Below are 229,233 nucleotides of genomic sequence, written 5' to 3'. Positions count from 1 at the left end.
CCCGTGGGCGCTGAAGATCGACCCGGACCCGGCCATCGGCCGCATCGGCGGCACCTACCACCCGACGTTCCTCTACGAGTCCCTGTGGTGCCTGGGCGTCGCGGCGCTGGTGATCTGGGCGGACAAGCGCTTCCGCCTCGGCCACGGCCGGGTCTTCGCGCTCTACGTCGCCGCCTACTGCACGGGCCGCGCCTGGATCGAGTACATGCGGGTCGACGAGGCGCACCACATCCTGGGCATGCGGCTGAACGTCTGGACCGCGCTGATCGTCTTCGTCCTGGCGGTCGTCTACATGATCGTCTCGTCGAAGAAGGCCCCGGGCCGCGAGGAGATCGTCGAGCCGGAGTGGCAGCTCGGCGAGGGCGCTCAGAACGGCGCCGAGGGCACCGGAGCCGGCAAGGGCGTCAAGCTGGACAAGGCTGATACGGCCGAGAAGGTCGAGAAGTCAGAGACGTCAGACAAGGCCGAGAAGATCGATAAGGCTGACGAGGGCGCCGACGGGGACGCCGAGGGCTCCGCGGCCGTGGGGAAGAAGGGCGCCCCGGCCGACGGGAAGGGCGAGGACGCGACCGGCGCCGAGCGTGCCGACGGTTCCGCGTCCGGTTCCGCCAAGGCCGCCGGGAGCGCCGGCGGCGCGAAGTCCTGACGCCGGCGAAGGCCATCCAGCCGACCGGAGCGCCGGGCGGACCCGTTCACCGCGGGACCGCCCGGCGCTCCGCCGTGTCCGCCGGCGGACGCCGGCCGGCGCGCCGTCAGCGCCCGCTGGCCTCGGTCGGCGCCGTCCGCGCCGCGATGGCGCCGAACGCCTGCTCGTGGCGCAGCTGCCGGGCCCGGTCGCGGGCGAACACCTCGCGGGTGACGGCGGCCAGCGCGGTGGCCGGGGCGTGCAGGTCGAGCCGGCTGGCCCGGGCGACCTCGGTGCTCCACTCGGCGGGCACCGCCGCCGCGCCGCGGAGGGCGCCGGCGAGCGCACCGGCCATGGTGGCGATGGCGGCGCAGTCGCGCCCGTAGTTGACCGCGCCGAGCGCGGTGGCCCGGTAGTCGCCGTCGGCGACCAGCAGCATGCCCAGGGCGATGGGGAGTTCCTCGACGGCGTGCAGCCGGGAGGGCCGGCGGGCGCCCAGCGACGGTTCGCGGTAGTCGGGGCCGACGGTGTCGAACGGGGCGACCGCGGCCCGCAGCGGGACCAGCGCGGACTCGTAGTCGGTGTGCGGCGCGGCGACGTCGCAGACCGCCTCGATCGCCGCCCGGGTGCCGTCCTTCGCCAGCCGCAGCGCGTGCCCGACGACCGAGGCCGCGGTGGCGTCCGGCAGGAACGCGGCGGCCACCGAGGCGGCGAACACCCCCGCCGCCTCCCGGCCGTAGGAGGACTGGTGGGCGGCGGAGATGTCCAGTGCCTCGGCGTAAGCCCGGTCCGGATTGCCGGCGTTGACGACGCCGACCGGCGTCATGTACATCGCCGCACCGGAGTTGACGATGTTTCCGACGCCGGCCTCGCGCGGATCGGCGTGCCCGTAGTGCAGCCGCGCCACGATCCACTTCTCGGCGAGGAAGATCCGCTGCAACGGCAGCGCCTCGGCCTCCAGTTCGGGGATCCAGCGGGGCGTGCCGATCAGGTCGGGGACGAGATGGTCGGCGACGTCGTAGGCGTCGAGGTGGTCGCGGACCGTCTCGTAGACGCGGACCAGCGCATGGGTCATCAGGGTGTCGTCGGTGATGTGGCCGTCGCCCTTGTGGTACGGCGCGAGCGGCCGGGCGGTGCGCCAGTCCGCGTGGAACGGCCCGACGATGCCCTCGATCCGGCCGCCGTGCCGGGCCACGATCTGTTCCGGCGTCAGGCCCTCGACCGGCCCGCCGAGGGCGTCGCCGACCGCGGCCCCGACGAGCGCGCCGGCCGCCCGGTCCTCCAGCTGGGGGACCTCGGGCGGCGGGGCGGTCGGCCCGGCCGCCGGGGCGTCGTCGTACGGCGCCGGGAGCCGGGCCGGGTCCGGTGGTTCCGGGTCCGGTTGCGTCGCGGTGGCGGTGGTGGTGTCCGTCATCGGGGAGTCCTTTCACGGGATCGAGGGGGCGAGGGGGCTGCGGGGATCGGGGGTGGGAGGGCGTGCGGGCGGTCCGGCCGGAGGGGCCGGCTGCGGCCGTCGCGCGGCCCGGCATCCCGGTATCCGTCCCCCGCGGCGGTGCGGCTCTCCTGTCCGGGGCGGCAGGGTCACCCGGTCGACCGTGCCGAGCGGTGCCCGAGGGCCACCGGAAGCCCTCGTGAGCCAGATCACAAGCTCCTCGCTCCGACAAAACCCCAGGTCAGCGGGGTAAGTTCGGCCTTCCTTGCTAGCGGAGGAGGGCAATTCGCGCATAACTTCGAGGCGTTGGAGGGGGAAGAGCCGCCATCGGCCCACACCTCGCAGAGCAGGGAGCAGGTCTCGATATGTCGGTCATGGAGATCATGGACACGGCCGCGCCGACCCACGTGGCGCACCGCGACAACCACACCCACCGTGATGTCAACGGTGGCTGGCTGCGTCCCGCGGTCTTCGGCGCGATGGACGGCCTGGTGTCCAACCTCGCCCTGATGACGGGAGTGGCCGGCGGCGCGGTGTCGCAGCAGACGATCGTGATCACCGGCCTGGCGGGGCTGGCGGCCGGCGCGTTCTCGATGGCCGCGGGGGAGTACACCTCGGTGGCTTCGCAGCGTGAGCTGGTGGTCGCGGAGCTGGACATCGAGCGGGCCGAACTGCGCAAGCACCCGAAGGACGAGCAGGAGGAGCTGGCGGCCCTCTACGAGTCCCGCGGGGTGGAGCCGGAGCTCGCCCGGAAGGTGGCCGAACAGCTCTCCCGCGACCCCGAGCAGGCGCTGGAGATCCATGCGCGCGAGGAATTGGGAATCGACCCGTCGGACCTTCCTTCTCCGGCTGTTGCCGCCATTTCCTCCTTTGGTTCCTTTGCTCTGGGCGCGCTTCTGCCTGTCCTTCCTTACCTGTTGGGGGCCAGTGCGCTCTGGCCGGCGGTGCTGCTGGCGCTGCTCGGGCTCTTCGGCTGTGGCGCCGTGGTGGCGCGCGTGACGGCCCGTTCGTGGTGGTTCAGCGGGCTGCGTCAACTGGCTCTGGGCGGCGCCGCGGCGGGCGTGACGTACGGTCTCGGCGCGCTGTTCGGAACGGTGATGGGTTGACGTCCCATTCGGGTGACCGCATCATGGCCGCATTACCGAGCGGTTTCGGTTTGTTGACGACCGGGCATAAGGCCCTGGCGTCGCGGGCAATGTCGCCCGCCGAACGCCGCCGCAGAGGGCGGCTCCCAGTCCGAGAAGAAGCGGCCGTCCGCATCCCCAGATATCCCGGCTCATCGCCGGTGCGGTGTCCGAATGTTGGAAGGCATCTTCCGCTTTTCGAGAAGCGAGCCATCCTGTAACCTGCACGAAATTTCGCGGAGGGCCAACGTCGTCCCTCGGCAACGCCTATGCCACGACGACGTTGGGAGAGCCGATGCGCTTCGCGTCCACGCACTCCGCGACCACCAGCAGCGCCGCCGCCGCTTGGTCGCCCATGGACGGGCGCCCCGCCCAGCAGGGGATGTACGACCCGCGCAACGAGCACGACGCCTGCGGCGTCGGCTTTGTGGCCACCCTCACCGGTGAGGCCAGCCACGCCCTGGTCGAACAGGCCCTGACGGTGCTGACCAACCTGGAGCACCGCGGCGCCACCGGCTCCGAGCCCGACTCGGGCGACGGCGCGGGCATCCTGCTCCAGATCCCGGACGCGTTCCTCCGCGAAGAGGTCACCTTCGAGCTCCCCGCGGCCGGCTCCTACGCCGCCGGCATCGCCTTCCTGCCCTCCGATGCCCACGAGGCGGCCGACGCCGTCTCACGGATCGAGACGCTTGCCGGTGAGGAGGGCCTCACGGTCCTCGGCTGGCGGGTCGTCCCGGTCGCCCCGCAGCTGCTGGGCAACGGCGCCCGTGCCACCATGCCGGCGTTCTCCCAGCTGTTCGTCGCGGACCGGCGCAGCGTCGCCGACGGCGGGGACACCGGGCTGGCGCTGGACCGCAAGGCGTTCGCGCTGCGCAAGCGCGCCGAGCGGGAGGCCGGGGTGTACTTCCCCTCGCTGTCCGCCCGCACGATCGTCTACAAGGGCATGCTGACCACCGGCCAGCTGGAGCCCTTCTTCCCGGACCTGTCCGACCGCCGGTTCGCCACCGCCGTCGCGCTGGTCCACTCGCGGTTCTCCACCAACACCTTCCCGAGCTGGCCGCTGGCCCACCCGTACCGCTTCGTCGCCCACAACGGCGAGATCAACACGGTCAAGGGCAACCGCAACTGGATGCGCGCCCGCGAGTCCCAGCTGGCCAGCGCGCTGTTCGGCGACGGGGCCCCGGAGAACCTCGACCGGCTCTTCCCGGTCTGCACCCCGGACGCCTCCGACTCCGCCTCCTTCGACGAGGTCCTGGAACTGCTCCACCTCGGCGGGCGCTCGCTGCCGCACGCGGTGCTGATGATGGTCCCCGAGGCGTGGGAGAACGCCACCGCCATGGACCCGGCCCGGCGGGCCTTCTACCAGTACCACTCCACGATGATGGAGCCCTGGGACGGCCCGGCCTGTGTCACCTTCACCGACGGCACCCAGGTCGGCGCGGTCCTGGACCGCAACGGTCTGCGCCCGGGGCGCTACTGGGTCACCGACGACGGCCTGGTCGTGCTCTCCTCCGAGGTCGGCGTCCTGGACATCGACCCGGCCAAGGTCGTCCGCAAGGGCCGCCTCCAGCCCGGCAAGATGTTCCTCGTCGACACCGCCGAGCACCGCATCATCGAGGACGACGAGATCAAGGCCCAGCTGGCCGCCGAGCACCCCTACCAGGAGTGGCTGGACGCCGGCCTGATCGACCTGGCCGACCTGCCCGAGCGCGAGCACATCGTGCACACCCACGCCTCGGTCACCCGCCGCCAGCAGACCTTCGGCTACACCGAGGAAGAGCTCCGGGTCATCCTCGCCCCGATGGCCAAGGCCGGCGCCGAGCCGATCGGCTCGATGGGCACCGACTCGCCGATCGCCGCGCTCTCCGAGCGCCCCCGGCTGCTCTTCGACTACTTCACCCAGCTCTTCGCGCAGGTCACCAACCCGCCGCTGGACGCCATCCGGGAGGAGCTGGTCACCTCCCTGGTCTCCTCCCTCGGCCCGCAGGGCAACCTGCTGGAGCCCACCGCGGCCTCCTGCCGCAGCGTGACCCTGCCGTTCCCGGTCATCGACAACGACGAGCTGGCCAAGCTCGTCCACATCAACGCCGACGGCGACATGCCCGGCATGAAGGCCGTGACCCTCGCCGGCCTCTACCGGGTCTCCGGCGGCGGCGAGTCGCTGGCCGCCCGGATCGAGGAGATCTGCGCCGAGGCCGACGCCGCCATCGCCGACGGCGCCCGGCTGATCGTGCTCTCCGACCGGCACTCGGACGCCGAGCACGCGCCGATCCCGTCGCTGCTGCTGACCGCCGCGGTCCACCACCACCTCATCGCCACCCAGACCCGCACCCAGGTCGGGCTGCTGGTCGAGGCCGGCGACGTCCGCGAGGTGCACCACGTCGCGCTGCTGATCGGCTACGGCGCCGCCGCGGTCAACCCGTACCTGGCGATGGAGTCCGTCGAGGACCTCGTCCGCGCCGGCACCTTCCTGCCCGGCGTGGAGGCCGACACCGCCATCAAGAACCTGATCAAGGCGCTCGGCAAGGGCGTCCTGAAGGTGATGTCCAAGATGGGCATCTCCACCGTCGCCTCCTACCGCGGCGCGCAGGTCTTCGAGGCCGTCGGCCTGGACGACGCGTTCGTCGCGAAGTACTTCCACGGCACCGCCTCCAAGATCGGCGGCGCCGGCCTGGACGTCGTCGCCAAGGAGGTCGCGGCCCGGCACGCCAAGGCGTACCCGGCGTCCGGCATCGCCGCCACCCACCGTGCGCTGGAGATCGGCGGCGAGTACCAGTGGCGCCGCGAGGGCGAGCCGCACCTCTTCGACCCGGAGACCGTCTTCCGGCTCCAGCACTCCACCCGGGCACGCCGCTACGACATCTTCAAGCAGTACACCGAACGGGTGAATGAGCAGGCGGAGCGGCTGATGACGCTGCGCGGTCTGTTCTCCTTCGCCGCGGACCGCCCGTCGATCCCCCTGGACGAGGTCGAGCCGGCCTCCGAGATCGTCAAGCGGTTCTCCACCGGCGCGATGTCCTACGGCTCGATCTCCCGCGAGGCCCACGAGACCCTCGCGATCGCCATGAACCAGCTCGGTGCCAAGTCCAACACCGGTGAGGGCGGCGAGGACCCGGAGCGCCTGTACGACCCGGCGCGCCGCTCCAGCATCAAGCAGGTCGCCTCCGGCCGCTTCGGCGTGACCTCCGAGTACCTGGTCAACGCCGACGACATCCAGATCAAGATGGCCCAGGGCGCCAAGCCCGGCGAGGGCGGCCAGCTGCCCGGCCACAAGGTCTACCCGTGGGTCGCCAAGACTCGGCACTCCACCCCGGGCGTCGGCCTGATCTCGCCGCCGCCGCACCACGACATCTACTCCATCGAGGACCTCGCCCAGCTCATCCACGACCTGAAGAACGCCAACCCGGCCGCCCGCATCCACGTGAAGCTGGTCTCCGAGGTCGGCGTCGGCACGGTCGCGGCGGGCGTCTCCAAGGCGCACGCCGACGTGGTCCTCATCTCCGGCCACGACGGCGGCACCGGCGCCTCCCCGCTGACCTCGCTGAAGCACGCCGGCGGCCCCTGGGAGCTCGGCCTGGCCGAGACCCAGCAGACCCTGCTGCTCAACGGCCTGCGCGACCGCATCGTGGTGCAGACCGACGGCCAGCTGAAGACCGGCCGCGATGTCGTCATCGCCGCGCTGCTGGGCGCCGAGGAGTTCGGCTTCGCCACCGCGCCGCTCGTCGTCTCCGGCTGCGTCATGATGCGCGTCTGCCACCTGGACACCTGCCCGGTCGGCATCGCCACCCAGAACCCGGTGCTGCGCGAGCGGTTCAGCGGCAAGGCCGAGTTCGTCGTCAACTTCTTCGAGTTCATCGCCGAGGAGGTCCGCGAGCTCCTCGCCGAGCTGGGCTTCCGCAGCCTGGACGAGGCCGTCGGCCACGCCGAGGTCCTCGACGTCGCCCGGGCGGTGGACCACTGGAAGGCCCAGGGCCTGGACCTCGCCCCGCTGCTGCACGTCCCCGACCTGGCCGAGGGCGCGGTCCGCCACCAGATCACCACCCAGGACCACGGTCTGGAGAAGGCGCTGGACAACGAGCTGATCAAGCTCGCCGCGGACGCGCTGTCCGCGGACACCGCCGAGGCCGCCCAGCCGGTCCGCGCCCAGGTCGCGATCCGCAACATCAACCGCACCGCCGGCACCATGCTCGGCCACGAGGTCACCAAGAAGTTCGGTGGCGCGGGCCTGCCCGACGACACCATCGACCTCACCTTCACCGGTTCGGCCGGCCAGTCGTTCGGCGCGTTCCTGCCCCGCGGCATCACCCTCCGCCTGGAGGGCGACGCCAACGACTACGTCGGCAAGGGCCTGTCCGGCGGCCGGATCGTGGTCCGCCCGGACCGTGGCGCCGACCACCTCGCCGAGTACTCCACCATCGCCGGCAACACCCTCGCCTACGGCGCCACCGGCGGCGAGCTGTACCTGCGCGGCCGGGTCGGCGAGCGGTTCTGCGTCCGCAACTCCGGTGCCACGGTGGTCTCCGAGGGCGTCGGCGACCACGGGTGCGAGTACATGACCGGCGGCCACGCCGTCGTCCTGGGCGAGACCGGCCGCAACTTCGCGGCGGGCATGTCCGGCGGTACCGCCTACGTCATCGACCTCGACCCGGACAACGTCAACAAGGAGCTGGCCGACGCGGTCCGCCCGCTCGACGCCACCGACAAGCAGTGGCTGCACGGCGTCGTGCGCCGCCACCAGGAGGAGACCGGCTCCACCGTCGCCGAGAAGCTCCTCGCAGACTGGGACGCGGCGGCCGCCCGCTTCCGCAAGGTCGTCCCGGCCACCTACCAGGCAGTGCTCGCCGCCAAGGACGCCGCCGAGCGAGCCGGGCTCTCCGAGTCCGAGACCCACGAGAAGATGATGGAGGCGGCGACCAATGGCTGACCCCAAGGGCTTCCTGAACCACGAGCGCGAGATCGCCAAGACCCGCCCCGTCGAGGAGCGCGTCAAGGACTGGAGCGAGGTCTACCAGCCCGGCTCCCTGCTGCCGATCATCACCAAGCAGGCGTCGCGCTGCATGGACTGCGGCATCCCGTTCTGCCACAACGGCTGTCCGCTCGGGAACCTCATCCCGGAGTGGAACGACTACGCCTACCGCGAGGACTGGACCGCGGCCAGCGAGCGGCTGCACGCGACCAACAACTTCCCGGAGTTCACCGGTCGGCTGTGCCCCGCGCCCTGCGAGGCGGCCTGCGTGCTGGGCATCAACCAGCAGCCGGTCACCATCAAGAACGTCGAGGTCTCCATCATCGACAAGGCGTGGGATGCCGGTGACGTCACCCCGCAGCCGCCGGAGCGACTCTCCGGCAAGACCGTCGCGGTCATCGGCTCCGGCCCGGCCGGCCTGGCCGCCGCCCAGCAGCTGACCCGCGCCGGCCACACCGTCGCCGTGTACGAGCGCGCGGACCGCATCGGCGGTCTGCTCCGCTACGGCATCCCCGAGTTCAAGATGGAGAAGCGGCACATCAACCGCCGCATCGAGCAGATGCGCGCGGAGGGCACCAAGTTCCGCACGGAGGTGGAGATCGGCCGGGACATCGACGCGGCCAAGCTCCGCAAGCGCTACGACGCGGTGGTCGTCGCGGCCGGCGCCACCACCTCCCGCGACCTCCCGGTGCCCGGCCGTGAGCTGAACGGCATCCACTTCGCCATGGAGTACCTGCCGCTGGCCAACAAGGTGCAGGAGGGCGACCTGACGGTCGCGCCGATCAGCGCCGAGGGCAAGCACGTGGTCGTCATCGGCGGCGGCGACACCGGCGCGGACTGCGTCGGCACCGCGCACCGCCAGGGCGCGGCGTCGGTGACCCAGCTGGAGATCATGCCCAGGCCCGGCGAGGAGCGGAACGCGGGCCAGCCCTGGCCGACCTTCCCCATGCTCTACAAGGTCACCTCCGCGCACGAGGAGGGCGGCGAGCGGGTCTACTCGGTCTCCACCACCCACTTCGAGGGCGACGAGGACGGCAACGTCCAGTGGCTGCACCTGACCGAGGTGGAGTTCAAGGACGGCAAGCTGGAGCAGAAGCCCGGCACCGAGCGGAGGATCCCGGCCCAGCTGGTCACCCTCGCGATGGGCTTCACCGGCACCGACCAGCAGAACGGCCTGGTCGAGCAGTTCGGGCTGGAGCTGGACGCGCGCGGCAACGTCGCCCGCGACGCGGACTTCGCCACCAACGTCCCCGGTGTCTTCGTCGCCGGTGACGCCGGTCGCGGCCAGTCGCTGATCGTGTGGGCCATCGCCGAGGGCCGCTCCGCCGCCCGCGGTGTGGACCGCTTCCTCACCGGAGCCAGCGCCCTGCCGGCTCCGATCAAGCCGACGGACCGCGCCCTGGCGGTGTGAGCGTCCGTCACCGGATGTCCCGTACAGCGTCGTACGGAGGCACGGGGACCGGGTGAGAGCCCGGCCCCCGTATGGCGGCGCCTGTTCCCTCCACCCCGACCGGAGGGCAGGCGCCGCGCTGTCTTTTCCGGGGCCGGCGGGACCTTGCGGACACGCCCTAGTGGTCCCGCTGGGTGGGGAAGCGCCGCCCCAACTGCCGGGCCATCTCCCGGGCGGGCACCGGGACGGGCTCCGGCGGGGGAGTGACCGGCGGCCGGAAGTCGTGCACCGGCGCCCGCCAGGCCGATACATCGATGCTGCCGTCGCCCAGCGGCAGCACCCAGCGCGGGTCCGCATGGACCCGCAGCACCTGCGCCTCGATCTGGCTCCAGGCGCCGTCGGTCATCGTCCGTTCGCCGACCCGGCGGGCCTCCAACTGCACCGGGCAGTGCGCCAGTCGGGGCGGCCGGACCAGCTCGGACGGCTCCGTCCACGGCGCCTCCGGCTCGGCGCCGCCGCCCTCCGCCCCCTCCTGCGCCGCGGCCCCTTCGGGCGGCAGGTTGAAGACAACGTCGGGGCGTACCGCGAGGTTCTGCGCGGTGCGCCCCCGGGCGGGCAGCCAGACGCTCACCACCGGCCCGAGGTCCCACCGGATCTGCAGCGCGACCAGCACGAACGTCCCGTCGTCGTTCTCCGTGGACAGCAGCGCCGGCACGACCGAACTGCTTTTCTCCAGCGCGGATTTCATACTCCTGAGGATAGAAGCCGGACGATTCGGCGCTCACCGAAGTGTTATATGTGATTACGCTCTGCACATGATTCGATGGGACGCCGATCACGAAAGCACTGCGGAAACTCCCGATCTGGCCGCCCTCGCGGCGCTGCTCGCGGACCGTACCCGCGCCGCCATCTGCATCGCCCTGCTCGACGGCGGCACCTGGACCGCCGGCGAGCTGGCCGAGTACGCCGGGGTGGCGCCGTCCACCGCGACCGAGCACCTCAACCTCCTGGTCGCCGGCGGCCTGTTGGCCGAGGAGCGGCAGGGGCGCCGGCGCTACGTCAGACTGGCCGGGCCGGACACCGCGGAGACCCTGGAGAACCTCGCCGGGCTCGCCCCCTACCGCCAGGTGCGGATCCGCTCGTTGGCCGAGGCCAACCACCGTCGGGCCCTGCACCACGCCCGCACCTGCTACGACCACATCGCCGGGGCGCTCGGGGTGGCCCTGGCCGAGACGATGCTCGAACGCGGCCTGCTGGTGCGGGAGTACGGGCTGGAGCTGACCACCGCCGGCGCCGCGTGGCTGGCCGACCTGGGCATCCCGCACGCCGGGCAGTCGCCGGCCCACCGGGCGCACGTGCGCACCTGCCTGGACTGGACCTCGCGCCGCCAGCACCTGTCCGGTGCGGTCGGCGCCGCCCTTTACCGGCACGCGCTGGAGCACCGCTGGATCATCAAGGCCCCGGCCAGCCGCATCCTCGCGGTCACCGAGGTCGGCAGGGCCGCCTTCCGGGAGCGGCTGGGGCTGCCAGACGAGGTGCTCACGCCCACGCCGGCGACCCCTCTGTCGCGCGACCGCACGGAGGTCAGTCCTCGCCGACCTGGGTGATCCGGTCGTCGCCCAGGCGGTGCTGGACGTCCAGGAGGAGGATCCGCAGCAGCCCGGTCAACTGCTCCTGCTGTTCGGGGGAGAGCGCCTGGAGCAACTCGGCCTCGCGGCCCAGTACTTGGTCGACGGTGGACTCGACGACGTCGTGGCCGGTCGGGGTCAGTTCGACCAGCACGCTGCGCGGGCGGCCCTCCCCGGGCCGGCGGGTGACCAGGCCCTCGCGTTCGGCGCGGGCCACCCGCTGGGAGATCGCCCCGGCGGTGACCATGGAGCGCCGGCTCAACTCCCGGGTGCTCAGGGTGTACGGGGGGCCGCTGCGGCGCAGCACGCTCAGCAGGTCGAGGGTGGCGATGTCCACCCCGGCGCGGTTGAGCACCCGGCGCCGGTCGTCGCCCAGCAGCTTCGCCAGCCGCCAGATGGGCGTGACGATCCCGATGGAGGAGACCGGCGTGCCGGGGCGCTCGCGCTGCCAGGCGGCGGCGATCTCCTCCACGGGATAGGCGGAGTCGGGGGGCGCCGGGCGGCCGTCGCCGTCCTGCGCCTGGGGTTCGCTTGCCACCGGACCTCCCGGGAGTGTTATGTTCAGGTCTAAATTTAGCTCTGAACATAGAGTTGCGGGCTATGTATTTAGACCTAAAAATTACGGACGGAGCCCAGCATATGGCACGCACCATCCTGATCACCGGCGGCGGCACCGGCATCGGACGCGCCCTCGCCGAGCACTTCGCGGCCCACGGCGACCGCGTCGTCATCACCGGCCGGCGGCCCGGCCCGCTCAAGGAGGCCGCGGACGCCCTCGCCGGGGCGACCGCCGCGGTCTGCGACCACACCGACCCCGCGGCGCTCCACCGGCTCGTCGCCGAACTGCCCGAGCGCCTCGACGTCCTGGTCAACAACGCCGGCGGCCAGACCGACTTCGACGCCGACGGCGCCACCGACCTGGCCTCCTACGCCCGGGACTTCCGCGCCAACCTCGACGCCAACCTGCTCAGCGCCGCGCTGACCACCCGGGCCGTCGACGACCGGCTGGCGGCCGGCGGCGCGGTGATCCACATCGGGTCCATCGCCGCCGACCAGGGCTCCGGCTCCTACGGCGCGGCCAAGGCCGGACTCGCCTCCTGGAACATCGACCTGGCCCGGACCCTCGGCCCGCGCGGGATCACCGCCAACGTGGTCTCGCCCGGCTACATCGCGGGCACCGAGTTCTTCCGCGACCAGCTCGCCGACGCGCGCCGGGAGCACCTGATCGCGGCCACCGCCACCGGTCGGCCCGGCACCCTGGACGACATCACCGGCGCGGTCGCCTTCCTGGCGTCGCCGGCGGCCCGGCACATCACCGGTCAGGTGCTGAACGTCAACGGGGGCGCCTACCCCACCCGTTGACACCGGGTCGGCGCGACGACCGGCCCGTCAGGCGCCGTCGCCGGCCACCAGACGGGCCGGGAAGCCGCCGGTCGCGATCGGGCCCCAGCGCCGCGGCGTCACCCGGATCAGGGACTTGCCCTGCTTGCGCATCGCGGCACGGTACTCGTCCCAGTCCGGGTGCTCGCCGGCGATGTTCCGGTAGTACTCGACCAGCGGCTCGATGGAGTCCGGGGCGTCGATCACCTCGGCCTCGCCGTCGACCTGCACCCACGGCCCGGTCCATTCGTCGGACAGCACGAGCACGCTGACCGACGGGATCCGGCGGACGTTGCGGACCTTCGCCCGCTCCGGGTACGTCGACATCACCAGCCGACCGGAGTCGTCCACCCCGCAGGTCAGCGGCGAACCCTGCGGGGTGCCGTCGGAACGGCGGGTGAGCAGGATCGCGCGGTGCCGCGGGCGGACGAACTCCAGCAGCTCGGACAGTTCGACACGGGTGGTGGTGGCGATGGAAGGGCTCATGGCGCGAGCCTAAGGGTTGTTCCCCCCGATCGGGCCGGAGCGGGAAGTGGTGTCCGGCCGCCGTGGTCAGCCCGTCAGCAGGCGCTTGCCGGTGGCCGCGTCCACCACCGTGCGGCCCGCCAACGGGCCGTCCAGCCGGATCTTCGCCCGGTCCGTGGCCAACTGCTCGGTGCACATCCCCTTGGGGTTCTTCTTCCTGCCCCACCCCGAGACCACGACCAGCTCCTTGGACTCCCGCACCCGGGCGCCGTAGCCCGCGTCGCAGGCGCTGTGGCCGACGGTCACCGTGAACTCCCTGGCGTCCGGGCTCTTGGGGCGCTCGGCGCCGGCCAGCGGCAGCAGCGCCTCCTGGCGGCCGGGGACGGGGGAGACCTTCGGCCAGTCCCGGACGATCTGCGCGGCCCGTTGGTCGAAGGCGTCCGGGGCGTGCTGCGGCGGAGAGGTGTGCACCGCCTGGGTGGCCCGGCCGCAGCCGGAGAGCGCGACGGCGCCGGCCGCGGCGAGGGAGACGGCCAGGGCGGTCGCACGGGTGCGCGGGCGGGTGCGGTGGACGGTGTGCGGCATGACGTGCCTCCTCGGGTCGGTCGCGGATGGGACGTGTCAGGGGCACGATGGGTTCCTGCCCCCCCGTCACACAGCGCGCTCGATCCGGCCACGGCGCAAAGCTCCGGGCCGCGGACCTCCGGCGATTGGCGTTGTGATCACGGACGCCCTCGACCGGATCACCCCGCACGTCTGGCAACTCCGCTTCCCCGGCGGCCATGTGTACCTCGTCGCGCTGCCCGACGGCGGCTTCGCCGCGGTGGACACCGGACTCCCCGGCTCGGCCCCCGCGATCCTCGACGCCCTCGCCGCGCTCGGCGGCCGTCCCGAGGCGCTGCGGCAGATCGTGCTCACCCACTGCCACATGGACCACATGGGATCAGCCGCCGACCTGGTCGCCGCCACCGGCGCCCGGGTGCTGGCCGGCGCGCTGGACGCCCCCTACATCAGCGGCACCCTCCCCGAACCGCCGGCCGACCTCCCCCCCCCCCCGGGCGAACGGGCCCTGCACGAGCGCACCCTGGCCGGCATCGCCGCCGGCGGGGTCCCACCGCTGCGCCACACCGAGGTCGACCGTCCCCTCCATGACGGCGACACCCTCGACGACCGGCCCGAGCCGGTCCGGGTGCTCCACGTCCCCGGCCACACCCCGGGTGCCATCGCCCTGCACCTCCCGGAGAGCCGGCTGCTGTTACCCGGCGACGCCATCGCCGCCGACCCCACCGGCGCCCGCGCCGTACTGGCCGCGGTCACCCCGGAGCGGGACTGGCGTGAGGCCGGCGGGGCGAGCACCACGCGTTCGCCGTCCAGAAGCCCCAACCACCATCCGAATCACGGCATGTGACGGCACGTCACGCAGACTCGCGGGGCACGAGGTGGAAGGTTCCCAGGCGATGGGCGGCCGGTGGGGCGGACGGGTCCCGGATGAGGGCGTCGACCAGGTGGGCGATCCGGTCCGGGGCGGCGGTCTCGGCCCGGACGGTGGTCAGCCGGGGGCGCAGCAGCCGGGCCAGCAGCAGGTCGTCCGCGCCGACCACCGCGATCCGCCCCGGGGCGGCGCCGACGGCGCGGCCGGCGTCCTGCAGGGCGCGCAGCAGCAGCATCGCGTACTCGTCGTTGTAGGCGAACACCGCGTCCAGGCCGAGCGCCGGCCACCGTGCGGCGAGCCGGGTCGCGGACTCCTCGGTGCGCGCCAGGACCAGGGGACGGACCTCGGCGCCGGGGTGCGCGGCGGCCGCGTCCCGTACGCCGGCGAGCCGCGGCTCGGCGAAGGCGGCCAGGCGGGGATCGGCCGGGAGCACCACCCCGATCCGGCGGCGGCCCGCGGCCAGGAGGTGCGCACCGGCCCGCAGACCGGCCTCGCGCTGGTCCAGCAGCAGGGCGTGGGCGCCGGGCGGTGCCTGCGGGCCGGTGGTGAGCACCGCCGCGGTCCCGGACCGCTTCAGCAGCTCGACGGCGGCGGCGTCCAACGGCGGTCCGTGCAGCGCCAGTACGGCGGCGGGCCGCAGCTCGGCCCAGTCGCGGGCGGCGGCCAGCGGGGAGGCCGCGGGCGCGCCGTGCAGCACACCGGTGTAGCCCAGGTGGTGCAGCGCGGTCTGGAACCCGGCGAGGAAGTCGGCGAACAGCGGGCCGAACGCGGGCACCGCGTCGGCCGGTGCGGCCAGCAGCACGATCCGGCCCCGGCCGGCCCGCAGGCTGCGCGCCGCCGCGTGCGGCACGTACCCCAGCTCCTCGGCGGCGGCCCGCACCCGGGCCTGGGTACGGGCCCCGACGCGCCCGGCGGCCTGGCCGTTGAGCACGTACGAGACGGTCGCGCGCGACACCCCGGCGCGGCGGGCAACGGCCGCGCTGGTCACGGGTGTTGGGGTGGCCTCGGGGCCGGCTGGGTCGGTCATGCCGGGGCATCCTCGCACAGCGGATGCCGGCCGGCGCTGCGCGCCGGTCTGCCCTCCCGCCGCCCGACCTCCACCCCCAGATGACGGCGCTGCGCGCCGCCGGGCTGCCCTCTCGACGACTTACACGTGTAACTTCGGTCGCGCGGCCGTGTCGGAGAGCCGCTGGAGCCCGACGTGCGGCGTGCCGGCGCGGGTGGGAGACGAGCGGAACGGCGGAAGAGGGGCACGGATGCAGTTGCACACCCACGAGTGGGGCACCGGTGAGCGGATCGCGGTGCTGATCCACGGGATCATGTCCGACCACCGCACCTGGCACCGGGTCGGCCCGGCCCTCGCCGAGCGGGGCTACCGCGTCATCGCCGTCGATCTGCGCGGCCACGGCCGCAGCCCGCGCGGCGACTACGGCCCCGAGCTCTTCGCCGACGACCTCGTGGACACCCTGCCGGTCGGCGTCGAGGTCGCCCTGGGGCACTCGTTGGGCGGTCTGGCGCTGTCCCTGGCGGTCGAGCGACTGCGGCCGCGGCGGGTGGTCTACAGCGATCCGGCGTGGTCGCTGACGGGCGTGCGACAGACCGTGGACCCGGCGGTGTTCGTGACGTTCAAGAACGCCGATCCCACCGTGGTGCGGTACTTCAACCCGCGCTGGGACGACGTCGACGTCGACATCGAGCTGGCCACCCTCGCGGACTGGGACACCGGGACGGCGCTGGCGCTGTCCGGCGGCCATCTGCGGGACCTGACGCCGGAGCGGCCGGTGGTGCCGTCGCTGGTGCAGATCGCGGGGAAGGGGTTCCTCTTCACCGAGGAGGCGGGCAAGGAGCTCGCCGGCCGCGGTTTCGAGGTGCGCACGGTGGACGGCGCCGGACACACCATCCACCGGGACGACCTGCCGGGGTTCCTGGCCGGGCTGGAGGGCTGGATCTGATCCCGCGGGTCGTCCGGCGGGCCCGAGATACTGACATGACGCTTCATCAGGTGTCGCAGTCCAGCAGGGTCTTGCACAGGCCGCAGCGCGCCTGGAGGTGGCCGCGGACCGGGACGCGGATCCGCTGCCAGCAGGTCGGGCAGGGGAAGGACACCCGCAGCGGCGCCCCGGGGCCGGCGGCGGGCTCGAAGGCGTAGCCGGCGCCGGGGCCGGCGGTGCGGTGCGGGTCCTGGGCCGCGCGGCGGTCCTTGGCGTAGCGGAGCCGGGCGGTCCAGCCGGCGCCGGCGAGCGGTGGCCGCCGGGCGTCCTGCCGGGCCCGCGCCCGCCCGGCGGTGTAGGCGTCGTACGCCTGCGGGCTGGTGAACCACGGAGCGGGGTCCTCGTCGAAGAAGTCGGCGCGCTTGGCCAGCACGTAGCCGAACTCCTCGGGCGTCAGATAGCCCAGCTTCTGTGAGAACGGGCCGTGCTCGCGGTAGGCGTCCAGCAGCAGCCAGCCGGCGCCGAGGTAGGCGGCGGCGGTGTCGGTGAGGATCTCGTTGTCGCGGGTGCCGGGGAAGGACAGGTCCAGCCGGTGCAGCCAGACGTGGGTCACCTCGTGGGCGAGGGCGGCGCCGATGTCCTTGCGGTGCCGCCGGAAGCGGTCGTTGAGCTCGACGAAGTACTCCGGCCCCGCGGTCAGTTCGACGGTCGCGGCGTGCTCCATCTCGCGGAAGGTGATCACGATCCGGGCGTCCGGCAGGTGCAGTTGGCGGACCATGGCGCGGGCGATCCGCTGCGCGCCCAGGTGCACGTCCTCGGTGTTGTCGAAGGCGACGTCCACCGGGAGGACGCTGGTGGGGAAGGCGCTCACGGTGTCGTGGGACAGGCGCCGGAAGAGCGCCGTGAGGGCCGCGCGGACCGTGTCGAGATGGGGGAAGCCGTGCGCGATCCCGCTGCCGCCGGTGGTCATCCGGCCACTGTACGACCGGTGTCCGGGCCGACGGTACGGGGCGTACGGGGCGTATGGGGTAGGGGAGTTGGCCGGATGTTGACCCTTGTCACTCTGATCCCCCACTCCACATAATCACAGGGCGCTTTACGGGTTCATTGCCTGGATACCCGAAGGCTTTGCGGTGTGCTGCCGTCGTCCGTGCGCATTTTGCGACGGCCATGCCCGGCGCTGGGGTTGGCATGACCCTGTCATTGCGCTACGCGACCCCCCACGAAAGGAACAGTCCGTTGCGCAGCACCCGGAAGCACCTCAAGAGAACCACCGCCGCCGGCGCGATCGCCCTGGCCGCCTTCAGCCTCCAGCCGGCCGCGGCGCAGGCCGCCCCCGCACCCACCCCCGGCGGCTCCGTGCACACCCACGTCGTCGGCGGCACCCGCGCCGACCAGGGTGAATTCCCCTTCATGGTCCGGCTGTCGATGGGCTGCGGCGGCGCCCTCTACACCAAGGACATCGTGCTCACCGCGGCGCACTGCGTCGACGGCAGCGGCAACGACACCTCCATCACCGCTACCGGCGGCGTCGTCGACCTGGAGGACTCGGCCGCCGTCAAGGTCAACTCCACCCAGGTCCTCCAGGCCCCCGGCTACAACGGCAAGGGCAAGGACTGGGCCCTCATCAAGCTCGCCAAGCCCATCGACCAGCCCACCCTGAAGATCGCCGAGAACGACACCTACAACAAGGGCGACTTCACCATCGCCGGCTGGGGCGCCGACAAGGAAGGCGGCGACCAGCAGCGCTACCTGCTCAAGGCCACCGTCCCGTTCATCGACGACGCCACCTGCCAGCAGGCATACGGCGACTCCCTCACGCCCGGCGACGAGATATGCGCCGGCAAGCTCGACACCGGCGGCGTCGACACCTGCCAGGGCGACTCCGGCGGCCCGATGTTCCGCAAGGACGACGCCGGCCAGTGGCTCCAGGTCGGCATCGTCTCCTGGGGCGAGGGCTGCGCCCGCCCCGGCAAGCCCGGCGTCTACACCGAGGTGAGCGCCTTCGCGGCCGACATCAAGAAGGCCGCTGCCGGGCTCGGCAGCTGACCCGCCCGCACCACCGACGGCCGGGGCCCGGGCACACCACCGGGCCCCGGCCCCTCCGCCATCCGCCGCCGCGGCTTGCGGGCCCCGGCCGTCCCGGGTCCGATGGAGCCATGCCGATCAGCGTGGTCATCGCCGACGACCAGGAGATGGTCCGGACGGGTTTCCGGATGATCCTGGAGAGCCAGCCCGACATCGAGGTCCTCGACGACGTCACCGATGGCGCCGCCGCCCTGGAAGCCGTCGAACGGCTCCAGCCCGACGTGCTCCTGCTCGACATCCGGATGCCCGAACCGGACGGCCTGGAGGTCACCCGCCGGCTCGCCGAGCGCGCCGCCACCCACCCCGAGCTCCACGACCGCCCCAGGATCGTCATCGTCACCACCTTCGACCTCGACGAGTACGTGCACGCCGCGCTGCACGGCGGCGCCTGCGGCTTCCTCCTCAAGGACGCCAGCCCCGCCCTGCTCGTCGAGGGCGTCCGCGCCGCGGCCGCCGGCGACGCCCTGGTCTCGCCCGCCATCACCCTGCGGCTGCTGCGCACCATGGCCCCCACCGCCGGCCGCGACGCCAAAGTCCCCGCCGAGCCGCTCACCGACCGCGAGGAACAGGTCGTCCGCGCCCTGGCCACCGGCCGCACCAACGCCGAGATCGCCGACGAACTCTTCGTCTCGCTCTCCACCGTCAAGACCCACCTCGCCAACGTGCAGGCCAAGCTGGCCGCCCGCAACCGCGTCGAGATCGCCGCCTGGGCCTGGGAATCCGGGCTGGCCACCGGCGGATGAGCCCGATGTCCGGGTGGGCCCGCACCCACCCCCACAAGGCCGCCGCCGCCAAGACCGCCCTCGCCGGGGTCCTGCTCTTCCTCGTCGGCGTGGAGGCGGTGGTCCTCACCCAACAGCCCACCCTCCCGCACGCCGTCGTCGTCGCGGCCGCCGTCGTGGTCTGCCTGTGCGCCGTCCCCTACCGCCGGATCCCGCTCACCACCCGGGCCCGGATCGCGGTCGCGGTGTCCCTGGCCGCCTCCGCCGTCCTGATCGCCGGCCAGCACGCCCTGCGGGTCTGGGGCCTGGGCGAGGGCATCGCCCTGCTCGTCCTGCTCACCGCCGTGGTCCGCGGGGCCCCCGGCCGCACCGCCGCCGTCCTCGGCCCCCTGCTCGGCCTGGCCTGCGTCCTGGCTCCCATGCGCGACATCCGGATGGGCGTCTTCACCGTCCTCTACGGCGTCCTCACCGTCGTCGTCACCGCCTACTCGCTGATCCTGCGCTGGCAGGACGCCGGCCGGCTGCGCGACCTGGCCGCCGTACGGGACGCCGAACGCCTGGAACTGGCCAGGGAACTGCACGACGTCGTCGCCCACCACGTCACCGGCATCGTCGTGCAGGCCCGCGCCGCCCGCTTCACCGCCCTCGACGGGCCGCGGGCCGGCGCCGCCTTCGCCCGGATCGAAACCTCCGGCGGCGAGGCGCTCGGCGCCATGCGCCGCCTGGTGCGGGTGCTGCGCGAGGGCGAGGTCCGCACCGCCCCGGTCGCCGGACTCGCCGAGGTCCGCACCCTCGCCGACGCGTTCGCCCGCACCGGACCGCCGGTCGTCCTGGACCTCGAACCCGGCCTGGACCGCACCCTGCCCCCCGAGGTGGCCGCCGCCGTCCACCGCATCGTCCGCGAGGCCCTCACCAACGTCCGCAAGCACGCCGCCGACGCCACCGCCGTCCGGATCACCGTGCACACCGTCCCCCGCGGCACCGAACTGCGCATCGCCAACGACGGCGGCGCCGCCGCGCGCCTGTCCGAGCAGGCCCGCGGCGGAGGCTTCGGCCTGGCCGGCCTCACCGAACGCGCCGAGGCCCTCGGCGGCACCCTCACCGCCGGCCCCGCGCCGGAAGGCGGCTGGGAGGTCGTCGCCGTCCTCCCCACGACCGGCCCGGACGACACCTGACCGCGCAACCGCCGCCGCACATCTGTCCAACACCTCCCGCGCCTTAGTCCATGGGCCTGCGCCCCGCCCGCCCCGCACGCTGTCCGCCGACAGGCCGCACCGCCACCGAGGAGGACGCGCGTGACCGCACAGCCAGGGCCCAGCCGCAGACAACTCGTCGCCGCCACCGCACTCGCCGGCGTCGCCACCACCCTCCCCCTCGGCAGCCGCACCGCGCCCGCCGCCCCGCGCACCGGCGAGACGGTCCTGCACTCCGCCGCGCTGGACGTCCGCGTCGACCCCGCCTTCCCCCGCATCGTCTCCTACACCGACCGCGCCACCGGCGCCGTCCTGCACGGCCAGGAGACCCCCGTCACCCAGATCCTCATCGACGGCACCGCGCACACCCCCCGCGTCACCCACCGGGCCCGCGCCGACCGCGCCACCTACACCCTCGCCCTCGACGGCGGCACCACCCTCACCGCCGAGATCACCGTCGACGGCTGGCAGGTCACCTGGCGCCTGACCGCCATCGACGACACCCCCGCGCTGCGCGTCGGCACCCTCCAGATACCCGGCCTCGCCCTGCTCAGCGTCCGCAGCGACCAGCCCGGCGCCCACCTCCTCGCCGCCCGCCTCCAACTCGACAAGGCCACCAGCGGCGACACCCTCGTCCGCGTCACCCCCGACACCCCCGCCGAGCCCGCCCCCACCGGCTGCGCCTATGCCGTCGTCGCCACCGACCAGCTCGCTGCCGGCATCGAGACCAACACCGTCTACGACACCCCCACCGCCGCCACGAGTTGGGAAAACGGCCGACTCTGGCGGCAGACCCTGCGCGGCGACGGCTACCTCAAGGCCCAACTCGCCCCCGGCCAATGGACCCACCGCGCCGCCGGCCAACCCACCGACGCCACCGAACCCCTCCCGTACGCCACCGTCGTCCTCACCCGCGACCGCAACGGCGACGGCCGCACCGACTGGCAGGACGCCGCGATCGCCCTGCGCGACATCATGGTCGTCCCGCTCGGCGCCGACACCCAGCACCTGCGGGTCGTCCCGCACATCCCCTTCAACTTCGCCAGCCAGGCCACCAACCCGTTCCTCGCCACCCTCGACAACGTCAAACGGATCGCCCTGGCCACCGACGGCCTGCGCCAGTTCACCCTCCTCAAGGGCTACCAGTCCGAAGGCCACGACTCCGCCCACCCCGACTACGGCGGCAACTACAACGCGCGCGCCGGCGGCCTGGCCGACCTCAACACCCTGCTCCGCGCCGGGAAGAAGTGGCACAGCGACTTCGCCGTCCACGTCAACGCCACCGAGTCCTACCCCGTCGCGCACGCCTTCTCCGAGACGCTCGTCGACAAGAACGACAAGCAGTGGGACTGGCTCGACCAGTCCTACCGGATCAACGCCCGCCACGACCTGACCGCAGGCACCGTCGCCGCCCGCTTCGCCCAGCTCCGCAAGGAGACCGACCCCGCCCTGAACACCGTCTACCTCGACGTCTTCCGCGAATCCGGCTGGAACTCCGACCGCCTCCAACGCCACCTGCGCGACCAGGGCTGGCAGATCGCCACCGAATGGGGCCACGGCCTGGAACGCTCCGCCCTGTGGTCGCACTGGGCCAACGAGACCGACTACGGCCCCGACACCTCCCGCGGCATCAACTCCCGCCTCATCCGCTTCCTCCGCAACCACCACAAGGACGTCTTCGCCGACAAGTGGCCCACCCTCCTCGGCGCCCCCCGCATGGGCAACTTCGAGGGCTGGACCGGCAAGAACGACTGGCACGCCTTCCACACCATCGTCTGGAACGACGCCCTGCCCGCCAAATACCTCCAGGCGTACCCCATCCGCACCTGGACCGACCACGAGATCACCTTCGAAGGCCCCACCCGCACCGCCGTCACCGACACCGACGGCACCCGCCGCATCACCACCGACGGCCGCCTCGTCTACGACGGCGGCAGCTACCTGCTGCCCTGGGAACCCCGCCGCGCCACCGACCCCACCAAGCTCTACCACTACAACCCCCGCGGCGGACGGAGCAGTTGGCGGCTCCCCCGCGGCTGGTCGGACACCCCCGCGGTCCACGCCTACCGGCTCACCGACCAGGGCCGCACCGACCGGACCCGGATCCCCGTCACCGACGGGCAGATCACCCTCACCGCCCGCCCCGGCACCGCCTACGTCGTCTACCGCACCGAGGCCCCCACCCCACCCGACCCCCACTGGGGCGAGGGCACCCCCCTGATCGACCCCGGCTTCCACGCCGGCGACCTCGCCGCCTGGCAGACCACCGGCCCCGCCACCGTCGAGATCAACGACCGCGGCGACTACGAACTCGTCATCGGCCCCGGCGCCGCCGCCACCGTCGCCCAACGCCTGGCCCGCCTCGCCCCCGGCGACTACGCCGCGTCCGTCCAGGTCGAGGTCGGCGCCACAGCGGGGGAGCGGCGGCGCGCCGGCCTGACGGTCCGCACCGCCGACGGCGTCACCGCCACCAACTGGACCGACACCTCCACCGCCACCAACCACGTCGCCGCCGACCGCAAGACCGGCACCCGCTTCCAGCGCATGACCACCCGCTTCACCGTGCCCGACGGCGGCGGCCCCGCCACCCTCGGCCTCACCGCCGCCCCCGGCCGGGCCCGGATCCGCTTCGACAACGTCCGCGTCGTCGCCGCACCCCGCCCCACCACCCCGCCCGCCACCCCCACCACCCCCGCCACCCTCGTCTACGAAGACTTCGCACACGTCCCCCAGGGCTGGGGCCCCTTCGTCAAGGGCGACGCCGGCGGCTCCACCGACCCCCGCACCCACCTCGCCCAGCGCCACGCCCCCTACACCCAGCGCGGCTGGAACGGGAAGGCGATCGACGACGTCATCGACGGCGGCCAGTCCCTGAAGTCCCGCGGCGAGAACACCGGCCTGGTCTACCGCACCGTCCCGCACACCGTCCGCTTCACCCCCGGCCGCCGCTACCGCGTCACCTTCCGCTACGAGAACGAGAAGGCCGGCCAGTACGCCTGGATCACCGCCGTCGACGAGCCCACCGCCCGCGAACTGCGCCGGCAGCCCCTGCCCGTCGCCACCCGACCCACCACCCTCGACTACGAGTTCACCGCGCCCGAGAGCGGCGACGCCTGGGTCGGCCTGCGCAAGACCGGCAGCGACGGCACCGTCGAGTTCGTCCTCGACGCCTTCCACGTCACCGAGGCGTGAACCCAGGCGTGAACCGAGGTGGGCCGGGCACCGGGAGCCGCACGCGCCCCCGGCACCCGGCCCGCCTCACGGCACCAGCCGCGGCGCCCCCGCGGCCCCGTCGGCGCCCTCCGGCCCCTCCAACTCCAGCACCAACACCTCGTTCGCCCCCTCCCGCAACACCGGGCCCGGCACGAACAACCCCCGCTGCGGCCCCACCGACCAGTACCGCCCCACCGGAAAGCCCCCCACCCACACGAACCCCCGCGTCCACCCCTCCAACTCCAGCACCGCATCCCCCACCCCGCCCGCCGGCACCGTCACCGTGCCCCGGTGCAACCCCCGCGCCCCCGCCGCCGGCGCACCGAACCCCAGGCCGGCCACCGCCACGGCCCCCGCCGCCCCCTCCAGCACCGCCAGCCGCAACCCCTGCGCCCGCACCCCGTGCAGATACTGCCGCTCGTGCAGCACCCCGCCCGTGATGCCCTTCGCCTCACCCAGCCGCGGCCCGTAATTGACCCGCCCCAGCGACTCCACCCACAGCTCCACCTCCGCCGGGCCCGGCACCGGCCCCAGCACCGTGCCGCCGCCGTCGGCGCCCTCGGGCGAGCCGTCCTCCACCAGCACCGGCCCCCGCACCCCGTCCACCACCGTCACGGCCCGGTCCCGCAACCCCACCACCCGCAGTGGATACGGCCGCCGCGGCCCCGGCACCGCCACCCGATACCGCACCACCCCCCGATCCACCCCCAACTCCTCGAACGTCGGCGGCACCCCCGCGCACACCTCCGGATCCCCCAACGCCGCCACCAGCGCATCCACCGACAGCCACCCCGACAGCGCCACCTCCAGCGGCCCCGCCACCACCGGCTCAGGCTCCGGCACCGCCGGCAGCGGCCCCTCCGCGAACGGGGCCAGCACCTCCCGCATCCGCCAGAACTTCTCCGTCGGACGCCCCCGCTCGTCCACCGGCGCCCCGTAGTCGTACGACGTCACCGTCGGCAACAACGCCCCGTCCTGCAGCTCACCCGCCCGGTTCGCCCCCGCCCAACCACCGAAGCTCGTCCCGCCGTGTGCCATGTACACATTCACCGACGCCCCGCACTCCAACACCTCCCGCAGCGCCGCCGCCGCGTCCCGCGCCGCCCGCGGCACCCCCGCCCGCCCCCAGTGCGCGAACCACCCGCACCAGAACTCCATGCACATCAACGGCCCCCGCGCCCGATGCCGGCGCAACGCCGCGAACGCCGCCCGCGCCCCCGACCCGAAATTGACCGTCGCCAACACCCCCGGCACGCTCCCGCCGGTCAGCATGTGGTCCTCCGCCCCGTCCGACGTACACAGCGGCACCGTCACCCCCAACTCGCGCAACCGCCCTGCCAGATGCGCCAGATACGCGGCATCCGACCCGTACGACCCGTACTCGTTCTCCACCTGGACCAGCACCACCGGCCCACCCCGGTCGCACTGCCGCGCCACCACCTGCGGCAACAGCACCTCCCACCAGCCGTCCACCGCCCGCAGGAACGCCGCGTCCCGGGTCCGCACCCGCCGCCCCAACGCCCCCGTCAACCACGCCGGCAACCCCCCGTTCTCCCACTCCGCGCAGATGTACGGACCCGGCCGCACGATCGCCCACAACCCCGCCGCTCCCGCCGCGTCCAGGAACCGCCCCAGCGCCCCGACGTCCCGCATCTCGCCCGGCCGCGACTCGTGCCAGTTCCACGGCACGTACGTCTCCACACAGTTCAGCCCCATCGCCCGCAACATCGCCAGCCGATGCCCCCACTGCGCCTCGTGCACCCGGAAGTAGTGCAACGCCCCGGACAGCAGCCGCACCGGCCGCCCGTCCACCTCGAAGTCCCGCTCCCCAACGGCAAACCGCACCGCACGCCTCCCGGATCGTCACGCCCCGCCCGCCCCCGATCGCCCACACCCTCGCCCCCTGGCGGCCCGCCGGTCTATGGACAAAGATCGATGCCCGTTGGACGGATCGACACCGCGGCAGGCCGGTCGGCCGTCCGGACACAGTGGCGGACCGCCGCCGTACGGACGGTGCGGCGGCGCACGGCGACGGGAGGCCCGCCGGCATGTACCACACCTGGATGCGCTACTTCACCCCCAGCCCGCTCCACCACCGGCTCGGCCTGGTCTGCCTGGGCGTCGGCCTGCAACACGGCACCCTGCCCCCCGTCGGACCCCGCACCCTCGACCACCACGTCGCCGTCGTCATCAGCGCCGGCCGCGGCTGGCTCACCACCCCCGACGGCCACCGCCACACCGTCACCGCCCCCGCCCTCCTCTGGCTCCTCCCCGACGTCCCCCACCACTACGGCGCCGACCCCGACACCGGCTGGGACGAAAGCTTCGTCGACTTCACCGGCCCCGCCGCCGCCACCTACACCGAACTCGGCTACATCGACCCGCACCACCCCCTCGTCCCGCTCGCCGACACCGGCCCCGCCCGCACCGCGATCGGCCGCATCGCCCGAGCCGCCCGCCGCGGCAACCCCCTCCTGGACGTCGAGACCGCCGCCGCCGTCCACGAACTCCTCGTCGCCCTGCGCCGCGCCCGCGCCGACACCGACGCCGACGGCGAACCCGTCCTGGCCGCCCTCGCCCGCGACGCCTTCCTCCCGCTCTCGGTCGCCGAACACGCCGCCCGCCACGGCATGACCCCCGCCGAACTGCGCACCGCGGTGCGCCGCGGAGCCGGCTGCAGCCCCAAGGACTACCTCCTCGGCATCCGCCTGGGCCGCGCCAAGGAACTCCTCGTCGCCACCGAACTCCCCGTCGCCGCCGTCGCCCGCCGCGTCGGCTACGACGACCCCGCCTACTTCAGCCGCCTGTTCACCCGCCGCGTCGGCCTCGCCCCGGCCCGCTTCCGCGACCGCCAGAACCGCCGCGTCCCCGGCGGCTGGTCGACCCAGATACCCGACCCCGCCCACCCCCCGAGGGTGGAATGACGCCGCCGCCCACCACCCCCGGCACACCCCGCCCGGCGTCGCCGAGCGCACCCGACCCCGCCCGCCGAAATACCCCGCACCACCCCAACCCCGACGTGGGAAGCTGCACGGCATGCCCGTACTCCAGCGTCCCGAAGCCGAAGCCCGCGCCCAACTCCTCCACGTCGACCACTACGAGATCGCCCTCGATCTCACCCACGGCGACGAGGAGTTCGCCTCCCGCACCACCGTCCGCTTCACCGCCCGCACGGCCGGCGACACCTTCGTCGAGATCAGACCCGCCGCACTCCACACCGCCACCCTCGACGGCCACCCCCTGGACCCCGCCGCCCTCGACGACAACCGCCTGCCGCTGACCGGCCTGACCCCCGGCCCCCACGAACTGCGCCTCGACGCCACCATGCGCTACTCCCGCACCGGCGAGGGCATGCACCGCTTCACCGACCCCGCCGACGGCGAGAGCTACGTCTACACCCAGCTCTTCATGGACGACGTCCAACGCGTCTTCGGCGCCTTCGACCAGCCCGACCTCAAAGCCACCTTCGCGCTGACCGTCACCGCCCCGCCCACCTGGACCGTGCTCGCCAACGGCCGCACCGAACAACTCCCCGACGGCACCTGGCGGACCGCCACCACCCCGCGCATCAGCACCTACCTCGTCGCCGTCGCCGGCGGCCCCTGGCACTCCGTCCGCACCGAACACGCCGGCCTCCCCTTCGGCATCCACTGCCGGGCCAGCCTCGCCCCCCACCTCGACGCCGACGCCGAGGAGATCCTCGACCTCACCCGCCGCTGCTACGACCGCTACCACCAGATCTTCCAGGAGCCCTACCCCTTCGACTCCTACGACCAGGCGTTCGTCCCCGAGTTCAACGCCGGTGCCATGGAGAACCCCGGCCTGGTCACCTTCCGCGACGAATTCGTCTTCCGCTCCGCCGTCACCGACACCGAGCGCCAGACCCGCGGCATGGTCATCGCCCACGAGATGGCGCACATGTGGTTCGGCGACCTCGTCACCCTCCAGTGGTGGGACGACATCTGGCTGAACGAGTCCTTCGCCGAGTACATGGGCTACCAGGTGCTCTCCGAAGCCACCCGCTTCACCGACACCTGGACCGACTTCGCCATCGCCCGCAAGGGCTGGGGCTACGACGCCGACCAGCGCCCCTCCACCCACCCCGTCGCCCCGGCCCCCCAGGACGTCCCCGACACCGCCTCCGCCCTCCTCAACTTCGACGGCATCTCCTACGCCAAGGGCGCCTCCGCACTGCGCCAACTCGTCGCCTGGATGGGGGAGAAGGACTTCCTCGCCGGCATCAACGACCACTTCGCCCGACACCGCTTCGGCAACGCCACCCTCGCCGACTTCATCGACTCCCTGGCCCGCTCCACCGACCGCGACGTCCACGCCTGGGCCGAGCGCTGGCTGCGCACCACCGGCGTCGACACCCTCACCCCGGCCGTCGCCGAGGAACCCGGCACCTGGCACCTGGACATCGCGCACACCGGCGACCGCCCGCACCGCATCGCCGTCGGCGCCTACGACCCGGACCCCGGCCACCCCGACCGGCTGGCCCTGCGCGACCGCTTCGACGTGGACATCCCGGCCGACGGCCACCCCACCCGCCACACCTTCCCCAAGGCCGCCCCCGCCCTCGTCGTCCTCAACGACGGCGACGTCACCTACGCCAAGGTCCGCTTCGACGCCGCCTCCTGGGAAACCGCCGCCCGCGCCCTGTCCGGACTGCCCGACCCGCTGACCCGCGCCGTCGTCTGGAACGCCGCCCGCGACCTGGTCCGCGACGGCGAACTGCCGCCCACCGCCTACCTGGACGCCGCCCGCACCCACCTCCCGCACGAGACCGACCTCGCCATCGTCCAGGGCGTCCTCGCCTTCGCCCGCACCCAGATCGCCGACCGCTACCTCCCCTCCCCGCCCCCGCACGCACAAGGCGGCCCCCGCACCGCCCGACACACCGCCCTGACCACCCTCACCGCCCTCAGCCGCGACCTCCTGCGCCGCACCGAAGGCCCCGGCCACGGTCCCGAAGCCGGACTGCGACTGACCGCCGTCCGCGCCTTCATCGACAGCGCCACCGGCCCCGAGAGCATCCAGGAATGGCTCCACGACGGCAGCGTCCCCGGCGGCCCCGACCTCGACCATGAACTGCGCTGGCGCATCCTCGGCCGGCTCGCCACCCTCGGCGCCGCACCCATCGACGAACTCGACGCCGCCATCGCCGCCGAACTCGCCCGCGACCAGAGCGCCACCGGCCAGGAGGGCGCCGCCCGCTGCCGCGCCGCACTCCCCGACCCGGCCGCCAAACAGGCCGCCTGGGACGCCCTGTTCACCACCGACGAGGAGTCCGCACTCTCCAACTACCTCTTCACCGCCACCGCCACCGGCTTCTGGGCCCCCGAGCAGCAGGACCTGCTCCGCCCCTACGTCGCCCGCTACTTCGCCGAGGTCCCCGCCCTCGCCGCCCGCCGCGGACCCGCCCTCGCCAAGGCCGCCGGACGGTACGCCTTCCCCGCCGTCCTCGTCGAGGACGCCACCCTCCGCCACGGCGAGCGCTGCCTGGCCGAGGGCGACCCGACACCGGCCCTGCGACGCACCCTCGACGACCAACTGGACGACCTGCGAAGGGCGTTGAAGGTGCTGGCGGCCAACGCGAGCTAGCCCGGGCGCGCGGAGCGCGGGTGCCGTCGGCCCACAGGGGCCGCCGACGGCACCCGCGCCACCTCCGCGGCACCTGCCCGGCACCCGTTCCTCGACGGTGCGCAAGACCGCAGGCAACCGAACACCTGCGGGACAGCCATCCCACGAACGGGTGATACCGGCGCAACGGGTGGATACCCGCCGTACCGGGACAGTAACTTAGGGCGGCCTAAGACCCGGTGCCCATGCACCCAACTCCCTTTGAAGAAGAGCCCCTTGATGTCAGTCGCCCCTGCCGGCACCGCCCTTGCAGGCGGCGCCGACGGCCCCCGCGCACTCCGCCCCTTCCTCGACACCGTCCTCGACGCCCTCACCACCGGCGCCCAGGACCGCTCCGGCCCCCTCCCACCCGGCGGCCCGGACGCCGTCGCCCGGGCCGTCCGCGACGCCTGCCTCCCCCTCCTCCCCGAACAGGGCGCCGGCCCGCACACCGCACTGCGCACCCTCGTCCACACCCTCGCCGCCGGCGCAGCCGACCCCGCCGACCCGCACTGCGCCGCCCACCTGCACTGCCCCCCACTGGCGCTGGCCACCGCCGCCGACCTCGCCGCCGGCGCCCTCAACCCCTCCATGGACTCCTGGGACCAGGCCCCGGCCGCCTCCGAACTCGAAGTCCTCACCGCCCGCGCCCTCGCCGGCCTCGTCTACCCCGCGGCCGACCAGCCCGACGCCCTGGTCACCACCGGCGGCACCGAGTCCAACCAACTCGCCGTCCTGCTCGCCCGCGAAGCCCCCCGCCCACCGCACACCAGCGGCCCCCTACAGATCGTCTGCGGCGCCAACGCCCACCACAGCATCCACCGCGCGGCCTGGCTCCTCGGCCTCCCCGAACCCCTCACCCTCCCCACCCCCGACGGCACCCTCGACCCCGCCACCGTCCACACCTGCCTCGCCGAACTCGCCGGCCGCACCGGTCACGTGCTCCTCACCGCCACCGCGGGCACCACCGACGCCGGCGCCCTGGACCCCCTCCCGGCCCTCGCCGACCTCGCCGACAAACACGGCGCCCGCTTCCACATCGACGCCTCCTACGGCGGCCCGCTCCTCTTCAGCGACACCCACCGCACCGCCCTGACCGGCCTCGACCGCGCCCACACCGTCACCCTCGACCTGCACAAACTCGGCTGGCAACCCGTCGCCGCCGGCCTCCTCGCCGTACCCACCCCGACCACCCTCACCCCCCTCGCCCACCAGGCCGACTACCTCAACGCCGCCGACGACACCGAAGCCGGCCTCCCCGACCTCCTGGGCCGCTCCCTGCGCACCACCCGCCGCCCCGACATCCTCAAGATCGCCGTCACCCTCAAGGCCCTCGGCCGCCAGGGCCTGGGCGACCTCGTCGACCGCACCCTCACCGCCGCCCGCACCCTCGCCGACCTCATCGATGCCCACCCCGGCTACGAACTCCACTCCCGCCCCACCCTCACCACCGTCCTCTTCCGCCCCCACGGCGCCGACGACGCCACCCTCGCCACCATCCGCCGCACCCTGCTCACCGAAGGCCACGCCGTCCTCGGCCGTGCCACCACCGCCACCGGCCTCTGGCTCAAAGCCACCCTCCTCAACCCCCACACCCAACCCGGAGACCTCACCACCCTCCTCAAACTCGTGGAAGGCCACACCCCCCGATGAACACCCCTCCGCACACCGAGCCCGGCACCGCCACCGACACCCCCGGCCCCGACCAACCCCTCGACCTCGCCGGCATCGGCATCGGCCCCTTCAACCTCTCCCTCGCCGCCCTCGCCCACCCCCTCACCCAACTCCGCACCGCCTTCTACGACCAGCACCCCGCCTTCCACTGGCACCCCGGCCTCCTCATCGACGGCGCCACCCTCCAAGTCCCCTTCCTCGCCGACCTCGTCACCCTCGCCGACCCCGCCAGCCCCTGGACCTTCCTCAACTACCTCAAAACCTGCGAACGCCTCTTCCCCTTCTACTTCGCCGAGCGCTTCCACATCCACCGCGCCGAATACGACGCCTACTGCCGCTGGGTCAGCGAAAACCTCCCCTCCCTCCACTTCGGCCACCACATCGACGCCGTCCGCTGGAACCACGAACGCAACCTCTTCGAAATCGACTTCACCCAACTCGACGCCGACGGCGAAGCCGAAGCCCTCGGCCGCACCTACGCCCGCAACCTCGTCCTCGGCATCGGCACCGCACCCCACATCCCCGTCCCCCTTCGCCCCCTCGCCGAGGCCCCCACCGTCCCCGTCATCCACTCCGCCGACTACCTCGACCACCGCGAACGCCTCCTCGCCGCCGACCACCTCACCGTCATCGGCGCCGGCCAATCAGGCGCGGAGATCTTCCTCGACCAACTCCGCGCCCGCCCCACCGGCCGCGAAAACCTCCACTGGCTCGCCCGCACCCCCGCCTTCGCGCCCATGGAATACAGCAAACTCGGCCTGGAACACTTCACTCCCGACTACACCCGCTACTTCCACGCCCTCCCCGAACGCGCCCGCGACGAGCTCCTCCCCGCCCAATGGCAGCTCTACAAGGGCATCGACCACGACACCCTCGCCGCCATCCACGACGAGCTCTACCGCCGCACCCTCGACGGCGGCTGGCCCAACGCCGTCCTCACCCCCGGCGTCCAGGTCCGCACCGCCGGCCGCGTCGGCACCACCAAAGTCGAACTCCACCTCGAACACGCCCAACAAGGCAGCCGCTCCCGCCTCACCACCGACGCCGTCGTCCTCGCCACCGGCTACCGCGAACGCCGCCTCGACACCCTCCTCGCCGCCCTCGACCCCTACCTCCGCCGCGACGCCTCCGAACGCCCCCGCATCGACGAACACCACCGCCTCGTCCTCGACCCCGCCATCACCGGCTCCCTCTACGTCCAAAACGCCGAACGCCACACCCACGGCGTCGGCACCCCCGACCTCGGCCTCGCCGCCTGGCGCAGCGCCACCATCCTCAACTCCCTGACCGCCAAGCCCACCTACCCCCTCCCGCACCGCACCGCCTTCACCACCTTCGGCCTCGCCCACCCCCCGACCCGCCGCACCGGCACCGTCCCCCGCCAGGGCTCCACGCTCGTCCCGCGCCACTGAACGCCACCGCCCCTCCCCACCCCGACCGAACCAACCCGGACGGGGGGAGAGGGGCGGGCCGCCGCACCACAACGACACAGCCCCAAGGGCCGTCCCGCGCCTCAGAGCCGGACAGGCCCTAGAACACCGGCACCCCCTCCCGCGTCAGCTTCCACTCCACCGAAGCGAACGCCGCCGGATCGATCACCCCACTCGCCTCCACCCACGCGATGATCAGATTCCGGATCTCCTCCGACGTCGACCACACCTGCTCGGCCGACGCCACATGCGGAAAACCACCACCCCCGCTCGCCCGGTAGTTGTTCACCGCCAGCACGAACCGCGCGGCATCCGCCACCGGCTTCCCCCCGAACATCAACTTCCCGATCCGCCGACCCACCGGCTGCGCAATATCGATCTCGTACGAAACCCCGCTCACCGCGTCGTAGTTGTAATCCGGCGTACCGTCCGCATTGGTGATCCGCGACGGATCCACCGGGCCCCCCGGCGCCGTCTGCACGTAATAGCGTGCCGAGAACTCCAGGTACTCCCGCAACTGCTTCCCCGTCAACACCCGTGCCTCCAACGTGTTGTCGAACGGATACAGCGCCGCCATCGACCGGATCGACGCATCCCCGACCGGGACCGTCGCCGACCGAGAAAAACACGACGCCTGCGACAACACCGGCAACGACGCGTTCGCCGACCCGGACAGCGCCTTACGCACCGCCTCCGCCTGCACGAACGCGATGAAATCCAGAATCGGCGTGTCCTTCACCGGCGCCTCGGCCGCCGACATCTCCGCCTTCGACTTCCCGATCACCCGGTTCACATACGCCACGACCTTGGCGTGCTCCGCCCGCAGCATCCCCGTGATCCGCGGATCCTCCGCCACAGCATTGGAATTCAGCACCTTCGACGCCACCGACGCCACCGCCCAACGGCCCCGACGCCACTCCACCTCCACGTCGAAGCACGTCAACCGCTGCCCCCACTTCAACGGCTCCGACAACACCACCTCCCGGCCGGTCGCCTTGTTCACCACCCGCCGCTCCGGGATCTCCACATGCGCATGCCCCACCAAAATCGCATCGATCCCCGGCACCTGCTCCGCCACCAACGCCGCCGCGTTCTCCACATACGGCAACTGATCCCCGTACGACGACGTGCCGCTGGCCCCCGAATGCGCCGCCACGATCACCACATCGGCACCCATCGACCGCAACTTCGGCACCCACTTCGCGGCCTGCTCCTCAAGCCCCGGAAACGCCAGCTTCCCCTGCACATTCGCCCTGTCCCAGATCGCGATCCCCGGATTCGTCAGACCCAGCACCGCCACCCGCACATCCCGCCCCCGCGGCGTCCGCAACCGCTTGATCACATACGGCCGGAACGCCGGCCGCAGCGTCCTGGCGTCCACCGCGTTCGCCCCCAGCAGCGGAAAACGGCAGCTCTCCTCGAACTTCCGCAGCACCGGAATCCCGTAATTGAACTCGTGATTCCCCAGCGCCGCCGCGTCATAGCCCATCGTGTTCATCGCCCGGGCCATCGGATGCACCGGACCATGCGGACCGGTGATCGGATCCACCTTCGCGTAGTAATACGCCAGCTGCGTCCCCTGAATGGTGTCACCCGCGTCGATCAGCAGGGTGTTCTCCCGCCCCTTCGCCCGGCGGACGTCATTCACCAGCGTGGAAATCTTCGCCAGCCCCACATCGTTGTGGTCCTTGTCGTCGAACTCGGCGTTCGTGGCGTAATCCCAGTTGAAGACGTTCCCGTGCAGGTCCGTCGTCCCCATCACCGTGAACGCGTACCGCCCCCGGCCCGCACCGCCCTCCTCCCGGACCGGCACCGCCGACGCGGACGCCGCCGGCACACCCGCCCCCGCGAGCACCACCCCCGCCCCCGTCACCACGGAACCACCCAGGAACTTCCTCCGGTCGAACGTCATACCAACTCCCAGAAAGAACACGGCAGATGTCCATGCGCACACCGCGCACGACCGCCCCGGACACCCGGTCCGGGCAACGCGCGTAGATTCTGGCCCAGCCGCCCCCCGCGCAACACCCCCCGCAGAGGGCGATCCGATGACCACCCCCACCCCGCCCCCTGTGCAACCCTGCAACCCCGGCCCCACCACCCCGACCCCAGCACCGAAAGGACACCCCCCCACCCATGACCGACCCCACCGCCCCCGCCCTCCCCTACGGCACCCCCGACGCCCCCCGCCTCGCCGTCCGCGGCGAAGCCCGCCTCGAAGTCGACCCCGAAATCGCCCGCATCACCGTCACCATCAGTGCCCGCGGCACCGACCGCACCACCGCCCTCACCGACCTCACCCGCCGCAACGAACACGCCCTCACCCTCATCAAGAGCTACGCCGACGCCGTCGAACAACTCGAAACCGGCAGCTTCACCCTCACCCCCGAACTCACCGACAAAGGCCGCCACGAACGCATCCGCGCCTACCACGGACGCGTCACCCTCACCGCCACCCTCAACGACTTCACCGCCCTCGGCGAACTCACCACCCGCCTCGCCGACCTCGAACTCACCCGCGTCGACGGCCCCTGGTGGGCCCTCCGCCCCGACTCGCCCGCCCACCGCAGCGCCCGCACCCAAGCCGTCCACGAAGCCGTCCAACGCGCCCGCGAGTACGCCGAGGCCCTCGGCGCCCACCTCGACGCCGTCCTTGAAATCGCCGACGTCGGCGCCGAGAGCCAGCCCCACCAACAGGGCTACGGCTTCGCGGCCCCCGCCGGCGCCCGCGGCGGCACCCTCGAATCCGCCCCCGCCCTCGACCTCGAACCCCGCCGCCAGACCGTCCACGCCAGCGTCAACGCACGCTTCACCATGACCCGTCCCGCACTGTGAGACGACACCCCGCGAAGCCGAATTTCCGCTCATCGGAGCGGCTTCGCGCCCATTCCAAAACTTGTCAACAGCCTTTCACCAAGCGGTCGTTGAGCAGTCATGTCTCCACAGTTCCCTACCGCCGGGTAAGTCATAGGGTCGAACCATGCGCCGAGCAAAGATCGTCTGCACACTGGGACCCGCCACCGACTCGTACGAGCAGATCAAAGCCCTCGTCGACGCCGGAATGGACATCGCCCGCTTCAACCTCAGCCACGGCACCTACGCCGACCACGAAGCGCGCTTCGACCGGGTCCGCAAAGCATCCGAAGAATCCCGCCGCAGCGTCGGAATCCTCGCCGACCTTCAAGGCCCGAAGATCCGCCTGGGCCGATTCCGCGAAGGCCCCGTACTCCTTGAACGCGACGACACCTTCACCATCACCGTCGAAGACGGCATCGAAGGCGACCGACAGACCTGCGGCACCACCTACCCCGGCCTCGCCGGCGACGTCACCCCCGGCGAACGCATCCTCGTCGACGACGGCAAGGTCACCCTCGAAGTCACCGCCGTCGAAGGACCCCGCGTCCACACCAAGGTCATCGAAGGAGGCATGGTCTCCGACCACAAGGGACTCAACCTCCCCGGCGTCGCCGTCTCCGTCCCCGCCCTCTCCACCAAGGACCAGGACGACCTTCGCTGGGCCCTGCGCTACGGCGCCGACGTGATCGCCCTCTCCTTCGTCCGCAGCGGTCGCGACATCGAGGACGTCCACCGCATCATGCGCGAGGAGGACCGCCACCTCCCCGTCATCGCCAAGGTCGAAAAGCCCCAGGCCGTCGAGAACATCGACGACATCGTCGCCGCCTTCGACGGCATCATGGTCGCCCGCGGCGACCTCGGCGTCGAAATGCCCCTGGAAACCGTGCCGATCGTCCAGAAGCGCGCCATCAAACTCGCCAAGCGCAACGCCAAACCAGTCATCGTCGCCACCCAGATGCTCGACTCGATGATCGACAACTCCCGCCCCACCAGGGCCGAGGCGAGCGACGTGGCCAACGCGGTCATCGACGGCACCGACGCCGTGATGCTCTCCGGCGAGACCAGCGTCGGCAAGTTCCCCACCGAGACGGTCCGCACCATGAGCCGCATCGTCGAGGCCGCCGAGGAGGACATCCTCGCCAAGGGACTCCCGCCGCTGACCGAACGCAGCAAGCCCCGCACCCAGGGCGGCGCCGTCGCCCGAGCCGCCGCCGAGATGGGCGACTTCCTCGGCGCCAAGTTCCTCGTCGCCTTCACCCAGTCCGGCGACACCGTCCGCCGCCTCTCCCGCTACCGCTCGCCCATCCCCCTCCTCGCCTTCACCCCCGACCCCGCCACCCGCTCCCAACTCAACCTCACCTGGGGCGTGGAGACCTTCCTCGGCCCCACCGTCGACTCCACCGACGAGATGGTCGCCCAGGTCGACGAGCAACTCCTGAAGATCGGCCGCTGCAAGAAGGGCGACGTCGTCATCATCACCGCCGGCTCCCCGCCCGGGGTCCCCGGCTCCACCAACCTCGTCCGCGTCCACCACATCGGCGAGGACGACATCCACCCCCCGCGGTAACCCCGCGCCACCACACACTGCGACACACCGCACCACGAAGAGCTGGGCCGAGGTACCTGACTGTCGTCCCTGTCAGTACTTCGGCCCGATGTGTTGGTCCATGAGCGCCACGGAGGCTTTGCGGGCCACGGAGATGTTCTCCGCTTTACGGCATTGCCGCGTGGGCTTCCATGCGACGCCGACCTTGTCGAGCGTCTCCGTATAGAGACGGATGATGTCGGTGGACATGTTGGTGAAGAAGTACCGCGGATACTCGTAGCGCTTGCGCTCGCCACCGACCACACGGGTTGTCCAGTTGGTCATCCGGCAGCCATCAGAGTGGATGAGCCCGCGGAGGAACTCCCACGGATGGTCGTCCACGATCTGCTGCTGCCAGGCTTCGAGGACGATCCGCCGCTCATGCTTCTTGCCGGGGCCGTGCTGGGGGAAGAGGCATGGCCAGTGCCGGCTGTAACTCGTCACCATGACGCAGCCCTCTTTTTGCGCGACGCACACGCTGTTCATCGGGCGAACTGCCCGTACCGCTTCTCGGCACGCTGCGATCAGTCCGGGCCAGGCATCCGCGCACGCGATGCGCAGGGCGTATCCGCCCCTGGGCTGACGGCTGATGCAGCCGTCACCGAGGTAGAGGCCGAGCAGGTAGGCGTACGGCTCGGTCGCGTCGGGCGGGCGTGGCTCCCGCTCGCAGCGGGTGCACGCCGCTGCGCGCGAGATTGGCTGGATCCGGTGCTGCCACGACCGGATCGCGTGGCGTGATATTCCCGTCTGCTTACTGACGGAGTTGAGGCTGCGGCTTTGGGCTACGAGGGCGAGAGCTCGCTCGCGGGTTGCACGGTCGTACACAGAGGTGACCATGACGCGAAGGCGGCCTCCGAGAGCCCACTCGGACGGTCGTTCGTCCTATCGAGCGAATCCCCGCGAATCTCGGGTGACCTTGGAATCGAAGGTAAAGTGCCCCGGGTCGGACTCGAACCGACACTGTATGGGTTTTGAATCCATTGCCTGCTGCCAATTGGGCTACCGGGGCCAGCGGAATCTAAGGCTAACGCCTACCTGCTGTGGGACCACCTTACAGGAGCTAGGTAGGCTCATGGGGCACCACCTGCCTGGAACGAGGAGTCCCCTTGAGCGCCGCCGAGCCCCAGCAGCCTGTCGCCGATGGCGATCAGTCGCATGTCCCGCCACTGACCACGCGCGTCGTGATCGCCGAGGACGAGGCACTCATCCGCCTCGACCTCAAGGAGATGCTGGAGGAGGAGGGCTACACCGTCGTCGGTGAGGCCGGGGACGGCCAGAAAGCCGTGGAGCTGGCCCGCGAGCACCGCCCCGATCTGGTGATCCTGGACGTGAAGATGCCGATTCTGGACGGCATCTCGGCGGCCGAGAAGATCGCCGAGGAGAGCATCGCGCCGGTCCTGATGCTCACCGCGTTCTCGCAGCGCGAGCTGGTGGAGCGGGCCCGGGACGCGGGCGCCATGGCGTACCTGGTGAAGCCGTTCAGCAAGAGCGACGTCGTGCCGGCGATCGAGATGGCGGTGTCGCGCTTCACCGAGCTGAGGGCGTTGGAGCAGGAGGTCGCCGACCTCACCCAGCGGCTGGAGACCCGGAAGCTGGTGGACCGGGCGAAGAGTGTTCTGCAGACCCAGTACGGGTTGACGGAGCCGGCCGCGTTCCGGTGGATCCAGAAGACGTCGATGGACCGGCGGCTGTCGATGCACCAGGTGGCCGAGGCGGTCATCCAGGACGCGGTGGAGCGTCAGCAGCAGAAGGATCAGCAGAAGGAGCAGGCGAAGGAGCAGGGGAAGGGCCAGTAGGTTCGGAAGTCCCGTTCCGGGGTTGATCGCCGGCGGTGCCTGTGGGCGCCGTCGGCGTTTTTTGTGGGTTCGTCGATGTCCTTGTGGGTGGGAGCGGGTGGGCGTCGTACGGGGGTGGGGTCAGTCCTCGCCGAGGTAGGTCTTGCGGACGGATTCGTCGTGGAGGAGGTGGGCGCCGGTGCCGGAGAGGGCGATGCGGCCGGTCTCCATGACGTGGCCCTGGTCGGCGAGGGAGAGCGCGGCGTGGGCGTTCTGTTCGACGAGGAGGATGGTGGTGCCCTGGTCGCGGAGGGCGCGGATGGTGTCCGTGATTTTCCGCATCATGATCGGTGAGAGGCCCATGGAGGGTTCGTCGAGCATGAGGAGTTTGGGGCGGGACATCAGGGCGCGGCCCATGGCGAGCATTTGTTGTTCGCCGCCGGAGAGGGTGCCGGAGGGTTGGCGGTGGCGTTCGCCGAGGACGGGGAAGAGGTCGTAGACGCGTTGGATGTCGGCGGCGATGCCGTGGGTGTCCTTGCGGAGGAAGGCGCCGAGTTGGAGGTTCTCGGCGATGGTGAGGCGGGGGAAGAGGCGGCGGCCTTCGGGGGAGTGGGCGAGGCCGCGTTCGACGATCTTGTGGGCGGGGACGTCGTCGAGGGGGTGTCCGTCGAAGGTGATTTTTCCGGTGCGGGGGGTGAGGAGGCCGGAGAGGGCGCGCAGGGTGGTGGTTTTTCCGGCGCCGTTGGTGCCGATGAGGGTGACGACCTGGCCGGCGTGGACGGTGAAGGAGATGCCTTTGACGGCTTCGATCTTGCCGTAGGCGACGTGGAGGTCCTCGACTTCGAGGAGGGGGGTGGTCATGGGGTGTCTCCGGTGGGGTCGCCCGGGGTGGTGTCGTCGGTGGTGCCCAGGTAGGCGGCGATGACGCGGTCGTCGGCCTGGACGGTGCGGGGGGTGCCTTCGGTGAGTTTGCGGCCTTGGACGAGGACGGCGATGCGGTCGCAGAGGCTGAAGATGAAGCGCATGTCGTGCTCGATGACGAGGACGGCGGTGCCGTGGTCGCGGATGGCGTGGACGAGGTCCTGGGTGGCGCGGGTTTCTTGGGGGTTCATGCCGGCGGTGGGTTCGTCGAGGAGAAGGAGTCCGGGTTCGCTGGCGAGGGCGCGGGCGATTTCGAGCTTGCGTTGTTCGCCGTAGGGGAGGTTGCGGGCGAGGTGGTCGCTTTTGGGGGCGAGGCCGGTGAAGTCGAGGAGTTCGAGGGCGCGTTGGGTGCTGTGGTGTTCGGCGCGGGTGAAGGCGGGGGTGCGGAGGAGGGCGGACCAGAGTCCTTCTTTGGTGCGGGTGTGGCGTCCTACGAGGACGTTTTCGAGGACGGTCATGTTGGCGAAGAGGCGGATGTTCTGGAAGGTGCGGGCGATGCCGGCCTGGGTGACGAGGTGGGGTTTGCGGGAGAGGCGGGTGCCGCGGTAGGCGACGGTGCCTTCGGTAGGGGTGTAGAGGCCGGTGAGGCAGTTGAAGAAGGTGGTTTTGCCGGCGCCGTTGGGGCCGATGAGGCCGACGATTTCGCCGGTGTGGACGGTGAGGTCGACGCCTTGGACTGCGGTGAGGCCGCCGAAGCGCATGGTGACGTCGGTGGCTTGGAGGAGGGGGTGGGTGGCGGGGGGCGGGGTGGGGTTGGTGGTGGGTGTGGGTGTGGTCATGGGGGTCACCCCTTTGCCTGGGCGGTGCCGAGGGGGCCGGTGGGGTCGGTGGGGTTCCCGTTGAGTCCGGTCGGGGGGTTTCCGGGGTCGGGGGTGTCGGGGCGGTCGGTGTCGTGGAATTCGAGTCGTTTGCGGCGGTCGGGGATGAGTCCTTCGGGGCGGAGGCGCATGAGGAGGACGAGTGCGATGCCGAAGAGGAGGAGTTGGTAGTCCTGGAGGAAGTCGAGTTTGGCGGGGATGAGGAAGAGGAGGGCGGCGCCGACGAGGGGTCCGCTCAGGGTGCCCATGCCGCCGAGGATGACGGCCGCGAGGAGGAAGGCGGAGTTGGGGGGTTGGGGGCCGGCGAACTGGAATTGTTCGGGGGTGGCGGTCGTTACTACGTGTGCATGGACGGTTCCGGCGAGTCCGGCGAGGGCGGCGCCGAGGGCGAAGGCGAGGAGGCGGAGGCGGAAGCTGTTGATGCCCATGGCGACGGCTGCGGTTTCGTCCTCGCGGATGGCGATCCAGGCGCGGCCGATGCGGGAGGCGGCGGCGCGGCGGAAGACGAGGACGACGAGGGCGGTGACGAGGATCATCAGCAGGTAGTAGTTGCCGTAGGGGGCGAGGGGGATGCCGAGGATGTGGTGGGGCTCGCCGAAGTTGAAGCCGAGGATTTCCAGGTTGGGGATGTTGGGGATGCCCATGGCGCCGTTGGTGATGTCGGGGCCGGTGGTGCCGTTGAGGTTGAGCATGGCGATGCGGAAGATCTCGCCGAAGCCGAGGGTGACGATGGCGAGGTAGTCGCCGCGGAGGCGGAGGGTGGGGGCGCCGATGAGGACGCCGAAGGCGAGGGAGGCGGCGGCGCCGGTGAGCAGGGCTGCCCAGAAGGGGAAGTGGAGGCCGAGGGCGGATTCGGGGGAGCCGGAGACGAGGGCCGCGGCGTAGGCGCCGACGCCGAGGAAGGCGACGTAGCCGAGGTCGAGGAGTCCGGCGAGGCCGACGACGACGTTGAGGCCCAGGGCGACGGTGGCGAAGATCAGGATGTTGGCGCCGATGAGGGTGTATTGGTCGGTGTCCTGGGTGAAGGGGAAGGCCGTGGCGGCGAGGAAGGCGGCGGCCAGGGCCGTGCCGCGGTGTCGGTGGGTGAGGGCGGTGAGGCGGGCGAGGAGTCCGGCGCGGTGGAGGGCGGGGACGGCGAGGGCGACGAGGAGGAGGTAGCCGATGAAGGGGGCGCCGTCGTCGGTGTCGATGCCGTAGGTGAAGGCGAGGAGTGCGGCGGCGAAGGCGGCGGCGATGGTGAGGTGCTCGGCCCAGGTGGGGAGTTGGCGGGTGGCGGGGCGTGGGGGGCCGGCGGTGAGGGCTGCGGTGAGGCGTTGTCGTGGGGTGGTGGGGGTGGGGTCGGTGGAGTGGTCGGGGGGTAGGCCGAGGGCGCCGATGAGGGTGAGGAGGGCGGTGGCGCCGGCGAGGTAGCCGCCGGGTTCGAGGTTGACCAGGCCGCCGAGTTGGATGGCGATGGCGGTGAGGGTGAAGGCGGTGGTGGCGAAGGTGCCGAGGGCGGCGAGGAGGGTGGGGGCGGTGCGGCCGGCGGGGGTGAGCCAGCGCAGTCCGGGGAGGCCGTGTGCGGAGGCGGCGAGGAGGAGGGTGAGGAGGGCGCCGGTGAGGGTGACGAGTTGGAGGCCGGCGGGGGAGCCGTAGTAGGTGAGGTCGCCGGGGAAGTCGCTGGTCCAGGTCCAGGCGAGGCCGGTGGCGGCGGCGGTGGCGAGGGCGCCGGTGATGGTGGTGAGGTGGGCGGTGCGGGCGGGGAGGGGGAGGAGGCCCTTGGGTTGGGCGGTGGTTGTGGTCATCGCTATCACGCCCGATCCGCGACGCGTTCGCCCAGGAGCCCCTGGGGCCGCAGGAGGAGTACGAGGATGAGGAGGACGAAGGCCCAGACGTCTTTCCAGGCGCCGCCGCCGAATTGCTGCATGCCGGGGATGTGTTCGATGTAGGCGGTGGCGAGGGCTTCGGCGATGCCGAGGACGATGCCGCCGAGCATGGCGCCGTAGATGTTGCCGATGCCGCCGAGGACGGCGGCGGTGAAGGCTTTGAGGCCCATGATGAAGCCCATGCGGAATTGGACTTCGCCGGTGCGCAGGCCGTAGGCGACGGCGGCGACGCCGGCGAAGGCGGCGCCGATGGCGAAGGCGAGGACGATGATGCGGTCGGTGTTGATGCCCATGAGGCGGGCGGTGTCGGGGTCCTGTGCGGTGGCCTGCATGGCGCGGCCGCTGCGGGTGCGGGTGACGTAGAGGCCGAGGGCGGTCATGCACAGGGGGGCGGCGATGAGGACGAAGAGGTCGCCGCGTTGGACGGTGGCGCCGAGGACGTCGAGGGCGTGGCCTTTGAACTGGGGGAAGACGCGGGCCTGTTTGCCGTCGGGGTACCACTTCCAGATGGCTTGTTGGAGGGCGATGGACAGGCCGATGGCGGTGATGAGGGGGGCGAGGCGGGGGGCGCCGCGGAGCGGGCGGTAGGCGAAGCGTTCGGCGGCGATGGCGATGAGGACGGATATCGCGATGCCGCCGAGGAGCATGGCGGGGAGGGCGAGGGCGAGGGTGGTGTTGGTGGGGAGGGCGAGGTAGACGGTGAGGGCGCCGAATCCGCCGACCATGAAGATCTCGCCGTGGGCGAAGTTGATGAGCTGGACGATGCCGTAGACCATCGTGTAGCCGATCGCGATGAGGCCGTACATCGCGCCGAGGATGAGTCCGTTGGCCAGCTGTTGCGGCAGTTCGGTCACCGCGGGGCCTCCGTGGGATGGGAAGGTGGGCGTTTCCGTGGTGCCGTGGTGCGGGGGGCCGCGCCGGGGTGGGGCGCGGCCCGGGGCGCCGGTGGGGGCGGTCAGCTCTTGTCGAATTTCTTGAATTCGGCGCTGAAGCGGGAGACCCAGGCGCCCTTGTCGACCTGGTATGCGGTGATCATGGTGTTGGTGGTGTCGCCGTATTCGTCGAAGGCGACGTGGCCGGTGACGCCGTCGAAGGTGACGGTGTTCAGGGCGGTGGGGATTTTCTTGCGGGCGTCGTCGGGGAGTTTGCCGTTGTTGTCGGCGACGACTTTCTTGACGGCTTGGATGAGGGCCCAGGTGGCGTCGTAGGTGGAGCCGCCGTATGCCTCGTAGGGTTCTTTGAAGCCGGCGGCTTTGTAGTCGGCGATGAACTTCTTGGCGGAGGCGAGTTGTTCGACGGGTTTGCCGACCGAGGAGGCGTAGTCGCCCTGGGCTTTTTTGTTGAGTTTGATGTAGTCGGCGCTGTACATGCCGTCGCCGCCCATGAGGGGGGCGGTGACGCCGCCGTCCTTGAGTTGTTGGCTGAGTGGGCCGGAGGCGGGGTATTCGCCGCCGTAGAAGACCATGTCGGGGGCGGCTGAGCGGACCTTGGAGACCACGGCTTTGAAGTCGCGGTCGTCGGGGCTGATGTGTTCGGTGCCGGCGATGGTGCCGCCGAGTTTGGTGAACTGGTCCTTGAAGGAGGAGGCGAGGCCGGTTCCGTAGGTCTTCTGGTCGTCGATGACGTAGGCCCTCTTGGCCTTCATTTTCTCCCAGGCGTATTGGCCGTCGAAGGCGCCTTGTACTTCGTCGGTGGTGGCGGTGCGGAAGTACGTGGGGAATTGCCTGGCGCGCTTGTTCTGTTTCCAGTCCTTGCCCTGGGTGAGGTCGGGGGTGGTGTTGGCGGGGGATATGAGGGTGAGCCCGTTTTGTTGGGAGACTTGTTGCATGGATTGGGCGACGCCGGAGTTGAGCGGGCCGACGATGCCGAGGACGTCTTTGTCGCCGGCGAGTTTGGTGGCGTTCTGTTGGCCGACGTTGGGCAGTGCCTTGTCGTCGAGGGGTTCGAGTTTGAAGGTGACGCCTTTGACTTCGCCGTTTTTGTTGGCGGTGTCGACGGCGAGTTGGGCGGAGTTGCGGATGCCGAGGCCGAGGGCGGAGAGTTCGCCGGTGGTCGGGGCGTCGACGCCGATGACGACGGTGGTGTGGTGGCCGTCGGCGTTCTTGTTGTCGCCGCGGGATCCGCAGGCGGTGAGGGTGAGGGCGCCGGTGGTGAGTGCGGTGGTGAGGAGGAGCAAGGAACGGTGACGCACGATCAGTCCTTTCCTTGGCCGCGGCCGCGGCTGCACGCCTGGCCGGTTCGCGCGCCGGGCCGTACGGTGCGGTACAGGTTCCGTGCTCGCAGCGCGCCCGGCGGTGCGGTGACTGGCGGTGAACTCTAGAGTGCCGACCGCCGGGTCGGAACTGACGCCGTCGAGCTTGTGACGCTCTTGTTATGACCTTCGATGAGCGTTTTGCCGTTATGGTCCTTACAGGGCGGTCGGGCGCTGAGCGGAGGGCGAACTCGCACTTCTGGCGGTGGTTTGACGGTGTGTCGGCGCGGCGCGGGACCGGTGTCCGATAGACGGAGGTGGCGGGTGTCCGGCGCAGGGCGCGGCTGTGACGCAGCGTTACGGGAATGCGGACGGCCCCGCTCCCGGGGGTCCGGGTGCGGGGCCGTGGCGGCGGGCGGCGGGGCGCCGGCCGGGTGGCTGATTTGCGACGTCAGGCGCGGTACATGGAGGGGTCGGCGTCGCGCAGCAGACAGGTCAGACGGGCGGTGCAGACCCGCTTGTCCTGCTCGTCGGTGATGACGATCTCGTAGGTGGTGGTGGACCGGCCGCGGTGTACGGGAGTGGCGACGCCGGTGACCAGTCCGGAGCGGATGCCGCGGTGGTGGGTGCAGTTGAGGTCGACGCCGACGGCCGCCTTGGTGGGGCCGCCGTGCAGCATGGCCCCGACGGAGCCGAGGGTCTCGGCCAGGACGGCGGAGGCGCCGCCGTGCAGCAGCCCGTAGGGCTGGGTGTTGCCCTCGACGGGCATGGTGCCGACGACGCGCTCCGGGGCGGCCTCGGTGACCTGGACGCTCATGCGTTCGCCGAGGTGCCCGGCGGAGAACAGGGCGGGCAGGTCGACCCCGATGCCGGCCCACTGATCGAGGATCTCCTGCGGGAACGTGGTCGTGCTCTGCTCACCCATGGACTGCTCCGTTTCGCTCGCCCTTGAACGTGGCCGTGTCTGTGCCCTTGATCGTCGTGGATCTGTGCCTGTTCCTATCAGGCCACGTCCCGGGCGCCCGTCGCGGGGTGCCCGAGCGCCGGTGCCGACCGCGCGCCGTGCGGCCGGCGGTCAGCCTTCCCGCGCGGCTTCCAGCCGGATGACCAGGGACTTCGAGGCGGGGGTGTTGCTGGTGTCGGCGGTGTGGTCCAGCGGGACCAGGACGTTGGTCTCGGGGTAGTAGGCGGCGGCGCAGCCCCGGGCGGTGGGGTAGTGCACCACCCGGAAGCCGGGGGCGCGCCGCTCGCTGCCGTCGGTCCATTCGCTGATCAGGTCGGCGTAGGAGCCGTCGGCGAAGCCCAGGTGGTGGGCGTCGTCGGGGTGGACGAGGACGACGCGGCGGCCGTTCTTGATGCCGCGGTAGCGGTCGTCGAGGCCGTAGATGGTGGTGTTGTACTGGTCGTGGGAGCGCAGTGTCTGGAGGAGCAGGCGCCCTTCGGGGGCGGTGGGGTGTTCCACGGGGGCGGCGGTGAAGTTGGCCTTCCCGGTGGCGGTGGGGAAGCTGCGGCTGTCCCGGGGGGCGTGCGGCAGGGCGAAGCCTCCGGGGCGGGCGACCTTGGCGTTGAAGTCCTCGAAGCCGGGGATGACGCGGGCGATCCGGTCGCGGATGGTGGCGTAGTCCTTCTCGAACGCCTGCCAGGGGGTGTTGCTGCGGTCGCCGAGGACGCGGTGGGCGAGGCGGGCGACGATGGCGGGTTCGGAGAGCAGTTGGGGGCCGGCGGGCTCCAGGCGGCCGCGGGAGGCGTGCACCATGCCCATGGAGTCCTCGACGGTCACGAACTGGTCGCCGCTCGCCTGGCGGTCGCGTTCGGTGCGGCCCAGGGTCGGCAGGATCAGGGCGCGGGCGCCGGTGACGACGTGGGAGCGGTTGAGCTTGGTGGAGACGTGCACGGTGAGGCGGGCGCGTCGGACGGCGGCTTCGGTGACGTCGGTGTCGGGGGTGGCGGAGACGAAGTTGCCGCCCATGGCGAAGAAGACCTTGGCCTGTCCGTCGCGCAGGGCGCGGATGGCGCGGACGACGTCGTAGCCGTGCTCGCGGGGCGGTGCGAAGCCGAACTCCTTCTCCAGGGCGTCCAGGAAGGCCGGTGCGGGCCGTTCGAAGATGCCCATGGTGCGGTCGCCCTGGACGTTGCTGTGGCCGCGTACGGGGCAGACGCCGGCTCCGGGGCGGCCGATGTTGCCGCGCAGCAGCAGGAAGTTGACGACTTCCTGGATGGTGGGGACGGAGTGCTTGTGCTGGGTCAGGCCCATCGCCCAGCACACGATGGTGCGGCGGGAGGCGAGCACCATGGCGGCGGCGCGTTCGATCTCGTCGTGGGTGAGTCCGGTGGCGCGCAGCGTGTCGTCGGCGTCGTCGCCGGCGCGGACCAGGTCCGCGAACTCCTCGAAGCCGTGGGTGTGGTCGCGGATGAAGTCCTCGTCGAGGGCGCCTTCGGTCTGCAGGATGCGGCGGTTGAGGGCGCGGAAGAGGGCCTGGTCGCCGCCGAGGCGCACCTGGAGGAAGAGGTCGGTCAGGGCGGTGCCGCCGCCGGCCAGGCCGCGCGGGGTCTGGGGGTTCTTGAAGCGTTCCAGGCCGGCCTCGGGCAGCGGGTTGATCGAGATGATCTTGGCGCCGCCGGCCTTGGCCTTCTCCAGGGCGCTGAGCATCCGCGGGTGGTTGGTGCCCGGGTTCTGGCCGGCGACGATGATCAGGTCGGCCTTGTAGAGGTCCTCCAACAGGACACTGCCCTTGCCGACGCCCAGGGTGGCGGTGAGTGCCGAGCCCGAGGACTCGTGGCACATGTTGGAGCAGTCCGGGAGGTTGTTGGTGCCGAACTCGCGGGCGAAGAGCTGGTAGAGGAAGGCGGCCTCGTTGCTCGTCCGGCCGGAGGTGTAGAAGACGGCCTCGTCGGGGGAGGCGAGGGCGGTGAGGTCCTCGGCGATGAGGTCGAAGGCGCGGTCCCAGGTGACGGGTTCGTAGTGGTCGGCGCCCTCGGGGAGGTACATGGGGTGGGTGAGGCGGCCCTGTTGGCCGAGCCAGTAGCCGCTGCGGGAGGCGAGGTCGGCGACGGAGTGGGCGGCGAAGAAGTCCGGGGTGACCCGTCGCAGGGTGGCTTCCTCGGCGACGGCCTTGGCGCCGTTCTCGCAGAACTCGGCGGCGTGCCGCTTGTCGTCCTCGGGCCAGGCGCAGCCGGGGCAGTCGAAGCCGTTCTTCTGGTTGACCCGTAGCAGGGTGAGGGCGGTGCGGCGGACGCCCATCTGCTGCTGGGAGATCTTCAGCGCGTGGGTGATGGCCGGGATGCCGACCGCGGAGTGCTGGGGCGCGCCGACCTCGGGCGCGTCCTGGACGGGGTCCGACGCGGGCGGCTTGCCTGCCATGCGCTCTCCCTGGGGTCGTGTGCCGGGCGGGCCGCCGGGGGTGGGGCGGTCGTTGCCGTGCACATCTGATTGGTGCGTCTCAGATCCTGTCACGGACCGGGGCGGGCCAGTAAGGGGAGTGCGTGGCGGCGGGTGCGGCGCGGCGGGTGTGGCGTGGTGGGGCGGGCGGTCCGGTGTCGCCCGGCGCGGCGGGGATTGTCGGTGGGGCGTGGCAGGATCGGGGGCGTGGCAGGAAAGGCAGTGAAGATGAGCGAAGCGACCGGCACCGAGGCGGCGGGTGGCCGTCCTCGCCTGCTCCTGATGGACGGGCATTCCATGGCATACCGGGCGTTCTTCGCCCTGCCCGTGGAGAATTTCACCACCGCGACCGGGCAACCGACCAACGCGATCTACGGCTTCGCGTCGATGCTCGCGAACACCCTGCGTGACGAGGCGCCCACCCACTTCGCGGTGGCGTTCGACGTCTCCCGCAAGACGTGGCGCTCCGAGGAGTTCCCCGAGTACAAGGCGAACCGCTCCAAGACGCCCGACGAGTTCAAGGGCCAGGTCGAGCTGATCGGCGAGCTGCTGGACGCGATGCACGTCAAGCGCTTCGCGGTGGACGGCTTCGAGGCCGACGACGTCATCGCCACCCTGGCCACCCAGGCCACCGCCGAGGGCTTCGAGGTGGCGATCGTCACCGGCGACCGCGACTCCTTCCAGCTGGTCTCCGAGGACGTCACGGTCCTCTATCCCACCAAGGGCGTCTCCGAGCTGACGCGCTTCACCCCGGAGAAGGTCGCCGAGAAGTACGGCCTGACCCCCGCGCAGTACCCGGACTTCGCCGCGCTGCGCGGCGACCCGTCGGACAACCTCCCCGGCATCCCCGGTGTCGGCGAGAAGACCGCCACCAAGTGGATCAACCAGTTCGGTTCGTTCGCCGAGCTGGTGGCGCGGGCCGACGAGGTCAAGGGCAAGGCGGGGCAGAATCTCCGCGACCACCTGGAGTCGGTGAAGCTCAACCGCCGCCTGACGGAGATGGTCCGCGACGTCGAGCTGTCCTGCGGCCCCGCCGAGCTCACCCGCCAGCCCTACGACCGCGAGGCCCTCAAGGTCTTCCTGAACGCCCTGGAGATCCGCAACCAGGGCCTGCGGGACCGCCTTCTGGCCGTGGACCCCGGCGCCGCAGAGAGCGCGGAGAGCGCCGAGCCGGCCGCCGGCGTCGAGGTGGACGGCGCGGTCCTGGGCACCGGCGAGCTGGCCCCGTGGCTGGCTGAGCACGGCACCGGGCCGCTGGGCGTGGCCACCGTCGACGTGTGGACGCTGGGCAGCGGCAGCGTCGCCGAGGTGGCGCTGGCCACCGGGCACGGCCCGGCCGCCTGGTTCGACCCGGCGCAGCTGGACGAGGCCGACGAGCGGGCCTTCGCCGCCTGGATCGCCGACCCGGCCCGGCCCAAGGTGATGCACAACGCCAAGGGCCTGATGCGGGTCTTCGGCGAGCACGGCTGGCGCATCGACGGCGTCGGCATGGACACCGCCCTCGCCGCCTATCTGGTCAAGCCCGGCCGCCGCTCCTTCGCCCTGGACGCCCTCTCCGTCGAGTACCTGGGCCGCGATCTCGCCCCGGCCGCGGCCGGGGACGGCCAGCTGGCGTTCGGCGCGGACGAGGAGGCCGAGGCGGAGGCCCTGATGGGGCAGGCCCGCACGGTCCTCGACCTCGGGACGGCGTTCGGCGCGAAGCTGGCCGAGGTCGGCGCGGCCGATCTGCTGCGCGACGTGGAGCTGCCCACCAGTGAGCTGCTGGCCCGGATGGAGCGGGCCGGCATCGCCGCCGACCGCGGCTGGCTGGAGCGCATGGAGCAGCAGTTCGCCGGAGCCGTGCAGCAGGCCGTCAAGGAGGCGCACGCCGCGGCCGGCCACGAGTTCAACCTCGGCTCGCCCAAGCAGCTCCAGGAGGTCCTCTTCGGCGAGCTGGGCCTGCCCAAGACCAAGAAGACCAAGACCGGCTACACCACCGACGCAGACGCCCTGGCCTGGCTGGCCTCCCAGACCGACAACGAACTCCCGGTGATCATGCTCCGCCACCGGGAGCAGGCCAAGCTGCGCACCACGGTCGAGGGCCTGATCAAGACCATCGCCGCCGACGGCCGGATCCACACCACCTTCAACCAGACCGTCGCGGCCACCGGCCGGCTGTCCTCCACCGACCCCAATCTGCAGAACATCCCGGTGCGGACGGACGAGGGCCGGGCGATCCGCCGCGGCTTCGTCGTCGGCGAGGGCTTCGAGTCGCTGCTGACCGCCGACTACAGCCAGATCGAGCTGCGGGTGATGGCGCACCTCTCCGAGGACGAGGGCCTGATCGAGGCGTTCACCTCCGGCGAGGACCTGCACACCACCGTCGCCTCCCAGGTCTTCTCGGTCGCCAAGACCGAGGTCGACCCGGAGATGCGCCGCAAGATCAAGGCGATGTCGTACGGCCTGGCCTACGGGCTGTCCGCGTTCGGTCTCTCCCAGCAGCTGGGCATCCAGCCCGACGAGGCCCGCAAGCTCATGGACAACTTCTTCGAGCGGTTCGGCGGGGTGCGCGACTACCTCCAGCGCGTCGTCGAGGAGGCCCGCGCCACCGGCTACACCGAGACGATCCTCGGCCGTCGCCGCTATCTGCCCGACCTCAACAGCGACAACCGCCAGCGCCGCGAGATGGCCGAGCGGATGGCGTTGAACGCCCCCATCCAGGGCACCGCCGCCGACATCGTCAAGATCGCGATGCTGCGGGTCGACGCGGCGCTGCGCGCGGCGGAGCTGTCCTCCCGGATGCTGCTCCAGGTCCACGACGAAATCGTGGTCGAGGTCGCCCCCGGCGAGCGCGCCCAGGTCGAGGAGCTGGTCCGGAAGGAGATGGCCGCGGCCGTCGAACTCCGCGCCCCGCTCGACGTCTCGATCGGCGCCGGCGCGGACTGGGAGTCGGCGGCGCACTGACCGCCGCCCCAGGGTGCGTACGGAGTCCGTGCCGTACGCACCCCGGCGGGTCCGCTCCCGTCAGGCGGCCTCGGCCCCCGCGCCCGCCGGCCGGCCCGGCGCCCCGCCGTCCGCCGCGGCCCCGTCCCGCCGTGCCCGCCGGCCCAGCAGCCGTATCGCCCCGGCGCTGACGAGCAGTCCCGGCGCGAGGCCGGCGCCCGCCCCGAAGAGCGCGTCCGGCAGGTAGTCGAACCACCCCACCGCCGCCCCGTGGACGGCGTACGCCCGCAGCGTGCGGTACGCGGCGCCGAGCAGCACCGCCAGGACCACCGGGGCGGTGAGCAACAGCCGCAGCTGCACGGGCAGTTCGGGTGCCGCGGATCCGGCGCCGTCGGCCCCGGCCGCGGACGCGACCCGCAGCGCCGACCACAGGAACCATCCGATCCCCACCAGGGCCAGCGCCGAGGTCGCGTACTGCAGGTACATGGCCAGCGGCCGGTCGCCCACCACGGTGTTGAGCGCGGGCAGCAAGCGGGTGCCCCAGCGTCCGGGATGGGTGAAGGCGTCCCAGACCACATGCGACACCGAACCGAGCACCGCCGAGGCGACGAACCAGCCTGCCGACGCCGCCCGTTCGCGGACCGGGCCCGGCGTCCGGGGCCGGCCCCGGACGAACGCCCCGAGCCGCTCCCGCGCGGCCCGCGGCAACAGCGCCAGGAGCGGCTCGCGCACCAGCAGCCAGCCGCCCACCAGCGCCGCGGTCAGCAGCACGTCCACCGTCAGCACGCCGGACAGGGAGTGCGTGAACGCACCGAATGCCATGCCGCCCGGAACCACCGTGCCCGCGTAGTACGTCACATCCGGTGCGAACGACCCCGCGACCAACGCCGAGGCGACCAAGGGGCCGCGGGCCGCACCGGTTCGACGGATCAGCGGCAGGACGGCGGCGGCATGACTCAGCGTGAACGGCATCTGCCCCTCCTTGATCGATTAGGATCATTATGTGGCTGATGGGAGTGGTGGCTGTGCGGCCCGAGTTGTCGTAGTGTCGCCGGAGTTGAGGCGCTGGGGAGCGCGATACGGCGTCACGCACAAGTAGCCAGACACCGGCGATCAGGTGTGCACGCGGTAGGTCGACACGGAGGGGACACCAGGTATGGCAGCCACATTCCGGCGGCGGCTCCAAAGAGGAGCGGCCTCGACGGCCGTGGCGGCAGCGGCGCTGGCCGCGCTGACCGCCTCTCAGGCGCCCGGTGCCGCCGACCATCCGGCGGCCCGCGCCGACCGCAGCCCCGCACCGCCCGCCGACACCCCCATCGACGGCGGCTCGTCGTACTTCACCGACCGGCCGCCCCTCAAGACCCCCGCCCCGCCGAAAGGTTCCGGCCACTCCGGCGACACCGGCAGCGGGACGCACGCCCCGTCCCAGGCGGGCATCCCGGCCACCGTCCTGGCCGCCTACAAGAAGGCCGAGGCGGACCTCCGGGCCTCCGACCCGAGCTGCCGGCTGCCCTGGCAGCTGCTCGCCGCGATCGGCGAGGTGGAGTCCGGTCACGCCCGCGGCGGCGCGGTCGACGCGCAGGGCACCACCCTCCGGCCGATCCTCGGCCCCCAGCTCAACGGCCGTGGCTTCGCCCTGATAACCGACACCGACGGCGGTCGCTACGACGGCGACACCACCCACGACCACGCCGTCGGCCCGATGCAGTTCATCCCCTCCACCTGGTCCCAGGGCGGGCCCCACGGCACGGGCTGGGGCGCCGACGGCAACGGGGACGGCGTCAAGGACCCCAACAACGTCTTCGACGCGACCCTCGCCGCCGGCCGTTACCTCTGCGCCGACGGCCGCGACCTGTCCGACCGGACCGACCTCGACCGGGCCGTGCTCGGCTACAACGACTCCAGCGCGTACCTGAACCTGGTGCTGTCCTGGTACACGTTCTACCGGAACGGCACGTTCGAGGTGCCGGACGGCAAGGGGCCGCTCCCCGTCCACCGCGGCGGTACCTCCGACTCCGTCGGCGGCCCCGGCAACCAGCGCCGCGACGAGGCGAAGGGCGCGCTCCCGGCCCCCGGCGGCAAGGGCGGACAGCACAAGCCCGACGAGCCGGCGACACCGGGCGGTTCGTCCGGAACCCCCGGCTCCACCGGTCCTGGCCATGACGGCGGCACGACGGTCCCCGCGCCGTCCCCGAAGCCGAAGCCCACGCCGGACCCCAAGCCCACCCCGGACCCGAAGCCGAAGCCGCCCACGAAGCCGGCCCCGCTCACCGCCCTGGAAGCCGTCGCCGACAAGGACGGCACGCGCCTGACGGCCACCGTGGGCACCGACTTCGCCACCGCGCCGCGGGTCCGCGCCAAGGACGCCGACGGCAAGCCGGTGGCCGGCGCCACCGTCCGCTTCACCCTCACCGGCAGCACCGGAACCGTCCCCCACGGTCTCACCTTCGTTCGAGCAGGGGGTACCCCCATCCCCGGCGGCGCCACCACGGTCACCGTCACCACCGACAAGGACGGCCTGGCCACCGCCCCGACGCTGCACGCCGGCGACACCGCGGGCCCGTTCACCGTCCGTGCCACCGCCGCCGTCCGCGACGTGCGCCCGGTCGACTTCGCCGGCACGGTCACGGCCAAGCCCGCGCCGAAGGCCGATGCCCTCGCCCGGACTTCCGACAAGGCGCTGACCACGGCGGCCGGCGGTGCGTACGCCGACGACGCCGTCCAGATCAAGGCGACCTACCAGGGCAAGGCCGCGGCCGGCGTCCCGATCACCGCCACCCTGGTCACCGACGACCCGAAGAAGCCCGTCGAGAACGACCGGGGCCCCTACTTCAAGGACCCCGAGGCCACCGGCGCCGACAAGGACAAGCCGGTCCGCACCCTCACCGGACTCACCACCGACGCCAACGGCCTGCTCACCCTCCCGAAGCTCTACACCGACTCCCGCCCGGGCACCTTCCGGCTCCGGCTGACCACCGCCGACGGCACCGTGCTGACGGTCACCCTCACCGTGACGGCGCCGCCCGCCGCCTCCTGACCGCCCGGTCACGCCCCCGGCCCTCGTGGCCGTACCGCCACCGCCGTCCCGCCCGTACACCCGGGCGGGGCGGCGGTGGCGGTGAAACGTGTTCTCATCTCGGCCGCCCGTTGCTACCGTGCCCCCGCCCTGACACTGCATCAGTTCAGTTCTCCGGGAGGACGGCCATGCGCGCCCTGACAGCAGCCGCGATCGGCCTGGCCGCGGCGCTCGCCCTCATCTTCACCGTCACCGCGATCGGCGCCCCCGAGGGCCGGACGTCCCCCGAGCCGCTGCTGACCACCGTCCCCGCACACCCCTGAGGGAGGGACGCCACCGCCATGCGCCGAACCCCGCCCGGCACCGGGGCACACGCGTCGAAGCCGCGAAGAGGGATGCGCCGCACCGCGAGCCTCGTCCTGCTCGGCCTCGCCGCCTTCTTCACCGCGCTGTCCCCGCTGATGCGCTGGTACGCCTTCCCCCGCCTCGCCAAGATCCCACCCAGCCAGTACCAGGCCATGGTCCTGGAGGCCAGGCCCGCCACCCTCCTCGACTACGGCACCATGAAGGCCCGACAAGTCCCCGAGGTCACCATCGTCCAGACCCTCAAGGGCAACGTCGCCGAGGCCCACCGGGTCGAGCGGGCCAGCGGCCGCGACGTCGTGGTCTGGGACGCCCTCTCCTTCGTGGCCGGCCCCGACGGCAAGATGGTCTCCGAGATCCCCGAGCGCTACGTCTTCGACGCGCACTCCCAGGAACCCGTCCACGCCGCCGGCGAGATGGTCGACGGCGACCCCGTGCGCCGCTCCGGCATCGAGTACAAGTGGCCGTTCCTCACTGAGAAACGCGACTACGCCTACTTCGACGCCCAGACCCGCACCTCGGCCCCCATCCACTACAAGGGGACCCGGACCTTCCACGGCCTGGAGGTCTACTACTTCGAGCAGACCATCCCCTGGACCAAGGTCCCGCTGCCCAAGAAGATGCCGGTCAAGGGCATCACCCCGGAAGCCGTCCAGAAGATGGGCACCACCCGCTGGTACTCCACCACGCGGATGTTCTGGGTCGACCCGGTCACCGGCGCCCCCGTCAACGGCGAGGAGCTCCACAAGGAAGAGCTGCGCGGCGGCCAACTGCTCCCCGGCGGCGGCAAGGTCACCGCCTTCGCCGGCCATGTGAAGATGCGCGCCGACTACGTCGACTCCACCCTGGCCCTGGTGAAGTCCCAGCGCACCCTCGTCCTGCTCCTTACCAGCTACCTCCCCTGGGGCTTCCTGGCCCTCGGCGCCCTCCTCCTCGCCGCCAGCCTGCACCTTGAGGCCCGCGGCCGGCACTCCCACTCGGAGGACCCGGCGCAACCGGCGGTCGAGGGCGTTGTCAGTGGCGGGCCGTAGCGTGGAGACATGACACCGACGAACCGTCCGCAGAAGCTCCGAACGCCGTCCTGCCGAAGGGAGTTGACGTGCCCGCACGCCCCAGACGTCGGGGCAGGAGCGGGCGCGCGGGCCCGTCCGGCACGCGGCGGGACCGCCCCGCCCGGCGGGCTCTCACCCCCGCCGCAGCCGCGCCGAGGTGTGCCGGGTCGGTTCGGCCGATGGGGGGTACCTCCCATGCCGTTGAGGCTATGGGGGAGGGTCCTCCGGCCAGGGATGCTTGGGGTAGCGACCGCGCAGCTCCGCCCGGACGGCCCGGTAGCCGTCCCGCCAGAAGGAGGCCAGGTCCGCCGTGACCGCCGCCGGCCGCCCCGCCGGCGAGAGCAGGTGCACCAGCACCGGCACCCGCCCGCCCGCCACCCGCGGCGACTCCCGCAGCCCGAACAACTCCTGCAGTTTGACGGCCAGTACGGGCTGCTCGCCGCCGTAGTCCACCCGCACCCGGGAACCACTCGGCACCTCGATCCGCTCCGGCGCCAGCTCCTCGAAGCGCACCGCCTCACCGGTCGCCCACGGCAGCAGCCGGGTCAGTGCCTGTCCCGCGTCCACCCGCGCCAGATCGGCCCGCCGCCGGGCCCGCCCCAGCTCGGTCCCCAGCCAGTCCTCGACGCGCTCCAGCAGCGCCGCGTCCGACACCTCCGGCCACGGCGCGCCCAACTCCCGGTGCAGGAAGGCCATGCGCTGCCGCACCGCGGTCGCCCCGGCCGTCCACCGCAGCAGCCCGAGCCCCTCCCGCCGCAGGCCCTCGACGACCGCGTCCCGCAGCAGCCCGGGATCCGGTGCGCCCAGCGCACCGGCCGACAGCTCGATCGCGCCGAGCCGGGTCACCTGCCGGGCCACCACCTCGCCGTCCGCCCAGCGCACCTCCTCCCCGGAGGAATACAGCGCCCCGGCCGCGGCGCGGGCGGTCCCCTCGTCGATCACGGCCGCCAGCCGGACCCGCGCGGACGCCGCGGCGACCGGCCGGTCCGCCACCGCGACCGCCAGCCAGGCCGCGTCCCGCAGCCGCGATCCGTCCCCGGCCCGGCCGCCGGCCCCCGCCCCGGCCAGTTCGGCCCCGGTTCCGGACGCCATCAGGTAACTGCCGGCCCCGCGCGCCCGGGCCACCCGCTCCGGGAAGGCCAGCGCCGCGAGCAGTCCGGCGACCGCGTCCTCGGACGCGGCGCCCCCGGCCGCCGGCCCCCGTCGCTCCCCCCGCTCCGGCTCCCCGGCCGCCGCCGCCAGCCGCCGCGCCTCCTGCCGCCACCGCGCGGCGTAGGCGTCGCCGCCCCGGCGCGCGGTGCGCCACGCGGCCGCCAGATCGTCCCCGTAGGACCGTGGCGGCTCCTCGCTCAGCAGCGCCACCACCTCCGCCGCGCGCCGCACACCGACCTCGGTGGCGCCGTCCAGCAGCGCGCGGGCCAGCCGGGGGTGCAGTCCCAGCCGCGCCATCCGCACGCCCCGCTCGGTCGCCCGGCCCGCCGTGTCCACCGCGCCGATCGCCGTCAGCACCTCCCGGGCCGCGGCCAGCGCCCCGGCCGGCGGTGCGTCCAGCAGCGCCAGCCCGCTCGCGGTCGGATCGCCCCAACAGGCCGTCTGAAGGGCGAACGCGGTCAGATCGGCGACCTTGATCTCCGGGTCCGGGAAGCGCGGCAACCGTCCGTCCTCCCCCTCGGCCCAGCAGCGGTAGACCACCCCGGGCTCCTGCCGGCCGGCCCGCCCGGCCCGCTGCCGCGCCGCCGCCCGAGAGGCACGGACGGTCGTCAGCGCGCTGAGCCCACGCGCGTGGTCCATCCGCGGCACCCGCGCCAGCCCGCTGTCCACCACGACCCGCACCCCGGGCACGGTCAGGCTGGACTCCGCCACGGAGGTCGCCAGCACGATCCGGCGGGCCCCTCCCCCACTCTCGGCTTCGCTCGAACGAGAGGCACCCCCACCGCCCGCCAACACCGCGTCCTGCACCTCGGCCGGCGCCCGCCCGTGCACCTGCAGCACCTCGGCGTCCACCCCCGCCAACTGCCCCGCCACCCGTGCGATCTCGCCGACCCCGGGCAGGAAGCACAGCACGTCACCGGCCTGTTCCCGCAGTGCCCGCCGCACCACGGCGGCGACGTGCGTCAGCAGCGCCGGATCCACCCGCATCCCGTGCGGCGGCGCGACCGGCCGCTCCGGTGGCGCCCACACCACCTCCACCGGGTGCGAGACCCCCGTCGCGGCCACCACCGGAGCCGGCTCCCCGCCGCCCAGCAGTCGCGCCCACCCCTCCGCGTCGGTCGTCGCGGAGGCCGCCAGCAGCCGCAGCTCCGGCCGCAGCGCCGCCCGTACGTCCAAGAGGAAGGCCGCGCAGGTGTCGGCGTCCAGATGCCGCTCGTGGCACTCGTCGAGCACCACGACGTCCACCCCGGCCAGCTCCGGATCGCGCTGCAGCCGCTGCAACAGCACCCCGGTGGTCACCACCTCCACCGCCGTACGCGGCCCGGCCCGCCGCTCCCCGCGCACGGTGAAGCCGACGCGGTCGCCCACCCGCTCGCCCAGCAGCCACGCCATCCGCCGGGCCGCCGCGCGGGCCGCGATCCGGCGCGGCTCGGCGACGACCACCCGCCGCCGCGGCCCCTCGCCGGTCAGCCCGGCGAGCTCCAGCGGCACCAGGGTCGTCTTGCCGGTGCCCGGCGGCGCGCACAGCACCGCGGCACCGGTCGTGTCGAGGGCGTCGCGCAGCGCGGGCAGCGCACTGCGGACGGGCAGCTGGGCGAGGGCGGCGCCGGGCGTCCCGGCGGCCGGGGAAGGGCTGAGGCTCACCGCTCCAGTCTGCCGCCCGGCCGCTACGCCCCGGCAGCATCACGCCCCGTCCGCCGTGCACACGAAGATCGCCGTCCCCGGGATCAGATGCCCCCGCAGCGGCGACCAGCCGCCCCACTCCTGGGTGTTCCACTCCGGCCACTCCGGTTCGACGAGGTCCACCAGCCGGAAGCCGGCCGCCACCACGTCCCGCACCCGGTCGCCCAGCGTCCGGTGGTGCTCCACGTACACCGCCCGCCCGCTCTCGTCCTGCTCGACGTACGGCGTGCGGTCGAAGTACGAAGCCGCCACCGACAGCCCCTCCGGCCCCGGCTCGTCGGGGAACGCCCAGCGGATCGGATGGGTCACCGAGAAGACGAACCGCCCGCCCGGCCGCAGCACCCGCCGCACCTCGCGCAGCACCTGCACCGGCTCGGCGACGAACGGCAGCGCCCCGTAGGCGGAACACGCCAGGTCGAAGGAGTCGTCGCGGAACGGCAGCGCGCCCGCGTCCGCCTCCACCAGGTCGACGGTGCCGTCGGCCGTCCCGCCGGCGATCCGCAGCGCGTGCTGGAGCTGTCGGTGGGAGAGGTCCAGGGCCACCGGGAACGCCCCCTGGGCCGCCAGCCAGCGGGAGCACTGCGCCGCGCCGGCGCCGATCTCCAGGACGCGCCGTCCCTTCAGTTCGGCGGCCGGCCCCAGGAGCGCGGCGTCCGCCTCGTCGAGCCCCTCCGGGCCCCAGACGAACCGGTCGTCCCCGAGGAACGCGCCGTGTTCCCTCTGGTACTCGTCCGCATTGCGGTCCCACCAGCCGCGGCTGGCCCGGCTGCTCTCGGCGTCCGAGGCGTCACGCCGAGTTGCCTCCGGCTCGTTATCCATTGCGTATTGGCTCATCGCGCCCGTCGTCGTAGTCTTCGCTGTGCTTGTCGCAGCGGGGGACTGTGAGGCCGTACGACCTCGCGGAACATCGCGTGCGCCGGTTATGGAGCGTTCTGTCCCCGGTGTGCGCCTTTCGCGCATTGACCCTGTCCGGCTGCCCCCGTATGCTACAAGTTGCGCTGCGGGCCTGCGCGCCTCGGACGGAGCAGGCCGCGCTCGCATCTGTATGAATGTCCCCTCGGTTTTGAGGCGTTTCGGGTTGCTCCGGTTTTTGCGGGGCGTCCGGAGGATGCGCCTTAGACGCTGTCCGGTCTGATGCAGAGGCGATACGGGCTCTCGGCGTAGCAGTACCTACGACTTCAATGTCCGTACCGGAGCCCTTTCCCACATGACGAGCAGCACCGAGACCACCGCCACCACCCCGCAGGTTGCGGTCAACGACATCGGTAACGAGGAAGCTTTCCTCGCCGCGATCGACGAGACGATCAAGTACTTCAACGACGGCGACATCGTCGACGGCGTCATCGTGAAGGTCGACCGGGACGAGGTCCTGCTCGACATCGGTTACAAGACCGAAGGCGTCATCCCGAGCCGTGAGCTCTCGATCAAGCACGACGTCGACCCCAACGAGGTCGTCGCCGTCGGTGACGAGATCGAAGCCCTTGTCCTTCAGAAGGAGGACAAGGAAGGCCGCCTGATCCTCTCGAAGAAGCGCGCCCAGTACGAGCGTGCCTGGGGCACCATCGAGAAGATCAAGGAAGAGGACGGGATCGTCACCGGTACCGTCATCGAGGTCGTCAAGGGTGGTCTCATCCTCGACATCGGCCTCCGCGGCTTCCTCCCGGCCTCCCTGGTCGAGATGCGCCGTGTCCGCGACCTTCAGCCCTACGTGGGCAAGGAGCTCGAGGCCAAGATCATCGAGCTGGACAAGAACCGCAACAACGTGGTCCTGTCCCGCCGTGCCTGGCTGGAGCAGACCCAGAGCGAGGTCCGTCAGACCTTCCTCACCACCCTCCAGAAGGGTCAGGTGCGCTCCGGCGTCGTCTCCTCCATCGTCAACTTCGGTGCCTTCGTGGACCTGGGTGGCGTCGACGGTCTCGTCCACGTCTCCGAGCTGTCCTGGAAGCACATCGACCACCCGTCCGAGGTTGTCGAGGTCGGCCAGGAGGTCACGGTCGAGGTCCTGGACGTCGACATGGACCGCGAGCGCGTCTCCCTGTCGCTCAAGGCGACCCAGGAAGACCCGTGGCAGCAGTTCGCCCGCACCCACCAGATCGGCCAGGTCGTGCCCGGCAAGGTCACGAAGCTGGTGCCGTTCGGTGCGTTCGTCCGCGTGGACGAGGGCATCGAGGGTCTGGTCCACATCTCCGAGCTGGCCGAGCGCCACGTGGAGATCCCGGAGCAGGTCGTCCAGGTCAACGACGAGATCTTCGTCAAGGTCATCGACATCGACCTGGAGCGCCGCCGCATCAGCCTCTCGCTGAAGCAGGCCAACGAGTCCTTCGGCGCCGACCCGTCGGCGGTCGAGTTCGACCCGACCCTGTACGGCATGGCCGCGTCCTACGACGACCAGGGCAACTACATCTACCCCGAGGGCTTCGACCCGGAGACCAACGACTGGCTGGAGGGCTACGAGGCCCAGCGCGAGGCGTGGGAGCAGCAGTACGCCGAGGCGCAGCAGCGCTTCGAGCAGCACCAGGCCCAGGTCATCAAGTCCCGCGAGGCCGACGAGCAGGCTGCGGCCGAGGGCGCTGCCGCTCCGGCGGCCGGTGGCCAGGGCGGCGGCAACGTCTCCGGTGGCTCGTACTCCTCGGAGTCGGCGGACAACTCCGGCGCCCTGGCGTCGGACGAGGCCCTTGCCGCGCTCCGCGAGAAGCTGGCCGGCGGCCAGAGCTGAACGGTTCCACCCGTCAGCGCTAGCCGGTTGAGGTAGCTGAAGACGTGAGGCCCGCTCCCTTCGGGGGGCGGGCCTTCGTCATGGCCGGTGCCGGTGCCGGTGCCGGTGGGCCGGAGCGGACGGAATGCGTCGGATCGGCCGTGGGGTGGGCGCGCGTCGCTGGTCGGGCGAGGCGCGTTAGCCGAGGGATTCCCGGGTTGGCGATGCTCCGGCCGCCGCTGATCGTGTTGTCGCCCGCGATGGTGACCGGGCAGTCGCCCGCGTCGTAGCGGGTGATGTTGAAGCCGTAGCGGCCCGCGCCGGTGGCTCCGCTCGGATCGGAGCGGTTGCCGGGGAAGACCGTGCCGCAGCCCCAGCCCGGCTGCTGGGTGTGGGTCTCGTAGCCGTTGTTGGTGGTGTGGACGCCGGTGTTGTTCTCGACGAGCGCTTTGTTGCCCTTGATGTCGACCCAGGAGTCGTCGAAGTTGGCGCCGGTCAGCCCGCTGCCGTCGAAGCTGTTGCCGATGATCTTGGCGCCCGTGGCGCCTTCCTTGATGTCGGCGTTCTCGCCGCCGACCGCCGGGCCGATGGTGTTGTTCAGGATCTGAACGTTGTCGCTCCTGTCGTCCGTGCCGCCCGCGCTGCCCGCATAGACGCCCGCGCCCATCCCCGGCCGCCCTGGTCGGTGTCACGGATGGTGGAGTTCCGGATCATCCCGTCCGTGTTGGACGTGCGGAAGTGCACGCCCTCCATGGCCGGGTCGTGGACGGTGACCGTGTCGATCACCACGCCGTTCGTGGAGTCCATCACGGTGCCCTCTTGGCCGCCGGCGCCGGTGATGCCCTGGACGGTCCAGTAGGACGCCCCGTCCAGATGGAGGCCGTAGCCGCCGCTGGCGGTGAGCACGGACTTGACCGAACCGGTCAGGGTGATGCGGGCCGCGGCGCTGCCGGCCGTGGTGGCCGAGAAGTTGCCGCGGTAGGTGCCGTCGGCGAGCCGGATGGTGTCGCCGGGTGCGGCGGCGGCCGGTGCGCTCTTGAGCTGTGCGGCGGTTGAAACCTCGACGATGCGGGCGGGGGAGGGCGTCGCGGAGGCGGTGGCGCCGGCCGGGGCGGGTGCTCCCCGGGCGGAGGCCAGGGGGCCGGTCATGAGCAGGAGCGTGGCGGCGGCGAGGGCGGCGAGGGGACGGTGCGCATTCAACTGCCTTTCCGTATATGAACGTTGGGCGGGAATGTGAATCGCGGGAGCGGTGGCGAAGCTAGAGGTACGGACCAAGGGGCGTCAAGGGTTCGGGGTGGGGCGGGATGGCGTGGACGGGAGGGGGCGGGCGGGGGGGGAGTTCCGGACAAAGGGGGCGGGAATGCCGGCTCGGGAATGCCGGGGCCGCTCCGGGACGTTCTTGCTCTTGGACACGAGGAGGAGCGGTCACTGTGTTGGATCCCCAGGGTTTGTACGAATGGGAGCCGAGCGGGCTCGCGGCGGTCGAGGCGATCACGGCCAGGGACTCCGCCGGTCTGGTGCTGCTGTACCACTTCGACGGCTACATCGACGCCGGCGAGACCGGCGACCAGATCGTGGAGAGGCTGTTGGACGGCCTGCCGCACCGGGTCGTGGCGCGCTTCGACCACGACCGGTTGGTCGACTACCGTGCGCGCCGGCCGCTGCTCACCTTCGAACGGCACCGCTGGACCTCGTACGAGGCCCCGCGCATCGAACTGCACCTGGTCCAGGACGCCACCGGGGCGCCCTTCCTGCTGCTGTCCGGGCCCGAACCGGACGTGGAGTGGGAGCGGTTCGCCGCGGCGGTGCGTCAGATAGTGGAGCGGCTCGGCGTCCGGCTGTCGGTCAACTTCCACGGCATCCCGATGGGTGTGCCGCACACCCGCCCGGTGGGGCTCACCCCGCACGGCAACCGCACGGACCTGATGCCGGGGCACAGCAGCTTCTTCGACGAGGCCCAGGTGCCCGGCAGCGCGGAGTCCCTGGTCGAGTTCCGGCTGGCCGAGGCGGGGCACGACGTCCTGGGCGTGGCGGCGCACGTGCCGCACTACATCGCCCGGTCCGCGTACCCGGACGCCGCGCTGACCGCCCTGGAGGCGGTGACCGCCGCCACCGGACTGGTGCTGCCGAACGCCGCGCACGCGCTGCGCACGGAGGCGCTGCGGACGCAGGAGGAGATCGAGCGACAGATCTCCGAGGGCGACGAGGAACTGGTCGCCCTGGTCAGTGGCCTTGAGCACCAGTACGACGCGGTGGCCGGGGCGGAGACCCGGGGCAACCTCGTCGCTGAGCCGGTGGAACTCCCGTCGGCCGACGAGATCGGCCGGGAATTCGAACGATTCCTGGCGGAGCGCGAGGCCGAAGGCGGCGGGGGCGCGATCTGAGGCGAGTGCGGGGCAGGGCCGGGCGGCTTTCGGCGGGGCGGTGCCCCAGGCGGTTCGTCCTCGGTCCGGTGCTTCGCTCTCGGTCCGGTGTCTCGCCCGCGCCCACTGTTCGCGGGTGATGCCTGCTCGCGGTTCGGGCGGCTCGCTGGGGGAGTGCGCTCCGGTCGCTGGTCGTACCGCTCCGCTGTCGGGCTTCCCTGTCGGGCTTCCTCCTTGCCTTGCTCTGCGCTGCCTTGCCTTGCTGTGCCGTGTCTTGCCTTTGCCGGTGTGGATGGTGGGGGTGGTGGGGGTGGTGCGGTGTCGGTCGGGAGTCGAGCGCCGCCCGGGAGTTCTGCCGCGGGTGCAGGCGTATAGCGTGGGGCCATGGTGAAGGTGGGGCTGACCGGCGGGATCGGTGCCGGCAAGAGTGAAGTGTCGCGGCTGCTGGCGTCGTACGGCGCGGTGATCGTGGATGCGGACAAGATCGCACGCGAGGTCGTCGAGCCCGGAACCCCTGGACTCGCGGCCGTGGTCGAGGAGTTCGGGGCGGAGGTCCTCGCGGCTGACGGCACCCTGGACCGGCCGAAGCTGGGCGCGTTGGTCTTCTCCGACCAGGAGAAGCTGAAGGCGCTCAACGCGATCGTGCACCCGCTCGTGGGCGCGCGGTCGGCCGAACTCGAGGCGTCGGCCGGGCCGGACGCCGTGGTCGTCCACGACGTGCCGCTCCTGACCGAGAACGGGCTGGCGCCGCTCTACGACCTGGTGGTGGTCGTCGACGCGACACCGCAGACCCAGCTGGAGCGGTTGGTGCGGCTGCGCGGTATGGCGGAGGACGAGGTGAGGCGGCGGATGGCGGCGCAGGCCACCCGCGAGGAACGCCTGGCCATCGCCGACTTGGTGATCGATAACGACGGCCCGCTGGAGGCGCTGGAGGCCCAGGTCCGCGAGGTGTGGGAGCGCCTGCGGGGCGCCTGAGACCGGGCGGTAGCCTCACCGCCATGACAACTACCGATCTCGATCCCGAGACCCCCGCCGCTGCGGCGTCCGGCCCGGCCGCCGGCGGTGCCGATGCCGCTCCGGCCTCCTTCGTGGTGAACGTCCCCGGCCTCGCCGACGCCGACCTGGAGCCCGAGCCCCTCGACCCCGAACAGGTCGTCTCCGGCGACCCGGTGGTGACCGGCAAGGTGCTGTGGGAGTCGCCGGACGGCAGCCAGATCCGGGGCATCTGGCAGATCACGCCAGGCGTGGTGACGGACACCGAGGCCAACGAGCTGTTCGTGGTCGTCAGTGGACGCGCCACCATCGAGGTGGAGGGCGGTCAGGTACTCGAGGTGGGACCGGGCGACGCCTGCGTCCTGCGCGCGGGCGACCGCACCCGGTGGACGGTGCACGAGACGCTGCGCAAGGCCTACCACATCAGCCTCTAGCGGCGGGTGCATCGGCGTCAGCGTGAGGGGCTGACGTCGGTGCGGGACGCGCCACCGGTGGCCGGGCACCTGACGGGAGCAGACCGTCGGAGCGGGAATGCGGCAACAAACCCGAGTGTTAACGACGTGGTTGTTGCACCGCACAGATCGCGGTACGGAGCATGGTCATCCCTGGCATGCCCGACGACACCCGGAGAGGAGACGGTCCGTGCCCGAGCGCAGTCCCGCGACGCACGTCATCGACTACCGTGCCGCCGAGCAGCTGCTGGCCGCCCGTGATCCACGAGGCGCGATCCGGCTGCTCGATTCCGTCATCACCGCACACCCCGAAAACACCGCAGCCCGACTGCTGCGCGCCCGCGCCTTCTTTCTCGCCGCCCAACTCCGCGCCGCGGAGCTGGAGTTCCAGATCGTACTGGAACGCGAGCCGGACAACGCCTTCGCGCACTTCGCCCTCGCCCGCACGCTGGAACGCGGCAGCCGGCCCGACGAGGCCCTGCGTCACTTCCGCCTGGCAGCGGCCCTCGAACCGCGCCCGGAATTCCTCGAAGCGGCCCGCTTCGCGCCGGGCCGGGGCAACGGTGACCGGGCGGTCGGCCCGGACGACGGAGCTCCGTGAGCACCGCCCATGAGCGCACCACCCACCGCCGGTGACGGTCGCGACTACGGCCTGGAGTCGCGCCGTCGGCCGGCGGCGCGGCGTATCTCGTTGCGTCCCCGGTCGGGCTCGTAGGGCGGAATATTCCTGCCGGGCTGGTAGTGCGGCCCCTGGCGGATGTGTCGGATCACCATGACCAGGTCCGCGGCGGCGACCGCCGCGAGTGCCGCGCAGGCGGCCGCCCACTGCGGCCGGCCGGCCATCACGAAGGCCACGGTGCCGGCGACGGCCCACAAAAGCCCCCACAGTGCCAGCCCGCACCGAATTCTCAGTGGGCTGCGTGCGTGAAGAGGCTCATCACCCGAGCGCATCGCTTCCCCTCTCCTCCCTCCAGCATCCTCCGGATCGATACGCTTGTCATGTGTCGTGTCCTCCCTTCCCGGCCGCCGCTCTCGCGCGTCGTCCTTCCGTCCCCGTCGGGGCGCCGCCTTCGGGGCGGGGATCGCCGGCCGGGTGGGTGTTGATCCAGGACAGCCCGCCGATGTCGAGCTGCGAGCGGGCGCGGGTCACCGCGACGTAGGCCAGGCGGGCCTCGTCGAGGTCGATCGGGCCGGGCAGCGGCGTGCCGTCCTCGTCGCGCTCATCGAGATCGTCGGGGCAGGTGAAGTCGTCGGCGATGCGTACGCTCGACCACTCGCGGCCCTTGGCGCGGTGGGCCGTGGACACTGTGACCTCGGCGGACGCCTCGGGCGAGAGCCGGTCCAGGGCACCGAGCACGGTGTCCGCGCCGTGTTCGTCGATGAGCTCGACCAGGGGCAGCAGGTCGCGTCCGGCCGGGTCGAACTCCGCGTACTCGCGCAGCTCGCACCAGCTCTCGAAGAGCATCAGCTCGGGGTGAGCGGTGCGCCGGCCCGATGCGAGATCGTGCGCGGCACGGGCCAAGGCGCTCAGAGGCTCACCACCGCCCGCGAGCGCGACCCGCCGATGGGCGTCCAACTGCCGTATCACCTCCACCATGGCGCCCACGTTCGTCCGGCACAGGATCGCGTCGGGCGCGGCGAGCCGGCACAACTCGGTCTCCTGGCGGGGCGACCCGGTGAGGCGGATGGGCGCGTCGATGATCGTCAGCCAGCGGTTGGCCTCGGACGCCAGGGCGGGCCCGAAGCGGAAGGATCGCGAGAGGCTCAGGTGGGTGCCGTCGAAGCCGGTCATCACGTCGCGGGCGCCGCGCCAGCCGTAGATGGCCTGCGCGGAGTCCCCGACCAGGACCAGCTGGGCGTGGGCGCGCTGCGCGGTGAGGACCTGCTCGACGACCGGGTTGGTGTCCTGTGCCTCGTCCAGGAGAAGGAAGTCGGCCGGGATGACGGGGCGCTCAGCGCCCACATCTTGAGGTAGTGGTCGTGCTCGAAGCGGACCACGCCGTGGTCGGGATGGTGCAGATCAGCCCAGGCCCTGCGGGCGTAGGGCAGGACGAGGCCGGCGAGCTGGGTGCGCAGCGGCTCGGACTCGGCTCCGCGCAGCGGGGGGACGTGATGGTGGGCGATCTCCTCGTCGGCGGACTGGCAGAAGCGGGTGACGGTGCGCAGGACGGTGTAGGAGAGGGCTTTGTTGTTGACCTTGCGCGGGCCGATGCGTAAGCACATGCCCTCCCCGATGCCGAGGGCGGCGCCGGTGCGCCAGCCCGCCTGGCGTGGGGCGTTCAGGCGCGCCTGGTAGTGCCTGCCCACCGCGGTGTACGCGAGGGCGTGGGCGGTTCCGCAGGTCACCTCGGCGGGGAAGGCGCGGGCGGCGTGGCGGGCGACGGCGCGGTTGAAGGCGAGGTAGCGGCCGGTGCGGCGCTGTCGGCGCGCGGTGTGCGCCAGCATCGCGAGGGTCGTCGTCTTCCCGGTGCCGGCGCCGGCCTGGATCACGAGATGGGATCCGGTCGGAAAGGCTTCGGCCGCGGCGGTCTGCTCGGGGGTGGGGGTGTGCATGGGGACTCCTCATCGGGTTCGGTCGACGGGCTGCGGTGGTTGTCGTGGGTCGGGGTGGTGTGCGGTGGGCAGCCGCGGGCAGCGGTGCTCTGCCGTGCGCGGCGGTGAGCTGGCGGGTGTCGCGGGTGGCCACTCCGCGAGCGATTTCGTCACTGAATGTAATCGACTTGGCGTGGAGGCGGGCGGGGCGCCTTCGGCCTGTGGATAACTTCGTCGTGGTGTTTCCGTGTGTCGTCCGACGGGCGCCCTCGGCGCGTCTTTGTGCTGGTCGGACGGGTGTTGTTGGAGGGGGACGGGTGTGCCGCGGCGCTGCGTGCGGGCTGGGCGGGAGGCTGGGCGCGGCGGATTGTCAGTGGCGTCTGCTTTCCTCGACATCACGCAGAGCCGCGACGGCGGAAGCGCCGCGGAAGACCGCGGGGGAGCCGCAAGAGCACTGAGAGAGACGAGGGGGAGGGCGGAAGCGAAGCCAGGCAGGGGAGGTGCAGGGCGGCGTCCGAGAAATGAGCCGCGGCTGTTGATGATCGCCGCGGCCGCCGGAGAACGACGGGGGAGGACGACATGGCGACGACCGTAGACTCGCAGGTCGGGGACGTAGCAGAAGGCAAGCGGGCACGAGGGGCCCGGTGGGCGCCGTTACCGGCGTCGAAGGATCCGACGGCAGGGGACGACATGGCGAGGTGGCAGGAGGCGTCGAGAGGGGCGCCTCGGCCGTCGATCACCCCTGCCGAGGGAGCGCCCATGGCGGCGCGTGCGGCAGACGGAGCGGCCCCGGACGTGGCGGGGTGTGCCGCGATCTTCCTGCCCGCCCGGACGCCGCGCGCCGGGGCGGTCGCCTTCTGGCGGCCGGATGGCGGGCCGCTGCCCGACACCGTGGCCGGCGCGACAGGGAAGGACGAGGACCAGGAGGCGAGGCCGCAGGGCGAGGTCGCGCAGCTGACCGTCGCCCGGCGGCACGGCAACGGGGCGCGGAGCCGTGCGGTGCCGGCCCTGGTGCTTCCCCTGCCCGAGGCCGTTCCGGTGCTGGTCCGGGCCCGGCACGCCCCCGACGCCCACCCCGCCGCGGCCTGCTGGGGCGCGGCCACCCTGCACGCCCTGCACCTCGCCGCCCGCGGCCGCCTGCTGCCGGGGCTGACCGGAGAGGACGCCGACGCCTGGCGGGCCGGCCCGCTCGACCCGGACGACGTCGCGCACCTGCGGGCCATCGCCGCCGCCATGCCGGGAGAGGCGTACGCCGCACCGCTGCCCGACAGCCGGCCACTGCAGCTCCCCGATCCGGCCGCCCTGGTACGGCAGTTCGTCGACGCCGTCGTGGACACCCTGCCGCGCACTCCGGCCGCGGCGCTGGTGGCCGCTGCCCCGTTCGCCGCGACGGCGCCGCAGTGCCTCCCCGCCGCCCGGGAGTGGGCGGCCGAGGTCGCGTCCGGTACCGACGCCGGGGTGGGGCTCTCGCTCCGCCTCGACCTTGCCCCGCACCAGCTCTTCGACGGCAGAGCGGAGGACACGCCCGCGGAGGAGGGTGTGCCGGGCGGGGCCGGGGGAGCGGCGACGTCCGGAGCCGTCGAGGAGCGCCGCGCCGCGGCGGCCGTCCTCCAGGTCCACAGCCGCACCGACCCGACCCTGGTGGCCGACGCCCGCCAGCTGTGGGAAGGCGAGGCGCCCGACCCCTTCGGCCCGCGGTCCTGTGCCGACACGCTCCTCGCGCTACGCCGTGCCACCCGCGTCTGGCCCCCGCTCGGCCGCCTGCTGGAGCGACCCGTCCCCGACGTGCTCCCGCTCAGCGAGGACGAGTTGTACGACCTGCTGGCCGAGGCGGCGGGGCGCCTCGGCGCCGCCGGGGTGGCCGTCCACTGGCCCAGGGAGCTGACCCGCGGCCTGACGGCGACGGCGGTGCTGCGACCCGCGCCGGGGTCGGCGGCGGACGGTTTCGGCTTCTTCGAAGTCGGTCAACTAGCCCAGTTCCGATGGCAGTTGGCCATGGACGGCGTGCCGCTCAGCGAGGCGGAGATGGACGCCCTCGCCGAGGCGCACCGCCCGATGGTGCGGCTGCGCGACCAGTGGGTCCTGGTCGACCCCGGGCTGGTCCGCAAGGCACGCAAACGCGAACTGGGCTATCTGGACCCGGCCGGAGCGCTCGCCGCGACGCTCGGCGGCACCGCGGAGGTGGACGGCGAGAAGGTCGAGGTGGTGCCCCTGGGCGCGCTCGCCGCCCTGCGCTCGCGGCTCACCACCCGGGAGCGTCCGCTGCCCCAGCCGCCCGGACTCCGCGCGACCCTGCGCGACTACCAACTGCGCGGCATGGCCTGGCTCGACACCATGGTCTCGACCGGGCTGGGCGGTTGCCTGGCCGACGACATGGGCCTGGGAAAGACCATCACCGTCATCGCACTCCACCTCCACCGGCGGCCCTCCGCGCCCGTCCTCGTCGTCTGCCCCGCCTCCCTGCTCGGCAACTGGCAGCGCGAGATCGAGCGCTTCGCCCCCGGCACGCCCGTGCGCCGCTTCCACGGTGCCGGCCGCAGCCTCGACGGCGTGGACGGCGGCTTCGTGCTCACGACCTACGGCACGATGCGCAGCAGCGCCACCGAACTGGGCGGCCGTAGCTGGGCATGGGTCGTCGCCGACGAGGCGCAGCACGTGAAGAACCCGCGTTCCTCGACCGCCAGGGCGCTGCGAGGCATCAAGGCCCCGGCGCGGATCGCTCTCACCGGCACGCCCGTCGAGAACAACCTCTCCGAGCTGTGGGCGCTGCTGGACTGGACGACCCCCGGGCTGCTCGGCCCGCTCAAGACGTTCCGTGCGCTGCACGCCCGGGAGGTCGAGGGCGGCGAGGACCCGCGCGCGGTGGAGCGACTGGCCCGATTGGTGCGGCCGTTCATCCTGCGCCGCAAGAAGTCCGACCCCGGGATCGTGCCCGAACTCCCGCCCAAGACCGAGACGGACCATCCCGTCCCGCTGGGGCGCGAACAGGCCGCCCTGTATCAGGCCGTGGTGCGCGAGACCCTGGCCCGGATCGAGAGCGCCGAGGGCATGGCGCGGCGCGGCCTGGTGATGAAGCTGCTCACCGCCCTCAAGCAGATCTGCAATCACCCCGCGCAGTACCTCAAGGAGACCGCTCCGGGACTCGCCGCGCGTTCCGGGAAGCTCGAACTGCTCGACGAACTCCTGGTCACCATCCTCGCGGAGGGCGGCGCCACCCTGGTCTTCACGCAGTACGTCGGGATGGCCCGGCTGCTCGAACGCCATCTCGCGGCCCGGGGCATCCCCCACCAACTCCTGCACGGGGGAACGCCGGTGGCCGAACGGGAGAGGATGGTCGAGCGCTTCCAGTCGGGCCGGACCCCGGTCTTCCTGCTGTCCCTGAAGGCGGCCGGCACGGGGCTGAATCTCACCCGCGCCGGACACGTCATCCACTATGACCGCTGGTGGAACCCCGCGGTGGAGGAGCAGGCCACCGACCGGGCCTACCGCATCGGCCAGACCCAACCCGTCCAGGTCCACCGGCTGATCACCGAGGGCACCGTGGAGGACAACATCGCCCAACTCCTCACCGCCAAGAAGGCGCTCGCCGACGCGGTGCTCTCCGGTGGCGAGGGCGCACTCACCGAGCTGACCGACGCCGAACTCGCCGATCTGGTCTCCCTGAGGAGGGCCGGATGAGTCCCGGACATCTGCGCCGGGCCGTGGCCCCGGGGCGTGCCGCGGCGGCGGACCGGCTGGTCCGCGCCGACCGTTCGCGCACCTTCCCGCCGCTGCCGGGCCCCGACGGGTCGCAGACGGAGTCATGGTGGGGCCGGGCCTGGCTGACGGCGCTGGAGCGCAGTGCGCTCGACTCCGCCCGCCTTGGCCGGGGCAGGGCCTACGCCCGCGACGGGCACGTCGACACGATCAACATCACCCCGGGCCGGGTGATCGCCACCGTACGGGGCAGCCGCCCCCGCCCGTACAGCGCCGAGGTCCGCGTCAGGACGCTGACCGAGCAGGAGTGGGACGCCCTCCTGGACGGCGTCGCCGCCCGCCCCGACCGGCTCACCGCGCTGCTGGCAAAGGAGTTGCCGCGCGCGCTGGCCGAGGGGGAGGTGCCGCTCCTCCCTGGGCCGGGGGAGTTGACGCCCCGCTGCTCGTGCCCGGACAGCGGCCGGCCCTGCAAGCACGCCGCAGCGCTCTGCTTCCAGGTGGCCCGGTTGCTGGACGCCGACCCCTTCGTCCTGCTGCTGATCCGTGGCCGGGGCGAGCGGGAACTCCTCGACGAGCTCGCGCGCCGCAACGCCGGTCACGGCGCGCGGGAGGACCGGGGGCGGGCCGCGGCCCTGGCCGCCAGGACCCCCGGGAGCGGAGGGGCGTCCTCGGAGCCCGCGTTCGGTGCGGAGCCAGGGGGCCTCTCGGCGACCGGGCGTGCGCCCGTGCCCGGGCCCGGCGTTGCCGGTGCGTCCGGATCCGGAGCGGCGGACCGCTCCGGATCGCCCGGTGCGGTGCGGTCCGGAACGGCCGTCGAGAGCGCTGGACGGACCGCGTCACCGGCGGCCGCCTCCCGCGGTGTCCTCGCCCGGGAGGCGCTCGCCGACCGGCCCCGGCCGTCGCTTCCGCCGCCCGCGGCGTTGCCGGCCGAGCCCGGTCGACCACCGGCCCTCCCGGACACCGGCGATCTCCCGTTCGACGCCGCCACCCTCGAACTCCTCGCCGCCGACGCCGTGGCACGCGCCCATGCCTTCCTGGCCGCCGCCGAGCCCACCGGGGGCGGCGGTCCGGCCGGCCCCGGTCCGTTCGCGACGCTGCCCGTCTGGGAGGACGCCGTCCGGCTGGCCGCGACGGCCCACCCCACGGCCGGTCTGACCGCCACCACGCGCGCCCTGTACCGCGAGGTCGCGGCGGCGACCGGCCGCACCCCCGCGGACATCGCGCGTTCCGTCGCCGCCTGGCGACAGGGCGGGCCCGAAGGACTCGCCCTCCTGGAGCGCACCTGGAATCCCCCGGCCGGCGACTTCGACCGGGCCCGCAGCGCCCTCCTGGCCGCCGGACTGCCGGGGCTGCGCCCGCACCACAACCACCTCACCGACGCCGTCCGCGGCCTCCAACTGCGCTTCGGCCGCGACCACCGCTGGTATCCCTACGAGTCCGAGCCCGGAGCCGAGGACTGGTGGCCCACCGGCCCCGCGGCACCGGACCCCGTGGGCGCCCTGACCACCTTGCTGGCACGATGACTAACCTCAAGGTCGTGGAAGGTCTCGACGCACTCACCCGCTCCCTCGCGCAGCGCACCCCCGAACAGCTTGCCGCACTCCTCACCCGGCACGCCGAGCCGCTCGCCCGCCGGCCCGCGCCCACCGAACTCCGCGGCCTGGCAGGCGCTTTGTGGTCCTACGAAACCCTCCACCACGTGGTGCTGCACCTGGATCACCCCCGGCTGCAGGTGCTCGCCACCGCGGCCCGCATCAGCCAGCAGCGGGCCGCCCGGGACGCCGCCGCGCCCGCCGCCCCCGCCCCGGGCGCCGACTACCAGTCCCTGATGGCCCACCGACTGTCCTTCCCGCAGTTGGCCAGTGAACCGGTCCGCCCCGAGGACATCTACGCGGCGCTCGGCGCCACCGCCCCCGGAGCCGGGCGGAGCGTCGCCGAAGCCGCCCTGGACGCCCTCTGCGCGGACGGCCTCGCCGCCGCCACCGAGGACGGCGCCGTCGTCGTGCCGCCGCGCGTCCCGCAACTCCTCGCCGCGCACGACCTCGGCCCGTTCACGCCGCACGCCCCGGCGCCCCTCCCCGAGGGCGGCGCGCCGCACGACCGGTGTCCCGGCGCCCCGACCGTGCCCGCCCCGCGGACCTCGGCGCACGACGAATCCCAGGCGTCCGCGGCACACCTGGCCACCACCGTGGAGCGGCTGCTCGCCTCCCTGGCCACCGAGCCCGCCACGCTCCGCAAATCAGGCGGGCTGACCGTCCGCGAGGTCAAGCGCCTGGCCAAGGCGGCCGGCGCCACCGAACCGCACACCCGACTCCTGCTCGATCTCGCCCTGGCCGCGGGCCTGATCGCGCTGACCCGCAGCCCGTCGGGGATCACCGCGCTGCCCACCCACGCCTACGACGACTGGCTCGCCCGCCCGCCCGGCGCCCGCCTCGCGCCCGTCCTGGCCGCCTGGCACGCCCTCTGGGACGTCCCCACCCACACCCCGTTCGGCGAGACCCCGACCGCCCTGATCCGTGGCCACGATCGGCACGCCCCCGCGCTCCGGCACGCCCTCCTCGCCGCCCTGGCCGAGGTCCCCACGGGCGCCGGCGGCCCGACGTGCCCGCCCCTGCCGTTGCCCGACTCGCCGGAGGACGAGGCCGCCCTCGTGTCCCTGCGGCACCTGCTCCGGACGGCGGACTGGCACCGTCCGCTCGCCGTCACCGAGCAGCCGACGGCCGAGGAGCGCGCACTCCACACCCTCCACGAGGCGGCCTCCCTCGGGCTCACCGCCCACGGCACCCTCACCCCGCTCGGCCGGGCCCTGCTCGCCGACCCGACGGACCTCGACGAGCCGCTGCGCGACCTGCTCCCGCCGCCCGTCGAACGGGCCCATCTCCAGGCCGACCTGACCGCCGTCGTGCCCGGCCGGCCCGCCCCCGCGCTCGCCGACCTGCTCACCTCCGCCGCCGACCGCGAGTCCGAGGGCCACGCCGTGACCTGGCGCTTCACCCCCGGCTCGGTCCGCCGCGCACTGGACTGCGGCCACACCGCCGACACCCTCCGCGACGCCCTCACCGCCGCCTCGGCCACCGGCACCCTGCCGCAGTCCCTCGGCTACCTCGTCCAGGACACCGCTCGCACCCACGGCCGGATGCGGGTGGTGCCCGCCGCCTGCTGCATCCGCTCCGACGACGAGTCCCTGATCGCCGAACTCGCCGCCCACCACGCCCTGCGCGCGTTGGAGCTGCGTGCCCTCGCCCCGACCGTCCTGGTCAGTGCCCGCCCGCCGGCCGCCACCCTGGACGCCCTGCGCGCCGCGGGCTACGCCCCCGTGCTGGAGGCCGGCACCGGCGCCGCCACCGTCGAGCGGCTTCCCGTCCACCGCACCGCGGCGCCCGGCCCCGCCCGCGATCCGCACGCCACGCTCGCCCTCGCCCGGCGCCTCCTGGGGCAGCGGGCGGCCTCCCAGGAGAGCGCCACGAGCGGAGGCAGCTGATCCGTCCCGCGCCGTCGAGGGCGGCACGGGCGGGGCGTCGCCCGGCTACTCGTACTCCGTGCCGCCCTTGCGGGTCAGATAGGCGTCGCCGACCATCTTGGCGATGGCCCGTCCGCCCAGTTCCGTGCTGTGGCGGCCGGACAGCGGACGGATCACCACCCCCTCCCGGAGATGCACCGCCCGCCCGGACACCGTCTCGCGGCCCTCGGCCAACTCCCGCACCCGCTGCGCCTCGTACGGGCCGCTGAACAGCGTCGGCACCACCGGAAGCCGCCCGTCCAGGACCCTCGTCAACTCCTGTGGATCCAGCCACCGCACCCCGTCGCCGTCGGCCACCGCGATGTCGAAGACCGCGTACCCCGGAACTCCCCGCCGGCCGTCCGCGCCGTAGCCGAGGTCCTGGACGCCGTCGCCGTACACCTCGCCGAAGATGCCGACCCGCGACGCCCTCAGCTCCCCGGCCAGTTCCGCGGCGACCTTCGGGAGGCCGTGCCCGTGCACCGCCCGCCAGTACAGGTTCCCGGGGGCCTCGGCCAGCGCCAGCCGCTGCGCGCCCAGCCCCTTGGACGTCACCTGCACCCGGTCGTCGCCGGCGTGGTAGGTCAGGCTGCAGGCGGTGCCGTGCACCTTCTCGGTGATCGCCACCGGCTCGCCCTCGGGGAACGCCGTCGGATACCGCTTCAGGTTCTCGATGTCGATCCACGGCAGCAGATCCGGCGCCGGCTCGACGTCCCCGCTCATCGAAATCGGCACCGGCGGGACCCACTTCACGATGCCGAGCTCCGCCGCGAAGTCCGTGCCGTCGCGGTGTGCCCGGGCCAGATCGACGCCGGCCAGCGCCCGCGGGCGGCACACGATGCCCTGGGACAGCTCGCCGCGCAGACGGATCGCCTTGACCCGGTTGGCGGCGGCGCCGGCCAGCCTGCCCGTCAGGCCCAGCTCGGCCAGCAGCCCCTCGGGGAGCACCGCCTGCTCCGGTATGTAGACCGCGAAGTCGCCCGTCCGATAGGCCCCCTTGGCGACGACCGCCCTGTACAGGCCCACCTGCGCGAGCTCCAGCGCGTCGGCGTTGGGATGCTCATGGACCGTCAGTTCCTCGACCGTGACGCGCAGCGTCGACATGCCGTCCCCCGTTCCCTGTTGCTGTTTCCGTGGTGAGCGCTCCGTGCCGGGCGTCGCCCGGCCGGAGTCCCGGATCCACTGTGATCGAGCCGCTGTCGACCGGCGACCGATTTTTCCCGCTGCCGACCGGTTGCGATCGGGAGCTGGGGGAGGGAGGCGAAGGCGGCGTCCGCGCGACCCACCGCCGCGCCGCGTTGTCAGTGGCGTCAAGTAGCGTTTTCCCGTACGGAGTCGACGGAGGCGAGGGGGACCGGCATGGGAGACGACGGCGCGGACGCCGAGCGCGTCCGGAACGACTTCAGTGGCACCGCGCACGGCCCGGTGATCCAGGCCGGGGTGATCGAGGGCGGCGTGCGGATCGAGATGTCGCGGCCGGAGCAACCGGTGCCGCGGCAGGTGCCGGCCGGGTCGCCGCAGTTCGTCGACCGCGAGCCGGTGCTGGCGGAGATCGACGGCTGGGTGGGCGCCGGCGGGGGCCTGGCGGTGCTCAGCGGCCTGCCCGGGGTGGGCAAGAGCGCGACCGTACGGAGATGGGCGCACGAGGAGCGCGGCCGGTTCCCCGGCGGCGAGTTCTACGTGGACTTCGCCGAGCTGCGGGCCCAGGCCGGCGGCGACGTCTCGGCCGGGGTGAGTCGATGCCTGCGGGCACTCGGCGTCGAGGACCGCTATCTGCCCGCCAGCCTGGGCGAGTTGACCGGCATGCTGCGCACCCTGACGGCGGACAAGCGGGTGCTGATGGTCCTCGACGACGTCACCGAGCCGGCGCAGGTGCGGGCGCTGCTCCCGGGCGCCCCCGGCAGCGTGGTCCTCGCGACCAGCCAGTCGATGCTCGGGGAACTGCTCGGCGACGGCGCCCGCCTGATGCCGTTGGAACCGCTGTCGCCGGAGCACGGGCTGCAACTCCTCCGCCGGCTGTGCGGGGAGGAGCGCATCGCGGCGGGCGGCGAGGCCGCGGCCCGTCGGATCGTCGCGAGCTGCGGCGGACTGCCGGTGGCCCTGCAGGTCGCTGCCGCGCGATTGGTGATGCATCCACGTTTGCCGCTGGCCGCGCTGGCCGAGGAATTGGCCGACGACCGGCGCCGGTTGGACGCCCTGCGCCGGGGAGGGGAGCGCACCGTGTCCACCGTCTTCGGAGTGGCCTATGCGGCACTGCCCGCACCCGCCGCGCGGCTCTACCGCCTGCTGGGCCTGCATCCCGGACGCCACTGGGACGCCGGATCGGCCGCCGCGGCAGCCGGGACGACCGTCGCCCACGCCGCCGAGCAGCTCGACGTCCTGGAGACCGCGAGCCTGATCACGATGACCGCCGACGGGCGCTACGAGTTCCACGACCTGGTGCGCCTGCACGCCCGCGAACGGGCCGCCCAGGACGACGACGAGGCCGAGCGCACCGCCGCCGTGGCCCGCGTCGTCGACCATCTGCTCACCCGGGCCGCCCAGGCCGATCTCGCCGTCATGGGCCGCCGGATGCGCATCGGCGCCTACACCGACCGGCTGGGCGAGGCCGACCGGGCCACCGCCTTCGCCCACCGGGACGAGGCGCTCGACTGGCTGGACGCCTGGCGCGGCGAGCTGCTCTCCGCCCAGCAGGCCGCCGCCGACCACGGATGGCACCGCCGGGTGTGGGAGCTCGCCGAGGCGCTGACCGCGCTCTTCCTCAACCGCAGATACCTCAACGACTGGGTCAGAAGCGGCGACCTGGGCGCCCGGCACGCCGCCGAGGACGGCAACCCCGCAGCCGAGGCCCGCCTGCGCGCACTGCTGTCCCGCCCCCTGATGGACCGCGACGAACTGCGCCGGGCCCGCCGGGAACTGGAGACCGCCGTCGCCCGGGCCGACGCGTCCGGTCACACCCTGCTGCGCGCCTCCGTCCGGGAGTTCCACGGCCGTTACTGGGACCGCTGCGACCCGGCCCGCGCCGTGACCACCTACGAGGAGGCGATGGTCTACTACCGCGCCGCGGGCGACGAGCGCGGCATCGCCATCGGCCGCTTCTTCATGGGCTGCGCCCAACACGCCGTCGGCCGCACCGAGGAGGCCCGGGCCACCCTGCAGGACGCCTACGACGGGTTCATGGCCCTCGACGACCGGCGGATGGGCGCCCGTGCGCTGGCCGCCATCGGGGGCGTACGCCGCGATCTGGGGCAGATCACGGAGGCCGTGGCGGCCCTGGAGGAGGCCGTCGCCATGCTGCGCGAGCGCGGCGCCGTCCACTACGAGGCGCAGGTGTGCGAGACGCTGGCGGAGCTGGCCGAGGAACGCGGTGATCACGAGCGTTGGCGGCGCCATCTGACCCGGGCCCTGGAGATATACGAGGCGGGCGGCGGCCCGCGCGCCGCGGAGCTGCGCCGCAGACTGACGGACGCCACCGCCGACGGCACGAAGGAATGACGCGGACGGCGCGGCGGGCCGGAGCACCGGGGGAGCGCCCGTCCGCACGCGAATCCGTCAGCCGCCGGGGCGCGGCCGGCTCGCCCGCCGGGTGAGGCGCAGCACCGCGTCCTCGGTGCGGTCGCCGAGCGCGAGGGTGGCGAAGCCCTCCGGCGGCCGTCCGGCGCGCAGGCAGGCGTAGACGGCGGAGGCCAGGACGGTGGCGTCGTCCAACCGGCCGGTGGCGGACACCTCCACCGTCCGGCCGTCGCGCAGACCGGCCCGACAGCCGCGACCGACGACGGTGACGGCGGCGAGCAGACAGCCGGGGTAGCGGGCGAGCGTGTCGTCGATCCACCGGTCGGCGGCCACGACGGTGTCGGCCGGATCCCGGCGGACCAGGACGGATGCGCTCTCCGGCCACTGCCGGTCGCGCTCGTCGTCCGCACAGGACAGATGGCGGAACGGCCCCTCGAGGGCATCGCCGCGCGCCCCGCAGGAGCGGGCGGCCACCGCGGCCGGGGTGCGTTCGACGGATATCCGCGGGCCGTCCGGTCCGTCGGGGTCCTCGGTGAGGGAGGTGTGGACGTGGCAGGCGGTGGTCGGTTCCGGGCGGTCCTGCGGGACCGGTGGCTCTGGTGCGCGGCGCGGTGGCGGGCCGGCCGGCTCGGAGAGGTCCAGCAGGTCGTAGACGGCGGATCGCAGGAGCGCCAGGGCCCGACCCGGGGCGGCGAAGGCGCTCTCGCCGACCTTGCGCAGCCGCTCTGCGGTGTCGTCGCCGGCCGCCCGGCCGCTGCCGAGTGCCCGCTCGATCTGCGGTCGCAGCGGCGCGTCGGGATGCAGGCGCGGGGCGATCCGGCCCAACTCCGCCATGGGGGTTCCGGCGACGGCCTCGTCGTCGCCGAACGCGCCGAGCAGCAGGGGGGTGCCGAGCGCCGCTCCGTAGAAGGTCACCGACCCGTGGTCGCCGATCAGCAGGTCGGCGGCGAGCAGGGTGGCCTGCCAGCCGGCGGTCGGTGGAATGGTCAACAGTCCGGCGTCGTGCGCGGAGTCGAGGTGCGACCGGAGGGCCTGACGGCCGTGGGCGGAGGTGATGTTGGGGTGGGTGACCAGCGCCACGGCGTAGTCGTCCAACGGGAGTTCGGCGAGCAGACGGGCCGGGAGAGCGGCGTCCCGGCCCAGGACCGAGTGGTCGCGCCAGGTCGAGCTGAGCATGATCAGGCGGCGCCCGTCCGCGACCCCGAGCGCCCGGCGGTACTGTCCGCGCAGGGCCCGTCCGTCGAGCAGTGCGTCATAGCAGGGGTCGCCGACGAGCAGGGTGCGACCGGCAGTCGCGGGGTGGGCGGCGGCGAGCTGGGCCGCCTGGTCCGGGTGGGAGATCGCGAGCCGGGCGCGGCCACTGCGCAGCAGCTCGTCCGGGACGACGCCGGCCAGCCGGTCCCGGTCGCTGCGGGAGTCGGGGACGACCTTGTGGAAGCCGACGCCGTGCGGCAGCACCAGTACCGGGCAGGTGTGGGGCGCGGTGGTGAGGTCGGCGTTCTCGGTCGCCGTGATGATCAGGTGGGGATCGATCCCGGGAAGCTGGTGCCACGGCAGCACCCGGGCACCGACCGAGCGGAGCAGGGCGTGGACGCCGTCGTTGAAGGCGGAGGTGGGATCGAAGGCGAAGACCAGATGGACCCGCGGGTCGTCGCGCAGCACCGGGCGGAGGACGTCGAGGACCCGGACGGTGGAGGTGACGGTGCGGGCGACGGCGACGACCAGCCGCTCGCCGGGGAAAGTCCGCCACCGTTCGGGATCGTCGCCCACCGGCACCCGCAGCGGCGGCAACAACCCGTGGGTGGTGTCAGCCGCAGCCGCGGACGCCCCTCCACCGACGCCGCCGCTCCCGCCCGGCCCCGGCCCCGGCCCCGGCCCCGGCCCCGGCCCCGGTTCGCGGTTCGCGGTTCGCGGTTCGCGGTTCGCGGCCAGACTGCGATTAGCGCGTATCACCGTATTCCGCAACCCCTTGATGGTGACGCTCACCGACGGCCGGGCCACCGGTGAGCGGACGTGTCCGGGGCCCACGGTAGTTCAGCCCCGGCGCCGCGCCGGGGCCAGGGCCGGGCCTCAGGCGCCGTCGGGCTTCCGCCTGCCGCCGTTGAGCCGACGCAGCCGCAGCGACGCCGGGCCGAAGCCGAGGGGGCGGGGCAGCCGGCGGGGAGCCCGCTCGGCGTCGGGGCCGGGGCCGGGGCCGGCCGGCGCGGCCGGGGACGGTGGCACGGTGAGTGCCGCGGCGGGGGCGGTGAACAGGGACGGCAGGTCGGACGGCGCGTCCGTGCTGTCCGGGGTGTCGAGGTCCGGCGACCGCACCGCGGACGCCGCTTGCGGGGTGAACGGGCGCGGCAGACGTGCGATCGGGACGGCGGGGGTGACCACGTCGACGTAGGCGCGGCAGACCGGTGGCAGGCCGGCGGCCGGGGTGCGCAGTCCGCTCATGGCGCCGCGTACGACGCGGCTGGCCAGCGACGTCCGGGGCGCGCCGGGGCGCGGGGACGGCACCGGCTCGGCGCCGGTGGCCAGCACCCACGGAGCCTCGACGAGCCCGCCGACGGTGCGCTGCACCCTGCGGGCCAGCGCGGGGTCGTCCAGGCCGTACCGCCGCAGCGCCGCGCGCAGCGCCGCGGCGCCATGGGCGGCGAGCGACAGCCCCTGGCCGTAGTCCGGGTTGACCGAGGCCACGGCGCCGCCGAGGGCGAGGAACCCGCTGGGCCAGTGCGCCAGTTGCTCGTAGCGGTGGCGGCGGCTGGAGGTGTCGCGGGTCAGCCGCACCTCGCTCAGTGGCTCGGCGTCGGTGACGAGGTCGGCGATGGCCGTGTGGACCCCGCGGGCGAACGGCACGAAGCGGTCGGCGCGTTCGGAGGGGCGCTCGTCGCCGGTGCCGGCGCCGGTGAGGGTGACCAGCCAGCGTCCGTCCTCGATGGGGACCAGCGTCGCCGTCCGGGCGGCCGGGAGCAGGGATTCGGGTGCGGGGGCGCTGCCGGCCGCGCCGCCGGCCCGACCGTGGCCCGAACGGGCGGTGAGCACCGAGCAGTTCTCGTATCCGGCCGGGACGCGGAAGACGCGGGTGGCGCAGACGATGCCGGGGTCCCGGACGTCCTCGGGGACGGTGGGCAGCCCCAGCGCCGACAGCCGGTCCGGGGTGGTGGAGGAGCGGCCGGTGGCGTCGACCACGAGATCGGCGTCCAGGCGGTACGTTTCGCCACTGGTGGTGTCCCGGACCCACACGCCGGTGACGTGTTCGGCGGTGCCGGTCAGCCGCTCGGCGTCCGTGCCGTCGAGGACCCGCACCCCGGGGAGGGCGGGCACCTGCTCGCGCAGGACCCGGTCGAGCAGATCACGGGAGCAGGCGAACACCTCCCGGGTACGGGCCCGTCGGACGGGCCGGCCGGGCGACAGCGGAGCGGTGGGCTCCGACGGCATCGGGAGCAGACGGGCGCCCGCGGTCAGCCAGCCGTCGATCGTGCCGGGCAGCAGGCTCTCCACGACGCGGGCGCCGTCCGCCGCCAGTAAGTGGGTGTGCCGCGGCTGCGGAAGATCGGTGGGCAGCACGGGGGTCCGCGGCAGCTGCTCCCGCTCGACCACGACCACATCGGCGTACTCGGACAGCGCGGCGGCGGCGAGCATGCCGGTGAATCCGCCGCCGAGCACCACGGCGAGGTACGGGTGCGTGAATTGGAGCCCGGCGCTGGTCGTACTGCTCGACGCGTTCATGGGCGGTCCCTTTCTCGGCGGTGGCGCGCGAGCCCCTGGCGGGGCCGGGCCGCGTCCAGAAAGGGCGGCGCGGCGTACGGCCGGGCGTGGCGGCGCGCGGCGGCGATGACGGCGTCGGCGGCGTCGGTGACCCGTGTGGTCAGCGACGGCAGGGAAGCAGACGCGGTCCGCAGCATGCGCAGAGGTGCCGGCGGAAGAGGCAGAGCCCGTTGTGGGTCCCGGCAGGCCGGTGCGAACGCCGGCCTGCCGCCCCCCGTTTTCCCCATCATGATTCCCCCTCAGGCCGTGCCCGCCCCGGCGAGACCCGAGCCTCGTCCTCCGCCACTCCCCACCCGGGTCACCAGGTGGGACGGGCCGGCACCGCTGCCTCGCGCGCCATGCTCCGCCCTGGGGAACGCGGCCGTCGGATCTCGTCAACGGCGGACACACGTCCGGATCGTAGGCGGCGGCGATCACTTCTGGTAGCCGGAATCGAGTGAGAGATGTGTGGGAGCCACCCGCCGTATACCGCCGGGTAGATCTACACCAAAACGGCGCAATGGACTGAAAACGCTCCCCTGTTTTCTCGCGTAGCGAGAAAACCTCCGGGAATCGGGGGCGGCCGGAAGTCCATCGGTCCCGAAAAGTCCGAAGGGTTGGCGCGAAATGATCGGGATGCGGCGGGTCGGCCGCCGCCGTGCCTACCCTGTGCGGGCACCGCACCGGAGAATCTGAGGGAGAGTCGTGCGCGCGATCGTGATGCGAGAATTCGGCGGCCCGGACGTGCTCCGCCTGGAGGAAGCCCCGGAGCCGACGCCCCGCGCCGGGCACGCGCTCGTCGACGTCACCCTCGCCGGTGTCAACTACGCCGATGTGCACGTCCGCGGGGACACCTACCTCGCCCCGGTCGAACTTCCCTACATACCCGGCAACGAGGTCGTCGGAACCGTCGACGGCGGCCGGCGGGTGGTCGGGCTCACCCGCGGCGGCGGATACGCGGAACGGGCCCTGCTGCACCGCCGCGTCACCTGGGACATCCCCGACACCGTCAGCGACGAGCAGGCGGTCGCGCTGGCCCTCCAGGGCAACAGCGCCTGGCACCTGCTCTTCACCGCGCTGCGCCTCACCGAGGGCGAGAGCGTCGTCGTCCCGGCCGCGGCCGGCGGGGTCGGCACGCTGGCCGTCCAGCTCGCGGCGCGTGCCGGCGCGAAGGTCATCGGCCTCGCCGGCACCGCGGCCAAGCGTCAACTCGCCCTGGACCTGGGCGCCCACGCGGTCGTCGACTCCACCGCCGAGGACCTCACCGAGCGCATCCTGGACGCGGCCGGCGGCCCGGTCGAGACGGCGCTGGAGATGACCGGCGGCGCCACCTTCGCCCGGACCCTGGCCGCCGTCGCACCGCGCGGCCGGCTCGCCGTCTACGGCTTCGCCGGCGGCGAGCTGGCGAACGTCTCCACCCGGGAACTGATGGAGCGCTCCCTCACCGTCTCGGGCTTCTGGCTGCCCCAGCTCTACGCCGACCGGACCGCGCTGCCGACCTCCATGCGGGCGCTGTTCGACGCCGTCGCCGACGGCTCCCTCACGACACTGACCGGCACCACCTACGCGCTCGGGGACGCGATGCGGGCGCACCACGACCTCGCCGCCCGCACACCGACCGGGAAACTCGCCCTCGACGTCACCCGCTGACGCCGGTGCCCTCAGGGGCGGGGCACCGAGCACCGCACACGCCGTGCGCCTTCGGGCGCGGATCACTGCCAAGGGAGAGAGCACACGATGGGCCATCGCACCGCAGCGTCGCAGTCCACGGCTCCGGAGGCCGCGCAGCGCACCGGCCAGGCATCCAAGAGCGCGGCCGCCGCCGGCTCCCGGACGTCGGGATCCGGCCATGCCGAACGGGTCTTCCTCGTCCAGACCGCCTTCGCCGAGCTGGGCGGATCCGCCCACGGGCCCGGTGAGATCGCGGAGTTCACCGGCCTGGACGACTCCGTCGTCTACCGCATCCTGCAGTCCGGCATCTACCAGCGAATCTTCGAGCGGGTGGACCGCGGCCTCTACCGGCTGCGGACCTCCGCCGCCCAGCTCGCCTTCACCGCGCTCGACCACCGGCTCGACGGCGCGCAGACGGTCCTCGCCGAACTGCGCGAGGCAAGCGACAACGGGCTGGTCTTCCTCTACATGGTGGCGCCGTTCTCCGGCGCGCAGCGGCAGTGCGTCGACATGGCCGTCGGCGACTCCGACCTCGCCGAACTGGGCATGACACCGCGCGACGTGCTGTCCGTGACCCGCTCCCTGCGCACCGGCGCCTCCGGGCGCACCATCCTCGCCTACCTCCCCGAGGTCCTCCAGCAGCGGGTGCTGGCCGAACCCGTCCCCGAACAGGCCGGCCCGGGCGTCTACCGGGACAACGACGCGCTGCTCGCCTCCCTGGCGGAGGTCCGCGACCTCGGCCACGCGCTCGGCTACGAGGAGTGCATGGCCGGCTGGAACTCCTGCGCGGCACCGATCATGTGGGACGGGGCCATCATGGGCGCGGTGCTGCTGCTCAAGCAGAAGACCGTGATGCCGGAAGCCCCCGTCAGCGTCATCGAGGCGACGAAGGAGGCGGCGGCCGTGCTCAGCCGCCACGGAGCGGCCGGGCCGGCGCACAGCTGAACCCGGATCGCGGCGCACGGCCGGGCGGCTGTTCATGAGGCCGTCTGCCTCTCTACCGTGGCACCACGCGCGGCACACGGCGCGCACGACATCCAAGGGGGTCCGATGGAAGCGGAATTGGTGGCGCTCGCCACGGCCGGGGCGACGACGCTGGTGCAGCAGATGGCGACCGAGGGCTGGGCCACGGTCCGCCGGCGGATGGCCGCCGTGCTCGCCCGCCGCCGCGGCGCGGAGGAGGAGGCGGAGGTCGAACGCGAGCTGGACCAGGCGCGCACCGACGTCATCAGCGCCCGGGAGGACGGCGACGAGGAAGTGCCCCAGGGGGTGGCCGTGGTCTGGAAGGCCCGGCTGCGGCGGCTGCTCGCGGAGGACCCGGCCGCGGCGGCCGAACTGCGCCGACTGCTCGACGAGGTGGCGCCCCAGGGCACCCAGAGCGTCGTGCGGGACGTGCACAACACGATCAGCGGCGGTGTGATGACCGGTCCCGTGGTGCAGGCCGGCGTCGTCTTCGACCACCGCGGCACCCCGCCCGGCGGACCGCACTCCCGCTGACCCCGGGGGCCCGCTGTCCGCCGGCGGGGCAGAATGGCCGGGTGCGGCTCGAAGCGATCACCTGGGAACGGCTCACCGACGCGCTCGCCGCGCGCATCGACGCGCTGACGGCGCACGACGGGAGCCCCTGGCTGCGGGTGGCGGTCGACGGGGCTCCCGCAGCCGCCCCCGGCGACCTCGCCGGGCGGCTCGCCGAGGCGCTGCGACTCCGGGGGCGGGCGGTGCACAAAGCCGGCGCCCACGGCTTCCTGCGGCCCGCCTCGCTGCGCTTGGAGTACGGCCGCGAGGACCCGGACGCCTACTACGACGAGTGGTTCGACCGGCGGGCCCTGTGGCGCGAGATCTTCCAGCCGCTGGAGCCGGGCGGCACCGGGCGGGTGCTCCCCGACCTGTGGGACCCTGAGGCGGACCGGGCGACGCGCAGCGCCTACGTGGAACTGCCGCCCGGCGGCTTGGTGTTGCTGCACGGCCCGCTGCTGCTCGGGCAGTGGTTCCCCTTCGACCTCTCGGTGCACCTGAAGCTGTCGCCGGCGGCGCTCGCCCGCCGCACCCCGGAGGACCAGCGCTGGACGCTGCCGGCGTTCGCCCGCTACGAGGCCGAGGTCCGACCCGAGGAGTCCGCGGACGTCGTCGTCCGGGCCGACGACCCCCGCCGGCCGGCCTGGGGCGGAGCGCCCGGCTGACCGGTCGGGCCGCCGGGCGAACAGTCGGCGCGCGAACCGCGCGAACCGCGCGAACCGCCCGGGACGGGCCGCGACCGCGGTGCCGCGCGGACAGTCCCCACTCGACTCCCCTGCCCCGCAGCCCTCTTGAGGTAACTCCGGATGCGTCCTGGTCCCGTACATCGCGCCCCCTCCCGGGCGATCCCGGCGACCGCCCCGCTGAAAAAACCGTACGGCCGACCACTGACAGTCGACCGCGGACGGCCGAACGCGTCCCGCTGATCAGCGCGTTCGGCACGGCCGGTAGCGTGCGGGGGATGACCACTTCGTTCAATGCAGCAGACGAGCACGCACCGTTGCCCGGCAGCCAGGGGCCCACCGCCACCGTCGAGGTCCCGCCGCGTGCCGTCGGCGCCGTGGCGATGACCTACGCCCCCGACCCGGACGGCGACCCGGACCCCGGCGAGATCGTCTGGACCTGGGTCCCGTTCGAGGAGAACGACGGGCGCGGCAAGGACCGACCGGTCCTGGTCGTGGCCCGGGAGGCGGCGGGCACGCTGCTGGCCGTGCAGCTGTCGAGCAAGCGGCACAACGAGGACCGGGACTGGGTGGCGATCGGCGCCGGCCCGTGGGACCGCGCGGGGCGCGACTCCTGGGTCGCCGTGGACCGGGTGCTGCGGGTCCACCCGGACGGCATGCGGCGGGAGGCGTGCGCGCTCGACCGGGGCCGCTTCAACCTCGTCGCCAACCGGCTGCGAGAACTCCACGGCTGGCGCTGAGGCCCGGCGGGTCGGGGCGCGGCGCCCGGGTGGTCAGGCGTCGGCCAGCGCCAGCAGCTTGGTGACGGTGTTCCAGTTGCGCGCGGTGGCCGTCACCCCGAGCCGGGCGCGGCCGACCGCCTCGGCGAGCCTGGAGCGCCCGCTGCCGCCCGGGCACCACAGGAACAGCTCGCGGCCGATCAACCGGAACTGATCCGGCGCGTAGGCGGCCTGGTCGAGCGCGTCCAGCCGGGCGGTGTCGGTCGGCGCCTCCGACAGGAACGTCACGTGCAGGGTCTTGGGCTCCGGCACGGCCGACGGGAACGGATTCCCGGCGACCGTGGCGGCCAGCTCGTCGCGGGTCCGCACGAGCACCGGCACCGTCAGGCCCAGCTCGGCCGCGATTCGCTCCTCGAACCGCCGGGCGGTCTCCTTTGGCGGCGTCCCCGGATCGGCGAAGACGATGTTTCCCGTCTGCAGCAGCACGGTGACGTCCGCCAGCCCCAGGGAACGGGCCAGCTCCAGCTGGCGGGCCTTGGGGAAGGAGTTGTGGCCTCCGACGTTAATACCGCGGAGCAGGGCGATCTGACGGGACATGCGCGGCCCTTCGTGGAACGGTGCCGGCCGGCGGGACGGATTCCGGTGGCACGGACGGGATACGGGACGGAACCGGCCGGACGGCGGCCGGGCCGGCGCTCAGAACAACGGAGCGGGCAGCACGCCCTCCAGGGCCAGCAGTAGCCGCTTGGTCTCCAGGCCGCCGCCGAAGCCGCCGATCCCGCCGTCGCTGGCGACGACCCGGTGGCAGGGAACGACCACGGGGAGCGGGTTGGAGCCCATCGCCGCACCCACCGCCCGGGCCGCGCCCGGCTCCCCGACCCGGTCGGCGAGGTCCTGATAGCCGACCACACTGCCGTACGCCACGCCGTCGGCCAGCGCGTGCAGCACCCGGGCGTTGAAGCCCCCGGACAGCGACCAGTCCAGCGGGACCGTGAAGGTGCGCAGCTCGCCGGAGAAGTAGCGGGCGAGTTCGGCGGCGGCCGTCGCCAGATGCGGTATCTCCGGGAGCGGCGGCCCGCCGAAGGCGTACTCCAGACGGGCCAGTGCCCGCCGGGCCTTCCGCTCGTCGGCATGGAAGACGACCTGGACCAGGCCCTCCCGGGTCGCCGCGAGCAGCAGCGGGCCGATCGGGGTCCGAAGGTGCGTCCAGGCCCAGTCGCGGCGGGCCGGGACGGCCGCCTCCGGGGCGGCGTCCGGCGCCGCGGCCGGCGCTGGACCGTGCTCTGTGTTCGTCACGTGCCCAGACTAGGACCGGCCACTGACAACGCGGCGGGGAACGGTCCGACGGCCACCGCCGGACCCGCTCCCGACCGCGCCGGGACGGTCAGGAGTCGGTGCCGCCGAGCGCCTTGCGCACCACGTCGGGCTTGTTGCTGATGAGCCCCTCGACGCCGAGGTCGGCGGTGCTGACCGCGGCCTTGGCGTCGTCGACGGTCCAGGTGTAGAGCTCCAGCCGCCGGTGGTGCGGGCCCCGGAGCGCGTGCACCGCCTTGACGTACTTACGGGTGACGGCCGTGTGGGGCGGATTGATCTGGTCGCAGTAGGCGGCGTACTTGGGCAGGTCGGCCACCGAGGGGCTGCCCAGGAAGCCCGTCTTGATCGCCGGGTTCAGGCGGTGGACCTTCTTGATCGCGTCGGCGTTGAAGCTCTGGACGATCAGGCGGCGCTTGAGGTGCTCCTGGTCGAGCCAGCCGTCGTGGCGCAGCTCCCGCAGCGCCTGCCGCTCGATGCCCGGGTAGAGCTCGGGGTTCTTCAGCTCCATCAGCAGATTCTGGCCGTTGTCCTCGACCTCTTCCAGGTAATCCTCCAGGGTCGGCACCCGCTCGCCCTTGAACTTCGCGCCGAACCAGCTGCCCGCGTCCAGCTTCTCGATCTCACGGAGCGTGAAGTCGCCGACGTTCCACGAGGAGCGGTCCGGGAAGACCTTCTTGACGTTGGTCGTCCTCGCCAGCGAGGTGTCGTGCAGGACGACCAGCTCGCCGTCCTTGGTGCGCTGGACGTCGTTCTCGACCCAGGCGATGCCGAGCCGGCTGGCCGTGTCGACCGAGGCGAGCGTGTTCTCGGGCGCGTACGCCGCGGCGCCGCGATGGCCGACCACCACAGGGGGGTGCCCATGGGCCGCGGCCTGGGCGCCCGTGGTGGGCAGGGCGAATGCGGACAGACCCATGAGCGCGCCGGCGACGGCGACGACGGGGCGAATACGCATACGGACTCCTCGTGACGTCGTGGAAGTGAGCTGACGTGAAGTGAGGTGAACGGGGCGGACGGTCGGAGGCTCGCAGCCGGGCCGGAGGGGGAGGGGGACGTGCGGTGGACGGACGCTGAACGAAGAATGGCTGGTATTCCGTGCGGAGCGTCGCAGTTGCAGGGTGCCCGAAATGGCCGTGCAGCAGACATACGTCCCGACGTCGTCCAACTTGCCGGAGCCGCGGCATCCGCGCATCTCGGCCGACGGCGAGTCACCCGTCGCGCATATGACCGTTTTTGCCGGCCGAGTCCAGGGCATACCCCGTGGCCGGCCGCGGCGACACCGGTCCTCGGCCGCCTCCCCGGCTGTCATGATCGTGCCGGGCGGTGCCCCCCACCGTCCGGCCGCGGGCCGGTCCGCTCGCCTCGCCGGTCCGCAAGCCCTCGGGAAACCGCAGGTCAGATCCGATGCGGCACCGATTGTCAGTGGCGGGTCGTACGGTGGATCCCATGCGGCCCGTTTCAAAGATCGAACGCACGGTGGCGCCCTTCGAGGTCGTCAGCTCCTACCAGCCCAGCGGCGACCAGCCGGCGGCCATCGCCGAGCTGGACCGGCGCATCCGCGGTGGTGAGAAGGATGTCGTCCTGCTGGGTGCGACCGGTACCGGCAAGTCGGCGACCACCGCGTGGATGATCGAGAAGCTGCAGCGCCCGACGCTGGTGATGGCGCCCAACAAGACCCTCGCGGCGCAGCTCGCCAACGAGTTCCGCGAACTGCTGCCGAACAACGCCGTCGAGTATTTCGTCTCCTACTACGACTACTACCAGCCCGAGGCGTACGTCCCGCAGTCCGATACGTACATCGAGAAGGACTCCTCCATCAACGAGGAAGTCGAACGGCTGCGCCATTCCGCGACGAACTCGCTCCTCACCCGGCGGGACGTGGTCGTCGTCGCCTCGGTGTCCTGCATCTACGGCCTGGGCACGCCCCAGGAGTACGTCGACCGGATGGTCCCCCTCAGGGTCGGCGACGAGATCGACCGCGACCAGCTGCTGCGCCGCTTCGTCGACATTCAGTACACCCGCAACGACCTGGCGTTCACCCGGGGCACCTTCCGGGTCCGCGGCGACACCATCGAGATCTTCCCGGTCTACGAGGAGCTGGCCGTCCGGATCGAGATGTTCGGCGACGAGATCGAGGCGCTGTCCACCCTGCACCCGCTCACCGGCGAGGTGATCAGCGAGGACCAGCAGCTGTACGTCTTCCCCGCCAGCCACTACATCGCCGGCCCCGAGCGCATGGAGAAGGCCATCGCCGGGATCGAGGCCGAGCTGGCCGACCGGCTCGCCACCCTGGAGAAGCAGGGCAAGCTGCTGGAGGCCCAGCGGCTGCGCATGCGCACCACGTACGACATCGAGATGATGCGGCAGATCGGCTCCTGCTCGGGCATCGAGAACTACTCGAGGCACATGGACGACCGTGAGCCGGGCTCGGCGCCCAACACCCTCCTGGACTACTTCCCGGAGGACTTCCTCCTGGTCATCGACGAGTCGCACGTCACCGTCCCGCAGATCGGCGCCATGTACGAGGGCGACGCCTCCCGCAAGCGCACCCTCGTCGACCACGGCTTCCGGCTCCCGTCCGCGCTGGACAACCGGCCGCTGAAGTGGGAGGAGTTCCTGGGCCGGGTCGGTCAGACGGTCTACCTCTCCGCGACGCCCGGCCCGTACGAGCTGTCCCGCAGCGACGGCTTCGTGGAGCAGATCATCCGGCCGACCGGCCTGGTCGACCCGGAGGTGGTGGTCAAGCCCACCGACGGGCAGATCGACGACCTGGTGCACGAGATCCGCAAGCGCACCGAGAAGGACGAGCGCGTCCTGGTCACCACCCTCACCAAGAAGATGGCGGAGGACCTCACCGACTACTTCCTGGAGCTCGGCATCCAGGTCCGCTACCTGCACAGCGACGTGGACACCCTGCGGCGGGTGGAGCTGCTGCGCGAGCTGCGGTCCGGCGAGTTCGACGTGCTGGTCGGCATCAACCTCCTCCGGGAGGGCCTGGACCTGCCGGAGGTCTCCCTGGTGGCGATCCTGGACGCCGACAAGGAGGGGTTCCTGCGCTCCGGCACCTCGCTGATCCAGACCATCGGCCGGGCGGCCCGTAACGTCTCCGGCCAGGTCCACATGTACGCCGACAAGATCACCCCGGCGATGGAGAGGGCCATCGACGAGACCAACCGCCGCCGGGAGAAGCAGCTGGCGTACAACAAGGAGAACGGCATCGACCCGCAGCCGCTCCGGAAGAAGATCGGCGACATCGTCGCCACCCTCGCTCGCGAGGAGATCGACACCCAGGAGCTGCTGGGCAGCGGCTACGGCAAGCCCGGCGACAAGGACGGCAAGGGCAAGGCGCCGGTCCCGGCGCTCGGTGGGAAGGCCGGGAAGGCGGGCAAGGCCGCCAAGGGCAAGGCCGCCAAGGGCGGCGAGGTCCTGACGGACCGGCCCGCCGCCGAACTCGCCGACACGATCGAGGAGCTGACCGAGCGGATGCGGGCCGCCGCCGCGGAGCTGCAGTTCGAGGTCGCGGCCCGGCTCCGGGACGAGGTCAGCGAGCTGAAGAAGGAGCTGCGGCAGATGAGGGAGGCCGGACTGAAGTAGCGGCGGGAGCACCGGCGGAGCGACGGCGGCCCGCCCCGGGGCACCGGGCGGGCCGCGGACCTGCCCGGATGCGTTGCAGATCCGCCACGATGGCCGGGCTCGGCGCGCTCGGGCCCGGCTCCCTGCATAGGGTCGGGGACAGCGCCGTCGGACCGGCGGGCCGCGGACGGCGAGAAGCGACCCGTACGACCCGTACGACACGCAAGGGGAGAACGATGACGGCGGAGCTGGTCCGGGGGCAGAACCACCCGCTGGACCGCACCCGTGTGGAGATCCGGATCGCGGCCGACGGGCCCGTCCTGGCCGGGGTCACGCTCGGCGACGAACAGGGCCGGTTGTCGGGCGCCGAGGCGGTGGCCCATCCGGGCGCGCCCCGCCGCGCGGGCGTCGAGGTGCCCTCCGGGCCGGCCGCCGTACAGCGCATCGCCGTCGATCTCGGTGTGCTGCCCGGCGCGGTGCACCGGGTGAGCGTGCTGCTGGCGCTGCCGGGCGGGCCCGGCGCACCGCGCGGCTTCGGCGCCGCCGCCGCGCCGTCGGTCGCCGTGACGACCCCCGACGGCATCCTCCTCGCCGGGTACACCGTCACCGGCCTGGGCCCCGAATCCGCGCTGGTCGCCGTGGAGCTGTACCGGCGACAGGGCGCCTGGCGGATCCGTGCCGTGGGCCAGGGGTACGCCGGCGGGCTGGCGGAGCTGCTGCGCGACCAGGGGCTGCCGGGGGCCGCGGAGCTGGCCGCGCGGATCGAGGAGGCGACCGGCACAGGACGCGCCCCGGCGGTGGCGGCCCCCGACCCGTCGGCCGCGCCCGATCCGGTGCCGGCGGTCCGCCCCGAGCGTCCGGCCCCCGGGCCCACCGCCTTCGCCCCGGAGACCGAGTCCCTCGCCGGTGTTCCCGACGCCCCGGCGGTCGGCCTCGGTGCCCCGCCGGCCGGCGCCCGCCTCGACTACCGCCACCCCCGACGCCCCACCGCCTCCACGGCCGCCCCCGCGCCCGCTCCCGCCCCGCCCGTGGCAGCCGGCGGCCCGGACGGCCCGGCCGCCCCGGTCGCCGGTGACGCCAACGGCTGGAGCATGGAGGAGCGGCTCTACAACCAGGTCCGGGGCATGTTCGAGGACCTGGCCCGGTCGGTCGCGGCGTACCGCAGCGCCGCCGGCTTCGCCGCCTCCCGTCTGGAGCGGGAGCTCGACGAGGCGCTCGCCGACCCCCGCGCCCGTCTGGGCGGCGCCACCGAGGCCGCCCGCGTCGCCGCCCGGGACCGGCACGCCGACCTGGTCGGCCGGGCCCGCGCCGTCCTCGACCGCGACCTGGCCCAGCTCGCTGCCGAGTCGGAGGTGGTGGAGCCCGCGCTGCCGCCCGCGCTCGCCCGTTGGGACAACCCGGTGTGGCACGCCTACGAGGTGCCGCGGCAGCCCCCGATGGCGGTCCGACTGGGCGATCTGCACCTCCCCGAGGCCCCGGAGCTGCGCATTCCGCTGCTCGTCCGGCTCCCGCTGGAGCGCGGACTGTGGATCGACAGCGGTCCCGGGCCGTATCCCCGTGCCGGGCGGGACCCCGAGCGGGAGTTCGGCCGCCGGGAGCTGGGCAGCGCGCTGACCGACGCGGCGCCCGACGAGGCCGCGCTGGGGCGGCTCGCCCTGGAGACCGCCGTTGCGGTCGCCGCCCGGCTGCTGGCCGCCCACCCGCCGGGCGGATACGCCGTCCAGGTCCTCGACCCCGCCGGCTCGGCCGGGCCGGCGCTGGCCCCGCTGCGCGAGAGCGGCGCACTGCCCGAGCCTCCGGCCGCCGGTGCCCGGGGCGTGGCCGCGGTGCTGGAGGCGCTGACCCGGCGGGTCGACCTCCTCCAGATGGCGGTGCGCCACCGTGCGACGGAGGCCCTGCCGCCGGAGCTGGATCCGGCCGAGCAGCTGCTGATCGTCCATGACTTCCCGCACGGCTTCGACGACCGCGCGCTGAACCAGCTGCGCTATCTGGCCGACGAGGGCCCCGCGGTCGGGGTCCACCTGATGATGGTCGCCGACCGGAGCCGGGCACGGGAGTACGGCCCGGTCCTGGACCCGCTCTGGCGCGCCCTGCTGCGGCTCACACCTGTCCCGGACACCCATCTCGCCGATCCGTGGGTCGGCCACGCCTGGACGTACGAGCCGCCGCTCGCGCCCCGGCGCAGCGAGGTGATCCGCCGGGTGCTGGACCGCGTCGCCGAGGCCCGCCGCGCCGCGGACCCGCAGACCGGCTGACACCGCCGTCACCAGCTCAAGGTCAAGCCACTCACCAGCGGTTTTATCCCTTCCTTTGCCATTTCATGAACCTCCTTTACCATTTCTTGTGCGGAGGGGCGTCGGAGTCCCCCGGCAGCGACGACGCTGTGTGTGCCGTATGACCTTGCCGGAGGAGCAGTGGACGTTTCCCTGAACCTGTGGGTGCTGACCATCCTTGGTCTGTGCGCCCTGATCGCCGTCGACTTCTTCATCGGCGGACGCAAACCCCATGAGGTGTCCCTCAAGGAAGCCGGTATCTGGACCGGTGTCTGGATGGGACTCGCCGTGCTGTTCGGGCTCGGCCTGCTGGTGTTCGGCGGGAGTGCGCCGGCCGGCGAGTTCTTCGCGGGCTTCATCACCGAGAAGTCGCTGAGCGTCGACAACCTCTTCGTCTTCGTCCTGATCATGAGCAAGTTCGCGGTGCCGGCCGTCTACCAGCAGCGGGTGCTGATGGTCGGGGTACTGATCGCGCTGGTGCTGCGCGCCGGGTTCATCGGCGCCGGCGCGGCGATCATCGCCAACTTCTCCTGGGTGTTCTACCTCTTCGGCGCGTTCCTCATCTGGACCGCCTGGAAGCTGATCCAGGAGGCGCGGGCCGGCCAGGAGGACGAGGAGTTCGAGGAGAACCGCTTCCTGAAGGCGGTCGAGCGCCGCTTCCCGTCCACCGACCGGTACCACGGCACCAAGCTGTTCATCGTGGAGAACGGCCGGCGGCTGATGACGCCGATGCTGATCGTCATGCTGGCGATCGGCACCACCGACGTCCTCTTCGCCCTGGACTCGATCCCGGCGATCTTCGGCCTGACCCAGGACCCGTACATCGTCTTCACCGCCAACGCCTTCGCCCTGATGGGCCTGCGGCAGCTGTACTTCCTGATCGGCGGGCTGCTGAAGAAGCTGGTGCACCTCTCCTACGGCCTGTCGGTGATCCTCGGGTTCATCGGCGTCAAGCTGGTGCTGCACGCCCTGCACGAGTCAGGGGTGGCCGTCCCGGAGATCAGCATTCCGGTCTCGCTGGGCGTGATCTGCGCGGTGCTGGCCATCACGACGGTGACCAGCCTGCGGGCCTCGCGGCGCGCGGCGGCGGCCGGGCCGGAGACCGGGGAGCCCGCGGTGTCGGCGGACGCGGACCGGTCGGACACCCGCCGATAACGGCACGGGCCCGGCGGGCGACGATCCGCCCGCCGGGCCCGGAACCGGGCGTTCGGCCGCTACCAGCCGCGCTCCTGCCACTCGGCGAGGTGCGGCCGCTCGGCGCCGAGCGTGGTGTCGGAGCCGTGGCCCGGATAGATCCAGGTCTCGTCCGGCAACGCGTCGAAGAGCTTGCGCCGCACGCCGTCGAGCAGCGTGCCGAACCGCTCGGCATCGCCCCAGGTGTTGCCGACCCCGCCGGGGAAGAGGCAGTCCCCGGTGAAGACGTGCGGATGGCCGTGCGGGTCGTCGTAGACCAGCGCGATGCTGCCCGGGGTGTGTCCGACCAGATGACGTGCGGTCAGCCGGACGCGGCCGACGGTCAACGTGTCGCCGTCCTCGACCAGCACGTCCGTGGGGACGGGGATGCCCTCGGCGTCGTACCGCCCGGCGTACGTCCGCGCGCCGGTGGCGTCGACGACCTCGCGCAGCGCGCCCCAGTGGTCGCCGTGCTGGTGCGTGGTGACCACGGACGCCAGACCGCTGTCACCGATCAGGGTGAGCAGCGTGTGCGGCTCGGCGGCCGCGTCGATCAGCAGCTGCTCGTCGGTGGCCCGGCACCGCAGTACGTACGCGTTGTTGTTCGTGGGACCGACCGCGACCTTCGAGATCATCAGGTCGGTCAGCTCGTGCACGTCGGCCGGTCCGCCGACCTTCACTGCTCCGCTGTAGGTCATGGCACCAACTCTAGAGCGGGGGGATGACCGGCAGCGGCGCGCCGTGGGTGTCCAGCAGGCCGCCGTCCGCGCGCCCGGTCAGCCAGCCGACCAGGTGCCGCGCCGAGCCGCTCACCACCACAGGACCGGCTGACGCCCCGTCGGTGGAACCGCCGCCTCCGGTGCGCCACCGGCGGCCGTCGTCGGCGTGCAGCTCCAGTGCCGTCAGCCCCGGGTGGCGGGCGAACTTGATCCCGGTGAGGAAGTCCAACTCGCTGTCCACGAAGTCGTCCGGCAGCTGCTCGACGGTGTAGCCGACGCCCAGGTCGACGTGGTGCAGTTCCACCTCGGTCAGCCGGCGCAGCGCCAGCCGATCGGCCCGCTCGACGACGCCGTTGCGCATCTCGACCTCGTACGCCCGGCGGTTCTCCGGCAGGGCCCGCGCCGCGGCATCGAAGCGGGCCGCGCTCTCCCCGAGGTCTTCCAGGTGGACCTTCAACGGACGGTCGGCGCGCCGCTCGATGTCCTCGTCGCGCGCCGCGGCGCTGGCGTACATCGGTGTGGGGACGCCGGTCCGCGCCCAGTTCAGGAGGTTGACCAGGGCGTCGGCGTTGCGGGCCAGATGGGCCAGGACGTGGCCCCGGGTCCATCCGGGGAGCAGCGACGGCTCGCCGACCGCGTCGTCGTCGAGCTTGCCCAGGGAGACCAGCAGACGGTCGGTGGAGTCGTGGACGGCGGCCACATCGCGCGCGAAATCAGGAGGGATGGTCATGGCTCGACGCTAGCGCTGCCCGGGCGGGTCCGGGAGACGGACGCAAACCTTCCGGGTGGCAATGAGGTGGTGACCGGTGGCACGAGTGGTGCGCGCGGGCGTGGAAGGGGCGGACGGGATACCGCCCTTCCCACGCCCGTACGCCGGCCGGGTCGTGCCCGCGAAGCGGACCCGGACCTATGCCGGTACCGGGGCGGGCACCCCGAACCACCGGCCCAGCGCCGCGTCCAACTCCTCGTGGTCGCCGGGCGCGTCGGCCGCCCACGCGGTGCAGCCGTCCGGGCGCACCAGGAGGCCGGCCAGGTCGGGCCGGTCCGGGCAGCCCGCGGTCACGATCCGCACCCGGTCGCGGTGGCCGGCCGCGCGTTCGCGCAGTGCCGGGTCGTCGGCGAGGTCGAGCAACAGGCCCTGGCCGCCGTGCAGATGGTCGGCGAGCCGGCGGCCGTCGGACAGCTCCAGGTCGGGGGCGCTGCGGCCGGTCAGCGGGTGCGTGCCGGGCAGGTCGTAGCGCTGCCAGACGCCGGAGATCTTCTTGACGAAGAAGGTGGTGGCGTCGGTCGTCCCGGACAGCTCGGCGATCACCTGGCGCAGCGCCCCGGCGTGCGACTCCGGCCGCATCAGCGCCACTTGGGCCCGGGTCCAGTCCAGCACCCACGCGCCGATGGGGTGCCGCTCGGCGGTGTAGGTGTCGAGCAGCCCCTCAGGAGCCCGGCCGTGCACCGTGGCGGCCAGCTTCCAGCCGAGGTTCATCGCGTCGCCGATGCCGAGGTTGAGGCCCTGGCCGCCGAACGGTGAGTGCACATGGGCCGCGTCACCGGCCAGCAGCACCCGGCCGCGGCGGTAGGTGGACGCCTGTCGGGCGTTGTCGGTGAACCGGGTCGCCGAGATCACCTTGGTGACCGTCACGTCCGGGACGCCCGAGACCCGGCGCAGCGAGGTCTGCAACTCCTCGGCGGTGATCGGGGCTTCGCGGTCCTTCGGCGGGCCGTCGAACTCCACGGTCAGGATCCGGCCGGGCATCGGCCCGTGCACATACGTCCCGGTGTCGGTCCAGTTCCAGCCGGCCCTCAGGGCGTCGGCGCCGGTCAGCTCCACGAGGGCCTGGTGGCCGGTGATCGAGGGATCGGTCCCGGGGAAGGGGAAGTCGGCGAGCCGGCGCACCGTGCTGCGACCGCCGTCGCAGCCCACCAGCCAGCCGGCGCGCAGCGACCCCTCCGAGGTGTGGACGTGGACGGTGCCGCCGTCGGTGTCGTCGGTGTCGAGGCCGGTGAGGGTCACCCCGCGGCGCACGGTGACGCCCAGTTCGGTGGCGCGTTCGCCGAGGATCCGCTCCAGGGCCTCCTGGGGTATCAGACCGACCTCGCCGGCCGGGCCGCTGTGGCCGAAGTCCGGGTCCGACTCGTCGAGCAGATCCCCGCGGAGCATGATGCCCGCGAAGTGCCCGGCGAACTTCGGCGCCGGCCCCGGTGCGGCGGCGCCGGTCGCCTGCCGTTGCCGGACGAAGGAGTCGAACCGCGCCATGGTGGCCTTCTGCACCTCCACCAGGGGCGGCAGCAGCCCGCGCCGGTAGAAGGCTTCCGCGCTGGGGGTGTTGATCGCCCCCGCCTTGATCGTGGTGTCCACCTCGGTCAGTCGCTCCAGGACGACGACCGAGACGTCCGCCAGTGCCAATTCGCAGGCGAGCATCAGCCCCACCGGGCCGCCCCCTGCCACTACTACGTCTGCGTCGCGCTTCATGAACAACAGTGTAGTGACTAAAAATTTATTCTCGCTACAATTTTCCTTTCGGAAGGAGAGACGGTGGCGGAGAAGAAGTCGACGGGGGAGCGGGAGCCGGGGCGGCCCGCGGCGCGGCCGGTGGTGCGGACGGCGGCCGGGAGTGCGGACGGCGGCGGACAGTTGGGCCTGCGTGAGCGCAAGAAGCTGCTCACCCGACAGCGGATCTCCGGCGAGGCCACGCTGCTCTTCATCGAGCGCGGCTTCGACAACGTCGCCGTCGCCGAGATCGCCCATGCCGCCGGGGTGTCCACGATGACGGTCTTCAACTACTTCCCGCGCAAGGAGGACCTCTTCCTCGACCGGGTCCCCGAGGCCGTCGAGCTGGTCGTCGGGGCGGTGCGGGGGCGCGGCGCTGACGAGACGCCGCTGGCCGCGCTGCGCCGGCTGGCGCTGGAGCTGCTGGCCCAGCGGCACCCGCTGGGCGGGCCGGGGGAGGGGTTCGAGCACTTCTACCGGACCGTGCTTCAGGCGCCCTCGCTGCGGGCGCGGGCGCGCGAGGCGGTGCAGGAGGTCGAGGCCGCGCTGGCCGGGGCGCTCGCCGAGGCGGCCGGCGGCGACCCCGCGCGGCCCGGTCGGGACGCCCGGTTGGCCGCGGCGTTGATCATCGCGGGCTGGCGGACGTTCTTCGCGGAGGCCGTCGTTCGGCAACTGGAGGGTGACCCCGTGGACGAGGTGGCCGTTGACCACGAAGCAGTGATCCGGCACACGTTCGACGTGCTGGCGCGGGCGCTGCCCGACGGGGGGCTCGGGCGGGGGTGACCGCGGGCGCACCCCGGGGGTGCCGCCCGCTGAACGGTGTAACGGCTGGTCATCGCGGTGGGAAGGTTGCGGGGCCGCCACACGTTTGGGTGAAGAGGGCTTGCGAGGCCCGTAAATCGAATGCGCGTGCTATAGGCTCGTGTGTGGCATCCCAAAGACAGTGCCGCGGCGGCCCCCATACCCTTGGTCCGGGGCCCGCTCCGCTCCGCCGCCTCTGCTCGCTCACCGCGCGGTGGACGCAGCCCGTGGCTTCCGCCCCTCTCCAAGAAAGGTGCCGACCGGCGTGGCCGACCGTCTCATCGTCCGTGGCGCTCGCGAGCACAACCTCCGCAACGTCTCGCTCGACCTCCCCCGCGACTCCCTCATCGTCTTCACGGGGCTCTCCGGGTCGGGCAAGTCCTCGCTCGCCTTCGACACGATCTTCGCCGAGGGGCAGCGGCGCTATGTCGAGTCGCTCTCCTCGTACGCCCGGCAGTTCCTCGGGCAGATGGACAAGCCCGATGTGGACTTCATCGAGGGGCTGTCCCCCGCGGTCTCCATCGACCAGAAGTCGACCTCGCGCAACCCGCGCTCGACGGTCGGCACGATCACCGAGGTCTACGACTACCTCCGGCTGCTCTTCGCCCGGATCGGCAAGCCGCACTGCCCGCAGTGCGCGCGGCCGATCGCCCGGCAGTCGCCCCAGGCCATCGTCGACAAGGTCCTGGAGCTCCCCGAGGGCAGCCGCTTCCAGGTGCTCTCGCCGCTGGTGCGCGAGCGCAAGGGCGAGTTCGTCGACCTCTTCTCCGACCTCCAGACCAAGGGCTACAGCCGCGCCCGGGTCGACGGGGAGACCATCCAGCTCACCGATCCGCCGAAGCTGAAGAAGCAGGAGAAGCACACCATCGAGGTGGTCATCGACCGCCTCACGGTCAAGGAGAGCGCCAAGCGCCGGCTGACCGACTCCGTCGAGACCGCCCTCGGGCTCTCCGGCGGCATGGTCATCCTCGACTTCGTCGACCTCGACGCCGACGACCCGCAGCGCGAGCGGATGTACTCCGAGCACCTCTACTGCGCCTACGACGACCTCTCCTTCGAGGAGCTGGAGCCCCGTTCCTTCTCCTTCAACTCGCCCTTCGGCGCCTGCCCGGACTGCACCGGCATCGGCACCCGCATGGAGGTCGACCCCGAGCTGATCATCCCGGACGAGGAGCGGTCCCTCGACGAGGGCGCCATCCACCCCTGGTCCGGCGGCCACACCAAGGACTACTTCGGCCGCCTGGTCGGCGCGCTCGCCGACGCCCTGGGCTTCCGCACGGACATCCCCTGGGCCGGCCTGCCGCAGCGCGCCAAGAAGGCCCTGCTGCACGGCCACAAGACCCAGATCGAGGTCCGCTACCGCAACCGCTACGGCCGCCAACGGGCCTACACCACCGCCTTCGAGGGTGCGGTGCCGTTCGTCAAGCGGAGGCACAGCGAGGCGGAGAGCGACAGCAGCCGGGAGCGCTTCGAGGGCTATATGCGCGAGGTGCCCTGCCCGACCTGCGAGGGCACCCGGCTCAAGCCGATCGTGCTCGCCGTGACGGTCCAGGAGAAGTCGATCGCCGAGGTCGCAGCCATGTCGATCAGCGACTGCGCCGACTTCCTGCGCTCGATGACGCTCAACTCCCGCGAGAAGACCATCGCCGAGCGGGTCCTCAAGGAGGTCAACGAGCGGCTGAAGTTCCTGGTCGACGTCGGCCTGGACTACCTCTCGCTGAACCGCGCGGCCGGCACCCTTTCCGGCGGCGAGGCCCAGCGCATCCGCCTCGCCACCCAGATCGGCTCCGGCCTGGTGGGCGTGCTCTACGTCCTGGACGAGCCGTCGATCGGCCTGCACCAGCGCGACAACCACCGGCTGATCGAGACCCTGGTGCGGCTGCGCGACATGGGCAACACCCTGATCGTGGTGGAGCACGACGAGGACACCATCAAGGTCGCGGACTGGGTGGTCGACATCGGCCCGGGCGCCGGTGAGCACGGCGGCAAGGTCGTCCACAGCGGCCCCATGAAGCAGCTGCTGGCCAACAAGGACTCGATCACCGGCCAGTACCTCTCCGGCAAGAAGGCCATCGCGACCCCGGACGTCCGCCGTCCCACCGACCCGTCCCGCCGGCTGACCGTCCATGGCGCGAAGGAGAACAACCTCCGCGACATCGACGTCTCCTTCCCGCTCGGGGTGCTCTCCGCCGTCACCGGCGTCTCCGGCTCCGGCAAGTCGACGCTGGTCAACGACATCCTCTACACCCACCTCGCGCGCGAGCTGAACGGCGCCAAGTCGGTCCCCGGCCGGCACACCCGGGTCGCCGGCGACGACCTCGTCGACAAGGTGGTGCACGTCGACCAGTCGCCGATCGGCCGGACCCCGCGCTCCAACCCGGCCACCTACACCGGCGTCTTCGACCACGTCCGCAAGCTCTTCGCGGAGACGATGGAGGCCAAGGTCCGCGGCTATCTGCCGGGCCGCTTCTCCTTCAACGTCAAGGGCGGCCGCTGCGAGAACTGCTCCGGCGACGGCACCATCAAGATCGAGATGAACTTCCTCCCGGACGTCTACGTCCCGTGCGAGGTCTGCCACGGCGCGCGCTACAACCGCGAGACGCTGGAGGTGCACTACAAGGGCAAGTCCATCGCCGAGGTGCTGGACATGCCGATCGAGGAGGCGCTGAGCTTCTTCGAGGCGGTGCCGACCATCGCCCGCCACCTCAAGACGCTCAACGAGGTCGGTCTCGGCTACGTCCGGCTCGGTCAGTCCGCGCCGACCCTCTCCGGCGGTGAGGCGCAGCGCGTCAAGCTGGCCAGCGAGCTCCAGAAGCGCTCCACCGGCAGCACCGTCTATGTCCTGGACGAGCCCACCACGGGTCTGCACTTCGAGGACATCAGCAAGCTCATCAAGGTGCTCTCCGGCCTGGTCGACAAGGGCAACACGGTGATCGTCATCGAGCACAACCTCGATGTGATCAAGACCGCGGACTGGGTCATCGACATGGGCCCCGAGGGCGGCAGCGGCGGCGGCATGGTCGTCGCCGAGGGCACCCCGGAGCAGGTCGCGTCGATCCCGGCCAGCCACACCGGCAAGTTCCTGCGGGACATCCTCGGCGACCGGGTCAGCGACGCGGCGCTGGTCGACGGCGGGCCCCGGAAGCCGGCCGCCCGGAAGACCGCGGCGAAGAAGGCCGTGGCGAAGAAGGCCGTGGCCGCCGCTTCCGCAGGGAAGACGACGGTGACCGCCTCGACCGCGGCGAAGAAGGCGACGGCCAAGAAGACGACGGCGAAGAAGGCCGCGGCCAAGAAGGACGCCGCCACCACAGCCGAGAAGGCCCCGGCGAAGAAGGCCGCGGCCAAGAAGACGGCGACGCGGGCCCGCCGGGCCTCCTGACGCCGCACCGCAACACCGCCGCACGCGGCACAGCGGGGGCGGAGCCTCTTCCCGGGGCTCCGCCCCCGCCGTGCTGCCCGCGGCCCGTCAGGCGACGGGCCCGTCGGCGCCTCGCTCGGTCAGCTCCGTCAGCTCCGCGGCGAACGGCGGCTCGGCGCCCGCCCGGGAGCAGGTGACGGCGGCCGCCCGGGCGGCGAAGCGCAGGATGTCGTCCCAGTCGCCGTCGCCGAGCGCCTCGACCGCCGCGTACGACAGCGCACCATGGACGTCCAGCCGGTGCAGCAGCGCCGCGTTGACGGTGTCGCCCGCGCCGATGGTGTCGACGACGGTGATCCGCTCGCCGGGTACCGCCACCTCGCCGCCGCCCCGGGTCAGCACCGTCAACCCGTCGCCGCCGTGGGTGAGCACGATCGCCGCGGGCCCGACGGCCAGCCACTCCCGGGCGGCCGCGAGGACCGCCGCCCGATCGGCCCCGGGCGCCCCCGCCGCGCCCGCGTCCGCACCTGCAACCGGACCGGCCCCGGCCAGCCACAGCGCGTCCTCGTCGGACAGCTTCAACAGCGCCACGTCCGACAGCCAGGAGCGGAAGCGCGCCCGATAGGCGTCCGGATCGGGGATCAGCCCCGGGCGGATGTTGGGGTCGAGCGCGGTGAACACCCCGCGCCGGGCCTCCCGGCGCAGCAGCGCCTCGTACGCCCCGGCGCCCGGCTCCAGCACCAGCGAACAGGTGCCCAGGGAGAGGGCCCGCACCGCCCCGGGCAGCGCCGGCGGCAGGGTGAAGAGCCGGTCGGCGGTGCCCTCCACGTAGAAGCCGTAGCCGGCCGAGCCGTCCGGGCTGATGTCCGCGACCGCCAGGGTGGTGGGCTCCGGGCCGCGCTGCACCAACGAGGTGTCCACCCCGCCGTCGCGCAGACCGCGCAGCAGCGACGCCCCGAAGGTGTCGGTGGAGACCCGCGAGCAGAACGCGGTGGGCGAGCCCAGCCGCCCCAGCGCCAGCGCGGTGTTGTACGGCCCGCCGCCGCGCCGCGGCAGCAGCGCCGGCAACGGCCCGTCCGGGTAAGGCTGTTGACTGGGGACGAGGTCGATCAGGGCCTCGCCGGCGACGACGATCACGGGGTGCGGGTCCTTTCCTGCTGCGGCCGGGGCCGGCCGGGGCGTGGCGGGCGGGGCCCGTCCGGGCCCTGGGGCCGTCCGGCGGGGCGGTGTGCCCGGCCCACCGGACGGCCGCTAAGCGGTCTCGGGGCAGCCGCACGAGGTGCGGTGCACGAAGGTGCAGGGCAGTCGGACGGTGCGCGGTGGCCGGTGCGGGTCGTCCAGCCGTTCCAGCAGGAGCCGGACCGCCGCCGTCCCGAGTTCCTTGCTGGGCTGGGCGATCGCGGTCAGCCGCGGGGTGAAGAGGTCCGCCCAGGAGAAGTCGTCGAAGCAGGCCAGGGCGATGTCCCGGGGCACCTCCAGGCCCAGGCCGCGCAGCGCCTGGAGGGCGCCGATGGTCATCGCGTTGTTGGCGGTGATGATCGCGGTGGGCGGCTCCGGCGCGGCAAGCAGGTGCCGGGTGGCGTCCTGGGCGCCCTCCGCCTCGGAGTTGCCGCCGGCCAACAGCTCGGGCGCGAACGGCAGTCCGCGGGCGCGCAGCCCCTCGCGGTAGCCCTGGACCCGCTCGGTGGTGGTGCTGAGCCCGGGCAGCCCCGCCACCAGGCCGATCCGGGTGTGGCCCGCGTCGGCCAGGTGCTCGACGAGTCGGCGGACCGGACCGGCGCTCTCCGCGCAGACCTGGTCGAAGCCGTTGCCGACCAGCCGGTCGAGGAAGACCGTAGGAACCTGACGCTTCGTCACATAGTCGACCATCTCGGCCGGCTCCGCGGACGGCGCGACGATCATGCCGTCCACCCGCCGCTCGTGCAGCAGCTGGACGACCTTGCGCTCGTGCCGCGGATCGTCGTGCGGATCGGCGATCAGCAGGCTGTATCCGGCCTCCAGTGCGCCGGCCTCCACGCCCTGGAGGATCTCGGTGAAGTACGGGTTGCTGATCGCCGAGACCGCCAGGCCGATGGAGCGGGTGCGGGAGGTGACCAGCGAACGGGCGAGGGTGTTGTGGGTGTAGCCGAGCTCCTCGATGGCGGCCAGCACCGCGGCCCGGGTGTCCGGACGCACCGGCCGGGTGTCGTTCACCACGTGCGAGACCGTGGCGACCGAGACGCCCGCGCGCCGTGCCACATCCACCATCGTCGTCATCCGGCTCTTTCCTCCCCGCCGCCCCGGCGCTCAGTGCGCCGGCTCCCGGCGGTCGGCCTCCGTGCCCGTCCGCCGCAGTCCATCACAGTACGTCTGCCGAAGGCCAAACGTAAACGCTTGCGTAAGCGTTTACGTGATGGCGGATCTTCTGTAGTGTCCCCGCCATCGAAATCCGCACGACGTCGTGAGGAGGCGCCGATGCGCGCTCTCGTGGTCACCGCACCGGGCCCCCGGGGCACCGCCGCTGTCACCGAACTGCCCGATCCCCGCCCGGAGCCCGACGAGGTGGTCGTCCGCGTCACCTCCTGCGGGCTGTGCGGCACCGACATGCACGTCCTCGGCGGTGAGCTGCCGGTGGTCCGCTACCCGTTGGTCCCCGGGCACGAGCTGACCGGCGAGGTCGTCGCGGTGGGCTCGGCGGTGCGGGACCGGGCGGTCGGCGAGCGGGTCGCGGTCGACCCCAACATGCCGTGCGGCGCCTGCCACTACTGCCGGGTCGGCCGCGGCAACCTCTGCGAGGACTACACCGCGATCGGCGTCACCCGGGCCGGCGGCTTCGCCGAACTGGTCGCGGTCCCGGCCCGCTGCTGCTACGTCCTGCCGGCCCACCTCTCGGAGGCCGCCGCCGGACTCGTCGAGCCGCTGTCCTGCGCCGTGCACGGCCTCAACCGGCTGCCGCGCCGCCCCGGCGAGCACTACCTGATCTACGGGGCCGGCACCATGGGCCTGATGATGGCCGCGCTGGTGCGGACCGCGGGCGCTGCCTCGGTCTCCGTCGTGGACCTCAACGAGGAACGGCTGGCGTTCGCCCGGTCCTTCGGCGTGGACGCGGCGGTGACCGGCGCCGACGCCCTCGACCGGGCCCCCGGTTTCGAGGTGGTGATCGACGCGACCGGGGTGATCGCGGCCATCGAGGACGGCCTGGGCCGGGTGCGCCGCGGTGGCACCTTCCTCCAGTTCGGCGTCGCCGACCCGGCCCGCGGCGCGTCCTTCTCGCCGTACCGCGTCTACAGCCAGGAGATCGACATCATCGGCTCGATGGCGGTGCACAACAGCTTCCAGCCGGCCGTCGACCTGCTGGCCGCCGGCCTCGATCTGGACCCGCTGGTCTCCGACGTCTACGGGCTGGACGACTTCGACGAGGCGGTGGCCCGCTTCCGGGCCGGCACCGGCCGCAAGATCCACATCGCCCCGCAGAAGGGCTGAGAGCCGTGCCCGCATCCGTCAAGGCTGTACCCGTGTCCCTCAAGAACGCGCTGATCTGGGTCTTCGGTGCCCTCGGGGGCATCCTCTGGGGCTACGACACCGGCGTCATCTCCGGCGCCATGCTCTTCCTCAAGCGCGATATCGCGCTCACCCCGCTCCTGGAGGGCCTGGTCGTCTCCGGCCTCCTCGTAGGGGCGATGCTCGGCGCCGGCCTCTCGGGGCGGCTCTCCGACTCCTGGGGGCGCCGGCGGCTGATCCTGGTCGCCTCCGGGGTCTTCATCCTCGGCACCCTCGGCGCGGCCTGCGCCACCGGGGCCGCCGCGCTGATCGCGTTCCGCTTCGTGATCGGGGTCGGCGTGGGCATCGCCTCCGTCGTCGTCCCGCTGTACCTCACCGAGCTCGCGCCCAAGCATCTGCGGGGCGGGCTCACCTCGCTGATGCAGCTGCTGGTGACGGTCGGCATCTTCGTCGCCTACGTCACCGACTACCTGCTCGCCGACTCCGGGGCCTGGCGCTGGATGATCGGCCTGGGCGTGGTCCCGGCCGCGGTGCTGGCGCTGGGCATCCTCACCCAGCCGGAGAGTCCGCGCTGGCTGGTGGGCAAAGGCCGGGGCGGACAGGCCCGCGAGGTGCTGACGCGGCTGCGCGGGGACGCCGCGTCGGCGGCCGAGGAGCTGGCCGAGATCGAGCGGACCGAGCGCGCCGAACGGGAGGCCGGCGAGCCGCTGAGCCTGCGGCGGCTGCTGTCGCCGCAGCTGCGGCGGGTGTTCACGGTCGGGATGCTGCTGGTGTTCTTCCAGAACTTCGTCGGTATCAACACGATCATCTACTACGCACCGACCCTGCTCACCGACATCGGTTTCGGGTCCGGCGGCGCCATCCTCGCCAACGTCGGCATCGGCCTGCTCAACATGCTGATGACGCTGCCGGCGATGCGGCTGATCGACCGCAGGGGCCGCAAGCCGCTGCTGCGGATCGGGGCGCTGGGCATGTGCGCGGCCATGGTGGTGCTGGCCGCCACCAACCTCTCCGGGCTCGGCTACGGCGCGCTGCTCTCCACCCTGACGCTGTTGGGCATCGCGCTCTACATCGCCTCGTTCGCGGTCTCCTGGGGACCGGTGCAGTGGGTGATGCTGCCGGAGCTGTTCCCGATGCGGATCCGGGCCGCCGCGGTCAGCCTGTGCGTGCTGTTTAACTGGCTGTTCAACATGATCGTGGCGCTGGTCTTCCCCTCGCTGCTGCACGCCTGGGGCGCCGGGGTCAACTTCCTCTTCTTCGCCGGGACGACGCTGCTGGCGTATCTCTTCGTCCAGCGGCTGCTGCCGGAGACCAAGGGCCGCAGCCTGGAGGAGATCGAGGCGGAGCTGCTCCGGGGCGGGCAGGACCGCCGTCCGGCCGAGCGGGACGCCCCGGTATCGTCGGGGGCCGACGTCGCCCACTGACCAGGAGGTTCCCCATGAGTGCGTCCCCGGACCGCCGGACCGTGCTGCGCGGGGCCGCGCTCGCCGGCATCGCGTGCTTCGGAGCCGCCGCCTGCGCCGCGGGGGAGCAGGGGTCGGGCGCCCGGCCGTCCTCGGACGCGCCGGTCGAGCTGGGCCCGGCCGCGGAGGTGCCGGTCGGCGGCGCCAAGCTCTACACCGCGCAGCGCCTGCTGGTCTCGCAGCCCGCCAAGGGCGAGTTCAAGTGCTTCAGCGCCGTGTGTACGCACATGGGCGGGACGCTGAACAAGATCGAGAAGGGGCAGGCCGTCTGCCCCCTGCACGGCAGCCTCTTCGAGGTGGCCACCGGCAAGGTCGCCCAGGGCCCGGCGTCCAGCCCCCTGGAGGAGGTCCCGGTCAAGGTCAAGGGCGGCAAGCTGGTCGCGGGCTGAGCCGCGCCGCCCCGTTCACCCCCAGTCCCAGGCGATCCCCAGGATTCCGGGCCGCACCCCCTGCTCGACCACGTGCACCGCGTGGTGCCGGCCGCTCAGCGTCAGCTCCTGCCGGCCGGCGCGCGGGGCGCCGGCCGACGCCTGGGTGAAGCGGTAGCAGCGCACCGGCAGCGCCGCGTCGTCGAACCGCACCTGGAGGACGTACTGGCCGCCGGCGAAGCTGAAACCGCGCACGTACTCGGCGCTGGGGCCGCCGCTGCCGTCCTCGAAGGCGTAGCCGAAGACGTGGGTGTCGCCGGCCCGCAGCCGGGTGTCGAAGAGCAGCTCGGCGACGATCACGCCGTTCGCCGCGTCCCCGCGCACCCGCCCCAGCCGGCAGTTCTCGGTGGCCTGCACCCGCACCCGGGACGGGTCGCAGCCCGGGTCGCCCCGGTGGATGGCGACATAGCGGTCCACCCCGTCCCGGTGGGCGCGCACCACCTGCAGCGACTCGCGTTCGCTCAGCTCGCGCCGGGCCCCGATCCGTACCCGCTCGTGGTGGCCGACGGTGTGCACCCCGCCGTCCGCGGGGGTCTCCAGCTCGGCGAACAGCTGTTGCAGGCAGTCGGCCGGGGCCACCAGGGAGCGGTACGAGCGGGCCGGTGGCCGCTCGGTCTCCGGGCGGGCGCCGCCCTCGGGCACCAGGAGCCGGTGCAGCGACCGGTCGGGCAGGCCGAGGACGTCCTCCAGGGCGCGGACCGCGCGTAGCGACTCGGGGCGCTGGGGGCGCCGGGCGCCCTGTTGCCAGTAGCTCAGGCTGGTGACGCCGATGGTGATGCCGCGCTGGGCGAGCTTGTGCTGGACGCGGGTGAGGGCCAGCCCGCGGGCGGTGAGCGCGCTGCGCAGGGCGAGATGGAAGGGGCCGGTCCGCAGCAGTTGGGCCAGTTCGGCCGAAACATGAGGGTTCTGCGCGGTATCGGGAGTGTTCTGTGCCATTGCCTCAATCCTCCGGCGCGCGCGGTGAATGTTCACAACCGGAACGCACGGCGCGCGCTCTCCCTGCTCGTTCACTGCAGGACGCCGGGCACCGGCCGTTCACATCCGGGCCCGCTCGTCCACACCCCCATGTCACCTCGCATTGAAGCGTGTTGACCTGCCTGCGACAACACCTGATGCTCCTCAACAGCATCCGGATGCGCTCCTCTCCCCCTCACCCCTCACGGGAGGAACGCCATGCTCCACTCTCTGTTCGCCCCGCGCGGGCGCCGCAGATGGCTGTCGGCCGCGGCGCTGACCGTCGTGGCGCTGGCCGGGCTGCCCGGCGCTGCCAACGCCGCCCCGCAGTCGGCCAACCGCCTGAACATCACGATGCAGGCCCAGGAGAAGACCAACTGGTGCTGGGCCGGCTCGGGCAACACCATCGCGACCTGGTACGGCCGGAACTACAGCCAGAACCAGTTCTGCAACGCCGCGTTCAACCGTCAACAGGGCTCCACCTGCCCCAACAACCAGGCCACGCTGGGCAATGTGCAGAACGCACTTGACTGGATGGGCATCAATCCCGGCTCATATGTGACCGGTTGGCTCCGGTACAGCACCGTTCAGAACGAGATCAACGCCAATCGGCCCATCGAGACCCGCATCCAGTGGTCGTCCGGTGGCGGCCACATGCACGTCATCTACGGTTTCGACACGTCCCGCAACTGGGTGTACTGGGGCGACCCCTGGGCCACCAACAACCGTTACAACTGGGGCGACTTCGACAACTACGTGAACGGAAGCTCCTTCTCCTGGACCCACTCCCTCTACCAGATAGGAGCCTGAGGCATGACGAAGCGCATCGTCGTCCGCGCCGCCGCCACGGGCACCCTCGCCGCCGCCTTCCTGGCGCTCGCCCCGCACGCCGCCCTGGCCGCCGTGCCGGCCCCGCCCGCCCCGGCCCTCGCCAGCGTGTCCGCCGCCCACGACGCGGCCGCCGACCCGGCGACCCTGGACACCCTGGCCCGCTTCTTCGCCGCAGCCCCGGCCAAGGGCGGCAAGGGCGGCGCCGGACTCGCCGCCCCGGCCCGGACCGCCCCGCACGTCGAGGGCGCCACCGTCCCGGTCTACGTCCTCTCGCCCGACTTCGTCCGCGGCAAGGCCGACGCGCCCGTCGCCCGGCTGGAGTTCATGGCCACCAAGGCCGTCGCCGGCGACGGCCGCACGGCGTCGGTGTGGACCGCGCACCGCGGCGCGTCCTGGAAGGTCGTCAACATCGCCACCGGCGACGACGAGACCCGCTACGCCGCGGCCGGCGCCGGTCAGGGCGGCGGAACGGTTTTCCACGAGCCTCAGATCGACGCCTGGTACGTCCAGCACGGCGACCGCGTGGAGCCGCTGGACGACGCCGCCCGCAAGGCCGTGGGCGCGCACGGCACCACCGTCGCCGCCTACCAGAAGCGGGTCGCCCGCGACTACGGCGACAAGCTCCCGGGCTCCGCGTACGACAAGCGCGGCGAGGCCGGCGGCTTCGGGCCCGGCGCCGCACCGGCCGGCCCCGACACCGGCCGTGCCCCGCACCCGCTCGCCGCGGACGCGGCCGGCCCGGTGGACACCGCGGACACCACGGCCGACGACACCTTCCCGGTGACCGCCGCCTCGACCGTCGCGGGGGCCGCCGCCGTGCTCGCCCTGGGCCTGTCGACCAGGGCGGCGGTGCGCCGGCGCCGCACCCGCTGACCGGACGCCCCACCGGAGCCCGTCCTTCCGCCCCTTCACCGGGTGTCGGAGGGGCGGGCTCCGCCGCCTCGGCCCTGATTGTCGGTGGCGGTCAGTAGGGTGGAGGGCATGGCAGACCCCAGTAGCTACCGACCCAAGCCGGGACAGATCCCCGACTCGCCGGGGGTCTATAAGTTCCGCGACGAGCACGGCCGGGTCATCTACGTAGGCAAGGCCAAGAGCCTGCGCCAGCGCCTGGCCAACTACTTCCAGGACCTGGCCGGTCTCCACCCGCGCACCCGCACGATGGTGACCACCGCCGCCTCGGTGGAGTGGACCGTGGTCTCCACCGAGGTCGAGGCGCTCCAGCTCGAATACAGCTGGATCAAGGAGTTCGACCCGCGGTTCAACGTCAAGTACCGCGACGACAAGAGCTATCCGTACCTCGCGGTGACCCTGGGCGAGGAGTTCCCCCGCGTCCAGGTGATGCGCGGCGCCAAGAAGAAGGGCGTGCGCTACTTCGGCCCGTACGCCCACGCCTGGGCCATCCGCGAGACCGTCGACCTGCTGCTGCGGGTCTTCCCCGTGCGGACCTGCTCCGCCGGCGTCTTCAAGCGCTCCGCCCAGATCGGCCGCCCCTGCCTGCTCGGCTACATCGGCAAGTGCTCGGCCCCCTGCGTCGGCCGGGTCTCCCCCGAGGAGCACCGCGAACTCGCCGAGGAGTTCTGTGACTTCATGGCCGGCCGCACCGGCGCCCACCTCCGCCGCCTGGAGCGCGGGATGCAGGAGGCCGCCGAGGAGATGGAGTACGAGCGCGCCGCCCGCCTGCGGGACGACATAGGCGCGCTCAGGCGCGCCATGGAGAAGAGCGCGGTGGTCCTCGCCGACGCCACCGACGCCGACCTGATCGCCCTCGCCGAGGACGAACTCGAAGCCGCCGTCCAGATCTTCCACGTCCGCGGCGGCCGGGTGCGCGGCCAGCGCGGCTGGGTCACCGACAAGGTCGAGGCGGTCACCACCGGCGATCTGGTCGAGCACGCCCTCCAGCAGCTCTACGGCGAGGAGCAGGGCGACGCGGTCCCCAAGGAGGTGCTGATCCCGGCGCTGCCCGAGCCGGTGGAGCCGGTCGCCCAGTGGCTCACCCAGCGCCGCGGCTCCCAGGTCTCGCTGCGCATCCCCCAGCGCGGCGACAAGAAGGACCTGATGGCCACGGTCGAGCGCAACGCCCAGCAGGCGCTCGCGCTGCACAAGACCAGGCGCGCCTCGGACCTGACCACCCGCTCCCGCGCCCTGGAGGAGATCGCCCAGGCCCTCGACCTGGACACCGTCCCGCTGCGCATCGAGTGCTTCGACATCTCGCACCTGCAGGGGGAGGACGTCGTCGCCTCGATGGTGGTGTTCGAGGACGGCCTCGCCCGGAAGAGCGAATACCGCCGCTTCCAGATCAAGGGATTCGCCGGGCAGGACGATGTCCGCGCCATGCACGAGGTCATCGGCCGCCGCTTCAGGCGCTACCTCCAGGAGAAGCAGAAGTCGGGGGAGTGGACCGAGGAGCCCACCGAGGGCGTCGACGGAGCGGGGGCCGCCGGGGTGGCGGACGCGACCGGGCCGACCGCCGTCGCGGACCCCGCGGTGGACTCCGACGTCGACGCCACGGACCCCACCGACCCCACCGACCGCCTCACCGACGAGGACGGCCGCCCCAAGCGCTTCGCCTACCCGCCCCAGCTGGTGGTCGTCGACGGCGGCGCCCCACAGGTGGCGGCGGCCCGCCGGGCCATGGACGAACTGGGCATCGACGACGTCGCGGTCTGCGGCCTGGCCAAGCGCCTGGAGGAGGTCTGGCTGCCCGGCGAGGACGACCCGGTGGTGCTGCCGCGCAGCAGCGAGGGGCTCTACCTCCTCCAGCGGGTCCGCGACGAGGCGCACCGCTTCGCGATCACCTACCAGCGCAGCAAGCGCGGCAAGCGGCTGAAGTCCTCCCCGCTCGACGCCGTCCCCGGGCTCGGCGAGACCCGCCGCCAGGCGCTCCTGAAGCACTTCGGCTCGCTGAAGAAGCTGCGGGCCGCCACGGTGGAGGAGATCTGCCAGGTCCCGGGCGTCGGCCGGAAGACCGCCGAGACGGTCGCCGCGGCACTGGCCACCGCGGTTCCGTCCGCCCCTGCGGTGAACACCGCCACAGGAGAGATCATTGAGGATGACGGGGCCCCACCGGCCGCGTTGTCAGCAGAACGGGGGCAGGACCGATGAGCACACCGCACGACACGCAGGAACCCGAGAGAGACGGTGCACAGGTGAGTACGGGCACGATGCGCGAAGCCGACCAGGGCGAGAGCGCCGCGATCCCCGAGCTGGTGATCATCTCCGGCATGTCCGGCGCCGGCCGCAGCACGGCGGCGAAGTGCCTGGAGGACCTCGGCTGGTTCGTCGTCGACAACATCCCGCCCGAGCTGATCCCGCCGATGGTCGAGCTGGGCGCCCGCTCGCAGGGCAACGTCGCCAAGATCGCCGTGGTCGTCGACGTCCGCGGTCGCCGCTTCTTCGCCAATCTCAAGGAGTCGCTGGCCACCCTCGACGCGCAGAACGTCAAGCGCCGCATCGTCTTCCTGGAGTCCTCCGACGAGGCCCTGGTGCGCCGCTTCGAGTCGGTCCGCCGCCCGCACCCCCTCCAGGGCGACGGCCGGATCGTCGACGGCATCGCCGCCGAGCGCGACCTGCTGCGCGAGCTGCGCGGCGACGCCGACCTGGTCATCGACACCTCCAGCCTCAACGTCCACGAACTCCGCGCCAAGCTCGACGCCCAGTTCGCCGGGGAGGAGGTCCCCGAGCTGCGCGCCACGGTCATGTCCTTCGGCTTCAAGTACGGCCTGCCGGTCGACGCCGACATGGTCATCGACTGCCGCTTCATCCCCAACCCGCACTGGGTCCCCGAGCTGCGCCCCTTCACGGGCCTGAACGACGAGGTCTCCCACTACGTCTTCAACCAGCCCGGTTCCAAGGAGTTCCTGGACGGCTACACCGAGCTGCTGCGGCTGGTCGCGGCCGGCTACCGCCGCGAGGGCAAGCGCTATGTGACGATCGCGGTCGGCTGCACCGGCGGCAAGCACCGCAGCGTCGCGATGTCCGAGAAGCTGGCCCGCCGACTGGTCTCCGAGGGCGTCGAAACGGTCGTCGTGCACCGGGACATGGGGCGCGAGTGACCTCCCGTACACCGCGGCTGCGCCGGGTCCGCCGCTTCGTCCCCAGTGGCCGCGCGACGAAGGGCGCCACCCCCAAGGTGGTGGCGCTCGGCGGCGGCATGGGCCTGTCCGCCTCGCTCGCCGCGCTGCGCCGGATCACCCGTGACCTGACCGCCGTGGTCACCGTCGCCGACGACGGCGGCTCCAGCGGCCGGCTCCGCGACGAGCTGGGCGTGCTGCCCCCCGGCGACCTGCGCAAGGCGCTGGCCGCGCTGTGCGGCGACGACGACTGGGGCCAGACCTGGGCCCGGGTGATCCAGCACCGCTTCCAGAGCGAGGGCGAGCTGCACGACCACGCGGTGGGCAATCTGCTGATCGTCGCGCTGTGGGAGCAGCTCGGCGACCACGTCCAGGCCCTCGACCTGGTCGGCAAGCTGCTCGGCGCGCACGGCCGGGTGCTGCCCATGTCGGCGGTGCCGCTGGAACTCCAGGCCCAGGTCAAGGGGCTGGACAAGGATCACCCGGACGAGATCAGCACGGTCCGTGGCCAGGCCACGGTCGCCCTCACCCCCGGCGAGGTGCAGTCCGTCCACGTCGTCCCCGAGGATCCGCCGGCCGTCCCCGAGGCGGTCGCCGCGGTCCGTGACGCCGACTGGGTGGTACTGGGTCCCGGTTCGTGGTTCTCCTCCGTCATCCCGCACCTGCTCGTGCCCGAGTTGCGCGAGGCCCTGGAGCAGACCCAGGCCCGGAAGGTGCTCTCGCTCAACCTCGCGCCCCAGCCGGGCGAAACCGAGGGGTTCTCCCCGCAGCGTCATTTGGAGGTTTTGGCCCGACACGCCCCTAAACTCGCCTTCGACGTGGTGCTGGCCGACGAGGCCGCGGTGCCCGACATCGACAGTCTGACGGTTGCCGCCAAGCAACTGGTGGGCAGCGAGGTCGAGCTGGCCGCGGTCGCCGCACGCGGAGACGACGCCCGGTCCGCCGGGGGAGCCCCCGACCGGCACGATCCGGAACTGCTGGCAGCCGCGTACGACCGTATTTTTCGGATGCATGGAAGGATCGGCCCATGGCGATGACGGCTGCGGTGAAGGATGAGATCTCCCGGCTCCCCGTCACCCGGACCTGCTGCCGGAAGTCGGAGGTCTCGTCGATCCTGCGGTTCGCGGGTGGTCTGCACCTGGTCAGCGGGCGCATTGTGATCGAGGCGGAGCTCGACACGGGCATCGCCGCCCGCCGGCTCCGCAAGGACATCCTGGAGATCTTCGGGCACTCCTCCGACCTGGTGGTGATGGCCCCCGGCGGGCTGCGGCGCGGCAGCCGCTACGTCGTCCGGGTGGTGGCCGGCGGCGACCAGCTGGCCCGGCAGACCGGCCTGGTGGACGGCCGCGGGCGCCCGATCCGCGGACTGCCCCCGCAGGTGGTCTCCGGCGCGACCTGTGACGCCGAGGCCGCCTGGCGCGGCGCCTTCCTGGCCCACGGCTCGCTGACCGAACCCGGCCGCTCGTCCTCCCTGGAGGTCACCTGCCCCGGCCCCGAGGCCGCCCTCGCCCTGGTCGGCGCGGCCCGCCGGCTCGGCATCGGCGCCAAGGCCCGCGAGGTGCGCAGCGTCGATCGCGTGGTCGTCCGTGACGGTGACGCGATCGGTGCGCTGCTGACGCGGCTCGGCGCCCACGAGTCGGTGCTCGCCTGGGAGGAGCGGCGGATGCGCCGCGAGGTCCGGGCCACCGCCAACCGCCTCGCCAACTTCGACGACGCCAACCTCCGCCGCTCGGCGCGGGCCGCGGTCGCCGCCGGTGCCCGGGTCCAGCGCGCCCTGGAGATCCTCGGCGAGGAGGTCCCCGAGCACCTCGCCGCCGCCGGTCGGCTGCGCATGGAGCACAAGCAGGCGTCCCTGGAGGAGCTCGGCGCGCTCGCCGACCCACCGCTCACCAAGGACGCGGTCGCGGGCCGGATCCGCCGACTGCTGGCGATGGCCGACAAGCGGGCCCAGGACCTGGGCATCCCCGGCACCGAGTCCAACCTCACCGAGGAACTCGCGGACGGCATGGTCGGCTGAACCACGGCGGCCCTCCGCACGCACGCGCCCCCGGCACCCACACAGGGTGTCGGGGGCGCGTGCGTGCGGAGGGCCGTGCGGCGGCGCGCCGGGGTGGGCGTCAGAGGGGCTCGAAGCCGCTCACTTGAGCATCTTTAGGCGCCGATGTCAATGTCACGTACGTCTCTTCTAGGGGGTAGGGTCGTAGGCGGTCGGGGACAGCCCATACAGCTCGCCGGTATCCAAAACCGGCGTACCAACGAGGAGATCGGTTCGTGACGATCCGCGTAGGCATCAACGGATTCGGCCGCATTGGTCGCAACTACTTCCGCGCGCTCCTGGAGCAGGGTGCGGACATCGAGATCGTCGGTGTCAACGACCTGACCGACAACGCCACCCTGGTCCACCTGCTGAAGTACGACACCATCCTGGGTCGCCTCAAGCAGGACGTCAGCCACACCGACGACACCATCACGGTCGGCGACATGACCTTCAAGACGATGGCCGAGCGCGACCCGGCCAACCTCCCCTGGGGCGAGCTCGGTGCGGACGTCGTCATCGAGTCGACCGGCATCTTCACCAAGCGCGAGGACGCCGCCAAGCACCTGGCTGCCGGCGCCAAGAAGGTGCTCATCTCCGCGCCCGCCAAGGGCGAGGACATCACGATCGTGATGGGCGTCAACCAGGACAAGTACGACGCGGCCAACCACCACGTCATCTCCAACGCCTCCTGCACCACCAACTGTGTGGCGCCGATGGCGAAGGTCCTCGACGAGCACTTCGGCATCGTCAAGGGCATGATGACCACGGTCCACGCGTACACCAACGACCAGCGCATCCTGGACTTCCCGCACTCGGACCTGCGCCGCGCCCGGGCCGCCGCGGAGAACATCATCCCGACCTCGACGGGCGCCGCCAAGGCCACCGCCCTGGTCCTCCCGCAGCTCAAGGGCAAGCTGGACGGCATCGCCATGCGCGTCCCGGTTCCCACCGGCTCGGTCACCGACCTCGTCCTGGAGCTCGACCGCGAGACCACCAAGGAAGAGATCAACGCCGCCTTCCAGAAGGCCGCCGAGGGGCAGCTCAAGGGCATCCTGGAGTACACCGAGGACCCGATCGTCTCCTCGGACATCGTCAACTGGCCGGCCTCCTGCACCTTCGACTCGCAGCTCACGATGGTCCAGGGCAAGCAGGTCAAGGTCGTCGGCTGGTACGACAACGAGTGGGGTTACTCCAACCGCCTGGTGGACCTCACCGTGTTCGTCGGCGGCCAGCTCTGAGCCTGCCCGACAACGGGCACGGCACCGGAACGTGAAGACGGGGCTCGTAGGGCGCGGGAACGCGCCGTACGGGCCCCGTCCCATGACGGATAAAGTCCCTTGACGGACTACAACGGAGTCACTTCACATGAAGACGATCGACGATCTCGCCACGGAAGGCGTTGCGGGTAAGCGGGTTTTCGTCCGCGCCGACCTCAACGTTCCCCTGGAGGGCACCACCATCACCGACGACGGCCGGATCCGCGCCGTCGCCCCGACGATCGCCAAGCTCAGCGCACTGGGCGCCAAGGTGATCGTCGCCTCCCACCTGGGCCGTCCCAAGGGCGCCCCGGACCCCGCCTTCTCGCTGGCCCCCGCGGCCGAGCGGCTCGGCGAAATCCTGGGCAAGGGCGTGGCGTTCGCCACCGACACGGTCGGTGAGTCCGCCGCGTCCGTGGTCGCGGGTCTGGCCGACGGCGAGGTGGCCGTCCTGGAGAACCTCCGCTTCAACGCCGGCGAGACCAGCAAGGACGACGCCGAGCGCGGCGCCTTCGCCGACCAGCTCGCCGAACTCGCCGACCTCTACGTCGGCGACGGCTTCGGTGCCGTGCACCGCAAGCACGCCTCGGTCTTCGACCTGCCCAAGCGGCTGCCGCACGCCGCCGGCGACCTGATCGCCACCGAGGTCGGCGTGCTGAAGAAGCTCACCGAGGAAGTCCGGCGCCCCTACGTGGTGGTGCTCGGCGGCGCCAAGGTCTCCGACAAGCTCGGCGTCATCGACAACCTGCTCAAGAAGGCCGACCGCATCCTGATCGGCGGCGGCATGGCGTACACCTTCCTGGCGGCCAAGGGCCACGAGGTCGGCATCTCGCTGCTGCAGAAGGACCAGATCCCGGTCTGCCTGGAATACCTGGCGGAGGCCGAGAAGCGCGGCGTGGAGTTCGTGCTCCCCGTCGACGTCCTGGTGTCGGCCGACTTCCCGGACCTGAAGACCAAGGCCCCGGCCAACCCCGAGCTCGTCGCCGCGGACGCCATCCCGGCCGACAAGGAGGGCCTGGACATCGGCCCGAAGACCCGCGAGCTCTACGCCGCGAAGCTCGTCGACGCGGGCACCGTGTTCTGGAACGGCCCGATGGGCGTCTTCGAGCACCCCGACTACGCGAACGGCACCAAGGCCGTCGCCCAGGGGCTGCTGGACTCGGACGCCTTCACCGTCGTCGGCGGTGGTGACTCGGCCGCCGCGGTGCGCCTGCTCGGCTTCGACGAGAATGCTTTCGGCCACATTTCGACCGGCGGCGGCGCCAGCCTCGAGTACCTCGAGGGCAAGACGCTCCCCGGCCTCGCCGCTCTGGAGGACTGAACAACCGTGAGTGACCGCACCCCGCTGATGGCGGGCAACTGGAAGATGAACCTCAACCACCTTGAGGCCATCGCACACGTCCAGAAGCTCGCCTTCGCCCTCAACGACAAGGACTTCGACCAGGTGGAGGTCGCGGTCCTGCCGCCCTTCACCGACCTGCGCTCGGTGCAGACCCTCGTCGACGGCGACAAGCTCAAGATCAAGTACGGCGCCCAGGACCTGTCGGCGCACGACTCCGGCGCCTACACCGGCGAGATCTCCGGCGCGATGCTGGCCAAGCTCAAGTGTGCCTACGTGGCCGTTGGCCACAGCGAGCGCCGCCAGTACCACGGCGAGGACGAGGAGATCTGCAACGCCAAGGTCAAGGCCGCGTTCCAGCACGGCCTGACCCCGATCCTGTGCGTCGGTGAGGGCCTGGACGTCCGCAAGGCCGGCAACCAGGTCGCGCACACCCTCGCCCAGGTCGACGGCGGCCTGAAGGACGTCCCGGCCGAGCAGGCCGAGACGATCGTGATCGCCTACGAGCCGGTGTGGGCCATCGGCACCGGCGAGGTCGCCACGCCCGAGGACGCGCAGGAGGTCTGCGGTGCCATCCGCGGCCGCCTCGCCGAGCTCTACAGCCAGGAGCTGGCCGACAAGGTCCGCATCCAGTACGGCGGCTCGGTGAAGTCCGGCAACGTCGCGGCGATCATGGCGCAGCCGGACGTCGACGGCGCCCTGGTCGGCGGCGCGGCCCTGGACGCGGACGAATTCGTGAAGATCGTCCGCTTCCGCGATCAGTAGCAGCTATGACGACGGGCCCGGCCCGTCGTACCCTGTCGGGGCCGGGTCCGGTGTCGTGCGCACCGCCCGGCCCCGCACCGTCCGGCCCCGTCGGCCGGTCGGCACGTTCCGTCCGAAAGTCCTCAGAGAGTTGGTCCAGCCGTGGTCATCGGTTTCTCGATCGCCCTCATCGTCTTCAGCGTGCTGCTGATGATGCTGGTGCTCATGCACAAGGGGAAGGGCGGCGGTCTGTCCGACATGTTCGGCGGCGGCATGCAGTCCTCGGTCGGCGGCTCCTCCGTCGCCGAGCGCAACCTCGACCGCATCACCATCGTGATCGGTCTGCTGTGGTTCGCCTGCATCGTGGTGCTCGGCATCCTGGTCAAGCTCGGCAGCTGACACGGCGTCGGGGGCGCGGCCTATCATGAAGGCAGCGTCCCGGGACGGTAACTCGTGTCACTGGACGCGCGTTGGGCCTTACGTAGACTGGGGCGCCCGCAGCGCAGTCGCTGTGAGAGGCACGCGGCACCATTACGCAGGGAGTTACGACCGTGGCAAGTGGCAACGCGATCCGAGGAAGTCGGGTCGGGGCGGGGCCGATGGGGGAGGCCGAGCGTGGCGAGTCCGCGCCGCGCATCCGCATCTCCTTCTGGTGCTCCAACGGGCACGAGACGCAGCCCAGCTTCGCCGGCGATGCCCAGGTGCCGGACACCTGGGACTGCCCCCGCTGTGGTTTTCCGGCCGGCAAGGACCGGGACAGCCCGCCGGACCCGCCGCGCACCGAGCCGTACAAGACGCACCTCGCCTACGTCCGGGAGCGCCGCAGCGACGCCGACGGCGAGGCGATCCTGGCCGAGGCGCTCGCCAAGCTCCGCGGCGAGATCTGACGGAACCGCACCGCAGGCGGGGGGCCGAGGGCGTCCCCCGCACGTATCGCACCTCGCTCGGCATCACCGGCCCGGCCGGGAGGGACACCGCGTCCTTCCCGCCGGGCCGTTCGCGTTCCCCGGCCCCGTCCCACGGCATCTGAGGTGCGGGATGGGGAGGTTGCCCCAGGCCCGCTGTCAGTGGCCGACCGTACGGTGGGCACGAGGCGGATCCCGCTCCGGGGGATGCGCGGTACGGGGGCGGGGATGGCGCGTACGGACGTGGGCGGTGCGGCGGGAGTTGGCGTGTTCGGCCTGCGCGGCGGGTTCGGGCGGCTGTGGGGCGCCGCGGTGGTCCCGCTTCGGCGACGCTCCCCCAAGCTCTCGGCTTCGCTCGAGCGGGCGGTGCCCCCATCGCGCTCTGATCAATTAGGTTGGAGGGTGGCGGGGCCGCTAACGAGATGAAGAAGGCTGATGTCCGAATGAACGCAGAAGGCCGCAGCAGGCTCGACCAGATGCCTGAGTGGACCGCGTTGAGCAAGCACCGCGAGCAGATGGGGGAGGTGCATCTGCGCGAGCTGTTCGCCAAGGACCCCGGCCGCGCCGGGCGCTTCACCCTCCAGGTCGGCGATCTGCACCTGGACTACTCCAAGCACCTGGTCACCGACGAGACCCTGCGGCTGCTCCGCGAACTCGCCGCCGCGACCGACGTGGCCGGACTGCGGGACGCGATGTTCCGCGGCGAGAAGATCAACATCACCGAGCACCGCTCGGTGCTGCACACCGCGCTGCGCGCACCGGGCTCGGCGGTCATCGCCACCGACGGGGAGAACGTCGTCCCCGCCGTGCAGCACGTCCTGACGAGGATGGGCACCTTCGCCGACCGGGTCCGCTCGGGCGCCTGGAAGGGGCACACCGGCCGGCGGATCAAGACGGTCGTCAACATCGGTATCGGCGGCTCGGACCTGGGCCCGGCGATGGCGTACGAGGCGCTGCGCGCCTACACCCACCGGGACATGCAGTTCCGCTTCGTCTCCAACGTGGACGGCGCCGACCTGCACGAGGCGGTCCGCGATCTGGACCCGGCCGAGACGCTGTTCATCGTCGCCTCGAAGACGTTCACCACCATCGAGACGATCACCAACGCCACCTCCGCCCGCGACTGGCTGCTGAGCGGCCTCGGGGCCGGCCAGGAAGCCGTCACCAAGCACTTCGTGGCGCTGTCGACCAACTCCGAGAAGGTCTCCGAGTTCGGCATCGACACGGACAACATGTTCGAGTTCTGGGACTGGGTCGGCGGCCGCTACTCGTACGACTCCGCCATCGGCCTGTCGCTGATGATCGCGATCGGTCCGGAGCGGTTCCGCGAGATGCTGGCCGGCTTCCACCTGGTCGACGAGCACTTCCGGACCGCCCCGCCGGAGGAGAACGCCCCGCTGCTGCTGGGCCTGCTGGGCATCTGGTACGGCAACTTCTGGGACGCCCAGTCGCACGCCGTGCTGCCCTACAGCCACTACCTCTCCAAGTTCACCGCCTACCTCCAGCAGCTGGACATGGAGTCCAACGGCAAGTCCGTGGACCGTGAGGGCCACCCGGTCGGCTGGCAGACCGGCCCGGTCGTCTGGGGCACCCCCGGCACCAACGGCCAGCACGCCTACTACCAGTTGCTCCACCAGGGCACCAAGATGATCCCGGCCGATCTGCTGGGCTTCGCCCGCCCGGTCGAGGACCTCCAGCCGCATCTGGTCGCCCAGCACGACCTGCTGATGGCCAATCTCTTCGCGCAGGGCCAGGCGCTGGCGTTCGGCAAGACGGCGGACGAGGTGCGCGCCGAGGGCGTGGGCGAGGAGCTGGTGCCGCACCGCACCTTCCAGGGCAACCACCCCACCACCACGATCCTGGCGTCGGAGCTCAGCCCGTCCGTGCTGGGCCAGTTGATCGCGCTCTACGAGCACAAGGTGTTCGTCCAGGGCGCGGTGTGGAACATCAACTCCTTCGACCAGTGGGGCGTCGAGCTGGGCAAGGTGCTCGCCAAGCGCGTCGAGCCGGCGCTCACCCAGGGCGCGGGTGTGCCGGGCCTGGACGCCTCCACGGCCGGGCTGGTCGCCAAGTACCGTGAGCTGCGCGGACGTTGAGACAGGACGCCGACGGCCCCACCCCCGCGCAAGGGGTGGGGCCGTCGGCGTGTGTGCGGCGCGCCGGTGGGTCCGGCGCGCCGTTCGGCTCAGGAGGACGCCGGGGGGTAGAGGTCGCGCGGCAACTGGGTTGCGGCGGCCTCGTCCAGCAGCCACAGCGTTCGGCTGCGACCGCGGGCGCCGGCCGCCGGGGCCTGCACCTCGCCGGCGCCGGAGAGCGCGATGGCCGCGGCGTTGGCCTTGTCCTCGCCGGCCGCGAGCAGCCAGACCTCCCGTGCCGCGCGGATCGCGGGCAGGGTCAGCGAGATCCGGGTGGGCGGCGGCTTGGGGGCACCGTGCACGCCGACCACCGTCCGCTCCTGCTCGTAGACGGCGGGGAGCTCGGGGAAGAGCGAGGCGACATGGGTGTCCGGGCCGACGCCCAGCAGCAGGACGTCGAAGGACGGCACCGCGCCGTGGTCCTCCGGTCCCGCGACGGCGGTGAGTTCGGCCGCGTACGCCTCGGCGGCGGCGTCCGCGTCATGGCCGAACGGGCCGTCCGAGGGCGCCATCGGGTGCACCCGGTCCGGGTCCAGCGGGACGCTGTCCAGCAGCACCTCGCGGGCCTGGGTGTAGTTGCGCTCCGGGTCGCCGTCGGGCAGGAACCTTTCGTCGCCCCACCACAGGTCCAGCCGGGACCAGTCGATCGCGTCCCGGGCGGGCGCTTCGGCCAGGGCCGCGAGCAGCCCGTTGCCGTTGCGCCCGCCGGTCAGCACGACGGAGGCGGAGCCGCGGGCCGACTGGGCATCGACGATCTTGGTGATCAGCCGGGCCGCGGCGGCCTTCGCCATCAGCTCCTTGTCGCGGTGGACGACGACCTGGGGTGTGCTCACTTGGCGGCTGCCTTCTTGGCGGGCGCCTTCTTCGCCACCGGCTTGGCCGGTGCGTCCCCGGCCTTGGCCGCGGGCTGCCCGTCGGCGGCGGGCGTCCCGGCGCCCGGCAGCTGGAGCCGGTCCACGCCGTACTTCAGCGCGGCGGCGTAGATGTCGTCCGGGTCGAGCCGGCGCAGCTCCTCGGCGAGCAGCTCGGAGGTCTCCCGGCGCTTGAGCGCCACCGCCCGGTCCGGTTGGCCGGGCATGGCGAGGGTGGCCAACGAGGCGTCCGGGCGGCCCAGGACGATCGTTCCGGCGGTGGTCTCCAGGCGCACCTCGGTGAGCCCGGGGCCGGGCGAGACGGTGCGGGTCACCGGCACGTCCAACCGGCTGGCGAGCCACATGCCGAGCAGCTCGCAGCTGGGGTTGAACTCCTCGCCGTCGACCACGGCCGAGGTCACCTTGCACGGCGACTGGTCGAGCGCCGCCGCCAGCATCGAGCGCCAGGGGGTGATCCGGGTCCAGGACAGGTCGGTGTCGCCGGGGGTGTAGGTGTCGGCGCGGCCGGTCAGCTCCGCGATGGGCTGCTCGGCGGCGTAGGCGTCGGTGACGCGGCGCTGGGCCAGCGCGCCGAGCGGGTCCTTGGCCGGGTTCAGCGGGGCGTTGACCGCCCACCAGACCACGACCGGGGCGTCCGGCAGCAGCAGCGGCAGCACCACGGACTGGGCGTGGTCGATCGCCTCGCCGTACAGCCGCAGCAGCACCGTCTCGCCGGTGCCGGCGTCCGTGCCCACCCGCACCTCGGCGTCGAGCCGGGCCTTGGCGCGGTTGCGCGGCGTCCGGCTGACCCGCTTGATGACGACGAGGGTGCGCGAGGGGTGCTCGCGGGACGCGTCGTTGGCCGCCCTGAGGGCGTCGTAGGCGTTCTCCTCGTCGGTGACGATGACGAGGGTGAGCACCATGCCGATGGCCGGGGTGCCGATGGCGCGGCGGCCCTGGACCAGTGCCTTGTTGATCGCGCTGGCCGTGGTTTCCGTCAGATCGATCTTCATGGCCGACGCCAGCTCCGTCCGTCTCGTGCGAGCATTTCGTCCGCCTCGATGGGGCCCCAGGTGCCCGCCGGGTACTGCGCGGGCTTGCCGTGCTTGTCCCAGAACTCCTCGATCGGGTCGAGGATCTTCCAGGACAGCTCGACCTCTTCCAGCCGCGGGAAGAGGTTGGCGTCGCCGAGCAGCACATCGAGGATCAGCCGCTCGTACGCCTCGGGGCTGGACTCCGTGAAGGACTCGCCGTACGCGAAGTCCATCGACACGTCGCGCACCTCCATGGAGGTGCCGGGGACCTTGGAACCGAACCGCACGGTCACGCCCTCGTCCGGCTGGACGCGGATGACCAGGGCGTTCTGCCCCAGCTCCTCGGTGGCGGTGTGGTCGAAGGGGGAGTGCGGAGCGCGCTGGAAGACCACCGCGATCTCGGTCACCCGACGGCCCAGACGCTTGCCGGTCCGCAGGTAGAACGGGACGCCCGCCCAGCGGCGGTTGTCGATCCCCAGCTTGATCGCGGCGTAGGTGTCGGTCTTCGATTTGGCGTCGATGCCGTCTTCCTGGAGGTAGCCGACGACCTTCTCGCCACCCTGCCAGCCCTCGGCGTACTGCGCCCGGACGGTCTCCTTGCCCAGGTCCTTGGGCAGCCGGACCGCGCCCAGCACCTTGGTCTTCTCCGCCACCAGCGCGTCCGCCTCGAAGGAGGCGGGCTCCTCCATGGCGGTCAGCGCGAGCAGTTGGAGGAGGTGGTTCTGGATGACGTCGCGGGCCGCGCCGATGCCGTCGTAATAGCCGGCCCGGCCGCCGATGCCGATGTCCTCGGCCATCGTGATCTGCACGTGGTCGACGTAGGAGCGATTCCACAGCGGCTCGAACATGGTGTTGGCGAACCGCAGCGCCAGGATGTTCTGGACCGTCTCCTTGCCCAGGTAGTGGTCGATCCGGAAGACCTCGTTGGGCGGGAAGACCTCGTGGACGATCTGGTTGAGCTCCTGAGCGCTCTTCAGGTCGTGGCCGAACGGCTTCTCGATGACCGCGCGGCGCCAGGAGCCTTCCTTCTGCTCGGCCAGCCCGTGCTTCTTGAGCTGCTGGACGACCTTGGGGAAGAACTTCGGCGGCACCGAGAGGTAGAAGGCGTAGTTGCCGCCGGTGCCCTGGGCCTTGTCGAGCTCGTTGATGGTGTCCTTGAGGGTCTCGAACGCCACGTCGTCGTCGAAGTTGCCCTGGACGAAGCGGCAGCCCTGGACCAGCTGCTGCCAGACCTCCTCGCGGAACGGGGTGCGCGAGTGCTGCTTGACGGCCTCGTACACCACCTGCGCGAAGTCCTCGTCCTCCCACTCGCGACGGGCGAAGCCGATCAGCGAGAAGCCCGGCGGCAGCAGACCCCGGTTCGCGAGGTCGTAGACCGCGGGCATCAGCTTTTTGCGTGACAAATCACCCGTGACGCCGAAGATGACCAGGCCCGACGGCCCCGCGATGCGCGGGAGCCGTCGGTCCGCGGCGTCACGGAGCGGGTTCGCTCCATGAACAGCGGTCAAGGGGATCAGCCCTCCGAGGGAGCGAGGCGCGCCAGCTCCGCCTCGGTCGACTTGAGCAGGTCGTTCCAGGACGACTCGAACTTCTCCACGCCCTCGTCCTCCAGGAGCTGCACGACGTCGTCGTACGAGATGCCGAGCGCGCCGAGCGCGTCGAGGTCGGCCTGGGCGGTGGCGTAGGTGCCGCGCACCGTGTCGCCCGTGATCTCACCGCGTGCGGCGGTGGCCTCCAAGGTGGCCTCCGGCATGGTGTTGACCGTGCCCGGGGCGACCAGTTCGTCCACGTACAGGGTGTCCTTGTACGCGGGGTCCTTCACGCCGGTCGAGGCCCACAGCGGACGCTGCTTGTGGGCGCCCGCCTTGTCGAGGGCGGTCCAGCGCGCGGAGGAGAAGACCTCCTCGTACGCCTGGTAGGCCAGGCGCGCGTTGGCGAGGGCGGCCTTGCCCTTGAGGGCCTTGGCCTCGTCGGTGCCGAGCTTCTCCAGGCGCTTGTCGATCTCGGAGTCCACGCGGGACACGAAGAACGACGCCACCGAACGGATCTTGGACAGGTCCAGGCCCGCGGCCTTGGCCTTCTCCAGACCGGCGAGGTAGGCGTCCATCACCTCGCGGTAGCGCTCCAGCGAGAAGATCAGCGTGACGTTGACGCTGATGCCCAGGCCGATCACCTCGGTGATCGCCGGCAGACCCGCCTTGGTGGCCGGGATCTTGATCAGCGTGTTCGGGCGGTCCACCAGCCACGCGAGCTGCTTGGCCTCGGCGATGGTCGCCACGGTGTTGTGCGCCAGCCGCGGGTCGACCTCGATGGAGACCCGGCCGTCCTGGCCACCGGTGGCGTCGAAGACCGGGCGCAGCACGTCGGCGGCGTCCCGGACATCGGCCGTGGTGATCATGCGGATCGCCTCGTCCACGGTGACCTTGCGGGCCGCCAGGTCGGCCAGCTGCTGGCTGTAGCCGTCGCCCGAGGAGATCGCCTTCTGGAAGATCGAGGGGTTGGTGGTGACGCCGACGACGTGCTGCTGGTCGATCAGCTCGGCCAGGTTGCCGGACGTGATGCGCTTGCGCGACAGGTCGTCCAGCCAGATCGCCACGCCTTCGTCGGAGAGGCGCTTGAGTGCGTCTGTCATGGGTTCTGCATCTCCTACTTGTCGTATACGGGCGTCAGTGCGCGGCGTCGGCCAGCCCTGCAACATGATCCAGCGAGGCCCGGGCGGCGGCGGCCACCGCTTCGGGGGTGAAGCCGAACTCGCGGTACAGCAGCTTGCCGTCGGCCGAGGCGCCGAAGTGCTCCAGCGAGACGATCCGGCCGGCGTCGCCGACGTAGCGGTGCCAGGTCAGCCCGATGCCCGCCTCCACGGCGACCCGGGCCTTCACGGACGGCGGCAGCACGCTGTCCTTGTACGCCTGGTCCTGCTCCTCGAACCACTCCACCGACGGCATCGACACCACGCGGGTCGGCACGCCCTCGGCCTGGAGCTGCTCGCGGGCCTCGACGGCCAGCTGCAGCTCGGAACCGGTGGCGATCAGCACGACCTGCGGCTCGCCGCCCTCAGCCTCGAAGCGGACGTAACCACCCTTGGCGGTGTTCTCGTCGGCCTCGTACGTCGGCACGCCCTGACGGGTCAGCGCCAGACCGTGCGGGGCGCCCACGCCGAACTCCTTCGTCCAGCGGCGCATGATCTCGCGCCAGGCGAGGGCGGTCTCGTTGGCGTCGGCCGGGCGCACGATGTTCAGGCCCGGGATGGCGCGCAGCGTGGCCAGGTGCTCGACCGGCTGGTGGGTCGGACCGTCCTCGCCCAGGCCGATGGAGTCGTGCGTCCACACGTACGTCACCGGCAGGTGCATCAGCGCGGACAGCCGGACGGCGTTGCGCATGTAGTCGGAGAACACCAGGAAGGTGCCGCCGTAGATGCGGGTGTTGCCGTGCAGCGCGATGCCGTTCATCTCCGCGGCCATGGAGTGCTCGCGGATGCCGAAGTGGATGGTGCGGCCGTACGGGTCGGCGCCCGGCAGCGGGTTGCCCTTCGGCAGGAACGACGAGGTCTTGTCGATCGTCGTGTTGTTCGACCCGGCGAGGTCGGCGGAGCCGCCCCACAGCTCGGGGATGACCGCGCCCAGTGCCTGCAGCACCTTGCCGGACGCGGCACGGGTGGCGACGGACTTGCCGGTCTCGAACGACGGGACGTGGTCCGCCCAGCCCTCGGGCAGCTCGCCCGCGGCGATCCGGTCGAACTCGGCGGCGCGCTCGGGGTTGGCGGTGCGCCAGGCGGCGAACGACTTCTCCCACTCGGCGCGGGCCTCGCGGCCGCGGTCCAGGGCACCACGGGTGTGCGCCAGCACCTCGTCGGCCACCTCGAACGTCTGCTCCGGGTCGAAGCCCATGACGCGCTTGGTGGCGGCGATCTCCTCCTCGCCCAGCGCCGAGCCGTGCGCGGCCTCGGTGTTCTGGGCGTTCGGGGCCGGCCAGGCGATGATCGAGCGGGCCGCGATGAACGACGGGCGCTCGGTCTCGGCCTTGGCGGCCTCCAGGGCCGCGGCCAGACCGGCCGGGTCCAGGTCGCCGTTGGGCAGCTGCGCGACGCGCTGGACGTGCCAGCCGTACGCCTCGTAGCGCGCGCAGGTGTCCTCGGAGACGGCGGTCTCGGTGTCGCCCTCGATGGAGATGTGGTTGTCGTCCCACAGCATGACGAGGTTGCCGAGCTTCTGGTGGCCGGCCATGGAGGACGCCTCGGCGGCGATGCCCTCCTGGAGGCAGCCGTCACCGGCGATGACGTACACCATGTGGTCGAACGGGGAGGTGCCCGCCGCGGCCTCGGGGTCGAACAGGCCGCGCTCGTAGCGGGCCGCCATCGCCATGCCCACGGCGTTGGCGACACCCTGGCCCAGCGGGCCGGTGGTGGTCTCCACGCCGGTGGTGTGGCCGTACTCCGGGTGACCGGGGGTCTTCGAGCCCCAGGTGCGGAAGCTCTTCAAGTCATCCAGCTCCAGGCCGAAGCCGGCGAGGTAGAGCTGGATGTAGAGGGTCAGGCTGGAGTGGCCCGCGGAGAGGACGAACCGGTCCCGGCCGGTCCAGTCCGCATCGGCGGGGTCGTGCCGCATCAGCTTCTGGAACAGAACGTAGGCGGCGGGCGCCAGGCTCATGGCCGTACCCGGATGGCCGTTACCGACCTTCTGCACGGAATCCATGGCCAGGACTCGGACGGTATCCACAGCCCGCTGGTCCAGTTCGGTCCACTCGAAATCTGTGGTGGTCGGCTTGGTGCTCACCCTGAGTCAGGGCTCCTCTCCACATGTCGAACGCGGACGGCATGTCCGCCCAGGCGGTGTCGAGCCTACCCCCGCGAATGCGCCCGCCTTTTCGACGCTCAGTCGGCGATTTCGGCGCTCAGCCGGTGCTCAGTCGGCGGTCCTGGCGCTCACTCGGTGGACGGTGTCGCTGTCGCGGGATCATCTATCGCTTAGGGCAACTAAAGCGGCGCTCGGGGCATTCCTGGCGTCGGGTCGCGCCCTACGCACCAGACTGCCGGGCCCCGAGCGCCTCCGCCTCCCGAACGCCGGGTGAACGGGCCGGGAAAGCTCAGGACCAACCGCCGCCGGGCCCGCCTGGAATGTCGCCGCCGCCGGCCCGCGGCCGGGCGCCCAACACGACCCCACCCCCGCGAGAGCCGCCGTATGGCCAACGTCTAAAGTGGCGTGGTAAGCGCAAGCCTTTACCGGGTGTTCACTGCCGGCGGAGCTTGCTGGCCTTATCTCCGCGGCTCAGGCCGCAGACGTTACTTCCAGGGGTGTGCGTGACGGCCGTCGAAACCCGTCCTGCGGGGGGGCTCTCTCAGGTCCCCGGGAGTCCCGGTAACCGGCCGTTCGGGGCCCGCGTCAAGGCGTTCATCGCGCTGACCAAGCCGCGGGTCATCGAACTGTTGTTGATGACGACGGTGCCGGTGATGTTCCTGGCGGCCGGCGGAGTGCCGGACCTGTGGCTGGTGCTGGCCACCTGCATCGGCGGCTACCTGTCCGCCGGCGGTGCCGCGGCGTACAACATGTACCTCGACCGCGACATCGACGCGATGATGGACCGCACCTCCCAGCGCCCGCTGGTGACCGGCATGGTCTCGCCGCGCGAGTGCCTGGTCTTCGCCACCGTCCTCGCGGTCGGTTCCACGGCGTGGTTCTGGTACCTCGTCAACCCGCTGTCGGCGATGCTCTCCCTCGGGGCGCTGCTCTTCTACGTCGTCGTCTACACGATGATCCTCAAGCGGCGGACGACGCAGAACATCGTCTGGGGCGGCATCGCGGGCTGCATGCCCGTCTTCATCGGCTGGTCCTCGGTGACCAACACCGTCTCCTGGGCCTCCTTCATCCTCTTCCTCGTCATCTTCTTCTGGACGCCGCCGCATTACTGGCCGCTGTCGATGAAGGTCACGGAGGACTACAAGCGGGTCGGCGTGCCGATGCTGCCGGCGGTGGCGGGCAACAAGGTCGTCGCCCGACAGATCGTCCTCTACAGCTGGGTGATGGTCGGGGTCTCGCTGCTGCTCCAGCCGCTGGGCTACACCGGCTGGTTCTACACCGGGGTCGCGGTCGCCTGCGGCGCGTTCTGGCTGTGGGAGGCGCACGCCCTCCAGGTCCGCGCCAAGGCCGGCCTCACCGGGGCCAAGCTCAAGGAGATGCGGCTGTTCCACTGGTCCATCACCTATGTGTCGCTGCTGTTCGTCGCCGTCGCGGTGGACCCCTTCCTGCGCTAGGAGCTGCCGTCGCCTCCCGTCCCCCTTCGGGTGGCGACGGGAGGTGTGGCGGATCACCCCCACAAAGGCGGTACCGGTGGGTAACATGCTGACCATGGCAGACACCCAGCAGGCTGACGAGCAGGCGGCGGGCGGCGCGGCCGCCGCGACGCCGGCGCAGAAGCGGGCCGACAAGCAGGCGGCCCGGCTCGCCCGGCAGATCCGTTCCTTCGCGAGCAGCCACGGCGGCAGCGCCGAGGGCCAGCTCGCCCACATCGGCCGCGGCCGCACCCGGATCGCCCTGGTCGGCGCCAACGGCGAGTGGGGCAATCTGGTCGCGGACAGCTACCTCGCCGCCAAGAAGGCCACCGAGCAGGCGGGCATCGCCCTCCAGGACGACTTCGACGGCGAGTTGGCCGCCAAGGTCCGCACCGGCCGCTACGAGTGGTCGCGGATGGCCGGCCTCCAGCTGGGCGGCCCGGCCAACGCCTGAGGCCCGCGGGCCCGCCCCGGTGCCGTGCGCCGGGGCGCATCGCCCGCTACCTCACCACCCGCTCGCCCGTTAAGCTCACCAGGCGCGGTGGACCGGCCACGCCCGGCGGGCCGACGGCGAGGAGGGGCGGATGGACACACTCCCCCCGCTCATCGACCAGCACAGTCACGGTGCCGTCCACGGTGAACTGGGCCTCGGTTCCTTCGAGGCCCAACTGGGCGCCGCGGCCGGGGCCCGGGGCCCGGCCCCCGCGGGCACCAGCCACTTCGAGACCCGCACCGGTCTCGCGATACGCCGCTGGTGCCCGCCCCTGCTCGGCCTGGAGCCGCACTGCGCGCCGGTGCGCTATCTGGCCCGACGGCGCGAGGTGGGCGCCTTCCACGCGGGCCGGATGTTGCTCCGCGGCGCCGGCATCGAGACCTTCCTGGTGGAGTCCGGTGCCCCCGGCGGTCTGACGTCCGCCGCCGAACTCGCCGATGCCGCCGATGCCCGCGCCCACGAGGTCGTCCGGCTCGAACCGCTCGCCGAACAGGTCGCCGACACCTCCGGCAGTGTCGACGCCTTCCTCGGCTACACCGCCGAGGCCCTCTACTCCGCCGCCCAGCACGCGACCGCCTTCGCCTGCGGGGGCACGTACTGCGAGGGGTGGGCGCCCGATGCGGGCGCGGTGCGGCGCGCCGCGGACCGCTGGCTGCGCGATCGTCGCCCGGGGGAGCCGCTGGCGGAGCCCGCGCTCGTCCGGCACCTGTTGTGGAGCGCGGTGGCGACCGGGCTCCCGGTGCAGCTGCACTGCGCCGATCCGCAGCCGTTGGCGGACTTCCTGCGGGCCACCGCCGGGCTCGGTTCCGGCTCCGATCTCGTTCTGCTGCCCCAGGCCCCGCACCACCGGCGGGCCGCGCAACTGGCCGCCGTGCACGCCCACGTCTACGCGGACGTCGGCCCGTGTCCCGAGGAGACGCTGGGCCAGGCGCCGTTCGGCAAGCTGTTGTTCTCCTCGGGGGCGCGCGGGCTGCCCGAGCTCTACGTCACCGCGGCCCGGCTCTTCCGGCGGGCCATGGATCGCGTCGTGGGGGAGTGGACCGCCGAGGGGCTGTGCGCCCCGGCGGACGGGCGGCGGATCGCCGAGATGGTCGGCTCCGGCACCGCCCGCCGGGTCTACGGACTGGCCTCCGCGGCGTAGGTGTTGCTAGGCCGCGGTGGTGGCGGCCGGTCGGGCCTCTGCGGCCTCGCCGTCGACGAGTGCGTCCGGCGCGGCGGGCACCGGGCCGCGGTCGCGCAGGGTGAGGAAGACCCGCAGCACCGCGATCCAGACCAGCGTCGAGCCGAACATGTGCAGTCCGACGACCAGCGTCGGCAGGCTCAGGAAGTACTGGACGTAGCCGACGACGCCCTGGAAGGCGAGGGTGGCGAACAGGGCCAGGGCGGCGCGGCGCGGGGCCGGCGGCGCCTTGACCGCGCGCAGGGTGAAGAACAGGGCGACGGTCAGCCCGACGACGATGTAGACGAAGTCGACGTGGAGCTGGGTCACCTCCTGCCAGTCCAGCGGGATGCGGTGGACCTTGCGGGCGTCGCCCGCGTGCGGACCGGTGCCGGTGACGACGGTGCCGATCACCGTCAGCGCGGCCACCGCGACCACCAGCACCCAGGAGAGCTGCCGGACCGCGGGGGAGACCAGGTCGCGCGGCTCCCCGTCGCCCTCCTTGGCGCGCTGCCAGGACAGCACACAGACCGTCAACAGGGCGCTGGTGAGCAGGAAGTGCGCGGCGACGAGGTACGGGTTCAGGCCGGTGAGCACGACGATGCCGCCCCAGACCGCGTTGCCCATCACGATCCAGAACTGCGCCCAGCCGAGCCGGGTGAGCGAGTGGCGGCGCGGTGCGCGGGCCCGTGCCGCCACGATGAACAGCCCGATGAAGGCGCACAGGACGTAGGTCAGCAGGCGGTTGCCGAACTCGATGAGGCCGTGGATGCCCATCTCGGCGGTCGGGGTGAGGCTGTCCGGCGTGCACTGGGGCCACGTCGAGCAGCCCAGCCCGGACTCGGTCAGCCGGACCGCACCACCGGTCACGACGATGACCACGGCCATCACGACGGTGGCGAGCGCCGCCCGCTCGACGAAGCGCGCGGAGGGCTGCCAGCGGCGGGCGATCAGCTCAAAGGGATTCAGCGTGTTCGGCACGGGAGTCATCGTAGGCGGCGGCTTGTGCGCGTTTTCACGAGGGTCGGGTTTGCGGCGTTCCGGCCGGTCCGGCGGGCGGCGGGGTCACTCCCAGCGGAAGAACTTCGCCGCCGCGCCCAGCCCCAGGACGGCCCAGGCCGCCAGGATCCCGAGGTCCGCCCAGGGCACCCCGGCCCCGTGCTGGAGCACCTCCCGCAGGCCGTCCGAGAGCGCGGAGATCGGCAGGAACTGGAGCACCTGCTGGGCCGCGGCCGGGAACTTCGCCAGCGGGGCGATCACCCCGCCGCCGACGAGCAGCAGCAGGAAGACCAGGTTGGCGGCGGCCAGGGTGGCCTCGGCCTTGAGGGTGCCGGCCATCAGCAGGCCCAGACCGGAGAACGCGGCGGTGCCCAACAGGAGCAGCAGGACCACGGAGGCCACGCCGGAGAGGGACGCGGCGCCCTGCGGGGACCAGCCCAGCGCCAGGGCGACCACGGTCAGCAGGACGACCTGGAGGACCTCGGTGACCAGCACCGCGCAGGTCTTCGCGGTCATCAGCCCCCAGCGCGGCAGCGGCGAGGCGGCCAGCCGCTTGAGGACGCCGTAGCGCCGCTCGAATCCGGTGGCGATGGCCTGGCCGGTGAACGCCGTGGACATCACGGCCAGCCCCAGCACGCCCGGCGTGAGGAAGTCCACCGACCTGCCGGCGCCGGTGTCGATGATGCGGACGGCGGAGAACAGCACCAGCAGCAGCGTCGGGATGATGACGGTCAGCAGCAGCTGCTCGCCGTTGCGCAGCAGCATCCTGGTCTCCAGGGCGGCCTGCGCGCGGATCATCCTGGGCAGCGGGGCCGCGCCGGGCCGGGGGGCGAACGTACCGCTCGCGGTGGTCATGCGCGCAGCTCCTTACCGGTGAGCTCGAGAAAGACGTCCTCCAGGGTGTGGCGCTCGACGGCTATCGCGTCGGGCATCACGCCGTTCTGTGCGCACCAGGAGGTCACGGTGGCCAGCAGCTGCGGGTCGATCCGGCCCTGGACGCGGTAGATGCCGGCGGTCAGCTCGGCGGCGGCGCTGTCGGCCGGCAGCGCCTTGAGGAGCGAGGCGACGTCCAGCCCGGGCCGGCCGGTGAAGCGCAGGCTGTTCTCGGCGCCGCCCTTGCACAGCTCCTCCGGGCTGCCCTGGGCGACGACCTTCCCGCCGTCGATGATCGCGACGTCGTCGGCGAGCTGCTCGGCCTCGTCCATGAAGTGGGTGGTCAGCACCACGCTGACGCCGTCGGCGCGCAGCTCCCGGACGAGGTCCCAGGTGGCGCGGCGGGCCTGCGGGTCGAGGCCGGCGGTCGGCTCGTCCAGGAACACCAGCTCGGGGCGGCCGACCACGGCCATCGCCAGGGCGAGCCGCTGCTGCTGGCCGCCGGACAGCCGCCGGTAGGGCGTCCGTCCGCAGCTGCCCAGGCCCAGCCGTTCCATTAGCGTGACCACGTCGAGGGGGTGGGAGTGGAGGGTGGCGGTGTGCCGCAGCATCTCCTCGGCCCGGGCTCCGGGGTAGACCCCACCCGACTGGAGCAGCACGCCGATCCGGGGGCGCAGCGCCGCGGCGTCGGCGACCGGGTCCAGTCCCAGGACGCGGACCTGACCGGCGTCCGGGCGCCGATAGCCTTCGCAGGTCTCGACGGTGGTGGTCTTCCCGGCGCCGTTGGGGCCGAGGACGGCGGTCACGGTGCCGCGTGCGACGGTGAGGTCGAGCCCGTCCACGGCGGTCTTGGACCCGTACCGCTTGACCAGGCCGACGACCTCGACGGCAGGCTCGCGGCCGGGCGAGCGGGGGGCGTCCCCCGGGGAGGTGCTGGGCATGCCGGGCAGTCTACGGAGCGGGCGGGGGCGCCGGGAGCGGGGGCCGGAAGCTGTCCGGGAGCCGTTCCGTGCGGTTCCGCCGGCGGGCCTCCCGGGTGGCCGGCGGCGGTTCCGGAGCGTGACCGGGAGCCCCGAAATTAGGTAACCCTTAGTGACGGAGGCCACCGGTCCGTGATCCCGTACAGGCTTGAATCGATTTGGCGAATTACGCAACAATGGTGTTGTGAAAAACGTGAGCGAGGATCGGAAGAGGCCATCGGCCCGGCAGACCGCCGGCCCGGTTCCGTCCGCCCCTGCGCACGACGATCAGCACGGCACCCGCAACCGCGTCGCCCGCTCCATCCTCGACCACGGCCCGTCCACCGCGGCCGAGCTGGCGCTCCGCCTGGAGCTGACCCAGGCCGCCGTCCGCCGTCATCTGGACGCGCTGGTCGCCGAGGGTGTCGTGGAGCCCCGCGAGAAGCGGGTCTACGGCGCGCGCGGCCGGGGCCGCCCGGCCAAGGCGTTCGCCCTCACCGACTGCGGACGGGACGCCTTCGACCAGGCGTACGACGCCCTCGCCGCCGACGCGCTGCGCTGGATCGCGCAGAGCGCGGGCGGCGGCACCAAGGGCGAGGCGGCGGTCGCCGCGTTCGCCCGTGCCCGGCTCGCCGCGCAGGCCGAGGGGTACCGAGAGGCGGTCGAGGGCGCCGAGCCCGAGGCCCGCACCCAGGCCCTTGCGAAGGCGTTGACCGCGGACGGGTACGCTGCTACGGCGCGCAGTGCGCCCAATCCCCAGCTCGGTGAGCAGCTCTGCCAGCACCACTGCCCGGTCGTCCACGTCGCCGAGCAGTACCCGCAGCTGTGCGAGGCGGAGACCGAGGTCTTCTCCCTATTGCTCGGGACCCATGTACAGCGCCTTGCCACCATCGCCCACGGCGACGGGGTGTGCACGACCTTCATCCCGAAGGCCGGTGCCGGCAAAGCAGCTCACCGCACTGGTGAGCGCCCCACAAAGACCACCACAGCATCTGCTAGCACGGCCGGGAGGAACCCCGCATGACGCTCCCCACGGAGACTGCTCACCCTGAGCTCGAGGGTCTGGGCAAGTACGAATACGGCTGGGCCGACTCCGACGTCGCCGGTGCCGCTGCCAAGCGCGGCCTGTCCGAGGCGGTCGTCCGCGACATCTCGGCGAAGAAGAGCGAGCCGGAGTGGATGCTCAAGCTGCGTCTCAAGGGCCTGAAGCTGTTCGACAAGAAGCCCATGCCGACCTGGGGCTCGGACCTGTCGGGCATCGACTTCGACAACATCAAGTACTTCGTCCGCTCCACCGAGCAGCAGGCCGCCTCCTGGGAGGAGCTGCCCGAGGACATCAAGAACACCTACGACAAGCTGGGCATCCCGGAGGCGGAGAAGCAGCGCCTGGTCGCCGGTGTCGCCGCGCAGTACGAGTCCGAGGTGGTCTACCACCAGATCCGCGAGGACCTGGAGAAGCAGGGCGTCATCTTCCTGGACACCGACACGGCGCTCAAGGAGCACCCGGAGCTGTTCCAGGAGTACTTCGGCACGGTCATCCCGGTCGGTGACAACAAGTTCGCGTCGCTGAACACCGCGGTGTGGTCCGGCGGCTCGTTCATCTACGTCCCCAAGGGCGTGCACGTCGACATCCCGCTCCAGGCCTACTTCCGGATCAACACCGAGAACATGGGCCAGTTCGAGCGGACGCTGATCATCGTCGACGAGGACGCCTACGTCCACTACGTCGAGGGTTGCACCGCGCCGATCTACAAGTCCGACTCGCTGCACTCCGCGGTCGTCGAGATCATCGTGAAGAAGGGCGGCCGCTGCCGCTACACGACGATCCAGAACTGGTCGAACAACGTCTACAACCTGGTGACCAAGCGCGCCGTCGCCTACGAGGGCGCGACGATGGAGTGGGTGGACGGCAACCTCGGCTCCAAGGTCACCATGAAGTACCCCGCGGTCTACCTCATGGGCGAGCACGCCAAGGGTGAGACGCTCTCGATCGCGTTCGCGGGCGAGGGCCAGCACCAGGACGCCGGTTCCAAGATGGTCCACATGGCGCCGAACACCTCCTCCAACATCGTCTCCAAGTCGGTGGCGCGGGGCGGCGGCCGGACCTCCTACCGCGGCCTGGTGGAGATCGGCGAGGGCGCCGCGGGTTCGAAGTCGAACGTGCTGTGCGACGCGCTGCTGGTCGACACCATCTCCCGCTCCGACACCTACCCCTACGTCGACGTCCGCGAGGACGACGTGTCGATGGGCCACGAGGCGACCGTCTCCAAGGTGAGCGAGGACCAGCTCTTCTACCTGATGAGCCGCGGCCTGAGCGAGCAGGAGGCCATGGCCATGATCGTCCGCGGCTTTGTCGAGCCGATCGCCCGTGAGCTGCCGATGGAGTACGCGCTGGAGCTCAACCGGCTGATCGAGCTGCAGATGGAAGGCGCGGTCGGCTGACCCCGGCCCCACGCAGCGAACGACTCCCTGAGAACGCAGAAAGCGAGCTAGACGACAGCCATGGCTGAGGCTCAGACGACTATCCCGGCGGGTTCCACGACCTCCGGCTCCATCGCGGTGGCCGCGGAGTCCACCGTCGCCACCCGGATGAGCGCCCCGCCGTCCTACGACGTGGCGGACTTCCCCGTTCCGCACGGCCGCGAGGAGGAATGGCGGTTCACGCCGCTGGCGCGGCTGCGCGGGCTGCACGACGGCACCGCCACCGCCGGCGGCCCCGACCTGAAGGTCGACATCACCGCGCCCGAGGGCGTCACCCACGAGCTCGTCGACCGCGACGACCCGCGGGTCGGCAAGGCCGGCAAGCCGGTGGACCGGGTCGCCGCCCAGGCGTACAGCGCGTTCGAGAAGGCGTCGGTGGTCACCGTCCCCAAGGAGACCGTGCTCACCGAGCCGATCCGGATCCGGGTGCACGGCGAGGGCGGCACCGCCTTCGGCCACCAGGTCGTCGAGCTGGGCGCGTTCGCCGAGGCCGTCGTGGTCATCGACCACACCGGTGACGGCGTGCTCGCCGCCAACGTCGACTACGTCCTCGGCGACAGCGCCAAGCTGACCGTGGTCTCGGTCCAGGACTGGGACGACACCGCCGTCCACTGCGGCCAGCACAACGCCCTGGTCGGCCGGGACGCCACCTTCAAGTCCGTGGTCGTCACCTTCGGCGGCGACCTCGTCCGCCTGCACCCGCGGATCGACTACGCGGGCCCCGGCGCCGAGGCCGAGCTCTACGGCCTGTACTTCACCGAGCAGGGCCAGCACCAGGAGCACCGCCTGTTCGTGGACCACGACACCCCGAACTGCCGCTCGCACGTGACGTACAAGGGCGCGCTGCAGGGCCAGGACGCGCACGCGGTCTGGATCGGCGACGTCCTGATCCAGGCGGCGGCCACCGGCACGGACACCTACGAGCTCAACCGCAACCTCGTCCTGACCGACGGCGCGCGGGTCGACTCGGTGCCCAACCTGGAGATCGAGACCGGCGAGATCGTCGGCGCCGGCCACGCCTCGGCGACCGGCCGGTTCGACGACGAGCAGCTGTTCTACCTGATGGCCCGGGGTATCCCCGCCGACGAGGCGCGCCGTCTGGTCGTCCGCGGCTTCTTCGCCGAGCTGGTCCAGCAGATCGGTCTCCCGGACGTCGAGGAGCGTCTGATGAACAAGATCGAAGCCGAGCTGGAAGCGTCCGCGGCATGAGCTACGTACGTGTGGCCGCGCTGAGCGAGCTGGAGGAGGACACCCCCAAGAGGGTGGAGATCGACGGCACGCCGATCTCGCTGGTCCGCACCGAGGGCGAGGTGTTCGCGATCAACGACATCTGCTCGCACGCCAACGTCTCCCTCTCCGAGGGCGAGGTCGAGGACTGCGCGATCGAGTGCTGGCTGCACGGCTCCAGTTTCGACCTGCGCACCGGCAAGCCGTCCGGCCTCCCCGCGACACGCCCCGTCCCCGTTTACCCCGTAAAGATCGAAGGGGACGACGTGCTCGTCTCCATCACCCAGGAGTCCTGAGTCACCCATGGCAACGCTTGAGATCCACGACCTGCACGTCTCCGTCGAGGCCGAGAACGGCCAGCGGGAGATCCTGAAGGGCGTCGACCTGACCGTGAAGCAGGGCGAGACGCACGCCATCATGGGCCCCAACGGCTCCGGCAAGTCGACCCTCGCCTACTCCCTCGCGGGTCACCCGAAGTACACGATCACCGGCGGCACCGTCACCCTCGACGGCGAGGACGTCCTGGAGATGTCCGTCGACGAGCGCGCCCGGGCCGGCGTCTTCCTCGCCATGCAGTACCCGGTCGAGGTCCCCGGCGTCTCGGTCTCCAACTTCCTGCGCACCTCCGCCACCGCCATCCGCGGCGAGGCCCCCAAGCTGCGGACGTGGGTCAAGGAGGTCAAGGAGGCCATGGAGCGTCTCCAGATGGACCCGGCGTTCGCCGAGCGCAACGTCAACGAGGGCTTCTCCGGCGGTGAGAAGAAGCGCCACGAGATCCTCCAGCTGGAGCTGCTCCAGCCGAAGATCGCGATCCTCGACGAGACCGACTCCGGTCTGGACGTCGACGCGCTGCGGATCGTCTCCGAGGGCGTCAACCGCGTCCGCGAGACGGGTCAGGTCGGCACTCTGCTGATCACCCACTACACGCGCATCCTGCGCTACATCAAGCCCGACCATGTCCACGTCTTCGCCAACGGCCGGATCGCCGAGTCCGGCGGCCCGGAGCTGGCGGACAAGCTGGAGGCCGAGGGCTACGAGGCATACGTGAAGGGTGGTACGACCGCGTGACACAGCTGCCGGGCCTCCTCGACACAGAGGCGATCCGCAAGGACTTCCCCCTTCTGGACCGTCAGGTCCACGACGGGAAGAAGATCGTGTACCTGGACAACGCGGCGACTTCGCAGAAGCCGCGCCAGGTGCTGGACGCCCTGAGCGCCTACTACGAACGCCACAACGCCAACGTCCACCGCGGCGTGCATGTGCTCGCCGAGGAGGCCACGGCGCTGTACGAAGGCGCCCGCGACAAGGTCGCCGCCTTCATCAACGCGCCCAGCCGCGACGAGGTGATCTTCACCAAGAACGCCTCGGAGTCGCTCAACCTCGTGGCCAACATGCTGGGTTGGGCCGACGAGCCCTACCGGGTGGACCGCGAGACCGAGATCGTCATCACGGAGATGGAGCACCACTCCAACATCGTGCCGTGGCAGCTGCTCTCGCAGCGCACCGGCGCGAAGCTGAAGTGGTTCGGGCTGACCGACGACGGCCGGCTGGACCTCTCCAACATCGACGAGGTCATCACCGAGCGCACCAAGGTGGTCTCCTTCACCCTGGTGTCCAACCTCCTGGGCACGTACAACCCGGTCGAGACGATCATCCGTCGCGCCCAGGAAGTCGGCGCGCTGGTCTGCATAGACGCCTCGCAGGCCGCGCCGCACATGCCGCTGGACGTGCAGGCTCTGCAGGCGGACTTCGTGGCCTTCACCGGCCACAAGATGTGCGGCCCGACCGGAATCGGCGTGCTGTGGGGCCGCCAGGAGCTGCTGGAGGACCTCCCGCCGTTCCTCGGCGGTGGCGAGATGATCGAGACCGTCTCGATGCACTCCTCCACCTACGCCCCGGCGCCGCACAAGTTCGAGGCGGGTACGCCCCCGATCGCCCAGGCCGTCGGCCTCGGCGCCGCGGTGGACTACCTGACCGCGATCGGCATGGACAAGATCGCCGCGCATGAGCACGCGATCACCGAGTACGCCGTCAAGCGGCTGCTGGAGGTCCCCGACCTGAAGATCATCGGCCCGAGCACGGCCGAGGACCGCGGGGCGACGATCTCCTTCACGCTGGGTGACATCCACCCGCACGACGTGGGCCAGGTGCTGGACGAGCAGGGCATCGCGGTCCGGGTGGGACACCACTGCGCGCGCCCGGTCTGCCTGCGCTACGGAATTCCTGCGACCACGCGGGCGTCGTTCTACCTGTACTCCACCCCGGCGGAGGTCGACGCCCTGGTCGACGGCCTGGAGCACGTCCGCAACTTCTTCGGTTGATGGACACCGCACGAGCACAGCGGATGAGGACGAGGACTGACTGAGTCGTGAAGCTGGATTCCATGTACCAGGACGTCATCCTGGACCACTACAAGCACCCCCATGGGCGCGGTCTTCGGGACGGCGACGCGGAGGTGCACCACGTCAACCCCACGTGTGGAGACGAGATCACCCTGCGCGTGAAGTACGACGGCACGACGATCGAGGATGTGTCCTACGAGGGCCAGGGCTGCTCCATCAGCCAGGCCAGCGCGTCGGTGCTCAACGACCTCCTGGTCGGCAAGGAGCTCGGTGAGGCGCAGCGGATCCAGGAGACCTTCCTGGAACTGATGCAGTCCAAGGGCCAGGTGGAACCGGACGACGCCATGGAGGAGGTGCTGGAGGACGCGGTGGCGTTCGCCGGCGTCTCCAAGTACCCGGCGCGCGTGAAGTGCGCCCTGCTCAGCTGGATGGCCTGGAAGGACGCCACGGCCAAGGCCCTTTCCCAGGAGGCGAAGACCGCATGACCGACACCCCGACCACCACCAAGCCGGCCTCGGAGGAAGAGGTCCGCGAGGCGCTGTACGACGTCGTCGACCCGGAGCTGGGCATCGACGTCGTCAACCTCGGGCTGATCTACGGCATCCACATCGACGACGCCAACATCGCGACCATCGACATGACGCTGACCTCGGCGGCCTGCCCGCTGACCGACGTCATCGAGGACCAGGCGAAGTCGGCCACGGACGGCATCGTCAACGAGCTGAAGATCAACTGGGTCTGGATGCCGCCGTGGGGCCCGGACAAGATCACCGACGACGGCCGCGAACAGCTGCGTGCGCTGGGGTTCAACGTCTGAGCTTCGCTCCGCGGCGCTGCCGCACGGTCTTCGACGGCCGTGTCCACCGGTTCTCCGGCGGGCACGGCCGTTCCGTCGTTCCGGGCGGGCCGGCAGCTCGTTGTGTACGGCCGTACGCATCGCTGTGTACGCTCGTGCGCATGGCCTATGTGACGCTCGCCGGCGCGATCCTCTCCGAGATCCTCGCGACCACCTCGATGAAGTACAGCCACGGCTTCAGCAGGCTGTGGCCCTCGCTCGGCACCGCGGTCGGCTATGTGGTCGCCTTCGCGCTGCTGGCCCAGACGCTGAGGTCGATGAGCGTCGGGACCGCGTACGCGATCTGGTCCGGGGCCGGCACCGCGGTGATCGCCGCGATCGGCATGGTCTTCCTGGGCGAGAGCACCAGTGCGCTCAAGATCCTCGGGGTGCTGCTGGTGATCGCCGGCGTGGTGGTGCTCAACCTCGACGGTGCGCACTGATGGCCCGGCGCTACGACCCGGACCGGCGGCAGCGGATCATCGACGCGGCGCTCTCGGTGGTCCGGGAGCGGGGTATCGCCGGGCTCAGCCACCGCGCGGTGGCCGCCGCCGCGGACGTCCCGCTGGGCTCCACGACGTACCACTTCGCGACCCTCGACGACCTGCTGGTCGCCGCGCTGCGACAGTCCAACGGCCGGTGGCTGGCGGACTTCGCACGCTGGGTGGACGGCATCGACCTCGCGATGCCGCTCGCCGACGAGGTGGCCCGACTGGTCGGCGAGACCCTCGCCGGGGACCGCTCGCGGGTGGAGCTGGAGTACGACCTGTATCTGGCCGCGCTGCGGCACGAGGCGGTGCGGCCGATCGCCGCCGAGTGCCTGGACGAGAGGGAGACGCTGCTGGCCCGGCGGATCGGCGACCGGGCCACCGCCCGGGCGGTGGTGGCCTTCACCGACGGGCTGTTGCTCCAGCACCTGCTCACCGACCGCCCCTTCCAACCGGCCGTGGTGCGCGAGGGGTTGGCGGGGGTGCTGGGCGCCTCCCGCTGACCGGCGGCGACGGCCGGGCGACTGGTGCGACCGTACGAGAGGGGAGGTGCCGGCGGGCCGCCGGGATCGTGCGACCGTACGGGCCGGGACCGATCGCTGAGACCGGTTCGCCTCCGCGGGCCGGCTCCGGTTAGGTTTCCAGCATGACCGATGCTGCAACCCCCCGTACGACCGGCGCCGTCGCCGCCGGCCTGGCCACCCTCACCGAGGACGGCACCGTTCTCGACACCTGGTTCCCCGCGCCCCAGCTGGTCGACGCGCCCGGCCCGGCCGGAACCGAGCAGCTGGCGGACGACCGCGCCGCCGAGCTGCTGGGCGACGCCGTCCGCAAGGCCGTCGGCCCCGACCCGGTCCGCGGCGTGGAGGTCGTGGCCGTCCGCACGGTCATCGCTTCCCTGGACGACAAGCCGCTGGACGCACACGACGTCTACCTGCGCCTGCACCTCCTCAGCCACCGCCTGGTCAAGCCGCACGGCCAGAGCCTGGAGGGCATGTTCGGCCTGCTGGCCAACGTCGCCTGGACCTCGCTCGGCCCGGTGCCCGTCGACCAGCTGGAGACGGCCCGGCTGAACGCCCGCGCCGAGGGCCTGCACCTCCAGGTCACCAGCGTCGACAAGTTCCCGCGGATGACCGACTACGTGGCGCCCGCCGGCGTCCGGATCGCCGACGCCGACCGGGTGCGGCTGGGCGCCCACCTCGCGGCCGGCACCACCGTCATGCACGAGGGCTTCGTCAACTTCAACGCCGGCACGCTGGGCACCTCCATGATCGAGGGCCGGATCAGCGCCGGCGTGGTGATCGGCGACGGCACCGACATCGGCGGCGGCGCGTCCACGATGGGCACCCTCTCCGGCGGCGGCAAGCAGATCATCTCGATCGGCGAGCGCTGCCTGCTCGGCGCCGAGTCCGGCATCGGCATCGCGCTGGGCGACGAGTGCGTGGTCGAGGCCGGCCTGTACGTGACCGCGGGCACCCGGGTCACGCTGCCCGACGGCCAGATCGTCAAGGCGCTGGAGCTGTCCGGTGCCGACAACATCCTCTTCCGCCGGAACTCCACCACCGGCACCGTCGAGGCCCGCCCGAACAAGGCGGTCTGGGGCGGTCTGAACGAGATCCTGCACAGCCACAACTGACCGGGCACGCCTGCGCAGTTGCCGCCCCGGGCCCACCGGCCCGGGGCGCGCGCGTGCCGGGCGCCGGACGGCAGGCGGGACGTTGCGGACACGACCATAGGGTGGGCCCATGCGTGATCTGGTAGCAGGGATGCGGTATCTGGGGCGGGGCATGCGCTGGACGGCGCAGCACGGCCGGTGGTGGGGGTTCGGGCTGATTCCCGCGCTGGTCGCACTGGTGCTGTACGCGGGGGCGCTCATCGGGCTGGCCCTGTGGTCCGGCGACCTCGCAGCCTGGGCGACCCCGTTCGCCGACGGCTGGGGCTCCCCGTGGCAGGGGCTGCTGCGGGGGCTGTTCGTGGCGCTGCTGCTGGCCGGCGGGCTGATGTTGTCGGTGCTGACGTTCACCGCCGTCACCCTGCTGATCGGCGACCCCTTCTACGAGTCGCTGTCGGAGCAGGTCGAGCGCAGCGAGGGACACTGCCCGCCCGGCCCGGACCGCCCGCTGTGGCGGGAGATCGGCATCGCGGTGCGGGAGATGATCCCGGTGCTGCTGCGGGCCGCCGGGTTCGGGGTGCTGTTCTTCCTCCTGGGCTTCCTGCCGGTCGTCGGGCAGACCGTCGTTCCGGCCGTCGGCTTCTGCGTCTCCGGCTTCTTCCTCTCCGTGGAGCTGACCACGGTGGCGATGCAGCGCCGGGAGGTGCCGGTGCGCGAGCGGCTGCGGCTGCTGCGCGGCCGGCTGGGCCTGGCGGTCGGCTTCGGGACGCCGCTGGTGCTGCTGTTCCTGATCCCGTTCGTGGCGGTGCTGCTGATGCCGGGCGCGGTGGCCGGGGCCACCCTGCTGGTGCGGGACCTGGTGCCCGCCGGGCCGGGCGCGGGGCCGGACGCCGGGCCGGCGGTCGCGGACGGGGACGAGCCCGAGGGACGGGCGGTGCCCGCAGCCTGGTGACCGCGCCCCACGGGCGCCCGGAACGACGGAAGCGGCCGCCGCACCGGTGAGTGCGGCGGCCGCTCGGGCGTACTGCCCTACCCGTGTCAGTCAGCCTTGCGCGACCGCGGCTTCAGGTCCTGGGTGCGCTCTGCTGCGGACTCCTCCGACCGCGGCCGGTGCTGGTCGGAGCGCCGCTCGGCGGCCCGGTCCTGCTTGCCCGACTTACGGTTCTGCGACTTCGGCATCATGACTCCCTTTGTCTCGCCGAAACGGTGCTTACCAGCCCAGTACCGCACCCCCGGGGGCGATCGGCCCCCGGAGGTGGGCCGGTGGAGTGAGGGGACGGTCACCCCGGGTGAGGCGAGGGGCAGGGGTGTCGGGCGTCAGGGCTTGATCCGCAGCACCTGCGGGTCGTGGTCGCTGGTCTGGTCCGCGTACTCGGCGTTGATCGGCTTTCGAGCGCAGACCCCCTGCTCTAGCTGGGGGCTAGCTCATCCTTGGGCCGAAGCCGCGCAGTGGCGAAGTTCGCTGCGTTGTCACTGGCATCTACTAGGTTGGGTCATGCCGGTTCGAGGGGGTGTTCCTATGCTGTCCGGTCGCCGGTACCGACTTGAGCTGACTGCCGAACAGGCTGTCATGTGTGAAGAGTTCGGCAATATCTGCCGGGCAGTGTGGAACACCGCTCTCGACCAGCGCAGGCAGTGCCGGCGGCGGGGTGCGTGGATGAACTATGTGCCGCAGGCCGCTGAGCTGGCCGACGCGAAGAAGGAGCATTCGTGGCTCAATGCCGCTCCGTCGCACGTGCTCCAGCAGACTCTCAGGGACCTCGACAAGGCGTGCCGGGATCACGGCACGTTCACGGTGCGGTGGCGGTCGAAGGCGCGTTGGTCTCCTTCGTTCCGGTTCCCGGCTGGAACCCTGATCACTGTGGAACGGCTGGGCCGCAAGTGGGGCCGGGTGAAGCTGCCGAAGCTGGGATGGGTCCGGTTCCGCTGGTCACGCCCGCTCGGTGGTGGGATCCGTTCCGCGACCGTTGCCCGCAAGGGCGCGCACTGGTATGTGTCGTTCCTTGTCGATGACGGTGCCAAAACCCCGGAGCGGCACGCCATGCCGGACACGGCGGTCGGTATCGATCGGGGTGTGAACATCGCGGCCACCACCAGCGAGGGCCATTTCCACGATCGGGCGTTCATCACCGGCGGCGAGGCCGTACGGTATCGGCGTCTGCAACAGCGCCTTGCCCGGGGCAAGCGGGGGCAGTGCGAACCGGCGTAAGACGATCACGGCGCTGAACCGGATCACTACCCGGGTGTCGGACCGACGCGGCGACTTTTGTGCCTTCACGGCGAACCGCATCACCGCCCGCAACGCACTCGTGGTCCTGGAAGATCTACGGATCAAGAACATGTCCGCCTCGGCATCCGGCACGCTTGAGGCGCCCGGGGTGCGGGTGGTCCAGAAACGGGGCCTGAATCGGGCCATCCTCGACAAGGGATGGCACCGCCTCGAACTCGCCCTTGCCAGCGCCGCCCGGTACACCGGGACACGCGTGGTGAAGGTCAATCCCGCGTACACGTCGCAGCGGTGTTCCGTCTGCGGCTTCGTCACTGAAGACAACCGCGACAGCCAAGCGGTCTTCCGGTGCAAAGCCGCAAACTGCGGGCACACTGCACACGCCGACGTGAACGCCGCCATCAACATCAAACGCACGGCAGGGCATGCCGTGTCAGCCTGCGGAGACCTCGGCAACAGCCGGTCTGTGAAGCAGGAACCCGCAAGCTGGGCAACCGGCCGAACCCCCGCATAGGGGAATCCCCGGCATTCATGCCGGGGAGGAAGCCAAGTGCACGATGTCGTAGTCGCGTCGCGCGGCGCGGGTCAGCGCCTGGCTGGTGAGCAGGTGGTCCAGTACCTGGGAGTTGCCCTGTTGAAGTTTTCTCCCGGACGAGTCGGGAGAATCCCACATACCTCGCGGTGGTGGGCTTGACATGTGAGATCAGGAGCTACGCGACGAGCCGAACGCCCGGACCGCGGTCACGATGCCGGGCACGTCGCCGACCTGCTTCCCGACCAGCGGGGATATCCGGGTCCTGCCTTGTATGTCGTGGATCCGGGTGCCGGCCGCCGAAGCGGACTGCACGCTGAGCAGTCCGCCGGCGAGGGCTGCACAGGCGGCCACCGCACCGAGGGCGACCGGCCTGCGGAGCGTACGACGGGATGGCATCCAAGCCTCCGGAGGAAGGGGGGTAGGGGGGTGGAAGAAGCGGCGGAGCGGGACCGGCGCTCGCGCTACGCGCGTCAATCTCTTGTGTGCGCAAGGGAGTTGTCAAGGTTCTCCCGGTGGACGGGAGCGTACGGGAGGGTGAACCGCCCGACATGGGGAGAATTCCGTCTACGCTTGGGCGGCGCACAAGCCGACGTCCGTCCGAGGAGCTGAGCCCGATGCCCGCAGACCGCCCCACCATGCCGCCGGTGCGGCTGCACCCCGAAGCGGAGCTGGCCCGCGACGCGCTGAGCGCCCCGCTGCTGGCCCGGGCCGCCAGGCTCGCGCGCTGGGCCGGGACCGGCGTCCCGGTCGGCGTCGGCGGCGAGCTGGTCGACAAGTCGCTGATCGCCGCAACTGAGCACCTGGGCCTGGCCGGCGACGAGGAGGGCCCGGCCTACACCGCCGAGGCGTGGCAGCTGGCGGTCGACACCGGACTGGTCGAGATCACCGAGGACGAAGACGGCGCTGCCGTCGACGACGCCGCCGCGGCGGACCTCCCCGACGACGCCGCGGTCGGCACCGCCACCCCCGGCGAGGAGCTGGCCCTGCTCACCTCCGGCAGCCCCCAGGACGTCCTGGACATCTGGCTCGGCGGCATGGAGACGGTGCTCGCCGACGCGGTCGCCCCGGACCTCTCCGACATCGCCGAACAGCTCGCCGACGGCGGCGAGCTGGACCTGGACGCCCTGGACTGGAACCCGGAGGAGGAGGCCGAACTGCTGGACGGCATCCTCGGCAACCTCTACCTCCTCAGCGCCCTGAACGAGGTCCCCGGCCAGGACGTCCCGCTGCCCGCGCTGGCCGCCTCCATGATCGTCCCGGACGACATGGACGAGCCCTCCGACGAGATCCTCGAAGAGGTCTCCGCGGCGATGATGCGGCTCGACGACCAGTTCCGGGTGCTGGAGCCGATCGGACTGGTCGCCTACCGGCCGGTCGACGAGGCGCTCATCGAGGAACTGGACGAGGACGGCGACACGGTCCGGGCCGCCGAGCCGCTGGCGGACGAGGACGTCGCCCGGTACGGCATGGTCCGGCTCACCCCGCTCGGCGTCTGGGCGGTCCGCGCCCGGATGCTGGACGCCGGCGTGGACGCCCCCGCCGTCGGCGACCTCGCCGACAAGAACGCCGACGCCCTGCTGGCCGCCCTGCCCGACTACCCCGAGGTGCTGGCCCAGGCGGAGTCCGAGCAGTGGTTGGCCGCCCGCACCCCGCTGGACGCCGCCCGGGACCTGCTCGCGGCGGCCCGCGGCGACGACGAGTACGGCCCGCTGCGCCGGCTCGCCGCCCAGCAGACCCTCTCGCTGATCGCCCCCGAGGCCGAGCCGGCGCTGCGCGAGGTGCTCGACGACCGGTACCTGGGCGGACTGGCCCGGGTCTGGCTCGCCGAGCGCGGGCTGCCCGACATCCCCGAGCCGTCCCAGGACATGGTCTTCTGGCTGACGGTGGACACCATCGCGGCCCAGCTGGGCGACACCGACGACGCGGCGGCGGCCGAACTCCGCGAGCTGGTGCAGGGCCTGACCGAGCAGCACAGCGGGTTCTTCGACGAGGTCTGGCGGGTGGACCACCCGGCCACCGCGGAGGTGCTGGAGGTCATGGGGCAGCTCCACCCGGACAAGAAGGCCGCCAAGGAGGCACGCAAGGCCGCCTTCAAGGCGCGGTCGCGGCAGGCCGACTGACCCGGGGCCGGCGGGGCGCGGCGTCAGTCGCTCCGGTGCAGCCGGTGGTTGCGCCGGAGCTCAGTCGCCCGGGGCCGCCGCGGTGATCAAGTAGTAGTCCAGCAGCCCCGTCTGATATGCCGTCAGGTACTGCCGGGGCCACTTGTCGCGCAGCTCCGGCCGCTGCTCCATGTAGCGGTCGTAGGGCTCCCAGACGCCGTCGCCGATCGGGGTCACCGCGACGTCCCGCAGCCCGGCCGCGTCGAACGTGGCGGCCACGTCGTCCACCAGGTGCGGGACGTCCAGCCCGTCGGCGTACGGGGGCAGCAGCTCGGGCAGTACCCGGATCGCCTCCGGGACCCGGGCGAAGAACGTGGTCAGCGCGAACCGGCCGGCCGGGCGGAGCACCCGCACCGCCTCCCGCGCGAAGCCGGCCAGGTCGCGGAAGTGCTGGGCGGCCTCGACGGAGTAGACGAAGTCGGCGCAGGCGTCCGGCAGCGGCATCCGCTGGGCCGGGCCGAGCACGAACTCCAGCCGGCGGGGGCCGGCGTCCTCGCGGAGCAGTTCGGCGTTGGCCTCCAGGGCGCGGGCGATCTGGTCCGGGTGGGCGTCCAGGCCGATCAGCGACCCGAAGTCGAACTCCCGCAGGGCCAGCGCACAGCCCAGCCCGCGCCCGCAGCCGACCTCCAGGGCGGTGCGGCCGCGCGGCCGGTCGAAGGTGTCCAGCACCAGCCGGTAGAGGTCCTGCTCGCTGCGGACCCGGTCCTCCTCGGTCAGCGGACGGTCCGCGAGCTCGGGCAGCCAGGCCCAGTAGCCGAAGTTGATGAAGCCGCCGGCGAACGCGGGGACGGCGCTGAGGTCCTCCTCGCCGTAGGTGGCGGCGACCCGCTCGGGGAGGTCCGGGCGGGCTGCGCCGTCCGGGTGGTCCGGGTGCCCGGGCCGGTCGGGTCCGCCGGCCGGGGGCGGCTGCTGGGTCATCGGACGCTCCTCGTCGTAAGCCGTGGGGGAGGGGGCCGAGGGGACGGAATCCCGGGGGTGCGCGCAGGGTGGGGGGAAGGCGGGCGCGACGGTGTCGACGACACAATTCTCGGCCCTCGACCGCTCCCGCACCAGGGCGGGACACCCGCGCGCGGTGGTGTCGACCGACCGGGGCCGTCCGGGGGGCGCGGGACGGGGCGGCCCCGCACCCACCACGGGCGCGGGCTACAGCGCGGCGGCCGCGGGCTTGACCATGCCGCGCACCGTGCGGGCGTCGACGAAGTCGCCCAGCGCGGTCATCTCCCACTCGCCGGAGTACTGCCGGATCAGCTTGGCCATCATCACGCCGGTGCGCGGCTCGGCGCCGGTCAGGTCGAAGCGGACCAGCTCCTCGCCGGTCTGCGCGTCGGTCAGCCGGCAGTACGCCTTGGTGACGTCGGAGAACTTCTGGCCGGAGAAGGAGTTGACGACGAAGACCAGGCCGGTGACCTCCGGGGGGATCCCGCCGAGGTGGACGGTGATCACCTCGTCGTCGCCGTCGCCGTCGCCGGTGAGGTTGTCGCCGGAGTGCTGGATCGCCGCGTCGAGGATCCTGAGCTTGCCGAAGTAGCAGGCGTCGATCTTGCCGCGGTCCGGGCCGTAGGCGATCACCGAGGCGTCCAGGTCGATGCTCCGGCCGCGGCGGGCGGGCTCCCAGCCCAGGCCCATCCGGACCGAGGTGAGCAGCGGGCGGCCGTCCTTGACCAGGGAGACGGTCTGGTTCTTCCGGAGGCTGACCCGGCCCTTGTCGAGGTTGACCTTGCCGGCGGCCGGCGGGACCGGCGCGGCGGGCTCGCCGGGGGCCTGCGGCGGCGGGGCGACCGGGGCGGGGGCGCCGGCCGGCGGTGCCCACTGCTCCGGCGGGACGGGCGCCGGGGGTGCCTGCGGTGCCGGGGGCGCCGGGGGTGCCGGCGGCGCCTGGGCCGCGGGCGGGGCGGCCGGCTCCTCCACGCTCACGCCGAAGTCGGTGGCGATGCCGGCGAGGCCGTTCGCATACCCCTGGCCGACCGCGCGGACCTTCCAGCCGCCGCCGCGGCGGTAGATCTCCACCACGACCAGCGCGGTCTCCGTGCCCAGCTGCGGCGGGGTGAAGGCGGCCAGCACGCCGCCGCCGTCGGCGTCGCGGACCGTGCCGGTCGGCTCGGTGCCGGCGAAGGTCGCGCCGGGCGCGTCCAGGCTCGCGGTGACCACGACCTTGTCGATGTCCGCGGGCACCGCGGCGGTGTCCACCGTGATGGTGTCGCCGTCCGGCGCCGAGCGATGGCTCACCCCGGGCCCCGCGGGCTGGTTGTAGAACACGAAGTCGTCGTCGGAGCGCACCTTGCCGCCGGCCGTCAGCAGCAGGCCCGACACGTCCAGCCGCACGGGGGCGGTGACGGTCACCGCCACCCGCGCGGCGGTGAGCGGGAGGTTCGAGCCAGGAGTCATTGCGGTCATGCCAGCCCTAACGGTCAGCGGGCGTACGCGGTTCCCTGCGGGGGCCGCCCCGGAACCGTCCGGGGCGGCCGTCCCCGCCGGTCAGCGTCGGGCCCGGGAGTTGCCGAAGAGCAGCCGGTAGGCGATCAGCAGGACCAGGGCGCCGGCCACCGCGGCGATCCACATGGCCGGGTCGTAGAAGTCCTTGGGTATCGGGCGGTGCAGGATCCGGGTGGAGAGCCAGCCGCCGATGAAGGAGCCGGCGATGCCGATCAGGGTGGTGCCGACGAGGCCGCCCGGGTCCCGTCCCGGCAGCAGGACCTTGGCGATCACGCCCGCGATCAGGCCCAGGACGAGCCAGCTGACGATGCCCATGGTGTGTTACCTCGTTCTCGCGTGGTGTGCTTGCGCCTGCCGGAACGCGGGGTGCCGGCAGGCGTCGTGCCCTCAAGGACGCCGAGGGGCGGGGACGAGGTTCCGTAGGGTGGTGGATCATCCGGAATCGCGGTCAGTGCTGCCACATGGGAGGGTTTGTGCAGAAAGCTCCGCCGAGGTGGGCGTGTTCGGGGTCGTCCGGGTCGAGCTCCCCTTGCGCGGCGAGGAGTTGCGCCGCGTACGGCTCGGAGTCGTCCTGCGGGTCGTAGCCCAGTGCGCGGGCGGTCGTCAGGTCCCACCACAGCCGGGTGTTGGCGGAGGAGGCGTAGGCGATGGTGTGGCCGACGTGTTCGGCGGTGAGTGCGGCGTGCAGCAGCCGGGCGCAGTCCGCCGGGCTCAGCCAGAGGGAGAGCATCCGCACGGTGGTCGGCTCCGGGAAGCACGAGCCGATGCGCAGGGAGACGGTCTCGATGCCGTGTCGGTCCCAGTAGAGGGCGGCGAGGTCCTCACCGAAGCCCTTGGAGAGGCCGTAGAAGGTGTCCGGGCGGTGCGGGGTGTCGACCGGGATGGCCGCGGAGCCGTCCGGCGGGCGCGGGGTGAAGCCGACGGCGTGGTTGGAGGAGGCGAAGACCACCCGGCGCACGCCCGCCTCGCGGGCCGCCTCGTAGAGCCGGTAGGTGCCCTCGATGTTGGCCCGCAGGACCTTCTCGAACGACGACTCCAGGGAGATGCCGGCGAGGTGGACGATCGCGTCGACCCCGTGGACCGCCGCGCGCAGCGCCTCGGTGTCGGCCAACTCCGCGGTGACGGCGTCCGGTTCGCCCTCGACCGGGCGCTGGTCGAACAGCCGCAGCCGGTAGCCGTACGGCGGCAGCAGCGCGCGCATCAGGGTGCCGACTCCGCCGGCGGCGCCGGTGAGCAGGACGGTGCGGGGTGCGGTCATGGGCGGAACTCCTCCGACTGGTCGGTGCGGCCGTATGCACGGACCAGGTTCATATGGATGGACGAGATGGGTGGAGGGACACGCTAGGGAGCACCTCCGGGCCGGTCAAGACACTTGATCGGGCGGTCAAATCGGCTTGTGTGGCACGGGATTGGGACCCTTGACCCGCCCGGGCGGCCGCAATACCGTTACGTCGACCCACGATGTTCAGAAATATAGACATCGATCAGGAACGTAATCGACCGGAAGCATCATCGACCGGAAACGTCTGCGAGAACGCGTCTGCGCACGTCAGGGAGAGCCCGTGACCGCACACCCTCCGCCGGCCACCGCCGGGCGGCACCACCAGCTCGCCGACCGCCTCGACGGACCGCTGTTCTTCCCCGTGACCGCGTACGCGCCGGACGGCGCACTGGACCTGGACGCCTTCCGGGCGCATCTGCGCGGCGGCATCGACGCCGGCGCGGGCGCGGTCTTCGCCTGTTGCGGCACCGGCGAGTTCCACGCCCTGACCCCCGGGGAGTACGCCGCCTGCGTCGCCGCGGCCGTCGCGGAGGCCGCCGGCCGGGTCCCGGTCCTCGCCGGCACCGGCTACGGCACCGCGCTCGCCGCCCACTTCGCCCGCCTCGCGCACACCGCCGGCGCCGACGGGCTGCTGGCCATGCCGCCGTACCTCGTCCGGGCCGACCAGCCCGGCCTGCTCCGCCACTACACCGAACTCGCCGCCGCCACCCCGCTCCCGGTCATCGTCTACCAGCGCGACAACGCCGTCTTCACGCCGGACACCGTCGCCGCCCTGGCCCGCACCCCCGGCGTCATCGGCCTCAAGGACGGCCTGGGCGACCTGGAACTGCTCCAGCGCATCATCAGCGCGGTCCGCACCGACGCCCCCGGCCGGCCGTTCCTCTACTTCAACGGCCTGCCCACCGCCGAACTCACCGGCGCCGCCTACCGGGGGCTGGGCGTCCACCTCTACTCCTCGGCCGTGTTCGCCTTCGCCCCCGAGATCGCGCTCGCCTTCCACCGGGCGCTGGCCGACGCCGACGACGCCACCGCCATCCGGCTGCTGGACGGCTTCTACCGGCCGCTGGTGGAGCTCCGCAACGAGGGCCGCGGCTACGCCGTCGCGCTGGTCAAGGCCGGCGTGGGGCTGCGCGGCGGGCCGGCCGTCGGCGGGGTGCGGCCACCGCTCAGCGACCCCGCGCCGGCGCACGTCGAGCGCCTGTCGCACCTGCTCGACCACGGCCTGGCGCTGGCCGCGGCCGCCCCCGGGAGCGGCGCCTGATGCGCACCGCCGCCTTCCTCTACCCCTGGGACGTGGTCGGCGACCCGGACGCCCCCGCCCGCCTCGCCGAACTGGGCCTCGCGCAGGTCACACTGGCCGCCGCCTACCACTCCACCCGCGCCCTCACCCCGCGCCACCCCCACCACCGCATCGTCACCGCCCGGCACTCCGCGGTCCTCTACCCGCCCGACCCGGACCGCTGGGCGGGTCGCCGACTGCGTCCGTACCCCCAGGACTGGATCGCGGACCCGGACCCCTTCGGCACCGCAGCGCGGGCGCTGACCGCGGCCGGCCTGGAGGTGCACAGCTGGGTCGTGCTGGCCCACAACTCCCGCCTGGGCGCGGACCATCCCGCCTTGGTCGTCCGCAACGTCTACGGCGACCGCTATCCGTGGGCGCCCTGCATCGCCCGCCCCGAGGTGCGCGACCACCTCGTCCGGCTGGCCGCCGAGGCCGCCGTCCGGCCCGGCGCCCGGGGCGTGGAGCTGGAGTCCTGCGGCTGGTACGGGCTGGCGCACCTGCACGGCCACGACAAGATCGGCGGGGTCGGCCTGGGCGGCGTCGCGGAGTGCCTGATGTCGCTGTGCTGCTGCCCGGTGTGCCTCGCCGGATATGCCGAACTGGGCTTGGCGGAAAGCGAGTTGCGGGCACGGGTGCGGCGGGCGTTGGAGCCGGTGTGGGCCGGGGCGGCGCTCCCGGACGCCGGCGGCCGGGCGGGGGAGTGGGCCGCCGTCGAGGAACTGCTGGGCCCGGAGCCGGCGGGCGCGGTGCGCGCCTGGCGGGACCGGGCGGCGGACGAGCTGCGGCGCGCGGTGGTGGACGCCGTGCGGGACGCCGCGGCCCGGGCGTCGGTGGACGGCTTCCGGGTACTGCTGCACGCCGATCCCGCCCCGCACCGCTGCGGGGCCAACCCGGGCATGGCCCCGGCGGCGGCCCTGGCCTGCGCGGACGGGGTGGTGGTGCCCTGCACCGGGGACGCCGCGGCGCGGGCCGAGGCGCTGCGCCCGTTCGCGGAGCGCCCCGCGGGCGCGACCGTGGCCGCCAACCTCACTGTGGTCGCCGGGATGGGCGGCCGTCCCGACCGCCTCGCCGCCGACGCCGCGCACGCCGCCTCGCTCGGCGCGGACGAACTGCGGCTCTACCACGCGGGGTTGGCGGGACCGGCGGACCTGGTGGCGGTACGGGGCGCGCTGCGGGCGCTGAACCGGTCGGCCGGCGGACGGGCCCAGGGCAGCGGCGCGGAGCCCGCACCCCGTGCCTGACTGTCCGTCAGGTGCGCGAAGACCACGACGTTGCCCAGGTACTCCTGCCGGGTCCGGCTGAAGCCGCCGCCGCAGGTGATCAGGCGGAGCTCGGGGCGGGGGGCCTCGCCGTAGACCTTCTCGTCGGGGAAGTGCCGGCCGTCGTAGACCTCCACCGCATCGACCGTGAACACCGCGACCCGCCCGTCGGCGCGCAGGATCCGCACGGTGTGCCCCTTCTTCAGGGCGCCCAGGCGGTAGAAGACCGCGGGGCCCGCGCGGGTGTCCACATGGCCGGCGACCAGGGCGGTGCCGGTGGCGCCGGGCGGGGTGCCGTCCGCGTACCAGCCCGCCAGGTTCCGGTCGGCCTCCGGCGGCGGGGCGAGGCTGCCGTCCGCGGCCAGCTCCAGCCGGGTCAGCGGCGCGTCGATGCCCAGGGACGGCACCGCCACCCGGAGCGGCTCGGCGGCCGGCAGCGGTGGCGCGGCCCGCTCGGTGGCCGCCTCGCTGCCCGGCGGTCGGGCGGTGAACCGCTGCGCGACGGACGGTTGGGGCGGCGCGGTGTCCCGGCTGCCGTTGACGATCAGCCAGACGCCGGTGCCGCACGCGGCGGCGGTGACGGCGGCCGCCACCGCACCGGCCGGCCGGGCCCAGGCCCGGTGCCGGCCGGCCCGCCGCGCGCGGAGCGGGGCCCGGATCAGTACCGGCCGCCGGGCCGGCGGCGGCGCACCAGCCAGACCGCGCAGGCCGCCGCTGCCACCACCACACCGGCGCCGGCCGCGATCTCGGTGGTGTTGAAGCCGTCCTCGCTCGTGGAGCCCTCGCCGGTCTTCATCTTGCCCTTGGGTGGCGTGGTGGGGCCGGCGCTGCCCTTCGCGGGCATGCTGGGGTGCTCCTTGGCCGGCATGCTCGGGGCCGCGCTGCCGTGCCCCGTGCCGGGGCTCGTGCTCGGACTCGCGCTCATGCCGGGGCTCATGCTCGGGCCGGCGGACGCGCCCTGCTCGCCGACCCGGACCGTGCCGGTCAGCTCCTTGCCGTCGGCGCACTTGCCGCCGATCCCGTAGTTGCCGGGCTTGGTACCGGGTTTGACCATGACCTTTCCCACCAGGGAGCCCTTGGCGGTGCCCGGGGCGAAGGCGACCGTGCCGCCGCCCAGGGCGGTGGCGTCCACGCTCGCCGAGCGGCTGGCCCCGCACCCCGTGGTGGACAGGGAGACCGTGGAGCCGGCCGCGGCCGTCCCCGGAGAGACCTCGATGGTGCCGAAGTCGCCGGCGTACGCCGCGGTGGCGGCCAGACCCAGCGTGGCGGCGGACAGCACGGCACCGGTGAGCAGTCGGGTGGAACCCATGGGAACAACCTCCGCGAAGCGCGGACGTGACACAGGTGTGCCACTGGGGGAATCGGCGGAGTTCCGCGCCTCCACCCACGAGATAAGCCCGCGACGGCCGGCCGGTCCTGCTGGCCTACGGTGAACGGGTGAGCAGGGCCGGCCGGTTGCGCCGTCCGGTGGCCGCGACCGCCCCGGCCGGGTCTCAGAGGCGCCGGGTGGCCAGCGTCAGCCGGTCCCGGGCGTCGAACAGCGCGTCCTTGATCGTCTGCTCATGGGCGGGGGTCAGCCGGGCCACCGGCACCGAGCAGCTGATCGCGTCCCGGGCCGGGGTGCGGTAGGGGATCGCCACGCCGAAGCAGCGCAGGCCGACGGTGTTCTCCTCGCGGTCGACCGCGAAACCCTGCTCGCGCACCGCGTGCAGCTCCTCGATCAGCTGCTCGCGGTCGGTGATCGTGTGCTCGGTCAGCGCGGGCAGGGTGGCCGGCAGCATCGCCCGTACCTGGTGGTCGGTGCAGGTGGCGAGCAGTGCCTTGCCCAGCGACGTGGAGTGCGCGGGCAGCCGGCGGCCGACCCGGGTGAACGGGCGCAGGTAGTGCTGCGACTGGCGGGTGGCGAGGTAGACGACGTTGACGCCGTCGAGCCGGGCGAGGTGGATGGTCTCGGTGGTGTCGTCGGAGAGCCGGTCCAGGGTCGGCCGGGCGGCGGCCACCACCTCGTCGCCGTCGATGTACGAGGTGCCGACCAGCAGGGCGCGCACGCCGATGCCGTAGCGGGTGCCGGTGGCGTCGGTCTCCACCCAGCCGAGGTCGACCAGGGTGCGCAGCAGCATGTAGAGGCTGGACTTGGGATATCCGACGGCTTCCTGGACGGAGGCGAGGCTGTGCATGCCGGGGCGGCCCGCGAAGTATTCGAGCAACTCCACCGTCCGCACAGCGGACTTGACCTGCGCTCCACCGGTCTCGGCAGCCGACATCGCCCTTGACCCCTCTGTTCGGACAGTCATAGAGTCCCAGATATTCACCATCTGGGACATCGTTCAGCATATAGAACGCCGTCAGCGCTGTCCCGTGCGCAGCAAGGGTTCGCGCAGCACTGACCTCGCCCGGGAGGGACCCACGGTGACAGCAGCAGAAGCAGCGCCGGTGGCAGCACCAGTCTGGAGCGTGGACCCCCGAACCGGGAAGCGTCGGGAGCGGGTTGCGGTGGAGGCCACAGCCGACGCCGTGGACGCCGCGGTCCGCGCCGCGCACGCCGCCCGGGGCCCGCTCGCCGCCCGCGGCCGGCGGGCCGCCCTGCTGCGCCGCGCCGCCGCCGAGACCGGACTGCCCGCGGACACCGTGGTCCTGGTGCACGGCTTCCGGGCCGGGCTCGACCTGGTCCGCCACCCGCTGGTCACGGCGGCCGGCTTCACCGGCTCGATCCGCGGCGGACGCGCCCTCTGCGACGCCGCCGCGGCCCGCCCCCACCCGATCCCCTTCCACGGCGAACTGGGCAGCCTCAACCCCGTGGTGGTCACCGAGGCCGCGGCCGGTGAACGCGCCGACGAGATCGGCGCCGGGCTGGCCGGCTCCATGACGCTGGGCACCGGGCAGTTCTGCGTCAAGCCGGGGCTCGTCCTGGTGCCCGACGGCCCGCACGGCGACCGGCTGCTGACCGCGCTCACCGCCGCCGCCGCCGGCGCCACCGGGCCGGGCGTCATGCTCGACCACCGGATGCGCGACGCGTTCCTGGCCGGCATCCACGAACGGGCCCAACTCCCCGACGTCCAGGCCCCGTTGCGGCCCATGGCGGTGGACGGCGGGCACACCGTCGGCGCCGCCGTGCTCACCGTCGACGCGGCCCGCCTCGCCGTCCCCGGCCCGCACGACCTCCTGCTGGAGGAGTGCTTCGGCCCGGTCACCGTCCTGGCCCGCTGCGCCGACGAGGACGAGGCCACCGCACTCCTCGCCCGCGTCCCCGGCACCCTCTCCGCCACCCTCCAGCTCTCCGCCGCCGAGAGCGCCGGCACCGACCCCGCCGGCCGCGGCGCCCGGCTGCTCGCCGCGGTCACCCCGCTCGCCGGCCGGGTCGTGGTCAACGGCTGGCCCACCGGCGTCGCGGTCGCCCCCGCCCAGCACCACGGCGGCCCCTACCCGGCCACCACCTCCACCGCCACCTCCGTCGGCGCCACCGCCGTCGAACGCTGGCTGTGCCCGGTCGCCTACCAGGACACCCCGCCGGCCCTCCTCCCGCCCGAGCTGCGCGACGCCAATGCGCTGGAGCTGCCGCGCCGGGTCGACGGCCGGGCCGAGGAGCCGCGCGGGCACCGGGCCGGTGGCCCGCCGGCAGGGGAGGGGACCGGCCCGTGAACCCCGCCGCGCCGCACCCCACCCCGCAGGTCCGCCCCGCCACCCCCGCCGACCTGGAGCAGATCGCCGCACTGCACACCGCCGCCCGCGCCGCCTACCTCCGCGGCCGGGTGCCGGACGCGCCGTTCGACGCGCCCGCCGAGCACGCCCGCTGGCGGGACGCCTGGGCCCGGGTGCTGCACCGCGACGAGGCGCCCACCCTCTGCGCCGTCCACCGCGACACCGTCCTCGGCGCCGCCTCCTACCGCCCCCACCGGGGACACCCCTCCAGCACCGACCCCGCGACCACCGTCGCGCTGCACCAGCTGCACGTCGATCCGGCCCACTGGGGCACCGGCGTGGGCCGTGCCCTGCACGCCGCCTGTCTGCACGCCTGGCGCGCCGCCGGCCACTCCCGGGCCGTCCTCGACGTCCTCTGGCACAACCACCGCGCCCGCAGCTTCTACACCCGGCTCGGCTGGCGCCCCGACCCGGACCGCCGTCCCGCCCCGGACGCGACCCACCTGGCACTCACCCTGTGCCTGACTCCGCCGGAGCACCGGCCGGCTCCCGCCGGGCCATGATCTGCAGCCGCTCGGCGGTGCGGCCGTCCAGCGTCGGCACCACCGTGCGGCGCTCCCGCAGCACCGTGAAACCCGCCTCCCGCAGCAGCCCCCGCAGCCACTCCGGCGGATGGTGCCGGAACACCCCGCCGTCCTCCGTCTCGAACACCCCGTACGTCCCGTACCGCGCCGCGAACCGCTCGTACTGCCCGCGGTGGAACGCGTCGTCCTGCAGTGGCACATCGCTCACGTAGAGCACCCCACCGGGCCGCACCAGCCGCCCCAGCTCCCCGACGATCGCCCGCTGGCCGGCGTCGTCCGGCACACAGGTCAGCACCGCGAACAGCAGCGCCGCGTCGAAGCTGCGGTCCGCGAACGGCAGCGGGAACCCGGCCCAGCGCATCAGGGCCAGCCCCGGATGCTCCCGCCGCCCCCGCGCGATCAGCGCCGCGGACCGGTCCACCCCGCGCACCGCCCGGTACCCCGACCCGACCAGTTCGGCGGTGAGCCGCCCGTACCCGCAGCCGTAGTCCAGCACCCGCGCGGTCCGCGGCACGAACTCCGTCAGCAGCTCGGCGTCGAGCGGATGCGTGAACGTCTTGGTGGCCCCGGTCGACTCCCAGAACCCGTCGGTCGCGTGCGGTGGTGGCGTGCCCATAGCGGGACGGTACCGCCCGGCCGACGCGCATCCGGCGCATCGCGCGGCGGCCGACCCGTTCGGGACGCCCGGGCATCCGGAATAAGCCCGCTGCCGGCACCGTTGCACCCCTTCGTACCCCTGATCGGCCGCGGGCCGGTTCCCCCGAGGAAAGTCATCGAGAGTCATCCCCATGCGCGTCGAAATCTGGTCGGACATCGCCTGCCCCTGGTGCTACATCGGCAAGGCCCGGTTCGAGGCCGGTCTGGCGGCCTTCGCCCAGCGGGCGGACGTCGAGGTCGTCCACCGTTCCTTCGAACTGGACCCGGCCGCCCCGCCGGCCACCGACGTCCCGATCCTGGACATGCTCGCGACGAAGTACGGCGTGAGCCGGGAACAGGCCGAGGCGATGGAGGCCCGGGTGGCCGAGGCGGCGGCCGGCGAGGGGCTGGGCTACCGCTCCGACCGCATCCACGGCAACACCTTCGACCTGCACCGGCTGCTCCACCTGGCCACGGCGCACGGCGTCCAGGACGCGCTGCTCACCGCCCTCTACCACGCCAACTTCGCCGAGGCCCGGCAGCTCGCGGACCCTGCGGTGCTGACCGGGATCGCGGTCGGGGCCGGCGTGCCCGAGGCCGAGGCCGCGCGGGTCCTCGCCGACCCCGACGCCTACGCCGACGAGGTCCGTGCCGACGAGCGCGCCGCCGCCGAGCTGGGCGCCACCGGCGTCCCCTTCTTCGTCATCGACCGCCGCTACGGCGTCTCCGGCGCCCAGCCCGCCGACGTCTTCCGCCAGGCCCTGGAGCGGGCGCACGCCGACTCCGCCGTCCAGGTGCTGGCCGTCGCCGCCGACGACGCGGACGGCTGCGGCGACGGGAGCTGCGCGGTCTGACCCACCGGCCGGTCCGCCCCCGCGTCGCGGCCCGGGCATTCCCGTGGACGCCGGGGCGGTCACCGAGCAGAGTGGGGCCATGCAGCGACACATGGCACTGGGCGGCGACGAGTTCGCGCCCGAGACGGTCTATCTGAACTCGGCGTCCTGCGGGCTGCTGCCCGCGCGGAGCGCCGCCGCGCTGACCGCCGCCGTGGCGGAGTCGGCGTCGCACGGGACGATGGGGCGCGACTACCTCGGGACGGGCGCCCGGGTGCGCGGTGCCTTCGCCCGACTGATGGGGGTGCCCGAGGAGCGGGTGGCGCTGGGCAGTTCGGTCGCGGTGCAGTCGGCGTTCGTCGCGGGCTCGCTGCCGGCCGGCAGCGAAGTGCTGGTCGCCGAGGGGGACTTCAGCTCCCTGGTGAACCCGCTGGCGGCGCGCGCCGGGTGCACGGTGCGGGCGGTGCCGTGGGAGGCGCTCGCCGACGCGGTGCGGCCCGGGACGGCGCTGGTCGCGGTGAGCGCGGTGCACGCGCTGGACGGCCGGATCGCCGACCTGGCCGCCATCCGGGACGCCGCCCGGGCGCACGGGGCGCTGACGTATGTCGACATCACGCAGGCGGCGGGCTGGCTGCCGCTGCGGCTCGCGGACTTCGACTACGTGGTGTGCGGGGCGTTCAAGTGGCTGCTGTGCCCGCGCGGGACGACGTTCATGGTCTTCGGCGGGGAGCGGGGGGAGCCGGGCGGCCCGGGGTGGCCGGTGCCGGCGCACGCGGGGTGGGTCGCCGGGGAGGACCCGGGGGAGTCCAACTACGGTCCGGTCGACCGACCGGCGGCGACCGCCCGCCGTTACGACGAGCCGCACGCCCACTACTCCTACGTGGCCGCCGAGCACTCCCTCGGGCTGCTCGCGGAGCTGGGCGTGGACACCGTCCACGCCCACAACGTCGCGCTGGCGCAGCAGTACCGGGCCGGGCTGGAGGCCGCCGGCTTCACCCCGCGGGCCGCACCCGGGTCCGCGATCGTCTCCACCCCGGGGCTGGCGGACGCCGAACCGCGGCTGGCCCGGGCCGGGGTGCGGGTCTCGGTCCGCGGCGGGCTGCTCCGGGCGGCGTTCCACCTCTACAACTCGACCGAGGACGTGAGCCGGGCGCTGTCCCTGTTGGTTCCTTGACGGGCGGTTCGGGGCCCGAGGGGAATACGGCCCCAGGGGAATACGGGGCCGGGATCGACCGCTGAGGTAGTGGCCAATGGTTCGGCTCGGCAGCCGAGTTGACGAACCATGACAAACCGCTGAAAGGCCGTCAGTGACCACTGCGTTCGACCCCATAGAGCTCGCCGGTATACCGCTCGCCAACCGCATCGTCATGGCGCCGATGACCCGTAACCGCGCCACCGCCGAGGGTGTCCCCACCCCGTCCATGGTCGAGTACTACACCCAGCGGGCCTCGGCCGGCCTGATCATCACCGAGGCCACCCAGACCGAGGTGGTCGGCCGCGGCTACCCGCTCACCCCGGGGCTGCACGCCGCGGACCAGGTCGCCGGCTGGCGCCGGGTCACCGACTCCGTGCACGCCGCCGGCGGCCGGATCTTCGCCCAGCTGTGGCACGGCGGCCGGATCGGCCACCCGGTGCTGCTGCCCGACGGGCTGGAGCCGGTCGGCCCGTCCGCGGTGAAGGCGGCGGGCCAGGGCTTCACCCAGAACGGCCCGACGGACTTCGTCACCCCGCGCGAGCTGACCGACGAGCAGATCCGCGCGACCGTCGACGGTTTCGCCGCCGCGGCCCGCAACGCCATCGAGGCCGGCTTCGACGGCGTGGAGATCCACGGTGCCAACGGCTACCTGATCCACCAGTTCCTGGCCCCCAACGCCAACCGGCGCACCGACGCGTGGGGCGGCTCCGACGAGGCCCGCGCCCGGTTCGCCATCGAGGTGGTCAAGGCGGTCGCCGGCGCGGTCGGCGCGCACCGCACCGGTTTGCGGCTCTCGCCCGGCAACCCGTTCAACGACATCGACGAGCCCGCGCCCGAGGCCACCTACACCGCGCTGATCGAGGCCGTCGCCCCGCTGGGCCTGGCCTATCTGCACACCTGCGACGTGACCGACCTGGAGCTGCTGGCCCGGCTGCGGAAGCGGTTCGACGGCCCGTTCCTGCTCAACCCGGCCACCGAAGGCCGGCCCACCGGCCCCGAGGAGCTCCCGCTCGTCGAGCGCGGCGAGGCCGATCTGCTGGCGTACGGCGCGCTGTTCATCGCCAACCCCGACCTGCCCCGCCGACTGGCCGCCGGCGGCCCGTTCAACACCCCGGACCGGGACGGCTTCTACGGTGGCGACGACCGCGGCTATCTGGACTACCCCGCGCTGGACGACGAGAGCTGACGGAGCGTCAGCCCCGGCCGTCGTGACGCGGTCGAGGCCCCGCGCGCGGCGGCCGCCGCACCGCACCCCAGTGGTGCCGTGCGGCGGCCGCGCGCGGGGCCTCCCCGCTTCCCCGCCCGGTGCCGGAGCACCGGCCGTCCCCTATTTGACCGGAACGAACGGGGCGCGCGCCCCGATGTACTCCGGGCGCCGGACCGGCGCCGCGAACGGCTCCACCGCGGGGTTCTCCACGCTGTTGAAGACGATGAAGACGTTGCTGCGCGGGTACGGCGTGATGTTGTCGCCGGAGCCGTGCATGGCGTTGCAGTCGAACCAGGTCGCCGAGCCGGCCCGGCCGGTGAACAGGCGGATGCCGTGCCGGTCCGCCATCGTCGTCAGCGCCTCGTCCGACGGCGTCCCCGCGTCCTGCATCTGGAGCGACTTCTTGTAGTTGTCCTTCGGGGTGGCGCCCTCGCACCCGACGAAGTACCGGTGCGACCCGGGCATGATCATCAGGCCGCCGTTGGTGTCGTAGTTCTCGGTCAGCGCGATCGAGACCGACACCGTGCGCATGTGCGGCAGCCCGTCCTCGGCGTGCCAGGTCTCGAAGTCCGAGTGCCAGTAGAAGCCGGAGGCACCGAACCCGGGCTTGACGTTGATCCGCGACTGGTGGACGTAGACGTCCGAGCCGAGGATCTGCCGGGCCCGGCCGACCACCCGGGGGTCGGCGACCAGTCCCGCGAACACCTCGCTGATCCGGTGGACTTCGAAGACCGAGCGGACGGCCTGTGACGTCGGCTCGACGATCGAGCGCGGGTCGGCGCGCATCGCCGGGTCGCCCACCAGCCGGTCCAGCTCGGCGCGGTACACCGCGACCTCGTCCGCGGTGAGCAGCTCCGGCAGCGCGCAGAAGCCGTCACGGTCGAAGTCGCTCAGCTCGGCAGCGGCGAAGGGCCCCTCGACTCCGGGCCGCGACCACACCACCGGGTCCTTCCGCGGGGTGATGACCTCGGAGGTCCCACGGGTCGGGTACAGGTCGGCGGTGCGCTCGGGTGCGGTGGTCATGGTGGTGCCTTCCTCTCCTCTCGTACGGAATCTCATGGCATCGCGGCGGCCCGCGGCGGTGCGGTGCCGCTCAGCCCGCCTCGGGCTCGGTGAGCAGCGGGTAGACGCCGTTCTCGTCGTGGTCCTCGCGACCGGTGACCGGCGGGTTGAAGACGCACAGGCAGCGGAAGTCCTCCTTGATCCGCATGGTGTGCTTCTCGTGCCCGTCGAGCAGGTACATCACGCCGGGCGTGATGAGGTGCTTCTCGCCGGTCTCGTCGTTGGTCAGCTCGGCGACGCCCTCGACGCAGACCACGGCCTCGATGTGGTTGGCGTACCACATGGACGTCTCGGTTCCGGCGTAGAGGACCGTCTCATGGAGCGAGAAGCCGACCCGCTCCTTGGCGAGCACGATGCGCTTGCTCTCCCACGTGCCGGACTTGGCCTTGACGTGGCGGTCGGTGCCTTCGATCTCCTGGAACGAGCGGACGATCATGGTGTGTCGGATGCCTTTCTGTGGTTCGGCGAGGGATGTCGGCGCAGGGCTGCGGTCAGGCGCAGTCGCGGACCGCGCGGGCGAGGATCCGCAGGCCCTCGTCCAGTTCCTCGGGGGTGGTCGTCAGCGCGGGCAGCAGTTTGACGACCTCGCTCTGCGGGCCGGAGGTCTCGATCAGCAGACCCAGCTCGAAGGCGCGCCCCGCGATCTTGTCGGCAAGGCTCTTGTCGGTGCACTCCAGGCCCCACACCAGACCGCGGCCGCGGTACTCGGCGAAGGTGCCCGGGTGCTCCTCGGCGATGGCCTTCAGGTGTGCCTCGACGATCTCACCGCGGGCCAGCGTCTGCTTCTCCATCTGGCCGTCGGCCCAGTACGTGTCCAGGGCGGCGGCCGCGGTGACGAACGCCGGGTTGTTGCCGCGGAAGGTGCCGTTGTGCTCGCCGGGCTCCCAGATGTCCAGCTCCGGCTTGAACAGGGTGAGCGCCATCGGCAGTCCGTAGCCGCTGATGGACTTGGAGACGGTGACGATGTCCGGCACGATGCCCGCCTCCTCGAAGGAGAAGAAGGCCCCCGTACGGCCGCAGCCCATCTGGATGTCGTCGACGATCAGCAGCATGTCCTGGCGCTGGCACAGGGCGGCCAGGGCGCGCAGCCACTCGGTGCGGGCGACGTTGATCCCGCCCTCGCCCTGCACGGTCTCCACGATCACGGCCGCGGGCTTGTTCAGGCCCGAGCCCTGGTCCTCCAGCAGCCGTTCGAACCACAGGAAGTCCGGCGTCTGGCCGTCGAGGTAGTTGTCGAACGGCATCGGGGTGCCGTGCACCAGCGGGATGCCGGCGCCGGCCCGCTTCATGGAGTTGCCGGTGACCGCGAGGGCGCCCAGCGACATGCCGTGGAAGGCGTTGGTGAAGGACACGATCGACTCGCGGCCCTTGACCTTGCGGGCCAGCTTGAGCGCGGCCTCGACGGAGTTGGCGCCCGTCGGGCCCGGGAACATGACCTTGTAGGGCAGGTCGCGCGGCCGCAGGATGATGTTCTGGAACGACTCCAGGAAGGCCCGCTTGGCCGTGGTGGACATGTCCAGGCCGTGGGTGATGCCGTCCCGCTCGATGTAGTCGAGCAGGGCGCGTTTGAGGACCGCGTTGTTGTGCCCGTAGTTGAGCGAACCGGCACCGGCGAAGAAGTCCAGGTAGGTGTGGCCGTCCTCGTCGGTCAGGCGGCTGCCCTGGGCGCGGTCGAAGACGGTGGGCCAGCCACGGCAGTAGCTGCGCACCTCCGACTCGACGGTTTCGAAGACGCTCAGATCGGGCTGGGTGAGGGTCACAGCATGCTCCTGGGAGATGAGTGCGGGGAGGGAGAAGTCCGGGGGGTGGCGCCGTGCGCGCGGCCAGGGTCAGCGTCTGCTGCCGGGCGGCGCCTCGAACGGGCCTATGAGGTGCAGGACCTCCGCCTCGTGGCCCTGCTCGGGGAAGAGCGCCGCGTCGAAGAGCATCTCGCGCTCGATCGGCACCGAGTGCCGCTCGGCGAAGGAGGCGAACAGCCGGTTGGAGGCGGTGTTGCCGGGCGAGATCGTGGTCTCCACGCGGCGGACGCCCAGTTCGTCGACGGCACGGGTGGTCAGCCCGTCCAGCAGGGCGGCGGCCAGGCCCCGCCCGCGGTGCGCCGCATCGACGGCGACCTGCCAGACGACGAGGGTGTCCGGGCGGTCCGGGCGCAGATAGCCGGTGATGAACGCGGCCGGCTCGCCCGTCGCGTCGCGGGCGACGGCGGAGGTGGCGGCGAAGTCGCGGCACCACAGGAGGTAGCTGTAGGAGGAGTTCAGGTCCAGCGTCTTCGAGTCGCGGGCGATGCGCCAGATCGCGGCCCCGTCCTCCACCCGGGGGGTGTCGAGCTTGAAGCCCTCCGGTATTTCTCTGATTTCGCTTCGGGCACCGGCATGGTCTGCTTGTGCGGCGGTCATGGAAATTAAATTTACCGAGGCGAAAAGCAAATTGCATCGCGGGCAGGGGTTACGTGAGAACCTGATCTGTGTTATCACGCGGGGGCGCACGAGCGCGCGAATCGGTTGCAAAGTGTCACGGTTTGGTCCGATAGTTCGGGGCGAAACGGACACGCTGTGTAGTCAGTCACAGCTTCGTAACGCTCCCGCGAAGTGCCTGAATTATGAGGCTCGGTACTAGCGAAATCTTGGCGTTTGAGCTTGAGGAAAGCGGGCATAAGAATACGGGAAGCTGCTCTTCTGAGGAATAGGGAATTCGCCGGTAGAAGGCGTCCTGGGCGCTTCCTCAAAAGTCGTGCGAGAAGTTCCGCCAAGCGCTTCCGGTGAGATGCGGGAAGCACCGCGCTTCGATGTGTCCCGGGCGCGCTGCGGGTTTTTGCGAAAACCGCCCGGAGCGGGGCCGGCGCGGGCTCTTCGCGCACCGTGGCCGCCGGCTCGGGCCCCCGCATACAGTGCGTGCATGACGTCCATGAGCGAAGGTGCGGTGCTGCACCTCAAGGGGAGGGTCCTCGTCGGGCCGGACGACGTCCGCGACGAGCTGTGGGTCATCGACGGCCGGGTCACCTTCGAGCGGCCGGCCCTGGCACGCGATGCCAGGACCGTGACCGGCTGGGTGCTGCCGGGCCTGGTCGACGCCCACTGCCACGTCGGACTGGACGCGCACGGACCGGTGGACGCCGCCACCAGCGAGAAGCAGGCGCTCACCGACCGGGACGCCGGCACCCTCCTGATCCGGGACGCCGGCTCGCCCTCGGACACCCGCTGGATCGACGACCGCCCCGACCTGCCGCGGATCATCCGCGCCGGCCGGCACATCGCCCGCACCCGGCGCTACATCCGCAACTACGCGCACGAGATCGAGCCGGCCGACCTGGTCGCCTACGTCGCCCAGGAGGCCCGGCGCGGCGACGGCTGGGTCAAGCTCGTCGGCGACTGGATCGACCGCTCCACCGGCGACCTGGCCGCCTGCTGGCCGCCCGGCGAGGTGGCCGCCGCCATCGCCGAGGCGCACCGGCTCGGCGCCCGGGTCACCGCCCACTGCTTCGCCGAGGAGTCCCTCGCCCCGCTGGTCGAGGCCGGCATCGACTGCATCGAGCACGCCACCGGCCTGACCGAGGACACCATCCCGCTCTTCGCGGAGCGCCGGGTCGCGATCGTCCCCACGCTGGTCAACATCGCGACCTTCCCGCAGCTCGCGGCCGGCGGCGAGACGAAGTTCCCGCGCTGGGCGGACCACATGCGCCGGCTGCACGCCCGGCGCTACGACACCGTGCGGGCCGCCTACGACGCCGGCGTCCCGATCTTCGCCGGCACCGACGCCGGCGGCTCGCTGCCGCACGGCCTGGTCGCCGACGAGGTCGCCGAGCTGATGAAGGCGGGGCTGCCCGTCGAGGCCGCCCTCTCGGCGACGACCTGGGGCGCCCGGGAGTGGCTCGGCCGCCCCGGGCTCACCGAGGGCGCCTCCGCGGACCTGGTCGTCTACGAGACCGACCCGCGGGCCGACGTCCGGGTGCTGGCGGCGCCGCGCCTGGTGGTGCTGCGCGGCCGGGTCGTGGGCTGAGCGACCTACGGCACCCCGCCCGGCGGGCCGTGCCGGGCCCCCGCGGCCCGGTACGGCTGTGGCGGGGGAGGCCCGCCGGGGCGGAGGGGTCGGGGGAAATCGAATAAGGGCGCGAAAACCACCCTTTGGGGTGAACTAACCTCGCGTGGCTAACCGTTCACCCTCCGTGCGTACACGATGTGCGAGTCGATGCCGTCGGCCCGCGTGATGTCCCCCATTGGCGCGGTCGGCGGCGCCATCTCTCATGTGGGGGTTCCATACACGTGTCCACCCGTTCCACCGCCGGCTCCGCCGGCACCACCAGGCGGATCGGCGCCGCACTGGCCGCCGCCGTCCTGACGGCCGGTCCCGCCGTCGCCCTCGCCGCCGCGCCCGCCGCGTACGCCACCGGCGACGACGCCCGTGGCCACGGCACCTCGGGGGCGGTGGTGCTGCGCACCGCCCTGGACGTCAACCTGCTCGACAAGAGCCTGAACGTCCCCGTCCGGGCCGTCCTCAACGAGGTCCACGCTCCGGCCTCGGCCGACAAGACCGCGCTCACCGTCCGGCTGGACGGCATCGACGGCGGCCGGCCGGTCAGCCTGCTGCGGGCCGACGTCGCCACCGCCCGGGCCACCGCCGACGGGCGGACCACCGAGGGCCACGCCCACCTCGTCCGGGCCAAGGTCCAGCTCCCCGGCCTGCCGGCGCTGCCGCTGGCCGAGGTCCAGCAGGTCACCGCCCGCGCCGTCTGCACGGCCGGAGCGCATCCGCGGGCCGAGTCCCAGGTGCTGGGCGACGTCGTGGTGCTGGGCAAGCGGGTCGCGCTCCGTGCCGGCGGGACCACCGAGGTCGACGTGCCCGGCGTCGGCGACGTCCGGCTCGACCTGTCGCAGAAGAGCACCACCTCGGCGAGCGCCGCCGCCACCGCGCTCCAACTCCGGGTCTCGGTCAACCCGTTGAAGCTCAACGTCGCGGAGGTCCACGGCCAGGTCACGCTGGCCCAGGCCACCTGCACCACCCCGCACGGCACCCCGGACAAGCCCGGCACCCCGGCGCACCCCGGTCAGCCCCACGAGCCGGGCACCGGCACCCAGGCGCACACCGGGGGCGGCGCCCGCCCGGCCACCGAGAACCTCGCCGAGACCGGCGGCAGCGCCGCCACCCCGTACCTCGTCGGCGGCGCGGTCCTGCTGGTCGCCGGCGGCGCCGGGGCGATGGTCTACACCCGCCGCCGGAGCGCCGCGCCGGACGGGCGCGGCTGACGGACCCTCCCCTCGCCCGCACGGCGGGGGAGGCACCCCAGCGCATCGGTGCCGTGGGGGGCGCCGGGCGCTGGTGGGGACGGGTGCGCCGCGTGGGCCCGCGCGGCGCACCCCGTCCGCTCTACCGGGCCGGGTCGCCGAGCACGTCCGCCAGGGCGGCCACGAAGCGGTCGGTGGTCGTCCGGTCCCGGACGGCCAACCGGAGCCAGTCCGGGCCCAGTCCGGGGAAGGTGTCGCCGCGGCGCACCGCGAACCCGCGGGCCCGCAGCCCGGCCCGGACCGCCGTCGCCCCCGGCAGCCGCACCAGCACGAACGGCCCCGCCGCCGGACCGGCCACCACCACCGCGGGGAACCCGGCCAGCCGGGCCAGCAGATGGGCCCGGTCCGCGGCGATCTCCTCGGCCGCCGCGGCCGCCTCGGCCAGCGCCGCCGGCGCACAACACGCCTCGGCGGCGGCCAGCGCCGGACTGGAGACCGGCCACAGCGGCTGGGCCCGCTCCAGCGCCGCCACGGTCCCCTCGTCGGCCAGCACATAGCCGACCCGCAGACCGGCCAGCCCCCAGGTCTTGGTGAGACTGCGCAGCACCACCAGCCCCGGCAGCTCGCCCACCCGTCCCGCCAGCGACTCCCGCTCCCCGGGCACCGCGTCCATGAACGCCTCGTCCACCACCAGGGTGCGGCCGGGCCGCGCCAGGGCGGCCAGCATGCCCGCCGGATGCAGCACCGAGGTGGGATTGGTGGGATTGCCGACGACGACCAGGTCCGCGTCGTCCGGCACCGCCGCCGGATCCAGCCGGAAGCCGTCCCGCTCCGCCAGCAGCACCCGCCCGACCTCGTACCCGGCGTCCCGCAGCGCCGCCTCCGGCTCGGTGAACTGCGGATGCACCACCACCGGCCGGCGGGCCCGGAGCGCCCGCGCCACCAGCACGAACGCCTCGGCGGCGCCGGCCGTCAGCAGCACCCGCCGCACCGGCAGCCCGTGCCGCGCGGCGACCGCCCGGCGGGCCGCCCGGCCGTCCGGGTACGCGGCCAGCCCGTCCAGCGACCCGGCGATCCGATCCTTCAGCCAGGCCGGGGGCGTGCCCGCGCGGACATTGACCGCCAGGTCCGTCAGCTCCGCCGGATCCGTGCCGCGCACCTCGGCGTCGCCGTGGTGCCGCAGATCCACCTCCCCGGAGTCGGGCCCGCTGTGCGCCGGGGACGCCGACGACAGCGCCGGTCCGGTCACGCCTGGCCCCCCGCGGCGCTCAGCGCGGCGTCGGGCAGCGGGCCGGTCGCCGGCCGGGCGTCCCCCGCCGCCGCCCGGCCGTGCCCCGCCGCCTCGTCCGCCACCGTCGCCCGGTAGCGCTCCATGATCACCGCGGCCAGTTCCGGCGCCGCGCCGATCGGCTCCGCGGCCAGCACCTCGGCCCACGGGTGCGCCGCCGCCCAGCCCTCGGTCTGCATCCGCAGCCGGTCCAGCAGGTCACCGGCGAAGAGGAAGAACGGCAGGACCACGGTGCGCCCCGGACCCGAGGCGTCCGGCGCCGCCGCGGCCAGCACCCGGCACCGGTCCAGCCCGGTCGGCACGTCCGGCGCCGCCAGGGTGACGAACGCGGTCTCCACGCCCGCGAAGCCGCGGCCCTCCCACAACAGTCGGGCGGCCCGGACCACTTCGGCATTGGCGTAGGGATCGGCCGCGCCCCGGCCCACCAGCAGCACCGTGGTGCGGGCCCGGTCCGCGGGCCGCCGCGCGCCGCCGCCCAGCGCCTCGTCCAGCCGCCGCTCCAGCACCTCCAGCAGCCGGGGGTGCGGCCCCAGCTCGGGCAGGCACACCGAGCCGAGACCGGGGTGCGCCGCGACCGCCCGCGCCACCGCCTCCGGCAGCGACTCCCGTATCGGCCCGGTGGGCGCCATCAGCAGCGGCACCACGATCAGCCGGGTCGCGCCCCGCGCGGCCAACTCCTCGACCGCGCCGGACAGCGGCAGCGGCGACGCCGAGGCGCCGAAGAAGCCGCCGGCGACCGGCACTTCGGGGTGCCGCTCGGCGAGCGTGCGCACCAGCGTGCGCAGGGCGCCGGCCGCCCCTTCGCGACGGGTGCCGTGACCGGCGATGAGCAATGCGGGACGGGTGGTCACAACGTCTCCTTGGTGCCAGGGGCTTCGCTGTCGGGGCGGTGGCCGCCGCCCTCCGCCGCCCGCCGGGCCACGCCGGATGGGGAGCGCGGCGTTGGCCGCTCCGGTGGAGCCGGTGCGTCGAGGGAGGGGACGATGACGATAGCGGGACCCGCCGTGGGCATGTCGGCCGCGCCCGCCGTACCGGAGGTAATGGCGGGAATGTCCCGGGTGTTCGGGGCGGCGGGGGCCGCCAGGGCGCAGGTCGCCGCGGCCGGCCGGCCCGCCGGCGCCGACACCCGCTTGCCGACGACCAGCCGGGCCCCGGGCCCCGCGGCCAGCAGCGCGGCCGCCTCGGCGACGCTCGGCGTACCGGCCACGGCCCGGACCGCGGCGGACGGCGCCGGGACCGGCACCGCCGCCAGCTCCGCCGCCGGGAACGACCACAGCGGAACCCCGAGTTCCCGCGCCGCGGCCACCAGCCCCGGCTCGGCCGCCTTGGCGTCGACGGTGGCCAGCCCGGCCAGCGCGGCCGGCGCCCGGCCCGCCGCCGCCAACGCCGCCCCGATCAGCTCCAGCACCTCCGCCGCCGGCACCCCGCGCCGGGCCCCCACCCCCGCGACCAGCGCGCCGCCCGGCCGCCGCGGGACCGCGGCCGCGCCGCTCATGCCGCGACGGCTCCCGGCCCGAGCGCCACCGGGGCGCGCCGCCCCACCAGGGCGCCGGTCGCCCCGGCGACCTCGGCGCTCACCGGGCGCCGTCCGCGGCCGGCGCCGCGACCCGGGCCGCGGACGCCACCAGCCGCCCGGCCAGGGCCGGTTCCGCCGCCCAGTGCACATGCAGATACGAGGCGTGCACCCCGCCGGAGACGAAGCCCTCCACGCCGCGCCGGGGGTGCGTCACGCCCCACGCCGGGGACGCCCCCGCGCCCGGCTCCAGCACCGTCCGGTGGAACTCGTGGCCCCGCACCCGGGTCCCGGCCGCCGCCAGCGCGTTGTCGGTCAGCGCCACCGCCTCCCGGTAGCCCAGGGTCAGCCGCTCGGTCATCCGGCCGTCGGCGGGCAGCACCCCGCACATCGGCTTCCCGTCGAGCGAACGGGAGAGATAGAGCAACCCGGCGCACTCCGCGGCGACCGGCGCCCCGGACGCCGCCAGCGCGGCCACCGCGGCCCGCAGCGGCGCGTTCGCCGACAGCTCCGGCGCGTACATCTCCGGGAAGCCGCCGCCGATCACCAACCCCCGGGTGCCGGGCGGCAGTTGCTCGTCCCGCAGCGGGTCGAACGGCACCACCTCGGCGCCCGCCGCGGTCAGCAGCTCGGCGTGCTCGGCGTACGAGAACGTGAACGCGGGGCCGCCGGCCACCGCGACCACCGGCCGGCCGGCGCCCACGGCGGGCGCCGGCACCGCCCGGGCCGGGTCCCACGGCCGGTCGGGCAGCTCCGGCACCGAGCGCGCCAGCGCGAGCAGCGCCTCCAGATCGCAGCCCTCGCGCACCCGCGCGGCCAGCGCCCGCACCGAGTCCAGGGCCTCGGCGCGCCGCTCGGCGACCGGCACCAGACCCAGGTGCCGGGACGGCGTACGGGCCTGCTCGGTACGGCGCAGCGCCCCGAGCACCGGCACCCCGGAGGAGCCCATGGCGTCCCGCAGCAGCTCCTCGTGCCGGTCCGAACCGACCTTGTTGAGGATCACCCCGGCCAGCCGCACCTCCGGGTCCCACGACGCGAAGCCGTGCACCAGCGCCGCCACCGACCGGGACTGCGAGGAGGCGTCCACCACCAGCACCACCGGCGCCCGCAGCACCTTCGCCACCTGCGCGGTCGAGGACAGCTCGCCCATCCCCGACGCCCCGTCGAACAGCCCCATCACGCCCTCGACCAGCGCCAGGTCCGCGCCCGCCGCCCCGTGCAGGAACAGCGGCGCGATCTGTTGCGGGCCGCACAGATAGGCGTCCAGGTTGCGGCCGGGCCGGCCGGTGGCCAGCGAGTGGTACCCCGGATCGATGTAGTCCGGCCCCACCTTGTGCGGCGACACCGCAAGGCCCGCCTCGGCGAAGGCCGCCATCAGGCCGGTGGCCACCGTCGTCTTCCCGGCGCCCGAGGACGGCGCGGCGATCACCAGCCGGGGCACGGCGCCGCCACTCATGAGGAGCTCACCATTCGATGCCCCGCTGGCCCTTCTGACCCGCGTCCATCGGGTGCTTGACCTTCGTCATGTCCGTCACCAGGTCCGCGAAGTCCAGCAGCGCCTCGGGCGCGTCCCGCCCGGTGATGACGACGTGCTGCGCACCGGGCCGCTCGCGCAGCACCGACACCACCTCCTCGACGTCCACCCAGCCCCACTTCATCGGGTAGGCGAACTCGTCCAGCACCAGCAGCCGGTAGGTCTCGGCCGCCAGGTCCCGCTTGACCTGCTCCCAACCCTCCCGGGCCGCCTCCTCGTTGCTGAACTGGGAGTCGCGCTGCACCCAGGACCAGCCCTCGCCCATCTTGTGCCAGTCGACGGTGCCGCCCTCCCCGGTGCCGCCCAGCACCTTCAGCGCCCGCTCCTCGCCGACCTTCCACTTCGCCGACTTCACGAACTGGAACACCCCGACCGGCCAGCCCTGGTTCCAGGCCCGCAGCGCCAGCCCGAAGGCGGCGGTGGACTTGCCCTTGCCCTTGCCCGTGTGGACCAGGACCAGCGGGCGGTTGCGGCGCTGGCGGGTGGTGAGTCCGTCGTCCGGTACGACGGACGGCTGTCCCTGCGGCATTACGCGGCCTTCTCCCTGTTGACGTGATCGTGATCCCGGCCCCGGCCGGCACTGCTGCCGCCGCGGACGGGCCTGCCCTGCACGGTCCTTACGAGCGCGGAGACGCTGTCCGCGCGCAGCTCGTCGAGGGTGACGGCGGTGCCGCCGAGCTCCCGGGCCAGCTCCCCGGCCAGCCCCAGCCGCACAGGTCCCGCCTCGCAGTCCACCACCACCGACGCGACGCCCCCGCCGGCCAGCAGCCCCGCCGCCCGGTGCGCCCGCCCCAGCGGGTCCGGGCCGCCGGTCGCCCGGCCATCGGTGACCACCACCAGCAGCGGCCGGCGCGACGGATCCCGCATCCGCTCCACCCGCAGCACCTCATGGGCCCGCAGCAGCCCCTCCGACAGCGGCGTCCGGCCGCCGGTCGGCAGCTGCGCCAGCCGCGCCGCGCCCGCCTCGACCGACGACGTCGGCGGCAGCGCCAACTCGGCACCGGAACCCCGGAAGGTGATCATCCCGATCTTGTCCCGCCGCTGGTACGCGTCGAGCAGCAGCGACAGCACCGCCCCCTTGACGGCGCCCATCCGCTTCCGCGCCGCCATCGACCCGGACGCGTCCACCACGAACAGCACGAGGTTGCCCTCGCGCCCCTCGCGCACCGCCTCCCGCAGGTCGTCCCGGCGCACCACCAGCCCCGGGCCGCGCCGCCCGCGGGCCCACTGGTGCGGCGCCGCGGCCTGCACCGTCGCCGCCAGGTGCAGCTTCCCCAGGGCCCCTCGGGGCCGGCGCGCCCCGGTCGTCCGGCCGTGCGCGGTGCGCGCCCGGGACCGTCGGCCGTCCGCGCCCTCGCCCAGCCCCGGCACGTCCAGCCGCCGGGTCCGGAACGGCTCGGTGGCGCCCACCGCGGCCTGCTCCCGGCCCGGCCCGGAGGCCGCCGGCTCCCGCTCCGGGTCCTCCGCACGCGCCGGACGCTCCGGTTCGGGCTGCCGCGGCAGCTCCGGGGCCGGCGCGTCCGCCGGCTGCTCCCGGGGCCCGCCGTCCTGCGGCGGCAGCCCGCCGGGACCGCCGCCGGGACCGCCGTCCGGTCCGCCGTCCGGGCCCTCCGGCTCCGGATCCGGATCGTCGTCGCCGTCCGGGTCCTGCCCGCCGGACTCCTCCAGTACCTGATCGAGCTTGTCCTCGTCGAGCCCCGGCGCGTCGAAGGGATTGCGCCTCCGCCGGTGCGGCAGCGCGAGCAGCGCCGCCTGACGGACGTCCTCCGGGAGCACCTCGGTCCGCCCGTCCCAGGCCGCCAGCGCGGTCGCCGTGCGGGCCATCACGATGTCCGCCCGCATCCCGTCCACCTCGAACGCCGCGCAGGTCGCCGCGATCTGCCGCAGCGCCGCGTCGCCGAGCCGCACCTGCGGCAGCAACTCCCGCGCCAGCGCGATCCGTTCCCGCAGCTGACGCTCCTCGTCCGCCCAGCGCGCCGCGAAGCCCGCCGGGTCGTCGTCGTAGGCCAGCCGGCGGCGGACCACCGCCACCCGCTGCTCCGGGTCCCGGGACGCCGCGACCTCCACGGTCAGCCCGAACCGGTCCAGCAACTGCGGCCGCAGCTCGCCCTCCTCGGGGTTCATCGTCCCGACGAGCAGGAACCGGGCGGCGTGCCGCACCGAGACGCCCTCCCGCTCCACGTAGGAGGCGCCCATGGCGGCGGCGTCCAGGAGGACGTCGACCAGGTGGTCATGGAGCAAGTTGACTTCGTCCACGTAGAGGATGCCGCGATGGGCGGCCGCGAGCAGCCCCGGCTCGAACGCCTTCACGCCCTCGGCGAGCGCCCGCTCGATGTCGAGCGCGCCGACGAGGCGGTCCTCGGAGGCGCCCACCGGCAGCTCGACCATGCGGGCCGGCCGGGACTCGGCGGGGCCGGCGTCGTGCCGGCCGTCCGGGCACTGGGGATCGGGGGAGAGCGGGTCGCAGCTGAAGCGGCAGCCCGCCACCACCGGCACCTCGGGCATGAGGTCCGCCAGGGCACGCACCGCGGTGCTCTTCGCGGTGCCCTTCTCGCCACGGACCAGGACACCGCCGACCGCCGGGCTGACGGCGTTCAGCAGCAGCGCCAGCCGCAGGTCGTCCATGCCGACGACGGCGGTGAACGGATACCGGGTGCTCATGTGGTGATCGCTCCTTCGGGTGGCTTGCGTCCGTTGCCGGTCGAACTGTGTGTGCCGCGCGGCACGCTGGCGTTCTTGGCCCTGCTTATGCGGGGATGGCCCGCTCCTTCACGAGCACTTGGCGGAGCTGCTGTTGTGCGCCCCGCACATGCGGGGATCCCGCCTCCGGGGGCCCTCACGGCGCCCCCGGAGGAACGAACCGCAACCCCTCCGGCACCCCCTCCTCGATCAGCCGCAGCAGCGCCTTGGTGTCCGCGTGCTCCTCGATCAGATCGCCCAGCCGGTCCAGTTGCTCCTCGCGCAGCGCGCCGAAGCGGGTGTCCGGCGCCGGCACGAACCGGCGGCCGGCCGCCCGGGCCACCTCCCGCAGGAACGCCCGCCGGAACCCGTCGCTCTCCAGGGAGCCGTGCCAGTGCGTGCCCCACACGGCCCCCGCCCGGCACCCGTCCAAGAACTCCTCGTCGCCCCCGGCCACTTCGGCGACGCCGTGGTGGATCTCGTACCCCTCCACCGGCTCGCCCAGCGCCTCACCGGACGGCCGGGCGAGCGTCTTCTCCACCGCGAACCGCACCCGTACCGGCAGCAGCCCCAGCCCGTCCACCGTGCCCGCCCGCGACTCGACCTCGTCCTCGATGCGCTCGCCGAGCATCTGGAACCCGCCGCAGATGCCCAGTACCGGGCGGCCCTCCGCGGCCCGCCGGACCACCGCGTCCGCCAGCCCGCGCTCCCGCAGCCAGGCCAGCGCGCGGACCGTGCCGCGGGTCCCCGGCAGCACCACCAGGTCCGCGTCGGCCAGCTCCTCGGGCCGGTCCACGAACCGCACCACCACACCCGGTTCGGCCGCCAGCGCGTCCACGTCGGTGAAGTTGGACATCAGCGGCACCGCGCACACCGCGACCCGGAGGATGTCCTCACCGGCCGGCGGCGCCACCACCACCGACTCGCGGACCGCGCCGCGCAGCGACACCCTCAGTCCGTCCTCCTCGTCGATGCCCAGCCCGTGCGCGTACGGCAGGACGCCGTACGTGGCCCGGCCGGTGAGCCCGCGGAGCATCTCCAGTCCCGGCTCCAGCAGCGTCACATCGCCGCGGAACTTGTTGACGAGGTAGCCGGCGACCAGCGCCTGGTCCTCCTGTGACAGCAGCGCGGTGGTGCCGAAGAACGAGGCGAAGACCCCGCCACGGTCGATGTCGCCGACCACCACCACCGGGATCCGTGCCGCCCGGGCGATGCCCATGTTGACGATGTCGGTCCGCCGCAGGTTGATCTCGGCGGGGCTGCCGGCGCCCTCGCAGATCACCGCGTCGTGGGTGCGCCGCAGCTCCGCCAGGCAGTCCGTCACGGTGCCCAGCAACTGCTCCTGGCGCCCGGAGTGGTAGCCGCGCGCGCTCAGCTCGCCCACCGGCTTCCCCAGCAGCACCACCTGGCTGCTGCGGTCGCTGCCCGGCTTGAGCAGCACCGGGTTCATCAGCGCGGTCGGCTCGACCCGGGCCGCGGCCGCCTGCATCGCCTGCGCCCGGCCGATCTCCGCGCCCTCCCGGGTCACGAACGAGTTCAGCGACATGTTCTGCGCCTTGAAGGGCGCCACCGAGACGCCCTGCCGGACCAGCCAACGGCAGATGCCGGCGGTCACCACGCTCTTGCCGGCGTCGGACGTCGTCCCGGCCACCAGCAGCCCGCCGCCCACGGCCCCGCCGGCCGCCCTCCTCCGCCCGTTCACCGGGTTCTCCTCCCGCTCCCGCGCAGACTCCTGCGCCATACCGTGCCCGCCGCCAGCCGGCCCGCCACCGTGACGCCCAGCGCCAGCAGGCCCACCCGCCGGGACAGGCGCACCGCCCGCTCGATGTCGGGCACCTGGGGCGGGTGTGCGCCGCCGTTGAGCACCGGCCGGTGCTCCACCCGCCCGCCGTACGCCAGGGTGCCGCCCAGGCGGACGCCCAGCGCCCCCGCGAACGACGCCTCCACCGGGCCCGCGTTGGGGCTCGGATGGGCCCCGCCGTCCGCCCTCCAGGCCCGCAGCGCACCGCGCCGGTCCGGGCCCGCCAGGACCGCCAGCGCCGCGGTCAGCCGGGCGCCGGGCCAGCCGGCGACATCGTCGAGACGGGCCGCCGCCCAGCCGAACCGCCGGTAGCGCGGCGACTTGTGACCCACCATCGCGTCCAGGGTGTTCACCGCCCGGAACGCCACCAGGCCGGGCACACCGCCGAGGGCGCCCCACACCAGGGCGCCCACCACCGCGTCCGAAGTGTTCTCGGCGACCGACTCCACCACCGCACGGGCCATCTGCGGCCCGTCCAGGGACTGCGGATCGCGCCCGCACAGATGCGGCAGCCGTTCCCGCGCCGCGTCCAGGTCGCCGACGGCCAGCGCACCGCCCACGGCCCGCGCCTCCCGGCCGAGCGAGGTGCCGCCCAGCACCGCCCACACGGCCGCCGCGGTCAGCGCGGTCCGGGCGCCCGGACGGTCCCGCAGGGCGCGTTCCAGCAGCGCGGCGCCGACGGCCGCGCCGCCCGCGCAGACCAGGGTGTGCGCCGTCCCGTGGCCGCGGTGGTCGCGCCACAGCCGGCGTTCGACGGCGCCCGCGGCCCGGCCGAACGCGGCCACCGGATGGCCGCGCCGCGGATCCGCCGCGATCAGATCGCCGAGGTAGCCGAGGACCGCGCCGCACGCATATCCCGCGTGTTCGCCGCGCATCGGATCAGGCCGCCGTCCGCCCTCGAAGGGACCCGGCGGCAGCGGGCAGGGGAGCTCTCGACGGGCAGCCGGGCATGGCGGTATGTCCTCACTCAGGGTCCGCGCCCTGGCTCGACGTGACGGCGACCAGAGTCTCCTGGCTCCCGGATCGGCGCCGCCCCCGGCCTTCCCGCCCGTACGGAGTACGGGCCGTGGCCCTCGTCGGAGGAGCGCTCCCCGGTGACAGTGGCGGGACCGCGCCGGATTCGCACCGGACTTCCTCTGCTGTCGCCGATTGGCCCCGGCAGTCCACCACGCCCCGCGAAGGCCCGTCAACTCACCCTTGACCTGCGAAGCAGCCCCACCGCCGGACCTGTGGCCAAAGCCACAGGGTGGCCGCCGGCTCACGGACGGTTGCCCCTGGCACGCCTCCCGCGCCACTATCTGGAGCACGGTGGGCGAAGGGGCCCGCCGGGAGGGGGACCGGGGGATGCCGGAGAGCGCCGACCGCCACGAGATCCGCATCAGGGTCGCGGGTACCAACAATCCGAGCCAGGACATCGACGACCTCACCGCATGGCTGGAGCGCGAGCCCTGGCTGACGCGGCACCAGCACGACTGGCAGCGCCGGCCCCGCCCCGAGGAGAGCCCCGGCCGCGACGCCGCCGACGGTGCGATGGCGGTCGGCGTCGACGACCTGGTCCTGGTCGTCGTCGGGGCGGTCGCCGCCGAGATCACCAAGGGACTGGGCATCGCCTTACGCGAGTGGCTGCGCCGCCGCCGGGAGGCCCGCGAGGAGGGCGAGGAGCCCTCGGTCGCGGTCGGCGCCGGCCCGCAGGTGCACGACCTCGGCGAGGGCCCGCAGCAGCCGGCCGACCCGGGGTCCGCGCGCCCCCGCACCGCAAGCCGTGCGGACGAGGACGGCAGCACCGGCGAGGACTGACCCGGATGTCCGAGTACGACGCCCGGGGCAAGGTCAACCGCGCCCTGCTGATCTGCGTCCACGACTACGAGACGCTGACCCGCCTGCCCGCCGTCGAGGACAACGCCGAGGCGCTCCGCCACGCCCTGACCCGCCCCGGCACCGACCTGTTCACCGCCGACGAGGTCGTGGTCTGCCGGCCGCACCGCCCCGAGGACCTCAGCACCGCCCTGCGCACCGCCGCCGACGAGGCGCGCGGCCTGCTGCTGGTGTACTTCTCCGGCCACGGCTGGGTCGGCAACGACGGCGCCGACCTCCAGTTGATGGTGGGCGCCTCGGACACCCGCCAGAGCCACACCACCGTCTCCTGGCAGGACACCGTGCTCTCCTGCCTGGACAACGCCCGCGCCGACCGCGTCGTGATCGTCCTGGAGTGCTGCTACTCCGGGAACGCCGACAGCGCCTTCCACGCCCTGCGCAAGCCCGTCTCGCTGCTGATGGCCGCCCAGCCCAACCGCCGGATCTTCAGCGGCGAGGAAGGGGCCGGCGGCACCGCCTTCACCCGCGCCGTGGTGCGGATCCTCGAACAGGGCCGCGCCGACCGGCCGTTCGTCACCTTCGACGACCTCGCCGGCGCCCTGCGCGACGAACTCGCCGACGAACGGACCCCGATGGGCGAGGCGTGGGAGCCGCGCGCCGCCAAACAGAACACCCTCGACGACGTCGTCCTCTCCTTCGCCACCCCCGAGGACCGGCCGGCCACCCCGCTGAAGATCCGGCTGCGCCGCTGGTCCAACCAGCACCTGCGGCGCCGCGCCAAGCTCCTCATCGCCCTCGCCGCGGTGTGCGCGCTGGTCGCCGCGGGCCTGGTCGCGGCCCGCGTGCTGACCCCGCCCGGCCCCTGCCCGCCCGCCCTGGAGCTGCGGCTGCTCACCGCGCCCGAGGCCGAGCCAGCCCTGCGCCGGGCCGCGTTCGACTACGAGATGTCCCCGCTCAACACCCGCCCGCTGGACGGCGAACAGGACCTCCCCGACGGCTGCCGGCGGGCCCAGATCACCGTCTACTCCGCCGCCAAGGACCAGATCGACCAGGGCTTCGCCGCCGCCGACCGCTGGCAGGGCGAGGCGCACGGCGGCGCCCCCGGGGCCCCCGCCAGGTCCACCGCCACCGACCCCCTCTACCGGCCCGGCCCGCAGCCGGACCTGTGGATCCCCGAATCCACCGCGGACTACGAGGAGGCCCGCCGCGGCATGCCGTCCACCGGCTCCCCGGCCACCCTGCACGACACCGGCCCGGTCGCCTACAGCCCCCTGGTCGTCGGCATCCCCGCCGGCACCCAACTCGACGGCGTCGAACGGGTCGACGCACCCTGGAAGGACCTGCTGACCAGCACCGACAGCGACCGCCAGAACCTGCGGCTGCTGCGCCCCAGCCCGGTCCTTTCCGGCACCGGGCTGCTGCACACCCTCGGCCTCTACCTCGCCGGCGACGGCGCCCCCATCGGGCCGTCCGGCGCCCCCGACCCCACCCGCGCCCGCGACGCCGAACGCCGCCTGGCCGCCCCCGGCAGCCAGTACGCCGGCAGCCCCGAACTCCTGTGCTCGCTGCGCCAGGACGGCGGCCCGGACCAGGCCCCGGAGCGGCCCGGCAACGGCCGGAGCCCGCACTCCGCCCCCCTGGTCTCCGAGAAGTCCCTCGCCGACTTCAACCTCGGCCACGCCCTCGGCGGCTGCCCCGCCCTCGACGCCCCGCCGCCCCTCGGCGACCGCTACTACGCCTACTACCCCAAGAACGTCCCGGCGCTGGACCACCCGCTGATCCGCGTGGACTGGGCCGGCACCGCCGACGCCGCACCCCGCCGGGCCGCCGTCGCCCGGTTCGCCGACTGGCTGCGCGACCCGGCCGGCGGCCAGCGGTCGCTCACCGCGCAGGGCTACCGCGGCCTCCCCGAGAAGGACGGCTCGGCGCCCCGCCCCGACGCCGCGTCCCCGCTCCTCAACCCCCGCGCCGACACCGACCCCACCGCCCCCGTCACCCGCTTCACCGCCGGCCCCGACCAGGTCGCCCAGGTGCTGGCCGACTACAACCGGGCGCAACGCGCCAGCCGGCTGCTGATCCTGATGGACACCTCCACCTCGATGGCCGACGGCGGCAAACTCCCGATCGTGGTCGGCGCCGCCGCCCGCGCCCTGGAGATGGTCGGCGCCCACCACACCTACGGACTGTGGACCTTCCCCGACCCCGCGCACCCCGGCGACCCGGCGGCGGTCCGCCGGGCCGTCCCGCTCGGCAGCACCGACCCCGCGCCCGGCCGGGCCGCCCTGGACCGGATCGCCAAGGGCGAACTGGTCGACCACGGCGCCGCGATGGAGGAGGCGCTGACCACCGCGGTGACCGAGATGAAGAAACCGGGCGAGGGCAACAGCGCCATCGTGCTGCTCATCGACGAGGACGACGGCGGCCCCCGGCGGGCCGCGGGCGTGGAACAGAAGCTCACCACCCTGCTGAAGGAGGCCCCCGAGGTGCCGGTGCTGACTGTGGTGATGGGCCGGGTGGGCTGCGACACCTTCGTCTTCCAGGGGCTGGCCCGCGCCTCCGCCGGGCAGTGCGTGTCCGGCGGCCCGGCCGCGCCCGACCTGCTGGCCGGGCTGGTCGCCTCGGTCGGCACCGCGGGGACGGTGCGGCGGTGAGGGCCAGGGCCGCGCTGCCGGCCGCCGCCCTGGCGCTGCTCCTGACCGCCGCGGTCGGCGGCTGCACGTCCGGACGACCGGCCCCCGAACAGGGCCCGATCGTCCTGGCCACCGGCAGCGACCTCAGCAGCTCCGGCGTCCGCCAGGACCTCATCCACGCCTGGGAGCGCCGCACCGGCCGCACCGTGCGGATCGTCAAACTCCCCGACACCGCCGACGCCCAGCGCAGCCAGCTGCTGGCCGCCGGACAGTCCGGCAACAGCGGCTACGACGTGCTCAACATCGACGTGGCCTGGACCGCGGAGTTCGCCGCCGCCCACGTCATCCGCCCCTGGGACGGCGGCCTGGACGGCGACTTCCTGCCCAGTGTGGTCAAGACCGCCACCGGCGACGACGGAAAGATCTGGGCGGTCCCCTTCAACACGGACGCCGGGCTCCTCTACTACCGCAAGGACATCCTGAAGAAGTACCACCATTCCGCCGAACCCCCCTCCAACTGGGGCGAGTTGAAGAACGTCGCCGTCGAGGTGACCAACGCCTACAACCGCGAGGCCGCACGGGCCGCCAAGGCCGCCGGCAAGGAACCGCCGCCCACCCTCTACGGCATGGTCGCCCAGCTGCGCCCCTACGAGGGACTGACCGTGAACACCCTGGAGGCCGCCTGGGCCAACGGCGGCAACCCGGACGCCACCAGCTTCAGCAAGGGCGAGCAGATCGGCGCGCTCCAGATGGGCGTCGCCGAGCTCAAGGGCCGGCTCGACACGATCATGCCGCACGAGGCCACCGCGATGGACGAGACCGAGAGCCGCCGCTGGTTCGCCGACGGCCGCGCGCTGTTCATGCGCAACTGGCCGGTGGAGTACGCCTCGATCGCCGAGAAGCTCACCCCGCTCGTCCAGTTCGACGTCGCCCAGCTGCCCGCCCGGCCCGACGGCAAGCGGATGTCGGTGCTGGGCGGGCAGAACCTCGCGATCGCCGCCGACAGCACCCACCCGTCCGGCGCCCGGGCCCTGATCGAGGCGCTGACCGATCCGGAGAGCGAACGCTGCCTGCTGGAACGGGGCTTCGCGGCGACCCGCAGCTCGGCCTACCGCACGGCCGGCGGGGCGCCGCACTGCCCGCTGCCGCCGGGCGATGCCCAGCGTGGCGAGCACGGCGCGGGCGGAGCGCCGTCCGCCCCGCCCGACGGGCCGCCGCCCTACACGCAGGTGCTCAAAGGGGCCCTGCTCGCCGCCGAGCCGCGACCGCGCAGCGCCCACTACCAGACCTTCAGCAAGGTGGTGCAGATCCGGGTCTCGGAGTACCTCGACAGCCAGGGCGGGACCGCCATCGCCGACGAGCTCGCCAAGGAGGCCGACCAGGCGCTCAGCGGCCGGCAGTGACGCATGCGAACGGGGCGCCCGAGGGCCGCGGCTGCTGCCGTGCCTTCTCGGACGCCCCGTCCGTTGCCGGATCCGCCGGCGTCGGTCTCAGGCGGCGACGATCAGGTAGATCCCGTACGCCACGGCCGCCGCGCAGAGCGCGAAGGCCGCCAGTGCCCCGGCGCGCGCCCCGGCGGCCGGTGCGGTGGGCGTGGTCGCCGGCGCGCCCTCCGCTGCGGGCTTGCGGGAGACGCCCACGATCCCGACGGTGAACAGGCCCACGAGCCCCACCGTCACCACGAGGCTGACGCCGAAGACCTGGCCGAGAGCTGCCCAGTCGATGTGCATTGCGTAGTCCTTAGGTCTGGGTGGTCGGCGTCAGGAGGTGGCCGCCGCGGGCCGGGCGGGGGATTGCGCCGGGTCCGGGTGGGTGGGAGCGGCAACCGGGTCCGGGTGGATGGGAGCGACAACCGGGTCCGGGTGGGTGGGAGCGACGACAGCCTTGGCGGCCGTCGGAGCGCTGGCCGGCGAGGCGACCGGGCCCGCCGGGGGCGGGGCGACGGTCTGCAGCGCCGTGGTGACGACACCGGCCGGCTCCGCCGCCGGACCGTCGTTGACGTTGGTGTGGTCCACCGGCTTGCGCCGGGAGGCCGCCCAGATGCCGCCGCCGATCGCCAGGGCCGACACGGCGACCGCTGTCACGCCCCAGGTGCCCTGGTCGGCGAGGAAGGCGGCACCCGCGGAGACCAGGCCGGCGGCCGGCAGGGTCAGCCCCCAGGCCACGACCATCCGCCCAGCCGTGGACCAGCGCACCACGCCGCCCTTGCGGCCCAGCCCGGAGCCCATCACGGCGCCGGAGCAGACCTGGGTGGTGGAGAGCGCGAAGCCGAGGTGGGAGGAGGCCAGGATGGTGGCCGCGGCGCCGGTCTGGGCGGCGAAGCCCTGCGGCGGCTGGATGTCGGTGATGCCCTTGCCCATGGTGCGGATGATCCGCCAGCCGCCCAGGTAGGTGCCGAGCGCGATGGCCAGGCCCGCGGAGGCGATGACCCACATCGGCGGGTCGGAGTGCGGGGCGACGACCCCGCCGGTGATCAGCGCGAGGGTGATCACACCCATCGTCTTCTGCGCGTCGTTGGTGCCGTGGGCCAGCGAGACCAGGGCCGCCGAGGCGATCTGCCCGGCGCGGTAGCCCTTGGCGGTGTCGGCCTCGGCGCGGGTGCGGGCCAGCCGGTAGGTGAGCCGGGTCGCCGCCATCGAGGCGAGCCCCGCGACGAACGGAGCGGCCACCGCCGGGATCAGGACCTTCATCACCACGGCCTGGCCGTGCACCCCGTGGGTGCCGACGGAGACCAGCGTCGCGCCGATCAGACCGCCGAAGAGGGCGTGGGACGAACTGGAGGGGAGACCGGCGAGCCAGGTCAGGAGGTTCCAGATGATGGCGCCGACCAGACCGGCGAAGATCACTTCAGGTCTGATGCCGGAGCTCTCGTCGATGATGCCGCCGGAGATGGTCTTGGCCACCTCGACGGAGAGGAACGCCCCGACGAGATTGAGTCCCGCCGACATCGCCACCGCGGTCTTGGGTCGCAGGGCCCCGGTGGAGATGGTGGTGGCCATAGCGTTGGCCGTGTCGTGGAAGCCGTTCGTAAAGTCGAACACCAAGGCCGTGACGATCACGATCCCGATGAGAAGCGTGATGTGTTCCATTCACCCAGGCAATCCGTTTGGAAGGTCAGTGTCGTCGGGACCGTACGGACGACGGGTGAACGGAAAGTGAACTGGGCCGGGCGCCGCGGTGACACCCCCGCAGTGTTCACGCGGAGGCGCCTCAGCTGCCACTTCCGTCTCACCCGTCGGCAAACTTCGTGAGCTGGGCCAGGGTCCCGTTCCAGCGGTCCTGATCGCCCGGCAGCGGCCCGTGGGAGGCGTACTGCCGGAGGGTCGGGTACGACCAGCCGGCGGGCGGTCGCACCGCGTCCGAGTAGTCCGCCAGCCAGAGCGGATGGGTCGCGCCGAAGGCCCGGTTGCCGCCCGTGCAGCGATTCCACCGCCGGGTTGTGGTGTAGATCACCGGCCGCCGGCCCGTGGTGCGCCGCACCTCGTCGCGGAACGCCCGTATCCAACGGACCGTCGCCGCCCGGCCCAGCCCGAAGCACGGCCGCCGGGCGTCGTGCGGGGTGTGCTCGATGTCGAGGGCGGGCGGCAGGGTCCAGCCGTCGGCCTTCCAGTGACCGCCGTGCCGGAGGTAGTACCGGGCCTGGCCCAGCGGCCGGCCGTCCGCGGCGGCCCGGGCGGGATGTCCGGCGAGTGCGGTGCCGGCCGGCGATACCACCGCTATCACGGTCGCCCACCTGGCCCGGGGGGTGGTGCGGTCACAAGTCATGGATCCCCCTGGGTGATGACATGTGAGGGGTGCGGTTCACTCGACGCTAATGGATGATCGACGCAAGATGGTCGATCTCCGGCCAATTCACCTGAGAGGAATAGGTATCCACATATGGCGGATACCGGGTGGATGGTGCCATGGCGTACAGTGCCCCGGCCCGCCCGTACGGTGTAGTGGATCACCCTCGTGCGTTTCCGCACGTCCCGCAGCGTCGCACCGGAGGACCCATGAAGGACCACCCCGACCACCTCGCCGACGCCTGGAGCGAGCTCGTCGCCACCGCTCGCCGGACCGCCGCGGACGGGCTCGTCGTCGGCACCTCGGGCAACGTCTCGGTCCGTGTCAAGGACCTGATCCTGGTCACCCCCAGCGGTGTCCCCTACGACCGGCTCGGCCCCTCCGACATCACCGGGGTGGACCTCGAAGGCCGCCCGATCATCGGCCGGTTGCGCCCGACCAGCGAACTTCCGCTCCACCTGGCCGTCTACCGGCACACCCCGGCGACCGCGATCGTGCACACCCACGCCCCGCACGCCACCGCCGTCTCCACCCTCGTCCCCGAACTCCCGCCCATCCACTACATGGCCGCCGCGCTCGGCGGACCCGTGCGCGTCGCGCCCTACGCGCTCTACGGCAGCGACGAACTCGCCGCCCACATGCTCGACGCGCTCCGCGACCGCACCGCCGCACTCCTGCAGAACCACGGCACCATCGCCTACGGCGACGACCTCGCCCAGGCACTGGACCGCACGGCCCAACTGGAGTGGATGTGCCGGGTCTGGCTCACCGCCGTCTCCGTGCCCGGCCACACCCCCAGCCTGCTGTCGCCCGCCCAACTGGACGCCGCGGGGGAGCGGCTGCGCGGCTACGGCCAGCACGGCCACGCCCCCGCGTAACGCTCCGCCGAGCGCGCCGCGCAGCACCCCGGGAAGCGCCCCGCCCGGCCCCGTGACCGGCACGACACCGCTGGTCCGGCGGCCGACCCCGGGCGCCCGGTGGCCGGGACCGGGGGCGCTGCGCACACTGGAGGGGTGCGACGGGGAACCGTGGCGGCGGTGACCGCCACCACAGTGATCGGTGCCGGGGCGGCCGCCGTGGCGGCCGGGCGGTACGCCGGCGACGTTGCCCTGAAACCGTCGCCCGGCCACCCCTTCCCGGGCGACTCCCGGCTCACCGTCCACTCCGCCGCCGGCGACCGCATCGCCCTCACCCGCAGCCTGGTGTCCCTCAGACCCGGCACCTACGGCCTCTCCGGCGCCGGCTGCCATGCGGTGGTCGGCCCCGTCGTCCACGGCGGCCCGCACCCCGCCGACGCCGTCGTACGCCGCCTGGAGCGGGTCACCCACGGCACCCTGAGGCCCGGCGCCCGGATGCGGCTGACCCCGCAGGTGCACATCGGCAACCCCCAGGACGCCCTCGGCATCACCTGCGCCGACGTCGACATCCCCGGCGAACTGGGGGCGCTGCCCGCGTGGTTCGTGCCGGGCGCCCGCGACACCTGGGTCATCGCCGTCCACGGCATCGGCACCACCCGCGAACACCCCATGGTGGTGCTGCCGTTCCTGCACCACCACCGCTTCCCCGTCCTCGTCCTCTCCTACCGCAACGACCCCGGCGCCCCGCGCACCGCCGACGGCATCCACCACCTCGGCGAAACCGAGTGGCGCGACCTGGACGCCGCGATCCGCTACGCCGTCCGCTACGGCGCCCGCAGGGTCGTCCTGTACGGCTGGTCCGCCGGCGCCACCATGGCGCTGCGCGCCGCCGTCAACTCCGCCCTGCGCCACCGCGTCTCCGGCCTCGTCCTGGACTCCCCGGTCCTGGACCGGGACGCCACCGTCCGCGCGCTGGCCGCCGCCCGGCGCATCCCGCGGGCCCTGCTCCCGCTGGCCGTCCGCGCCGCCGAGGGCCACACCGGACTGCCCGTCGACCGCCCGGCCGACGCCGTCGACCCCGAAGAGCTCGACGTGCCCGTCCTCCTCTTCCACGGCCCCGAGGACCTCCTCGCCCCCTGGGACGCCTCCCGGCGCTTCGCCGCCCGCCGCCCGGAGCTGATCACCCTTCAGCCCGTCCCGCACGCCCCGCACGCCGCGATGTGGAACGCCGCCCCGGACCGCTACGAGGAGACCCTGCGCCGCTTCCTCACGCCCCTCATGTGACGGCGCCGCCCGGCGGAGGTGGACGGGCGGACAACTCCCCCTATCGGGGATGGGGCGGCGGGGTGACGCGCACCGGAAGAGCCGCAAGCCGGGTTCCGATTGGGTTTTCGGGCCGTCAGCGGCAAGACTGCTCTTGTGACGTCCCGTACACCGCGCGACTCCCGGCTCCGACTCGTCCCCCGCCAACCGATTGCGGCCGCCCGCCGGGCGGTGAGCACCCGGGCCACCCGCCCGGCGCCCCGGCCGCCCGAGGGCACCCCGTCGCCCGCGGAACTGGCCCGCCAGGCCCGTGCCGCACTGGCCGGCGCGGCCCGTCTCGCGCGCTGGGCCGACCGCGCGGGCAGCCTCCGCGCCGGCCCCGACGGATCGCTCCCGCAGGCCGCCGCGGCCGGCGCCGCCGAGGCCCTGGGCCTGACGCCCCACCAGGTCCGAACCGACTGGGACCGAGCCCGGCTCGCCGGACTCGTCGAACTCCACGACGGCCTCGCCCGCCCCGGCTGGCGGCTGCGCGCCTGGGACCGCGACGACACCGCCGCGCTGCGCGGCTGGGTCGCGCTCTTCGACGCCTGGTCGCTGGCCCTGCCGGCCCCGGCGGCGGCCGGCCCGGCCGCCGTCGCCGAGGTCGTCGAGGCCGTCCCGCAGCTGCTGTCCCTGCTGCACCTGTCCGCCGGGCCGGTACGCCTGCCGGTGCTGCTCGACATGCTCGACCAGCGCGTCGCCGAACTGCGCACCGAACGCTGCGAGGTCCCCTACGGCGCGGACCCGGCCCCGGACGGCACCGACGCCGCGGGAACGACGAGCGACGCCGCGGGGGCGCCGCTCGCCGACCTGCTGCGCTGGGCGCTGGACGCCCTGCGCGCGGTCGGCGCGCTGATGCCGCCGGCGGGCGCCGGCGGGGCGGCCCACCAGGGCGCCGAAGAAGCCGGCCGGCACGGCCAGGAGGCGCAGCTGACGCCGCTCGGCAACTGGTCGGTGTGGGTCAAGCTGGAGCAGATCTGCGTCGCCGCGCAGAGCCCGGCCGGCAACATCGAGCAGTCCGCGGAGGCGATGCTGCGCGGCTGCGCCCGGCTGACCCCGGGCCCGGCCCGTGCCGAGTACCGCGCCTGGCTCGCCGCCCGCTCCGTCGGCGCCGCCGTCGAGGAACTGCTCGCCGTCGCCCGCGGCGAGGACGCGCTGCTGCGCGGGCTGGCCTTCGAGGCGCTGCGCGCGGTCGGCGCCCCCGCGGAACCGGCCGTGCGCACCGCCGCGGAGGAGCCGGGCCTGCGCCCCTACGCCCTGCTGTGGCTCTTCGAGCACGAGGGCGGCGACCCGGAGACCGCGCCCGACGTCCTCACCCGCGAGGAGTCGACCTGGCTGTGGGTGGACACCGCGGCGGCCGTGGCCGACCACGGCGAGACCCAACTGCTCGTCCGGCACCTGGACTCGGCCGTCCAGGGCTCGGTGCCGCGACTGCTGGAGGAGGTCCGCGCCGTCGGCCACCCGCGCACCGTCCAGGTGCTGGTGGCGCTGGCCGCGGCCCACCCCGACCCGGCGCTCGCCAAGGCCGTCCGCCGGGCGGCCTTCCAGGTCCACACCGGCGGCGCGTGACGGCCCGGGCACTCCGGCCGGGCGGGGCGGGCTCTCACCCCGCCCCGCCCGGCCGGTAGGTGCCGAAGCTCCAGACGTTGCCCTCGGCGTCCCGGGCGAGGTAGTCCCGCGCGCCGTAGTCCTGGTCCGTGGGCGGCACCAGGATCTCCACCCCGGCCCGCCGGGCCCGTTCGCAGTGCTCGTCGGGATCCTCGACGACGACGTAGACGCCGCTCGGTCCGGCGCCCTTCATCGCCTCGTCGAACGGGCCGCCGCGGCCCTTCGAACCGACCATCACCACCCCGTCGCCATAGGCGAGTTCGGCGTGCAGCACCTGTCCGTCCGCGCCGTCGTACCGCACGGCGACGGCGAATCCGAACGCCTCCGTCAGCTGTCCGAGGGCGCCCGGGACGTCCCGGTAGAGCAGAGTGGGGAACATCGTCGGCGTGCCTGCCATGCTGATCACCGTGCCTCTCGCGCGCCGGACGGCACCCCACCGCCCGGACTCCTGTGTCCTGGCTCACAGTCTCGCAGCGGGGACCGACAACGCCGGAAAACGACTTGCACCGGCCCGTTAGACTGCCTGCATGGCAGTTCTCCTTTGGGTTCATTAGACGGCGTAGACCGCTCTCGGACCGTCCGTCCAACCCGCCGTCTTCCTGCCCTGGAGTTTTTCCGTGATCACCGCTTCCGGCCTTGAGTTGCGCGCCGGCGCCCGCATCCTCATCGAGTCCGCCTCCTTCCGCATCGCCCGCGGCGACCGCATCGGCCTGGTCGGCCGCAACGGCGCCGGCAAGACCACCCTCACCAAGGTGCTGGCCGGCCAGGGCATGCCGGCCAGCGGCACGGTCACCCGCTCCGGCGAGGTCGGCTACCTCCCGCAGGACCCGCGCACCGGCGACCTGGACGTCCTGGCCCGCGACCGCATCCTCTCCGCCCGCGGCCTGGACGCCGTCCTGCGCAAGATGCGGGAGAACGAGGACCGGATGGCGAACGGCAAGGGCGCCACCCGCGAGAAGGCCATGAAGAAGTACGAGCGGCTGGAGACCGAGTTCCTCACCAAGGGCGGGTACGCCGCCGAGGCCGAGGCCGCCACCATCGCCGCCAGCCTGGGCCTGCCCGACCGCATCCTCGGCCAGCCCCTGCACACCCTCTCCGGCGGTCAGCGGCGCCGCGTCGAGCTGGCCCGGATCCTCTTCTCGGACTCCGACATCCTGCTGCTCGACGAGCCCACCAACCACCTCGACGCCGACTCCATCGCGTGGCTGCGCGACTACCTCAAGACCTACCGCGGCGGCTTCATCGTCATCTCGCACGACGTCGACCTGGTCGAGACCGTCGTGAACAAGGTGTTCTACCTCGACGCCAACCGCTCGCAGATCGACGTCTACAACATGGGCTGGAAGCTCTACCAGCAGCAGCGCGAGGCTGACGAGAAGCGCCGCAAGCGCGAGCGCGCCAATGCCGAGAAGAAGGCCGCGGCGCTCAACTCCCAGGCCGACAAGATGCGGGCCAAGGCCACCAAGACCGTCGCCGCCCAGAACATGGCCAAGCGCGCCGACAAGCTGCTCGCCGGACTGGAGGCGGTGCGCGCCTCCGACAAGGTCGCCAAGCTGCGCTTCCCGGACCCGGCGCCGTGTGGCAAGACCCCGCTGACCGCCGAGGGCCTGTCCAAGTCGTACGGCTCCCTGGAGATCTTCACCGACGTCGACCTGGCCATCGACAAGGGCTCCCGGGTCGTCATCCTGGGCCTCAACGGCGCCGGCAAGACCACCCTGCTGCGGATGCTGGCGGGCGTGGAGACCCCCGACACCGGCGAGGTCCGCCCCGGCCACGGCCTCAAGCTCGGCTATTACGCCCAGGAGCACGAGACCCTGGACCCGGACCGCACGGTCCTGGAGAACATGCGTTCCGCCGCGCCCGACATGGACCTCGTCGAGGTCCGCAAGGTGCTGGGCTCCTTCCTGTTCTCCGGTGACGACGTCGACAAGCCCGCCGGCGTGCTCTCCGGCGGCGAGAAGACCCGCCTGGCGCTGGCGACGCTGGTCGTCTCCTCCGCCAACGTCCTGCTGCTCGACGAGCCCACCAACAACCTCGACCCGGCCAGCCGCGAGGAGATCCTCGGTGCGCTGCGCACCTTCACGGGCGCGGTGGTCCTGGTGACGCACGACGAGGGCGCGGTGGACGCGCTGTCGCCGGAGCGGATCATCCTGCTGCCGGACGGCGTGGAGGACCTGTGGGGCCAGGACTACGCGGACCTGGTCGCGCTGGCCTGATCACCGCCGTACCGGTGCCGCCGGATGGATCACGCTCGCTGGATCATTCGGCCCATGGGTGATCCATCATCTGAGTGAGAACGGCTCGTACACCGGCGAGCCTGCGGCTTGCGGCCGGGCCCTGTGGGCCCGGCCGTCGCCTTTTCGGTGGCACACCACCTGACCTGGCATTTCTCGCGTATCGGGGCGCGCGTGGGCGCGGCGGGGCGTGCGGAAGAACGAATTCCGACCGCGCCGGGCGCCCGGGGGACGGCAAAGGATGTCCTACGGACCTAGCGGAATGGGTGGCCAGGAAGCCGAGGAGGGGTGATCATGAGAGTCCAGAGCGCACTTCCCACGAGGAGGCACGGGTGGCCGAGACTCTGAAGAAGGGCAGCCGGGTGACCGGCGCCGCGCGCGAGAAGCTCGCGGCAGACCTGAAGAAGAAGTACGACTCCGGAGCGAGCATCCGGGCGCTGGCCGAGGAAACCGGCCGCTCCTATGGATTCGTGCACCGGATGCTCACGGAATCCGGCGTGGTCCTGCGCGGCCGCGGCGGAGCCACGAGGGGCAAGAAGGCCGCCTCAGTCTGAGGCCCGCGGCTCCGGGTGCAGTGGTGCCCCCCGGCCGTCCGAGGAGTCGGCCGGGAGGTTACCGTTCAGTCACTTACGCACGCAGGTGCGGTGGCTGACTCGGAGGCGCCCTCATGACTCTGCTCGACAAGCACGGTGTGCGGCTCACCGTGGACGACGCGATCGCCACGGTGACCCTCGCCAACGCGGCCAAGCGCAATGCGCAGAGCCCTGCCATGTGGCGGGCGCTGGCCGAGGCGGGCTCGTTGCTGCCGGGAAACGTACGGATCGTGGTGCTCCGCGGTGAGGGCAAGTCGTTCTCCGCGGGACTGGACCGGCAGGCGTTCACGCCCGAAGGGTTCGACGGCGAGCCGTCGTTCCTCGATCTGGCACGCGGTTCCGACGAGGCGCTGGACGCCACGATCGCCGAGTACCAGGAAGCGTTCACCTGGTGGCGGCGGAACGACCTGGTGTCCATCGCCGCAGTCCAGGGCCATGCCATCGGTGCGGGCTTCCAGCTCGCCCTCGCCTGCGACCTGCGGGTCGTCGCCGAGGACGCCCAGTTCGCCATGCGCGAGACCAGCCTGGGCCTGGTCCCGGACCTGACCGGCACGCACCCCCTGGTCGGCCTGGTCGGCTACGCCCGGGCGCTGGAGATCTGCGCCACCGGGCGCTTCGTGCATGCCGCGGAGGCCGAGCGGATCGGCCTGGCCAACCTCGTCGTGCCTGGCGCCGAACTCGACGCCGCGGTGGCCGACCTGGCCGCCGCGCTCACCGCCGCGCCCCGGGACGCCGTCATCGAGACCAAGGCCCTGCTGGCCGGTGCCATGGACCGCACCTACGAGGAGCAGCGCCGTGCCGAGCGTGCTGCCCAGGCGCGGCGGCTGCGGGACCTGGCCGGCGTCGGGGACTGATCACCCGCACCGCCCCGCGGTCACCGGCCGTCAGTCGCTCGCCACCGCGGTGACCAGCACCGCCGCCGACTCCGGCGCCGGCGGCGGACCGGTGACCGCCCGGCGGACCGCGCGGGCCACGTCCAGCGGGCGGTGGCCGGCGGCGGTCGTCAGCTGAATCAGGACATGGCCGCCGGTGCGGGTCACCGGGCGGGAGCACCCGGCCAGAGCCGGGGCGAGCCGGGCCACCCCGGGAACGGCGAGCACCCGGGCGGCGAGGTCCGCCGGTTCCCGCTCGTCACCGCCCGGGCCCGCACCCTCCCGCGCCGTGTCCTCGCCCCCGGGCGCCTCGCCGTCACGGGGGCCGTTCCGGGGGCCTTCCAGGGGGCCGTTCCGACCCCCGTCCGTGCCGTCGAGCAGGTCGGTGACCCGGAGGTCCACCGCGCTCACCCGCAGTCCCAAGCCGTCCTCGGCCGTGGTCAGCAGCGCCGTCCGCAACCGTGTGGCGAGCGCCGGCAGGGGGCGGCCGGACGGTGCGGTGAAGTCCGCCGCGATGCGCAGCGGGCCCGGCGGTAGGGCGCTGGGCGGCCTCTGCACGGCCGGTGCCGGGGCGTCGTCGGGGGCGGCGAGGGAGAGCCGCAGATCGGCCAGGCGCACGCCGGGCGGGGTGCCGGGGGCCCGCAGGAGCGCCGCGCGGGCCGCGCGTTCGGTGATCCACGCCCCGTCCGCCGGGCCGCCGAGCGGCAGCACCCGGCCGATGCCGAGCTGTTCCCGCACGGTGCGTGCCCACGCGTTCCCGGCCACCGCGTCACCCCTTTCCCGGATCACTTCCCCAGCGTGCCGCAGCCCGTCCGCTCCGGCAGTCCGTCCGCTTCGGCAGTCCGTTCGCCCCCGGCAGTCCGTTCGCCCCGGCAGGACACGGCACTCCGCTGCCCCGTCCCCGGAGCGCACCCCGTCGTCCGCCCCTACTGTGGGCAGGGAACGAACCGTGTGAAAGGTGCATATCTCCTGGTGGTCGTCGCGCCCCGCGTGCGCGTCGCAGCGCACCGCGGGTGTGGCGCGGGGTGCGCACGGCGAGGCGCGGCCGTGACCCGTCAGGCGGCACGTCCGGGATGCGGCGCAGAAGGGAGGCACGGCGATGACCGAGAGCCAGCAGGGCGCGGACGCGACGAAGCCGCCGGTGAAGCGGGGCGGTGGCGACCCCGGCACGCGCGGCCGCACCACCATCGCCGACGGCGTCGTGGAGAAGATCGCCGGACTCGCCGCCCGCGATGTGCTCGGCGTCCACGCGCTGGGCAGCGGGTTCGCCCGCACGCTCGGCGCGGTGCGCGACCGGGTGCCCGGCGGCGGGCGCTCGGCCCGCGGGGTGAAGGCCGAGGTCGGCGAGGTGCAGACCGCGCTGGACCTGGAGATCGTGGTCGATTACGGGGTGGCCATCGCGGAGGTGGCCCGGGCCGTCCGGGAGAACGTGATCTCCGCCGTGGAGCGGATGACGGGCCTGGAGGTCGTCGAGGTCAACATCGCGGTGAGCGACGTGAAGCTGCCCGACGAGGACGACGGGGACGACGGGACCGGGGAGGCGGGGCCGCGGCTCCAGTGACCGGGCCCGACCGGAGCGGTAGCGAAGGAGCGCACGATGAGCATGGCCGTGATCGGCCTCGTGGCCGGGATGGCGCTGGGCTTCGCCGGGTACTTCGGCGGGTTCGGGGCCTTCATCCTGGTGGCGGCGCTGGGCGCCGTCGGGTTCGTGGCCGGCAGGTTCCTGGAGGGGGACCTGGAGGTCGGGGACTTCTTCCGCACCCGCACCGGCGACCGCGACGACCGGCGGCGGTGACCCCGGATGGCGACGGTGTCCCCGCCCTCCGCCGGGGCCGACGTACCGGCCGGTGAGCGCGGCGCCACCAGGGTCGCCGACCGGGTGGTCGCCAAGATCGCCGCGCGGGCGGCCCGTGAGGCGCTGCGCGAGGCGGCCCCCGGCGCCCCCGGCGACGCCCACGCGACGGTGACAGTGGCCCACCGCGACGTCCACCCGCCGTTCGGCGAGGCCCGGCTGCGGATCGCCGTGGAGCTGCCCTACCCCGCCCCCATCGGCGCCCGGTGCGGCCTGGTGCGCCGTCATGTGACCGACCGCGTAAGGGCGTTGGCGGGCATGACGGTCGTCGAGGTGGCGGTTCAGGTCGAGCGGCTGAACTCACCGCTGCTGACGGACCGGGAGCGGGTGCGATGAGCGGGCCGGGGAGCGCGGAGGAGGCCGGGGCCGGCGCGGGGACGGGCGGGCGGCCCGGCGCCGCCGGCGGGTTGCCGTCGCCGCTGCCGGACCCCGCGGAACCCGGCCCGGACTCCGGTGCACCCGCCGGGCGCTTCTGGTCGGCCCGCCGGGCGCCCGCCGGACTGGTCGCGCTGGTCCTGCTGGGCGCCGCGGGCCTGCTGCTCTACGACGTGGCCGCGGTGCGGGCCGGTCGCACCGCGATGGCCTGGCGCCGGTGGCTGGCCCACGAACTGGCCGTCCGGCACCTCGACGACCCCTGGGTGCTGGGCGCCGCGGCGACCGCGACGGCCCTGGGGATCTGGCTGCTGGTGCTGGCCGTCACCCCGGGGCTGCGGGCGGTGCTGCCGATGCGGCGCACCGCGCCCGGCGTCCGGGCCGGGCTCGACCGGTCGGCCGCCGGGCTGGTGCTGCGCGACCGGGCCATGGAGGTCTCCGGTGTGCAGTCCGTGCGGATGACCGTCGGCCGGCGGCGGGCCCGGGCGCGGGCCGTGGCGCACTTCCGCGCGCTCGACGTGGTCCGCGGCGACCTCGGCACGGTGCTGGGCGACGGCCTGCGGGAGCTGGGGCTGGCGCGTCGGCTGCGGCTGACCGTCGACGTCCGGCGCCCGAAGAGGAGGTGAGCGCGCCGTGCGCACCGCCCGCGCGACCGTCAACCGGGTGCTGCTCGGGCTGGTCGGCCTCCTCCTGCTCGGCACCGGCGGGTTGGTCCTGATGGGCGGCCTCGACCTGCCCGCCCGCCGGCACCTCGACCTGCCGTCCGGCTGGCCCTGGACGCGCCCGGACGGCGTGCTGCTCCCCGCGGCGGACCGCACCCGGTTCACGGACCGGGGCTGGTGGTGGCCGACGGCCATCGCCGGGCTGGCCGTGCTGGTGCTGTTGCTGCTGTGGTGGCTGTTGGCGCAGCTCCGGCTGCGCCGACTGGGCACGGTCCTGGTCGACAGCGGCGACGGGGAGGGCGCGACGGTGCGCGGGCCGGCACTGGAGGCGGTCCTGGCGGCCGAGGCGGTGGCGGTGGACGGCGTGGACCGGGCGGCCGTCGTGCTGACCGGCCGCCCGACGGCACCGCAGGTGCGCGCCCTGCTGGTGCTCGCCCCGCACGCCGACCCCGGGACCGTGGTGCTGCGGCTGGCCGACGGGGCGGTGGCGCACGCCCGCACCGCGACCGGCCTGGACGCGCTGCCGACGGAGGTCCGGCTGCGCGCGGTGCGCCATCGGGCGGAGCGGGTCAGCTAGGTCGTGTCCGCCAGGTCCGGCCGTTCGCCCGCAGGGCGGGCCGAACACCGCCCGGCAGGCGGGACTTTGCCGACACGACCTACGGCCCCGGAAGCCGCCCGGTCTGCCCCGCTCTCAGAAGCCGCGTCGGGCGCCGCCGTCCACCGGGACCATCACGCCGGTCACGTAGGACGCGGCGGGGGACAGCAGGAAGGCGGCGGTGCGGCCGAATTCCGCGGGGTCGCCGTAGCGGCGGAGCGGGATGGTGGCGGAGTTGCGGGCGCGGGAGCCCTCGGGGTCGCCGGAGAGCGCGTCGAGCTGGGTCATCCGGTCGGTGGCGATCCGGCCGGGCAGGACGCCGACGACGCGGATGCCGCGCGGCCCCACCTCGTCGGCCAGGGACTTGGCGAAGCCGGCGAGGCCCGGGCGGAGGCCGTTGGAGATGGTGAGCCCGCCGATCGGCTCGTAGACGGAGCCGGAGAGGACGAAGCCGATGACGCCGCCCTCGCCCAGCTCGGCGGCGGCGGTCCGGGCGAACCGCACCGCACCGAGGAAGACCGTCTCGAAGGCGGTCTGCCACTGCTCGTCGGTGTTGTCGGCTGCGGTGCCGGGCGGCGGGCCGCCCACGCTGATCAGGGCGCCGTCGAAGCGGCCGAAGCGCTCCCGGGCGGCCGCCACCAGGCGGGCCGGGGCCTGCGGGTCGGAGTTGTCGGCGGCGAGCCCCAGGGCCCGCTCGCCCAGGGACGCGGCAGCCTTTGTCGCGGCCTCCTCGGAGCGCCCGGTGAGCACCACATTGGCGCCGTCGGCGACCAGTTCGCGGGCGGTGGCGAAGCCCAGGCCCCGGGTGGCGCCGGTGACGAGATACGTCCGGTCGGTGAGTCCAAGATCCATGGCCCTAGTCTGCCCCCGGCCCGCCGCGCAACGCGAAGGCGGTCCCCACCAGTCCGATGTGGCTGAACGCCTGCGGGAAGTTGCCCAACTGGCGCCCGGCGACCGGGTCGTACTCCTCCGCCAGCAGCCCCACGTCGTTCCGCAGCGCCAGCAGCCGCTCGAACAGCTCCCGGGCCTCCCGCCGGCGCCCGGTCAGCAGCAGCGCGTCCGCCAGCCAGAACGAGCAGACCAGGAACGTGCCCTCGCCGCCCGGCAGCCCGTCCACCGACTGTCCCTCGGTGCTGTAACGGCGTACCAGGCTGCCGTGCGACAGCTCGCGGCGGACCGTTTCGACGGTGGAGACCACCCGCGGGTCGTCGCCCGGAAGGAAGCCGACCCGCGGGATGAGCAGCGTCGCGGCGTCCAGTTCGGGCGAGCCGTAGGACTGGGTGAAGGTGCCCCGCTCCGCGTCGTAGCCGCGGGCGCAGACCTCCCGGTGCACCTCCTCGCGCATCGCCCGCCAGCGGTCGGTGTTCCCGCCGAGCCGCGGGAACTGCTCCACCGCCCGTACCGCGCGGTCGGCCGCGACCCAGGCCATCACCTTGGAGTGCACGAAGTGCCGCTGGGGGCCGCGGATCTCCCAGATGCCGTCGTCGGGGTCGCGCCAGGTGGACTCCAGGTAGTCCATCAGCGTCCGTTGGATGCTCCAGGTGTGCGGCTCGGTGGGCATCCCCGCGGTGTGCGCGAGGTGGAACGAGTCGATCACCTCGCCGTAGACGTCGAGCTGCCGCTGTTCGACGGCGGCGTTGCCGATCCGCACCGGCAACGAGCCCTCGTACCCGGACAGCCAGGGCACCTCGAACTCCGGCAGTCGCCGCTCCCCGGCCAGCCCGTACATGATCTGGAGGTCCTCGGGGGCGCCGGCCACCGCGCGCAGCAGCCAGTCCCGCCAGGCCCCGGCCTCGTCGTGGTACCCGGCGGCGAGCAGCGAGTTCAGCGTCAGGCTGGCGTCGCGCAGCCAGCAGTAGCGGTAGTCCCAGTTGCGCACCCCGCCGGGTTCCTCGGGCAGCGAGGTGGTGGGGGCCGCCACGATCCCGCCGGTGGGCGCGTAGGTGAGCGCCTTGAGGGTGATCAGGGAGCGGATCACCGCGGCGCGGTACGGGCCGTCGTAGCGGCACCGCGCGGACCAGGCGTGCCAGTCCTCGGTGGTGTCCGCCAACGCCTGGAACGGGTCGATCTGGACGGGCCGGGGCTCGTGCGAGGGGTGCCAGGTCAGCACGAACGCGGTGCGCTCGCCGGCGGCGAGCGTGAAGTCCGAGCGGGTGCTGAAGTCCTTGCCGTAGGTGGTGCCCTGGGACGGGGTGCGCAGCCACACCGAGTCCGGGCCGGCGATCGCCACCCGGGAGCCCTCGGTGGCGCGCACCCACGGCACCACCAGCCCGTAGTCGAACCGCAGCCGCAGCACCCCGCGCATCTCCACCCGGCCGCGCAGCCCCTCCACGACCCGTACGACGTCGGGCATGCGGTCGCGCTGCGGCATGAAGTCGGTGACCCGGACGCTGCCCTCGGGGGTCTCCCACACGGTGTCGAGGATCAGCGAGTCCCCGCGGTAGCTGCGCTCGGCGCGGGCCTCGCCGGACCGGGGCGCGAGCGTCCAGTGGCCGTTGTGCTTGTCGCCGACGAGGGCGGCGAAGCAGGCGGGGGAGTCGAAGCGCGGCAGGCAGAGCCAGTCGATGGAGCCGTCCCGGCCGACGAGTGCGGCGGTCTGCAGATCGCCGATGAGTGCGTAGTCCTCGATGCGTGGGTGCACTCCGCGGCCTTTCCCGCGCGGCGGGTGCGTTAGTCGGGGGCGACGGCCGTCCGGGCTACGGGCTCCGCGTCGGCGGCCTCGGCGGCCTCGGCGGGCGCGGCGGCCTCGGCGGTCTTGGCCTCGGCGGGCGCGGCGTCCGCGGTCGTGGCGTCCGCGGGCTCGGCCGGCTCGGCCGCTCCGGCGCCCTCCGCCTCCTTGGCCGCGGCGGCCAGCCGGTCGCGGCGCTCCCGGCGGACCAGGACGACCCAGCCGACCGGCACCGCCGCGGCGAACAGCCACCACTGGATCGCGTACGCCATGTGCGGGCCGATGGAGCTGTAGTCCGGCTCGGGCACCTGCTCGGGGGTGTCGCTCTTGGGCCCGGTCTGCTCGATGTAGCCGCCGAGCGTCGGCCGGCCCACCCGCTTGGCCTGCTCCGTGCTGTTGATCAGCATGACCTGGCGGGGCGGCAGGCCCCTGGTGTTCTTGATGCCGCTGGCCGCGGTGGTCTCGTCGGCCATCATCCGGCCGGTGACCGTGACGGTGCCCTTGGGGGCGGCCGGCACCTGCGGGAACTTGGTGAGGTCGTTGCCGGCCTCGATCCAGCCCCGGTTGACCAGCACGGCGTCACCGTTGCCCAGCACCAGCGGCGTCAGGACGTAGTAGCCGATGGACTGCTCGTCGGCGGCGGTGCGCTGGCGGACCACGACCTCGTGCGCGGTGTCGTAGCTTCCGGTGGCGGTGACCTGGCGCCACATGTCGCCGTGCGGCAGTGTCCGGCCGACGGCCGCCAGCTCGGTCACCGGGACCGGGGTGGCGTGCACGTTGTGCTCGATCTGCGCGTTCTGCGCGACCTTGTGCTGATGGCGGTGGTACTGCCAGAACCCCAGCTTGATCATGACGGGGATCAGGACGAGGCCCAAGAGGGTGAGGATCACCCACTGCCGGGTCAACAGGAAGCGGTACACGGCAGCGACGGTACCTGGCGCCCCCGGACGCCCCGCCCGCGGGTCCCCCGGCGGCGACCGGCACCGGCCCCGGCGGGGGACCCGGACACCGCCGCGCCGCCGCGATCTCGACCGGCGTCAGACCCGGTCGACGATGCCCACCCGCCCCGCCGAGCGGGCGCAGTGCGCCCCGCAGTACCACTGGCCCTCGGCCTCCACGCCCTGCCCGATGATCTGCACCCGGCAGTGCTCGCAGATCGGCGCCATGCGGTGGATCGCGCAGGCGAAGCAGTCGAAGACGTGCACCGCGCCCTGCGCGTGCACCTCGAACGTCATGCCGTAGTCGTTTCCGCAGACCTCACAACGTGCCATGCGCCACAGACTGCGGGCGGGGCCCACCCGGGGCGAGGTGGCGCCGGGTGTGTTGGCCGGGCTTCACCCGGACGACGGTGCCGACGCTGCCGGCCGGACGTCCTGGAGCAGCTGCATGAACGCCGCCTCGTCGACGACGGCCGTGCCGAACGTGGTGGCCTTGATCGTCTTGGACGTCCGGGCCTCCGGGTCGTTGGTCACCAGCAGGCTCGTCAGCCGGGACACGCTCGTCGCCACGTGCAGTCCGGCCTCGATCGCCCGGTCCTCCAGCAGCTCGCGGTCCACGGAGGTGTCGCCCGAGAAGGCGACCCGCATGCCCTGGACGAGCCGGCCGCCGGGCTCGTAGCGCCCCGGGTTGGGGTACGGGCAGGCCGGGCGCTTGCGGGCCGGCCGCCAGGTGCTGGGGCGGTAGGACGAGCCGGTGGGGTGCGAGCGGGGCGCGGGGGCGTCCGACCACTCCGTCAGCGGCTGGCAGGTCAGCAGCGGCAGCCGGACGTTCGTCTGCGCGGCCCGGCGCAGGCTGGGGCGGAACGCCTCGGACAGCACCCGGGCATCGTCCAGGGCGTGGTGGGCGCGCTCCTGTACGACGCCGAAGTGCGCGGCGAGGGACTCCAGCTTGTGGTTGGGCAGCGGCAGGCCCAGCTCCTTGGACAGCGCGATGGTGCACAGCCGCTGGCGCACCGGGGCGACCGCGGCGGCGCGGGCGTACTCCCGGGCCAGCATCGACCAGTCGAACATGGCGTTGTGCGCGACCAGCACCCGGTCCGCCAGCCGCGCCGACAGCTCCGGCACGATCTCGGGGAAGAGCGGCGCGTCCGCCAGCACCTCGCTCGTCAGACCGTGGATCCAGACCGGTCCGGGATCGCGCTGGGGGTTGACGAGGGTGTACCAGGAGTCCTGGAACTCGCCCTGGGCGTCGAGTTGGTACACGGCGGCGGAGATGATCCGGTCGTCGCGGGCCAGGCCGGTGGTCTCGACGTCGACCACCGCGTATCCCTGGGGATACCCGGTCGGCCAGTCGGCCGGCGGCGTCTGCGGGCCCGGCTGCCGGCCGATCCTCGGCGCGATCGAGGGGGCGGCTGCGCTGCGGTCTTCGAGCATGGTCATTGAGGATACGGGCCGGCACCGACAGCCACCGCATCGCCGGGGCGCATTCGGCCGGGCCGTCGCGCGCACCGTGTCCGCAGTACGGCCGCAGGACGGCTGCAGACCGGCCGCAGACCGGCCGCAGTACGGTCGGTCGGGGCCGCCCGGAGCCCGTGCCGTGGTCCTCACGCCGGCCTTCGGTCCGGCCCCAGCAGTGACGAGACCAGCGCCTCCAGGGAGACCAGGAAGAGCCGTTCGGCGTCGGCCGGTGCGGCCAGGGCACGGGCCAGCGCCGGGTCCTGCCCGGCGGCGGGGGAGTCCCACAGCTCGCGCTCGCTGGGGTGCTGGGCCGGCGACCGGGCGCGGTTGCGGTCCACCAGGACCGAGCCGACGACCAGGAACTGCACGGCGCGCACCGCCTCGGCGGCGAGCGCCCCGCGCAGCCCGGCCGCGTGCACCTCGTGGACCAGCGCCTGCTGCGCGGGCAGGAACATCCGCTCGGTCAGCCCGCGTTCGTGCACCATCGCGATCAGGTGCGGGCGCTCGCCGAGCGCCGTGCGCAGCGCGCGGGCCACCGAGACGACGCGCGCCCGGGGCGTGCCGCCGGTCGGCCGGATCTCGCCCATCTCCTGGAGGGTGCGGGCCACCAGCGCGTCCAGCAGGGACTCGCGGTTGCCGACGTGCCAGTAGATGGAGGTGACGGCGGTGCCGAGTTCGGTGGCGAGCCGGCGCATGGTCAGGGTCTCCGGGCCGTGCGCCCGGACCAGCCGGGCGGCCGTCGCCAGGACCTCTTCACCGGTCAGCGCGCTGCGTGTCATAGCACCCCACTATCGCCCAACTCCGTTAGCTGCACGGCTCTTTACCCTTCATCGGAGGCGGTGTAACTGTGTTACAGACGCCTCGCACAACCCCCGCGCGTCACGGATGACGAAGGGTGGTACGCCATGGCACGCATTCGCTACGGAGCCCGCACCGCGGCGGAGATCGCCGCGACCCGCGCCGCCGGCGCCCGGCTCCCCGACATCTGGTCCACCGGCGTGGTGGCCCTATGGGAGACCGACCCGGACGCGGTCGCGGCCGTCCTCCCGCCTCCGCTCACCCCCACCGGACGCCCGCTGGTCCGGGCCACCATCAGCACCGTCAACCTGCCCGGCTATCCGCTGGGCGCCGGCTCGGTCGCGGTCGCGGCCGCCCACGACGGCACCGAGGGCTGGTATCCGCTGGTCATGCCGATGACCCACGAGCGGGCGCTGACCGGCGGCCGGGAGGTCTTCGGCGAGCCTAAGAAGCTCGGCGAGGTCACTGTGGAGCGCGACGGCCTGACCGTCCGCGCCGCCCTCGCCCGGCACGGCATCGCCTTCGTGGAGGTGCGCGGCGCGGTCGGCGGCCAGCTGCCGCCGCCGGCACCGGAGACCCGGACCGACTTCTACTTCAAGTTCCTGCCCGCCGTGGACGGTTCGGGCTTCGACGGCGACCCGGTCCTGGTGCACTGCCGACGCACCGAGAAGGTCCGCACGCTGGAGCGGATCACCGGCGACGTGGTGCTGCGCGAGTCGATGTACGACCCCGTCGCCGACCTCCCGGTGCAGGCCCTGGTCGGGATCACCCTGGGCGAGAAGACCTCCGACCAGAGCGGCGAGGTCGTCCGGCGGGTCCCCGCCGAGGCCCTGCTGCCCTACGTCCACCAGCGCTACGACGACCCGCGGCAGGTCCTGGACGCCCCGCCGGAAGGGAGCGCCTGATGGAGCTGCGGGCCGGGCAGGTCGCGGTGGTCACCGGCGCGGCGAGCGGCATCGGCCGGGCGATGGCCCGCCGCTTCGCCGCCGAGGGCCTGAAGGTCGTCCTCGCCGACGTCGAGGAGGGGCCGCTGCGCGCCGCCGCCGACGAACTCGCCGCGGACGGCGCGGAGTTGCTGACGCGCACCGTGGACGTCGGCGTCCGGGAGGAGGTCGAGGCGCTGGCCGGCGCCGCGTACGAGACCTTCGGCGCCGTCCACGTGCTCTGCAACAACGCCGGGGTGGGCTCCGGCGCCGAGGGGCGGATGTGGGAGCACGACCCCAGCGACTGGCGGTGGGCGTTCGAGGTCAACGTCTGGGGCGTCTTCCACGGCGTCCAGTGCTTCCTGCCCCGGATGTTGGCCTCCGGGGCGCCCGGGCACGTCGTCAACACCTCCTCCACGGACGGCGGGATCGCGCCGCTGCCCACCGCCTCCGTCTACGCCGTCACCAAGGCCGCCGTGGTGACCCTGACCGAGTCCCTGTACGCGCACCTGGCGGCCGAGGGCGCCCCCGTCGGGGCGTCGGTGCTCTTCCCCGGGCCGCACATGCTGCGCACCGGCCTGTGGGAGTCGCACCGCAACCGGCCCGCGCGGCACGCCAAGTCCCGCCCCCGCAGGACGCCCTACCGCACCCTCGTGGCGTGGGAGGCGGCCATGAAGGAGGCCGGGCAGGAGGTGGCGTTCACGCCCGTCGAGGACGTCGCCGAGCAGGTCGTGGCCGGCATCCGGGCCGGCCGCTTCTGGCTGCTGCCGCCCAGCGCGCACACCGACGCACAGATCCGGGCGCGGGCGCGGTCCCAGCTGGACCGCGCCGCCCCCACGTACCTGGAGCACTTCATCCTCGACGACGAGTGAGGGACCGCCATGAGCGACCCGTACCAGGACCCCGCCGCACCGCGTCCCGCCCCACCGGGCGGCAGCCCCGCGGACCCCGGGTCCCAGGACCCCTACCTGATCATCTCCTCGGACTGCCACGCCGGACTGCCCACCGAGGAGTACCGCCCCTATCTGGAGCGCCGCTTCCACCGGGCCTTCGACGACTTCCTGGCCGGCCGGGACGCCCGGCGCGCGGCCATGACCCGGCTCGGCGTCCGCAACGAGACCTTCGCCACCCGGTGGTTCGAGGACCACGAGGAAGGGCTGCGCGGCGGCTGGGACCCGGCGCAGCGGGCCAAGGAGCTCGACGGCGACGGGGTGGCCGCCGAGGTCGTCTTCCCCGACGCGGACGCCGTGGACAGCTCGACCGCCGCGCCCTTCGGCGTCGGCCTCGGCCTGTCCGGCGACCAGGACACGGAACTGGGCATGGCCGGCGCCCGGGCCCACAACCGCTGGCTCGCGGAGTTCTGCGCCACCGACCCCGAACGGCACTGCGGCGTTGCGCTGTTGCCCCTCACCGGCGAGGTCGACACCGTCGTCGCCGAGCTGCGCCGGGCCCGCGACGACGGCCTGGGCGCCCTGATGGTCCCCGCCATGTGGGGCGCCGGCGCCCCCTACCACGACCGGCGCTACGACCCGGTGTGGGCCGCCGCGGCCGAGGCCGGGATGCCGGTGGTCACCCACTCCGGCGCCGCCCCGCGCGAGGAGTACGGCGACCACCTCGGCATCTTCGTCAGCGAGGTGACCTGGTGGCCGGCCCGTCCGCTGTGGTTCCTGCTCTGGTCCGGGGTCTTCGAACGCCACCCCGGCCTGCGCTTCGGCATCGCCGAGTCCGGCTGCTGGTGGCTGCCGAACCTGCTGTGGTTCATGGACCGGCTCTACCTGGGCGCGCACGGCGGCAAGAAGCTCTCCCCGTTCGCCGGGCTGAAGCGCCCGCCGCACGAGTACCTCGACCGCAACGTCTTCGTCTGCGCCACCAACACCAAGCGCCGCGAACTGGCCCAGCGCTACGAGATCGGCGTCGGCAACATCCTCTGGGGCAGCGACTTCCCGCACCCGGAGGGCACCTGGCCGCGCACCCGGGAGTGGCTGGCGAACACCTTCCACGACATCCCGATCGACGAGACCCGCCGCATCCTCGGCACGTCCGCCGCCGAGGTCTTCGGCTTCGACCCGGCCCGGCTCGCCCCGCACGCCCGCCGCATCGGCCCCACCCCGGCGGAGCTGGGCCAGCCCGCCGACCAGGCACCGGTCGCGGCGTCCTGGCGGCGCGCCCGCGAGACCGGCCGCCACTGGCTCACCGGACAGGACTTCCCGTACGTGGGGGTGACCCATGCCTGAGAACACCGCCGTGCCCGGCGCGCCCACCGACGCGCCCCGCTACACCGTCGTCTCCGCCGACTGCCACGCCGGCGCCGACCTCCTCGACTACCGCTCCTACCTCCCCTCCGGCCACCACGAGGCGTTCGACGCCTGGGCCGCCGGCTACGTCAACCCGCACGAGGACCTGCTCGCCGACACCGCCGACCGCAACTGGAACTCCGACCGGCGACTGGCCGAGCAGGAGGCCGACGGCATCGTCGCCGAGGTCGTCTTCCCCAACACCATCCCGCCGTTCTTCCCCAGCGCGTCCCTGATGGCGCCGCCGCCCACCCCCGCCGACTTCGCGCTGCGCTGGGCCGGCCTGCGCGCCCACAACCGGTGGCTGGCGGACTTCTGCGCCCAGGCCCCCGGCCGCCGCGCGGGCGTCGCCCAGATCCTCCTCAACGACGTCGACGAGGCGGTCCGCGAGGTCCGCCGCACCAAGGAAGCCGGCCTCACCGGCGGCATCATGCTCCCCGGCACCCCGCCCGGCTCCGGGCTGCCCGAACTCCACTCGCCGTACTACGACCCGCTGTGGGCGGTCTGCGCCGAGCTCGGCGTGCCCGTCAACCACCACGGCGGTTCGGCCTCCCCGCCGCTCGGCGACGAACCGGCCGCCCGCGCGGTGTTCATGGTGGAGACCACCTGGTTCTCCCACCGGGCGCTGTGGCACCTCGTCTTCGGCGGCGTCTTCACCCGCCACCCGGGGCTGACCCTGGTGCTGACCGAGCAGGGCTCCGGCTGGATCCCCGGCGTCCTCGACATGCTGGACTACTACCACGGCCGCCTGGTCGCCTCCGCCTCCCGCGCCACCACCGCGGAATCCCGCTTCGGCGCCGGGCTGGCCGCCTCCCTGGACCGCACCCCCACCGAGATCTGGCACGCCAACTGCTACGTCGGCGCCAGCTTCATGCGCCCCCACGAGGTCCCGCTGCGCGACCGGATCGGCCTCGACAAGATCATGTGGGGCAGCGACTACCCCCACGACGAGGGCACCCACCCGTACTCCCGGCACGCCCTGCGCGCCGCCTACGCCGGCCTCCCGCCGGCCGAGATCGCCGCCATGACCGGCGGCAACGCCGCCCGTGTCTACGGCTTCGACCTCACCGCCCTCGACGCCGTCGCGGCCCGCGTGGGCCCCACCACCGCCGAGCTGGCCGAACCCCTGACCGCGCCCCCGCCCGACGCCACCAGCCCGGCCTTCGCGAAGGGGGCGTCGGTACGGGTCTGGTGAAGCCCGGCCGTGCGGCACGCGCCACCACCCCCGGCGCGTGCCGCACGGCCCCACGGGGCTACCGCCGGTAGGCATCCGCCCGAATGCTGACACCACGTCTTACATACTTCTGAGTAACAACCTCTAGCGGTACGCCCGTCGGCGCATTTATGGTGCGGGGCATGCCGCACCTGCCCGATGTCGTGTTGTGGTCCGTACCCGCCTTCGTCCTGCTCACCGTCGTCGAGATGGTGAGCTACCGCCTGCACCCCGACGAGGACGCGCAGGGCTACGAGGCCAAGGACGCGGCGACCAGCATCACCATGGGGCTGGGCAGCCTGGTCTTCGACGCGCTGTGGAAGATACCCATCGTGGCGATCTACGCCGCGGTCTACGAGCTGACCCCGCTGCGCATCCCCGTCCTGTGGTGGACGGTGCTCCTGATGCTGCTCGCCCAGGACTTCTTCTACTACTGGTCGCACCGCGGCCACCACGTCGTCCGCGTCCTGTGGGCCTGCCACGTGGTCCACCACTCCAGCGAGAAGTTCAACTTCACCACCGCGCTGCGGCAGCCCTGGACGACCTGGACGGTCTGGCCGTTCTACGTGCCGATGGTCGCGCTGGGCGTGCACCCGGCGGCGATCGCCTTCACCTCCGGCGCCAACCTCGTCTACCAGTTCTGGGTGCACACCGAGCGGATCGGCAAACTGCCCCGCCCCGTCGAGTTCGTGTTCAACACGCCCTCGCACCACCGCGTCCACCACGCCTCCCAAGGCGGCTACCTGGACCGCAACTTCGGCGGCATCCTGATCATCTGGGACCGGATGTTCGGTTCGTTCGTCCCCGAGACCGACCGGCCCGTCTACGGCCTCACCAAGAACATCAAGACCCACAACCCGCTGCGGGTCGCCACCCACGAGTACGCCGCCATCGCCCGCGACATCCGGGCCGCGGAGAGCTGGGGCGAGCGCGCCGGGCGGGTGTTCGGCGGGCCCGGCTGGCAGCCGGCCCGGGTCCGGGCCGCCGAGGCCGCGGCCGTCGCCGCTGCGGCGGAGCGGGCCGGCGCGCCCACCGGCCGCCGCCCGGCCGCGGACCGGACCGCCGCCGGGCCGGCCGTGGGGGAGACCGCGGCGTGAGTCCGCTCGCGCCCCGCCCGCGCGCCGCACGGGCCCTGCTCGTCGCCTTCGCCGTCCTGGCCGTCGGCCACCTCGCCGCCCTCGTGGCGCACGCCGCCGCCGCGCCCGGCGGCGGCCCCGCGACCCTGGCGGACACCGCCGTCCATGTCACCAAGCCGGCCCTGATGCCGCTGCTGGCCGCCCACGTCCTGCTCCGCGGCGGGCCGCCGCTGCTGGCCGGGGCGCTGCTGTTCGGCTGCGGCGGCGACACCTTCCTCCAGATCGGCGGCGAGCGGGCGTTCCGCGTCGGCATGGGGTCGTTCGCCGCCGGACACCTCTGCTACCTGCTGCTCTTCGCCCGGCACGGCGGCCCCGGAAGGGGGCGCTCCGGTGGAGCCGGTGATCGTGCCGGACGGTCGCGCACCGCGCTGGCCGCCGGGCTGTACGCGGCGGCCCTGGTCACCACCGTGCTGCTGCTGTGGCCCGACCTGCCGGCCGCCCTGCGGATCCCGGTGGCCGGCTACAGCCTGCTGCTCACCGCGATGGCGTTCGGCGCGCTCCGGGTCGGCCCCCTGGTCGCCGTCGGCGGGCTGCTCTTCCTGCTCTCCGACTCCCTGATCGCCGGCGGCATCGCCCGGTGGCCCCAGCTGCCCGCCCCACAGTTCTGGATCATGCTCACCTACACGGCGGCCCAATACGCCCTCGCCGTCGGGGTGTTGGCGGCCGCGGCCGATCCGGACGCACCGGCGCCGGCGGAGCCCCGCCCGACGGCGGCGTACCGTGCCCCTTGAGTCTCCCCCCGTGGGAGACCCGAAGGTGGGGGCATGTACGAGGACGGCACGGGACTGCTCTCGATCGGCGCGCTGTCGCGTCTGACCGGAGTCTCCGTCAAGACCATACGGAACTGGTCGGACCAGGACCTGCTGCCGCCCGCCGCCCGCACCCCCGCGGGCTACCGCCTCTACGGACCGGACGCCCCGGCCCGCCTGGAGATCGTGCGCAGCCTGCGCGACCTGGGCGTCGGGACGGCGGCGATCCGCGCCGTCCTGCACCGCGAACGCACCCTCGCCGACACGGCGGCGCGTTCCGCGGACGCCCTGGACGCGCAGATCGCCGCGCTGCGCGCGCAGCGCGCCGTCCTCCGGGCGGTGGCCGCGGGGGGCACCGCAGCAGAGGAACTGCCGCAGATGACCCGACTCGCCCGCCTGACCGCCGAGGAACGCCGCCGCATCGTCGCCGACGTCATCGACGACGCGCTGGACGGCGTACCCGCCCCCGCCTACCGCAGCGGCCTGCTGGCCGCCACCCCCGACCTGCCCGACGACCCCACCCCCGATCAGCTCCACGCCTGGAACGAACTGGCCTTGCTGGTCCGCGACCCGGAGTTCCGCGCCGCCCTGCGCCGCCTGGCCGTCTACAGCGCCCGAACGGCACCCGGCCCCGTTCCCCCGGCTCCCCACTCCTCCCCCACCGGCGACACGGTGGCCGACATCGAGGCCGCCGAGCGGGTCGCCGCCCTGATGCACGCCCGCGCCGAGGCCGCCGTCGCCGACGGCATCGCGCCGGACTCGCCGGCCGCCGAGCCGATCGTCGCGGAGCTGGTCGCCGCCTGGCTCCCCACCCAGAAAGCCCCGCTCGCGGGGGACGCCCCGCCCGCCGAGGACGGCCCGGCCGCCCGGACCCGTCTGCTGGAGCAGTTGGAGACCGCCGCCGAACCCCTCGTCGCGCGCTACTGGCGACTGCTGTGCACCGCCACCGGCCGCCCCGCGCCGCCCCGTTGGGAGACCGCCGGCGCCTGGACCGCCGCCGCGCTGCGCGCCCACCGCACCCCCGTCCTGGTGGACCGCGCCGCGTTCGGCGCCCCCGACCCGGAGCGGGTGCTGTACGCCTACCAGCGGGTCGTCCACGCCGTCGGCGCGCTGGTCGCGCAGGTGCGGCCGGCGGACCTCGCGCGGCCCACGCCGTGCGCCGGCTGGACCGTGCGGGAACTGCTCGACCACATGGTGTGGGAGAGCCTGATGGTCACTTCCATCGCCGAGGGGACGCCGCGCACCGACCACACCGCCGACCACCTCGGCGACGACCCGCGTGCCGCCTTCGAGGAGTCCGCCCGGGCCGCGCTCGCCGCCTTCCGGAGCAGCGGGATGACGGAGCGCACCTTCGGCCCCTACGAGGCGCCCGGCGCGCTCCTCGTCCAGCAGGTGGTCGTCGAACTCCTCGTGCACGGCGGGGACTTGGCGCGGGCGCTCGGCGCGCCGACCGCACTGGCACCGGAGGTCGCCGAGGAGACCCTGGAGGCGGCGCGCCGGATCTACGGGGCCGCGCCCCGCACCGAGGGCGGCTCGTTCGCCCCGGAGCGGCCCGCGCCGCCCGGCGCCGCCGCGGCGGACCGGCTCGCCGCCTTTCTGGGCCGCGAGGTGTGACGGGCCGGGCGGTCGCCCGCCCGGCCCGCCGTGCCGCCCGGGCCGCCGCACCGGCGGGCCGGACCGGCGGCTACTTCACGGCCTTCAGCGCGTTGACGATCCCGTAGCCGAAGTGGCTGTTGACCTGCGGGGTGCCGGTGCAGGTGGCGTCACCCGCCGGGCAGCCGGGGTTGTCGGCCTGCTCCTTGAGCAGCCACTGGATCTCCTGCGGGCTCGCCTTCGGGTGGGTGCTCTTCAGGAGCGCCGCCACGCCCGCGACATGCGGCGAGGCCATGGACGTACCGGCGTAGAAGGCCCAGTCACCACCGGGGATGGTGGAGAGGACGTTGCCGTTCTTGGCGGGCAGTTCGGGCACCTGCTTGGCGTCGCCGCCCGGCGCCGCGACGTCGATCTGGCCGAGGCCGTAGTTGGAGTAGCCGGACTTCAGGCCGTGCGAACCGGTCGCCGCGACCGTCACCGTCCCCGGCAGCTGGGTCGGCACGTCCCAGCAGGTCTTGGGGCTGAGGGCGCGGCTGACCGGGGTGGAGTCGTTGGGACTGCTGGCGTCGGTGAGCTTGTCGGCCCCGAGGTCGGAGTTGGCGTTGCCCGCCGCGGCGACGTTCACCACGCCCTTGTCCTGCGCGTACTTCGCCGCCCGGCCGACCGCGTCAATGATGGCTGCCTGGTCGGCGTCGTCCTTGCAGTTGAACATCCACGGGTCGACGTAATAGCTGTTGTTGGTGACCTGGACGCCGTGGTCGGCGGCGAAGACGAAGGCGCAGACGACGCTCTCCGCATAGAAGAAGCTGGTCTTGGGCTCGCTCACCTTGATGGCGGAGACCTTCACGCCCGGCGCGACGCCGGTCACCCCGATGCCGTTGCGGGCCGCGGCGATGGTGCCCGCCACATGCGTGCCGTGGGCGTCGCTGACCGGGTCGTAGGGCCGCCAGGCCCCGGGGGAGGTGTCGGGCACCCCGCCCACGCAGTTGGCGGACTGTCGGGCCGAGAAGTTCGGCCGGAGGTCCGGGTGGGTGTCGTCCACGCCGGTGTCGATGACCGCCACGGTCACCTTGGGGCTGCCGGGGTTCACCTTGGCCGCCCGGTCGGCCTTGATGGCGCGGATGTCCCACTGGAGCGGCTCCAGCGGCTCCTCGCCCTTGGCCTTGGCGGTCCGCTCGGCCGCGGCGAGTTGGGCCGCGGTCAGCCGCTGCGGCTTGCCGAAGTCGGTCGTGCCGGACTGCTTGAGCGGTGCGGTGCGGGTCGCGCCCGCCGACTGCACGCCCGCCACCGTCCGGAGGGTGGCGGCGAACCGCGGGTTGGCCGAGTGGGCGACGATCACGCCTATCCGCTCGTGGGCGGTGATCACCTTGCCGCCGGCCCGGATTATCGCCTGCTCGACCTTGTCGACCGTGGCGTGGTCGGGGGCGGTGTTCACGACGTACGACAGCAGCGGGCCACTGTCCTGGGGTGCGGCGCCGGCCGCGTCCGGCAGGGCGCCGAGGAACCCGGTCGTTGCGGTCAGCGCCAGCCCGAGCGGTACGGCCAGGGCCCGCAGGCGTCTGTTCCGGGGATGTGCAAGGGGACGTGCCATGGGGTACTCCACCTCATCCGTCGGACCGCCCGGGCGCGGGACGCGGACGGGCGGTTACACGACAGGTGAAGCTATCGGCGATCACCGGCGCACAACAATGGAACGCGGAGAAAACCGCCCAGGAGCAGCAAATTGACGGGCAGTCAGGCGACGCCGGACGGCCGGTCGGCGCGCGGCCCGGGCGGGGTCCCCGGCCTCAGTCCCGGCGGCCCGCCCCGTCGCGCCGCCGCAGGGTGCCCATGCTCAGCGGCGGCAGCGGGACCCGCGGGCCGTACCAGCGCCGGGCGCCCGCCCCGGGGTGCGGTCGCGTCGGGGTGACGGCGACCGGCGCGGACAGCCGGACGCTGCCGTACGGGCGCCGGCGAGGGGCGTGCGGAGCCGGGTCCGGTGAGGGCGGCGGAGTCATGGCCGGCTCAACGAAGTGTCGCCCGAGCGGTGGCGGCCGGTGCACCCATTCCCCCGATTTCTTCGGGAATTCAACCATCCATCGTCTGTCGCATCGCGCCCGGTCGCCCTACGATGCGTGATCCACGTCACTTATCCGGGCCTTATCGTCGGCCCCGCAGCAGCTCATCGAGCGTCAGGAGACTCCGTGATCACCGCACCCAACGCCGACCCGGGGCAGCACGACCCGCCCGACTACTCACAGGTGCAGTCGAGTCCGGAGTTCACCGAACTCCGCTGCGCCCACCGCTCGTTCGCCTTTCCGCTCACCCTCGCCTTCGTCCTCTGGTACCTCGGCTATGTGCTGCTGTCGAGCTACGCCGGCGACTTCATGGCCACCAGGGTCGCGGGCCACCTCAACGTCGCCCTCGTGCTCGGCATCGCCCAGTTCGTCACCACGTTCCTGATCGCCTGGTGGTACTCCCGGCACGCCGCCGCCCGGCTCGACCCCCGCGCCCAGGCCATCAAGGCCCGCCTGGAGGGCGCGACCGCCGCCCCGCAGACCCCCGCCCCGCAGACCGCCGCCCGGCAGGCCGGCGCGGCACAGGCCGACGCCCCGGGGGACGGCCCCGAGCAGACCGGCGTACAGGAGGCCGGCGCATGAACCTCACCCCGCACCTCGCCGCCGGTGCCGCCGGCGAGCACCGCACCCTGATCGTCACCCTCTTCGCCGTCTTCGTCGCCGCCACCCTGGGCCTCACCGTCTGGGCCGGCCGGCAGACCAAGGGCACGGACGACTTCTACGCCGGCGGGCGGCAGTTCAGCGGATTCCAGAACGGCCTGGCCATCTCCGGCGACTACATGTCCGCCGCGTCCTTCCTCGGCATCGCCGGCGCCATCGCCCTCTTCGGCTACGACGGCTTCCTCTACTCCATCGGCTTCCTCGTCGCCTGGCTCGTCGCGCTCCTCCTCGTCGCCGAACCGCTGCGCAACTCCGGCCGCTTCACCATGGGCGACGTGCTCGCCTACCGGATGCGCCAACGCCCCGTCCGGACCGCCGCCGGCACCTCCACCATCGTCGTCTCGATCTTCTACCTGCTCGCGCAGATGGCCGGCGCCGGCGCCCTGGTGACCCTGCTCCTGGGCATCACCAGCGAGACCGGCAAGATCCTCGTCGTCGTCCTCGTCGGCATCGTGATGATCCTCTACGTCACCATCGGCGGCATGAAGGGCACCACCTGGGTCCAGATGATCAAGGCCGTCCTGCTGATCGCCGGCACCTTGCTGATCACCTTCCTGGTGGCATGGAAGTTCCACTTCAACCCCTCCGCGCTGCTCGGCGCCGCGGCCGAGAACAGCGGCAAGGGCTCCGCCTTCCTGGAGCCCGGCCTCAAGTACGGCGCCACCGCCACCTCGAAGATCGACTTCATCTCGCTGGGCCTCGCCCTCGTCCTGGGCACCGCGGGCCTGCCGCACATCCTCATCCGCTTCTACACGGTCCCCACCGCCAAGGCCGCCCGGAAGTCGGTGAACTGGGCGATCGGCATCATCGGCGTCTTCTACCTGATGACCCTGGCCCTCGGTTTCGGCGCCGCGGCCCTCCTCAAGCCCGGCGTCATCACCCACGACAACAAGGCCGGCAACACCGCGGCCCCGCTCCTGGCCCAGGAGATCGGCGGCGGCGCGGGCTCCACCGGTGGCGCCGTTCTGCTCGCCGTCATCTCCGCCGTCGCCTTCGCCACCATCCTCGCCGTGGTCGCCGGTCTCACCCTCGCCTCGTCCTCCTCCTTCGCCCACGACATCTACGTCAACGTCCTCCGCAAGGGGCAGGCCACCGAGAAGGAAGAGGTCGGCGCGGCCCGTTGGGCGACCGTCGGCATCGGCGCGGTCGCCATCGTCCTCGGCGTCTTCGCCCGCAGCCTGAACGTCGCCGGCCTGGTGGCGCTCGCCTTCGCGGTCGCCGCCTCCGCCAACCTCCCGACCCTCCTCTACAGCCTCTTCTGGAAGCGATTCACCACCCAGGGCGCCCTCTGGTCCATCTACGGCGGTCTGTTCGCCTCCGTCCTCCTCGTCCTCTTCTCGCCCGTCGTCTCCGGCAAGGAGACCTCGATGTTCCCCGGCGCCCACTTCGCGGTGTTCCCCCTGGAGAACCCGGGCCTGATCTCCATCCCCCTGGGCTTCCTCCTCGGCTGGCTCGGCTCCCTGCTCTCCAAGGAACAACCGGACGCCGCCAAGTACGCCGAACTCGAAGTCCGCTCCCTGACCGGCACCGGCGCCCACTGACCCCTCCCCAGGGGCACTGAGCCGTCCCTACAGCCAACGGGCGGGGTGACCTCGTAGAGATCTACGAGCTCACCCCGCCCACCTCGTGCTTCTCACGCCTCCTCACGGTCGGACCCATCGCGTAGTCTCGAAGGCGTACTGATCGACAGACCGATCCACACTCTCGGGGAGGGGGCCCAGTGCTCATCGACACCTATGGCCGCGTCGCCACCGACCTGCGGGTCTCGCTGACCGATCGGTGCAATCTGCGGTGCACCTACTGCATGCCCGAAGAGGGCCTGCAATGGCTCGCCAAGCCCGACCTGCTGACCGACGACGAGATAGTCCGCCTGATCACCGTCGCCGTCCGTGACCTCGGCGTCGAGGAGGTCCGCTTCACCGGCGGCGAGCCGCTGCTCCGCCCCGGCCTGGTCGGCATCGTCGAGCGGGTCGCCGCCCTCGCACCCCGCCCCCAGATGTCGCTGACCACCAACGGCATCGGCCTGGAGCGCACCGCCGCCGCCCTGCGCGCCGCCGGCCTGGACCGCGTCAACGTCTCCCTCGACACCCTCCGGCCCGACGTCTTCACCGCCCTGACCCGACGCAAGCGGCACGCCGACGTCCTCCGCGGCCTCGAAGCCGCCCGCGCCGCCGGCCTCACCCCGGTCAAGGTCAACACCGTCCTGATGCCCGGCCTCAACGACGACGAGGCCCCCGACCTCCTGGCCTGGGCCGTCGCCCACGACTACGAGCTGCGGTTCATCGAGCAGATGCCGCTCGACGCCCAACACGGCTGGCAGCGCGACGGAATGATCACCGCCGGCGACATCCTCGACTCGCTGCGCACCCGCTTCACCCTCACCCCCGAGGGCCACGGCGAGCGCGGCTCCGCCCCCGCCGAGCGCTGGGTCGTCGACGGCGGTCCGCACCGCGTCGGCGTGATCGGGTCGGTGACCCGCCCCTTCTGCCGCGCCTGTGACCGCACCCGGCTCACCGCCGACGGTCAGATCCGCACCTGCCTCTTCGCCACCGAGGAGACGGACCTGCGCGCCGCGCTGCGCTCCGGCGCCCCCGACGCCGAGATAGCCCGCATCTGGAAGCTGGCCATGTGGGGCAAAAAGGCGGGATCCGGTCTCGACGACCCCGCCTTCCTCCAGCCGGAGCGCCCGATGTCAGCCATCGGCGGCTGACCGCCGCTCCCACTCCTCCAACGCCACCACGTCCTTGAGGAACCCGCGCACGGCGAGGAACTGCGACAGATGCTCCCGGTGCTCGTCGCACGCCAGCCAGGTCTTGCGCCGGTCCGGAGTGTGCAACTTGGGGTTGTTCCAGGCCACCACCCACACCGCGGCGGCGCGGCAGCCCTTGGCGGAGCAGATGGTGAGAGTCTCGGGATCGTTCGGGGAGTTCACTCCTCAACCCTACGTCCCACCCCGTGAGCGCTCCGTCGCCCTCTTCCCTGCGACATCGCCAACTCCCGCTGCGGACATGACGACGCCGGGCAGCCACGGGGGGAGCCGCCCGGCGTCGGTCCGTCGCTCCGACGGGGGATGCGGAGCGCGTACGCAGTATGTCATGGGGAGTGCTGCGCGGTGCAGCCGAACCGCATGATTGATCTGAGCTTTTCTTGAGCTTTGCTGCGCCCGCCGCGCCCGACGGCACTCAGCCCCGTTCGTCCCGCGACTGCGAACGCCCCTCCGCGGGCCGTTCCGCAACGGATTCCGCGGGGCCCTCGGTCAGCGCCGGACGCGTGGGTGTGACCAGCGTCGACGGCAGCGAAGGGACGTTCTCCCGACCGGCGTTGGCGATCACCACCGCGATGTACGGGAGCCCCATGCCGATCACGAGCGTTGCAATGGCAATCGGCCGCTCGACGTTCCAGAGCACGGCGGTGAGCACCACGGCCAGGGTCCGCACCGCCATCGAGATCACATAGCGCCGCTGTCGACCCCGCACGTCCTCGGTCAGCCCCTGACGGGCCCCCGTGATCCGGAAGGTTTCGACGCCGCCGCTCTGCTTCCGCATCACGTTCCACCACCTGCTCGGTCCCGCCGGATTCTCCCCGCATTCCGGTCAGATCCCACGGTACGCCGCTCTTTCCCACGCGACGAGGCCGGGTCGTGCCGTCGGCGTACGCGGCGGTACCCCGAACGACGTAGGCGCGCGTCGACCTCCCCGCCCACGCGGAAAGGCGACGCGCGCCCGTCTGCTCCCAGGGTCCTAGCGGCCCTCGACCTGGGCGAGCTTGCGCCCGGCCTTCAGGTAGGCCACGCCCTCGGCGCCGGACAGCTTCTCCGCGAGGACCTCGGAGAGCGGCCGCACCGCGTCGGCCTCGGCCAGCACCACCGTCGACTGACCGGACCCGCCCTCGACCACCAGCCGCAGCGCGTTCTGCTTCGCCAACCGCCGCGCCGCCGAGACGCTCGGGGTGAACTCCAGCACCGTCGTCAGCACCGCCGCGACCGTCAGGGCGCCGTGCTCGCCGGCGTCCACCATCGGCAGGGACTCCACGTCCCCGAACGACTTCTTGGAGAACTGCGCCACGAAACCGGCCCGGGCCGCCATCGCCGCGTCCAGCCCGTAGAGCGCAGCCACGACCTCGCCCGCGAGGACCTTCTTGAGGTCCATCGGGTGCAGCGAGCGGTCACCGACCCGACCCAGGGCCAGGGCGATCTCCTCGTCCGTCCACTCCGTCCATGCCTTGAGGTACGGCTCCATCAGCCGGTCCGGCACCGACATGATCTTGCCGAAGACATCGTCGGCGGGCGAGCTCAGCCCGACGTAATTGCCCTTGGACTTCGACATCTTGGCGCCGGTGCCGTCCGTGCCCTCGATCAGCGGCATGGTCACCACCAGCTGCGGCCGCTGCCCGCGCAGCTCCATCAGCTTGCGGCCCATCTGGAGGTTGAGCAGCTGGTCGGAGCCGCCCAGCTCCACGTCGCACTCCAGCGCCACCGAGTCCAGGCCCTGCGCGATCGGGTACAGCAGCTCGGTCATGGTCAGGCCCGAGCCGGCCGCCAGCCGGTTGCGGAAGTCCTCACGCTGCAGCAGCTGCGAGGCCGGCACCTGGGCGAGCAGCCCCAGCAGCTCCGGGAAGGTGTACGGCGCCAGCCACTCGCTGTTCTGCCGGAAGCTGACCTTCTCGAAGTCGAAGAACGGGCGCACCTGCTCGCGGTAGGTGGCGAGGTTGTGCGCGATGTCGTCGTCGGTCAGCGGCGGGCGCTCGGCCGTACGGCCCGACGGGTCGCCGATCTTGGCGGTGAAGTCGCCGATGATGAGGGTGACGTCGTGGCCGAGGCGCTGGAACCGGCTCAGGATGATCAGCGGCACCGCGTGCCCCAGGTGCACGTCGGTCGCCGTCGGGTCGATGCCCAGCTTGACGTGCAGACCCTTGCCGGCCGCCCGGCGCTCCTCGATCCGCTCGGCCAGCTTCTCCACGCCCGGCAGCACCTCGACCGTCCGGGACGCGATCAGTTCGGCCTGCTCCTTGGACGACAGGTCCGTCAGGTCGAGATAGCGCCGCTCACCGGTCTCCTGGAGCAACTCCCGGACGGTGGCGTCCGAGGAGAGGTCGGCGGAGAGCAGCGTGCTGGCGCGGGCGACGGATTCGCCGAGGCGTGTCATGGCGTCCCTGATCGATCGTGGTTCCCCGAGGGGAGGACAGGGCGACAGTCTATTAGGCCGGGATGCGCCGCTCACCGCGATATCCGCCCGCCCGGACGCAGGTCGGGGCGGCGCCCCGCACCGCCCCGGCCCCGGCCCGGCCGCGCCGCCGCCCGGGGGCCGGGTGGCGGCGGCCCCTCACACGCCCCGGCTGACCGAGCTCATGTTGAAGTCCGGCACCCGCAGCGGCGGCATCGCGGTCCGCGGGAAGTAGTCGCCCCACTCCCGCGACAGCGTCCGCTCGGTGCGGCCCGCCGCCACCGCCCGGCCCAGCAGGTCCACCGGCGACTCGTTGAACCGGAAGTTGTTGACCTCACCGACGACCTCGCCGTTCTCGACCAGGTAGACGCCGTCCCGGGTGAGCCCGGTCAGCAGCAGCGTCGCCGGATCGACCTCGCGGATGTACCACATGCAGGTCAGCAGCAGCGTCGGGCCGTCGTGGCCCGCCGCGGCCACCATCTCGTCGAGGGTCTCCGAACCGCCGCCCTCCAACAGCAGGTTGTCGATGGCCGGGGCCACCGGAAGCCCCGTCAGCGCGGCACCGTGCCGGGTGGCCACCAGCCGGTCCAGGACCCCCTCGCGCACCCATTCGGTGGCGGTCAGCGGCAGCCCGTTGTCGAAGACCGAGGCGTCCGCGCCGGAGGAGTGCGCCAGGACGAATGGCGCGCACTCCAGCCCGGGGGCCGCCGGATCGCTGCGCAGCGTCAGCGGCAGCCCGGAGAGCCGATCGCCGATCCGGGTCCGGCCGGCGCCCTCCCCGCCACCGGCCTTGGAGAAGACCGTGCGGCCCTCGGCGGCGTCCCGGGCGGTGGCCGACCACTGCTGGTAGATCAGCAGGTCGGCGACGGTGCTGGGCGGCAGCAGCGTGTCGTAGCGGCCGGCGGGCAGCTCGATCCGACGCGCGGCCCAGCCCAGCCGCCGGGCCAGCTCGGCGTCCAGCTCCCGCGGGTCGGTGTCGGCGAAGTCCCGGGTGGCCCGGCCGGCCCAGGCCGACCGGGTGCGGTCCGGCGACTTGGCGTTCAGCTCCAGCGTCCCGGACGGCTGGTCGTGCCGCAGCCGCAGCCCGGTGGAGGTGCCCAGGTACGACGAGACGACGGTGTGCTGGGCGAAGCCGTACAGCTCGCGGCCGCCGCCGGCGGCCTGCCGGAAGGACTCCCCGAGGGCCGGGGCGAACGCGGCGAAGACCTCCGAGGAGGTCTCGGCCGGGGCGTCGGTGAAGTCGGCCGCCGGCCGGCCGCCGGTGACCAGCGGCCGGGCGTCCTCGGCCGGACCGGCGTCCCGGGCGGCCGCCTCCGCGGCCCGCACCAGCGGCTCCAGGTTCTGCGCGGTCACCGCCGACCGCGAGACCACCCCCGACGCGGTGCCCTGGGCGCCGTCCACGGTCGCCACCACGGTGACCGTCCGGCCGCGGGTGGTGCCGTTGGTGGTGAGGGCATTGCCCGCCCAGCGCAGATTGGCGCTGGAGCGCTCCTCGGCGATGACCGCACAGCCGTCGGCGCGGGACAGCTCCAGCGCCCGCTCGACGATCTCGTACGGCCGGTTGCTGCGCGTACCGCGCGGACTCATCGTCCTGCCTCCTGTGTCGTGTTGAGCACGTTCACGCCCTCGAAGACCGCCGAGGGACAGCCGTGGGAGACCGCCGCGATCTGGCCCGGCTGGGCCTTGCCGCAGTTGAAGGCGCCGCCCAGGACGTAGGTCTGCGGGCCGCCGAGCGCGACCATCGACCCCCAGAAGTCGGTGGTGGTGGCCTGGTAGGCGACGTCCCGCAGCTGCCCGGCCAGCCGCCCGTTCCGGACGAGGTACGCCCGCTGCTGGGTGAATTGAAAGTTGTAGCGCTGCATGTCGATGGACCACGAGCGGTCGCCGACGAGGTAGATCCCGCGCTCCACCCCGGCGATCAGCTCCTCGGTGGACGGCCCGTCCGGCGCCGGACGGAGCGAGACATTGGCCATCCGCTGGACCGGCACATGGCTGGGGGAGTCCGCGTACGCGCAGCCGTTGGAGCGCGGGAAGCCCGTCAACTTCGCCATTCTGCGGTCGAGTTGGTAGCCGGTGAGGATGCCGTCCTTGATCAGGTCCCAGGACTGGGCGGCCACGCCCTCGTCGTCGTAGCCGATCGTGGCGAGCCCGTGCTCGGCGGTCCGGTCGCCGGTGACCTGCATGATCGGCGAGCCGTAGACCAGCGAACCGAGCTGGTCGAAGGTGGCGAACGAGGTACCGGCGTACGCCGCCTCGTAGCCCAGCGCCCGGTCCAGCTCGGTGGCGTGGCCGATCGACTCGTGGATCGTCAGCCAGAGGTTGGACGGGTCGATCACCAGGTCGTAGCTGCCGGGCTCGACGCTCGGGGCGCGCAGCTTCTCGGCGAGGTGCTCGGGCATCCGGTCCAGCTCGCCCACCCAGTCGTAGCCGCCGGTCAGGTACTCCCAGCCGCGGCCGACCGGCGGCGCGAGGGTGCGCATCGACTCGAAGTCCCCGGTGGCCGGGTCCACCGCGACCGCGGTCAACTCCGGGTGCAGCCGGATCCGCTGCTGGGTGGTGCTGGTGCCGGCGGTGTCCGCGTAGAACTTGTTCTCCTGCGCGGCCAGCAGCTGCGCGTCGACGTGCGCCACGCCCGGTGCCGCCAGCAGCCGGGCGCTCCACTCCGCCAACAGCCCGGTCTTCTCGGCATCCGGGACGCCGAAGGGGTCGATCTCGTACGAGGAGACCCAGGTGCGGTCCGGGTGGACGGGCTCGTCGGCCAGCTCCACCTTCCCGCCCGTCACCCACCGCGGCCCTTCGTCGGACGCCCTCGGCGCCGCCGTACCGGTGCCCGCCGCCTCGGCCACCTTGGCGGACAGCTTCGCCATCGCCACCGCCTGGCCGGCCACCCGCGCGGCGGCGTCCATCGTCAGGTCGACGCCGGCGGCGAAGCCCCAGGCGCCGTTGTGCACCACGCGCACCGCGTAGCCCAGGTCGGTGGTGTCGGAGGTGGCCGACGTGCGGGCGTCCCGCAGGCGCCACATCGCGCTGCGCACCCGTTCCAGGCGGAAGTCGGCGTGTTCCGCGCCCAGCGCGCGGGCCCGCGCCAGTGCGGCGTCGGCCAGTGCGCGCAGCGGCAGCGCGAGGAAGGTCTGGTCAAGGTCATGGGGTGCGGCTGGCACGGCATCCTCCCGTAGTCGGCGGGTGCATCATGCCGTGCTTCTGTGGGGACCCGACAGTGAACCGGGGCGTGCCGCTGTGTGGCCTCGATTCCCCGGAAGGGCGCCCCGACCGATAGTTTCGTACCGAACGCAAGACGGACAGGATACGGAAAGGGTGATCTCTTGAGCCGCTCGGTTCTGGTCACCGGAGGCAACCGCGGCATTGGCCTCGCCATTGCCCGCGCCTTCGCCGAGGCAGGCGACAAGGTCGCCATCACCTACCGCTCGGGCGAGCCCCCGGCGGGATTTTTGGCCGTGAAGTGCGACATCACGGACACCGAGCAGGTTGAGCAGGCGTACAAGGAGATCGAGGAGAAGCACGGTCCGGTCGAGGTGCTGGTGGCCAACGCCGGCATCACCCGCGACCAGCTTCTGATGCGGATGTCCGAGGAGGACTTCAGCGCCGTCCTCGACACCAACCTGACCGGTACGTTCCGTGTGGTCAAGCGCGCCAACCGGGCGATGCTGCGCGCCCGCAAGGGCCGGATCGTCCTGATCTCGTCGGTGGTCGGCCTGATGGGCGCGGCGGGGCAGGCGAACTACGCCGCCTCCAAGGCCGCGCTGGTCGGCTTCTCCCGCTCGCTCGCCCGTGAGCTGGGCAGCCGCAACATCACCGTCAACGTCGTCGCCCCCGGCTTCGTCGACACCGACATGACCCGGGTGCTCAGCGACGAGCAGCGGGAGAGCATCGTGAAGCAGGTGCCGCTGGCGCGTTACGCCCAGCCCGAGGAGGTCGCCGCCTCGGTCCGCTTCCTGGCCTCCGAGGAGGCCGCGTACATCACCGGAGCCGTCATTCCTGTCGACGGCGGATTGGGCATGGGGCACTGATCAGTATGAGTGGAATCCTCGCAGGCAAGCGCATCCTGGTCACCGGTGTGCTGACCGAGTCGTCGATCGCGTTCCAGGCGGCCAAGGTCGCCCAGAACGAGGGCGCCGACGTCATCCTCACCGGCTTCGGCCGGCTCTCCCTGGTCGAGCGGATCGCCAAGCGGCTGCCCAAGCCCGCCCCGGTCATCGAGCTGGACGTGACCAACCAGGAGCACCTGGACGGGCTGGCCGGCAAGATCCGCGAGCACCTGGGCGAGGACGCCCGCCTCGACGGCATCGTGCACTCCATCGCCTTCGGCCCGCAGGGCGCCTTCAACTTCCTGGAGGCCGACTGGGACGACGTCTCGACGGCCGTGCAGGTTTCGGCGTACTCCTACAAGTCGCTGACGATGGCCTGCCTGCCGCTCTTGAGCAACGGTGCCTCGATCGTCGGCCTGACCTTCGACGCGCAGATCGCCTGGCCCAAGTACGACTGGATGGGCGTGGCCAAGGCGGCGCTGGAGAGCACCAACCGCTACCTGGCGCGCGACCTGGGCCCGAAGGGCATCCGCTGCAACCTGGTCTCGGCCGGCCCGATCAAGTCGATGGCCGCCAAGTCCATCCCCGGCTTCGAGGAGCTGGCGGACGTGTGGAACCACCGCGCCCCGATCGGCTGGGACCTGGCCGACCCGGAGCCGGCCGGCCGCGGTGTCGTCGGCCTGCTGTCCGACTTCTTCCCCCGCACGACGGGCGAGATCGTGCACGTCGACGGCGGCGTGCACATGATGGGCGCCTGACGCCCACCACCCGCCGACACCGCCCGTCCCGGTCCACCGGGGCGGGCGGTGTCGCATTCCGGAGCGGAGACGACCGGGCGCCAGGCCGCCCCCGCTCCACGTCGGCGCGTGGGGACCCCACCGCGTGCGTGCGCTGGCGCGGCGTCCCCACCGTGCGCCCGTGCGCCGCGGGTCGGCCCGACCGCGCGTGCGTGCGCTGCCGGGGCGTTCCCACTGTGCGTGCGCGCGCCGCAGGGCCGGCCCCACCGTGCGCGCGTGCGCGCGCCGCGTCGTCACCGCTGTGCGTGCGCCGTCGGGGCGCCTCCGCCGCGTGTGCGTGCGCTGCCCGGTCGCCCGCGCCGCGCGTGCGCCGGCGGTGCATCCGTTGCCCCGCTGGGAACCCCAGCCCGGGAACAGCCCCCGGCCCCCGCCCCGTTGTGGCCCCGAGGGGGCGCCGACGTCCCCTACGGAGTCTGTTCGACTCCCCCTAGGGCCCCCGGGCCCGGTCGGCAGCCGAAGGGGTGCGCGCTCGCCTCGGCGGCGGCCCGCTCCCCGTCCCCGGCGCGGATCGCCTCCACCAGCCGGGAGTGGTCCATGTGCGCCTCGGGCCGCAGCACGGCGCCGACGTCGGCCCGCAGGAAGTCGCGCAGCACGCCGCCCAGATCGGCGTAGATCGCGGCCAGCACGTCGTTGTGGGAGGCCGCCACCACCGCCATGTGCAAGGTCGCGTCGGCCTCCACGAACGCCTCGGCGGCGCCCGACTCCCAGGCCCGCTCGCGCCGCTCCAGCAGGGCGTCGAGCTGGCGCAGATCCTGTTCCGTGCGGCGGTACGCGGCGAGCCGGGCGGCCTCGGCCTCCAGGGCGGAGCGCAGTTCGGCGACGTGCCCGGGGTCGGCGTCGGCGAACCGGCGGTTCATCACCCCGGCCAGCTCACTGGTGGCCACGACGTAGGTGCCCGAGCCCTGCCGGATGTCCAGCAGGCCGTTGTGGGCCAGCGCCCGGACGGCCTCGCGGACGGTGTTGCGGGCCACCCCGAGCTGCTCGACGAGCTCCGGCTCGGTCGGGATGCGGGACCCCACCGGCCAGTCGCCGGACGTGATCTGGGCGCGCAGCTGCGCGATCACCTGGTCGGCCAGCGCGGACCGGCGGGGCGAGGTCAGGGGCATGGCAGGGCTCCGGGGTACTGGGCCCGGGGGTCCGGGCGGACGGAGGCGGCGCGGACACGGGAGGGGCGGCGGGGTCCGGGGCGCCGTTGAGGTGTGCAGAGGCTATCGATTTCCCCTGGACAACTATTCATCCCATGATTCTATGATGGCCTCTATGGCAGACGAAGACCTCGCGACCCTCGGCCCGGCCGCCGAGCCCCTGACCCCCGCCGTCCCGCCCGCCCGGGACGCCGGTGCGGTGCGCCCCGACGCCGTCCCCGAGCGCGTCCCGGAGCGCGTCCCGGAGTCCGGGCCCGCCGCCCGCTGGCTCACCGGGATCGTGATCGCCGGTCTCGTCCTCGCCGCGCTCAACCTCCGCCCGGCGATCACCAGCCTCGGCGCGCTGCTGAAGGAGGTCCGCGACGGGCTCGGCATGAGCGGCACCGTCGCCGGCCTGCTGACGTCCGTCCCGGCCCTGTGCTTCGCCGTCTTCGGCTTCGCCGCGCCCCGGCTGGCCCGGCGCTGGGGACCCGGCGCGATCGTCTGCGCCGGCATGGCCGCGATCGCGGTGGGCGTCGTGGTCCGCCCGTTCGCCGGCGGTACGCCCGGCTTCCTGGCCGGCAGCGCGCTGACGCTGGCCGGCATCGCGGTCAGCAACGTGCTGCTGCCGGTGGTCATCAAGACCTGGTTCCCCGACCGGGTCGGGGCGATGACCGGGCTCTACTCGATGGCGCTGGCCCTGGGGACCTCGCTCGCCGCGGCGCTCACCGTCCCCATGACGGCGGCGCTGGGCGGCAGTTGGCGCACCGGCCTGGCCGTCTGGGCGCTGCTCGCCGCGCTCGCGGTGCTGCCCTGGCTGGCGGTGCTGCGGCGGCGGCCGGCAGGGGTGGCGCCGGGAAGCGGCAGGCCGGGCGCCGGGGAACCGCCCCTCCGGATCACCTCGTCGCCGACCGCCTGGGCGCTCGCGGTCTTCTTCGGCCTCCAGGCGACCGCCGCCTACATCACCATGGGGTGGATGCCGCAGATCTTCCGCGACGCCGGGGTCTCGGCGGGCACCGCGGGGGTGCTGCTGGCCGTCACCATGGCGATGGGCGTGCCGCTCTCCTTCGTGCTGCCGCGGCTTGCGTCCCGGATGCGGCACCAGGGCCCCCTGGTGGTCGCGCTCGGCGTCTGCGGGCTGGCCGGCTACACCGGTCTGTGGCTGGCGCCGGCCGCCGGAGCCTGGGGCTGGGCGCTGTTGATGGGCATCTCCAACTGCGCCTTCCCGCTTGCCCTGACGATGATCGGGATGCGCTCCGCCACCCCGGCCGGGGTGGTCAAGCTCTCCGCCTTCGCGCAGAGCGTCGGCTATCTGATCTCCATCCCCGGTCCGCTGCTGGTCGGCACGCTCTACCAGCACAGCGGTGGCTGGGGGCTGCCGATCGCGCTGATGGTGGGGCTGATGGTGCCGCAGATCGCGGTCGGCGTGCTGGCGGGGCGGAACCGCCGCATCGAGGACGAGCGGTGACGGTGCCGGCCGGCGGCTGAACCGCCCGGTCACGGGTCCCCTCCGGGCGGCTCCCGAGGTGCCGCACCGCCCCCCCGCACCCGCTCGCGAGCCCTGGCCGGTGCGGCGCGGAGGGCGGGTGCGACACTGGGCGCATGCCAGTGCTCGAACCGAATCCGCAGGGCAGCCAGAAGAAGCTGCTGCTCGTCCTGGGTCTGATGCTCGGGGTCACCGTCATCGTGGCGATCGTCGCGAGCATCGCCGCGCCATGATCCGGCGGCGGCCGGCTCCCCGGTGCAGCCGCCGGTCGGACGCCCCGGGGTGGGGGTGTCCCCCCGTCCCCTAGGGGGCGGGTATCAGGGACGAATGGGGGGCCTCCCGGATGGGAACGGCCGCCGGAGATCCGTAGCGTCGGAGACACACCGCGGCACCGCGGTGGGCGCGCCGCCGCTCGCGGGGCGCGCCGTCCCCGCGACTTCTCCTGGAGCCCGCCATGTCCGCCGCGTTCAGCCGTTCGTCCGCAGCGAAGGCACCGCGCCTGCGGAAGGCGCTGCCGTGGTGGGGGCTGGCGCTGCCGGTGGTCTCCTTCATAGCCCTGCTGGCGCTGGTGGTGACTCCCGGCGAGGCCGGTGCGGCCGGCGCCGAGCGGGCCACGCAGAGCCTGGCGCCGCTGCTGGAATTCCTCGCCCGGATGCTCCGGCTCGGGGGGTGAGCAGGGCCCGCGCGGGGGGCGCCTGCCGGCGCCGGCGGCGAGCATCACCCGGCCGAGCGCAGCGCTTCAACACCCCGCGCCGGTCGGCGGGTTTCATGCGAAGCTGGGACGCATGAGCGTCGATACACCCCGCCGGATTGTCCTGCTCCGACACGCCAAGGCCGAATGGTCCGACGAGAGCGATCACGAGCGCCCGCTCGCCGACCGCGGCCGCAAGGACGCCCCGGTCGCCGGCCGCTGGCTGGCCGGAGCCGGTGTCGCCCCCGCCCTGACCCTCTGCTCGACGGCCGCCCGCACCCGCGAGACCTGGAAGCTGGTCGTCTCCGAGCTCCCGCACCGCCCGAAGACCGTCTACGACGAGCGGCTCTACGAAGCCTCCCTCGGCGAGCTCATCGCGATCCTGAACGAGACCTCCGACGAAGTCGACGACCTGCTGGTCGTCGGGCACAACCCCGGGGTGCACGCCCTCGCCGACGCCCTGGCGGGGGAGGCCGAGGGGGATCTGCTGGCGCGGATGAACCGCAGCGGCTTCCCGACGGCGTCGATGGCCGTGCTGACCTTCAACGGCACCTGGAAGGCGGTCGAGCACGGCATCGGCCGGCTCGTCGCGTTCTGGTCGCCGCACGCCTGAGGCCACCCCCGGCGCCTTCCCGGACGCCGGGCGAGCCGACGGTGCCCGACCCGCGGCGGGCGGGTGACATGCGACGGGGCCCCGGCGCGCATCGTGCGCACCCGGGGCCCCGTCCGTCGTCCGGGAGCCGGTGGTGGGCCGGAAGGGGCGGCGGGCCGGGCCCGGCCGCTCACTCCGCGTGGGTGTCCGCCGCCTCCACCTCTTCGCGGGTGATCCCCAGCAGATAGAGCACGGTGTCCAGGAACGGCACGTTGACCGCGGTGTGCGCGGCCTCGCGGACCACCGGCTTGGCGTTGAAGGCGACTCCCAGCCCGGCGGCGTTGAGCATGTCCAGGTCATTGGCGCCGTCGCCGATCGCGACGGTCTGCGCCAGCGGCACCCCGGCCTCGTGGGCGAACCGCCGCAGCAGCCGGGCCTTGCCGGCCCGGTCCACGATGTCGCCGGTGACCCGCCCGGTGAGCTTGCCGTCGACGATCTCCAGGGTGTTGGCGGAGGCGAAGTCCAGCCCCAGCTCCTCCTGGAGTGCGTCGGTGACCTGGGTGAAGCCGCCCGAGACCACGCCCACTTGGTAGCCGAGCCGCTTGAGCGTGCGGACGAGGGTGCGGGCCCCCGGCGTGAGCCGCACCTCCTTGCGGACCAGGTCCACCACGGACGCGTCCAGCCCGCGGAGCAGCTCGACCCGGGCGTGCAGCGACTGCTCGAAGTCCAACTCGCCGCGCATCGCGGCGGTGGTCACCTCGGCGACCTCGGCCTCGCAGCCGGCGTGCGCCGCGAACAGCTCGATGACCTCGTCCTGGATGAGCGTGGAGTCCACGTCCATCACCACCAGCCGCTGCGCCCGGCGCTGCAGTCCGGCCGCGACCACCGCGACGTCCACCCCGAGCTGGGCCGCCTCCGGGGCCAGTACCGTGCGCAGTGCCTCGGTCTCCGCGCCGGAGACGGCGAACTCGACGGCCGTCACCGGATACTTGGCGAGCCGGAAAATACGGTCGATATTGCCCCCGGTGGCCGTTATGGCCGAGGCGATGGCGGCGGTGGACTCCGCGGTGAGCGGGTGGCCCAGCACGGTGACGTGGGAGCGGCCGACGCCGCGCGGACGGTTGTCGCCACGACCGGAGATGATCTCGGCCTGGAGGTTCAGCGACTCGGCCCAGCTGTGCACGGTGGCCCGGAGGTCGCCCTCGGAGGACCCGGTGGTGCCCTGGTCGGGGGAGGGGGCGGTGACCAGCACGCACAGGGTGATGCGGCCCCGGGTCACCACCTGCTCGATGTCCACGACATCGACGGAGTAGGCGGCGAGGGTGTCGAAGAGGCCCGCGGTGATGCCGGGCCGGTCCTTCCCGAAGATCTTGACGAGGAGTGTCGGTACGTCTTCGCCTGGTGCGGCGGCGGCAGGCGGGGTCTGCGATGCGCTCATGGTGCCCCCACGGTATCCGGCGGGCGGTCGTGGCCGTACGGGTGTCCGGGGTTCGGACCCCGCGTCTCCGGGGCGCCGGGCCGGCGCCCCGGCCTGCCGTGCGCCGGGTCCCGGGGGCGCGGCGCGATCGTTATGCACTCGTGTCGCGTCCGCCCGGTTGCACCGGTGCGAGGGACCGGGCTGGCGCTCCAACTCCCCTTTTGGTATGGCGTCTTCGGGGCCCGGAGGGCGTCCGGCGCCACTCACGGTGCGCCAAATGCCCAGAATTCCGGCTATCGCAGACACCACGGGCCCTTCCGGCTCTCCGGGAGGGTTCGCCGGATGCCGGCGGGTGCACCCCGTGTCCCGGCGCCGTCCCGGTTTCCGGTCCGCGGGCCGAGCCTGAAATAGTTCCTCACGATGTTTCGCCATCCCTAGACTTCCCGCACAGGGCGTCACTCGGGGGACTATGTAATGGGGCTGGAGTGCCTGAACTCGTACTGGAATTGAACGGAAGGACCTGGCCGCTCGACCCGTCCAGGACCTACAGCGTGGGCCGGGATCCGCAGGGCGACATGGTGCTCGACGACGCCAGGGTCTCCTGGCGGCACGCCACCATCCGGTGGTCCGGTCGCAGCTGGCTCATCGAAGACCACGGCAGTACCAACGGCACCTACGTCCAGGGCCAGCGCATCCAGCAGCTGGAGATCGGCCCTGGCTCCGCCGTCCACCTGGGCAACGCCACCGACGGCCCGCGGCTGAGCCTGTCCGCCGCCGCGGCGCCCGCCGACGCCTTCAGCGCGCAGCCCGCCGCGGCCGCTCCGCAGCAGGGCTGGCAGCCGCCGCCCGCGCAGCAGCCGCCGGCCCAGCAGAACTGGCCGGCCCCGGCCCAGCAGCCGCCGTACGTCCCGCCCCAGCAGGCCCGCCAGCCGCAGCAGGGCGTGCCCCAGCAGGCCGCCCCCGCCCAGCAGTCGGGGCA

Annotated in this window: 197 protein-coding genes, 1 tRNA gene, 5 pseudogenes and 1 riboswitch (2 of these 204 cut by a window edge); of the genes and pseudogenes, 115 read left to right on the top strand and 88 right to left on the bottom strand. The window is 73.1% G+C overall.

Translation table 11 applies throughout. The features are described 5' to 3' along the window. Positions 1-646, top strand: partial view of a prolipoprotein diacylglyceryl transferase gene (gene lgt, locus JNO44_RS13590; RefSeq protein WP_205364281.1) — the 3' portion only. Its footprint begins 470 nt before the window's first position; 646 of the gene's 1,116 nt are visible here — the last part of the coding sequence; its start codon lies beyond the left edge, outside the window; its stop codon occupies positions 644-646. A 106-nt stretch (positions 647-752) separates the two neighbouring features. Here lgt and JNO44_RS13585 read toward each other — a convergent pair whose 3' ends face one another. Next, the gene (locus JNO44_RS13585) at positions 753-2,039 is read right to left on the bottom strand and encodes an ADP-ribosylglycohydrolase family protein (protein ID WP_240167534.1); all 1,287 of its coding nucleotides are present in this window, start codon (positions 2,037-2,039) and stop codon (positions 753-755) included. Between the two features lie 392 nt (positions 2,040-2,431). Here JNO44_RS13585 and JNO44_RS13580 point away from each other — a divergent pair, with 392 nt between their 5' ends. The 3 genes from JNO44_RS13580 to JNO44_RS13570 all read left to right on the top strand — a co-directional run bounded on the left by JNO44_RS13580 (position 2,432) and on the right by JNO44_RS13570 (position 9,558). Then, positions 2,432-3,163 carry a VIT1/CCC1 transporter family protein gene (locus tag JNO44_RS13580; RefSeq protein WP_189858352.1) on the top strand — a complete coding sequence of 244 codons (732 nt, stop codon included), beginning with the start codon at positions 2,432-2,434 and terminating at the stop codon, positions 3,161-3,163. A gap of 313 nt (positions 3,164-3,476) precedes the next feature. Next, complete coding sequence (gene gltB, locus JNO44_RS13575; protein WP_205364279.1) at positions 3,477-8,105, top strand: glutamate synthase large subunit; 4,629 nt, start codon at positions 3,477-3,479, stop codon at positions 8,103-8,105. Next, entirely contained in the window at positions 8,098-9,558 is a 1,461-nt protein-coding gene (locus JNO44_RS13570) for a glutamate synthase subunit beta (protein ID WP_205364277.1), read from the top strand. The genes gltB and JNO44_RS13570 overlap by 8 nt, the downstream gene beginning before the upstream one ends. Before the next feature lie 157 nt (positions 9,559-9,715). On the opposite strand, the gene JNO44_RS13565 is transcribed toward JNO44_RS13570, so the two are convergent. After that, entirely contained in the window at positions 9,716-10,285 is a 570-nt protein-coding gene (locus JNO44_RS13565; protein WP_205364276.1) for a hypothetical protein, read from the bottom strand. A gap of 67 nt (positions 10,286-10,352) precedes the next feature. Between JNO44_RS13565 and JNO44_RS13560 the strand changes: the two genes are divergently transcribed. Further along, positions 10,353-11,144, top strand: a complete 792-nt coding sequence (locus tag JNO44_RS13560; RefSeq protein WP_205364275.1) for an ArsR/SmtB family transcription factor — start codon at positions 10,353-10,355, stop codon at positions 11,142-11,144. On the opposite strand, the gene JNO44_RS13555 is transcribed toward JNO44_RS13560, so the two are convergent. After that, entirely contained in the window at positions 11,122-11,703 is a 582-nt protein-coding gene (locus tag JNO44_RS13555) for a MarR family winged helix-turn-helix transcriptional regulator (RefSeq protein ID WP_205364274.1), read from the bottom strand. The two genes, JNO44_RS13560 and JNO44_RS13555, sit on opposite strands and share 23 nt — an antisense overlap. Positions 11,704-11,804: 101 nt before the next feature. On the opposite strand from JNO44_RS13555, the gene JNO44_RS13550 reads away from it, so the two are divergent. Next, positions 11,805-12,527, top strand: a complete 723-nt coding sequence (locus JNO44_RS13550; RefSeq protein WP_205364273.1) for an SDR family NAD(P)-dependent oxidoreductase — start codon at positions 11,805-11,807, stop codon at positions 12,525-12,527. A gap of 27 nt (positions 12,528-12,554) precedes the next feature. Here the strand turns inward: JNO44_RS13550 and JNO44_RS13545 are convergent, their stop codons facing one another. Together JNO44_RS13545 and JNO44_RS13540 are read right to left on the bottom strand one after the other, a co-directional pair. Beyond that, entirely contained in the window at positions 12,555-13,031 is a 477-nt protein-coding gene (locus JNO44_RS13545) for a PPOX class F420-dependent oxidoreductase (protein WP_067352723.1), read from the bottom strand. A 66-nt stretch (positions 13,032-13,097) separates the two neighbouring features. Then, positions 13,098-13,595 (bottom strand): hypothetical protein, encoded by a 498-nt coding sequence (locus JNO44_RS13540; protein ID WP_205364272.1) that lies wholly within the window; start codon positions 13,593-13,595, stop codon positions 13,098-13,100. A gap of 133 nt (positions 13,596-13,728) precedes the next feature. Between JNO44_RS13540 and JNO44_RS13535 the strand changes: the two genes are divergently transcribed. Then, positions 13,729-14,418 carry an MBL fold metallo-hydrolase gene (locus JNO44_RS13535; RefSeq protein ID WP_240167533.1) on the top strand — a complete coding sequence of 230 codons (690 nt, stop codon included), beginning with the start codon at positions 13,729-13,731 and terminating at the stop codon, positions 14,416-14,418. A 7-nt stretch (positions 14,419-14,425) separates the two neighbouring features. On the opposite strand, the gene JNO44_RS13530 is transcribed toward JNO44_RS13535, so the two are convergent. Further along, positions 14,426-15,469 carry a LacI family DNA-binding transcriptional regulator gene (locus JNO44_RS13530; RefSeq protein WP_205364270.1) on the bottom strand — a complete coding sequence of 348 codons (1,044 nt, stop codon included), beginning with the start codon at positions 15,467-15,469 and terminating at the stop codon, positions 14,426-14,428. Positions 15,470-15,698: 229 nt separating this feature from the next. On the opposite strand from JNO44_RS13530, the gene JNO44_RS13525 reads away from it, so the two are divergent. Continuing rightward, positions 15,699-16,394 carry an alpha/beta fold hydrolase gene (locus JNO44_RS13525; RefSeq protein ID WP_205364268.1) on the top strand — a complete coding sequence of 232 codons (696 nt, stop codon included), beginning with the start codon at positions 15,699-15,701 and terminating at the stop codon, positions 16,392-16,394. A gap of 46 nt (positions 16,395-16,440) precedes the next feature. On the opposite strand, the gene JNO44_RS13520 is transcribed toward JNO44_RS13525, so the two are convergent. Further along, the gene (locus tag JNO44_RS13520; RefSeq protein WP_205364266.1) at positions 16,441-17,343 is read right to left on the bottom strand and encodes a hypothetical protein; all 903 of its coding nucleotides are present in this window, start codon (positions 17,341-17,343) and stop codon (positions 16,441-16,443) included. A 269-nt stretch (positions 17,344-17,612) separates the two neighbouring features. Between JNO44_RS13520 and JNO44_RS13515 the strand changes: the two genes are divergently transcribed. The 4 genes from JNO44_RS13515 (at position 17,613) to JNO44_RS13500 (ending at position 23,568) form a co-directional block, all read left to right on the top strand. Next, complete coding sequence (locus JNO44_RS13515) at positions 17,613-18,422, top strand: S1 family peptidase (RefSeq protein WP_205364264.1); 810 nt, start codon at positions 17,613-17,615, stop codon at positions 18,420-18,422. A 110-nt stretch (positions 18,423-18,532) separates the two neighbouring features. Continuing rightward, a complete protein-coding gene (locus tag JNO44_RS13510) occupies positions 18,533-19,204 on the top strand; it encodes a response regulator (protein ID WP_205364262.1) in 672 nt (223 codons plus the stop codon). 5 nt (positions 19,205-19,209) lie between these two features. Next, positions 19,210-20,358 (top strand): sensor histidine kinase, encoded by a 1,149-nt coding sequence (locus tag JNO44_RS13505; RefSeq protein ID WP_205364260.1) that lies wholly within the window; start codon positions 19,210-19,212, stop codon positions 20,356-20,358. A gap of 120 nt (positions 20,359-20,478) precedes the next feature. After that, on the top strand, positions 20,479-23,568 hold the full coding sequence (locus tag JNO44_RS13500) for an endo-alpha-N-acetylgalactosaminidase family protein (RefSeq protein WP_205364258.1): 3,090 nt from the start codon (positions 20,479-20,481) through the stop codon (positions 23,566-23,568). 66 nt (positions 23,569-23,634) lie between these two features. On the opposite strand, the gene JNO44_RS13495 is transcribed toward JNO44_RS13500, so the two are convergent. Next, complete coding sequence (locus tag JNO44_RS13495; RefSeq protein WP_205364255.1) at positions 23,635-25,434, bottom strand: beta-galactosidase; 1,800 nt, start codon at positions 25,432-25,434, stop codon at positions 23,635-23,637. 203 nt (positions 25,435-25,637) lie between these two features. On the opposite strand from JNO44_RS13495, the gene JNO44_RS13490 reads away from it, so the two are divergent. From JNO44_RS13490 to JNO44_RS13475, 4 genes are all read left to right on the top strand, one after another. Next, positions 25,638-26,513 (top strand): helix-turn-helix domain-containing protein, encoded by an 876-nt coding sequence (locus JNO44_RS13490; protein WP_205364253.1) that lies wholly within the window; start codon positions 25,638-25,640, stop codon positions 26,511-26,513. 112 nt (positions 26,514-26,625) lie between these two features. Continuing rightward, positions 26,626-29,193, top strand: a complete 2,568-nt coding sequence (gene pepN, locus JNO44_RS13485) for an aminopeptidase N (RefSeq protein ID WP_205364252.1) — start codon at positions 26,626-26,628, stop codon at positions 29,191-29,193. A gap of 258 nt (positions 29,194-29,451) precedes the next feature. Beyond that, positions 29,452-30,864: a pyridoxal phosphate-dependent decarboxylase family protein gene (locus JNO44_RS13480; protein WP_205364250.1), complete on the top strand. Its 1,413-nt coding sequence runs from the start codon at positions 29,452-29,454 to the stop codon at positions 30,862-30,864. Then, the gene (locus JNO44_RS13475) at positions 30,861-32,297 is read left to right on the top strand and encodes a lysine N(6)-hydroxylase/L-ornithine N(5)-oxygenase family protein (protein ID WP_205364247.1); all 1,437 of its coding nucleotides are present in this window, start codon (positions 30,861-30,863) and stop codon (positions 32,295-32,297) included. The genes JNO44_RS13480 and JNO44_RS13475 overlap by 4 nt, the downstream gene beginning before the upstream one ends. 118 nt (positions 32,298-32,415) lie before the next feature. Here JNO44_RS13475 and JNO44_RS13470 read toward each other — a convergent pair whose 3' ends face one another. Further along, positions 32,416-34,227: a bifunctional metallophosphatase/5'-nucleotidase gene (locus JNO44_RS13470; RefSeq protein WP_205364245.1), complete on the bottom strand. Its 1,812-nt coding sequence runs from the start codon at positions 34,225-34,227 to the stop codon at positions 32,416-32,418. Positions 34,228-34,451: 224 nt separating this feature from the next. Between JNO44_RS13470 and JNO44_RS13465 the strand changes: the two genes are divergently transcribed. Both JNO44_RS13465 and pyk read left to right on the top strand, forming a co-directional pair. Further along, positions 34,452-35,150, top strand: coding sequence for an SIMPL domain-containing protein (locus JNO44_RS13465; RefSeq protein WP_205364243.1), 699 nt, complete (start codon positions 34,452-34,454; stop codon positions 35,148-35,150). Positions 35,151-35,295: 145 nt separating this feature from the next. Further along, positions 35,296-36,738 (top strand): pyruvate kinase, encoded by a 1,443-nt coding sequence (pyk, locus tag JNO44_RS13460; RefSeq protein WP_205364242.1) that lies wholly within the window; start codon positions 35,296-35,298, stop codon positions 36,736-36,738. 72 nt (positions 36,739-36,810) lie between these two features. Here pyk and JNO44_RS13455 read toward each other — a convergent pair whose 3' ends face one another. Continuing rightward, a complete protein-coding gene (locus tag JNO44_RS13455) occupies positions 36,811-37,581 on the bottom strand; it encodes a transcriptional regulator (protein WP_205364241.1) in 771 nt (256 codons plus the stop codon). A 109-nt stretch (positions 37,582-37,690) separates the two neighbouring features. Continuing rightward, positions 37,691-37,765: transfer RNA gene (locus tag JNO44_RS13450), tRNA-Leu, on the bottom strand. Between the two features lie 97 nt (positions 37,766-37,862). Here JNO44_RS13450 and JNO44_RS13445 point away from each other — a divergent pair. Further along, entirely contained in the window at positions 37,863-38,552 is a 690-nt protein-coding gene (locus JNO44_RS13445; protein WP_073445058.1) for an ANTAR domain-containing response regulator, read from the top strand. A 120-nt stretch (positions 38,553-38,672) separates the two neighbouring features. On the opposite strand, the gene JNO44_RS13440 is transcribed toward JNO44_RS13445, so the two are convergent. The 7 genes from JNO44_RS13440 to JNO44_RS13410 form a co-directional block, all read right to left on the bottom strand. Beyond that, positions 38,673-39,392 carry an ABC transporter ATP-binding protein gene (locus JNO44_RS13440; protein WP_205364240.1) on the bottom strand — a complete coding sequence of 240 codons (720 nt, stop codon included), beginning with the start codon at positions 39,390-39,392 and terminating at the stop codon, positions 38,673-38,675. After that, the gene (locus JNO44_RS13435) at positions 39,389-40,231 is read right to left on the bottom strand and encodes an ABC transporter ATP-binding protein (protein ID WP_205364239.1); all 843 of its coding nucleotides are present in this window, start codon (positions 40,229-40,231) and stop codon (positions 39,389-39,391) included. Before JNO44_RS13435 ends, JNO44_RS13440 begins: the two co-directional genes overlap by 4 nt. Before the next feature lie 5 nt (positions 40,232-40,236). Beyond that, positions 40,237-42,054, bottom strand: coding sequence for a branched-chain amino acid ABC transporter permease (locus JNO44_RS13430; protein WP_205364238.1), 1,818 nt, complete (start codon positions 42,052-42,054; stop codon positions 40,237-40,239). A gap of 5 nt (positions 42,055-42,059) precedes the next feature. After that, complete coding sequence (locus JNO44_RS13425) at positions 42,060-42,989, bottom strand: branched-chain amino acid ABC transporter permease (protein WP_205364237.1); 930 nt, start codon at positions 42,987-42,989, stop codon at positions 42,060-42,062. A 101-nt stretch (positions 42,990-43,090) separates the two neighbouring features. Next, the gene (locus JNO44_RS13420; RefSeq protein WP_205369772.1) at positions 43,091-44,311 is read right to left on the bottom strand and encodes a branched-chain amino acid ABC transporter substrate-binding protein; all 1,221 of its coding nucleotides are present in this window, start codon (positions 44,309-44,311) and stop codon (positions 43,091-43,093) included. A gap of 466 nt (positions 44,312-44,777) precedes the next feature. Further along, a complete protein-coding gene (locus tag JNO44_RS13415) occupies positions 44,778-45,251 on the bottom strand; it encodes a PaaI family thioesterase (RefSeq protein ID WP_205364236.1) in 474 nt (157 codons plus the stop codon). Positions 45,252-45,401: 150 nt separating this feature from the next. Continuing rightward, positions 45,402-47,687 carry an FdhF/YdeP family oxidoreductase gene (locus JNO44_RS13410; protein ID WP_205364234.1) on the bottom strand — a complete coding sequence of 762 codons (2,286 nt, stop codon included), beginning with the start codon at positions 47,685-47,687 and terminating at the stop codon, positions 45,402-45,404. Positions 47,688-47,933: 246 nt separating this feature from the next. On the opposite strand from JNO44_RS13410, the gene polA reads away from it, so the two are divergent. Beyond that, positions 47,934-50,648, top strand: a complete 2,715-nt coding sequence (polA, locus tag JNO44_RS13405) for a DNA polymerase I (protein WP_205364232.1) — start codon at positions 47,934-47,936, stop codon at positions 50,646-50,648. A gap of 60 nt (positions 50,649-50,708) precedes the next feature. Here the strand turns inward: polA and JNO44_RS13400 are convergent, their stop codons facing one another. Next, positions 50,709-51,599 carry a DUF4184 family protein gene (locus JNO44_RS13400; RefSeq protein ID WP_205364231.1) on the bottom strand — a complete coding sequence of 297 codons (891 nt, stop codon included), beginning with the start codon at positions 51,597-51,599 and terminating at the stop codon, positions 50,709-50,711. Positions 51,600-51,783: 184 nt separating this feature from the next. Here JNO44_RS13400 and JNO44_RS13395 point away from each other — a divergent pair, with 184 nt between their 5' ends. The 3 genes from JNO44_RS13395 to pgfA all read left to right on the top strand — a co-directional run bounded on the left by JNO44_RS13395 (position 51,784) and on the right by pgfA (position 55,037). Beyond that, entirely contained in the window at positions 51,784-53,664 is a 1,881-nt protein-coding gene (locus tag JNO44_RS13395) for a lytic transglycosylase domain-containing protein (RefSeq protein ID WP_205364229.1), read from the top strand. Positions 53,665-53,831: 167 nt separating this feature from the next. Beyond that, positions 53,832-53,966: an SPW_0924 family protein gene (locus JNO44_RS13390; protein ID WP_107080348.1), complete on the top strand. Its 135-nt coding sequence runs from the start codon at positions 53,832-53,834 to the stop codon at positions 53,964-53,966. 72 nt (positions 53,967-54,038) lie between these two features. Then, positions 54,039-55,037 carry a cell envelope lipid trafficking protein PgfA gene (gene pgfA, locus JNO44_RS13385; RefSeq protein ID WP_205364227.1) on the top strand — a complete coding sequence of 333 codons (999 nt, stop codon included), beginning with the start codon at positions 54,039-54,041 and terminating at the stop codon, positions 55,035-55,037. A 228-nt stretch (positions 55,038-55,265) separates the two neighbouring features. On the opposite strand, the gene hrpB is transcribed toward pgfA, so the two are convergent. Both hrpB and JNO44_RS13375 read right to left on the bottom strand, forming a co-directional pair. After that, a complete protein-coding gene (gene hrpB, locus JNO44_RS13380; protein ID WP_205364226.1) occupies positions 55,266-57,854 on the bottom strand; it encodes an ATP-dependent helicase HrpB in 2,589 nt (862 codons plus the stop codon). Positions 57,855-57,893: 39 nt separating this feature from the next. Continuing rightward, positions 57,894-58,712, bottom strand: a complete 819-nt coding sequence (locus JNO44_RS13375; protein ID WP_420882641.1) for a class I SAM-dependent methyltransferase — start codon at positions 58,710-58,712, stop codon at positions 57,894-57,896. Between the two features lie 388 nt (positions 58,713-59,100). Between JNO44_RS13375 and rpsA the strand changes: the two genes are divergently transcribed. Beyond that, the gene (rpsA, locus tag JNO44_RS13370) at positions 59,101-60,609 is read left to right on the top strand and encodes a 30S ribosomal protein S1 (RefSeq protein ID WP_018536792.1); all 1,509 of its coding nucleotides are present in this window, start codon (positions 59,101-59,103) and stop codon (positions 60,607-60,609) included. 196 nt (positions 60,610-60,805) lie between these two features. On the opposite strand, the pseudogene JNO44_RS13365 reads toward rpsA, so the two are convergent. Beyond that, positions 60,806-61,737, bottom strand: a pseudogene (locus JNO44_RS13365) (right-handed parallel beta-helix repeat-containing protein); the annotation flags it as partial. Positions 61,738-62,018: 281 nt separating this feature from the next. Between JNO44_RS13365 and JNO44_RS13360 the strand changes: the two are divergent. From JNO44_RS13360 to JNO44_RS13345, 4 genes are all read left to right on the top strand, one after another. Continuing rightward, positions 62,019-62,972 carry a PAC2 family protein gene (locus tag JNO44_RS13360; RefSeq protein ID WP_067352795.1) on the top strand — a complete coding sequence of 318 codons (954 nt, stop codon included), beginning with the start codon at positions 62,019-62,021 and terminating at the stop codon, positions 62,970-62,972. Positions 62,973-63,335: 363 nt separating this feature from the next. Next, a complete protein-coding gene (gene coaE, locus JNO44_RS13355; RefSeq protein WP_205364224.1) occupies positions 63,336-63,926 on the top strand; it encodes a dephospho-CoA kinase in 591 nt (196 codons plus the stop codon). A gap of 23 nt (positions 63,927-63,949) precedes the next feature. Further along, positions 63,950-64,378: a cupin domain-containing protein gene (locus tag JNO44_RS13350; protein WP_235093054.1), complete on the top strand. Its 429-nt coding sequence runs from the start codon at positions 63,950-63,952 to the stop codon at positions 64,376-64,378. Positions 64,379-64,586: 208 nt separating this feature from the next. Next, positions 64,587-64,997: a tetratricopeptide repeat protein gene (locus JNO44_RS13345; protein ID WP_189858107.1), complete on the top strand. Its 411-nt coding sequence runs from the start codon at positions 64,587-64,589 to the stop codon at positions 64,995-64,997. A gap of 44 nt (positions 64,998-65,041) precedes the next feature. Here the strand turns inward: JNO44_RS13345 and JNO44_RS13340 are convergent, their stop codons facing one another. Together JNO44_RS13340 and JNO44_RS13335 are read right to left on the bottom strand one after the other, a co-directional pair. Further along, positions 65,042-65,347: a DUF6343 family protein gene (locus tag JNO44_RS13340; RefSeq protein ID WP_052286958.1), complete on the bottom strand. Its 306-nt coding sequence runs from the start codon at positions 65,345-65,347 to the stop codon at positions 65,042-65,044. 46 nt (positions 65,348-65,393) lie between these two features. Continuing rightward, positions 65,394-66,949, bottom strand: a pseudogene (locus JNO44_RS13335) (UvrD-helicase domain-containing protein). 738 nt (positions 66,950-67,687) lie between these two features. Between JNO44_RS13335 and JNO44_RS13330 the strand changes: the two are divergent. From JNO44_RS13330 to JNO44_RS13320, 3 genes are read left to right on the top strand one after another with little or no spacing between them, the layout of a single operon-like run. Then, positions 67,688-70,606, top strand: coding sequence for a DEAD/DEAH box helicase (locus JNO44_RS13330; RefSeq protein WP_240167532.1), 2,919 nt, complete (start codon positions 67,688-67,690; stop codon positions 70,604-70,606). Beyond that, the gene (locus JNO44_RS13325; RefSeq protein ID WP_205364222.1) at positions 70,603-72,147 is read left to right on the top strand and encodes an SWIM zinc finger family protein; all 1,545 of its coding nucleotides are present in this window, start codon (positions 70,603-70,605) and stop codon (positions 72,145-72,147) included. Before JNO44_RS13330 ends, JNO44_RS13325 begins: the two co-directional genes overlap by 4 nt. Next, positions 72,144-74,105, top strand: coding sequence for a helicase-associated domain-containing protein (locus JNO44_RS13320; RefSeq protein WP_205364221.1), 1,962 nt, complete (start codon positions 72,144-72,146; stop codon positions 74,103-74,105). Before JNO44_RS13325 ends, JNO44_RS13320 begins: the two co-directional genes overlap by 4 nt. A gap of 45 nt (positions 74,106-74,150) precedes the next feature. Here the strand turns inward: JNO44_RS13320 and JNO44_RS13315 are convergent, their stop codons facing one another. Further along, positions 74,151-75,227: an RNA ligase (ATP) gene (locus JNO44_RS13315; RefSeq protein WP_205364219.1), complete on the bottom strand. Its 1,077-nt coding sequence runs from the start codon at positions 75,225-75,227 to the stop codon at positions 74,151-74,153. A gap of 255 nt (positions 75,228-75,482) precedes the next feature. Between JNO44_RS13315 and JNO44_RS13310 the strand changes: the two genes are divergently transcribed. After that, the gene (locus JNO44_RS13310; RefSeq protein WP_205364218.1) at positions 75,483-77,618 is read left to right on the top strand and encodes an NB-ARC domain-containing protein; all 2,136 of its coding nucleotides are present in this window, start codon (positions 75,483-75,485) and stop codon (positions 77,616-77,618) included. Between the two features lie 57 nt (positions 77,619-77,675). On the opposite strand, the gene JNO44_RS13305 is transcribed toward JNO44_RS13310, so the two are convergent. From JNO44_RS13305 to JNO44_RS13295, 3 genes are all read right to left on the bottom strand, one after another. Next, entirely contained in the window at positions 77,676-79,430 is a 1,755-nt protein-coding gene (locus JNO44_RS13305) for a CDP-glycerol glycerophosphotransferase family protein (RefSeq protein WP_328285841.1), read from the bottom strand. Positions 79,431-79,706: 276 nt separating this feature from the next. After that, positions 79,707-81,350, bottom strand: a complete 1,644-nt coding sequence (locus tag JNO44_RS13300) for an NAD(P)/FAD-dependent oxidoreductase (RefSeq protein WP_205364217.1) — start codon at positions 81,348-81,350, stop codon at positions 79,707-79,709. Continuing rightward, complete coding sequence (locus JNO44_RS13295; RefSeq protein WP_039637517.1) at positions 81,347-81,526, bottom strand: hypothetical protein; 180 nt, start codon at positions 81,524-81,526, stop codon at positions 81,347-81,349. The genes JNO44_RS13300 and JNO44_RS13295 overlap by 4 nt, the downstream gene beginning before the upstream one ends. Positions 81,527-82,073: 547 nt before the next feature. Between JNO44_RS13295 and JNO44_RS13290 the strand changes: the two genes are divergently transcribed. The 5 genes from JNO44_RS13290 to JNO44_RS13270 all read left to right on the top strand — a co-directional run bounded on the left by JNO44_RS13290 (position 82,074) and on the right by JNO44_RS13270 (position 85,977). Then, complete coding sequence (locus JNO44_RS13290) at positions 82,074-83,018, top strand: quinone oxidoreductase family protein (RefSeq protein ID WP_205364216.1); 945 nt, start codon at positions 82,074-82,076, stop codon at positions 83,016-83,018. A gap of 87 nt (positions 83,019-83,105) precedes the next feature. Then, positions 83,106-83,984, top strand: a complete 879-nt coding sequence (locus JNO44_RS13285; protein WP_205364215.1) for an IclR family transcriptional regulator domain-containing protein — start codon at positions 83,106-83,108, stop codon at positions 83,982-83,984. A 105-nt stretch (positions 83,985-84,089) separates the two neighbouring features. Continuing rightward, complete coding sequence (locus tag JNO44_RS13280) at positions 84,090-84,536, top strand: hypothetical protein (RefSeq protein ID WP_205364214.1); 447 nt, start codon at positions 84,090-84,092, stop codon at positions 84,534-84,536. A gap of 41 nt (positions 84,537-84,577) precedes the next feature. After that, on the top strand, positions 84,578-85,219 hold the full coding sequence (locus JNO44_RS13275) for a nucleoside/nucleotide kinase family protein (RefSeq protein ID WP_205364213.1): 642 nt from the start codon (positions 84,578-84,580) through the stop codon (positions 85,217-85,219). Between the two features lie 296 nt (positions 85,220-85,515). Continuing rightward, positions 85,516-85,977 (top strand): type II toxin-antitoxin system PemK/MazF family toxin, encoded by a 462-nt coding sequence (locus JNO44_RS13270; RefSeq protein ID WP_205364212.1) that lies wholly within the window; start codon positions 85,516-85,518, stop codon positions 85,975-85,977. A 33-nt stretch (positions 85,978-86,010) separates the two neighbouring features. On the opposite strand, the gene JNO44_RS13265 is transcribed toward JNO44_RS13270, so the two are convergent. The 3 genes from JNO44_RS13265 to JNO44_RS13255 form a co-directional block, all read right to left on the bottom strand. Next, complete coding sequence (locus JNO44_RS13265; protein ID WP_205364210.1) at positions 86,011-86,553, bottom strand: DUF1697 domain-containing protein; 543 nt, start codon at positions 86,551-86,553, stop codon at positions 86,011-86,013. A gap of 99 nt (positions 86,554-86,652) precedes the next feature. Continuing rightward, positions 86,653-87,252: a methylated-DNA--[protein]-cysteine S-methyltransferase gene (locus JNO44_RS13260; RefSeq protein WP_039637524.1), complete on the bottom strand. Its 600-nt coding sequence runs from the start codon at positions 87,250-87,252 to the stop codon at positions 86,653-86,655. An 88-nt stretch (positions 87,253-87,340) separates the two neighbouring features. Next, positions 87,341-88,222, bottom strand: coding sequence for a glycerophosphodiester phosphodiesterase (locus JNO44_RS13255; RefSeq protein WP_205364208.1), 882 nt, complete (start codon positions 88,220-88,222; stop codon positions 87,341-87,343). Between the two features lie 491 nt (positions 88,223-88,713). Here JNO44_RS13255 and uvrB point away from each other — a divergent pair, with 491 nt between their 5' ends. The 3 genes from uvrB (at position 88,714) to JNO44_RS13240 (ending at position 94,268) form a co-directional block, all read left to right on the top strand. After that, positions 88,714-90,861, top strand: coding sequence for an excinuclease ABC subunit UvrB (gene uvrB / locus JNO44_RS13250; protein WP_205364206.1), 2,148 nt, complete (start codon positions 88,714-88,716; stop codon positions 90,859-90,861). A gap of 215 nt (positions 90,862-91,076) precedes the next feature. Continuing rightward, positions 91,077-93,095, top strand: a complete 2,019-nt coding sequence (locus JNO44_RS13245; protein WP_205364205.1) for a TerD family protein — start codon at positions 91,077-91,079, stop codon at positions 93,093-93,095. 159 nt (positions 93,096-93,254) lie between these two features. Further along, on the top strand, positions 93,255-94,268 hold the full coding sequence (locus JNO44_RS13240; RefSeq protein ID WP_205364204.1) for a TerC family protein: 1,014 nt from the start codon (positions 93,255-93,257) through the stop codon (positions 94,266-94,268). A gap of 59 nt (positions 94,269-94,327) precedes the next feature. Here the strand turns inward: JNO44_RS13240 and JNO44_RS13235 are convergent, their stop codons facing one another. From JNO44_RS13235 to JNO44_RS13225, 3 genes are all read right to left on the bottom strand, one after another. Beyond that, positions 94,328-94,984 (bottom strand): MBL fold metallo-hydrolase, encoded by a 657-nt coding sequence (locus tag JNO44_RS13235; protein WP_205364203.1) that lies wholly within the window; start codon positions 94,982-94,984, stop codon positions 94,328-94,330. A gap of 10 nt (positions 94,985-94,994) precedes the next feature. After that, on the bottom strand, positions 94,995-95,735 hold the full coding sequence (locus tag JNO44_RS13230) for a maleylpyruvate isomerase family mycothiol-dependent enzyme (protein WP_205364202.1): 741 nt from the start codon (positions 95,733-95,735) through the stop codon (positions 94,995-94,997). A gap of 177 nt (positions 95,736-95,912) precedes the next feature. After that, positions 95,913-97,472, bottom strand: a complete 1,560-nt coding sequence (locus JNO44_RS13225) for an FAD-dependent monooxygenase (RefSeq protein ID WP_205364201.1) — start codon at positions 97,470-97,472, stop codon at positions 95,913-95,915. A gap of 63 nt (positions 97,473-97,535) precedes the next feature. Between JNO44_RS13225 and JNO44_RS13220 the strand changes: the two genes are divergently transcribed. Beyond that, positions 97,536-98,273: a TetR/AcrR family transcriptional regulator gene (locus JNO44_RS13220; RefSeq protein ID WP_420882640.1), complete on the top strand. Its 738-nt coding sequence runs from the start codon at positions 97,536-97,538 to the stop codon at positions 98,271-98,273. A 283-nt stretch (positions 98,274-98,556) separates the two neighbouring features. After that, the gene (uvrA, locus tag JNO44_RS13215; RefSeq protein ID WP_205364200.1) at positions 98,557-101,670 is read left to right on the top strand and encodes an excinuclease ABC subunit UvrA; all 3,114 of its coding nucleotides are present in this window, start codon (positions 98,557-98,559) and stop codon (positions 101,668-101,670) included. A gap of 87 nt (positions 101,671-101,757) precedes the next feature. Here the strand turns inward: uvrA and JNO44_RS13210 are convergent, their stop codons facing one another. Both JNO44_RS13210 and JNO44_RS13205 read right to left on the bottom strand, forming a co-directional pair. Beyond that, on the bottom strand, positions 101,758-102,783 hold the full coding sequence (locus tag JNO44_RS13210; RefSeq protein WP_205364199.1) for a carbohydrate kinase family protein: 1,026 nt from the start codon (positions 102,781-102,783) through the stop codon (positions 101,758-101,760). A gap of 114 nt (positions 102,784-102,897) precedes the next feature. Next, positions 102,898-103,902 (bottom strand): LacI family DNA-binding transcriptional regulator, encoded by a 1,005-nt coding sequence (locus JNO44_RS13205; protein ID WP_205364197.1) that lies wholly within the window; start codon positions 103,900-103,902, stop codon positions 102,898-102,900. Between the two features lie 198 nt (positions 103,903-104,100). Between JNO44_RS13205 and JNO44_RS13200 the strand changes: the two genes are divergently transcribed. From JNO44_RS13200 to JNO44_RS13190, 3 genes are read left to right on the top strand one after another with little or no spacing between them, the layout of a single operon-like run. Beyond that, the gene (locus tag JNO44_RS13200) at positions 104,101-105,108 is read left to right on the top strand and encodes a zinc-dependent alcohol dehydrogenase family protein (RefSeq protein ID WP_205364195.1); all 1,008 of its coding nucleotides are present in this window, start codon (positions 104,101-104,103) and stop codon (positions 105,106-105,108) included. Between the two features lie 32 nt (positions 105,109-105,140). After that, a complete protein-coding gene (locus tag JNO44_RS13195; RefSeq protein WP_235093039.1) occupies positions 105,141-106,550 on the top strand; it encodes a sugar porter family MFS transporter in 1,410 nt (469 codons plus the stop codon). Positions 106,551-106,564: 14 nt separating this feature from the next. Then, positions 106,565-106,978 carry a Rieske (2Fe-2S) protein gene (locus JNO44_RS13190; protein WP_205364191.1) on the top strand — a complete coding sequence of 138 codons (414 nt, stop codon included), beginning with the start codon at positions 106,565-106,567 and terminating at the stop codon, positions 106,976-106,978. Positions 106,979-106,993: 15 nt separating this feature from the next. On the opposite strand, the gene JNO44_RS13185 is transcribed toward JNO44_RS13190, so the two are convergent. After that, the gene (locus tag JNO44_RS13185; RefSeq protein ID WP_102923855.1) at positions 106,994-107,953 is read right to left on the bottom strand and encodes a hypothetical protein; all 960 of its coding nucleotides are present in this window, start codon (positions 107,951-107,953) and stop codon (positions 106,994-106,996) included. Between the two features lie 237 nt (positions 107,954-108,190). Here JNO44_RS13185 and JNO44_RS13180 point away from each other — a divergent pair, with 237 nt between their 5' ends. The 12 genes from JNO44_RS13180 (at position 108,191) to pgi (ending at position 121,250) form a co-directional block, all read left to right on the top strand. Then, positions 108,191-108,781, top strand: a complete 591-nt coding sequence (locus tag JNO44_RS13180) for a papain-like cysteine protease family protein (protein WP_039637537.1) — start codon at positions 108,191-108,193, stop codon at positions 108,779-108,781. 3 nt (positions 108,782-108,784) lie between these two features. After that, positions 108,785-109,675, top strand: a complete 891-nt coding sequence (locus JNO44_RS13175; protein ID WP_205364189.1) for a hypothetical protein — start codon at positions 108,785-108,787, stop codon at positions 109,673-109,675. Positions 109,676-109,783: 108 nt separating this feature from the next. Further along, on the top strand, positions 109,784-111,904 hold the full coding sequence (gene uvrC, locus JNO44_RS13170) for an excinuclease ABC subunit UvrC (protein ID WP_205364187.1): 2,121 nt from the start codon (positions 109,784-109,786) through the stop codon (positions 111,902-111,904). Then, complete coding sequence (gene rapZ, locus JNO44_RS13165) at positions 111,901-112,854, top strand: RNase adapter RapZ (protein ID WP_328285840.1); 954 nt, start codon at positions 111,901-111,903, stop codon at positions 112,852-112,854. Before uvrC ends, rapZ begins: the two co-directional genes overlap by 4 nt. Continuing rightward, positions 112,851-113,909 (top strand): gluconeogenesis factor YvcK family protein, encoded by a 1,059-nt coding sequence (locus tag JNO44_RS13160; protein ID WP_205364185.1) that lies wholly within the window; start codon positions 112,851-112,853, stop codon positions 113,907-113,909. Before rapZ ends, JNO44_RS13160 begins: the two co-directional genes overlap by 4 nt. Further along, complete coding sequence (gene whiA / locus JNO44_RS13155) at positions 113,900-114,889, top strand: DNA-binding protein WhiA (RefSeq protein ID WP_039637542.1); 990 nt, start codon at positions 113,900-113,902, stop codon at positions 114,887-114,889. Before JNO44_RS13160 ends, whiA begins: the two co-directional genes overlap by 10 nt. A gap of 254 nt (positions 114,890-115,143) precedes the next feature. Then, on the top strand, positions 115,144-116,148 hold the full coding sequence (gene gap / locus JNO44_RS13150) for a type I glyceraldehyde-3-phosphate dehydrogenase (RefSeq protein WP_205364183.1): 1,005 nt from the start codon (positions 115,144-115,146) through the stop codon (positions 116,146-116,148). A gap of 127 nt (positions 116,149-116,275) precedes the next feature. Continuing rightward, positions 116,276-117,487: a phosphoglycerate kinase gene (locus JNO44_RS13145; RefSeq protein ID WP_205364174.1), complete on the top strand. Its 1,212-nt coding sequence runs from the start codon at positions 116,276-116,278 to the stop codon at positions 117,485-117,487. 6 nt (positions 117,488-117,493) lie between these two features. Next, complete coding sequence (tpiA, locus tag JNO44_RS13140) at positions 117,494-118,270, top strand: triose-phosphate isomerase (RefSeq protein ID WP_039637545.1); 777 nt, start codon at positions 117,494-117,496, stop codon at positions 118,268-118,270. A 141-nt stretch (positions 118,271-118,411) separates the two neighbouring features. Then, positions 118,412-118,648, top strand: a complete 237-nt coding sequence (gene secG, locus JNO44_RS13135) for a preprotein translocase subunit SecG (protein ID WP_039637546.1) — start codon at positions 118,412-118,414, stop codon at positions 118,646-118,648. A 152-nt stretch (positions 118,649-118,800) separates the two neighbouring features. Beyond that, complete coding sequence (locus JNO44_RS13130) at positions 118,801-119,136, top strand: RNA polymerase-binding protein RbpA (protein ID WP_016578660.1); 336 nt, start codon at positions 118,801-118,803, stop codon at positions 119,134-119,136. Between the two features lie 461 nt (positions 119,137-119,597). Then, complete coding sequence (gene pgi / locus JNO44_RS13125) at positions 119,598-121,250, top strand: glucose-6-phosphate isomerase (protein WP_205364172.1); 1,653 nt, start codon at positions 119,598-119,600, stop codon at positions 121,248-121,250. An 89-nt stretch (positions 121,251-121,339) separates the two neighbouring features. On the opposite strand, the gene pgl is transcribed toward pgi, so the two are convergent. The 5 genes from pgl to tkt are packed head-to-tail and all read right to left on the bottom strand — an operon-like array spanning position 121,340 to position 127,946. Beyond that, on the bottom strand, positions 121,340-122,122 hold the full coding sequence (gene pgl, locus JNO44_RS13120) for a 6-phosphogluconolactonase (RefSeq protein ID WP_073445009.1): 783 nt from the start codon (positions 122,120-122,122) through the stop codon (positions 121,340-121,342). Next, complete coding sequence (opcA, locus tag JNO44_RS13115) at positions 122,119-123,153, bottom strand: glucose-6-phosphate dehydrogenase assembly protein OpcA (RefSeq protein WP_205364171.1); 1,035 nt, start codon at positions 123,151-123,153, stop codon at positions 122,119-122,121. The genes pgl and opcA overlap by 4 nt, the downstream gene beginning before the upstream one ends. Next, positions 123,150-124,682, bottom strand: coding sequence for a glucose-6-phosphate dehydrogenase (gene zwf / locus JNO44_RS13110; RefSeq protein ID WP_205364170.1), 1,533 nt, complete (start codon positions 124,680-124,682; stop codon positions 123,150-123,152). Before zwf ends, opcA begins: the two co-directional genes overlap by 4 nt. 5 nt (positions 124,683-124,687) lie before the next feature. Beyond that, positions 124,688-125,806, bottom strand: a complete 1,119-nt coding sequence (gene tal, locus JNO44_RS13105; protein WP_205364169.1) for a transaldolase — start codon at positions 125,804-125,806, stop codon at positions 124,688-124,690. A 34-nt stretch (positions 125,807-125,840) separates the two neighbouring features. Beyond that, the gene (tkt, locus tag JNO44_RS13100; protein WP_205364168.1) at positions 125,841-127,946 is read right to left on the bottom strand and encodes a transketolase; all 2,106 of its coding nucleotides are present in this window, start codon (positions 127,944-127,946) and stop codon (positions 125,841-125,843) included. Positions 127,947-128,470: 524 nt separating this feature from the next. On the opposite strand from tkt, the gene JNO44_RS13095 reads away from it, so the two are divergent. The 3 genes from JNO44_RS13095 (at position 128,471) to JNO44_RS13085 (ending at position 131,073) form a co-directional block, all read left to right on the top strand. Next, positions 128,471-129,421 carry a heme o synthase gene (locus tag JNO44_RS13095; protein ID WP_039641890.1) on the top strand — a complete coding sequence of 317 codons (951 nt, stop codon included), beginning with the start codon at positions 128,471-128,473 and terminating at the stop codon, positions 129,419-129,421. An 85-nt stretch (positions 129,422-129,506) separates the two neighbouring features. Continuing rightward, the gene (locus JNO44_RS13090) at positions 129,507-129,893 is read left to right on the top strand and encodes a type 1 periplasmic-binding domain-containing protein (protein ID WP_205364167.1); all 387 of its coding nucleotides are present in this window, start codon (positions 129,507-129,509) and stop codon (positions 129,891-129,893) included. Between the two features lie 130 nt (positions 129,894-130,023). Next, entirely contained in the window at positions 130,024-131,073 is a 1,050-nt protein-coding gene (locus tag JNO44_RS13085; protein ID WP_205364165.1) for an amidohydrolase, read from the top strand. A gap of 6 nt (positions 131,074-131,079) precedes the next feature. Here JNO44_RS13085 and JNO44_RS13080 read toward each other — a convergent pair whose 3' ends face one another. The 3 genes from JNO44_RS13080 to JNO44_RS13070 all read right to left on the bottom strand — a co-directional run bounded on the left by JNO44_RS13080 (position 131,080) and on the right by JNO44_RS13070 (position 133,904). Continuing rightward, complete coding sequence (locus tag JNO44_RS13080; protein ID WP_205364163.1) at positions 131,080-132,072, bottom strand: COX15/CtaA family protein; 993 nt, start codon at positions 132,070-132,072, stop codon at positions 131,080-131,082. A gap of 84 nt (positions 132,073-132,156) precedes the next feature. After that, positions 132,157-132,945 carry an ABC transporter permease gene (locus JNO44_RS13075; RefSeq protein ID WP_205364161.1) on the bottom strand — a complete coding sequence of 263 codons (789 nt, stop codon included), beginning with the start codon at positions 132,943-132,945 and terminating at the stop codon, positions 132,157-132,159. After that, positions 132,942-133,904 carry an ABC transporter ATP-binding protein gene (locus tag JNO44_RS13070; protein WP_205364160.1) on the bottom strand — a complete coding sequence of 321 codons (963 nt, stop codon included), beginning with the start codon at positions 133,902-133,904 and terminating at the stop codon, positions 132,942-132,944. Before JNO44_RS13070 ends, JNO44_RS13075 begins: the two co-directional genes overlap by 4 nt. 223 nt (positions 133,905-134,127) lie before the next feature. On the opposite strand from JNO44_RS13070, the gene JNO44_RS13065 reads away from it, so the two are divergent. From JNO44_RS13065 to JNO44_RS13010, 12 genes are all read left to right on the top strand, one after another. Next, positions 134,128-134,946 carry a helix-turn-helix transcriptional regulator gene (locus JNO44_RS13065; protein ID WP_205364159.1) on the top strand — a complete coding sequence of 273 codons (819 nt, stop codon included), beginning with the start codon at positions 134,128-134,130 and terminating at the stop codon, positions 134,944-134,946. Then, positions 134,943-136,364, top strand: a complete 1,422-nt coding sequence (sufB, locus tag JNO44_RS13060; protein WP_067352917.1) for a Fe-S cluster assembly protein SufB — start codon at positions 134,943-134,945, stop codon at positions 136,362-136,364. The genes JNO44_RS13065 and sufB overlap by 4 nt, the downstream gene beginning before the upstream one ends. A gap of 60 nt (positions 136,365-136,424) precedes the next feature. After that, the gene (gene sufD / locus JNO44_RS13055; protein WP_205364158.1) at positions 136,425-137,612 is read left to right on the top strand and encodes a Fe-S cluster assembly protein SufD; all 1,188 of its coding nucleotides are present in this window, start codon (positions 136,425-136,427) and stop codon (positions 137,610-137,612) included. After that, a complete protein-coding gene (locus tag JNO44_RS13050) occupies positions 137,609-137,926 on the top strand; it encodes a non-heme iron oxygenase ferredoxin subunit (protein WP_205364157.1) in 318 nt (105 codons plus the stop codon). The genes sufD and JNO44_RS13050 overlap by 4 nt, the downstream gene beginning before the upstream one ends. Before the next feature lie 7 nt (positions 137,927-137,933). Further along, complete coding sequence (gene sufC / locus JNO44_RS13045) at positions 137,934-138,698, top strand: Fe-S cluster assembly ATPase SufC (RefSeq protein WP_067352925.1); 765 nt, start codon at positions 137,934-137,936, stop codon at positions 138,696-138,698. Further along, complete coding sequence (locus JNO44_RS13040) at positions 138,695-139,951, top strand: cysteine desulfurase (protein WP_039637563.1); 1,257 nt, start codon at positions 138,695-138,697, stop codon at positions 139,949-139,951. The genes sufC and JNO44_RS13040 overlap by 4 nt, the downstream gene beginning before the upstream one ends. 47 nt (positions 139,952-139,998) lie before the next feature. Then, positions 139,999-140,457 (top strand): Fe-S cluster assembly sulfur transfer protein SufU, encoded by a 459-nt coding sequence (gene sufU, locus JNO44_RS13035; protein WP_018536854.1) that lies wholly within the window; start codon positions 139,999-140,001, stop codon positions 140,455-140,457. Then, positions 140,454-140,789 (top strand): metal-sulfur cluster assembly factor, encoded by a 336-nt coding sequence (locus tag JNO44_RS13030; RefSeq protein WP_033270552.1) that lies wholly within the window; start codon positions 140,454-140,456, stop codon positions 140,787-140,789. The genes sufU and JNO44_RS13030 overlap by 4 nt, the downstream gene beginning before the upstream one ends. 140 nt (positions 140,790-140,929) lie before the next feature. After that, positions 140,930-141,250 (top strand): DMT family transporter, encoded by a 321-nt coding sequence (locus JNO44_RS13025; protein ID WP_205364152.1) that lies wholly within the window; start codon positions 140,930-140,932, stop codon positions 141,248-141,250. Next, entirely contained in the window at positions 141,250-141,798 is a 549-nt protein-coding gene (locus JNO44_RS13020) for a TetR/AcrR family transcriptional regulator (RefSeq protein WP_205364150.1), read from the top strand. Before JNO44_RS13025 ends, JNO44_RS13020 begins: the two co-directional genes overlap by 1 nt. Positions 141,799-141,941: 143 nt before the next feature. Next, positions 141,942-142,931, top strand: coding sequence for a 2,3,4,5-tetrahydropyridine-2,6-dicarboxylate N-succinyltransferase (gene dapD / locus JNO44_RS13015; protein ID WP_073444993.1), 990 nt, complete (start codon positions 141,942-141,944; stop codon positions 142,929-142,931). Positions 142,932-143,040: 109 nt separating this feature from the next. Beyond that, positions 143,041-143,859 (top strand): EI24 domain-containing protein, encoded by an 819-nt coding sequence (locus tag JNO44_RS13010; protein ID WP_205364148.1) that lies wholly within the window; start codon positions 143,041-143,043, stop codon positions 143,857-143,859. 86 nt (positions 143,860-143,945) lie between these two features. Here the strand turns inward: JNO44_RS13010 and JNO44_RS13005 are convergent, their stop codons facing one another. Further along, positions 143,946-144,086 carry a hypothetical protein gene (locus JNO44_RS13005; RefSeq protein WP_203232597.1) on the bottom strand — a complete coding sequence of 47 codons (141 nt, stop codon included), beginning with the start codon at positions 144,084-144,086 and terminating at the stop codon, positions 143,946-143,948. 340 nt (positions 144,087-144,426) lie between these two features. Between JNO44_RS13005 and JNO44_RS44420 the strand changes: the two genes are divergently transcribed. Together JNO44_RS44420 and JNO44_RS44415 are read left to right on the top strand one after the other, a co-directional pair. Next, the gene (locus tag JNO44_RS44420) at positions 144,427-145,116 is read left to right on the top strand and encodes an RNA-guided endonuclease InsQ/TnpB family protein (protein WP_275695749.1); all 690 of its coding nucleotides are present in this window, start codon (positions 144,427-144,429) and stop codon (positions 145,114-145,116) included. Positions 145,117-145,150: 34 nt separating this feature from the next. After that, complete coding sequence (locus tag JNO44_RS44415; protein ID WP_275695748.1) at positions 145,151-145,648, top strand: RNA-guided endonuclease InsQ/TnpB family protein; 498 nt, start codon at positions 145,151-145,153, stop codon at positions 145,646-145,648. Between the two features lie 15 nt (positions 145,649-145,663). On the opposite strand, the gene JNO44_RS12995 is transcribed toward JNO44_RS44415, so the two are convergent. Continuing rightward, the gene (locus tag JNO44_RS12995; RefSeq protein WP_205364145.1) at positions 145,664-145,807 is read right to left on the bottom strand and encodes a hypothetical protein; all 144 of its coding nucleotides are present in this window, start codon (positions 145,805-145,807) and stop codon (positions 145,664-145,666) included. A gap of 39 nt (positions 145,808-145,846) precedes the next feature. Further along, positions 145,847-146,065, bottom strand: a pseudogene (locus JNO44_RS12990) (endonuclease/exonuclease/phosphatase); the annotation flags it as partial. A 218-nt stretch (positions 146,066-146,283) separates the two neighbouring features. Here JNO44_RS12990 and JNO44_RS12985 point away from each other — a divergent pair. Then, positions 146,284-147,789 (top strand): hypothetical protein, encoded by a 1,506-nt coding sequence (locus tag JNO44_RS12985; protein ID WP_205364143.1) that lies wholly within the window; start codon positions 146,284-146,286, stop codon positions 147,787-147,789. A gap of 60 nt (positions 147,790-147,849) precedes the next feature. Here JNO44_RS12985 and JNO44_RS12980 read toward each other — a convergent pair whose 3' ends face one another. The 4 genes from JNO44_RS12980 to JNO44_RS12965 form a co-directional block, all read right to left on the bottom strand. Next, entirely contained in the window at positions 147,850-148,746 is an 897-nt protein-coding gene (locus JNO44_RS12980) for a class I SAM-dependent methyltransferase (RefSeq protein ID WP_205364141.1), read from the bottom strand. Between the two features lie 225 nt (positions 148,747-148,971). Next, positions 148,972-150,213: a TerD family protein gene (locus tag JNO44_RS12975; RefSeq protein ID WP_205369755.1), complete on the bottom strand. Its 1,242-nt coding sequence runs from the start codon at positions 150,211-150,213 to the stop codon at positions 148,972-148,974. Positions 150,214-150,303: 90 nt separating this feature from the next. Continuing rightward, a complete protein-coding gene (locus JNO44_RS12970; protein WP_067352953.1) occupies positions 150,304-150,576 on the bottom strand; it encodes a GlsB/YeaQ/YmgE family stress response membrane protein in 273 nt (90 codons plus the stop codon). 133 nt (positions 150,577-150,709) lie between these two features. Then, entirely contained in the window at positions 150,710-151,519 is an 810-nt protein-coding gene (locus tag JNO44_RS12965; protein ID WP_205364139.1) for an NAD-dependent epimerase/dehydratase family protein, read from the bottom strand. A 304-nt stretch (positions 151,520-151,823) separates the two neighbouring features. Here JNO44_RS12965 and JNO44_RS12960 point away from each other — a divergent pair, with 304 nt between their 5' ends. Next, positions 151,824-152,804, top strand: coding sequence for a 5-dehydro-4-deoxyglucarate dehydratase (locus JNO44_RS12960; protein WP_205364138.1), 981 nt, complete (start codon positions 151,824-151,826; stop codon positions 152,802-152,804). Further along, positions 152,804-154,066: a hypothetical protein gene (locus tag JNO44_RS12955; protein WP_240167531.1), complete on the top strand. Its 1,263-nt coding sequence runs from the start codon at positions 152,804-152,806 to the stop codon at positions 154,064-154,066. The genes JNO44_RS12960 and JNO44_RS12955 overlap by 1 nt, the downstream gene beginning before the upstream one ends. On the opposite strand, the pseudogene JNO44_RS12950 reads toward JNO44_RS12955, so the two are convergent. The 3 genes and pseudogenes from JNO44_RS12950 to JNO44_RS12940 all read right to left on the bottom strand — a co-directional run. After that, positions 154,063-154,677, bottom strand: a pseudogene (locus JNO44_RS12950) (class F sortase); the annotation flags it as partial. The gene JNO44_RS12955 and the pseudogene JNO44_RS12950 sit on opposite strands and share 4 nt — an antisense overlap. Before the next feature lie 65 nt (positions 154,678-154,742). Beyond that, positions 154,743-155,393 (bottom strand): hypothetical protein, encoded by a 651-nt coding sequence (locus tag JNO44_RS12945; protein WP_205364135.1) that lies wholly within the window; start codon positions 155,391-155,393, stop codon positions 154,743-154,745. A gap of 184 nt (positions 155,394-155,577) precedes the next feature. Further along, entirely contained in the window at positions 155,578-156,348 is a 771-nt protein-coding gene (locus tag JNO44_RS12940; RefSeq protein ID WP_205364134.1) for an IclR family transcriptional regulator, read from the bottom strand. 145 nt (positions 156,349-156,493) lie between these two features. Between JNO44_RS12940 and JNO44_RS12935 the strand changes: the two genes are divergently transcribed. Together JNO44_RS12935 and JNO44_RS12930 are read left to right on the top strand one after the other, a co-directional pair. Continuing rightward, on the top strand, positions 156,494-157,723 hold the full coding sequence (locus tag JNO44_RS12935) for an aldehyde dehydrogenase family protein (RefSeq protein ID WP_478219197.1): 1,230 nt from the start codon (positions 156,494-156,496) through the stop codon (positions 157,721-157,723). Further along, positions 157,720-158,286: a GNAT family N-acetyltransferase gene (locus JNO44_RS12930; RefSeq protein WP_205364129.1), complete on the top strand. Its 567-nt coding sequence runs from the start codon at positions 157,720-157,722 to the stop codon at positions 158,284-158,286. The genes JNO44_RS12935 and JNO44_RS12930 overlap by 4 nt, the downstream gene beginning before the upstream one ends. Here the strand turns inward: JNO44_RS12930 and JNO44_RS12925 are convergent. Continuing rightward, on the bottom strand, positions 158,234-158,923 hold the full coding sequence (locus JNO44_RS12925; protein ID WP_205364128.1) for a class I SAM-dependent methyltransferase: 690 nt from the start codon (positions 158,921-158,923) through the stop codon (positions 158,234-158,236). The two genes, JNO44_RS12930 and JNO44_RS12925, sit on opposite strands and share 53 nt — an antisense overlap. A 172-nt stretch (positions 158,924-159,095) precedes the next feature. Here JNO44_RS12925 and JNO44_RS12920 point away from each other — a divergent pair, with 172 nt between their 5' ends. From JNO44_RS12920 to JNO44_RS12910, 3 genes are all read left to right on the top strand, one after another. Continuing rightward, on the top strand, positions 159,096-159,797 hold the full coding sequence (locus tag JNO44_RS12920) for a DsbA family oxidoreductase (protein ID WP_205364127.1): 702 nt from the start codon (positions 159,096-159,098) through the stop codon (positions 159,795-159,797). A gap of 79 nt (positions 159,798-159,876) precedes the next feature. After that, entirely contained in the window at positions 159,877-160,950 is a 1,074-nt protein-coding gene (locus tag JNO44_RS12915) for an aminotransferase class V-fold PLP-dependent enzyme (RefSeq protein ID WP_073444979.1), read from the top strand. Between the two features lie 133 nt (positions 160,951-161,083). Then, positions 161,084-162,157 carry an alkene reductase gene (locus JNO44_RS12910; RefSeq protein WP_205364126.1) on the top strand — a complete coding sequence of 358 codons (1,074 nt, stop codon included), beginning with the start codon at positions 161,084-161,086 and terminating at the stop codon, positions 162,155-162,157. A 141-nt stretch (positions 162,158-162,298) separates the two neighbouring features. On the opposite strand, the gene thpD is transcribed toward JNO44_RS12910, so the two are convergent. The 4 genes from thpD to ectA form a co-directional block, all read right to left on the bottom strand. After that, on the bottom strand, positions 162,299-163,201 hold the full coding sequence (gene thpD / locus JNO44_RS12905) for an ectoine hydroxylase (RefSeq protein ID WP_205364125.1): 903 nt from the start codon (positions 163,199-163,201) through the stop codon (positions 162,299-162,301). 70 nt (positions 163,202-163,271) lie between these two features. Further along, positions 163,272-163,676, bottom strand: a complete 405-nt coding sequence (locus JNO44_RS12900; RefSeq protein WP_039637583.1) for an ectoine synthase — start codon at positions 163,674-163,676, stop codon at positions 163,272-163,274. A 55-nt stretch (positions 163,677-163,731) separates the two neighbouring features. Continuing rightward, on the bottom strand, positions 163,732-165,000 hold the full coding sequence (ectB, locus tag JNO44_RS12895; protein WP_205364123.1) for a diaminobutyrate--2-oxoglutarate transaminase: 1,269 nt from the start codon (positions 164,998-165,000) through the stop codon (positions 163,732-163,734). A 69-nt stretch (positions 165,001-165,069) separates the two neighbouring features. Next, entirely contained in the window at positions 165,070-165,636 is a 567-nt protein-coding gene (ectA, locus tag JNO44_RS12890; protein ID WP_205364121.1) for a diaminobutyrate acetyltransferase, read from the bottom strand. 508 nt (positions 165,637-166,144) lie between these two features. On the opposite strand from ectA, the gene JNO44_RS12885 reads away from it, so the two are divergent. Both JNO44_RS12885 and JNO44_RS12880 read left to right on the top strand, forming a co-directional pair. Next, positions 166,145-167,236, top strand: a complete 1,092-nt coding sequence (locus JNO44_RS12885; protein ID WP_205369744.1) for an amidohydrolase family protein — start codon at positions 166,145-166,147, stop codon at positions 167,234-167,236. Positions 167,237-167,499: 263 nt separating this feature from the next. Beyond that, on the top strand, positions 167,500-168,480 hold the full coding sequence (locus JNO44_RS12880) for an SCO1860 family LAETG-anchored protein (protein ID WP_205364117.1): 981 nt from the start codon (positions 167,500-167,502) through the stop codon (positions 168,478-168,480). A 121-nt stretch (positions 168,481-168,601) separates the two neighbouring features. Here JNO44_RS12880 and cobC read toward each other — a convergent pair whose 3' ends face one another. From cobC to JNO44_RS12840, 8 genes are all read right to left on the bottom strand, one after another. Continuing rightward, on the bottom strand, positions 168,602-169,708 hold the full coding sequence (gene cobC, locus JNO44_RS12875; protein ID WP_205364116.1) for an Rv2231c family histidinol phosphate aminotransferase CobC: 1,107 nt from the start codon (positions 169,706-169,708) through the stop codon (positions 168,602-168,604). Beyond that, positions 169,705-170,598 carry a sirohydrochlorin chelatase gene (locus JNO44_RS12870; RefSeq protein WP_205364114.1) on the bottom strand — a complete coding sequence of 298 codons (894 nt, stop codon included), beginning with the start codon at positions 170,596-170,598 and terminating at the stop codon, positions 169,705-169,707. Before JNO44_RS12870 ends, cobC begins: the two co-directional genes overlap by 4 nt. Then, positions 170,595-171,242, bottom strand: a complete 648-nt coding sequence (locus tag JNO44_RS45145; RefSeq protein ID WP_420882639.1) for a cobalamin biosynthesis protein — start codon at positions 171,240-171,242, stop codon at positions 170,595-170,597. Before JNO44_RS45145 ends, JNO44_RS12870 begins: the two co-directional genes overlap by 4 nt. A 79-nt stretch (positions 171,243-171,321) precedes the next feature. Further along, complete coding sequence (locus JNO44_RS12860; protein ID WP_205364105.1) at positions 171,322-172,716, bottom strand: cobyrinic acid a,c-diamide synthase CobB; 1,395 nt, start codon at positions 172,714-172,716, stop codon at positions 171,322-171,324. 7 nt (positions 172,717-172,723) lie between these two features. After that, positions 172,724-173,323 (bottom strand): cob(I)yrinic acid a,c-diamide adenosyltransferase, encoded by a 600-nt coding sequence (gene cobO, locus JNO44_RS12855; protein WP_205364104.1) that lies wholly within the window; start codon positions 173,321-173,323, stop codon positions 172,724-172,726. Then, positions 173,323-175,455, bottom strand: a complete 2,133-nt coding sequence (locus tag JNO44_RS12850) for a putative cobaltochelatase (RefSeq protein ID WP_205364103.1) — start codon at positions 175,453-175,455, stop codon at positions 173,323-173,325. The genes cobO and JNO44_RS12850 overlap by 1 nt, the downstream gene beginning before the upstream one ends. 175 nt (positions 175,456-175,630) lie before the next feature. Next, a complete protein-coding gene (locus JNO44_RS12845) occupies positions 175,631-177,175 on the bottom strand; it encodes a cobyric acid synthase (RefSeq protein WP_205364102.1) in 1,545 nt (514 codons plus the stop codon). Continuing rightward, positions 177,172-178,149 (bottom strand): cobalamin biosynthesis protein, encoded by a 978-nt coding sequence (locus JNO44_RS12840; RefSeq protein WP_205364101.1) that lies wholly within the window; start codon positions 178,147-178,149, stop codon positions 177,172-177,174. Before JNO44_RS12840 ends, JNO44_RS12845 begins: the two co-directional genes overlap by 4 nt. 130 nt (positions 178,150-178,279) lie before the next feature. After that, positions 178,280-178,410, bottom strand: a riboswitch (cobalamin riboswitch). 208 nt (positions 178,411-178,618) lie between these two features. Between JNO44_RS12840 and JNO44_RS12835 the strand changes: the two genes are divergently transcribed. Genes JNO44_RS12835 through JNO44_RS44410 form a run of 3 tightly spaced genes read left to right on the top strand, consistent with a single transcriptional unit; the run spans position 178,619 to position 183,122 of the window. Beyond that, positions 178,619-179,071: a hypothetical protein gene (locus JNO44_RS12835; RefSeq protein WP_205364100.1), complete on the top strand. Its 453-nt coding sequence runs from the start codon at positions 178,619-178,621 to the stop codon at positions 179,069-179,071. 5 nt (positions 179,072-179,076) lie between these two features. After that, a complete protein-coding gene (locus JNO44_RS12830) occupies positions 179,077-181,740 on the top strand; it encodes a caspase, EACC1-associated type (protein ID WP_205364099.1) in 2,664 nt (887 codons plus the stop codon). Then, positions 181,737-183,122: an extracellular solute-binding protein gene (locus JNO44_RS44410; protein WP_205364098.1), complete on the top strand. Its 1,386-nt coding sequence runs from the start codon at positions 181,737-181,739 to the stop codon at positions 183,120-183,122. Before JNO44_RS12830 ends, JNO44_RS44410 begins: the two co-directional genes overlap by 4 nt. Positions 183,123-183,209: 87 nt before the next feature. Here JNO44_RS44410 and JNO44_RS12820 read toward each other — a convergent pair whose 3' ends face one another. The 3 genes from JNO44_RS12820 to JNO44_RS12810 form a co-directional block, all read right to left on the bottom strand. After that, positions 183,210-183,449, bottom strand: coding sequence for a hypothetical protein (locus tag JNO44_RS12820; protein ID WP_073444963.1), 240 nt, complete (start codon positions 183,447-183,449; stop codon positions 183,210-183,212). 30 nt (positions 183,450-183,479) lie between these two features. Beyond that, the gene (locus JNO44_RS12815) at positions 183,480-184,808 is read right to left on the bottom strand and encodes an inorganic phosphate transporter (RefSeq protein ID WP_205364097.1); all 1,329 of its coding nucleotides are present in this window, start codon (positions 184,806-184,808) and stop codon (positions 183,480-183,482) included. Between the two features lie 139 nt (positions 184,809-184,947). Next, positions 184,948-185,442, bottom strand: coding sequence for a GH25 family lysozyme (locus tag JNO44_RS12810; RefSeq protein ID WP_240167529.1), 495 nt, complete (start codon positions 185,440-185,442; stop codon positions 184,948-184,950). 272 nt (positions 185,443-185,714) lie between these two features. Between JNO44_RS12810 and JNO44_RS12805 the strand changes: the two genes are divergently transcribed. The 3 genes from JNO44_RS12805 (at position 185,715) to JNO44_RS12795 (ending at position 189,233) form a co-directional block, all read left to right on the top strand. Next, positions 185,715-186,383 (top strand): class II aldolase/adducin family protein, encoded by a 669-nt coding sequence (locus JNO44_RS12805; RefSeq protein ID WP_189857952.1) that lies wholly within the window; start codon positions 185,715-185,717, stop codon positions 186,381-186,383. A 135-nt stretch (positions 186,384-186,518) separates the two neighbouring features. Next, the gene (locus JNO44_RS12800; protein WP_205364090.1) at positions 186,519-187,646 is read left to right on the top strand and encodes an alpha/beta hydrolase; all 1,128 of its coding nucleotides are present in this window, start codon (positions 186,519-186,521) and stop codon (positions 187,644-187,646) included. Positions 187,647-187,781: 135 nt separating this feature from the next. Continuing rightward, positions 187,782-189,233 carry a hypothetical protein gene (locus tag JNO44_RS12795; RefSeq protein WP_079181953.1) on the top strand — a complete coding sequence of 484 codons (1,452 nt, stop codon included), beginning with the start codon at positions 187,782-187,784 and terminating at the stop codon, positions 189,231-189,233. 34 nt (positions 189,234-189,267) lie between these two features. Here the strand turns inward: JNO44_RS12795 and JNO44_RS12790 are convergent, their stop codons facing one another. Further along, positions 189,268-189,669, bottom strand: coding sequence for a VOC family protein (locus tag JNO44_RS12790; RefSeq protein WP_067353037.1), 402 nt, complete (start codon positions 189,667-189,669; stop codon positions 189,268-189,270). A 220-nt stretch (positions 189,670-189,889) separates the two neighbouring features. On the opposite strand from JNO44_RS12790, the gene abc-f reads away from it, so the two are divergent. From abc-f to JNO44_RS12775, 3 genes are all read left to right on the top strand, one after another. Then, the gene (abc-f, locus tag JNO44_RS12785) at positions 189,890-191,488 is read left to right on the top strand and encodes a ribosomal protection-like ABC-F family protein (protein WP_039637600.1); all 1,599 of its coding nucleotides are present in this window, start codon (positions 189,890-189,892) and stop codon (positions 191,486-191,488) included. A gap of 350 nt (positions 191,489-191,838) precedes the next feature. After that, complete coding sequence (locus JNO44_RS12780) at positions 191,839-192,060, top strand: helix-turn-helix domain-containing protein (protein ID WP_066977790.1); 222 nt, start codon at positions 191,839-191,841, stop codon at positions 192,058-192,060. A 113-nt stretch (positions 192,061-192,173) separates the two neighbouring features. Further along, a complete protein-coding gene (locus JNO44_RS12775; RefSeq protein WP_205364088.1) occupies positions 192,174-192,953 on the top strand; it encodes an enoyl-CoA hydratase/isomerase family protein in 780 nt (259 codons plus the stop codon). A 30-nt stretch (positions 192,954-192,983) separates the two neighbouring features. Here the strand turns inward: JNO44_RS12775 and JNO44_RS12770 are convergent, their stop codons facing one another. Beyond that, entirely contained in the window at positions 192,984-193,736 is a 753-nt protein-coding gene (locus JNO44_RS12770) for a hypothetical protein (RefSeq protein WP_205364086.1), read from the bottom strand. 334 nt (positions 193,737-194,070) lie between these two features. Between JNO44_RS12770 and JNO44_RS12765 the strand changes: the two genes are divergently transcribed. Genes JNO44_RS12765 through amaP form a run of 5 tightly spaced genes read left to right on the top strand, consistent with a single transcriptional unit; the run spans position 194,071 to position 196,434 of the window. Continuing rightward, on the top strand, positions 194,071-194,532 hold the full coding sequence (locus tag JNO44_RS12765; protein ID WP_039637602.1) for an Asp23/Gls24 family envelope stress response protein: 462 nt from the start codon (positions 194,071-194,073) through the stop codon (positions 194,530-194,532). Positions 194,533-194,568: 36 nt separating this feature from the next. Further along, complete coding sequence (locus JNO44_RS12760; RefSeq protein WP_067353047.1) at positions 194,569-194,766, top strand: hypothetical protein; 198 nt, start codon at positions 194,569-194,571, stop codon at positions 194,764-194,766. A 6-nt stretch (positions 194,767-194,772) separates the two neighbouring features. Beyond that, positions 194,773-195,159, top strand: a complete 387-nt coding sequence (locus tag JNO44_RS12755; protein WP_205364077.1) for a hypothetical protein — start codon at positions 194,773-194,775, stop codon at positions 195,157-195,159. Further along, on the top strand, positions 195,156-195,821 hold the full coding sequence (locus JNO44_RS12750) for a DUF6286 domain-containing protein (RefSeq protein WP_205364075.1): 666 nt from the start codon (positions 195,156-195,158) through the stop codon (positions 195,819-195,821). The genes JNO44_RS12755 and JNO44_RS12750 overlap by 4 nt, the downstream gene beginning before the upstream one ends. 7 nt (positions 195,822-195,828) lie before the next feature. Beyond that, complete coding sequence (gene amaP, locus JNO44_RS12745; RefSeq protein WP_205364074.1) at positions 195,829-196,434, top strand: alkaline shock response membrane anchor protein AmaP; 606 nt, start codon at positions 195,829-195,831, stop codon at positions 196,432-196,434. Positions 196,435-196,548: 114 nt separating this feature from the next. Here amaP and JNO44_RS12740 read toward each other — a convergent pair whose 3' ends face one another. The 6 genes from JNO44_RS12740 to JNO44_RS12715 form a co-directional block, all read right to left on the bottom strand. Then, a complete protein-coding gene (locus tag JNO44_RS12740) occupies positions 196,549-197,304 on the bottom strand; it encodes an SDR family oxidoreductase (RefSeq protein WP_205364072.1) in 756 nt (251 codons plus the stop codon). Positions 197,305-197,308: 4 nt separating this feature from the next. Next, the gene (locus JNO44_RS12735; RefSeq protein WP_205364064.1) at positions 197,309-199,093 is read right to left on the bottom strand and encodes a glycoside hydrolase family 15 protein; all 1,785 of its coding nucleotides are present in this window, start codon (positions 199,091-199,093) and stop codon (positions 197,309-197,311) included. Between the two features lie 29 nt (positions 199,094-199,122). Then, positions 199,123-200,040 (bottom strand): SURF1 family cytochrome oxidase biogenesis protein, encoded by a 918-nt coding sequence (locus tag JNO44_RS12730; protein ID WP_205364062.1) that lies wholly within the window; start codon positions 200,038-200,040, stop codon positions 199,123-199,125. 117 nt (positions 200,041-200,157) lie between these two features. Next, on the bottom strand, positions 200,158-200,391 hold the full coding sequence (locus tag JNO44_RS12725; RefSeq protein WP_039637610.1) for a hypothetical protein: 234 nt from the start codon (positions 200,389-200,391) through the stop codon (positions 200,158-200,160). Positions 200,392-200,454: 63 nt separating this feature from the next. After that, positions 200,455-201,498 (bottom strand): DEDDh family exonuclease, encoded by a 1,044-nt coding sequence (locus JNO44_RS12720; RefSeq protein ID WP_205364059.1) that lies wholly within the window; start codon positions 201,496-201,498, stop codon positions 200,455-200,457. 164 nt (positions 201,499-201,662) lie between these two features. Next, on the bottom strand, positions 201,663-202,295 hold the full coding sequence (locus JNO44_RS12715; protein ID WP_205364057.1) for a TetR/AcrR family transcriptional regulator: 633 nt from the start codon (positions 202,293-202,295) through the stop codon (positions 201,663-201,665). A gap of 126 nt (positions 202,296-202,421) precedes the next feature. On the opposite strand from JNO44_RS12715, the gene JNO44_RS12710 reads away from it, so the two are divergent. From JNO44_RS12710 to JNO44_RS12680, 7 genes are all read left to right on the top strand, one after another. Next, on the top strand, positions 202,422-203,219 hold the full coding sequence (locus JNO44_RS12710) for an acetoacetate decarboxylase family protein (RefSeq protein ID WP_205364055.1): 798 nt from the start codon (positions 202,422-202,424) through the stop codon (positions 203,217-203,219). Continuing rightward, entirely contained in the window at positions 203,219-204,109 is an 891-nt protein-coding gene (locus JNO44_RS12705; RefSeq protein WP_205364053.1) for an SDR family NAD(P)-dependent oxidoreductase, read from the top strand. The genes JNO44_RS12710 and JNO44_RS12705 overlap by 1 nt, the downstream gene beginning before the upstream one ends. Positions 204,110-204,118: 9 nt before the next feature. Then, on the top strand, positions 204,119-205,471 hold the full coding sequence (locus JNO44_RS12700; protein WP_205364049.1) for an amidohydrolase family protein: 1,353 nt from the start codon (positions 204,119-204,121) through the stop codon (positions 205,469-205,471). Then, on the top strand, positions 205,464-206,726 hold the full coding sequence (locus tag JNO44_RS12695; protein WP_073444943.1) for an amidohydrolase family protein: 1,263 nt from the start codon (positions 205,464-205,466) through the stop codon (positions 206,724-206,726). The genes JNO44_RS12700 and JNO44_RS12695 overlap by 8 nt, the downstream gene beginning before the upstream one ends. 161 nt (positions 206,727-206,887) lie before the next feature. Then, positions 206,888-207,841: a sterol desaturase family protein gene (locus JNO44_RS12690; RefSeq protein WP_205364048.1), complete on the top strand. Its 954-nt coding sequence runs from the start codon at positions 206,888-206,890 to the stop codon at positions 207,839-207,841. Further along, positions 207,838-208,611, top strand: a complete 774-nt coding sequence (locus JNO44_RS12685; protein WP_205364047.1) for a lysoplasmalogenase — start codon at positions 207,838-207,840, stop codon at positions 208,609-208,611. The genes JNO44_RS12690 and JNO44_RS12685 overlap by 4 nt, the downstream gene beginning before the upstream one ends. A 33-nt stretch (positions 208,612-208,644) precedes the next feature. Beyond that, entirely contained in the window at positions 208,645-210,243 is a 1,599-nt protein-coding gene (locus JNO44_RS12680; protein ID WP_205364045.1) for a TIGR03086 family metal-binding protein, read from the top strand. 70 nt (positions 210,244-210,313) lie between these two features. On the opposite strand, the gene JNO44_RS12675 is transcribed toward JNO44_RS12680, so the two are convergent. Beyond that, positions 210,314-211,813, bottom strand: coding sequence for a S8 family serine peptidase (locus JNO44_RS12675; RefSeq protein ID WP_205364042.1), 1,500 nt, complete (start codon positions 211,811-211,813; stop codon positions 210,314-210,316). 196 nt (positions 211,814-212,009) lie between these two features. After that, a complete protein-coding gene (locus tag JNO44_RS12670; RefSeq protein ID WP_205364040.1) occupies positions 212,010-212,219 on the bottom strand; it encodes a hypothetical protein in 210 nt (69 codons plus the stop codon). Between the two features lie 186 nt (positions 212,220-212,405). On the opposite strand from JNO44_RS12670, the pseudogene JNO44_RS12665 reads away from it, so the two are divergent. The 3 genes and pseudogenes from JNO44_RS12665 to moaA form a co-directional block, all read left to right on the top strand. Next, positions 212,406-212,741 (top strand): annotated as a pseudogene (locus JNO44_RS12665) (DUF485 domain-containing protein); the annotation flags it as partial. 116 nt (positions 212,742-212,857) lie between these two features. Next, complete coding sequence (locus JNO44_RS12660) at positions 212,858-214,480, top strand: solute symporter family protein (RefSeq protein ID WP_039637621.1); 1,623 nt, start codon at positions 212,858-212,860, stop codon at positions 214,478-214,480. A gap of 179 nt (positions 214,481-214,659) precedes the next feature. Continuing rightward, positions 214,660-215,649 carry a GTP 3',8-cyclase MoaA gene (moaA, locus tag JNO44_RS12655; protein WP_205364036.1) on the top strand — a complete coding sequence of 330 codons (990 nt, stop codon included), beginning with the start codon at positions 214,660-214,662 and terminating at the stop codon, positions 215,647-215,649. On the opposite strand, the gene JNO44_RS12650 is transcribed toward moaA, so the two are convergent. The 5 genes from JNO44_RS12650 to JNO44_RS12630 form a co-directional block, all read right to left on the bottom strand. Further along, positions 215,632-215,871, bottom strand: coding sequence for a hypothetical protein (locus tag JNO44_RS12650; RefSeq protein ID WP_205364035.1), 240 nt, complete (start codon positions 215,869-215,871; stop codon positions 215,632-215,634). The two genes, moaA and JNO44_RS12650, sit on opposite strands and share 18 nt — an antisense overlap. Before the next feature lie 250 nt (positions 215,872-216,121). Further along, a complete protein-coding gene (locus JNO44_RS12645; protein WP_205364033.1) occupies positions 216,122-216,484 on the bottom strand; it encodes a DUF3099 domain-containing protein in 363 nt (120 codons plus the stop codon). A gap of 195 nt (positions 216,485-216,679) precedes the next feature. Next, the gene (tyrS, locus tag JNO44_RS12640) at positions 216,680-218,083 is read right to left on the bottom strand and encodes a tyrosine--tRNA ligase (RefSeq protein WP_205364031.1); all 1,404 of its coding nucleotides are present in this window, start codon (positions 218,081-218,083) and stop codon (positions 216,680-216,682) included. Positions 218,084-218,260: 177 nt separating this feature from the next. Next, positions 218,261-219,688: a metallopeptidase TldD-related protein gene (locus JNO44_RS12635; RefSeq protein ID WP_205364030.1), complete on the bottom strand. Its 1,428-nt coding sequence runs from the start codon at positions 219,686-219,688 to the stop codon at positions 218,261-218,263. Beyond that, complete coding sequence (locus JNO44_RS12630) at positions 219,685-221,262, bottom strand: TldD/PmbA family protein (RefSeq protein ID WP_205364022.1); 1,578 nt, start codon at positions 221,260-221,262, stop codon at positions 219,685-219,687. The genes JNO44_RS12635 and JNO44_RS12630 overlap by 4 nt, the downstream gene beginning before the upstream one ends. Positions 221,263-221,424: 162 nt before the next feature. On the opposite strand from JNO44_RS12630, the gene fabG reads away from it, so the two are divergent. Further along, complete coding sequence (gene fabG, locus JNO44_RS12625; RefSeq protein WP_039637628.1) at positions 221,425-222,129, top strand: 3-oxoacyl-[acyl-carrier-protein] reductase; 705 nt, start codon at positions 221,425-221,427, stop codon at positions 222,127-222,129. A gap of 5 nt (positions 222,130-222,134) precedes the next feature. Further along, complete coding sequence (gene fabI / locus JNO44_RS12620; protein WP_205364020.1) at positions 222,135-222,905, top strand: enoyl-ACP reductase FabI; 771 nt, start codon at positions 222,135-222,137, stop codon at positions 222,903-222,905. A 443-nt stretch (positions 222,906-223,348) separates the two neighbouring features. Here fabI and JNO44_RS12615 read toward each other — a convergent pair whose 3' ends face one another. Further along, a complete protein-coding gene (locus JNO44_RS12615) occupies positions 223,349-224,050 on the bottom strand; it encodes a FadR/GntR family transcriptional regulator (protein ID WP_073444928.1) in 702 nt (233 codons plus the stop codon). 145 nt (positions 224,051-224,195) lie between these two features. Between JNO44_RS12615 and JNO44_RS12610 the strand changes: the two genes are divergently transcribed. The 4 genes from JNO44_RS12610 (at position 224,196) to JNO44_RS12600 (ending at position 226,858) form a co-directional block, all read left to right on the top strand. Continuing rightward, a complete protein-coding gene (locus tag JNO44_RS12610; protein ID WP_420882638.1) occupies positions 224,196-225,536 on the top strand; it encodes a CynX/NimT family MFS transporter in 1,341 nt (446 codons plus the stop codon). A gap of 134 nt (positions 225,537-225,670) precedes the next feature. Next, complete coding sequence (locus JNO44_RS44405; protein WP_268825885.1) at positions 225,671-225,787, top strand: SGM_5486 family transporter-associated protein; 117 nt, start codon at positions 225,671-225,673, stop codon at positions 225,785-225,787. A 221-nt stretch (positions 225,788-226,008) separates the two neighbouring features. Next, positions 226,009-226,227, top strand: a complete 219-nt coding sequence (locus tag JNO44_RS12605; protein WP_205364016.1) for a hypothetical protein — start codon at positions 226,009-226,011, stop codon at positions 226,225-226,227. 112 nt (positions 226,228-226,339) lie between these two features. After that, positions 226,340-226,858 carry a SixA phosphatase family protein gene (locus JNO44_RS12600; protein ID WP_205364014.1) on the top strand — a complete coding sequence of 173 codons (519 nt, stop codon included), beginning with the start codon at positions 226,340-226,342 and terminating at the stop codon, positions 226,856-226,858. A gap of 169 nt (positions 226,859-227,027) precedes the next feature. Here the strand turns inward: JNO44_RS12600 and serB are convergent, their stop codons facing one another. Further along, positions 227,028-228,275, bottom strand: a complete 1,248-nt coding sequence (serB, locus tag JNO44_RS12595) for a phosphoserine phosphatase SerB (RefSeq protein WP_039637634.1) — start codon at positions 228,273-228,275, stop codon at positions 227,028-227,030. 464 nt (positions 228,276-228,739) lie between these two features. Between serB and JNO44_RS12590 the strand changes: the two genes are divergently transcribed. Beyond that, positions 228,740-229,233, top strand: the 5' portion of a protein-coding gene (locus JNO44_RS12590) for an ABC transporter ATP-binding protein/permease (protein WP_205364012.1). The gene runs 2,041 nt beyond the window's last position; only the first 494 of its 2,535 coding nucleotides appear in the window; the start codon lies at positions 228,740-228,742; its stop codon lies off the right edge, out of view.

This window comes from Streptomyces noursei, assembly GCF_016917755.1.
Classification (GTDB): domain Bacteria; phylum Actinomycetota; class Actinomycetes; order Streptomycetales; family Streptomycetaceae; genus Streptomyces; species Streptomyces yunnanensis.
The sequence above is the reverse complement of the archived record's forward strand: the minus strand, read 5'-3'. Positions and strand labels throughout refer to the sequence as shown.

Excerpts from the sequence above, each read along its gene's own strand:
- JNO44_RS13585 (WP_240167534.1), bottom strand. The coding sequence starts at position 2,039 with ATGACGGACACCACCACCGCCACCGCGACGCAACCGGACCCGGAACCA.
- JNO44_RS13580 (WP_189858352.1), top strand. The coding sequence starts at position 2,432 with ATGGAGATCATGGACACGGCCGCGCCGACCCACGTGGCGCACCGCGAC.
- gltB (WP_205364279.1), top strand. The coding sequence starts at position 3,477 with ATGCGCTTCGCGTCCACGCACTCCGCGACCACCAGCAGCGCCGCCGCC.
- JNO44_RS13570 (WP_205364277.1), top strand. The coding sequence starts at position 8,098 with ATGGCTGACCCCAAGGGCTTCCTGAACCACGAGCGCGAGATCGCCAAG.
- JNO44_RS13565 (WP_205364276.1), bottom strand. The coding sequence starts at position 10,285 with ATGAAATCCGCGCTGGAGAAAAGCAGTTCGGTCGTGCCGGCGCTGCTG.
- JNO44_RS13560 (WP_205364275.1), top strand. The coding sequence starts at position 10,353 with ATGATTCGATGGGACGCCGATCACGAAAGCACTGCGGAAACTCCCGAT.
- JNO44_RS13550 (WP_205364273.1), top strand. The coding sequence starts at position 11,805 with ATGGCACGCACCATCCTGATCACCGGCGGCGGCACCGGCATCGGACGC.
- JNO44_RS13545 (WP_067352723.1), bottom strand. The coding sequence starts at position 13,031 with ATGAGCCCTTCCATCGCCACCACCACCCGTGTCGAACTGTCCGAGCTG.
- JNO44_RS13540 (WP_205364272.1), bottom strand. The coding sequence starts at position 13,595 with ATGCCGCACACCGTCCACCGCACCCGCCCGCGCACCCGTGCGACCGCC.
- JNO44_RS13530 (WP_205364270.1), bottom strand. The coding sequence starts at position 15,469 with ATGACCGACCCAGCCGGCCCCGAGGCCACCCCAACACCCGTGACCAGC.
- JNO44_RS13525 (WP_205364268.1), top strand. The coding sequence starts at position 15,699 with ATGCAGTTGCACACCCACGAGTGGGGCACCGGTGAGCGGATCGCGGTG.
- JNO44_RS13520 (WP_205364266.1), bottom strand. The coding sequence starts at position 17,343 with ATGACCACCGGCGGCAGCGGGATCGCGCACGGCTTCCCCCATCTCGAC.
- JNO44_RS13510 (WP_205364262.1), top strand. The coding sequence starts at position 18,533 with ATGCCGATCAGCGTGGTCATCGCCGACGACCAGGAGATGGTCCGGACG.
- JNO44_RS13505 (WP_205364260.1), top strand. The coding sequence starts at position 19,210 with ATGTCCGGGTGGGCCCGCACCCACCCCCACAAGGCCGCCGCCGCCAAG.
- JNO44_RS13490 (WP_205364253.1), top strand. The coding sequence starts at position 25,638 with ATGTACCACACCTGGATGCGCTACTTCACCCCCAGCCCGCTCCACCAC.
- pepN (WP_205364252.1), top strand. The coding sequence starts at position 26,626 with ATGCCCGTACTCCAGCGTCCCGAAGCCGAAGCCCGCGCCCAACTCCTC.
- JNO44_RS13480 (WP_205364250.1), top strand. The coding sequence starts at position 29,452 with ATGTCAGTCGCCCCTGCCGGCACCGCCCTTGCAGGCGGCGCCGACGGC.
- JNO44_RS13475 (WP_205364247.1), top strand. The coding sequence starts at position 30,861 with ATGAACACCCCTCCGCACACCGAGCCCGGCACCGCCACCGACACCCCC.
- JNO44_RS13470 (WP_205364245.1), bottom strand. The coding sequence starts at position 34,227 with ATGACGTTCGACCGGAGGAAGTTCCTGGGTGGTTCCGTGGTGACGGGG.
- JNO44_RS13465 (WP_205364243.1), top strand. The coding sequence starts at position 34,452 with ATGACCGACCCCACCGCCCCCGCCCTCCCCTACGGCACCCCCGACGCC.
- pyk (WP_205364242.1), top strand. The coding sequence starts at position 35,296 with ATGCGCCGAGCAAAGATCGTCTGCACACTGGGACCCGCCACCGACTCG.
- JNO44_RS13440 (WP_205364240.1), bottom strand. The coding sequence starts at position 39,392 with ATGACCACCCCCCTCCTCGAAGTCGAGGACCTCCACGTCGCCTACGGC.
- JNO44_RS13435 (WP_205364239.1), bottom strand. The coding sequence starts at position 40,231 with ATGACCACACCCACACCCACCACCAACCCCACCCCGCCCCCCGCCACC.
- JNO44_RS13430 (WP_205364238.1), bottom strand. The coding sequence starts at position 42,054 with ATGACCACAACCACCGCCCAACCCAAGGGCCTCCTCCCCCTCCCCGCC.
- JNO44_RS13415 (WP_205364236.1), bottom strand. The coding sequence starts at position 45,251 with ATGGGTGAGCAGAGCACGACCACGTTCCCGCAGGAGATCCTCGATCAG.
- JNO44_RS13410 (WP_205364234.1), bottom strand. The coding sequence starts at position 47,687 with ATGGCAGGCAAGCCGCCCGCGTCGGACCCCGTCCAGGACGCGCCCGAG.
- polA (WP_205364232.1), top strand. The coding sequence starts at position 47,934 with ATGAGCGAAGCGACCGGCACCGAGGCGGCGGGTGGCCGTCCTCGCCTG.
- JNO44_RS13400 (WP_205364231.1), bottom strand. The coding sequence starts at position 51,599 with ATGCCGTTCACGCTGAGTCATGCCGCCGCCGTCCTGCCGCTGATCCGT.
- JNO44_RS13395 (WP_205364229.1), top strand. The coding sequence starts at position 51,784 with ATGGCAGCCACATTCCGGCGGCGGCTCCAAAGAGGAGCGGCCTCGACG.
- JNO44_RS13390 (WP_107080348.1), top strand. The coding sequence starts at position 53,832 with ATGCGCGCCCTGACAGCAGCCGCGATCGGCCTGGCCGCGGCGCTCGCC.
- pgfA (WP_205364227.1), top strand. The coding sequence starts at position 54,039 with ATGCGCCGCACCGCGAGCCTCGTCCTGCTCGGCCTCGCCGCCTTCTTC.
- JNO44_RS13375 (WP_420882641.1), bottom strand. The coding sequence starts at position 58,712 with ATGGATAACGAGCCGGAGGCAACTCGGCGTGACGCCTCGGACGCCGAG.
- rpsA (WP_018536792.1), top strand. The coding sequence starts at position 59,101 with ATGACGAGCAGCACCGAGACCACCGCCACCACCCCGCAGGTTGCGGTC.
- coaE (WP_205364224.1), top strand. The coding sequence starts at position 63,336 with ATGGTGAAGGTGGGGCTGACCGGCGGGATCGGTGCCGGCAAGAGTGAA.
- JNO44_RS13350 (WP_235093054.1), top strand. The coding sequence starts at position 63,950 with ATGACAACTACCGATCTCGATCCCGAGACCCCCGCCGCTGCGGCGTCC.
- JNO44_RS13340 (WP_052286958.1), bottom strand. The coding sequence starts at position 65,347 with ATGCGCTCGGGTGATGAGCCTCTTCACGCACGCAGCCCACTGAGAATT.
- JNO44_RS13330 (WP_240167532.1), top strand. The coding sequence starts at position 67,688 with ATGGCGGCGCGTGCGGCAGACGGAGCGGCCCCGGACGTGGCGGGGTGT.
- JNO44_RS13325 (WP_205364222.1), top strand. The coding sequence starts at position 70,603 with ATGAGTCCCGGACATCTGCGCCGGGCCGTGGCCCCGGGGCGTGCCGCG.
- JNO44_RS13320 (WP_205364221.1), top strand. The coding sequence starts at position 72,144 with ATGACTAACCTCAAGGTCGTGGAAGGTCTCGACGCACTCACCCGCTCC.
- JNO44_RS13315 (WP_205364219.1), bottom strand. The coding sequence starts at position 75,227 with ATGTCGACGCTGCGCGTCACGGTCGAGGAACTGACGGTCCATGAGCAT.
- JNO44_RS13310 (WP_205364218.1), top strand. The coding sequence starts at position 75,483 with ATGGGAGACGACGGCGCGGACGCCGAGCGCGTCCGGAACGACTTCAGT.
- JNO44_RS13300 (WP_205364217.1), bottom strand. The coding sequence starts at position 81,350 with ATGAACGCGTCGAGCAGTACGACCAGCGCCGGGCTCCAATTCACGCAC.
- JNO44_RS13295 (WP_039637517.1), bottom strand. The coding sequence starts at position 81,526 with ATGCTGCGGACCGCGTCTGCTTCCCTGCCGTCGCTGACCACACGGGTC.
- JNO44_RS13285 (WP_205364215.1), top strand. The coding sequence starts at position 83,106 with ATGGGCCATCGCACCGCAGCGTCGCAGTCCACGGCTCCGGAGGCCGCG.
- JNO44_RS13280 (WP_205364214.1), top strand. The coding sequence starts at position 84,090 with ATGGAAGCGGAATTGGTGGCGCTCGCCACGGCCGGGGCGACGACGCTG.
- JNO44_RS13270 (WP_205364212.1), top strand. The coding sequence starts at position 85,516 with ATGACCACTTCGTTCAATGCAGCAGACGAGCACGCACCGTTGCCCGGC.
- JNO44_RS13265 (WP_205364210.1), bottom strand. The coding sequence starts at position 86,553 with ATGTCCCGTCAGATCGCCCTGCTCCGCGGTATTAACGTCGGAGGCCAC.
- JNO44_RS13255 (WP_205364208.1), bottom strand. The coding sequence starts at position 88,222 with ATGCGTATTCGCCCCGTCGTCGCCGTCGCCGGCGCGCTCATGGGTCTG.
- uvrB (WP_205364206.1), top strand. The coding sequence starts at position 88,714 with ATGCGGCCCGTTTCAAAGATCGAACGCACGGTGGCGCCCTTCGAGGTC.
- JNO44_RS13245 (WP_205364205.1), top strand. The coding sequence starts at position 91,077 with ATGACGGCGGAGCTGGTCCGGGGGCAGAACCACCCGCTGGACCGCACC.
- JNO44_RS13235 (WP_205364203.1), bottom strand. The coding sequence starts at position 94,984 with ATGACCTACAGCGGAGCAGTGAAGGTCGGCGGACCGGCCGACGTGCAC.
- JNO44_RS13230 (WP_205364202.1), bottom strand. The coding sequence starts at position 95,735 with ATGACCATCCCTCCTGATTTCGCGCGCGATGTGGCCGCCGTCCACGAC.
- JNO44_RS13225 (WP_205364201.1), bottom strand. The coding sequence starts at position 97,472 with ATGAAGCGCGACGCAGACGTAGTAGTGGCAGGGGGCGGCCCGGTGGGG.
- JNO44_RS13205 (WP_205364197.1), bottom strand. The coding sequence starts at position 103,902 with ATGACGACGATGGTGGATGTGGCACGGCGCGCGGGCGTCTCGGTCGCC.
- JNO44_RS13200 (WP_205364195.1), top strand. The coding sequence starts at position 104,101 with ATGCGCGCTCTCGTGGTCACCGCACCGGGCCCCCGGGGCACCGCCGCT.
- JNO44_RS13190 (WP_205364191.1), top strand. The coding sequence starts at position 106,565 with ATGAGTGCGTCCCCGGACCGCCGGACCGTGCTGCGCGGGGCCGCGCTC.
- JNO44_RS13185 (WP_102923855.1), bottom strand. The coding sequence starts at position 107,953 with ATGGCACAGAACACTCCCGATACCGCGCAGAACCCTCATGTTTCGGCC.
- JNO44_RS13180 (WP_039637537.1), top strand. The coding sequence starts at position 108,191 with ATGCTCCACTCTCTGTTCGCCCCGCGCGGGCGCCGCAGATGGCTGTCG.
- JNO44_RS13175 (WP_205364189.1), top strand. The coding sequence starts at position 108,785 with ATGACGAAGCGCATCGTCGTCCGCGCCGCCGCCACGGGCACCCTCGCC.
- uvrC (WP_205364187.1), top strand. The coding sequence starts at position 109,784 with ATGGCAGACCCCAGTAGCTACCGACCCAAGCCGGGACAGATCCCCGAC.
- rapZ (WP_328285840.1), top strand. The coding sequence starts at position 111,901 with ATGAGCACACCGCACGACACGCAGGAACCCGAGAGAGACGGTGCACAG.
- whiA (WP_039637542.1), top strand. The coding sequence starts at position 113,900 with ATGGCGATGACGGCTGCGGTGAAGGATGAGATCTCCCGGCTCCCCGTC.
- JNO44_RS13145 (WP_205364174.1), top strand. The coding sequence starts at position 116,276 with ATGAAGACGATCGACGATCTCGCCACGGAAGGCGTTGCGGGTAAGCGG.
- pgi (WP_205364172.1), top strand. The coding sequence starts at position 119,598 with ATGAACGCAGAAGGCCGCAGCAGGCTCGACCAGATGCCTGAGTGGACC.
- opcA (WP_205364171.1), bottom strand. The coding sequence starts at position 123,153 with ATGAAGATCGATCTGACGGAAACCACGGCCAGCGCGATCAACAAGGCA.
- tal (WP_205364169.1), bottom strand. The coding sequence starts at position 125,806 with ATGACAGACGCACTCAAGCGCCTCTCCGACGAAGGCGTGGCGATCTGG.
- JNO44_RS13090 (WP_205364167.1), top strand. The coding sequence starts at position 129,507 with ATGCTGACCATGGCAGACACCCAGCAGGCTGACGAGCAGGCGGCGGGC.
- JNO44_RS13085 (WP_205364165.1), top strand. The coding sequence starts at position 130,024 with ATGGACACACTCCCCCCGCTCATCGACCAGCACAGTCACGGTGCCGTC.
- JNO44_RS13075 (WP_205364161.1), bottom strand. The coding sequence starts at position 132,945 with ATGACCACCGCGAGCGGTACGTTCGCCCCCCGGCCCGGCGCGGCCCCG.
- JNO44_RS13070 (WP_205364160.1), bottom strand. The coding sequence starts at position 133,904 with ATGCCCAGCACCTCCCCGGGGGACGCCCCCCGCTCGCCCGGCCGCGAG.
- sufB (WP_067352917.1), top strand. The coding sequence starts at position 134,943 with ATGACGCTCCCCACGGAGACTGCTCACCCTGAGCTCGAGGGTCTGGGC.
- sufD (WP_205364158.1), top strand. The coding sequence starts at position 136,425 with ATGGCTGAGGCTCAGACGACTATCCCGGCGGGTTCCACGACCTCCGGC.
- JNO44_RS13050 (WP_205364157.1), top strand. The coding sequence starts at position 137,609 with ATGAGCTACGTACGTGTGGCCGCGCTGAGCGAGCTGGAGGAGGACACC.
- sufC (WP_067352925.1), top strand. The coding sequence starts at position 137,934 with ATGGCAACGCTTGAGATCCACGACCTGCACGTCTCCGTCGAGGCCGAG.
- JNO44_RS13030 (WP_033270552.1), top strand. The coding sequence starts at position 140,454 with ATGACCGACACCCCGACCACCACCAAGCCGGCCTCGGAGGAAGAGGTC.
- JNO44_RS13025 (WP_205364152.1), top strand. The coding sequence starts at position 140,930 with ATGGCCTATGTGACGCTCGCCGGCGCGATCCTCTCCGAGATCCTCGCG.
- JNO44_RS13020 (WP_205364150.1), top strand. The coding sequence starts at position 141,250 with ATGGCCCGGCGCTACGACCCGGACCGGCGGCAGCGGATCATCGACGCG.
- dapD (WP_073444993.1), top strand. The coding sequence starts at position 141,942 with ATGACCGATGCTGCAACCCCCCGTACGACCGGCGCCGTCGCCGCCGGC.
- JNO44_RS13010 (WP_205364148.1), top strand. The coding sequence starts at position 143,041 with ATGCGTGATCTGGTAGCAGGGATGCGGTATCTGGGGCGGGGCATGCGC.
- JNO44_RS13005 (WP_203232597.1), bottom strand. The coding sequence starts at position 144,086 with ATGCCGAAGTCGCAGAACCGTAAGTCGGGCAAGCAGGACCGGGCCGCC.
- JNO44_RS44420 (WP_275695749.1), top strand. The coding sequence starts at position 144,427 with ATGCTGTCCGGTCGCCGGTACCGACTTGAGCTGACTGCCGAACAGGCT.
- JNO44_RS12995 (WP_205364145.1), bottom strand. The coding sequence starts at position 145,807 with ATGTGGGATTCTCCCGACTCGTCCGGGAGAAAACTTCAACAGGGCAAC.
- JNO44_RS12985 (WP_205364143.1), top strand. The coding sequence starts at position 146,284 with ATGCCCGCAGACCGCCCCACCATGCCGCCGGTGCGGCTGCACCCCGAA.
- JNO44_RS12980 (WP_205364141.1), bottom strand. The coding sequence starts at position 148,746 with ATGACCCAGCAGCCGCCCCCGGCCGGCGGACCCGACCGGCCCGGGCAC.
- JNO44_RS12975 (WP_205369755.1), bottom strand. The coding sequence starts at position 150,213 with ATGACTCCTGGCTCGAACCTCCCGCTCACCGCCGCGCGGGTGGCGGTG.
- JNO44_RS12970 (WP_067352953.1), bottom strand. The coding sequence starts at position 150,576 with ATGGGCATCGTCAGCTGGCTCGTCCTGGGCCTGATCGCGGGCGTGATC.
- JNO44_RS12965 (WP_205364139.1), bottom strand. The coding sequence starts at position 151,519 with ATGACCGCACCCCGCACCGTCCTGCTCACCGGCGCCGCCGGCGGAGTC.
- JNO44_RS12955 (WP_240167531.1), top strand. The coding sequence starts at position 152,804 with ATGCGCACCGCCGCCTTCCTCTACCCCTGGGACGTGGTCGGCGACCCG.
- JNO44_RS12945 (WP_205364135.1), bottom strand. The coding sequence starts at position 155,393 with ATGGGTTCCACCCGACTGCTCACCGGTGCCGTGCTGTCCGCCGCCACG.
- JNO44_RS12940 (WP_205364134.1), bottom strand. The coding sequence starts at position 156,348 with ATGTCGGCTGCCGAGACCGGTGGAGCGCAGGTCAAGTCCGCTGTGCGG.
- JNO44_RS12925 (WP_205364128.1), bottom strand. The coding sequence starts at position 158,923 with ATGGGCACGCCACCACCGCACGCGACCGACGGGTTCTGGGAGTCGACC.
- JNO44_RS12920 (WP_205364127.1), top strand. The coding sequence starts at position 159,096 with ATGCGCGTCGAAATCTGGTCGGACATCGCCTGCCCCTGGTGCTACATC.
- JNO44_RS12915 (WP_073444979.1), top strand. The coding sequence starts at position 159,877 with ATGCAGCGACACATGGCACTGGGCGGCGACGAGTTCGCGCCCGAGACG.
- thpD (WP_205364125.1), bottom strand. The coding sequence starts at position 163,201 with ATGACCACCGCACCCGAGCGCACCGCCGACCTGTACCCGACCCGTGGG.
- JNO44_RS12900 (WP_039637583.1), bottom strand. The coding sequence starts at position 163,676 with ATGATCGTCCGCTCGTTCCAGGAGATCGAAGGCACCGACCGCCACGTC.
- ectA (WP_205364121.1), bottom strand. The coding sequence starts at position 165,636 with ATGACCGCCGCACAAGCAGACCATGCCGGTGCCCGAAGCGAAATCAGA.
- JNO44_RS12885 (WP_205369744.1), top strand. The coding sequence starts at position 166,145 with ATGAGCGAAGGTGCGGTGCTGCACCTCAAGGGGAGGGTCCTCGTCGGG.
- JNO44_RS45145 (WP_420882639.1), bottom strand. The coding sequence starts at position 171,242 with ATGAGCGGCGCGGCCGCGGTCCCGCGGCGGCCGGGCGGCGCGCTGGTC.
- JNO44_RS12860 (WP_205364105.1), bottom strand. The coding sequence starts at position 172,716 with ATGAGTGGCGGCGCCGTGCCCCGGCTGGTGATCGCCGCGCCGTCCTCG.
- cobO (WP_205364104.1), bottom strand. The coding sequence starts at position 173,323 with ATGCCGCAGGGACAGCCGTCCGTCGTACCGGACGACGGACTCACCACC.
- JNO44_RS12850 (WP_205364103.1), bottom strand. The coding sequence starts at position 175,455 with ATGAGCACCCGGTATCCGTTCACCGCCGTCGTCGGCATGGACGACCTG.
- JNO44_RS12840 (WP_205364101.1), bottom strand. The coding sequence starts at position 178,149 with ATGCGCGGCGAACACGCGGGATATGCGTGCGGCGCGGTCCTCGGCTAC.
- JNO44_RS12835 (WP_205364100.1), top strand. The coding sequence starts at position 178,619 with ATGCCGGAGAGCGCCGACCGCCACGAGATCCGCATCAGGGTCGCGGGT.
- JNO44_RS12830 (WP_205364099.1), top strand. The coding sequence starts at position 179,077 with ATGTCCGAGTACGACGCCCGGGGCAAGGTCAACCGCGCCCTGCTGATC.
- JNO44_RS12820 (WP_073444963.1), bottom strand. The coding sequence starts at position 183,449 with ATGCACATCGACTGGGCAGCTCTCGGCCAGGTCTTCGGCGTCAGCCTC.
- JNO44_RS12815 (WP_205364097.1), bottom strand. The coding sequence starts at position 184,808 with ATGGAACACATCACGCTTCTCATCGGGATCGTGATCGTCACGGCCTTG.
- JNO44_RS12805 (WP_189857952.1), top strand. The coding sequence starts at position 185,715 with ATGAAGGACCACCCCGACCACCTCGCCGACGCCTGGAGCGAGCTCGTC.
- JNO44_RS12790 (WP_067353037.1), bottom strand. The coding sequence starts at position 189,669 with ATGGCAGGCACGCCGACGATGTTCCCCACTCTGCTCTACCGGGACGTC.
- JNO44_RS12775 (WP_205364088.1), top strand. The coding sequence starts at position 192,174 with ATGACTCTGCTCGACAAGCACGGTGTGCGGCTCACCGTGGACGACGCG.
- JNO44_RS12765 (WP_039637602.1), top strand. The coding sequence starts at position 194,071 with ATGACCGAGAGCCAGCAGGGCGCGGACGCGACGAAGCCGCCGGTGAAG.
- JNO44_RS12760 (WP_067353047.1), top strand. The coding sequence starts at position 194,569 with ATGAGCATGGCCGTGATCGGCCTCGTGGCCGGGATGGCGCTGGGCTTC.
- JNO44_RS12755 (WP_205364077.1), top strand. The coding sequence starts at position 194,773 with ATGGCGACGGTGTCCCCGCCCTCCGCCGGGGCCGACGTACCGGCCGGT.
- JNO44_RS12750 (WP_205364075.1), top strand. The coding sequence starts at position 195,156 with ATGAGCGGGCCGGGGAGCGCGGAGGAGGCCGGGGCCGGCGCGGGGACG.
- JNO44_RS12740 (WP_205364072.1), bottom strand. The coding sequence starts at position 197,304 with ATGGATCTTGGACTCACCGACCGGACGTATCTCGTCACCGGCGCCACC.
- JNO44_RS12725 (WP_039637610.1), bottom strand. The coding sequence starts at position 200,391 with ATGGCACGTTGTGAGGTCTGCGGAAACGACTACGGCATGACGTTCGAG.
- JNO44_RS12720 (WP_205364059.1), bottom strand. The coding sequence starts at position 201,498 with ATGACCATGCTCGAAGACCGCAGCGCAGCCGCCCCCTCGATCGCGCCG.
- JNO44_RS12715 (WP_205364057.1), bottom strand. The coding sequence starts at position 202,295 with ATGACACGCAGCGCGCTGACCGGTGAAGAGGTCCTGGCGACGGCCGCC.
- JNO44_RS12710 (WP_205364055.1), top strand. The coding sequence starts at position 202,422 with ATGGCACGCATTCGCTACGGAGCCCGCACCGCGGCGGAGATCGCCGCG.
- JNO44_RS12705 (WP_205364053.1), top strand. The coding sequence starts at position 203,219 with ATGGAGCTGCGGGCCGGGCAGGTCGCGGTGGTCACCGGCGCGGCGAGC.
- JNO44_RS12700 (WP_205364049.1), top strand. The coding sequence starts at position 204,119 with ATGAGCGACCCGTACCAGGACCCCGCCGCACCGCGTCCCGCCCCACCG.
- JNO44_RS12695 (WP_073444943.1), top strand. The coding sequence starts at position 205,464 with ATGCCTGAGAACACCGCCGTGCCCGGCGCGCCCACCGACGCGCCCCGC.
- JNO44_RS12690 (WP_205364048.1), top strand. The coding sequence starts at position 206,888 with ATGCCGCACCTGCCCGATGTCGTGTTGTGGTCCGTACCCGCCTTCGTC.
- JNO44_RS12680 (WP_205364045.1), top strand. The coding sequence starts at position 208,645 with ATGTACGAGGACGGCACGGGACTGCTCTCGATCGGCGCGCTGTCGCGT.
- JNO44_RS12675 (WP_205364042.1), bottom strand. The coding sequence starts at position 211,813 with ATGGCACGTCCCCTTGCACATCCCCGGAACAGACGCCTGCGGGCCCTG.
- JNO44_RS12670 (WP_205364040.1), bottom strand. The coding sequence starts at position 212,219 with ATGACTCCGCCGCCCTCACCGGACCCGGCTCCGCACGCCCCTCGCCGG.
- JNO44_RS12660 (WP_039637621.1), top strand. The coding sequence starts at position 212,858 with ATGAACCTCACCCCGCACCTCGCCGCCGGTGCCGCCGGCGAGCACCGC.
- JNO44_RS12645 (WP_205364033.1), bottom strand. The coding sequence starts at position 216,484 with ATGCGGAAGCAGAGCGGCGGCGTCGAAACCTTCCGGATCACGGGGGCC.
- tyrS (WP_205364031.1), bottom strand. The coding sequence starts at position 218,083 with ATGACACGCCTCGGCGAATCCGTCGCCCGCGCCAGCACGCTGCTCTCC.
- JNO44_RS12635 (WP_205364030.1), bottom strand. The coding sequence starts at position 219,688 with ATGAGTCCGCGCGGTACGCGCAGCAACCGGCCGTACGAGATCGTCGAG.
- fabI (WP_205364020.1), top strand. The coding sequence starts at position 222,135 with ATGAGTGGAATCCTCGCAGGCAAGCGCATCCTGGTCACCGGTGTGCTG.
- JNO44_RS12615 (WP_073444928.1), bottom strand. The coding sequence starts at position 224,050 with ATGCCCCTGACCTCGCCCCGCCGGTCCGCGCTGGCCGACCAGGTGATC.
- JNO44_RS12610 (WP_420882638.1), top strand. The coding sequence starts at position 224,196 with ATGGCCTCTATGGCAGACGAAGACCTCGCGACCCTCGGCCCGGCCGCC.
- JNO44_RS44405 (WP_268825885.1), top strand. The coding sequence starts at position 225,671 with ATGCCAGTGCTCGAACCGAATCCGCAGGGCAGCCAGAAGAAGCTGCTG.
- JNO44_RS12605 (WP_205364016.1), top strand. The coding sequence starts at position 226,009 with ATGTCCGCCGCGTTCAGCCGTTCGTCCGCAGCGAAGGCACCGCGCCTG.
- JNO44_RS12600 (WP_205364014.1), top strand. The coding sequence starts at position 226,340 with ATGAGCGTCGATACACCCCGCCGGATTGTCCTGCTCCGACACGCCAAG.
- serB (WP_039637634.1), bottom strand. The coding sequence starts at position 228,275 with ATGAGCGCATCGCAGACCCCGCCTGCCGCCGCCGCACCAGGCGAAGAC.